Origin of the sequence: Bacillus haynesii (assembly GCF_014042035.1) — a bacterium.
In the GTDB taxonomy this organism is placed as follows: Bacteria; Bacillota; Bacilli; order Bacillales; family Bacillaceae; genus Bacillus; species Bacillus haynesii.
Map to the genome: position 1 here is coordinate 2,731,184 of NZ_CP059494.1, position 203,817 is coordinate 2,935,000.

The following is a 203,817-nucleotide window of genomic DNA, read 5'->3' on the forward strand; positions in this document are numbered from 1 at the left end:
AAAGGCAAAATCGGAAAGCTTTTGCAAATCTTCGACCGAAAAGCTGCTGGATGTCATATGCAAAGGTTTGAAAAGCCGCTCATGAATAAGATCCTCCCATGTCGTCCCCGCTATTCTTCCCGCAAGATAACCGGCCGTCATATACATCAGATTCTGATACTGCCATTTTGATCGAAAATCCTGATTCGGCTCAAGGTAGCGGATCCGTCTGAAAAGCTCCTCCCTTGAGAAGGAGGAATTGTACCACATCATTTCGTGTCTTGGGAGGCCCGAACGATGGCATGCCAGATCACGGGGAGTCGTCCGTTCGGTTGCCACCGGATCATGCATCTTAAACTCCGGGAGATATTCCCTTACCGGCTTGTCCCATTCCATTTCCCCTTCATCAGCCAAAACCGCCATCGCCGCCGTTGTAAATGCCTTGGAGGCGGAACCGATCGCAAATACCGTTTCCGGGTTCACCTTTAATTTCCGCTCTTTATCCCTGAATCCAAACCCTTCCGCCATGATGATCTCGTCTTCCTTAATGACTGCAACTGCGGCTCCGGGAACGTTCCACTCTTTCATTTTTTCCGAGGCAAATGCCCGAAAACCTTTTAATTCCTTTAAGGGCTGTCTCATCTTACTCTCCTCTCTTGATCTAAGAGTCTTATGCCTGTTCATGGTGTCCGTATTCCATACGTTTGTTCGCCTGAATGGTTTCATTTAGAAAAAAATTTGTATATTTATTCATGAATTCCAAAAGATAGGTATAAGGCTGAAAATGTCTAAAAAACAAGGAGGATTGTTCAATGTTTGGATTTATTTGGTCATTGATCATCGGCGGAATTTTAGGCTGGCTGGCCGGCCTCATTATCAGACGTGATGTACCCGGAGGAATCATTGGAAATATTATTGCGGGATTTATCGGTTCATGGCTCGGCTCCATGATTTTGGGACGCTGGGGTCCGATGATCGGCGGATTTAATATCATACCGGCCTTGATCGGGGCGATCATTTTGATCTTCATCGTCAGCCTCGTCATGAGAAGCATGGGCGGACGAAACCGCAATGCTCAATAAGCGGACGATTTGCGACGGTTTCTTCAGAAGCCGTCGTTTTTTATTTCATTCTGCTGCCGTCTTTTATATAATTAATTAGAAACACGAAATATTTTCAAGGGGAGGCTGTACATTGGAAAAAGTGGCAGAAAAAAGACCGAAGCGCTCTGAGGTGCCGCAGGAACTGACTTGGAATCTTACTGATTTATTTTATTCTTATGAAGCTTGGGAAGACGCACTTGTAAAAATTGAGGAAGATCTCATATCCATCGGCTCTTTTAAAGGAAGGCTTCACGAAGGAGCTGACGTGTTGCTCGATTGTTTAATCCTGCAGGAGAAACTACTAGAGCGTCTAGTCCGGGCCGCCGCCTATACTCACCTCAGAAAGTCCGAAGATTTGACAAACCCCGTCAACCAAGCTGACGCTTCAAGGATGGCCGCGCTGCGAGCAAAACTAAACGCCGGGCTTTCATTTATCCAATCGGAAATTCTCGAATTCCCTGAAAATCAAGTGGAGACGTACATAAAAAGCGAGAAAGGACTGGAGCCTTTCAGCAAAATGCTGATGGAGATAATAGAGCGCAAGCCGTATAAACTTGCTCCCGAAACAGAGAAAGCGTTAGCCGTTTTAGGCGAAGTACATGATGCACCGTACAAAATTTTCGGGATGGCGAAGCTTGCGGATATGCAATTTTCTTCGATTCAGGATCGGAACGGCAATGAGCTGGCTAATTCGTTCGCGTTATATGAAGGAAAATACATGTTCTCTCCTGATACGCATATTCGCAGAACCGCATTTGATTCCTTTACAAATACCCTGCAAACATACAAAAACACCATCGCCGCCATCTATGAAACAGAAGTCAAAAAACAGGTCAGTATGTCAAGGCTGCGCGGATATGAATCCGTCACCCATATGCTTCTTCAGCCGCAAAGCGTCACGCTCGAAATGTACCACAACCAGCTTGATGTGATTAAAAACGAACTTGCACCTCATATGCGCAAGTATGCCGCCTTGAAAAAACGCGTATTAGACCTTGACGAGATGCGCTTCTGCGATTTGCAGGCTCCGCTCGATCACGACTTCAGTCCAAAGACGACTTTCGAACAGGCCGGCCGCATGATCTTGGACGCTTTACAAGTGATGGGAACGGAGTACGCGGAAGTCATGGAGACCGCCTTGACTGAGCGGTGGATTGATCTCGCTGACAATATCGGCAAATCTACGGGCGCGTTTTGTTCAAGCCCGTACGGGGTGCATCCTTTCATTTTGATGACATGGACGGATACGATGCGGGATGCCTTTACACTTGCCCATGAACTCGGTCATGCCGGCCATTTCTACTTCGCAAACCGCAAACAGCGCATCATGAACGTCAGACCGTCCCTATATTTCATTGAAGCGCCTTCTACAATGAACGAAGTGCTTCTCGCCCAGCATTTGTTTTCCAAAACAAATGACCCGAAAATGAAGCGCTGGGTCATCAACCAGCTGATGGGCACGTATTACCATAATTTCGTCACCCATCTGCTTGAAGGGGAATATCAGCGGAGAGTCTACGAACTTGCCGAACAGGGGTGTGCACTTACCGCCTCCGTACTGTCTGAACAAACCACCGCCGTACTGTCCGAATTCTGGGGCAGCGGAGTAAAGCTTGATGAAGGAGCAGGTTTAACATGGATGCGACAGCCACACTATTACATGGGGTTATATCCTTACACCTATTCAGCCGGGCTGACAGCATCGACGATCGTCTCGCAGCAGATCAAAGAAGAAGGACGCCCTGCCGTCGACAGATGGCTGAACGTTTTAAAAGCAGGCGGTACAATGAAGCCGCTGGACCTGTTGAAACACGCCGGTGTTGACATGTCGACGGATCAACCGGTCCGCCAGGCTGTGGCGTATGTCGGAACATTGGTTGACGAGCTTGAAAAACTGTACGATACAAAAGAAGACCGGCCTGATTAACAGCCGGTCTTCTTTTATGCAGTTACAGACTGCCAAGCATCGGATTGCCTTTCATTCCGATCCATAAGTCTGATTGCTCTAATAAATGGGCGGTGCGAAGCAGCCAATGTTCCTTTCCTTTCGGAGCCGTCACTTGAACGCCCAGCGGCAAACCTTCATTTGTCAGGTGAACCGGGACGCTCATTGCAGGCTGTCCGGTTAAGTTGGCAAGCTGTGTGAATGGTGTAAATGTTAAGCTTTTCAAAAACATTTGATAAATCAGCGACTGTTGCTCACTTTTTTCCAGCTCGCTCACTTTCAGAAGCGCTTCGGCTTCTTTTTCTGTATGGGTAAGCTCGCCGACCTTTGGAGCAGGGTAAGCCGTTGCCGGGGTCACATACAGATCATAGGTCTCATGAAACGCCGCCATTTGTGCAGCTGCTTGATCCCAGGAAGCAAGGCTTGCCGTAAATTCGGCTGCCGACACTTTTTTGCCCGCTTCATTCAACACCCATGTGACAATTTCAACGTCCTGAACAGTAATCGCTCTTCCAAGCGTTTTTTCCATTCCCAGGATCATCGCGGAAATTTCGCCGCTGTTCATTAAGTAGTAGTTCTCCATTAACCGGAGTCCATCAACGCCGTTCGTCTGCTCTTCGACATGGTGTCCCTGCGCTTCCAGCCATCGAACGGTACGGCGGACGGCTTGTTTGGCTTCATCACTGACAGGCGTTCCAACGGGTGATTCTACAGAAAATGCAATTTTCAAAGGGCGCTCCAACCCTTTTTTCATATCCTCTTCATAATGGCCTGGAAATAAAGGCGTTTGAAAAGCCGCTTCAGGCTGAACGGTTTGCAGAATATCTAGGAGCGCCGCGCTGTCTCTGACAGTACGGGACAGCACAAAATCGATCGATGCCCCCTGCCACTGCCGTCCGGCGCCCGGTCCTACAGGCGTTCTGCCCCGGGTCGGCTTCAGACCGAATAGCCCGGTAAAGGAAGCGGGGATCCGGATGGAGCCTCCCCCGTCGCTGGCCCCTGCAAGGGGAACGATTCCGGCCGCCACCGCAGCAGCAGAACCGCCGCTTGAACCACCGGGTGAATAATCGGTGTTCCAAGGATTTCGCGACGGCCCATATAATTCAGGCTCAGAAATATTTTTCAATCCATATTCGGGCGTATTTGTTTGACCGAGAAATAAAAAACCGGCACCGCGCAATTTAGCGACGAAATTCGAATCGCGCTTTGGTTGATAAGATGAAAGCAGCTTGGCGCCGGCTGTAAGCGGCTCTCCTTTCATCGCTTGGGAGATATCCTTTAAAAGGATCGGCACCCCGGCAAACGGCTGCTGTCTGATATCAAGCTGTTTGCATTCATTTTTGACTTGCTCTTTTCTCGTCCGAATGACCGCATTCAGTTCTGGATTAACTTCTTCAAGACGGGAAAAAGCAGCGTCGATTAATTCGTTCACCGTTACTTCCCCATGTTTGATAAGCTTAGATAAAGCAACTGCGTCATGCTTCATATAGTCAGATATATTCATATCAGTACCTCACCTTACTGTTCGCTTGTATTTACTATTGTGCATGAGCCTTTTGGGGATTTCAATGATTTCAGTTTAGATCAAAAGGAGATGAGTGAAATGAATATTCAGAGATTACATCCGGAACATGAGCCGCCGCTTGATTTACTGTTGACGGCAGACCCTTCCGAAAAACTGGTTAACGATTATCTCAAACGGGGACAGTGCTTTACAGCCGAAATCGACCGCCGGATTGCCGGTGTCTATGTGTTGCTGCCGACGAGACCTGAAACGGCAGAGCTCGTCAATATCGCCGTCAAAGAGGAGCTGCAGGGAAAAGGAATCGGCAGACAATTGGTTATGCATGCGATTGAAACGGCAAAATCTCAAGGATTTAAGACGATTGAAATCGGAACCGGGAATTCAAGCATCGGCCAGCTGGCGCTCTATCAAAAATGCGGATTTAGAATCACCGGCATCGACCGCGACTTTTTCCTGAGACATTACGAGAAACCGATATACGAAAACGGCATGCGCTGCATCGATATGGTCCGCTTAGCGCTCGACCTTTAAAAAAACCGCCGGGATCCCGGCGGCTTCTCGTCAATATTCTTCAAATAGGACTGGATCTTTTTCGGATCATCTGTTTTGGTCAGCGCCAGCATCAGCAAAATCCGGGCTTTTTGCGGGTTCAAAGAGTTGGAAGCCAATATGTTTTCCTTTTCAAGATCAGGGTTGGGCGTGACGACCCCGCTGCCCGTGCGTGTGGAACGGACGACTGCCGCCCCTTTTTTCACCGCTGTGATTGCCCCTTTTTTCGCCTCGTCGGAGACTGAACCGTTTCCGCTTCCCGCATAGATGATGCCTTTCGCTCCCGCCTTGATTGCAGCGTCAAACAGATGGCGCCCGTCGTTTTGATACCCGTATATAATGTCGACTTGAGGAAGCCGATTAATCTTGGAAATATTAAAATCTGTATCTTCCGTATGCTTTTTCGTGATGTCATTATGAAAATAAATGTCGTCAGCAATATTGCCGAGGTAACCCATTTCTTCCGACTTGAAAGTATCAGGAGCTGTCGTATGGGTTTTCGTCACATACCTTGCAGCAGCAATCCGGTCATTCAGCACCACCATGGTTCCTTTCCCGTGAGCTTCCTTGCTCGCAGCGACCTTTACGGCATTGTACAGATTGGCAGGTCCGTCGGCTCCGATCGCTGTGGAAGGCCGCATGGACCCGACCACAACGACAGGTTTATCGCTTTTGAGGACGAGGTTTAAAAAATAAGCCGTTTCTTCCAAAGTGTCCGTTCCGTGAGTGACGACAATTCCATCGACATCATCGGAAGCTAAAAGCTTCGCTGCGCGTTTGCTCAATTTCAGGAGTGTTTTGTTGGTCATATTCTGGCTGCCGATGTTTGCCACTTGTTCCCCGCTGATATTCGCGATATCCTTCATTTCCGGAACGGCTTCGATGAGCGTATCAATCCCGACTGCACCCGCTTTATAATTGGTCGTCGACGTTTTGGACTGATTCGCTCCGGCAATCGTCCCCCCTGTAGCTAAAATTCTTATGTTGGGCAGGCTCTCATTTCCTTGAGCAGTCTTAGCTGACGCAGTTTCTGTCTTCGCCCGGGCCTTTGTTTCATTTCGAGATTCGTTTGAACCGGAGCACCCGGCATTGATCAAAAGCAATAAGCCTAACACAATAAATAACATTCGTTTTTTCGTCATGTTTTGATCTCTCCCTGCTGCGAAATCCGCTATTTATATATGTATTTTCTCTTTCCTCCTCTCTTTCATACCAGTTTAAAATGAATGTATCCGCTGTCTATTCATATGTTAGATTTTCTTCTGCGTTTTTTTGCATTAAAAAAAAGGAAACCCCGTTTCCCTCTTCTGACCTTCTATTGTTTTAAAAGGTTGAATTCTTCCTTTATTTTTTTCAGCAGCTTTTCATTGGTGAGTACATCATATGCGGTGAATGCCATAGATTTTGCGCCGAGCATCAAGCCTTCGAATCCTTGGCTGCTCATGGCCGCCTCCCGAAACTCGGGTGTGTGGCACGCGTACGGCTCATCGCAAATTTGTACATAAGGATGAATGGAAGGTGCGATCTGGCTGACATTCCCCATATCAACCGAACCTCCTCCGTCCGCTTTTTCATGAATCGATTCGGGGTCGACGCCCAACTCAATCATGTTTTGTGTGAAAGCGTCTGACAGCGTTTCATTTGTTTTCAAATCATCGTAAGACAGCTCATAAAAAGAGCTCTTAAGCCGGGCTCCAGTCGCAAGCGCGGCTGCTTTTGCACAATTTTTCACTTTATCGAGCAGTTCATTGACATAAGCCCGTTCCGTTCCTCTGACATAAAACTGGGCAACCGCATAATCCGGCACAACATTTGCCGCTTTCCCTCCCTCCGGAATAATCCCGTGAATCCGGGCATCAGGGAGAATATGCTGTCTGAGCGCATTAATGCCGTTGAATGTCTGAATGACGGCATCTAGCGCATTGATTCCTTCGTGAGGTGCTCCCGCCGCATGCGAGGCCTTTCCAAAGAATTCGAATTGGATCGCATCCATCGCCAGCGATGTCCCGCTTTTTTCATGCCTGCAATACGGATGAACCATCATAGCGGCGTCCAAGTGATCAAAAACCCCTTGTTCGGCCATGGTTACTTTTCCGCCTTTCGTCTCTTCCGCAGGCGTTCCGTAAACGTACACTTTCCCTCCGCACGAGGCAATGACTTTGCTGATGCCGATTGCGGCGCCGACTGCCATCGTGCCGATCAAATTGTGCCCGCAGGCATGGCCAAGGTCAGGTAATGCATCATATTCAGCCATGAAACCGATGGAAGGGCCGGGACGGCCGCTGTCAAACTCGGCCGTAAACGCCGTCGCAAGATCGCATGTTCCTAATTCCACCTGAAAACCGTGTTTTTTCAGTTCCTCGGACAGAATCTTTGAAGCTTTGAATTCTTCGTGCCCCAGTTCAGGATGATTGCCTATATACTGGCTGATATGCAGCAGCTCTTCACGAATATTTTCGATCTCTTTCTCAATTTGTTTTTTCATAACGGTTCTCCCTTCTCCATTACCGAAAGTTCTTTTCCAGGGTTGACAAAGTAAAGCTCATATCCTCAAAATGTTTAAATATATAATTCTATGAATATTAATACATTATAAAGGAGACGAACGGAATGAGCAATGGCACTCCCCAGAAAACAAAACTGCACTTCCCTCATACTTATGCTTTGATTTTTTTCATTATCATTTTAGCTGCACTGGCTTCATACTTCATTTCATCCGGAGAATTTGAGCGGGTTGAAGAAGACGGCCGAACAGTTATCGTACAAGGGAGCTACAAGCAGACTGACGCCGGCCCGGTCGGTTTTTTCGAAATGTTTAAAGCCATACCGGAAGGCATGATTCAATCGGCGGATATTATTTTTTACATCTTTTTAATAGGCGGAGCTTTCGGCATCATCCATCAGACCGGCATGATTCGTGCAGGTGTCCATGTGCTGGTACAGCGTTTGAAGAAACGCGGCTTCCTCCTGATTCCCGTCACCATGTTCGTCTTTTCCATCGGAGGCGCAACGATCGGTTTGTCTGAAGAGACGATTATTTTTATTCCGATCGGAATCGCTGTTGCAAGAGCGCTTGGCTATGATTCTATGACCGGACTGGCGATGATTTCCCTAGGCGCGGCTGCAGGATTCACCGGTGGCATGTTGAACCCGTTCACAGTCGGAATCGCACAGACAATTGCGGAAGTCCCTGTGTTTAGCGCCTTCGGTTATAGACTGGCCGTTTATGCCGCCATGCTCGGTTTCTCCATTTTTTATGTGATGCGGTACGCCCAAAAAGTCAAAGCGCACCCAAATACAGGTTTGATGTATGGAAGCGAAACAGAGATGAATGAAGAGACTGCCGCAGGACACGCTGACCTTTCTTTCACTGGAAAACATGGCCTCGTCCTGCTGATTACAGCATTGGGCTTCGGCATCAATATGTTCGGTGTATTTCAATGGGGGTGGTTTTTAAGCGAGCTGTCGGCCGGGTTTCTCATCATCGGCTTTGCCGCCGGCCTTGCGGGAGGACTCGGCATCAACAACACCTTCCATTCATTTGTCGACGGCATGAAACAGGTTGTATACGGAGCTTTGATCGTCGGCTTCGCCCGTGCCATCGTCATCGTATTGGAAAACGGACATATTATCGATACGATCATCAACAGCCTTGCTTCAGCAATCAGCACGCTTCCGAACGAAATAAGCGCCATCGGCATGTTCGCTGTGCAAATCGTGATTAACACATTTATTCCATCCGGAAGCGGACAGGCAGCCACAACGATGCCGCTTATGGCGCCGCTGGCCGATTTATTGGGGTTCGAACGTCAGATTGCCGTATTCGCGTATCAATACGGAGACGGAATCACCAACTCAATCATCCCGACCTCCGGTGTATTGATGGCTTCACTGTCAATCGCAGGCGTCCCTTATGAACGCTGGGTCAAGTTTGTCTGGAAGTTGGTCGCAGGCTGGATCATCATCGGTGCAGCCGCGATTGTTATCGCCATGATAATCGGAATTAAGTAAAAATCCGAGTCTCCAAATATGCAGCCGGGGCTCCCGGCTGCATTCCCCATTTATGCCTCCATCTCCCTGACCATAGAAAAGCCTTAAACCATCAAAACCGGCGTTTCTGCGACGATTGATCTACTAAATTTTAAGCTTAGGTTAAGGAAACCCGGAAACGGGACTTTTTATCTATCATGCTCCAATTTCAAAATTCATCAACAAAAGGACTGATTCCAAACAAAACACTTATATTTTTTACCTGCTCTGACTTGTCTTGGCCAAAGCAAAAAATGGGTAAACCTCAATTCAATGCACCGAATTGTAAGTCATTAGTTTTAGTCTCTTATTCCTATCCAAAGTTTGAAAACATGCCTAATCTTGCAAATCATTGACCAAAATTAGTATTTAACACCTATTTATTATTGATTCTTCAAACCTTAAAATGAGTGATGTTGTTTCTGTTTTTTTAAAGAAACTAAGGAAAAAGGAAGAATTATAATCAAATTTTCACTGTTAGATAAATGAAATGACCGGGACTTGAGTAAGGTTTGTCCCGATGAAGGGCCTTTATACCCTGACCATCTCATTCTTTTCATTTACATAACATTGAAAAAAATAATAAAAAAGGAGACAGACCATGCGAAGTAAAAAGTTTTTTCTGATGATGCTTTTGATGATTGTAGCAGTCGTGTCAACAGCCTGCGGAGGCAGCAAAAGTGCGAGCGAAGAGAAAGAAGATACGAAAAAAGCAGATAATGCAGAAGTTAAAATACTAAGCTCCGAATATACGCTTCCGGATGATTCATCAACAAACCTGCACGAAAATGAACTTATACTAAAGATCAATGTTTCCGTGAAAAATACAGGGAAAGAACCATTAATGGTTGATAAAAACCAATTCAGCCTTTACGAAGGCGACTCAAAAATGTCGGACGTCAGCGTATATGATGAAAGAAACAAAAGGCTTCGCTCTTCCACGCTGAATTCCGATAAAGAAGTCGACGGAAATATCTATTACATCGTTGAAAAAGGCAAGAAGTTTCAGCTTGAATACACTCCTGACATGTACGGTGAAAATAAAGCAGATCCTGTCAAATTCGAGATCGACGGCGGCAGCGACGATTTGCTGAAAACGGCCAAAAAACTTGAAGATCCGGCAAAAGCTTTGCTGGCTTACACAGATGTAACGATTTTCGGCAAAGACAATGATAACTTTGATAAACTGGTCGACGAAAACAAACGTGAAGTCGTTACCGATTACCTTGAAGGCGCTCAAAAATCAATCGTTCGCTCTTTAGGATATTATGATGAAGAAGATGTGGATAAAAAGAAATTGAATAAACTGATCAGCGCCATCCAAAACGCTTATCAAGAAAAATCTCAAGTCAAAGCAGTTACAAAAACAATCTCAGGCGATGAAGCAACTGTTGAGGCAACCGTTACGCCAATCGATAATACAGATGTCCAAAAGAAAGTGAAGAAAAGACTGGAGGACTATGTGAAAGACAGCGGCAAAAACTTCATGTCCAGAGATGAATTGATCAATCCTGCGATTGACATCATGAGTGAAGAAATCAAAAAAGCACAGGCGACTTCAAGTGAGAAAACCGTTGAAGTCAAGCTTGAAAAATCAAAAAACGACAAATGGAAAATGGATGCTGATAATTACAAGACCGAACAATACTTCTCAAGCTTCCTTAAAAGCAACAACTAAAAAAAGCACCCTAGAGGTGCTTTTTTTCAATTACAATAAAACAAGTGCTGTCCGGCAGCGGAACACGCCGGCCGAGCCGGTCTGTCAGCTCGATTTTAGGGTAAAGGTGTTCTTCATATCCTGCCTGCACATAGTGTTCAAACACAAGAATGTTCGCACGTTCCCCTAATTCTTTCCCGATACAGCGGCGGAATTCAGACGGCGTAAAATAGCCGAACTGCTCCTGCACTTCATGCGGATAGGCTTCTTCTCCCCATGTATATGTATAGAGGAATTCCATCGCATCATTCACAAACAGTACAGCCGCATCCTTTTCAGTCTCAAGAATTTGCACCTTTCTTCCTTTAAAATCATGGACATACCGTTTCAAGAATTCCATTCCATCCGGGTCTTTAAAACGAATCCGCCGCGTCTCCTCTTTGTTTTCGGTCATGATTCCGTCCCTGATGATGATTCTGCCTCCCGGCTTCAGAATGTCAAAGGAGCTTTTTAACGCTTGGGCAATGACGAGATGATTAAATTTTTTTCCTTCATATGGAATGTATGAAAACAATTCGTGCAATATCGATGAAAATACGATGGTGTCGACGCTTTCCTGTTCAAAGTACTCAGGCAGGTCCAATGCATCAGCCTGTTTCACATGCCACGGCTTATGTTCGCGCACTTTTCTTTTTTGGAGCTCCTCAATGACATTGACGGAAAGGTCGATTCCGATGACCTCTGCTTCAGGATGCTGGTCTGTCAGCAAATCAAGCATTACGCCGCCTCCGGCTCCGATGTCGAGCATTCTTTCTCCAACAGCATAATCGGCAATCTTCTTTTTATAATCTTCGGCACCGTTCATGTCAGACAGATAAGCCGCTTCATTTTGCAGCCGGTCAAACGAATCCTTGCGAAACTCAAAAAAATCATAAAGCAGCACGATCGCCCGTTCATATAAAGGCGATTTCTCCGCTTCCTGACAAAATTCAATCAGCTTCAGCCCTGCCTGCGAAAATGAAAACGTGACACCGACAATCTCGGACGCTTGATCAAACGGCTGAACAGCAAACGAAACGTGTTCATTTACAGGCACCTCGCCGTAAAGCAAATCGCTGATTGACATCTCTTTTAAGCACGCTTCGATAATCCGTTTTTTATAAACATTTATATGCCTCACACCCTGATAATCGCGGTACATGTCCTTCATCAGTGGCTCAAAGCTGATGTGCTTGATTGATAAAGGGTTGACAGAACGAAGCATGAGCAGAAAGATTTTGACAAACTCTTCAAAACTGAACGATGACAAGGCGGATTCCACATACCATAAATCAATCCGCTGAAAGAACCGTCTCAGCGTATCTTCCGCCGAATGTTCCCTCAAAAAGCGCTCGTACTGGCTGCTGTCTTCACCGGAATCGAGCGCTTGTCCCCGCAGTTTTCTGATCCTTTCCGCAAACGGCCAGTCTTTGTTTCTTTCACCTGTGCAGATTTGGCCGATTACCCGGTTCACGTCTCGTTCAATCGAATCCCAAAGCGCCGGCGAAACCCCTTCAATGATACATTTGTTCAGAACGTACAAAACCCGCCTGATGTCAATGTGCTGAAGTTCGGATGCTTCAATCCAATCGATAAGAGGAGTGAATTGGCGATACCTTGTTTCCCCGCGGATATACTGTCCGACGAGTCCATGCGTCAAAATCAAAATATAAATGAGTTCCTCAATAGTCTGCCGTTCCGGCATGTACGCCTGTCTTCGATCAGCATAAATCTGTGCCGACCCGATATTATGGATCGCAAGCTGAAAGCCTTTCTCACGCCATTCCTTTCTTTTATGAGGCTGGCCGCACTTAGCCGCTTCACTCCATATGAGAACCTCTTCAATGATTTCTTTTTCCTGCTCAGGAATGTCAGCTTTCTCCAAAATGGAGAGCGTCTGTTCAACATAAAGAAAAACGGGATTCTGAGGCATATTCTCCAGCGAAGAAATCCGCTCCAGATTGACATTTTGCTCTTCAGTTAAAACGAGATACTTGAGCCATTCGGCATCCCGCAAAACGTGATAATCCCCGCTTTTTACTTTTTCAATGGCTTCTAACGATTGTAAACGCCTCATACGTTCTTCCCTCTTTTTTCTATTTCGATATGATTTATCATAAGGTAAATGGTTTCATATAGAAATAGGATAATAGGCTTATAATCGCTATAATGTTTGACCGCAGTCCGCCGTTAAAATTTGGCCTGTAACTGTTTCTTGTTCGAGCAGCGCACAAATGAGCAAGGCGATGTCTTCCGGTTCTGCTATCCGCTCAAGCGGGAGCTTTTGGCTGAGCCGTTTCATTTTCTCTTCGTTCCCCTCCCACCATCTCGTCGATACCGCGCCTGGTGCCACACAGCTGACTCTAATATCAGGGGCAAGCGCATGCGCCAATGATTTCGTCAGACCGTGGACCGCCGCTTTTGATACGGCATAGGGTAACGAAGAACCTGAACCGGTAAGCCCGGCGATGCTGCCGACATTTACAATGGCGCCGTGTTTATTTTGCTTCATAAAAGGTGCCGCCGCTCTCGCACAATAAAACATCCCTTTGACATTTACCTCATACAGTTCATCCCAGACTTCTTCAGAAGCCCCATCCAAGTCATCAAGCTCGATATGCCTGGTGATGCTTGCATTGTTGACGAGCAGATCGACGGTACCGAACTGGCGCACCGCCCGATCAAACATGTCTTGAACTTCACTGACCTTAGAAACATCGGCTTTAACCGCGAGCGCGCGGCCGCCTTGACTTTCAATCATCCCAACCGTCTCTTCAGCCTCCGCTTTGGAACGCGAATAATTGACAACAACCGCTGCGCCTCGGTTTGCCAAAGCGAGCGATACCGCTCTGCCGATCCCTGTGCCGCCTCCTGTGACAAGGGCTGTTTTATCTTTCATTTCCATTTTTCATCGCTCCCTTTTCAACTGATGCAAGCTGTGCTGTTCCATTCCCAAACGACCAGTTCTCTTTCACGTTTTCAGCCGCAATGATCATGACGTCCTCTTGGCGGATGCCGGCGTTTTTTTGTAAACACTCTGCAATTCGTTGATACAGAGCCAGCTTTTTTTCGATCGGTCTCTCTTTCATTGTGATGTGAATATAGATCAAATCCTTCGTCCGTTTGATGTTCATATAGCTAGGATCGAAAAAGAACTCTACCTCATCGTGCTGGGTGATGACCTGAAAATAATCGTCTTCCGGAACATCGATCGTCTCCGTCATCGCCTGGTGAACCGACCTGCTGATCCGGCGAAGCTCTTCTTTTGATCTTCCTTTTAAAAGATCCATCCTGACAAATGGCATATATTCATTCCTCCTTTGTATTGTTTAATAGTGTATAACGGTTATATTATTTTGTATAATTGAATCATTTGAATGATTCATTCAATTTTATTGAACTTGAGGTGATGGGATGGATTTCAAAACGTTAAAGACGTTTCATAAAATCGTGGCTTGCGGAAGCTTTAACCGCGCAGCTGAAGAACTGAATTATGCGCAGTCCACGGTCACAATGCAAATTAAAAAGCTCGAAGAAGACATCGGCATTCGTTTGCTCGAGCGGGGGAAAACATTCCGTCTGACTGAAGCCGGCAGGCTTTTTTTTGAAGAAAGCAGACATATTGTCAAGGATATGGATCACCTTCAACATCATATGGCCGACTTATTGCTTGGCGAAGCGGGAAATATCCGTCTGGGAGCGGTCGAACCGATCGCGAGCTGTGAATTACCGCGGATTTTGGGGAGATTTTTAGCGGATTATCCAAAGATCCGGGTCTCCGTAGATATCGCCAACTCGTCGGCATTGGGGGAACGGCTGGTTCAAGGCAGCCTGGATCTTGCCGTCTGTTCGACTCCGGCAATGGGAACTGATCTTTATTTTGAACCGCTTTATGCTGAAGAGCTTGTAGTGCTGCTCCCTGAAGGACACGCCGCCGGAAACAATGAACGCATCGATCTGAAGGATATTAGGGAGCATCGCCTGCTGATCACGGCCAACAACTGCACCTACCGGAAGAAAGTCGAAATCGCGTTTCAGGAGCTGCCGGGGAGCCAAATGAACACGATGGAGATCGGAAGCATGACCGCCTTGAAAAACTATGTTGCAGCAGGACTCGGCGTGGCCCTGATTCCGAAAAGCATCGTTTCCCCTCCTCCTCCCGGAACGATTGTCCGGTTCATCGCCAATGACCCGATTAGCGTAACCTTTGGCATCCTTTGCAAAACCGCGGCGTTTCCGTTGAAACAGGCCGGTGCAAAGCTGTATCAATATTTGAAACAGGAGCTGGGAGAACCGTAAAAAACCTTCCGGCTGATGTCGGAAGGTTTGGGATTATGACATGATGGGATATGGAATGATGATGATCTGGTCTCAGAGAGGGATGGTCACTTGCACCTGTCCGCCTCCTGCTTCACCGTTTTTAATCGCTAAATCGCCTTGATGAAGCTTGACAACACGAAGCGCAAAGGTAAGTCCCATACCGTAATGTCCATTCGATGTCCGGCTTTTATCTTCCATATAGAAAAGCTCGGCAGCTTTCTGCAGGCCTTCTTGAGAAAATCCTTTTCCGCTGTCAGTGATTGTGAAAATCAGTTGATCTGCCGTACACACAGCTTCAAAATCGATTCTCCCGCCTTCTGGTGTGTGATCTGCGGCGTTCGTCATGATGTTCATCAACGCTCGATGAAGCAGCTGTTTGTCAAACACTGCTTTTTTTCCTTCAAGGTTTTGTTCTTTCAACACAATGTCAATCGATTTGTTCCCTATGTATGCTTCAGTGTCATTGAGAACACTTTCGACTAACGCTTTCACATCACCTTCTCTGTATTCGATATTTAATGCTTCCTCCGTTTTTGACAAATGGATTAATTGGTCAATGTACTGATCGATTTTTTGCCCCGCATCAAGTATGTATCTGATATATTCCGACTGCTCTTGATTTTGCGGTGATAAGCTCAGCAACTCCGCATTACCTTTAATAATGGTCATTGGAATTTTAATATCATGAGCCAATGCGCCGATCTGTTCTTTTTTTGTTTTCTCTAAATGCCACTGGGCGCGGAGGGAGGCTTGGAGGGCATTCCTCATGTCCATCAGGGAACTGATCACATGATCAAATTCCTCAATATTCGAGAATTCCGGAGTGAAATTTAAATTCTGTTTTTTAATTTGCTCAGCGATGGTGTTTAATGTTTGAAAATGATCTTTTAACCTGTTTGCAAATCGGGTTGTCACCGTAAAAACGACCGTAATTAAAAGAAGAATAATGATGCATATGCTTGTCAGCTCATAGTTCGGGAGAAGTCGTCTCAGCAAGGGAGACCGAAACTCAGCACGCAAAGGATACTCCAATACACAATACTCGTCTTTGCGTTCGATGATCATATAGCCTTTTTGACTTAAGGTGACATACGGCCTGCTTTCTATTTTTTTCCGTACAATCGAAAGATTCGTTTCTTTCATGTTTCCCGCTGTCTTTTGTTTCGACTTTTTATCAAGTATGGCGTACAGCATCGTATCGGGTATCATGTCTTCCGTTATCCGTTCAGCCGATTGAAGCCTGGGCTTAAGCTTTTCAGCTTCGATTTCATTGTAGTTGGCAGGATAAAACAGCCCTGCATTCATTCCTATCATATTGATCAAAACATATAAACCCGTGATCGCGATCAGGCAGAGACTCAAAGTGAGCATATATTTGATCAGTTCTCTGCGCAGCGTCTTTTTTTTACGGATTATTCCCATCTGTACCCTACGCCCCATACCGTTTTGATCGGATCTCTATTGTGTTCTTTGCATTTTTTCCGAATCGTGCGGATAAATTCGGTTATCGTGGAGTATAAAGCATTGCCTTCCAGCCCGTATACATGCTCATAAATTTCTTCTCTTGTAAAGGTTCGTCCTTTATGCTGAGCCAACAGCTCACATATTTTAAATTCATTTTTTGTTAAATTCAGCTTTTGATCATGAATAAATACTTCTTTGCTGTCAAAGTGAAATAAAAAACCGGAAATCACCCGTTTAGTCTCGTGTTTCTCTCTTCTCTCCCTTCTCAAGTGTGCATTTACTCTTGCACTGAGCTCAAGAACGCCGAAGGGTTTTGAAATATAGTCGTCTCCTCCAGTCAAGAGGCCTTTAACGATGGCCTCTTCCTCCGTCTTAGCGGTGAGAAACAGGATCGGACAATCTACCAGCGGCCGGATTTTCTCGCATAATTCAAACCCGTCCATCCCCGGCATCATTACATCAAGCAAAATTAAATCATACCCTGAAAACACGTCGAGAGATTCGGCGTTAACTTGACTTAGCGTATGAACTTGATGCTGATCGCGGCGCAAAATATTTTGTATGAGTACAAGAATATCTTTCTCATCATCTACTGCCAAAATTTTCGCCACTTGCTGACCACCCTTTTTTCATTATTCATAAGCTTTTCTTCCTTCCCAGCGGATAAACCAAATGATGCTTAGAGCGAATACAGCTATTATAGCAAATACCATGACGAAAGCCCCTTGCTTGATTTCCCCGTATAGAACAGAGCGCAGAGACGGATCAATTTGGACAAATCGGTCAATCCCCTTATACCCTGCCAGCCTGATTCCCCATGCCCAGGGATTATATTTCCAAATGACATCGCCCAATCCCGTATTCATCAGGGCTGTCATCAAAAGGCCTGCCCCGCCTATTAAAATCGAAGCCCCCATTCCGAATGTACAGCTGATCAAAAAATAAATGAAATAAAGTGTGACACTTCCGGCTGCCAACCATGCCCCAGCCTCAAAAAAAAGAGCGTATGTCAGGTTTGGTACATGAAAAAAAACTTTGAGCCCCAATAAGTAGAGTCCAGTAGCCAAGAATAACGCACAAATGTTCATGATCAGAAGCAGCGTGACTTTACTTAAATAAGCCGTTAATTTGGGCGACGTGCCGCCCAACAGCACTTGAAAACGGCCTGCTTGCTCCTCTAATGAAGCCGTCATTCCGCACACAATTCCAATCAGAAGCGGCAGTGCAATCGCAATTGCTTCAAAATACGTGCGGTATAATTGATACGGATCATGTTCTCTGTTATAGAAATAAAGCAGAAAAACACCCGCACAGATAACCGGAACGGTCAAGTGAAGCCAAATAAAAGATGTACGCTTTGTTTTTTGAAAGTCAGCCGCCAGGCATCTAAAAAATAACAACAAATCAAACCGCCTCCCGTTTAGATTTGCGATTAACGGCAGGAGAAAAAGACCGCCTGGTCAGACGCGCCAAAATAGCAAATAAAACAACAGATAGAACAACAGCCGGAGGAACGACTGCCCAGCTCGTTAAAGGATCGCCATTCTCAAGAGGCACACCGTTTGGGTGGATGCCAATTGTCGGGCACATGACCCTGATCGGCCAGCTCCAAGGATTCAGCCACCAAAAAGGGCTTGATGCCGACATGATGCCCAACACGATACTGCCAAGCATATTGAACAAAACGGCAGATATAAACCCGTACTTTCGCGCTATCCATAAACAGATGGGGATCTCCCATAGTGTCGTGAGCCAAAGCAGCAGATTCGCGGCAATGACTGTCAAATGAATGCTCGAAAATTGAGGAATGACAAACTGCATCCCAACCATGAATCCTAAAAAAACAGCTTGAGATGCTAAAGAATAGAGCGCAATGACGCTTATTTTTGCATACCAAATCTGATGCAAATCTACAGGAGAAGAAAAAATGCCGTTATAATTCGACGCTTTCTTTTCTTTCTGGTGTGATAGTGCACAAAGCAATGCGACCATAACCGGCATGAAGATGATAGACCACCAATTATACGTACCTGCTACAAAAAATCCCGGATTCATTAAAAAGGCGAAGCAAATATTAATCAAAGGCACAATGAAGATCATTTTTCTCGAAAATGTTCTTTTAAACTTCAGGTTTTCCGCTTTTACATAATATCCGATCATTTTTCTCCGCCTTCTTTCCCCCGCGTTGATTTCACAACATCCATAAAAAGCTGCTCGAGATCGTCTCCTTTATTGATTTTCCCCTGATATCCGAGGTATCCTCCGCTGATAATCCCGATATGGTCTGCGATCTGCTCGACTTCCGATAAAATATGGCTTGATAATATAACCGTTATCCCTTGTTCGGGAAATGACCTGATCAGTTCCCTCAACTCTTGTATACCGATCGGGTCAAGACCGTTAGTAGGCTCATCAAGTATGAGTAGTTTAGGGCGATTTAAAAGAGCGATGGCGATCCCCAGCCTCTGCCTCATCCCCATAGAAAACTGCCCCGCCTTTTTCTTTCCGGTATGATGCATATCAACAGTTTTAAGCACCTCTGTTATTCTCGCATCCGGAAGACCCAATAATGTGGCATGCACCTTGGCATTCTCGTAGGCTGTTAGATTATCATACAGAGGCGGGGATTCTATTAAAGAACCGATGTCTTTTAATACGGACCTTTTCCATTTCCGTCCCTCAAACAAAATGTCCCCGGCAGACGGATTTAAGATTCCGGTTAAAAGTTTTAAAGTCGTTGATTTTCCTGCTCCATTCGGTCCAAGCAGTCCGTAAATACTGTTCTTTTTAACTGACAATGAGACGTCTGAGACCGCTTGCGACCTTCCAAACTTTTTTTGAAGATGCCTTGTTTCCAATAGAATTGTACTCATCATAATCTCTCCTTGTTTGATCTGATCGGTACCGATATCTTAAAATATCTTTCTCAAGATTTAATCAGAATCAAACGCAAAAAACCTTCCGGTTCCCCGGAAGGTTGGCAGTTGTGTGAGCTTTTTTAAGAAGGCATAAGCTCAAGATGATGGTCAAGTTCATCCTGCAGGACGGCTTCAATATCTTTAAAACGATTCGATACGGTCGAAGCACTGACGCCGTATTTTTTTGCAAGCTTTGCCTGGGATATCGATTTTTCCGATTTGGAGATCGAATTGATAAAATACTCCAAAGCAGCTGCAAAGGCTTCTGTTTTTTTGATGACCGGTGCTTTTTTGGCACAATACGATTTCCAAAGGCTGACGGCCCAGGACACAAATGGTTCAGAATGTCCTTCGTCAAGCATACCTTTCTCAAAAACGAGCGCTGTTTCTTTTTCCATCTCATTGGCCCATTCGATGTCTTCCGACCCTTGTTCAGACGGTGCATTCTCTTCCTGCCGGCAAAGATGCATTAACACATGATGAAAATCCTCTCTCATCAGCTGTTCTTTCGTCCCGCCTTTTTCTGTAAAACGATTCAAAGCCTCGCTTAGCCTGTTTTTGAGAGCATCCGCCATTTTTGCAGGATAAATGGTGAATTGTAAGAAGAACTCGGTATGGCTTCCGATCTTGATCGGAAAGCCGAGCACGTACTCGCCTACAAAAGGCCCCTCCCGTTTCACATTCATCCTCACGGTCAGCTCTTCATTCGTTACAGCATCCTCAAAGCGAATGCCGCCATCTGTTATATGTTTCACACGCAGCAATGCGGGTGAGAGGTCTTTCCACGATTGAACGGCTTCCTTTGTCTGCGATCTGAGAATCGAAGATCCTTTTTTCTCCAAAAAGTCTTCAAAAATCGTCAATCCTCCATCTGCCAGCGGACGGGCAAATACTCCCCACACGCCCAGGTTAAAAACACATATCTTTTGTGCAGACTGGTCCAAGTCTGACAGAAAAGAATACTGATTGAGAAATTGATCGATTGTGTCTTTATGTTCTGTAAAAGCGAATTCCATGACGTCTTTCTGGATTTGTTTCAGTTCCTGCACCGCGACAGCCGGAAACGCTCCCTCTGCTTTGCCGCAGCATTTTTTATATTTCAGCCCGCTGCCGCAGGGGCAAGGCATATTTCTTTTTACTTTTCCCACGTTTAAACCTCCGTATCTTATACTACAACTTATTTATTTTATCAAAACTTTCAGGAGGGGGAAATCCGATAATGAAAATCAGTATGATTTAGCTGAAAAGTAAAATTTTATAAAAGGGGTCAAAAGATTTATTTAAAAACAGAAAAAAAGACTATAAAATGGTTAATGTTGTGTTTTTATCATCCATTTTTAACAGAGAGGATGTTATACATATTGCAATACGCTGGTTTTTTGGGTTAGAGCGGGTGCATTGTTGATCGATTGTGTATTGGCGGTCGGATTACACTTTTCATCCGCACTGATATTCGGAGACGGGTCTCCTGAAGTTGCTGCAGCAGCCCTGCTGATATACGTTTTGTATCCGCTTTTGATGCCGCTGACAAAGCTCCAGAGCACGATTGGAAAAGCAATTTTTAGAATTCGCATCGTCTCTGATGATACGGGCCGACGGATTAAGCTTTGGCAGGCTTTCGTGCGCTACATCGTCTCATGGGTGCATATCGTCTTCAGTCTGCTCTATTTAACCGTCGTTTTTTCAGGAACGAAACAAGCCGTCCACGATTTCACGGCTAGAACATATGTCATGAAAACGGCCGACACGGAGTAAACTACCTTTATGCATCCATGTGCATAAAGGTAGTGAAAAAGGGATATGAATCCCTTTTTCTATTTCCGGTATTCCAGCAGACTGATGGTCAGAAGCACTAGGAAGCACCCCAGCCACTGAACGGAAGTTAAACGTTCGTTTAAAAACAAAACGCCTCCGAAGATGGTGAGGACGGGGCCGGTCATGGAAATGACGGCCCCTCGCTCCGCTCCTATCCGCTTCATGCCTTCCAGCATGAATAAAAAAGGAATGACCGTCGTCACCGCCGCAATGATCATAAAAAAACCATACATTGCGGGAGAATAAGAAAGCAGGATTCCCGGCTGTTCTCCAGTCGCGCGAAGCAGCGCATAACCGGCCATCGCAAGACTTGCCGCCGACATTCCATAGGCATTCATCCGAATCCCGCCGATTTGACGGACAAGTCCTCCCGACACAACAAGATAGACCGCATAGGCAACAGCGGACAATAAGATCAAAAAAGCCCCTGACAGGTTCGCATCCAATGCTTGCATATCCCATCCGCCGACAGCCAAGAACAGCCCGGCATTCACAAGCAAGATGGCAGCAAACGTTTTACCCGAGATCATTTTTTTATTTACAAAGACAGTTATCATCAATACGAACATGGGGTAGCTCATCACAATCATCCGTTCAACTGGATCATATCAAGAGTAAAGTGAAAAAAATATTATCACAGCAACCTCTTTGCTTTGACTACATGTCTTCAAAGTCGGCATAATTAAATTACTTATTTTGTGAAAAACAGGCAAAAAAAATGAAAGATCAAGTTGCATTTATACTGCTTTTTAAGGTCTTTATTTTAAGTTATATACAAGAACCATGCTTTAGACATCGTCTAAAGCATGGTAATTATTTAAACTAATATTAAACTGCTAAGTTGATTTTTTTAGCTCATCTACTTATTGAGTCCATTAACTGGAAAAAATATTCGGGTTTATGAGTCTTATTTAGGTTATACCACGAATGCAATGTATCTGGTGCAAATACATCTAATTTTTTCATTACTTCCATCGTAAATTCCAGAGGAGCTACTCCTGATGCAGTAACCAAATTCTCGCCAGATACTACAGGTTTCATCTCATAAAATTTTTCTCCTTTATAATTAGGACAGACCATTTTAATATACTCTAAGTCATTGCTTGTATGCTTTCTAGAATCTAGATATCCAACATTCGCTAGTCCCTCAGTTGCACCACAAATTGCAGCAACAATAGTGCCAAGCTTTAAAGCCTCGCCAATTTTTTTCAAAATAGGTTGATGAATAACTTCTCCCCAAGTATTCCCTCCAGGTAAAATTATAAGATCTGTGCCTTCAAGAATACACTCATTAAGGGAAATATCTGGTTCTATGCTCAGTCCTCCCATTGTAGTAATAATTTCTTTATTAGCTCCTACTGTAATTACTTTTAAAGGTGCTAAATCTTTTTTGAAATATCTTCCTGAGTTTAGTTCAGCAATTAAATATCCATATTCCCAGTCCGACATTGTATTAAATACATAAAGAAAAACTTTTTTTGTTTGCATTCAATAACACTCCAATCACGTTTAATATAGCCAAATATAACATAACTTCCCTGACACCTAGCGTCAGGGAAGTTATCAAATTTGATGAAATTTTATTAATTCCGACAAAACTTCAACCAGTCTTTTCTTAAGACTGATTGGCTCAATAACTCGAATAGATTTACCGTACGGTAAAAGTAAATAAGGTACATATGTATGTATCATATCTTTCTCAAGGAGAAATACTGCTTGATTTGAAGTTCGATCTTGTAAATAATTTCCTAAAAACCAATGTTGGCAAATATCACCCAATGCCCTTTTATCTCCATTAATAACCAAAGAAATAATCCCTTCCTTATCTTCTATTGTTGGAACAAGGTTTTTCATAAAAAAGTCACGTGCTGAAAAATTTTCTGGTCGGTTAAACTTATTTTCGGTTAACATTAGACTTTCCATTCGATCTACTCTAAAACTACGGATATCATTCCTAAGATGACAAAATCCAATCACATACCACTTATTATTCCAATAAATAATCCTGTACGGATCCACCAATCTATACTTTGATTGCCCTTCGCCACTTTTATGGTATAGAATTTTTACAGAGTATCCGTCAGCTACGGCCTGCTCCAACTCCTTCAAAAAAGGTTCCATAGCGAGGGAACTTAATCGACTTATTACTTCAAGACTAGTTAAATGTTGATTTATCTTTGTTTCCTGCTCTTGATTCGAATATTTTCTTAGCTTTGAAATAGCCCTATTTAGTGCTTCACCTCCATAATATCCCGCTTCTTCTGCAAAAATAGCAGCGTGAAATAGCGAGGTTTGCTCCTCAAAATCAAAAAAAAGAGGAGCTTCAATAAAATTGTTCAATAAAGTGTATCCACCGTTATGTCCTGCGTCTGAAATTATAGGTACACCACTTATTGAAAGTGTATCAATATAACGATATACAGTTCTTATATTCATCTCTAACTTTTCCGAAATTTGTTTTGCAGTAATTTTTTCACCTGAACTAAGCATCCATAGAATTGCTAGTACATTGTCAATTTTAGCCACAGAATCCACCTCTATATGGAAATTATTTTTATTTTAATTCACACTAAAAACATTACCTATTCATTGAATTACTATTTAAATGTAGGAAAACCGAAAAAGCTAAAACAACTTGTGTGACACGCATCGATTATTGCTTTAACTTGTTCGTGTTCTAATACTTGTACAAGTTTCTTTTTGACCCTAAGCTTTAAAATATTTTTTTGATAAGATTTACCTTTAGAAATATGGTGAAGAAACCCCTTGAAATTTATTACCCTTGATTCTTTAGTCATATCTATAGCTTTAAAATCTCCTGTACGATTTAAATACTCTAAGAAACTAGTTACAGCATTAAGTATGGCATTAACAGATGTTTCTTCTTTTTTAGCCTTCTTTGATTGTAAATCTATTACCTTTACCTCTCCCGTTGGATTTCTTAACCATCCCACAAAGTTTGACATTTCCTCGAATTTCAAATCTTCTAATCCAATTCCTCTCTGGCTCATAAATTCATAAAACAGCTTGAGAAGATAACAATATGTTTTAATCGTATTTGGCGCTTTCCCCGTATTATCCAAGTACTTTATATATCTCTTAACCGGTTCTACCACTTCAAAATTTTTGTCTAGTAGTATGTATAATGGATATGATTTTTCCTCAACAACTACTTTTTGAACTTTCATTTCTCCACCACCTTTAAATACCTTAACTACTATAAATAATACCTATATATATCCATTAGTTAAAGTATTGAATTAAAAAAATCCTAAACTTTGAGTACTTAGAGTACTCTAGTTTAGGATACTATGTTTATGATTGCAGAAACATCGTGAAGGCCGATAAAATCTAGCAATGGCGACAGAAAAAAACAAAGCAATCCGGCCGCATAAGCTTTTAAAATCTCCGCTTTTTCAGGCTTAGCCGGAAGCTTTGAGCGATACACAATAAAAATCAGCCAAAACAGCGGCGCCGCAAATAATTGCCGGTACAACAGCACCGCTTCCGGCTGTGCACCTTGTTCATAAGCCCATTTGTCAAAAATGGATTTTGAAGCAAAACACATCGTTCCAAAGACCATAAAAACGACCTCGGCCGCTTTTCGAACACCGCGTTGAATATAGCCGCTCTGCTCAGCTGCACTCTTCTCTGCTCGACTCAACTCTAAACACTCGTCCTTTTTATTCGTTGATATGTTTTTTTATAAAATGGAGCAATGTGCTGCCCTGCGCCGTCAAAATCACGCCTTTTCCCGAACATTTTGGACAAGGCTTCGGCTCTTCTCTTCCGCTTCCATTGCAATTTGGACATGTCGTTTCCAAATCGTCCGTTGCAATCACCATTTACCATCACACCTCCGTTTCCGTTTAGATTATGATGCGGCCACTCCGGCCATCCTTCCTCCATGGCCACCACCTCCTTAAAAAAATGCAAAAAACCCCCGTCACAAAAGGACGAGGGTCTCGCGGTACCACCTTTATTAATCGTATAAACGATTCGCTCGGAACATACGGAAAGGGAACAGTCAGCCCTTTCGATACTCTTCTCTTGATAACGGAGAGAACATCCCGACTCCGCCTACTACCCGTTTCAGCGAAGCGATTCAGAAGCCCATTCGGCATCAGAAGGGCATCGGTTCACACCAGCCACCGACTCTCTTAAACCCCTGTTCTGACACGTACTTGCTCTTCCTCAATATCGTTTAACCGTACATGATTTGTAAAAAATATATTACTCTGAAAATTAGCGGGTGTCAAACAGCGTCAAATTCTTGTTTTTTTACGAACCTTTAATATACACACGATCAACAAGCACAAAACAAAGAGATTGAATGCTTCTATCCAATAAAAATATCCCGGGATGTCTATGATGAGAAGCGGAAGTCCCGAGCTGAGAAATACACTGGCCAATGCAGCATACAACACTTTTAGTAAGCCATTATATTTTTCTGCTTCAGATTCACGGTCTGTATAAATCACATTTGTTTGAACTTGACTCGGATCAGCCGCAAAGTAATGCCAATTTAAAAACTGTGTCACATGCTTCCAGCCTGCATCCTCGTATATATGAATATATTCTTCCTGATCCAGGTTTGATGTTGTCTTATAGTCGAGCCGATATACTGTATTGCTTGGTTTTGTCTTTTCAAATATATAGAAAAATAAAAAGAATGACTTTAACATCCATCCTTGTTTTGCCATCTCATTCAGCCAGTTCTCTTCCTTCCGGTCTTGCCAAGCAAGAAAAAAACGGAATTTTCGCTTTCTTTTTTTACTCATGACTTGTATCTCCCTCTTTTTGAAAAATAGATTGACTGATCGTCACTATTTTGGACAGACGTTTAAATTCGAGTTGAATCACCTGCCATCCTTCATTCGTTAAAATATACTGCTTTCGCCGATTATCGCCGATTTCGCCTTCCTTTCTAATCAATCCCTGCTTTTCGAGTTTGCTTAATGCACCATAAAGAGTGCCAGGCCCTAGTTTGACCTCTCCCTCGCTCATGCTCTCAACCCTTTGCATAATGCCGTAGCCATGTAATGGTTGAGTTAATGACAATAATATGTAATATGTAGCCTGCGTAAGCGGTAAATAGCTTTCCGCCGTTTTTTTCCTCACTTTTCGCACCTCATTATTAAGTATGGCGTTTTTCATTTATATATCTCATGAGCAGTACAACACCTATTAGATTGAATATGATGCTGCCGCCAAGAACTAGCCCCCACAATACACCGTTTATCCCTGATAAAATCACTAGATTTAATAAAAGAATTCCGCTCAAAACAAATAAAATCCCGGTAAGGTATGTATTCAAATCATTCGCCTCCTTATTTTATATCGTCTAACGATATATCGACTAACGATATAATAGCATATTAGACGATTCGACACAAATCAATCACAGCAATTAGCCTGCAAATCATTCGAATGTTGTCAAGATGCACCACCCCTTTCCAATGGGGATGAGCAAGAACTCCCTCAAGTGAGCGCAGGCTACTGTGCAAAAGAAGCGAAATCTAAAAAAACCGCCTAAAAGGTCATTTCACAACCTTATCAGGCGGTTTCCAGCGATTATTCCTTATTCCTGTCAGCAAACACCGTCATGGCGTCGCACATGAACTTCGCCAAGCCGGCGCCGTATTGATCGATGTTTTTCGTAAAGCGCTCGTCAGCGACATACATTTGTCCAAGGTTTTTGAAAGCTTCAAGCGAATAGCGGTGGCCGGTGTTACTGTTCAGAAAGTCGTACCATTCCTTTATAGCCGCCTGTGCTTCCTCGGAGTCGGGGGCGCCTTCTCTGAGAGCGGCAATTTTTCTATAAATGGCGTCATATTGCTGTTCCATCTTTTTTCGTTCACCTTCGGACATGGATTCGATATAGGCCTTCGATCTGTCGACGGCTTCATCTCCCCAGCGTTCCCGCGCTTCTTCCTCATACGGGTTTTGACTGAAATCAAATCCCGCGAATTTTTCCTCGTTTGTCATGTTGATTTCTCCTTTCGCATATTGAATCGTTTTATCGATTGTCGCAATCATTTGATCAAGCCGGCTTCTTTTCTCCAGCAGCGCCTTCCGATGGAGCTGAAGCGCCTCATTCCTGTCAAATGAAGGGTTCTCAAGAATGCTTTTAATCTTTTTTAAAGGGAAGTCAAGCTCTCTGAAAAACAAGATTTGCTGCAGCTTTTCCAGATCGTCATCTGAATACAGCCGATATCCGGCTTCGGTTGTCTCCGACGGAGCTAATAATCCGATTTCATCATAATGATGCAGTGTGCGCACACTGATGCCGACTAAATCGGCTACTTCCTTTACTTTCATTTTCATCCATCTGACCTCCCTTCGATATTGACTATAAAGTATCCCGCAACGTGAGGGTCAATGCGAAATTTGAAATTTTTTTCAGGAATTTTTTTATACAAACAAAAAACCCGGCAAAATTGCTTTGCCGGGTCTTTTAGAAATTGTTCAACAAGACCTCTTTGAGAAACGGATCATCCAGCCACTCGTTCAGCTGCCCCGCGGAGAATCCTTTTGATACATTGAGATCGATAAGCGTTCCGCCGGCATAGCCGAAAGAAGCCGATCTGTCCGCAATTGTGTCCGGCCCTTTTGCCAGGACATTCTTCAGCTTCTTCAGCATGTTTTGAAAGCTCTTCTCCAAGTCGCTTTTCGGGTCTTTAGCTGCTTCAATCACTCGGATGAGCTTCTCATTTCCGCCTTCAAGCTCTCCTTTTTCATCCAAACTGACATCAGCCAAAGACAGCCCGGCGATCGTTTTCAAAAACTCATTCACATGCCATTTTTCGTAAGCGTCTTTATCCAACGGCGTTCCATTTTGTTCACCGATCAGTTCCGCATGGCTCAACAGTCGCGCACCGAACCGTTTATCGCTGTCGTTTAAAACGGCTTCGATCCGGGTTCTTTTTTGTTCGTCTTCCATGCCTTCAACTGTAATCCGGTTATTTCCGTCAACATGCAATGTCAGATGTTCGCTTTCGGAAAGGGAAATTCCGTTCTCCCGCAGCGCCCCTTCGATCTGGCTGTTCAAACGCTGCCTGTCTACATAAAGATTATAGATCTCAAATTGAACGCCGTTCATTTGTGATCGTAATGACGGTGCATTTTTTTGAGCCGCTTCAGCCTGTTTGCTGATGGAGAGTGTGTCTGTTTGCCTGACGGGCATCCTCTTGGAACCTCTAGTCTTGGCCGACATCTCCGCGGCAGCAGGCTTCATCATCTGCTCGGAATAAAGCGAAAGTTTTACCCTGTCTCTAATATTCATGGGAGCTCCTTTCATGCCAATTACATCCTATTACTTTTTATATCGGCCGGGATTTGGATCTGTTTACCAGCCGTATGTTGAATCATATTGATAATTGATCTTTAGCTGCGGTGATCTCCACGTTGAACTGCTCCAAGCGAGCGAATAGTATCTCACATTCCATGTCGTTTTGACCGGAAGCGCAAGTTCAGGCTTCAGATCCGGAAACAGTGTGCCGCCTGAAACTGATGTGTGCCAAACGCCTTCTTCCTTGTTCAGAACTTCCCTGTAGGTGTGTCCGAGACTCGGAGAGATTGATCCCTCAGCGGAAACGCTTTTCACAATCGCCCCTTCGGGAATGGCCGAGACATTGGCAAGATTGATGGCGGCAACCGGAGAAAAGACTCCCTGTCCCGGGCTTGAGATGGATGACGGAGACAAATTCGCCGTATAAGCACCGCTCTTCATTCTGTCGATAAACTCAAGTCTGTAAAATCCCCATCCGTCATATGAACCGTCTTTAGACATGACGACCGCAATGTATCGGCCTGTCTCCGGAACATCCAAGCGGATAATTTCGTTTTGGTTTCCCGTTCTTTCAGAAGATCCTACTGCCGGATAGCCGTAAGCATCTTTAAATAAGTAAAGATCATAATCTGTATTTGCCGGGATGTTCTTTAGGTGAATGGCAAGCTGTTCTCCCTTTGTCGCGTAAAATTTGTAATAATCTTTATCGCTTTCGCTGTGAATCGTCGCCGAAATCGTCTTGTATTTCCACAATCCTAAATCATAAGCCTCAGCGAATGAATTGTTGGGTTCATACTCATCTTCGTAAACATTTGCCGAAGCCGAAAATGCTGGAATCGCCATCAAAAACACACTGAACACGAACAGAAAGAAACTTTTTTTCATTTGTCCTTGCCTCCCGTTTATTCATCACCATAAAGGAACTCCCTTCCTAATATCGGTAATAAAACTGGAAGTTTAATGAACATTTTATAAAATTATAGAATTTTTAACAGGTTTAATCATCCGCCGGCTCTGCCACACTGCCCACAAAAAGAATCATTCCGGATGCTTCATCAACAATCGCAAAATAAAACGGGTGGTCTGCAGTCATCGTCACTTCAGGGACGGGGGCTGATTCAATGATTTCAACCGCCGTTGCCGCGGATGCTTCTGTCCCCGCTTCATCCACTTTGATAAATGTTTTATGTCTGACTTTATTAATTTGAGCGGCGCCATGTCCGGTAAACATATTTGAAAAATCCGCACTTGTAAACACGGTTTTCATTCCAAGCCGTTTAAGCGGTTCATTTAACATGTAGTCTGTTTGAAATGAGAAGCGCGGCAGCTTGAGCTCCACCTGTTTCATCGTCCAGTCCTTCTGCAAGGCGCGCCACTGATCATACGTCATGCCAGCCAGAAGCTGTTCAAGACTTGCCGCTTTTTTCGGCAGAAAAACAGCTAATGACAGACCTTCGTCTTGAAAGGGAAGCTTGACGGCTTGAAAATGTTCGTTTTCCAGATAAGGAAAGCGGTTAGTCTGCGTCATCATGGGGTGTTTTTTTGCGGAGCCGTCCGCTGAATAAAATGGCTGTTCCGCTGTCATGTGAGGATCAAATGGCTGCTTCCAGCTTTCTTTAAAATAGACGGCATTGATGATATAGGCAATCGTATTTGGCGAGACCTTGTCAACGATCTGATCGATGCGGTCTTTCGTTTTCTTTTTGACCCAGCTGTTGATTTCCTCTGTTGCCCGATTAGGATCATTTTGAAGCTGATAGGCGTCGCCAAGGCCTTTGATCGCGTCTTGAAAACTTTCTTTCAGCTCCCTTTTGGTCCATATCGAATTAGCTGATGAAAATTCGCCGCGAGGCAGCGTTTCAAGAGAACGATTCACAGATTGTGACATCCTGTTGATCGATGCCATATCCGCCTGGTTGAGATTTAAAGTGCCGAGCAGTTCCTTTCTGCTGTCTCCCGCGGCTCCGTTTGCCGTCATCAAAAGTGCCTGCTGAATACTGTAAGGCGAGAGGAAGATGTTTTTCCGGCTCCCTTCCTCTTTTATCATGTCTTGAAACAATGCGAGCGCAAACCGCTGTTCAGCTTCAGAAAACGAGGCTTCCGTTTTTTGCGCTGATCTGCCGCGCGGGGGATCAGCCTCCTTCTGTGCACCGCATCCGGCCAGCAATAAAAGACCGGCCCATACCACCATCGCACTCCATTTCGATTTCAATTGTCAACACCTCCTAATGTTGTAGTGGGTTTAGCATTGGAAAACGTTACAAAAAACGGCAGCTGATGCAAGGAATCAGCAAAAAAGCTTATCCAATGCTGGATAAGCTTTCGGGTCAATCATTGCGCTCACTGACCTTTGACTGCCAGTTCACGCAGATCTTTTTTGACGATTTTGCCGAGCCTGTTTTTCGGAAGGCTGTCGGTAAAGACAATCTCAGGAATTTTATAGTCGGACAGGCGCTCTTTGCAATACGCGATAATGTCCTCCTTCTTGAGGCCGGAGCTTTCGTTTTTCACCACATACGCCCTTGGAACCTCGCCGTACATTTCATCCGGGACGCCGATGACGGCTGATTCAACTACTCCGGGCACTTGATCGATGATTTCCTCCACTTGGTCCGGATAAATGTTGTCGCCTCCGTAGACAATGACGTCTTTATACCGGCCGGTAATATATAAAAATCCGTCTTCATCGAGTTTGCCGGAGTCCCCCATATAGAACCAGCCGTCTTTTAGCACCTTTTGCGTGGCGGAAGGATTTTGGTAATACCCTTCAAAAACATACGGGCTTTTGACGACGACTTCTCCGACTTCTCCCCTCGGCAGCTCTTCATGTGTATCAGGGTCTTCGATCTTTATGCTGACTTGTGGAATCGGCTTGCCGGCTGAATTGACTTTATCCCAGCCCATGTCAGGCCGCCATACGCTGACCGTCCATGCTTCTGTGCTGCCATACCCCTGCACCATCAGGATTCCCAGATCATTGTACTCCTTAATCAACCGCGCCGGCACCTTGGTACCGCCGGAAACAAGCATTTTCACAGATGACAGGTCGAATGGATGTCTTTTCATTTCCTCCAGCATGTAGGTGTAGACGGAAGGAAACGCCATCATCATATGAATGCGTTTCTTCTCGATCTCCTGCAGGATTTCAAACGGTTCGGGATCCCATAAGAAATAAAGGGCAATTCCTTCAAAAGCCGCCTGAAAAACATGGTTGAGCGAGCTCATATGATAGAGCGGATGGCTTGCCAAAAAGCGCGCGCCTTTCAGCTGCTTCGATTTCACGTTTACCTCTGTCAAGTATGCGGCCAGACTGCCGTGGTTGACCATGCAGCCTTTCGGGTTTCCGGTCGTGCCCGAGGTGAACAGCATTAAAGCCAGATCATGCTCTGTCACCTGCTCAGCTTCCACCTGCAGCGGCCTGTTTTTAAATAAGCTCTCAAACTGTTCAGTCGTGTTCATTCCCGCACCCGCTTCAATCATCAGGCAGAACTGAAGCTGTTCGCGGAGCGGCGTTAGTATATCGGCAAATTCCAAGTCATAAAACATCACCTTCGGCCGGCAGTTGTTCAAGATTCCTTTTAATTCATACGATGTCAGCTGCCAGCTTAACGGCACGACTGTCGCTCCGATTTTAAGAGACGCCAGCAAAATGACAGGAAAATGATGATTATTTTTACATAAAACCGCGATGTGGTCTCCTTTTTGAACACCCTCCTCCAGCAGATAATGAGCCAGCTGGTTCACCCGTTGATGATACTCTTTGAACGTAAACGTTCGATCTCCTCCGGACAATGCTTCTAACCCATCTGACGTTTCCATATGATGATTGATTAATTGCTGAAGTGTACTCAAAATTTTCATCTCCAAATTTTCATTGTTTCTCACAAAACCTGGTGAGATTATGTGACGCACAAATTCATTCTAAAACAAAATATATCCATTGTAAAACTATTTCATAATAGAATTATTATCTTTATGAATTGATAACAAAAGAAATTAAATGGCTCATTTTAAAATTCATAAAATCGTTTTTTGCGGAGCATTCGCTTATGATAAAATAGACCTATGTTTGTTTGGTCAGCATGAAATTGCTGATCTACTACACGATGTCGGAAATGAGGAAACCTTCATGAATCACCATCGGATTGAAGCGAATCTATTGGACCATGCTTTCACGAAATATTTGCGGTCTTCAAAGAAATTAGACGAAGAAACGATTCCGAAAAGTATCACGAGCGGCAAAGGGTTTATTTTGCGAATCATTTACAGACACGGAACATGTACGATAAAGGAGATTTTACAGGAAGTCGCCCTGTCTCCATCAGCAACGACAACGGCTCTGAACCATTTGGAGAAAGAGGGTCTTGTGATCAGATCGAGAAATAACGATGACCGGCGCACCGTCTGGATCGAACTGTCGCAAGAAGGAACGAAGATCGCCGCACAAATGGTGGAGAACCGACAGGCCTTGATCGACAAGCTCTTTGGTAAATTGTCGGAAGAAGAGAAAAAGGCTTTTTTTGCTGTGATTGAAAAAATTATGATGTAAAACGGGCCGTCGATTGATATCGACAGCCCTTTTTTTATTGTCTGACGCCAAGCGCGTCCAGCGCCATCTTCAAGTGCTCTTCTTGTTTTGTCTGCAGGGCGAACATGCCGATTTCGATGCCGTAGGCGGCCTGCAATTCTGTAATATGCTCTTTCATCCGCGGCCAGACGCGGCCCCCTTCTTCTTCATAATAGGCGATGAGCCGGGCGGTTTCGGCTCCTCCTAAAATCGTCTCGTATAAAAGAAAGTCTTTTGCCGGATCGGCGATTTTTGCTTCCGTCCAATCCAACAGTCCAATTATGCTCTGATGCTGGTCAATCAAAATATGCGGAGGATGCAAGTCGCCGTGGATAAACGCGGTATATTCAGGCCAATACGAGTCGTCAGACAGCCACTTTTGCCATCTTTCCCAGAGCTCGCCGCTGACCCCGAGCTCTCTTTTGATCCACTCCATCTGATCTGCTTTTGATTGCCTGACGTCATCCGGATTCATCACATGCATGCCCGCTTCTTCTGCTGCCTTATGATCGATGCTGTGCAATAGCACGAGCGTTTTCGCCAATGACTTGACAAAGGCTTCAGCCGGGGGCTCATGATCCATGTTCCATACGTAATTCTTAATCTCCATGTCAATGACTGCGGCAGGAACCCCTGGAAGCTTCGGGTATGCAATCAGTTCGGGGGTATGAATGCGCCAATCCGGAACAGCAGCGGGAAGGCGGTTTTGCAGCAGCTTCAGCACTTTCCCTTCATACACTGCCCTTTCAATCACATCGTCGCGCCGCGGTTTTCTCAAGACCCATCTCTTACCTGCTTCATCTTCGGCAAAAACGACTTGAAAATCCATGCCGGACTCGTTGATTTCCGCATGCTTTCGTTTCAGCCGAAGGCCGTGTTTTTCGGCAAGTTTTAATGTATGTTCAATTTGCCCATTTACAGTTGCCATATACGATCTTCCCCTTTACTGAAGGTTTTTAATAAAAAAAGCACAGGTCGTCTGCCTGTGCTGGAAAGTAAACGGAAAAAAGATATGTCAAATAAACTGAAGGCAAACTTCAGATCATCTATTTTTAAAGGCAAAAAGAGGCGCTGGAATCCGCGCCTCTCCCTCAATTATTGCATAAGGGTCCCCTAAAAACAGGCAGACTAATCCCGATTACTCTGCACACGGGCAGAGACTTTGTTCACAATTTAGTTAGCGAGGACAAAGTTCAATCGGAATCTGATGTATGCCATTTGGGAAATCCCTCCGTTCATCAAAGTTAGCCTTATTTTAACAAGTTTTGGAATGACCCGCAATGTAAAATTCAATTTTTCAGAAAATCATCCTGATAAAGGAAATTCGCTTATCGAAGCAGAAAAAAGGGTTACGTTCCTGCCTTTTAAACTAATAATTCACACCCGTTCGGCGCTTTAATTCTCTTAGCCAAGCCGTATCCCCGGTTCCATAGCTCTTCTTTTGCCCTGTATCCCGCAAAGACCCGTTGCTGTAGTCAATAGATAAGATAAAATCCGGAACAGAATCATATCCGGCTTCCGCAAGCCTGTTCAGCTCTGCTCCATAATGAGCGATTGCGAAATGGGCCGTTTTCTTTTGGACGGGGTCCTTCTCCAGCTCTTCTTTATACACATCTAACAAATCACGGCCATCAGGTGTTACATATCGGCCATCAACCACTTTCAAGTCATTCAGGTAATACCCTGTCACCTCATATATCTCGCGAACCGTCTGATATTTTTGGTGCGCTTCTTTGGAATATTGGGCTGAATCGCTGCTCAAGCTTTTCATGATATGCAGAAATAACTGTTTGCTGTTTTCTCCTGATTGCAATATATGTTCAATTTGATGAATGAGTTGCTCATCATCTGTTCCGCTCACCTTTACTTGATAATCAATCGGTGAAATCGTAAAGGTGAGCGCCGTATCCGCTGGAATGGCAATATGATATTGATCCAGCAGCGCTTGAAGCTGTTTGTTGACTTGGCTGCGCTGATATATTTTCTCATTCTCCGTCTCTACTTCCCCATTAAAAGTCACATTTCGAAACGCGGCATCCTGCATATTATAACTTTGCGCTTTTCCTTTGAACAGCCACTCAGTTTCATTGTCATATGCAGCTTGTCTTTCTGCTGCCGACAAGTCATTTCTGAAATAAGGGGAATTGGGATTTTTGTATTTATCCTTAATATAGCCTAAAGGGTCAGGTTTCGTTTTGTTCATTGCATTTATTTTGCTGTATTTTTCATCTAAGATTTTTTTCCTGATATCACTTTCTGACTCATAGGGGTTTTGGGCATTAATCTTCGTTTCTTTCCCTGTATCTGCGACAGTTCGATCATTTGCTGCTTCGTATGCCCGCCTGAAAGCTCCGGCATGATTCACAATACTGTCCTTTGAGTAGTTCAGCTTACTCAAACTTTCCTTCGATGGTCTTCCCGCTTGGCTGCTGGCCTTCTTCGTAAGGGCAGTTATATCAGAAGAGACATTTTTTAAAGTTGTATCAGTCGCATTCCTTTTCAACATATTCTGAACCATCAGCTGTGTACGGATGTATTGACTATTGAGACGCATTGGGTACCTCTCCTCAATTCTTTCTATACTCCCTATATCGGCTTGATTATGTTTATATTAACCTTATTAAACAGTAATTTACATAGAAAGTATCCTTAGCAGTCTCATCTATCTGGATAAAAATCAAAAGGCATCCAAAAAAACGGATGCCTTTTCTTATTTCTCTTCTTCCCTGTCATTTTTATTCCGTATCCGCTCAATCACCTCATGCAGCCCCTCAGGCTTATAAAACTCCACCGGAGAGCTGCCCTTTTCAAACGAAATCGTCTCCGCTTCAATGAGCGCCACATAGCGGCCGTTTACTTTGGCGAGATGAATTGAATCTCCGAATTCGGCCAGCAGTCCTTTAATCTCGGTTTCTCCCAATTTCATTTTCAGCTCTGCCTCAGGCATGTGTTCAACGATCTGGGCGGAGGCTTCGATGACTTGATGGGTGTCGAGACGTTCCTGAATTTCCCGCTTTTCGCTCGCTTCCCAGATTTCGAGGTCGTGTTCAAACTGCTGAAGTTCTTCGCTTTTGTCTTCAAATGCTTCGTACACGTGCTCCTGCACCATGTTCATCACTTGTGACTTCATGATTTCCGGCATCGACTCGCCGTACTCGACGAATTTTAAGAAGTCTTCAAAGTAGCGGGCATGTGAGGCCTGGTGGATTTTCACTTCGCTTGCCTCTGTCATGCCTTCTTCAGGCATGTGTGGATACTGAATCGATTTCATGTTTTTCGTCGTGATCGCCATTTCGACCTTGCGGATCAGCGATGATTCATCGGCGATCGAAGCGACCTTCGGTTCAAAATCGCACTTCATGACAAAGACAAATGTATCATCGAAGTATTTGCGCGGCACGGCTGTCGCCACTAAAAAAACGCCTCCCCTGACGGCGCTCGTGTCGAGGTATGTGCGGACGAACTGTTCGCTCAGTTCATTGAATTCTTCCTTTGTCTCTGCCAGTTTTGTTTTGTGAAACAGATTGTAGTTCGGATTAGAATCAAGCTCATGCCCCGGCTCTGTGATGAAGCGGCCGATTTTCGTCGGCACCTGTTCTGACTTCGGATGGCGTTCGGCTTTCCGCTTGACGATTTTTTTCAATTCCCCGTCTAAGAAATCCTTCAGCTCGCTGTTTTCGAATTCCTCGGTATCCAGCGTCTGAAAATGTTTATATTGCTTGTTGGCCTGCTCATCCTTGCCGTCGACCTGGATGACGTAAAAAGAAATATAGCGAATTTCAAATTCCATGACATGTTCACCCGTTTTCCTTGTTGTTTCAGTTCTTCAAGTATAGGTAAATGCCGGTATTCCGTCAATTTGCACCTTCACGATATACGGAGATCTTATAACACATCTTCCTGGTCAATTTTTCGAATCGACCAAAACGCAATGGTAACCCCGACTACAGCCAATGAAATTGGAATGTAAATGATGGAAGCAAGCGAAATCTCATTGCTTTGCTGACCGATCAACGTGGTCAAGATACAGGATGTCACAATGGTGGCAGGAACTGATTGTTTGCGCATCCCAAAGTATAATGGAATAAAGCTCAGTCCTGTAGAGGAAGCAGCATAAATGAGCATACTGCCTATCTCATTTCCTATGTCATGTATCGTCAGTTTTTCCGGGCTGAATTGATAGACATCATTGAGCTGCGAGAAAATAAATGCAACAATCAGTTCGGACACGATCATTGTCAAAAAGGTCAATCCGCCAGTGAGCAGCAGTTTTGCGGCGATCAGTTTTTTTCGGCTGACCGGATATGTAAACATGACCGTGATGGTTCTGTTTTTATACTCTCCGATGATCAGTTTGGCAATCAGCACACCAGCGAATACAATAAACACAGACCTTACAAAAATCCCGATAAGCTGCAGCGTGGATTCCGCGTCAGCCATCGACATTTTTGCTTGAGGGAGGCTTTTTTCGTCTGCCCCGATCAGGCACAACATACCGAGAATGCATAGATTTGCAATCACTGCACCTTTGTAATACCACCCTAATTTTGTTTTTTTAAACTCCAAGTTAATCAAATTCAGCATTGAACTTCAACTCCGTTAGAATACATCTATTTTTTCGATACGCCTTACAGCCAAAAAGGAAAAAAACAGACCGACAGCGGCCAGAGATAAGGGAATATAAACAATTGAAGAAATAGAAAAGCCCGGGCTTGTGGAACTGATCGGCATGATGATCACGACAGACGAAATGATCGTTGCCGCAGTGGAATACTTTCTCATCCCGAAAAAGATAGGTACTAAACTCGTTCCGGCGGCGCCAAAAGCAAAAATGAGCATTTTCAAAGCCTGCTGAGAAACCGTAGAAATTGTTAATTCGCCGGGGATGACCCCATAGATTGAGTTCAGCAGAAAAAAACCAGCTGCAACGCATGCATTTGATAGCAATATCGTGATGAAGGTCAGCCCGCCTGCGATCAGCAGTTTAGCGGCCAGCAGTTTTTTTCGGTTGATCGGGTACGTAAACATCACAAGTATTGTCTTGTTTTTAAACTCTGAAATCACTAATTTTGAGATCAGCACAGCGCCGAACACGATAAAAACCGCTCTGACGAAAGTGCCGATCACAAGAAATGTTTCATCAATCGTTTGGAATGTATCCTTGCCTTCTGTGAAGGTCACCATCCACAGAAAACCGAGAATGATGAAAGTGGCAAAGACGGCTCCGCGTACATACCAGCCCAGCTTCAGCTTTTTCATTTCGATTCTCATCAAATTCAGCAAATTTCTCCGCCTCCTTATGCGTTGACCGCATTGCCGTTGATTAAGCTGAGGAAGTAGTCCTCAAGCGAAGTATGCTTTTTATTCATGGATTCAATTTCTACATCATTCAAAATCAGAGCTTTAGAAATGGCTGTTTGAGAAGCTTCGGCATCATAAATTCGGATCGTTTTATCATTTAGTATTTTAAAATTAGCAATCTGCAGCTCATGTTCAAGCACAAAGCAAGCATGCAATTGGTTCGGCGTCACGAGTTCAATGTACTCTGTGTTCCGGCCCCTTACGCTTTCCATCGATACTTCTTCAACAAGCCTGCCGTCCCGAATCACTCCGATTGTATCTGCAATTTGCTCTACTTCGTTCAGGATATGGCTTGAGATGAGCAATGTCATGCCATACTCTTTGCTCAATACTTGAAATAAGTTTCTGATTTCTTTAATTCCGATGGGATCAAGGCCATTAATCGGCTCATCCAAGATGAGCAAGTCGGGTTTGGTGAGAATGGCACGCGCGATTCCAAGACGCTGCTTCATACCGAGGGAAAATGTTTTGACAGGTTTGCTGTCGATATTTTTTAAATTCACCATGTCCAGCACTTCTTGAATCTTCGCTTTATTGTGATATCCCATATACTCACAGTGCAGATTTAAATTTTCATTGGCTGTCAGATTTTCATAAAAAATCGGGTATTCGATCATGCTGCCTATTTTGCCGAGAATCTCGTAAGATTGATTTGTCAGCTTATGCCCAAGAATATTGATTTCCCCGCTTGTCGGTTTTACGAGGCTCGTCAGCATCTTCATGACGGTCGTTTTCCCGGCTCCGTTCGGGCCGAGAAAACCGTATATTTCTCCCTTTCGTATATGCATGCTTACATTTGACACAACTTCTTGACCTTTGAATGTCTTGGTAAGCCCGCTTGTTTGTACGATGTAAGTCAACTCTGTTTCCCCTTTCCTTTCTCTGCTATACGTCTATTGTAGCGATGGACGCTGTCTTTTTTATTTCTTGTTTCTTAAGAAATTCTTACGTTTGCTAATAGGTCATTCGTTTTAACGTGATGGAAAACGCCGTCCGTTCATACGGCTTGCTTTGGAGAGAGATGACCCCTCCCATTTTCTCAATGAGCCTTTTTGTAATTGTTAAGCCGAGCCCGCTTCCCTGGAACGCTTTATTTCTCGATTCCTCAAGGGTGTACAGCCTTTCGAACACCCGCTGCTGATCATACTCACCAATCCCTTTCCCACGGTCCCATACCGTAATGACAATCCGCGTGTCATCATATGTAAGGGACAATCCGATCAGCTTTCCATCTGCACCATATTGAATCGCGTTTGATAAAAGGTTTTGCAGAACCCGGTCAAGCGCTTCTTCATTTCCATGTGCATAAACAGGGGTATCCGGGATGTCGATGACAGCTTTAAAACCTTTTGCCTGAACAGCGTCATAGTGTTGGAGAATGTTTTTTCTGCATATTTCGTTGATATGTATTTTAGTGAGCAGTATTTGCTTATCTTCTGATTCGAGCTTGGCCAAGTCGAAGAAAGAATTCATCAGCTGAATGATTTCGCCTGTTTTTTGATAAAGTTTTTCCAGCAGCCTTTCACGCTCTTCTTCCGCCATGTCCGAGTCATTTTGAATCGCCTCGATATATCCGAGCACGACGGTCAGCGGAGTTTTCAGATCATGGGACATATTGGTCAGCATTCGTTTCATTGACTGCTCCGTTTTTGCAAAACGGGCTGTTATGCGCTGACGCTCCTCAACAAACAGGTTCATTTGCACGAGCAGATCCCGCAGTACTTTATCAGCCGTTCCTAATAAAATTTGATCAGCCGCCTGCTCATTTAGCATCACATTGAGCTTTTCCGTGATGTACTTCAAGTTTTGGTCCCGCTGTTTTTTCATTTTATATTGAACGATATTGAGAGACGCCAAAAATATCAGCATGCCAATCCATAACATTGTCATCCTAAAACTCTCCTAATTTATAGCCGATGCCCCAAAGCGTTTTAATATATTGCGGGGAGGAAGGATCATCCTCTATCTTTTCCCTCAAGCGCCTCATATGAACGTTAATAATATTTTGATCGCCAAAATAATCATCATTCCAAACCGAACGATAGATTTGTTCTTTTGTAAACACTTTTTTAGGGTTTGTCACAAACAAAGTCAGCATTTTCCATTCCGTCGATGTCAGCTGAAGCGGTTCACCATTTTTTTGTACGGATACATTTTCTATATCAACCGTAAGCTCGTGAACACGTACTATTTTTTGATTTGCCGGCTCACTGGCGGAATATTGTGTTGCGCGCCGAATGGCGGCTTTTATTCTTGCGGTCAGTTCGATCATCGAAAACGGCTTGGCAATATAATCATCCGCACCAAAGCCCAGCCCCAGCGCTTTATCGACATCCCCGTCTTTTGCGGAAATCATTAAAACCGGAACTTTGCTCTGTTCACGGATCATTTTCAGAAAATCCATTCCATTCAGCTTAGGGAGCATGATGTCGAGCAGAATCGCATCATAATTGCCTTGCTGAAACAAGCGAACGCCCTCTTCTCCGTCAAAAGCAAGCACGACCTCAAATCCTTCTTTTGTTAAATAATGATCGACGATTTCACTGATCGAATGATCATCTTCAATAAGCAATATGCGCTGCATCTTGTTCACCCATCCTTTTCAACATAAAAACACACGTGCAATTACATTCATTGTAATTGAAAAATGTGTGTTTTTTATAAAAATTAATTTATATTTCTAGTTGAATCCTCTTATAGCTTCCGGATCTTTTGAGCGATACCAATCTACTTTCCCACTAACACGGATCAAGTCACAGGCGCGGGGTTGAATAAACACAAGTCATTGGAACAAAAAGATGACCTCTGATGTCAGAGGTCATCTTTTATTGATCAAGGGGCTTATTCTTTTTATAGTAAAGCGTCACGTTTTGTTTCCGTAAAGTTTCAATAATGTCATGATAACTGTTTGCAAACTGCTCGTTGTCTGATTTCATCCGGGTGATGACGGTTTTTCGGTTTTCACTTTTGTGATCCAATTCTTCTTTAATTTTCGTGATCATCATGCCTTTTTGCCCTTCGATTTCGCTTTTTAGCACTTTATCAAATTCTTTCAGTTCTTTTAAAACGCTTTTTAGCGGCGCGTTCAGCCGGGCCGCTTTATCCTTTGCTGAAATACTGCTTAAAAACATATATGTCGCTGAAACTGTTTCAGTTTCCTCCAATAACGGTTTTACCATCTTAATATCCCCCCTATGCCTTAAAATCAAATAATGCCGAAATTTCCTCGTCCTCATCAAACAATTTCTCAATACTTGAGCGGATATCTTTCACAAATCTCTTTTTGCTGGAGGTTTGTTTTTTTAATTCGCTGACGACGCCGTCGCACTGAGGAAGCGGGGCCGTGTGGTACGAGTCGTGGACGACGATTTTATTCAGCTTTCCGCTTGATCCGACGAAGCCTGAGGCAAGTTTAAATTGAAGGTCGAATTGGTAGCGGGAGGGATTGGCCTCCATTTCATGAATGGCTTTTGTCAACTCAGTTTTTTTAGTTGCGAAATGATCGTGGATTTCATGGTGGAAAACACGTTGGTAGCGGTCAATTTCATCCTCAATCTTCGAAATGGCGGCCATCCCCGTCTGGTAAATCCTGACGGCAGATGACAGGTTGACCTTTATCTCTTTTCCATCCTTGCCTTTCTTTGAAAAATAGATGTCTCCGCCTTTGTAGCTGATGCCTTTCTTTTTGGATAAAGCGTTTAAAAGCGGGGTGATGCTGTGGCCATCGCCAATAAGATTGAGAAGGTCTTTTGTATCTTGATCCAGTTTGCCCAAAGCTTCTTCCAATGCTTTATAAGTTAAATAAAATTCGATTAAATTTTTCATTAGTGATTGAGAAAGTTGACCATTACTTAGGGTGAATATGACAGTCTTCCAGTCGACAAGAAATTTGATCTTCTCATATAAAACGTCCAGTCTTCCAGTCAGCCGCTCTACTTCGGCAATGTCTTTTTGGATGGTCTTCTTTTTCGCTTCGTCAATATAACCATTTGCCTCAAGTTGATTGAGAACTGGACCACTGTAGGCCTTGACTTTTGCAAAAAACTCTTTGAACTCTGGCAGTTTTTTATCAAGTGCACCCACCATATTCGAGAGGCGGATCGGATGTTTCAAGCAATATGCTATTTGCTGAGCTGTACCCTCTTCATTCATTATTCTGTTTAAAAAATCCATATCTACGCCGATTGCTTCCATAGCAAAACCCTGAATGCCGCCCTTTCGATAATCAGCAGCATATTTCTGAAAGTACCCTTTCAGTTTCCTCACATCTTCATCAGGAATATGATCGATGACACTTCGGAATCCTTTTATATCCGGGTGTGTGTTCGTCATCTTCACATCGCCGAACGTAATAAAATCAGCCTTCCCGCTGACACCGTAGAGCGGATCGTCACTGGAGATGCGCTGGGTGATGTTGGCTGTGACGCCTTTGTCGTTGTAGTATTTGATGATGGCTTTTTTGAGTTTGTCTTTTGGGATTGTTGATAAATCGTTTACTTGATACTTCTTTCTTAGTTCCCTTGCCATTTTCTTATCAATCAACAATAAATGATCTACACTTATTTGGGCCCCATTCACACCATAAACTTCATCAAATTCACCATTTACTAACTGCACTAAAACTTGGTTATTGTTTGCGAGAGAATGGCCCATAGCATAAGTTTTTAACTCTTTAGAGTTACCGACTTTTCTCTTGGAGGCCCTTGAAAATTCCCTTGTAGCCTTATATTGTCTGTTATCCATTCCCAAAAACAATCCAAAGAAATTATATTTCCAATCTTCATTATCGGCGCTACCCTCGGAAATAATGTGGAGCTGATCGATATGTTTTGTCTTATCCTTTATATGAATAGCTGTTCCATCATAGCCTGATTGACTGATTGTTTTATCCTTACTATGTTCTAGAATTTCTTTTGACGTAAAAATCTCAATATTTTCTGGAAGTTCATGATTTGTTTCCTCTTTATAAATTCTGCGAACATCTGCCTCAAAATTGTCTTTAGCTTTTTTCACTTCATTTGGATTATTTGAAGCAAACCTATTTTTATAGCTGTATTCCAAGTTTATAATACGAAGTTTCACATTCTCATTTTCAAATATATTTTTAGTTGCCATCCTATTTCTCCTTATCAGTTAAAAATACGATGGATTTGACTAACTTCTTAGCTTTCTTTTCAGCAGAATCAACATCAAATGAACAAGGTTTAGAACTCTTTAGACAAGTAAAGTCAAATGTAAATTGTATACCAACATAATTCTGTTTATTTACATAACCAATATATGAATGAGTCTCATTATTTTTTTGATTTGTATCGTCGTGAACAGTTTTCATATACGCAAAATAAATATCCTTATCTTTTTCCTCGAACTTTTCAAATTGTCCTTTATATCCATTTTCCTCCCTCACTTGTTCTAACATTTCATTTGGATTATTGATAAAAGATTGATTTAGGTAATATTCTACAAAAGCATTAAGAGAAACATTCGTTTTTTCATCGTAGCTATAAAAAGAGAATATCTCTTCATCTTTTCCGAGAGAGGATAAATTGTCATCATACTTCCCATCCTCCGGAAACAACATCGTAAACCCTTTCAGCTTAGACTCAAGCAGATAATAGCCGGGCTCGATTTCCTTTGTTGATGCCATGTATTCTCTAGTTTTCTCATCCTGGAATGCCGGGACTTGCGGCAGGTTTTTCGGATCCATGTCTTTCGGTTTGACCGCTTCTTCTTGATTGCCGTTCTTGCCGTTTTGACTGTCGTTCATACTGCATCCTCCTGTAAAGACTAGTATTATAGAAAAACACAATATCATCATCTTTTTCATTTTATTAAACCTCCAAGGGCTTTTAAGTTAAGCTGCAAGCACTTCGTTTTGATGCGAATGACCTGCTTGAAAATGATCCTTTTTTATGTTACATCATGGAATAAATTAGATAAATAGGAAATATGAATCACAAGCACCGCAAACTGTATGCCAGCCCTCTGAAAAAACAGGCAGTATGGTTGATGCGCCAAGGTTTCGAAAGGTATTGCGGTTTAGTTTTTCAAAGAGGAAATATGAAAAAAGCACCACTTTGTAATTTTTGTTAAATGTGAGTTCACAAGTAAAAAAGCACCTATTTTAAGGTGCTTTCCAATCAAGTCACAGGCGCCGGGTTGAATAAACACAAGTCATTGGAGAGTCCCCAATGTTCCGCCCATGTTTTCCTTCCGCTTGCAACGTCAAGTATCGTCCGGAAGATTTCCCAGCCGACTTCCTCTATTGAAGCTTCGCCTGTTGCAATCCGTCCGGCATTGACGTCAATCAAATCGTGCCAATCTTCTGATAACGATTGCCGGGTCGCCACTTTCAAAACCGGAGCCATCACAAGGCCATACGGTGTTCCCCTTCCGGTTGTAAATACCTGCAAATGCATGCCCGAGGCCAATTGCAGGGTGCCGCATACGAAATCGCTTGCAGGTGTCGCCGCAAAAATGAGGCCCTTCTGGACAGCCCTCTCACCAGGCGCAAGTACGGCACTGATCGGGCTGCTTCCCGATTTCGCGATCGATCCGAGCGATTTCTCGACCACGTTTGCCAGTCCGCCCTTTTTGTTTCCTGGCGACGGATTGGCGCTTCGGTCTGATTCGCCTCTTTCCAAATAGCGGTCATACCAAGCCATTTCCCGAATCAGGGCGCGGCCGACTTCTTCATTGACAGCGCGCGGTGTTAAGAGATGAACGGCATCGCGGACCTCGGTGACTTCCGAAAATAAAACCGTGGCCCCTGCCCGAACGAATAAGTCAGCCGCATATCCCGCCGCAGGGTTTGCGGTCACCCCTGAAAAGGCGTCGCTGCCTCCGCACTGAAGGCCGATCACCAGGTCTGAAACGGGACATGTCGTCCGCTTCCGTTCATTCAGCCTTTTTAAGCGCTCTTCGGCCATTTCCATAATCGATTGAATCATTTGCTGAAACCCTTGCCGTTCCTGCAATGAAAGAATATTTTCAGCGTCTCCTTCCGGCTCTATCCTCGTCGGAAGGAGCTTCTCGCAGCCGAGTCCGATCACCATCGCTTCGCCGCCGAAATTAGGGTGCCTGGCGATATTTTGAATTGTTCGGATCGGGATTCTGGCTTCCGGCGCATTAATCGCCACACCGCAGCCGTACTGATGATTTAATGCAGCGACACCATCAACATTCGGATATTTTGGGAGCAGTTCCTCTTTAATTCGTTTAACTGCGAAATCGAGAACGCCTGCGACGCATTGCACGCTTGTCATGATGCCCAGCACGTTTCTCGTGCCGACGCTCCCGTCTTCATTCCGGTATCCTTCAAATGTGTACCCTTCAAGAGGGGGAGCGGGTTTTGGAACTTTGTTGGCGATGGGCAGTTCATCGAGCGGCGGAGCATCCGGAAGCATGATATGCGACTCGGAAATCCACCCGCCTTTTTCGATTGGTTTGACGGCATAGCCGATGACTTCACCGTAGCGAATAACTTCTCCGCCCTGTGTAATGTTCGTTAAAGCCACTTTATGCCCTTGGGGAATGCGCTCTTGCAGTTTAAGCCCGCAAGGAAACACCGTCCCTTTCGGCAGTCCGCCGGCATTGGCGATGATTGCGGCATTGTCTTTTTCGTTCACCTTAATGTACAACGGGGTTTCAGTTTGATTGACAAGCATAAGGATTGATCAACTCCCCTTTTCGATCAGCGCCTTTCCGCGGCCCTTCTCTCGCCGCGGCACATGTTAGAAAGCGCTGTCAAACAATTTAATGATTGTTTTTTTCATCACGAAGACCATTCAGTATTTTGTCACGTACAAATTTTAAATGCTCATACATATGGTGATAGGCTTGATATGGGTCCCTTTGTTGAAGGGCTTTCAAAATATTCGTATGATATTCGACAGTCCGGTCCCTTTCCCTGTATGGAATCTGGCTGTCGATTTTGGCGTGTGTGATCAAGAGTGATTGAATCATGCCTTCCAGCACCGGGTTGTTTGCGCTCAAAGCGATAATCCGGTGAAATTCCTTATCCGCTTCTCCATAATGATTATCTGTGCTGTTTGCAATGATATCGATCGTTTCCTGCAGCCTTTCGAGCTGACTGTCATTGATCTTTTCTGCGGCGATCGTGACAAGCCCGAGTTCAAGTGCCATCCTCGCTTCAATAATGGCCGGCAAATTATCGACCGCCAAAGCCAGCATGACAGAAAACGGCTGGATGCCGATTTTATCATTAAAATACGTGCCGTCTCGGGTTTTTCTTTTAATAATTCCGAGCGTTTCGAGTGATATTAAAGCTTCGCGGAGAACGGGTCTGCTGACATTTAGCTTTTCCATGAGCTCGATCTCCGTCGGCAGTTTGTCCCCCGGTTTCAATTGGCCGCTTGATAATAAATGGACGATTCGTTCAACAACCTGTTTTGCCAATGTCTTGCGATTAACTGATTCGACCTGCAATGTTTCCATATCTTCTTCCACGACTGTGGGCCCCCTTTCAGTTGTTCATATTGTAAGACAAAATATCGCGTATGACAATGTCGGCTAGGGGCCTCTCAAACCGCTGTTTCAGCAATTATCGAACAAGACAAGGGCGTTTAGGGTCGAAACGCCAATTTTCAATCAAAAACTGCATGGCAACGGCATCATTCCGCTCGCCTGCTGTCATTTTCTCAAACAGCTCATTTGCTTTTTCCACCTGTTCCATATCGATTTCAATGCCGAGCCCTGGCTGATCAGGAACTTGGACATATCCGTCAGCGATTGAAAAAGGCTGTTTTGTCAGACGCTGTCCATCCTGCCAAATCCAATGCGTATCAATCGCCGTGATGTCACCCGGAGCTGCTGCGGCAACGTGGGTGAACATAGCCAGTGAGACGTCAAAATGGTTATTGGAGTGAGAGCCCCACGTCAGCCCCCATTCATGGCACATTTGAGCAACGCGGACGGATCCCTGCATCGTCCAGAAATGCGGGTCTGCAAGCGGTATATCAACGGCGTGCAGTTGTATCGCATGCCCCATTTGCCGCCAGTCTGTCGCAATCATATTCGTCGCTGTCGGAATGCCTGTCGCACGGCGGAATTCGGCCATGATTTCCCTCCCCGAGTATCCGGCTTCCGCTCCGCAAGGGTCTTCCGCGTAGGCGAGCACATCCCGCTTTCCCTTACAAAGCGCAATCGCTTCTTCCAATGACCACGCGCCATTCGGGTCAAGTGTGATTCTCGCTTCAGGAAACCGCTTCGCTAAAGCGGATGCCGCCTCGATTTCTTCCTCTCCCGAGCGGACGCCGCCTTTTAATTTAAAATCGTGAAAACCGTATTGTTCTTGAGCTGCTTCAGCAAGACGGACGATCGCTCCGGGTGTTAACGCTTCTTCACGGCGGAGGCGGAACCAGTCGGCACTTGCCTCTTGTTCACTGATATAGGGAAGCGTCGTCCGCTTTCGGTCGCCGATGTAAAACAAATAGCCGAGCATCTTCACTTTTTCCCGCTGCTGGCCTTCCCCCAACAGCGCCGCCACAGGGACGCCGAGAAATTTCCCGAGCAAATCGAGCAAAGCTGCTTCCAATGCAGTCACTGCGTGTATCGTCGTCCGCTGGTCAAAGGTCTGCACCCCGCGTCCTCCGGCATCCCGGTCTTTAAACTGACTCCTGACAGACTGCAAAATCGATTGAACAGCGCCGAGCGGCCGATCAATAACAAGCGGCTTCGCCTGCTCAAGCGTCTGGCGGATCCGATCGCCGCCCGGGACTTCGCCGACGCCGAGAGCACCTGATGAATCTTTTAAAATCACGATATTCCGTGTGAAAAAGGGGCCGTGAGCTCCGCTCAAATTCAAAAGCATGCTGTCGCGCCCTGCCACGGGTATGACCTGCATATCAGCAATAGACGGTGTTTGCGATGCTTTCTCCTCTTTTACCTGCTGATGGATGTTTGTATTCATATCGATTTAGCCTCCCTCTTGTTAAAGCGCTTACATTTTACATGGATAAAGTGGTGTCTGCAGGGTCTCCCTCTTTCTGCAGTTCGATGCGCTTGATCGGCCCGACGAGAAACAGATAGCTTAATACCGCGGCAATCGCGTTGGCGCCGACAAAAACAAGCGCTCCGTTAAATGAGCCTGTCGCATTCACGATATATCCGATGATAATGGGCGTCGTAATGGACGCAATATTTCCAAAGGTATTGAAGATGCCGCCGCTCAAGCCGGCACACTCCTTTGGCGAGGTATCTGACACAACCGCCCAGCCCAGCGCGCCGAATCCTTTTCCGAAAAAGGCAAGCGACATGATGGAGATGACCAGCCAAGACGAATCTGCATAGTTGCATACGATCATCGAGCAGGACATCAGCATGCCAAGGATGATCGGCGTTTTTCTGGCAACCGTTATGGAGCAGCCCTTTTTCAGAAGGTAATCTGACACGAACCCGCCCAGCAACCCTCCTAAAAATCCGCAGATTGCAGGAAGCGATGCGACAAAACCCGCTTCAAGGATCGACATGCCGCGCGCCTGAACGAGATAGACCGGAAACCATGTCAGAAAGAAATAGGTCAACGTTGTGATGCAGTATTGGGCAATGTACACCCCGAGCAGCATCCGGCTTCTTAAAAGCTGCTTAATGTAAGGCCATTGCGACTCCTTTTCTTTTTTTTCCGCGTTCTTTCCCTCATCCATTGAGACAAGCGCGCCGCCTTGTTCGATGTACGCCAGTTCGGCGGCATTCATTCTCGGATGTTTTTTTGGTTCGTAAATCGTTTTCAGCCAAATAAACGACATCGCGATCCCTAGAGCACCCATAATCACAAAAACCGTATGCCAGCTGAAAGAGTGGGCGAGCCACCCCATTAGCGGCGAAAAAATGACAAGTGCAAAGTACTGCGCCGAGTTGAAGATCGCCGACGCTGTTCCGCGTTCAGAACTTGGAAACCAGGAAGCCACCACCCGGCCGTTGCCCGGAAAGGACGGCGCTTCTGACAGACCGACGAGAAACCGGAGCGCAAATAAAAGGATAACGGCCGTTCCCGCGGCGAAAAAGCCCAGCGTCCCCTGCAAAAGGGTAAACAATGACCAAAAGAAGATGCTGGCAGCAATGACGATTTTCGACCCAAAACGGTCGAGCAGCCAGCCTCCGGGGATTTGGCCGACAACATACGCCCAGCCAAATGCGGAAAAGACATACCCCATCGCCACCGAACTTAGCCCAAGCTCATGCTGCACAGAATCGCCGACGATCGAGAGTGTCGCACGGTCGGCATAATTAATGGATGTGACGAGAAACAGCATAGACACGACAAACCAGCGGACAGAACTTCTTTTCCCCGCGGTATGGGGGGAGGCTGCACGATTTTTTTTCATAGCATCTTCTCCTTTATTCATTTGTACCGAAACGGCTAATTTACGGTTTGACAAATACCGTTTTCACGGCTGTAAAAAATTCTTTGGCTGCCTCTCCCTGTTCCCGTGAATGCGAGCTCGATTGTTTAACGCCTCCGAATGGCGCCTGCAGTTCGACACCGGCGCTTTCGGCGTTGACGCGAATGAGCCCCGCTTCGATTTCATCTATGAATGACAGCATCCGCCCAACGTTTTGCGTAAAAATGGAGGCGCTCAGGCCGAATTTGACGTCATTGGCCGTCTCCAAAGCTTCCTCAAGTGTATCCGCCTTGATTAAAGCGATGACCGGGCCGAAAATTTCTTCTTGAGCAATCGTCATGCCGGAAGTGACGTTGTCAAAAATGGCCGGCCTGATATAATAGCCGTTTTCGTATTTCCCATCTGCCAGCCTCTCGCCGCCGAAAATGAGGTCCGCGCCTTCTTGCTTTCCTTTTTCAATATAGGACAGACAGTTATCAAGCTGCTGTTTGTTCGCAATCGGTCCCATCCAGACATCTTCTTTTAAGCTGTCGCCAATTGTAATCTCTTTTGTCTGTTGAAGCAGCTTTTCTTTAAACCGGTCATAAACGCCGTTTAAGACGATGACGCGGCTTGTCGCCGTACACTTTTGGCCTGTCGATCGGAACGCTCCGCTGATGACCGCTTCAACCGCAATATCAAGGTCGGCGTCATCCGCTACGATCACCGGGTTTTTGCCGCCCATCTCAAGCTGGTACTTCGCCCCTCTTTCAAATGCCGTCCGGCCGATAATTTTTCCTGTTTGATTCGATCCTGTGAACGTAATTCCGTTCACATCCGGGTGCTCGGCAAGCCTTTGGCCGGCCGATGATCCCGGTCCTGTCACCGCATTGACCACGCCTGACGGAATCCCTGCTTCTTCAAAGCACGAGATAACCTTAAGACAGGTGACTGCGGTTTCCGTAGCCGGCTTAATGACAACCGTATTTCCATAGATAAGAGCAGGCGCCATTTTCCAAATCGGGATGGCAACAGGGAAATTCCACGGCGAGATGACGCCGACGACGCCGAGCGGCACCCTGTCGGTGTACATAAAAGCGGATGAATCGGTCGACGGAATCACATCACCTGTTTTTCGCAGCCCCTCTCCGGCATAGTATCTGAGAATCGCGATTCCCCGTGCTGTTTCTCCTTTCGCTTCAGGCAGTGTTTTGCCCATTTCACGCGTCGCACATTCGGCAATTTCATCGCGGCGCTGTTCCATGATGTCAGCGGCCTTGTAAAGGAATTGACCGCGCTCCGCACCCGACAGCTTTCTCCACGCCTTCTTGGCCTGCTTGGCCGCTTCAACCGCCCGGTCTACATCCTCAATCGAAGATTTTTGGACAAGCCCGACGATATCCCGTGTATCTGCCGGGTTCAAGCTCTGTTCCATCCCGCCCGATTCGGCCTTCACCCAGCGGCCGTTGATAAAGTTAAAATACGTTTTATTTTCAGCTGCAACAGACATCTTCAAGTTCCTCCTTTTGTTTATAGGGCAGCGGTCGTTTTCGGATAACGCGCCATCGCGTTTTTCAGAATGTTTTCGAGCTGCCGGCAATGTTCTTTTTCCACCGGAACGATCGGCGGTCTCGCAGTGTTTTTCACATGAAGCCCCATGATTTCCATGCCGGCTTTGATCAAGGACACGGCATAGCCTTTCCGAAGTTTGCGGATCTCGTTGATCGGCATGATGACATGCTCATAAATCTCTTTGACAAGCTGGTCGTTACCGTTTAATAATGCCTCATAAAACATTCTGGAAATATGGGGAATATAATTGGATATCGCCGAAGAATACGACGTAAAGCCAATCGGAGCATAGGCCGGCATCGTGACTTCAGCCATCGGCATTCCGTTGAGCCAGCCCAGCCTGTCTCCTATCGTATATGACAAACTGATATTCAATGCCATATCCCCTATGCCGTCTTTGAGTCCGACAAGCTGCTCGAGATCGGTCAGCCGCTGAATCTGTTCAAGCGTCAAAACCGCATTGTCTCGCTGATAAATGATGGCATTTAAATCCGTGCTTTCAATGATTGTTTTCGTGTACTGATAGAGGCCTTCCTGCTCTCCGTGTATCAAGTACGGCGGGAGAATCAAATAGCCGTCGGCCCCTTTTTCTTCGGAAATCCGCGCCCATTCCAAAGCAGTGCTTAAGTTGCCGCCCACTCCTGTGTAAACAGGCACCTTCCCGCCTGCCGCCGAGACGGCAATTTCGACCATTTGCTCATATTCCTTTGTGCTGAGAGACTGAAATTCTCCTGAGCCACAAGCGATAAAAACCGCCTCAAGCCCCTCATCCAATAAAAAGCGGATGTTTTCGTAAAGTGCTTCTTCCTCCAGTTTTCCTTCCCCGTTGAAGGGTGCCACCGGGAAACCCAATATGCCTTCCGGCGCCTTCCGTAATTGACTCATCTCCGTCATCCCCCTGTCGTTCATTTCCTGAGAAAGCGTTGTCATTTGGCTAAAATGCGATGTCTCTGTTTTAGAAAATCCCTCCATTCATCTTTTTGTTTAATTGTAAGACAAATAAACAAATTGTCAATATCATTATTTTCTGATTTTTTTCATTTCAAGCAAAAAAAAGAGACTGAAGACACAGTCCGTCTTCAGCCTTGAGCCTCAGCCCCTTGTTGTGCAGCTGTTTTTTTCCGGTAGATAAACGCTGATAAAGAGATGCTTAATTCGTATAATACAAGCAGCGGGACGATCACCAGCACATCCGAGATAAAATCGGGCGGCGTGATCACAACTGATACGACGATCAGCGCAAAATAAGAAATTTTTCTCATTTTACTGAGCTTGGCCGGATTTAAAATCCCGAGGCTCGTTAAAAACATCACGACGAGGGGCATTTCGAACAAAAACCCGAATGGCAGTGTGAGGTTCATCATAAAGCGAAAATAATGCTCCGCCGTAAACATCGTTTGAAAATGGCCGGCAGATAAGCCGATCAAAAACTGAAGAACGAGCGGAAAGAGCACAAAATAGCCGAATACAATCCCCAAAATAAAAAAAATGAACAGTCCCGGTATATAAAATAATGCCGTCCTCCGTTCGTGGTCGGTCAGCGCAGGCGCCACAAACCGCCATGTCTGAAAAGCAGCCACCGGTATGGTGGCAGCGATCGCCAGCACCCCCGCAATCATCATATAAACCCAAAGAATATCCCCCGGCCCCAGTACAGCAAGCTTTTCATCAAGGTCCCTGATCAGCCAGTCATAGATGTCCTGAACAAACAAAAAGCCGGTGATGAGAAACAGAATAAACGTAAGAAGCGTTTTAATGATTCGCTGGCGCAGTTCTTCAAGATGGGCAATCAAATGTGTTTCCCTTTTTTTCACCTTCGCCTTCCTCCCCTTCGCATGTTAAACAGAAAAAAGAACAGACGGGTTTACCCGCCCGCTCTATTGATCATCTTGCCGATGGATCGCTTTGCTTTTTCGCATTAGGCTCCTGTCCGATCTCATTGTCATCGGCAGATACTAAAGACTTTGTCGCGCTTTTGAATTCGGTCAGCGTTTTTCCAAAAGCCCGGCCGATTTCCGGGAGCTTTGAAGGCCCGAAAATGATCAGCGCAATCACCAGAACCAGAATGAGACCCGGAATACCGATATTTGAAAGCATTTGCTGTCATCCTTTCATTGATTACTGGGTTACCTTTTTCTCCTTTTGCTTCACTTGCTTCTGATGGGCTCTTGTATGTGCGAGGAAGCGGTCTTCTTCGACTTCGTTAGACTTCTTCACGCCTCCAGGCACAATGTTGGAAGCGGTCCGTTTCAGCCCTGTGTAGTCTTTATGATAAACATAGGAAGCTCTTGTCGAAACCGCTGCACCCGGCTCGGTCACATATGGGACGACGCGGTAATCTGTCCGCCATTCTTCCGGTGTGACCGTACAGCGCACATAGCCGCGGTAATCATTGAAAAACTTAATATGAGGATTGTTCGATAAAATCTTATCCGTGTCTGCTCTTTTATCAGCGCCGTTTCCTCCCGATGTAATCGACGTCCCGACGAATTCTACGCCGAAGATGTCCGATTTCGGATTGTCAAAATCAACGAGCAGATTATTTGCCCAGCTGGCATGCACATCACCGGTGAGGACGACGATGTTGTTCAGTTTTTGAGATTTGATGAAATCGATCACCCGCTTGCGCTGAGCAGGATATCCGTCCCATGAATCCATGCTGTAAATCGGCGCTGCGCTTGTCCCAAAGTTCCATTGCGCAAAGAAAATCTGCTGAGCGATGATGTTCCAATGCGCCTCGGAACGACTCAGATTGTCAAACAGCCAAGCCTCCTGTTCCGCTCCAAGCAGCGTCCGCTTCGGATCGTTCGATTCATCAGAAGGAGGCTTATTGCCATCTCCATTGGCTTGGTCATCGCGATACTGACGGGTATCCAGCACGCTAATGTCAGCCAAATTGCCGTAGGAAAAATTCCGGTACAATTGCATATCAGGACCGTTCGGCAGGGATTTGCGGCGGAGCGGCATATGCTCGTAATAAGCTTGGTATGCAGCGGCTCGCCGTTTAATAAACGCTTCAACTGACTGGCCTTTTTCAGGGATGACATTCGCATAGTTGTTCTCCACTTCATGGTCGTCCCATGTGACAACCCACGGGAAGGCGGCATGCGCGGCTTTCAAATTTGCATCTGAACGGTATTGGGCATGGCGGTTTCGGTAATCAAGCAGCGACATGATTTCAGGACCGCTGTGTGTTCTGACATTGCCTGTTTTCGAAACGTATTCATTCGGACCGTACTCATAAATATAGTCGCCGAGATGAAAAACAAGATCGAGCTTTTCCTTCGCCATATGCTGATATGCGGTATAATAGCCATGTTCGTACTGCTGGCATGAAGCAAAAGCGAATGTGAATTTAGCAACATCTGCCCCGGGTGCCGGAAGCGTCTTTGTCTTGCCGACAGGGCTCAGCTGGTTGCCGCATTTAAAGCGGTAATAATACACATGATTCGGTTTCAGTCCGGATACCTCGGCATGTACTGAATGTGCAAGGTGCGGTGTCGCTTTTTCGGTTCCCCGTTTGACGATTCGGCGGAAGCGTTCGTCTTCTGCGAGCTCCCATTTCACAGATACAGCTTCATTTGGCATCCCGCCACCGTTTAGCGGATCGGGCGCCAGCCTTGTCCACAACACGACGCTGTCAGAAAGCGGATCTCCCGATGCAACGCCAAGTGTAAACGGATATTCCGAGAATGTCGGTGCTGCATTAACTTCCATTGCCCCCATCGATTGCGCGATCGCAAGTCCGAGCGAAAGCCCGGCTATTTTGCCGGCCCCTTGAATAAAGCGGCGGCGGTCAAACGTATTGTCCTTGAGGCTTTCCTCACTCAGCTTTTTCATCCATTCCTCCAGCGGTCCTTCATGTGTCATTCGTATTACCCCTCTCTATACAAATGATTGATCGGGTTCTATTATAGGCAGAGTTTATTAACGATCTGTAAAGTATTGTAAATAGGAGAAGAAACGCGATACATGGTCCATCAAGTCACACTACCGATAGATGTGTCGAATTTTGTCACAAATCAACCCATTCGCCTATGATTTCGACAAAAACCCGGTCGTTTCCCGCAGACCGATTCTCCCGTTTTTCTTCACATGATCTTTAAAGAGAGAAAACAAAAAAAGCCCACACCATTGCCAGACAATGATATGAGCTTGATCAGCAAGTGACTTTATGTAAGATGATGTTTTAACACAATTTATTGCAATGTTTTATTTGCCGTTCTTGTTTAAGGCTTTGATTACCACCTTTGTTGCTGCTGCAATAAGCTTATCATCATACTTGGCATCCTTTTTATCCCGGCTGGATAATACTGCAAGAACGACAGGATCTCCTTTTGGCGGCCAAATGATGGCAATGTCATTCCGGGTTCCATATGATCCCGCTCCAGTTTTATCAGCCACTTCCCAATCTTCCGGCACACCGGCGCGGATTAAGGCATCCCCAGTCGTATTTCGTTTCATCCAATCGATTAAAAGCTCGCGTTTTTCACTTGGAAGTTTATCTTCAAGAGCAAAAGCTTGAAGGCTTGTCGCAAGTGCTCTTGCTGTACTGGTATCTTGAGTTTCTCCCGGATTCACTTCATTTAACTCTGGTTCGTATCGTTCGGGATTTGTAACTTCATCACCAAGCTTCCTCAGTTCCTTTTTCAAACTTTCAGGCCCGCCAATTTGTTTAAGAATGAGATTCTGTGCCGCATTATCACTATATCGAATCGAAGCATCTGCAAGCTCTTTAAGCGTCATTCCCGTATCAACATGCTTTTCCGTAATGGGGTTGTAGTTTACGAGATCATCACGTGTATATGTTATTCTCTGGTTCAGATCTTCTATTGATTTCTGTTGTAAAAGCACGCCTACGGTTAAAACCTTAATCGTCGATGCAAAAGCAAAACGCTCATCCGGACGATGCGTTATCGTTTGGTTTGTACCTGTATCTAATGCAAAGATCCCGAGTTTTGCATCAAATTGTTCCTCAAGTTTTGCAAAATCATCTTTCATCTCCGTCTTTTCATTCTTCTCGGCAGATTGTGAGGCATTCGAGTTATTGTCATTGCATCCGACAAGGGCTACACATGAGACAAGCAACAAGGGGGCAACTTTTTTCAGTTTTAAAGTGCCGAAAATTGTTTTCCATAATTTCATCAAAATCGTCTCCTTTGTAACGAATATCTTATTTATAGAAACCACTCGTGCAGTTAAGCATTTCAAGCAAATTTTGACCTACATTTATTCGTTGAAGCCCCATTTCTGCTTGCTTTTCAACATCAGCTTCTACAACCTCGTGCTATCTCGATAATCCCCCCCTTTTTTTCAATTGGAGCGTGTTCAACTTCGAATTTTGATGTTTAAACATCAAATCTTACAAATGTAGTCTTTGAAAGTATTACACATGTAAGTTTTAATTGCAACAGTTTTTTATGAAAGTGCTAGCCTTTAAAAGATGATTAAAAATGAAAGACAGGTTCGATGAAGAGCAGTAGAGGGAGTTGCCATATTTACAAAACGCTAACAAGATGCTTTTGTGATTCGATGTGAGGTTGTGGGCAATATGCACTTCATTGACTTCTTAAAATGGCAAACCTATAATGAGAGTATTACATTTGTAAGTATAGGATGATGGAAATGAAAAAAATACCTCAAATCTCTGATGCGGAATTAGAAGTGATGAAAGTCATTTGGAAGCATTCTTCGATCAATACCAATGAGGTGATTAAAGAGTTATCCAAAACCAGTGAATGGAGCCCTAAAACCATTCAAACCATGCTGCTGCGCCTCATTAAAAAAGGAGCATTAAACCACCATAAAGAAGGACGGGTTTTCGTTTATACTCCAAATATAGACGAAAGTGATTATATAGAGGTTAAGAGTCACAGTTTTTTAAACCGGTTTTATAATGGCACCCTTAATTCGATGGTATTAAACTTTTTGGAGAATGATCAGCTGTCAGGTGAAGAAATTAATGAGTTGTATCAAATATTAGAAGAACATAAGAACAGAAAGAAGGAATGAAATGAGCAGTTCTTTCTTTATTCCCTTTTTGGTTAGTCAAATTCTATTGTCTTTGTTTTTTTCTATCATCATACTCTTTAAAAAACTGCTGAAGTCTCAAATCACTGTAGGCACCCACTATCATATTAGCGTGATTTCTCTTTTGGCATTGATCGCTCCTTTTATCCCCTTTCATTTTCTAAAAAGCCATCATTTTGACTGGATTCTGAACTTAGGGGGAGCTCATTCAGCATTTTCTCAAACCCATTCCACAGATCATGCGACAGAAGCAATTGACCAACATGCAAACTGGGTGCAGGACTTTTCGATATCGATTGAACAATCGTCTTTCAAAATGATAGATTCAGCCTTTTTCGCAGTTTGGATATTGGGTATTGCTGTTATGCTTATAGCTACTCTTTATAGCAATCTAAAAATCGGCAAAATAAAAAAGAGCCTGCAAATTGTTAACAGTAAAGAGCTATTAACCCTTTTTCACACATGTAAAGAGGAAATACGCTTTCATCAAAAAGTCATTTTGGGCCGTTCCCCATTGATAAAATCCCCCATTACATTCGGGGTCATCCGTCCGTATATTATCTTGCCAAAAGATACTTCAATGTTTTCTGCCGACGAGATGAAATGTGTTTTGCTTCATGAACTGTACCATTGCAAACGAAAAGATATGCTCATCAACTATTTTCTTTGCCTGTTGAAAATCGTCTATTGGTTTAATCCCCTCGTTTGGTATTTATCAAAGGAAGCGAAAACGGAGATGGAGATTTCTTGCGACTTTGCCGTATTAAAAACGCTTGATAAAAAATTACATCTCAAATATGGCGAGGTGATTTTAAAATTCACTTCACTTAAGCAAAGAACATCATCTTTGTTAGCCGCTTCTGAATTCAGCAGCTCATACAAACATATCAAAAGACGGATTGTCACAGTTGTCAACTTCCAGGCGGCATCGCCTTTGCTAAAGGTGAAAAGTGCTGTAGTGTTCGCCCTTGTCCTTGGGATCATGTTAGCTGGTACTCCTTCTGTGTCTATATTGGCCATGCAACAAGAAACACGCTTTTTACCCGGCACGAATGTAGAATACGAAGATTACAGCACCTTTTTTGATAAATTCTCAGCCTCAGGGGGCTTTGTCCTGTTGGATTCTAGTAGGAAAAAGTATACAATATACAATAGGAAAGAAAGCACCTCCAGATTCGCACCTGCTTCCACATACAAGGTGTTTAGCGCATTGCTCGCACTGGAATCCGGAATCATCACGAAGAACCATTCTCACATGACTTGGGACGGGACTCAATATCCGTATAAAGAATGGAATCAAGACCAGGATTTATTCTCTGCGATGAGCAGCTCCGCAACATGGTATTTTCAAAAACTGGACCGGCAAATTGGGGAGGATCATTTACGTCATTATCTCAAATCTATACATTATGGAAATGAGGATTTTTCAGACCCGGCTCATTATTGGCTGGATGGCTCTCTTCAAATTTCCCCTCTTGAACAGGTCAATATATTAAAAAAGTTTTATGATAACGAATTTGATTTTAAACAGTCTAATATTCAAACTGTGAAAGATTCGATACGTTTAGAAGAATCAAATGGCAGAGTTTTATCCGGTAAAACCGGAACATCGGTTATCAACGGGGAACTTCATGCCGGCTGGTTTGTCGGATATGTAGAAACTGCCGATAATACTTTTTTCTTTGCTGTTCATATTCAAGGTGAAAAACAGGCTGCCGGAAGCTCTGCTGCCGAGATTGCACTTTCCATTTTGGATAAAAAAGGGATTTATCCATCCGCTTCCCGATAACAGTTACATTTTATTCTATGAACATGAATGATGCGCAGATCGATGAATGGTCCTTTCACCTTCCTAAATAAAACGGAACTTGGAGGCAAGATCATGGAAACCCTTTATACAGAAAGATTGACTTTGAGAAAAATGGAATTGGAGGATGCAGATGTCCTCTGTCAATACTGGTCAGATCCGGAAGTCACAAAGTATATGAATATCACGCCTTTTACAGACGTCTCCCAAGCGCGGGACATGATCCAAATGATCAATGATTTAAGCCTTGAAGGGCAGGCGAACCGCTTTTCGATCGTTGTAAAAGAAACGGATGAAGTCATCGGGACGTGCGGCTTTAATATGATCGACCAGGAAAACAGCAGAGCTGAAATCGGCTATGACTTAGGGAGAAATCATTGGGGAAAAGGCTTTGCTTCCGAAGCTGTTAAAAAGCTGATCGACTACGGCTTTACAACCTTGAACCTCAACCGAATCGAAGCGAAGGTAGAGCCTGAAAACACGCCTTCAATCAAACTCCTCAACTCGTTATCCTTTCAAAAGGAAGGACTGTTAAGAGAATACGAGAAAGCAAAAGGAAAGCTGATTGACGTATACATGTTTTCACTGCTGAAAAGAGAATACGCTGGATAACCGGCAGGCAGAAGAGCTTCCTCTAAGGTGAGGAAGCTCTTTTCAACCCATTTTCCCGGTGCTTTCACTCAACCGCTTGGCTTCCAAAAAGAAAACCTGAATGAATTTTTTCGTGTTGACGCGGGCGGACGGCAAGGCGGCGGCAGAGTCTTTCTGCAGCTCTTTCATTTTTTTGCTGATGACGGTAAAGTCAAAAAACCGGGACGCATAGCTTTCAAACCGCGGATTTGAAAAGTCTGTTAAACCGAGTGATGCGAAATGGTTTAGCGAATGGCTGACCGCCCGCCGTATTCGCTGCTCAGACGCTTTAACCTCCCTGTTGATCTCTACGGGTGAAGCAGCCGGCCCGAGCTTTTGCTCGGCAATCTGATGAAAAATCTGTTTGAGCGGCGGAAAGTCCTTTTCATATAATGAGGTCTGTTCATCATCAAACAAATACTGAAGGATGGCGATTAAATCCTGGGACCCGCTCTCCCCGACGATTCCGAGTTCAGAAAGGAGAAATTCGCCTGTTTCCTGAATACTTTTTTCCCTAAAGCCGTTTTTTCGTCCGCTGCCGAGACTCACAAGCCGGTTCAGCGAAGATTGTATATCATGGATCGACCTTTCCAGCTCAATGCGCTCCTTGACTTTTTGAATGACGTTCAAGATTTCAATGCGGTTAATCGGTTTATGTATATAATATTCAATCCCCAGGGAGTAGGCTTCACCGATCATTTCCTTCGATTCCACCTGGGAAATCATGATGATCTTCCCTGAGAAAGCTCCATGCAAATGACGAACCGTCTCAATTCCGTCGCGGAGCGGCATTAAAAGATCGACAAATAAAATATCAATTTGCTGCAAATTCAGGACGTGGCCTTCCAAATCGCAGCCGTCTTCCGCTTCTCCGGCCACTTCACCCAAATCTTCGTCTTCAATGATTTGTTTTAAAATTGATCGCACAGCACGGTCATCATCTGCAATAAAAAAACGCACAGGTCTTCACCCTTTCTGAATCAATTGTTGGACCGGAAGTCTGATCGTAAACACAACACCGCTTGCATCATTCCGAAATCGAATGCTCCCTCCGAGCTCCTCGACAGTTTCCTTCACATAAGACAGACCGATTCCGGTTGAAGGAGTTCCGAATTCATCATATTTTGATGTGTACCCCGGCTCAAATACCACATCCCCGACTTTCTCGGGAATGCCCGGTCCGTCATCTTCTACACGGCATTCCAGCATGTCATCGCTGCGCCTATAGAGGCTGAGGCGGATGGAGCCCTGCTTTTGAATCGCTTCCACCGCATTCGCCATAATATTATTAATCACGGATAATACGGTATACACGTGGTATTTCGGATGTTCTCCGTCTATCGAATAATGAAAGTCAATGTCTTTTTCGAGCGATTCTGCATACTTTCGATTAATGCCGGTCACAAGCCGGACCAGATCTTCTGCAGCCATGTAGTCTCTGAAGCTTTCTTTTGAAATTAATTTTGAAAGTCCGGCGAAAATGCGCTGATTGTCTTTTTTGACCTCGTGGATTTCACCGGCGAGGCGCAGCACTTTCTGGCTGATTTGCCGGACGGAGGAATTGTTATCGCTCTGTCTATTTAAAAGCCTGTACAGCTGATAGGACTCGTTCGTAATCTCTTCAGTATTCTTCAACGTCTTTTTCAAATGAACGGTTTCTTCATATAAGTTTGAAACGATCATCAGCATGTGCTCATTTTGTTCGCGGATCTGCTTTTCCCGCGATTGCGTTTCATACAGCTTCATGACATTAAAAAAGCTCAGCACAATAAAGCTGTGGGAAAAAGCAATCGCCATCATGTCGCGGATCTTTCCCGGGGTAACGGTAGACTCGAACATCATATATTGAACAGCCAGTTCGGCTCCATCGGCAATCAGTTCGATTCCGAAACCCAGAAACCCGATGTAGAGCGGGCGAAATTGAAATCGTTTCACTTTTGCCAAGTAGAATAGAAACGCATATGTGAAATAAAAGAAAAAAGTCGGATAATGGTGGTAAAAGGATGACAGCCAATCGATCTGTCCCGGGCCGAATGCATCAAGCAGCACCCGAAATCCGACGACAGCCGCCCCCGTTAAAAAGCCGGACAGCACAGCCGGCACATTCCGCAGCAGCAGCAAAAGAAAAAAGAAAGTCGGAACGCCGAAGCTGACCCGGAAGGTCTCGTTGAGCGGATAAAACTTCAACTCTCCTGCCAGCGGCACCGTTAACATCATCACCGTTAAGATATAGCCGTCTTTTTTTACAAGCCGGGCCGCCTTTTTCATCACACTTCCCCAATTTCCACCCATCATGCTGATCCTCCATTACAAACGTGTTGCTTTATTTTGACGTTAATCACACGTTATCCGCAACTCCCATTTTACCCACAGTCGATTTGATTTTTAAATCAATCGGCTTATTTTTTAATTATTTTTGTCGCTTTTTGTAGGTTTATGTAGGTTCCATTATAAATTGAATGTATATTTTCTCTATTTGAAAACGCTTATATTTTCCCGCAACTCACTCCCTTGTGCAATCCAAACCCCTTTTTCCCAGGAAAGAACAGGCTTTAAAACAACATGTGCGGCACAGGCTTATACCCCTTTGCCTTCTGCCGCCATGCCCAAATCACCGCTTTTTAGAGCCTCGTATTTTTTCAGTAAACCTGCAGCTTAATCAGGTCAGATTGGAGGAATTTCGATGAATGAAGTATTGGAAGAACGCTATGACGCCCTTTTCTGGCAATCCCGCCTTGAAGATTTGGTCGAACATTACCGTCCTTTTTCCTCAAGCGGGCGCAACGCCGAATACATTCCGGCTTTAGGAAAAATCGACTCTAACCAGCTCGGCATCTGTGTGATCGGTTCTGATCACACGATGATCAAAGCAGGAAATTGGGACGTATCATTCACACTCCAGAGCATCTCAAAGGTGATCAGCTTTATCGCAGCGTGTTTGACGAAAGGGATTTCTTACGTATTAGACCGTGTTGATGTAGAACCGACGGGAGACGCGTTCAATTCAATCATCCGCCTTGAAATGCACAAGCCGGGAAAGCCGTTTAACCCGATGATCAACGCCGGAGCGCTGACCGTTGCGTCGATCCTTCCCGGTATATCGGCACTGGAAAAAATGGAGTCGCTTCATGACGTCATTGAAAAAATGATTGGAAAACGGCTTGAGATCAATGAAGAAGTATTTCGGTCAGAGTGGCAAACCGCCCATCGGAACAGAGCATTGGCCCATTATTTAAAGGAAACCGGCTTCCTCGAAGCAGACGTCGAAGAAACGCTTGAAGTTTATCTGAAGCAATGCTCCATGGAAGGAAGCACTGAAGACATCGCCTTGATCGGCATGATTCTCGCAAATGACGGATATCATCCTCTCCGCCGTGAGCAGGTGATTCCGAAGGATGTCGCCAGGCTGACAAAAGCTTTAATGCTGACGTGCGGAATGTACAATGCTTCAGGAAAATTCGCGGCCTTTGTCGGCATTCCGGCAAAAAGCGGCGTCTCCGGCGGAATCATGTGCGCGGTGCCTGCCAGCATGAAAAGGGAACAGCCTTTTCAGCATGGATGCGGCATCGGCATCTACGGCCCGGCGATTGACGATTACGGCAACAGCATGACGGGCGGAATGCTTTTAAAACATATAGCCCGTGAATGGGATCTCAGTATTTTTTAAAATCATAAAAAAAGAGGTGAAAGCATGCAGCAATTCCTTCAAGAAGTCATTGGTGTCACAAATGATTTTCTTTGGTCAAAACTATTGATAATTATGCTTCTTGCTTCGGGACTGTTTTTTACTTTTAAATCGAAGTTCTTTCAAGTTCGCTTGCTGAAAGAGATGTTCCGGGTTTTAAAGGAAGGGACGCCCGACAAAAACGGAATCTCGCCTTTTCAGGCATTTTGCATCAGCATGGCCGCGAGAGTAGGTACAGGAAATATTACGGGGATTGCGATCGCCATTGCCTTGGGCGGACCCGGCGCTATCTTTTGGATGTGGATCATCGCCATCATCGGTTCGGCGTCAAGCTTTGTCGAAAGCACGCTGGCGCAAATTTATAAAATAAAGGATAAAGACGGCTTCCGCGGCGGTCCTGCTTACTATATGGAAAAGGGTTTGAAAAAACGCTGGATGGGTGCGCTGTTTGCCGTCTTGATCACATTGTCCTTCGGAATCGTGTTTAACGCGGTCCAGTCCAATACGATAACGGTCGCTTTTGAAAACTCATTCGGCACAGACCGTCTCACACTGGGGATTATCATTACGATTGCTTTCGGCATCATTACCTTCGGCGGTATCAAACGGATCGCCAAGCTGTCCGAATATATTGTCGTATTTCTCGCCGTCTTATATATCGGCGTCGCCGTTTTCGTCATGCTGATGAACATTACGAAACTGCCGGACGTCATCTCTTTAATTATCGGTCATGCGTTTGGCCTTGAACAAGCGGCAGGCGGAGCCATCGGCGCAGCCCTGATGAACGGAATCAAACGCGGCCTCTTCTCGAATGAAGCCGGGATGGGCAGTGCGCCGAATGCCGCCGCAGCAGCGACCACGAGCCATCCTGTCAAACAGGGCCTTGTTCAGGCTTTAGGGGTTTTTACGAGCACTTTGGTGATTTGTTCAAGCACGGCTTTTATCATATTGTTTTCCGATGCGTATCAAGAACCGGGGCTGAGCGGAATCGAGTTGACGCAAGCGTCGCTCAGCACGCACATCGGAGCATGGGCCTCAGGCTTTCTCGCCATTATGGTGTTCCTGTTTTCTTTCAGCACCTTGATCGGAAACTACTACTACGGAGAGACGAATATTGAATTCCTGCACACGAACAAAGCATGGCTCTTCATTTACAGAATCTGTGTGCTTGCGATGGTCATCTTTGGATCGGTATCAAAAGTCCAGCTTGTGTGGGACCTCGCCGATTTGTTCATGGGATTGATGGTCATCGTCAACCTGATTGCGATTTTCCTGCTGTCAAAAGTGGCATTTGCCGCCTTGAAAGACTATGTGAAACAGCGCAAAGCGGGCAAAGACCCGGTCTTTTATAAAGATGTTCTTGAAAACCATGAAGGCGTCGAATGCTGGGAGCACTCCGGCACCGAACAAAAAGCCGAAAGCAAAAATGCGATATAACACGAAAAGCCGCCGGGTACGGCGGCTTTTTTATCGTTCATTTAAACCGGCTTCACGCCCAAAATAATAAAACGTATTTCCTCTTGTATCCGTCATATCTCCGAAGATTTACTTAACCTACTTTGGCAGAAACGGGGTTCAGCCATGAATATGAAAAGAAGCCGTATCAGCCGGCTTGCGCTGACATTCGCAGCGATGGCGGCGGGGCTTGCTTCAAGGAAGACGGCCGATATGCTGCCGGACATCGTGAATGCCTATTTAGGGGATGCGCTGTGGGCGCTGATGATTTTCTTCGGCGCAGACTTTCTGTTCAAAAACGCGAAGACCGCTTCCGTGGCGCTGATTGCGCTGGTGTTTTGTTTTTTGATTGAATGCAGCCAGCTGTATCACGCTCCATGGATTGACCATATGAGAGCCGCTCCGCTCGGAGGACTCATTCTCGGTTACGGATTTTTGTGGAGCGATTTATTGGCTTATGTGCTCGGCGTTTCCGCAGGCGCCGCGGGCGAAATGCTGTTCCGCAAACGAAAAAGACAGCTGTAACACTGTCTTTTTGGGGAATATTTACACACTTGGATTTTGAGTCTTTATACAGTTTAAAACAAACATAGCAAGTCCGATAATAAGAAAGATGGGTCCAATGAGTAAAGCACGATACAGGCCGTCATTTCCTGTATTCGGCAGCGGGTTGCCTCCTGTTTTTTCGACATGTCCAGTGTCTCTATCCTTTTTGGCAGGAGGAGCTGCGGTATTTGTCTCTTCCTTATGATTCTCTACCGCATGCTTTACGATTTGCCCATCTTTTTTGATTTCAAATTCGAATGTCCCCTTATTTAAAATAAAATCCCTTCGGGGCAATCGTTTCCGTGTGTTTGTCAAAACGGGCGATCCCGTTTTCATCGGTTTTTCTCCTTGCAATTTCCGCGCCTTTTTCGTTATGACTGTTGCAATAATAAAGAGCCGGCTGCAGAAGAGGAAGCATTTCAGATGCGCCGGTAACATTATACGTTAAGCTGTATGATAACGGTTACTAATGCAGCCAACATAAAAAGAATGATAATGGCGAAATAAGTCCACAGGATGGCCGTGAAGGGGTTGAGCGGCCTTTTTGTACTCTCTTCCCACTTTACGTTTTTACGGTTATTGGATTTGAGCTGTGCCAGCTGAAATATATTTAAAAACACAGATATAACTAATGCAACTGCCAAAGATAGATTCAAAGTTTCAACCTCCCTTAAAATAGAGCTCTGGCGAGGAGTCAGCCAGGGCAAGCCTGACCGTAAATTTCCTCCTCAAAATGAATCATTTCCTCTGTTTCTTCAGAGCTGAAAAAGGTAATCGTCTTGAAAACATATTCCATTGCTTTATTAGCCGTTGTCTCCCCCTTATCCTCTTTTTTAGTTTCAGACCGCCGCCCCGTCTAATTTCTTAAATAAATATCCGTTTTTTAGACAGACTACCTGAATAAAGGAGGCAGGTCATATGAAATTAAGCAACAAACTCATCCTCGGATTAACGGTTTCGTCACTCGCTGGGAAGTTTCTTGAAAAGTTGCTGATCCAAGACAATGTCAGCCCCAATATTACCGCATCATTTAATCAAGAAGCAGATATACCGGATATTGATGCGTCCTCATACATCCATCATTTTGCCTCGGTCATCGGCAGTGTGGTCATCGGGCGCAACGTTTTCATCGGGCCTTTCTCTTCGATCAGGGGAGACGTGGGATTGAAAATCTTCATCAGCCATGATTGCAATATCCAGGACGGAGTTGTCTTGCACGGATTGAAAAACTATGAATACAACAGCCCTGTTACTGAACATTCCGTATTTAAGGATCGTGAATCGTATTCCATTTACATAGACGAGAAAGTGTCACTTGCCCCGCAATGTCAAATTCACGGTCCTGTACGAATTGACAAAAATGTTTTTGTCGGGATGCAAAGCCTTGTTTTTGATGCCTATATCCAAGAGGATACGGTGATCGAACCGGGAGCAAAAGTAATCGGTGTTACAATTCCCCCAAAACGATTTGTTTCGGCGGGGCGTGTGATTTCAAACCAGGAGGATGCCAACCGGCTTCCTGAAATAACTGATTCTTACCCATATCATGATCTCAACTCCAAAATGACGGCCGTCAACCTTGAATTGGCAAAAGGCTACAAAAAGGAAGAAAGACAATGGAAACTATGAAAGAAATTTTGGTTGTCTACGGGCGAATCATCACCATCCTTCCGCTTTTATTAATTGTCACATTGTTTATGGGAAAACGTTCAATCGGGGAAATGCCTGTGTTTGATTTTTTAATCATTATTACATTGGGGGCCGTCGTCGGAGCGGATATAGCCGATCCGAGGATTGAACATTTGCATACCGCCGCTGCGGTGGCTGCGATTGCCCTATTGCAAAGACTCGCTTCAAAAATCATGATCAAAAACAGAACACTGGGACGTCTGATTACATTTGAACCGACCATCGTCATCAAAAACGGAACGTTTATCGTCGGCAACTTGAAACGAATCAGATATTCGGTGGATAATATTCTGCAAATGCTTCGGGAAAAAGATGTTTTCAATGTCAGCGATGTAGAAATGGCGTTTGTAGAAGCGAACGGAAATTTAACGGTATACAAAAAGCCAAATAAAATGGAAGTCACGGCTGAAGATATGGGGATTCAAAAAAGCAGCGGCGAATTTTCATATCCGGTAATCGTTGACGGGAAAGTGTACACGTCTGTCCTTCACCAATTGAATGTAACGGAAAGCTGGCTCAAAAACCAGCTGAAGAAGAAAGGGCTTGAACGAATGAATGAAATCTTTTTCGCTTCGATTAATCAAAACCATGAACTGCATGTTTCGCTCGATAATGAAACGACGAAAATTGAGCCGGAGCTTTTGCATTAAAAAGCTCCGGCATGTTTTATAATTTGCCTTTTCATCTGCCGTTTTCGGGACAGAAATCGTTGTGAATCATGTAATATTCGAACACCTGCTGCAACCACGCTTCCTCTTCATTTGTAAAAGGTGAAGAAAACTTCTCTGCCAGCTGCTGTGATTCTATTGTCTCCATCTGTCCTAAAGCCGACAGCACGCCCTCCCCGATAAATTCCAAACTCGTCTTCATATACCGGTCTGCCATTTCCTGCACCTCGGGGTCATCAACCGGTTTTCCCATGAGCCGCTTGGCTTCCTTAGATAAACGAACATACTCTTGATCCAATTTGGCCATCTCTGCTTCTGATTTGCCGAATACATCATCGGCAAAACTTTTGGACACCTGCTGTTCAAGCCATTTACGCTGTTCCTTCTCCGTCTGGATGCTGTTCAGCAGGCTCATGAAAACAGAGCTGTCAATTTCCTCTTCCTCCTCCAGGAGACCGATCGTCCTGTCGATCGCTTTCAGCCCTGTTTCAATATGCTCCTTTTTCTCCTCAAGCACCCTTTTCTGCTCCTGCAGCGCCTCAATCAGACCGGCATCGAAGCTCTCATCCTTCATGAAAGCACGAATTTGTTCAAGACTGTACCCCAGAAACTTAAAACATGTGATTTTCTGCAAATCTTTCGCATCTCTGTCTGTGTAGAGACGGCGGCCGGTGCCCGGTTGTTTTTCAGGTTTCAACAAGCCGATTTCATCGTAATAATGGAGCGTCCGAATGGATGTCCCTGTCATTTCTGAGAAAACACCGATTGAATAATACTCATCTTTTTTCATAAGAGTCACCTCCAACTGACGATTCATACCCATCATAAAGCCTCACGCTGCTGGAGGTGCAAGCTTATTTATTCAAAAATCGCACGATGCAGCGCAGATTTTCTTCAATAGCAACTTCAGTTTTTAATCCGGCGTAGATTCGTCGATCAAGTTCTGCAAGTCTTTTTTTACATTCCCCGCATCCGTTCCGATCACAATCTGAATATGATGCCGGTCAATTTTGATCACACCGTGCGCTCCTAATTGCTTTAATTGTGCTTCATCCGCCAATGACGTGTCTTTTAATTTCAGTCGTAAACGGGTTATACAGTTTTCACAAGTCACGACATTCTCGCGGCCGCCGATATGCTTAAGAATACCTGCAGCTATAGACTGATGCAGCCGGTTTCCTTCAAGCGTTTCCTGTTCCCTTCCGATCACCGGAACGTTTCGCTTTGTAATCACAAAGTAAAACGTAACATAATAGAGGGCGAAAAAGGCAAGGCCGACCGGTATGATCAATAATCCGCCGTCTGATAAATTAAGATTCAGCAAATAATCGATGGCGCCCGCACCCCATGAGAAGCCGTGACGAATCCCCAGCAAACAGAGCACCGCTCCGGCAAGTCCCGTATAGACCGAGTGAAGAAAGTACAATAAAGGCGAAGTAAATAAAAACGTGAATTCAACCGGTTCCGTAATCCCGGTGATCAGCGATGTGGCTGCTCCGGAAGACATGAGCGCTTTCGTTTCCTTTTTTCTCGTTTTGGCTGCATGCGCTATTGCCAAAGCGATCGCCGGAATGCCGAACATCATCGTGATAAAAAATCCGCCTAGAAAGTAGCCGGCAGTCGGGTCTCCATTCAAAAACCGTGTAATTTCCCCTGTCACCGCTTCTCCGGACGCAGTCTCATAGCGCCCAAGCCCAAAATATATATACGTATTCATGACATGGTGAAGTCCGAACGGCAGCAAAAACCGATTCAGAAATCCGAACACAAAAACCCCGAAAGCGCCAAGACCCACAAGCGACTGGCTAAAAGCGTCGATCGCCGCCTCTGCATATGGCCAGACGACTGAAAAAAACCCGGCCACCGGAATGGTCACCAATACGATCATTGTAATTGGAAACTTCTCTCCGCCAAAAAATGAAAACATGCTTGGCAGCTTTGTATGTTGGAATTGATTATAAATGAAAGCCGCCATCAGGCCGGCGAGCACCCCGCCGAAGACGCTCATATCAAGGTCGGGATTCAAGATGCCGAGCCCTTCTTTTAATACGGTAATCGCCAAATATCCTGTCAGCGCAGGAATCCCTTTATCTTTTGAACGGGCAAGACCCATGGCAATGCCGATTGCGATCAGAACATCCATATTGTTCAAAATCACGCCTGACGCTTGAAAAAGCGGTATATTCAGCATATCTTCCGCAGAAAGCCGCAGCAGCAGGCCGGCGATCGGAAGAACGGTAATCGGAATCAGCAAAGACTTTCCCAGCAGCTGAAGAATATGTTTCATTCCGGCATTCTCCTTATATCAAATTCCTAAATGATACGAGCTGAACATCCGCAAGCTTGTTCAAGCGGATGACAACGTCCGGATTGGTTAAAAACTCAAGTTCATCGACTCTTGGATAAGTATATGAAGAGTTCGCCAAAAGCTCCTTATCGAGGTATGCCGGGTGGGTCATGACCTCCACGGTATTATGTTCTTCAAACAGTTCAGAGACGGCTTCTTCATCCTTTAAAGCCGCTTCGAGCACAGGTGAAAAAGAGTCTGTTGTTTTCACTCCTTTTTCCGTGATCATGGCACTCTCCATATTACGTCTGACAGGCAGGCGATACTCTTTGGCGAGCGTCAAAAATACGTCTGAGATGTGCGGATAAGCGTTGATGTGATGGTGGCTGTCCAAATGATCGGGTTCCAAGCCCATGTTGACGCTTGTTTCAATCTGCGCTTTCCACTCGCGGTATACTTCATCAGCATCTATCGTAAAAGCACCTTGATAAAAAGCGAGATTGCGAAAATTCCCCTTTGCATCCACGATCGTCCGGTGATCAGACAAAAGCGGCCTTCCGCAGGTCAACACCAAATGTACGCCGATTCCGAGTCCGGGCGATTCGCGAGCCAGCCGGACCGCGTGACCTGAGCCCGGCATATTCGTCATGAACGTCGCTGATGTTAAAATCCCGAGCTTATAGGCATCAATAATTCCGTAGTTCACACCTCTTGAATATCCAAAATCATCAGCATTGATAATCAGTTTTTTCATCCATCTGATACCCCTTATCTGTTTTTTAAAAAAAATATGCGGCGACGGACGGTTTTACCCTAAATAGAAAACGACAAAGGTGACTAGTGAAAACTGATTTTCGGTAGATTGACAAAAGTACCCGCGTCTTTTAAACTATTTTTCATATATTTTTAAAAACTCTAAAAAAAGGAGGCCGGGGTCTCGGACGACAGAGCCTCAACAATTAGATGACAAATCCGATTCGATCTGCTTTACAACAATTCCCTATAGTAATACTTGACGGCGCGATGGCCACCGAGCTTGAACGGTACGGCTGTGATTTGAACGACAGCCTGTGGTCTGCAAAAATTCTCATCGAAAACCCCGAGCTTATCAAACAGGTTCACATGGATTATTTCCGTGCGGGCGCCGATTGCGCGATTACGGCCAGCTATCAGTCGACGATTGAGGGTTTCACAAAACGCGGACTCAGTGAACAAGAAGCGCTCCACCTCATCCGGGAGTCTGTCCGTCTTGCTGTAGAAGCACGCGATGAATTTTGGGCGGCGCCGGAAAACCGCGAAGGCCGGACTAAACCGTTTGTAGCCGCTTCAGTAGGCCCTTACGGCGCTTTTTTAGCGGATGGTTCCGAATATCGGGGAAACTATGGCGTCACAGAAGATGAATTGGCCGATTTTCACAGGCAGCGAATGGGCGCTTTAATCAATGCGGGCGCCGATATTTTGGCTTGTGAGACAATACCGTGCTTTTCAGAAGCAAAAGCAATCGTTCAGTTATTAAAAGAATTCCCGGATACACATGCGTGGATCAGTTTCAGCGCTAAAGACGGACGCCATATCAGCGACGGCACGAAAGCCGGCGAATGCGCGAAATGGCTCGACCAGCATGACCAGGTTGCGGCAGTAGGCGTAAACTGTACGCGGCTGGAGCATGTCTCATCGCTGATCAGCAGTATCAAAAAGCATACAGCTAAACCGATTATCGTCTATCCAAATTCCGGTGAACAGTATGATCCGGAGACGAAAACATGGCATGGCGCGGCATGCCAAGCTTCTTTTGGAGAAAGCGCCCGCAGCTGGTATAACCAGGGGGCACAGCTGATCGGCGGCTGCTGCAGAACAACGCCTGAAGACATAAAAGCCGTCGCCGACTGGGCGAGAAAGCTGGAGGTATGATGGAACAGTCAAACAGCAATCGTCAGAACTTTCAAAGAAAAATGCAAACAAGACACCTTATCATGCTCTCCTTAGGAGGAGTTATCGGCACGGGCCTTTTCTTAAGTTCAGGTTATACGATCTCACAGGCGGGGCCTGCCGGAACAATTTTAGCCTACTTAGTCGGGGCTCTGATCGTCTACCTTGTCATGCTCTGCCTCGGCGAATTATCGGTCGCCATGCCTGTCACCGGATCGTTTCATATATACGCCGCCAAATTCATCGGACCGGGAACCGGGTTCACCGTCGCCTGGCTTTACTGGTTGACCTGGGCTGTCGCGCTCGGTTCGGAATTTACCGCTGCCGGTTTATTAATGCAGCGCTGGTTCCCCGATACTTCGGTCTGGCTGTGGAGCGCGGTTTTCGCTGCACTGATTTTCGTGTTCAATTCTGTCTCAGTGAGATTTTTTGCCGAATCTGAATTTTGGTTTTCGAGCATTAAAGTGCTTGCCATTATATTGTTTATTATTTTAGGAGGAGCCGCGATATTCGGCATCATCCCGATACAAAATGCGGACTCTGCACCGCTTCTTTCAAATTTTACAGGAGAAGGCGGACTCTTTCCGAACGGCTTCCTTCCAATTTTTATGGCGATGCTCTCCGTGAATTTTGCGTTTTCGGGTACTGAGCTGATCGGAATTGCCGCCGGAGAAAGCGCCGAACCGGAAAAGAACATTCCAAAAGCGATCAAGACAACACTCTGGAGACTGGTGCTTTTCTTCATCGGAACGATTTTCGTGCTTTCGTGCCTCATTCCGGTAAAAGAAGCCGGTGTGATCAAAAGCCCGTTCGTCGTCGTCTTTGACCGCATCGGTGTTCCATACGCGGCCGACATTATGAATTTTGTGATTTTGACGGCTCTGCTTTCCGCGGCCAACTCAGGCTTGTATGCATGCTCCCGGATGCTCTGGTCACTGTCAAAAGAAAAAACTTTGCACCCAGTATTTCAAAAGCTGACTTCACGGGGAATCCCGTTGAACGCGCTGATCTTCAGCATGATTGGCGGCATTCTGTCGCTGCTCTCCGGCGTTTTTGCGCCTGATTCCGTCTATATCGTTCTTGTGTCGATTTCAGGGTTTGCCGTTGTTGCCGTCTGGATGAGCATTGCAGCCTCGCAGTTTATGTTCCGCAGACGCTTTTTGGCTGAAGGAAACACTGCAGACGACTTAAAATACCGGACACCGCTTTATCCGGCTGTACCGATTGCCGCGTTTCTATTATGTCTGGCATCTTGCATCGGCATTGCCTTTGATCCGAACCAAAGGATCGCTCTTTTTTGCGGCGTGCCATTTATGGCGTTATGCTATATCATCTACTATGCAAGAAACCGAAAAAATAGCGTGAATCCGTCTGAGCCCGTTAAAAATGCAAGTTTGCATGTTTCGTTTTCTGAATACGAGGAAAAGAAAAACTAAAATCTCGTATAAAGGAGCGAATTGTTATGGAACATGTGAAAGCCCTTGCTATTAAAGGCATCATGACGATTGTCATTCTGTACCTTGTTCTCGGGCTCGGGTTTAGTTTCAGTTTTGAAAACACCCTTTTCATCACGATTGTTCTTGGCGCAGTATCCTATTTGCTGGGTGATTTGTTTATTCTGCCGAAGACCAATAACATCACGGCCACTTTAGCCGATTTAGGCGTCGCTTTTCTTGTCGTTTGGCTGATGGCTCTTGCAATGGGAACGGCTGCAAACACCGCTGCATTGGCCGCGTTTTTTGCAGCAGTCGCTATGGCAGTCGGTGAATACATCTTCCATTTTTACTTAATGAATAAAGGCCTTGGCTCGCCCAGCCGCAGAATGGAAACGAGAACGGAATAACATGTGAAAAAAGAACGTCCAGTTTGCTGGACGTTCTTTCATTTCAGATCGAGATTTTCCCAATACGGCCGCACTCTTCTGCAAACCAGATCGAATGGGCTGGTCCGGCCGCTATCCCGTGCGGTTCAGAATCTGCCGTCGGGATTGGATATTCCGTAATATCCCCGTCGACTGTAATGCGGCCGATTTGGCCTGCACCCCATTCCGTGAACCACAGGGCCCCGTCACCGCCGGCGGTAATCGCGTGCGGGCGTGCATTGGCTGTCGGAAGCGGGTGTTCGCTGATCTTTCCTGAGACTGTAATTCTCCCAATTTGATTTTCGTTTATTTCTGTAAACCACAAAGCTCCGTCCGGTCCGGCAGTGATCCCGACCGGGCCGGATTGTGCTCGAGGGAGCGGATACTCGCTGATGTCTCCATCTGCCGTTATTCGCCCGATGGAACCGCTTTGATTTTGTGTAAACCAGAGTGCACCGTCTGCTCCCATTGTAATAAATGACGGGAAGGCGCCGGGTTTGGGCAGTTTATATTCTGTTATTTCGCCTGAAGATGACAGCCTGCCGATTTGATGTCCGGCCATATCCGTATACCACATAGCATCGTCACAGCCTTCAGCGATCCCAAACGGGGCAGTACCTGGGGGAAGGGCATACTCGATTATTTCCCCTTGAGGCGTGATTTTGCCGATTTTCCCCGCTTTATACTCTGTAAACCATAGCTCACCGCCAATCCCGGAAGTAATAATCGAGGCGCCTGCGCTCTCCGTCGGAATCGTATATTCGGTGATATCCCCAGACTCTGTGAGCATACCGATCCGATTCCCCTTTTGTTCAGTAAACCAAATGCGCCCGTTTTCACATACGGCGATCCCGTACGGACCCGATTCCGGGTCGGGAACGTGATATTCAGTCATGCGCATCTGCATGAACGTCCCTCCCTTTATCCTATTTTCCTTGAGCATCTGATCTTTCAGAACGCTCCCAGGCATTACTCATTTTCATGTTACCTCAGGCGGAGCATGCAGTGAAACAGAAAATTCCATCAATATGAACTGTACAGGCTCACTCTAGTATCATAAGATAGCTCTAAGAATTTCTTATTTAAGGATTTTTCACTGAAACATATTCATATCTTTTTGAAATATTTTCATATTATCACCCTATCAATTCATTGCCAGCGGCATAGTTTGTTTATAAAGGCAACCGCTGCCAAAGGCGGGTCCTTAACCAAAAGAGAAGTGGATGTGTTCTGCATGTTTGAAAATGAGAGACTGAAACGCTTGATTCACCTTTATACCCCTCTTTTTGCGAAGGATTTTCCAATCATTCTGTTCTGGATTCCAAAAAGCGGCTGCACGACGCTGAATCGCTGGTTCTTTTTCCAAAACGGACTGCTTGAAGATGTCGATCGAAGATGCGCCGGGGAAGTTCATCACTACAGAAATACGATCTATACGCAGCAGCCGAATTATGTGAAGGATCTTCTGGCAGATTTAAGAGAGGGGAAAAAGGACACTTACAAGCTTGTACGCAACCCTTTCCGGAGAGCAGTCAGTTCCTTTCTGGCGGCGATTTGCTCCCCGAATTTTATCTATCTGTTCAACAGTGACATGAACACAGGGCTGTCTTTCAACCAATTCTTGCATCATCTAAAAGATCTCGGGCCGGATATTAACGCCATTGACCGTCACCTTGGTCCCCAGTATATCGAAGGAGAAGAAGAGTTTGTCGCCAATTATATTTACCTCGAACAATTCAGCGCGCAAATCAGAGAGGTTGAAAACAAATACAAATTATTAAAATCTCCGGTATCACAGCTGTCAAAATCACCGCACCATCTCTCCGATACTATGCTTAAAAAAGGAAAGTTCGCGGACACCGTTTTGACCATGTCATCCTTCGACTGGGTGTTACCGACTTTTGAGAGCTTTTACAATGACGAAACAAAAGAATTGGTGCAGGACATTTTTGCGAAGGACTTCGAAGTCTACGGCTTTGATCCGAAGCATATCAAGTAAACCGGAACTCGGCCATCACATTACGATCTCCTTTCAATTCGATTACATTTTGGAAAATTGATTCCAAATGGTTTCTTTTTCAGAGACGATCGTTTAGAATGCCCACTAAAGGTCATTTTAAGATTCACTTCTGTTTGAAGAAAGGAGATATATTATGAAAAAAGGCATATCATCTCTCATGATTGGATTATTGGCTGTCGTGTTGGGCGCCTGCGCTTCTAATCATGATGATCAGCAATCCCAGACAAAAGATCAAGCGAAAACAGCCCAAAGCGGGCAGCAGGATCAAGAAAAGCAAATGAAAGCCATGCAGAAAAAGCTTGATCAGCAAAAAGTCGATGAAACAAAAACCGTGGCTGTCGTAAACGATGAAAAGATCACAGGCAAAGACTATAACAGTGTATTATCAACCGCACAAATGCAGTATCAGCAAACAGGACAGGATCCGACTTCAAAAGATGCGGCACAGCAAATCAAAAAGCAGGCGATCGACAGCCTGATCGGACAGGCTTTAATTACCCAGGAAGCAGACAAAAAAGGCTACAAAGCATCTGAGAAAGAAATTGAAAAACAGCTGGACGAAAGCAAAAAGCAGTATAAAAACGATCAGGATTTTGAGGAAGCGGTCAAAAAAGCCGGCTTAAACATGAACACGCTGAAAAGTGACATTGCCAACAGTATCAAAACGGAAAAATATATTGATAAAGAACTGCCGGCAGATCAGGTCACAGACAAAGAAATCAAAGATTACTATGATCAATTTGCCGCGCAGCAAAAAGACAGCGGACAGAAAAACACACCTGCGTTTGACGATGTCAAGAAGCAAATCCAAGACATGCTCAAACAGCAAAAAAGACAGGAAAAACTCGGACAGCAGGTCGAAAAACTGAAGAAAAGCGCCGATGTGAAAGTGGAAATTTAACAAAGTCAGCCATCCTGTAACGGATGGCTGACTTCGTTTTATTTATCAATATCTTTTTTGGACAGATGGCCGTCTTTGATCACAGTCTCTTTGATATTGCCTTTCGTAACGGCATACGGCTCAAGTAAAATCGCCGGTACTTTGGCTTTGCCGTTTTCGACGGTTGTATCGGTTTGAATCGCTTCGCCTTTCGCCACTTGAACAGCCATTTCAGCGCCTTTTTTGGCGAGCGCGGGAATCGGTTTATAAACGGTCATCGTCTGTGTACCGTTCACAATTCTTTGGTTTCAAAGGCGTATAAACCCGGGTTTATTCGAGCGACTCTATCGCCGCAATCACATCGGCTTCATGAAAAGATCCCATTAAACATAAAGATTCATCCGGACGCACGGCATGGGCGGCAACGATCCGTTTTGCCTCTTCAACGTTTTCTAAAATCCCTAAATCACTAAGTCTTCTCGGAAAACCGAGCCCTTCATAAAAGGGAATCAGTTCGGCGATTTCACCTGTCCGCCCTTCTAAAGCAAGCTGCACCAGTATCCCGTAGGCTACCTTTTGGCCGTGCAACACACGGTGGGTTTCGGGGATGAACGTTAAGCCGTTGTGGATTGCATGGGCCCCGGCCATTCTGCCGTAGCGGCCCGCATATCCGCCTACTGTGCCAGCCAGCGCAATGACCGCTTCGAGGACATTTGTGAAAGATGAGGAGGATTCGCCTTTTTCTAGGCTTTCTATGGCTTTCAGGCTTTCTGTCAACAAAATATCCCGAATATAGACAGACTGCCTCAGCCCTGTCTGAACCATGATGGAAAGCGAATCTTCCGTATTTCTGATGATCGCTTCGGCCTCATACCATTTCGCAAGCGTATCGCCGATTCCGCTTTTCACATAAGCGATCGGTGAAGAGAGGAGCAGCAGCGGATCGACCAGCGTCAAATAGCTGGAGCGCTTATGATATTGGACGCCCGAAAAGTTGCCTTCATCATCATAGATGACGCTTAACGGCGTGCTTGCCGCGCATGTTCCAGGGATCGTCGGAATCGTCATGACTTCAATGTTCAACAAATCGGCGGCTGCCTTCGCCGTATCTAAGACGGTTCCCCCGCCTATCCCAATGATGACGTCTGCCGATTCTGCTTCCTCTGCTGCTTTTTTAATCTTACTTAAGGAACTGCAGCCCGTATGCTGAACAACTTTCCAATCGGCTGGAAGTGCTGTATAACGTGTAAAAGCTTTAAACGATTTGATCCCCGTAATGATGACGGGGCGTTCGAATGCATTCGCAAATGACGGCAGTTCTTTCGCGATCCCCTCTCTGCAAACGTATTGGTTCGGCCCGCTTCTGACAATATCTTCAGGCTGCATATTTCCCCACTCCTTCTATTATTTTCTAATATTTATCATCTCACTTTCTAACAAGATGTCAAACGATATCACAAACCGCTCGCCGGTTTCTTTCTGCTTTAAGCAGGTCTCTCTTCCTTCCCATTCAAGCTCAAACAGCTGTTCCAAGTGATATATTCCGTGCGGAAAGCTTCCGGTATACAAAGCGGAAGCGGCTGCAGCGGCTGTCTGTGCGGTAATGAATGATTCATTTTCGCCGAGTAGCGCGATGCCCGTCCCGGCGCTCCGGCCGTTTTTTAATCCTTCAGCATCCACCTTTACCGCGTATTGCGCCGATCCGATGTTGAGCGCCCCCAGCATACGGACCGCCAGATCTCGAATTACCTTATTGTTTAAGAGCTTGACTGCGCCGATTTTTTGCATGGCAGCAATCAGCGCTGTGGCAGGCCTTGAATCAAAGCAAAGCCGGGTAGAAACAGAAGGGACGGCTAATGTGCCTGGCAATGTCACCTGGTCGGAAAAAGGAAACCGGTACGCTGTCCTGCGCCCCAATCGCCCGCCAAAGTTTGTCCGCCGGCCGTCTGTAAAACTGCTGACTTCCATCAAGCGTCCATTTACTTTCACATCATATACCATATTCAGATGGTCAACTGTCCACTCGATCGCCGCTTTTCCGTGGCTGTCTCCTAAACCGAGCATGATCGCAATATCAATGCAGCTCGTCTCATCGAGAGCCTGGGCAGCTTTCTGCGCAAGTAAGTTGGTAAGCCCCGGAGCCAGGCCGACGCTTAATAATGCCGTGCCGCGGCATACTTCGTCATTCAACTGTTCAAGCTGCGCCAAAAATGAACCGTTCGCCGTAATGTCGATATAATCCGTGCCGTTCGCCAGACAAGCCTCTGCCAATTCAGTGTTTTCCTGATCGATGCACACGATCACCAGTTTTGTCGTCTTGAGCCAATCCCAGTCAGCCGGGGCATCTCTGTTGAAACGCATCGGCTTCACTTGGCCGCCCGTTTCCTGACTAAAACGCTCGGCGCGATCCAGGTTTCTTCCGGCAGCATACACACGGCCCGGATTTTTTTCCCCGAGCCTCCGGCAGATTTGGGCGCCGACATGACCGTACCCGCCGATCACGACAATATGTTTCTTCATTGTTTGCCGCCTCCTTTCACAGCAAACCAGCCGTCGATTACATAAGCGCTGAAAAATCTCGTTACGTTTGTAAAGCCTGCTTTGCCGAGCAGATCCTCCACCTCTGAAGCCGGCACCGGATGAGAGCGGCTGCCGATTGAAGCGGAAAAGCTCTCCCATTCCTGTTCAGAAATCCCGCCTGCCAGCATATGCTCCTTCCAGGCACACATCTGCCACTTGAATGCCTCTGAGGTCATGTCGCCTTGAATGGCCGCGATGAAAAACGAAGCGCCATCCGCCAATCTTGAGGCGATCTGCTGCAAAAATTCAAGCTTATGACGGACAAAGTGAAGCACAAGCATGCATGTCGCAGCATCATATTGAAATCCGCCCTCAAGCTGCTGTACTTCCCCTTTGATCAGATCGGCTTGAAGCTCAATTCCGGCGAGCTCCAGCCTTTTTCTCGCCAAACCGAGCATGTTGGCAGACGGATCGACTCCTGTAAATGACCAATTCGGGTGCCTTTTTGCAAGCGTCACAAGCTCCTCCCCGCCTCCGGCCCCGACGACCATCACATTGGCTGTTTCTTTATCAAGCCTGACCGTCAGCAAGCGATCCATCATATCGTACATCATTTCATAGCATGGGATTTTTAAAGCAATCTTTTTTTTGTATTGAAAGACATCAGGATGATTCCAGTCCATGTTCATGACAAGCCGTTCTCCTTTTAGTAAGATTAATTAAGAATTGTTCTCAATTATAAAGGAGTTTCATCAAAGCACCATCCCTTAAACCTGGGATTTTTAAAGAGGAGGACCGACATGAACCGGCCGTTAAAAGACATATTGAACGAACTGCAGCGCACATCCCGTTCTTCACCCCAATATATCGAAGCCATGCTGTCTGCATTAAAACAGGCGATTCCGTTTGATGCAGCATGCTGCACGGCTGTAGACCCCAAGACCCTGCTGTCCATCGGAGCCGTCACAGACGATCAAATTGAAGCAATCCATCCACAATTATTCGAGCTTGAGTACGCGGATGAGGATGCGAATCGATTCGTAGCCTTAATTCAGACACGGCAGACAGCGGCTATATTAAGCGAAACGGTCAAAGGAGACCTCCGGCAAAGCAAACGCTACCGCAATATTCTGGAGCCGGCAGGCTTTGGAGATGAATTGCGCGCCGTTCTGCTCAGCAAGGGGGAATGCTGGGGATACCTCACACTGTTGAGGGAAAGTGGACAGCCGCTGTTTACAGAAAAGGATAAGAGCCTGCTCGCTTCTCTCGCACCGCTTATCGGCCGGCATCTTCAGCAATTCAGACACCATCTGCCAAAAAAAGACGTGTTTCACATGAAACATGTCGGAGGCATTCTGATTTTGTCGGAAGATCTGCAGCCCTTGTCATGCAACCGAGCAGCCCTCCATTGGCTGAACATCTTACGCGGCTGGGAAAGAATCGGCAGCGAAGCCGTGCCGAGACCCGTCCGGGCCGTCTGTACGCGCGCAGCGGCTAAAACTGCTGCCCCGGCAAAAACGATCATCTCGATTCCAGGCTATTCCGCCCTATCCATTAAAGCGAGCCGTTTAGACGGCTTTGGCCCGTCAGGCCAGATCGCCGTTTCATTCGAGCCTGCTTCACCCGCAGAAACCATTCCGCTGATAGCAGAAGCCTACAGCCTGTCCGACCGGGAAAAAGACATCGCTTACCGGGTCATCCGCGGACTTTCAACAAAAGCCATCGGAGACGAATTGCATATATCGGCTTACACCGTTCAAGACCACTTGAAATCGATTTTTTTGAAGACCGGCGCAGGAAACCGACGGGAGCTGATGTGGAAGCTGCTTGATGATGTGCTGGAGTGAGAATAAGGCGGGTGGAAAACTGTTCTCACGTCCGATTCCGCAGGGGAGACACGCAGTGTTTTTCACTGTGTCTTGTCTTGAAGGAATGAAGACCAGCAAATGCAGAAGGCTTAACTTTTTCTTCATTCCACCCTGTCCTGTTCATTTAACAGCTCGTCCAAACGCGCAACAGCATCCTGTTTTTCAAACGTGCTGAACCATAGGTCGTCATACGAATCCAAAATGCGGTAATGGTGAGAAATCAAGTTTTGCTGAAGGCGAAACTCTCCTTTTTTCTCAATGTCCCGCCACCACACTTTTCCGCCAAGCGTCTTCCCTTTTGGTCTGTCGATGCTTCGGTGAGCGACAGTCTCCACCATCTCGAGGGGCTCATCCCCGAGCACGGCCTGCAGCACTTCACTGTTCCGAAAAAGCGCGTATACCGCGACAACATGCGCCCATCCCGCTGCCGACCTGCCCTTTTCAATTTGCACGAGCGTTTTCTTCGACATCCCGAGCACGTTCGCCATTTTCTCCTGCGTATAGCCGCTTTCTACACGGATTAATCTTAACTTGGATGAAATGAGTTCGGTTATGTATTCTTTATCCATGGAGGAACCTCCGATGTTGTTTTAGTGTAATATTACACTAAAAGTTACAATGGTTCACTTCTGATTAGTTTCTGTCAGTTTAACCCTCTCCTTATAGTGTTCACCATTCTGATTCCATTCAACGACAGCTTCAAATTGCTCATTTTTTTCTGGGGCATCACCTAACCAGACAACATTGACTGAACCAGAATGGGCGGCGCCTTTCTCTTGTTCATCCTGTTCGTAATGAACCATCTCTTTTCCATTCACAAAAAATACGACTCTCTTTAACTCCGTATCTTCACTCGTTTTCTTCGAAACAAAGCCATTCCAATATTGATCTTCCCTTTCTTTAGAATACGAGACCTCCCATTCCCCGTTTGAAGTCACTCCGCTCAGCTTGTTCTGTTCAAAAAACAGACAGTAAATCGTGATGCCGATGCCCAGCACCATCGTGAAGATAATTGATGCAATCCATTTCTTTTTCACTTTGAGTACCTCTTTTTTTCATTAAGCAACATCATACAAGAAATCTCCCAAAAACATGATAAACTTGAACATCATCACACCAAGGAGGCCCGCTATGCGAAATGAAACCCGCACGCTTTTCCTCGACCCTGATCTGAATGTTGAAGCCTACCGTTTTAAAGGCATTATGCAGAAGTTTCCAAATCACTTTCACGAGTATTTTGTGATTGGTTTTATTGAGAAGGGGCAGCGCTATTTGCTTTGCAAGGGAGAAGAATACATCATTAATCAGGGCGATCTCGTGCTTTTCAATCCTTATGACACGCACAGTTGCGAACAGATTGACGGAAAAGCGCTCGATTATCGCTGCATAAATGTGATGCCTGACGTTATGAGAAGATGTGTGAAGGAGATCACCGGGACCGACAGCCTCCCATATCTCACTGAAAATGTCTTGTTCCGTCATGAGTTGAACGCCAGCTTGAAGGAGCTTCACATTCAAATATTGCAGAAAGAAAAAGCCTTGAAAAAAGAGGAGCTTTTTCTCAACCTTCTCGAAGAGTTGATTCGTACGTATTCTGATGTCACGTTTCTTGAAAATGCACCTGAACCGTCCGACGAAGTCAAAGCGGTGTGCGGTTATTTAGAATCCCATTACCAAGAGAACATTACGCTTGAACATTTAAGCAAGCTGACAGGCTGGAGCAAGTATCACCTCCTGCGGTCGTTTACGAAGCAGAAAGGAATTTCCCCCTACAGCTACTTGGAAACCGTCCGTATCAATCATGCGAAAAAGCTGTTGGAAGAAGGCGTAAAACCAATCGATGCCGCTTTCCAAACAGGCTTCAGCGATCAGAGCCATATGACGAAATTTTTCAAGCGGCAGGTCGGGCTGACGCCGAAACAATATATGAAAATCTTTGAATATGACAGGCAGGAGATCAAAGGATGAAGACAAGACGCGAAACCGCCGGACACCTCGCAGCTGTCATCACGATCATCATCTGGGGTACCACTTTTGTCTCGACAAAGGTGCTGCTTGAGGATTTTGCGCCCGTAGATATATTGTTTTACCGGTTTCTCATCGGGGTGATTGTGCTGATCATGGTGCATCCGCATGTGCCGACATTCCGGAGCTGGAGACAGGAAGCGCTGTTTGCGGGAGCAGGTTTATGCGGGGTGACGCTTTATTTTCTGTTGGAAAACATCGCGCTTACTCTTACCTACGCCTCAAACGCCGGCATGATCGTCGCGGTTATTCCGATGATCACCGCGGTATTGGCGCATTTTTTCCTTTCGGGCGAAAAGCTGGTTCCCCGCTTCTTCATTGGATTCGCCGCCGCTTTTACAGGACTTGCGCTCATTTTCTTTAACGGACAAATGATGCTCAAGCTGAATCCGCTCGGCGACATTCTTGCCGCTGCCTCCGCATTCGTCTGGGCGGCATATGCCATTTTAATGAAAAAAATCAGCACATTTGGTTACCATACAATCCAATGTACACAGCGGATCTTTCTGTACGGCTTGCTATTCATGGTTCCGGCTCTGTTCCTGTTTGATTTCCGCTTCGACGCAAGCCCTTTTGCCTCCCCCGTCAATTGGTTGAACATCCTGTTCTTAGGCGCAGGTGCATCTGCGCTTTGCTTTGTGACATGGAACTGGTCGGTCGGTGTGCTTGGGGCGGTAAAAACGAGCGCTTATATCTATATGGTACCCGTCATCACCATTGCGGCATCGGTCGTCATTCTGCAAGAAAAATTGACATGGGTTGCTTTTTGCGGAGGAGCGCTAACATTGGCCGGGCTTTATATTTCTGAAACAAAACCAAAACCGCAGCTGAAGGAGGAACAAATTTGATAGAAGAGACAAAATGCACATTGATCATCGATGAAAGCCTGTCGCTCGGGCTAATCGCCAATACAGCTGCAATCCTGGGGGCGGCACTCGGCAAAAACAAACCCGGCCTGATCGGAGAAAATGTAACAGACGGCTCGGGAATCGACCATTTGGGTATCGTCAAACTTCCAATCCCCATTTTAAAAGGCAATGCCGAGCTGCTTCATCAATTAAGACAAAAGCTGTTGACCGACGAATTCAACGATATTCTGACGGTCGATTTCACCGATGTCGCGCAAGGCATTCATACATATGAAGCATATATTGAGACATTTCAAAGCACCGCAGCTTCCGATTACCGCTATTTTGGAATCGGCGTTTGCGGCGATAAGAAGAAAATTACGCGGCTGACAGGAAGCTTGGGGCTGTTGAGATAAAATAAAGGCACGATTCGATGCTCTTCTACAGTCATAATATTTCACTAACAACCAATACTCAACTGGACTTTTTACTGCAATAACATTTAAACTAAAATACAAGGTACATCATATCTCCGATTAGGAGATTTTTTTGTTCGTAAAGCTCTATAGAAAGAAGCACAATTGCTGCTTGCAGCAACACTTGTGAGGGGATGATCATATGAAAAAAGACAAAGAAGCATTCCAAAAAGCACAAAATATGATGGATACGATTAAGCTTTTTAAAAGTGACGACAAACTTCTGCATTTTCTTTCAAACCAAGATTCTCTTTCTCTTAACCAATTGAAAGTCTACTGCTCTGATCCCGGATTCCCGTCCAGTTTGTTTATGAAAATCGGCTTATCCTGCAGCGTGTCTGCCATGATATTAAATGTTCTGTTCTTAATCAAGACAAAAGATTTCTTTCCCAGTCTGCCGATTATACCTCTATTATTCATTCTGTTTACGATTGGCTGTGCCCTTTGGTTTTATTTTCAGATACTCAAATGGGGAAGAAAACCCGTTCAGCTTCCCCAGCATTTCGAGCATAAATCCGGATTCGCAAAAATAAATAGGATGATTGATTTTGTTTTGGAACAAAAATACCAAAACACACTAAAACATGACTGAATACAGAAATTGATCCAAACAAAGCGAGGCAATTGATATGAAAAAAGATAAACAAATGCTGCACAAAACGAAAGAAGCCGCTGATATTGTTATGTCCTACGGCAGTGAAAATGATGAAGAGCTGCTCGCTTATCTTGCCAAACAGGATGTTTCCCTTTTAAGCAGACTGAGAGTTTATTTTTCGAATCCAACTTTTACATTAATTTATTTTATTAAATGGGCTTTTACCAGCAGTCTGATTGCTGCATTTTTAACAACTGTCGCTTCCGATACAATACCATATATCCATACACCCGGCATTCTCCTTTACCTGCTGGCCGTTTTGTTTTTGCTATCCACCTTCACGCTAATCAGGTTTTTCGTCATGGCCCGAAAAGGTGTTTTACAACAGATTAAGCACTTCGCCAAAAGATCAGAAAATGCCCGAATCGTAAGCATGATTGATTTTGTTTTAAAACAAAACTATAAAAACGTCCAGAAAAACTTGGATACTTCAAACCGCTCTTTCTGAACATAACAAAAAGGCATCCTTAAAGATGCCTTTTTTCTGCTTACTCACCACTAGACAAATTCTGTCTTCTCTCCTGCTCCGCAATGATTTCATTGTCCTCGGCGTTGTCTCTCGTCACTTTCTGCGTCAAAATCGCGCCGACCGCCACTAAAATCATCACCGCTATGTAATAGCCTTTTTCATTGAGCTGCAGGTTGTCCGCATTGTAAAGGCCGATACCGAACAAAAAGACCCCCGCAAAAAATGTGAAATATGACATAACCGTAAAGGCCGTTGTGTTTCTTCTTCTGTGTTTCTGCATCTTAATACCTCCTAAAGAATAAAACTATTATACTTGATTTAGGTCACCAGAAGAAGAATGTTCTTCCTTTTCACACACAATTTAGTAAATATGTCACGACGCGATAAAAAAGACCTACAAAACAAAAAAACCGGGAATGACTCCCGGATTTTAATGCTTTTCTTCGCCTAAAACAGCTTCTGCAATATTGACGGCATGGTCGCCGATCCTTTCCAGGTTGCTGGTGATATCGACGAAGATCACGCCGGCTTGTCCGCTGCATAATCCGTCGTTTAAGCGAAGAATGTGCTTTTTGCGAAGCTTGCGTTCCATTTTATCGATTTGATTTTCTTTTTCGACTACACGTCTTGCGGCATCTTCGTTATTTTCCCCAAGAGCTGTGATGGACTCCTTAACGGTGGAAATGGTCAGGTCAAGCATTTCTGTTAAGTCCGCCATTGCAGCTTCGGAGATTTTTACCCTGTTGGATTGCTGGTACTCACCAAGCTCAACCAAGTTTTCAAAGTGATCGCCGATTCTTTCAATGTCTCTGACTGTGTCCATTAACATATGATGTTCTTCAGATTCTTGTTCAGAAAGCGTAGTGGCTGACAGCTCGATCAAGTAATCGGTTATTTTCCTGTCCAAATTGTTAATCGCATCTTCTATTTGAAAAGCGCTTTGCGCATGTTTTGCCTGTTTTGTATTAAAAAACTCTTTTGTTTCCTCAAGTCCCTTTACCGCAAATTCACCCATACGCAATACTTCTTCTTTCGCCTGTCCCAGCGCGATTGAAGGAGACTGCTGAATGAACAGCGGATCAAGATGTGTTGCTTTATAGTCCACAACCGAATCTTTGCCCGGAATAAGCTTCGTAACAATCAAAGCCAATATGCCGACAAACGGAAGCTGAATCAGCGTATTCGACGTATTAAAGATCCCGTGGGCAAACGCAATCACCATCTTAGGGTCCAGTCCTATAGAGGATTGAAGCATTAAAATCAAAGCTGTGAACGGCTTCAGCAAAATCAGGAAGATTGCCGTTCCAATCAGGTTAAACAATACGTGAACGGCCGCAGCCCGTCTGGCTGCAACGGAGGCGCCAAGAGATGCCAGTACAGCGGTAATTGTCGTACCGATATTGTCTCCGAATAATACAGGCAGCGCGCCATTTAGATCTATTAATGAATCAGCAAACAGCCCTTGCAGGATCCCGATGGTTGCACTTGAACTTTGGACGAGAACTGTGAAAAGCGTGCCGACAAGCACACCGAGAACAGGGTTCGCACTCATGCTGACTGTTAAATCATGAAAAGCTTCAACCGTCCGGAGCGGCTTCATTCCGCTGCTCATTAATTCCAAACCATAGAAAAGCGCACCAAATCCAAACAGAATTTGTCCGAGGTTCTGAAATTTTTTACTCTTTAAGAAAAACAGTAAAAATGAACCAATGGCGATGATCGGAAGCGCATATGCACCAACGTCAAAGCCGATAATAAATGCCGTGACCGTCGTTCCGATGTTCGCACCCATAATGACGCCGATCGCCTGGCGGAGGGTCATAAAGCCGGCGCTGACGAGACCGACAGTGATAACGGTCGTGCCGGAACTGCTTTGAATTAAAACCGTGACAATTATACCAGCCAAAACACCCATTAGAGGGTTGCTTGTAAAACGATCTAAAATGTCTCTCAGCTTATCTCCAGCTGATTTTTGGAGTCCTTCTCCCATAAACTTAATACCGAGAAGAAAGATCCCGAGACCTCCAATGAATTCAAAAAGCAATTTCTGCACATCTATTTCCAAAGTCTTGCCCCCCAATTCGACATAAATCTACAAACCAAACACTATGATTATGATGGAGATTAAAGCCTATGTAAACGATTCAAATCGAAAATTTACAATAACTTAACATTGCCGGCTGACGATTTACATTCCCTTAACATTGCCCGGACTCACCGCAAATATACCCAATTCCAGCAGGCGAAAATCCCGAACTTTTTCATAGGTCAAATCGTATTTAAAACTAAGGAGGGGTTACATATGCCAAACAGAGCCGACGGTTCTAAGATCAAAATTGAAAAAACAAAAGGGGAACGGGTTTGGAACGCATTTGGCTATTTCTTTTACCTAGGATCGATCATCTTTTTGGTCACTGTCTGGGGATCGCTCCCCGAAAAAGTGCCCGCACACTACAACGCACTCGGTGAAGTGGATCGCTGGGGGTCAAAATGGGAACTTTTCATTTTGCCGGGAATCGGATTACTTATCCTTCTGTTCATGCAGTTCTTAGAAAAGCACCCTGAGATTCACAACCATCCAAAGCGCCTGAATGAAACAAACGCCGAACACTTCTATCTGCATAGTCGAAAGTTGATCAACCGCTTAAAAAATGCATGCTTAATTATTTTTTCTCTCATATTAATTGAATCCGTGTCAATCGCTTTCGACTGGGGAAGCGGATTTGGCGGATGGTTTCTTCCGATTGCCTTACTCGGCACTGTTATGCTTGTGGTCATAAGTGTAATACAGCAAAGGAAAATCAAATAACGGTCAGGTGCATATTTGTGAAGATTGTTAATCAAAAATGGCCGTCCGCTTTCCGGTTTTGCCCCGACAGATTTTTATTTGATAATAGAAAAGGAGGTATTCGATGTTCGAAGCAATTATTCTATTTATTTTAGGTGTCTCGGTTCTCGCAGCCGGCTTTTTATCTTTAAAAAGGGAGCTGTCGACTGAATCTGTTTCTATATCTTCCACTAATGAAGCTAAATCCGAATTAAAAAAAATGTTAGATGATCACGGCTGGTTTTACCTGACCGGTATCGCCCTTTTCATGCAATTTATATTTCGCGGATTTCACTTTACATTTGATCACTTTTTTTATGCCCTCATCATTAGCTCTGGAATCCAGTCGATATTTTACTTATTTAATAAAAGGAACTTGGGCTATAAAGTATGCGCGGTGATTGTGGTGAGTTTTTTAGTTATCTATCTTTAAAAAAAGAGTGATGAACACTGTAACTTTGTTCATCACTCTTTCGAATGCTATTGATCATTATTTCTCTTCTGAGACTTTTGCAACGATTTGGGCCAATCCTTCTTTAATTGGAGTGACCGGACGGCCGAGCACTTTTTCAAAATCATCGCTTTCGACTTCAAGTGTGCCTTCACGAATGCCTTTTTGGATTTCGACAACCATCGGAATCAGAAAATCCGGCACACCCGCATTTTTCATGATATCGCGATAGGCAGCATCGTCAACATGCTGAACGGGAACTTCTTTGCCCAATACTTCTCCAAGGGCTGAAGCGATTTCTTCCTGGGTTAATAATTCGCCTGAAAGTTCGTAAACGGTGTTTTCGTGGCCTCCGCCGGACAGAACCGCTGCCGCTGCATCCGCATAATCCTGCTGCAGCGCCCAGCCCACCTTGCCATTCTCTGCTGATGTCACCCAAGGGGCTCCCGCCAAAACACCTTGAATACTCGACATTTCATTTTCCAAGTACCAGTTATTGCGCAAGAAGGAGTATGGAATCCCCGTTTTCAAAATCGCTTCTTCAGTTGCTTTGTGAGTCGGCGCAAGGAAGTTTTTGCTTTCGCGGGCATTCGCAATGCTCGTATAAGCGATAAACCGAACTCCCGCGCGTTCTGCGGCAGCTACCGCATTGCCGTGCTGCCGGATTCTCGTCTCATTGTCTCCATCCGCAGAGATGATCAGCAGACGGTCAATGCCTCGAAATGCGGATTCCAATGTTTCCGGGCGGTCAAAATCCCCTTGGCGCACATCGACTCCGCGCGCCCGCAGCGCTTCCGCTTTTTCCGGATTGCGCACGCTGACCGCCAGCTGGTCCGCCGGTACAGTTTCCAGCAGTTTTTCCACAATTTTCGATCCTAATTTTCCGGTTGCCCCCGTTACTAGCATTTTCATATTCGAATTCCTCCTGAATGTTTTAATCTGATCTGTAACAAATTTCGTTACACTTGATGTAACTATCATAATTACATATAGGCTGATTTGTCAACAGGAATGTCTTTCACTTGGCTAAAATGAAATGTGAATTGTGTTATGATCATGTCAAAAGGAGGAAGTAATATGAGAAAAAACGCCGGCACTGAAGAAGCGATTCAAAGATGGAACCGGTTTGCAGATAGCTATGCCGCCACCCATACTGAACAAGGCGATATACATAAAGAAGTCTTTTTGAACCCCGTCATCTTTTCTCTCATTGAAACGGTGAAGAATCAAAAAGTGCTGGATGCCGGGTGCGGAGAAGGATATTTAAGCAGAATGCTGGCCTCCCGCGAAGCCGTTGTAACGGCTGTTGACTACTCGCCAAGAATGCTCGAGATCGCCAAGGAAAGAACGCCTGACGAATTACACATTCATTATCGGCACGGCAATTGTGAAGACTTGCATTTTTTAGATGATCAAAGCTTTGATATCATCATATCGAATATGGTCATCCAAGACCTCGCAAATGATGAAAAAGCATTTCAAGAAATGCACAGGTTATTAAAAGACGGAGGATGCTTTATTTTTTCAATTTTACACCCTTGTTTCGTCACCCCGGAAAGCGGATGGGAGAGAACCAAAGACGGGCAAAAGCTCCATTGGAACGTTGATCGGTATTTTTACGAAGGCGCATATGAGCAGCCGTTGGACGGTGAGGAGAAAATGTTTCTTTTTCACAGAACGCTGACAAGCTATATCAATACGATCATCAAAACCGGCTTCCAATTAGAAGCGATCGAGGAACCAAGACCGTCAAAAGAGATGCTGAAAAAGTATCCTTCATTTGAAGAAGATCTCAGGTGCCCCGATTTCATCGTTTTTAAATTAAGAAAGGCCGGCGGCTCTCTCCGATAGGCCCCGTATAGATGAGGCCTTTTCCTACCCTTTTTGAGTGTCTGTTTTTCTTCGCGACCAAATGACGGCTGGAATCAAAGCCAAGGATAACAGCCCTCCCGCCAAAGATAATGCGGCATAGCTTGAATGAGCGACAACCATTCCGGAAAGAGCCCCACCGGAAGCTCCCGCCAATGCGATCAAAACATCAAGCGTTCCTTGCACTTTCGCACGTGTTGAAGGCTCAGTCGAATCGATAATTTGAGCAGTTCCGCTGATTAATCCAAAGTTCCATCCCAATCCCAGCAGCGAAAGGGCAACGATCAATAAAACGAGCGAATCACTGGGAGCCAGCGCCGCCACTGCACCAGCGAGCAGCAAGGTCACTCCTGAGGCGATGCTCATGGCTGTCCGGCCAATTTTATCAACAAGAACCCCTGTGACAAGTGACGGAAGATACATTGAACCGATATGAAAACCTATCACGATCCCGACATCTCCTAAGCTGTGTCCGTGGTGCTGCATATGAACGGGCGTCATGGTCATAATCGCAACCATCACAATTTGAGTAAGGACCATAACAACGGCACCAATTGTAATCCCCTTTTGATCGTCCGAAGCACCGACAGACTTCGATTCGTCTGCTAATTTATTTTCTTGTCTATACGTTTCAATTTTTTTAGCAATCTCCAACGGATCCGGCCGAAGCAAAATATAAAGCACAAGCCCTGCCAGAATAAAAGCTGCCGCCGATAAAATAAACGGCCCCGCAAGTGATGGAACGCCGATGATCGAAGCAAATTCCCCCATGACATCCACCAAATTGGGACCCGCAACTGCTCCAAATGTTGTCATCACCATTGTGACGCTGATCGCTTTAGCCCGCTGCTTTTTATCAGCCAAGTCAGTGCCGGCATAGCGCGCCTGCAAGTTAGTCGCTGTGCCTGCTCCGTAAATAAGCAGGGAAACGAACAACAATAAGATGCTGTTGGTCACAGCCGCAACAACGACCCCGATTGCGCCGATCCCGCCGACCATAAAGCCGGCAGTTAAACCCGTACGGCGCCCGTAACGCTGAGAAATCCTTCCGACGACGAAAGCAGCTCCTGCTGATCCTAAAGTAAATAAGGCAGAAGGAACTCCTGAAAACGCATCCGTCCCAAGCATTTGCTTTGCTAAAAGGGCGCCTACCGTAATCCCGGCAGCCAGCCCCGCACCGCCGAAAATCTGCGACAGACTCACGATGATTAATACTCTTTTGTACAATCTCTTTAATTGATCCGGAGAATCTATGTAACTCTCAACCGTATGATCAGAATACCCCGCCACCTCAACACCTTCTTATTTAAAATTTGTCCCCGCATTCAAGCCCGGCGGTTCCTTTCGTTTATGAATAGTTGAATTTTACTACAAAAGCACCTTTTGTCAATTTGTTAAGGGCATGTCCCCTTCAACATTTTATGAACTGAATTTATCCATATTCCGATTTTAAATTGTGTCGGCATTTCGGGCATTAAAAAAACTAGTCACCCAATCAGTAACTAGCCAGATGATGTTCTTTTATTTTCCGACTTGCGACAACTATTAAATCTTCCTATTTACACTTGTTACACAAAATTTCGTGAGCAAATTTGGATAACACTCTATCTAAAGGACCGACAGGCATCCGCCTTTTATTCGGCATTCTAATAGCTACAGTCATCTCATCATTTTCATTTATTTCTTTTCCACATCGAGAACATTTTAGTTTTACGTCCTTAAAAAAACCTTTAAAAGAAGCCGTCATATTAAAACCTCTATCCTGTACATTTTAAGTAATCCCAGCAAACAAATTTAACGTTATTTTTATTCCTATACTAGCTACTCTACTGTATTAAAATTGGAGCCCATATGGTATTTATTAATTCCTCAATCGAATAAAAATCTTTCAAACTAAGTAGTGCTAAAACGATGATTCTCGAAGCGACTACTGCAATATGCTTTATTATTTTGTTTTAAAAGTAAGTTCATAATATTCCCCCCACTTTTTTGTATTTCGCCTTTCCGAAAATCAAACATTTTATTTTGTTTTATATTTAAAATAAACATGAAATTGGAAACCTGTATTTCCCATTTTAACATAACTTACCTTTCAACATGTCTTCTCAACATAGAAATTATTCTATTCACATAAACTGTGTACTTCAAAATCCCCCCAATAATATGGGGTTCAAAGACCTTTAAATCCCAGACCAAAAATAATAATACAGCGACAACAGCAACCCTATCGAAGATATACTTAACACACCCACGATCTTATTGGCGGTATCCTTCAAGAGAAGAAGCGAAGTGAAAAAAAGATTGTGCTTTGAGCATTTGCTATACGTCCTACCAATTTTCTTACTGGAAGACCACTCCTATATGATTGGATAGTTTAATCTTCTATTAAAATACAGTTTTAGCACCATTATTTGCTCTTTAACAAGATTACAGTAATCAAACTCAGTCGCAAACCGATTCTGTTTTCACTCTTGAAACGGTCATCCCATCGCCGATCGGAATCAAAATGGATTCTAATTGAGGATGATTAGCGACAGTTTCATTGAAGGCCTTCATCAATTTCGTATATCGTCTCGGTTCAGTCCCCTGACCTGCTACACTTCCGCCTGCAAGTACGTTATCGGCAACGATTAAAGCGCCCGGTTCCGCCAATTTGATGCAATACGCCAGGTAATGTTCATAATTTCCTTTGTCTGCATCGATAAAGAAAAAATCGAATCGCTTTTGATTGCCGGCTAATGTTTCAAGGCTTTCCAAAGCCGGTCCTGTCATATACGATACCTGGTTGCCGAATCCCGCTTTAGAGAGATTGCTGTGTGCCAGCTCGGCGTAGCTTTCTTTTAATTCAAGAGACGTCAGTGTTCCTTCTTCGCCAAAGCCTCTTGCAAGACAAATCCCGCTATAGCCTCCAAGTGCGCCGATTTCCAAAACGCGCCTGGCTCCGGAAATCGATACAAGCATCGTCAGGAGCTTTCCGGCGGAGGGAGACACCGAGATCGAAGGCATCCCGTTCTCTTGAATAGACGATAGAACTCCCTCCAAAAGAGCGTCATCACGAGTAAACACGGCATCAATATAACGATTCACCTGTTTCATTCCGGTTCATCCCCCTTCTCATGATGACTTTCAAGCGTTTCCTCATTGTTTTCCGTCATTTCACTTTCGTGTATTTCAAATAATTGACTAAATTCATTGATGACCATATCAATAGCTTTTAATTCACCGACTAAAATCGGCTGAATCGATTGAAACTCCGGCTGTTCCAGCTGCTGCTTAATGGTTGAGCGCTTCAGATTCATCATGTCCAAAAAAGCAATCGCCCGCCCGCGGCGGAACGTTTTCGGCCCGCGGTGCTCCAGCTCGCCTTTCCCTTTATGACGCCCGCCCCGATGGCTCCCTTCTCTCTTAAATTCCTTATGTTTCATGATTCATCACCTTACTTTGTATATTTGACGCTTATTGTATACAAACGTATACAATATGTCAATTTGAAATAATCAAAAAGCAATGGATTATTATAAATAAACTGTCGAATCATCCGGATATTTTCCGCATCGAATCAACGGGAAATGCTTATATCTATATTATTCAAAATAAACAAGGTAATGGAATGCACGCCAAATCTGTTACACCAAAATTCCAATACTGTTATAATAAAAGAAACCATGCTTTATAGGTTTTTTGACTAATTATTAAATCTGTATTATATTATTATTATAACCTGTTATACACACAAAACTTCTTTAAAACGACATTTTAAGCAGGATTGGGAGGAAAAATTTTATGACTAACCATTCACCTATTATTCCAAAACTAAGCGACAGCGGCATTCGCTATTTTCAAGCTTATGATGAAAGCCTTGGTCTTTGGCCCGTTCACTTCAATGCTTTTTACGTATCTACCCGTTTCGGCCAAACGCATATTATTGCAAGCGGGCCCGAGGATGCCCCGCCGCTTGTATTACTTCATGGCGCATTATTCAGCTCCACTATGTGGTATCCCAATATCGCGGATTGGAGCAGCAAATACCGAACATATGCAATCGATATCATAGGTGATAAAAACAAAAGCATCCCTGCAGACTTATGCAGTACGAGAGCGGATTACGCCGATTGGCTTCTTGATGTGTTTGACGCTCTGGCGATCGAGAAGTCGCATATGGTTGGACTTTCGCTTGGCGGCCTTCATAACATGAATTTCATTTTACGTGCGCCGGAGAGGGTAGAAAGCGCAGCTATCCTTAGTCCAGCGGAAACATTTTTGCCTTTTCATCACGATTTCTATCAAAACGCTATTAGTCTCACAGAGCCTGATGGAGTAGAGAGTTTCTTAAAGTGGATGATGGCGGACCGTAATGTGTTACACCCGGTTTTTGCAGAGCAGTTTCATGCAGGCGTAATGTGGCAGGATGGATTAAGACAGCCAAAGCCTAACGCCGACGGATTTCCGTATGTTTTCACCGATGACGAATTAAAATCAGTAAAAGTCCCTATTCTATTATTGCTGGGTGAACATGAAGTCATCTATGACCCTCAATCAGCCTTACATCGCGCCTCAACATTCGTTCCTGGTATTGAAGCGGAAATCATAAAACAGGCAGGCCACGTTTTATCAATGGAACAGCCTCAATATGTAAATGAACGTGTATTACGTTTTTTCAGTAAATAAACCACAGTCTTGTAGTTTTGTAAGAGAACCTCAATCGTTATTCTTATTCTGGAAATTTTTATTAATATAGAAATAGAGTCTCTTAGAGGCTCTATTTCTTTTGCGGGATTAATAATTAGATTCAGCCTGCTCCGCATAGAAAGCCCCCCACTCAGACAAAGTGCTTAAAATCAGCAAAAGGCTTTTGCCCATTTCAGAAAGAGAGTATTCTACCTTAGGCGGTACTTGATGATGAACAAATCGATTGACTATACCGTCCTCTTCCAATTCCCTCAGCTGCTTTGTTAATATTTTTTGCGTAATTTGCGGTAAAGCTCTTTTTAATTCGCCAAAGCGCATATTTTGCTTCCCTCCCCAGATTAGTATCAAAATGGATACTGCGTGTCACAAAAGTGCCTACTTGTTATTTTATACCATAGTTCTTATGATAGTATCAAAACAACGGAGGTGCAGGCTATGTACGTGATTACAGGGGCAACTGGACGAACAGCCTGTGCAGTTGCAAACTATTTATTAGACAAAGGAAAGCCGATCAGAGTAATTGGCAGAAACCCGGAACGCTTACAGCCGTTTGTGCGTAAAGGAGCTGAACCGTTTGTCTCTGAACCAGGAGATGCAACAAGACTAATGAAGGCTTTTACCGGCGCGAAAGCTGTCTACGTGATGCTTCAGCCTAATTACATTGTGACGAGCACTGATTTTCGTGCTTACCAGACTCGCATTATTAATGCATTAATCGCTGCTCTGGCACAAACAAAAGTTAAGAATGTTGTTTCTCTCAGCAGTTGGGGAGCAGATAAAGAAGAAGGCACCGGACCGGTAGCAGGATTACACTTGCTCGAACAACGCTGAATCAAATAGAAGGGTTAAACGTTTTGCACTTATGGGCTGGATACTTCATGGAAAATTGACTTTCACAACTACAAAACATTTTAATTCATGATGCTGCAAAAGGTCCTTTTCTCCCCGATGTCCAGTTGAAGAAGAATCTTATAGTATTGATAACATTCTCTGTAAACTTTCAAGATGAACCCCTGTCAATACAATATTTTTTGAGAGGGTCCTTCACTAACTCGCCTCAGAATGAGGCGTTACGTTCGAATGAACGTATAATCAAATCATTTATTGAAAAATCCGATTATTTTACAAGTATTTTTTTATTGAAGTGTGGTAAGTTAAAACAAAGAAATTACCATAAGCGAAAGAAGGTGATCCCATGCCCTCTAAAAATAAACCCAATAGATTAATCAATGAGAAGTCACCATACTTACTTCAACACGCCCACAACCCCGTCGACTGGTTCCCTTGGGGTGAAGAAGCATTCGAAAAAGCGAAACGCGAAAACAAGCCGGTTCTGGTCAGCATCGGCTATTCGACTTGTCATTGGTGCCACGTCATGGCTCATGAAAGCTTCGAAGATGAAGAAGTCGCGAAGCTTCTGAATGAGAAATTCGTTTCTATTAAAGTGGACCGCGAGGAGCGGCCTGATGTGGATTCGATTTATATGACGATCTGCCAGATGATGACGGGGCAGGGCGGCTGGCCGCTGAATGTGTTTTTAACGCCTGATCAGAAGCCGTTTTATGCGGGTACATATTTTCCGAAGACGAGCCGTTTTAACCGTCCGGGGTTTGTTGAGGTGGTGAAGCAGCTTTCCGATACCTTCGCGAAAAACCGGGAACATGTTGAAGATATTGCTGAAAAAGCGGCCAACAACCTGAGAATCAAAGCGAAAAGCGATGCCGGCGATTCGCTTGGCGAAGACATGTTGAGGCGGACGTATCAGCAGCTGATCAACAGCTTTGATGCTGCGTACGGCGGTTTCGGCAGCGCGCCGAAGTTTCCGCTCCCCCATATGCTGGCATTTCTGCTTCGCTATCATCAATACAGCGGCGAAGAGAACGCACTGTACAGCGTGACGAGAACGTTGGACAGCATGGCGAATGGCGGTATTTACGACCATATCGGCTACGGGTTCGCCCGCTATTCGACAGACAACGAATGGCTCGTTCCCCACTTTGAAAAAATGCTTTACGATAATGCTTTATTGCTGATCGCATATACTGAAGCCTATCAAATCACGAAAAACGACCGTTATAAACAGATTTCAGAGCAGATCATCACATTTGTCCGCCGCGAAATGACCGATGACAAAGGCGCTTTTTATTCAGCGCTTGATGCCGACACGGAAGGCGTAGAAGGCAAATATTATGTGTGGTCAAAAGACGAAGTCCTTGAAACGCTTGGAGATGAACTCGGCGAATTGTATTGCGCCGTTTACAACATCACGCAAGAAGGAAATTTTGAAGGCCACAATATCCCAAACTTGATCTACACCAGGCTGGAAGACATCAAGGATGAATTCGCGCTAACAGATGAAGAGCTTCAGAACAAGCTTGAAGAAGCGAGAATAAAACTTTTTGAAAAGCGGCAGGAAAGAACGTATCCCCATGTCGACGATAAAGTGCTGACGTCTTGGAACGCTCTGATGATCGCGGGTCTTGCCAAAGCGGCGAAAGTCTACAATGTGCCCGAATACTTGAAGATGGCGCGGGCCGCAGTCGAGTTCATCGAGAATAAATTGATTCAAGACGGACGCGTCATGGTTCGCTACCGTGACGGCGAGGTGAAGAATAAAGGATTTATCGATGACTACGCCTTCCTGCTTTGGGCCTACATCGAATTGTATGAAGCATCACTTGATTTAACCGATTTGCGAAAAGCCAAAAAACTTGCAGCTGACATGACCGGGCTGTTTTGGGATGAAGAGCACGGCGGTTTTTATTTTACAGGAAGCGATGCCGAGGCTTTGATCGTACGGGATAAAGAAGTATACGACGGCGCCCTCCCGTCCGGAAACGGTGTCCTGGCCGTTCAGCTGTCCCGGTTGGGCAGACTGACTGGCGATTTGTCGCTCCATGATCAAGCGGCAAAAATGTTTTCTGCATTCCATGGAGATGTCTCCGCTTATCCGAGCGGCCATACAAACTTTCTCCAAGGTCTGCTGAGCCATGTCATGCCACAAAAAGAAATCGTTGTGCTCGGAAAGCGCCATGACCCGGACAGACAGAAGATCGTAAGCGCTTTGCAGCAGGCCTTCCAGCCGAACTATGCCGTCCTCGCCGCGGAATCGCCTGACGATTTCAAAGGGATTGCCGACTTCGCAGCCGAATACAAAACAGTCGATGACAAAACGACCGTCTATATTTGTGAAAACTTCGCCTGCAGACAGCCGACCACGAATATAGACGAAGCGCTCAATCAGTTGGTTTAAACGGATGCCATCATGGGAATAACATCTGCAAACACCTAATCAGAAAGGGGTTATGACCATGAAGCAAAAGAATCTGATCTCAGGTCTCGCCGTTGTTGCCGGAGTCACCGCATATATGCTTAAAGACGAAACAAACAGACAAAAACTGAAATCGTACTTGCAAAGCGTCAAAGAAAAGATCCCTTACTTTTCGGAAAAACACAACGTAGATTCATTCCCGGTTGAAAAAGCAGGCCATCCGTCTCCGCATGATATTGAAGATAACAAAATGGTATCGGAAGGATCTATGTACCCTGTTCAATACTATGATGAAAAGAAAAAATAGCGATGCATGCCATACAAAGCTGTCATATCTAATGGCAGCTTTAATCCTGCCGTTCTAAAAATTCCAAGCGGTTGCCAAACGGATAATGGATATAAAAACGTTCCGCCCCTTCCAAAGGTTCGCCTTCCTTGATGTCGATTTCATGTTTGTTTAATTTCTCCCTCAACTCACTGATACTGTCTACAGCAAACGCCGGATGCGCCTTTGTCGCTGGTGAAAAATGCTCCTGTACGCCGACATGCAGTTCATGTGAGCCGCACCGAAACCATACACCGCCGCGTTTTCTCAAGTTTTCCGGTTTTGGGATTTCCGGCATTCCCAATAAGCCTGAGAAAAACGCCCTGCATTTGTCTTCACAGTTTGTAGGAGCAGCAATTTGCACATGATCGATACCTTTATACATCAACATCACCCTTTCTTTAAAACCACTTTACCACAAAACTTGGAAGATAATATCCAAAAATAAAAGCCGCCCGGTCGGCAGCCTCTTCAAGCCTTATATTTTATTTTCATAACAATAATGATTGACAAGCTCTTCAATTAAATCATGCTCTGGAAACTCCCCGTGAAACTCAAATGGAATCTCTTCGACAAACCGGCCGCGCCGGTATACATGGATGGCGCCGTTTTGTCTGGTCACGCTGTATTCCGGTTCAAACGTGTATCCGTTCCGCTCTATTGCACCCATTGATCATGCCCGCCTTTCAAAACAACAGCTCATACACTTCGTTTAATTCTCTTGTTCGTTTATGATCCTGTTCATTCAGCGCATATTTCATCTCATGTTCAAGCACTTGATTCAGAAATTCCATTTCCCGCTCCTCCAAGTGCTCGACAAACTCTTCCTCATTGGCATATCGCCCGGAAACGATTTTTCTGTAAATGTTTTGTCCTATGCCGTGTTCAAGGTGATTCGACAGTGATTCACGGAGGTAGCCCAATGTTGTGTCCATGATTCAATCTCCTTTTTTACCTTATAGGTTGGGTGAATTCTTGATGATTCATGCATGAGCGGCCTAAATTTTCAATAAGAAAAAGGCGATACACCATGATGCTGTGCAGATAAAAACTTTCTCCTCCCCACATGGTAAGCGGCTAAAGCCAAAAAGACTGAACACGCAGCAATGAGAAAGACGGCTTTTCCCCCGTACAAGGCAAGCATCATTCCCCCCAGCCAAGGCCCTAGAAACTCACCGATGTTGTACAAGTTTTGCATGCCGTAATAAGCGCCTTTCATATGATCCGGAGCCAGCTCGTCCAAAAGGACATTCATTGAAGGAAAACATAAAATTTCGCCGATTGTCAGAACAAACATCGAAAGCATAAAAACAATCCAGCCATTTGCGACAGAAAAACCGATATTCCCGAAAATGCAAAAAACGGTTCCAATTGATATTGTTGTTAAGGACTTATACTTCTCAAATAAACGGGTGAGCGGTACTTGTAAAAGGATGACCGTCACCGCGTTTAACGTTATTAAAGTCGAAAATATTTTAACTCCGTTTGCAAAGTCCTTATTTAAATACTGCAGCAAAGTGCTTTCCATTTGCGAGTAGCTGAACAAAAAAAGGATGCCGCCGGCTATGTAAAATCGAAGAGCCTTGTCATGCTTTAACGTTTTCAAAACTGAACCTGCCTGAACTTTTTTAGGAGCGATTTTTGTCTCTTTCACCGTGATCAGCCGAATCATCATCAAGCTTAAAAGTACAGCATAGCCAAAATAGACAAGCCCTGTGATGATAAACGGAGTTCCTGTTTTGGCAAGACCGAAATAAGTGCCTAATAAAGGGCCGACAGCGGCTCCAATATTGATGGCCAAATACCGCAAAGAGAAAATACGGAATCTCATCTCCCGTTCCGATAACTCAGCCATCAAAGCCTTTGACACAGGTTCAAAACACGAATGGCAAAGCCCGCTTAAAATGTTTAATAATAAAAACCACATGAAATCATGAACAAGTCCGAAAAGAATGAATACAAAGCTCCAGATGAAAATGGATGAAAGCATCACCTTTTTTCTGCCGATTCTATCCGAAAGCGCTCCTCCGACTACTCCTCCTACAGTGCTGGCAAAATAGCCTAAACCGATCACAAGCCCGATGGTTCCAAAATCGGCTCCCGTTTTCATATGAAGATAGAGTGCCAAAAACGGCGTTGTCATCGACTTAGCCGCCTTCGTAACAAGCGTGCCTATCAGCAAAAATCGGATCAACGGATGAAGGCGGCTGAATGCTTTAAATTGCGCAAACATCCGAAGTCTTTTCCCATTCGGTATGATCATGAAACCACGTTGCAAGCCGGCTGATGCGGCCGCTCAATTCGGCTTCTGTGCGCCCTGTAATTAAACAGCCTGCAATTGCGTCTACACTGGAAGACGAGCCGTGGAACCTGTCTCCGGCTTGAGCGGAAATATTTTGTTTCACTATCCAGTCTGCGGCTGGTGCCGGCATGATTTCTTTCAGTACGCCGTCTTTTGGTGGAATCAACAGCCAGCCGCTTAGGCGGTGCGGATTGTTGTTCACCTCCGGAATATGAAAGTCCAAGCCGCATTGCGCTTTAACACACGCTTCATTGATATCAAATCCGAAAGTCTTCGCAGTTGCTTCGCGTACCATAGCGCCGCCGGTTCTGCTGGCCACTTCACAAAACACCAATTCATCATCCGGTGTATGAAACACTTCAGCATGGAATGTTGTGAAATCTGGAAAAGGAAGAGCAGCAAGCGCTTTTTGAACAAAATCAGTCAACCGCCGGGTGAGCGGATTTTCCCGTTCAAGCTGGAGGCTGCCTAAAAACTGTTGATCTTGAAACGCCAGACATCCGTTGATATAACGCGACGGCCAGCTGAGGACAGTCTCTCCATCAAGGATGAGGCCGTCTATATGATACATATCCCCTTCGATAAACGACTCAACCTCCAGATGATCAGGAAGACCTTTCGAAAGAAAATTCCACACGTCCTGCCGATCCCTTAAAACGGTTGTATCAACAGACCCCGATCCATAAATAGGCTTAACGACCACAGGAAAACCGAAAGTTTGAACAAACATATATAAGTCGGCCGCCGAGTCGATTTTCTTAAAGTCCGGAACCTTTACACCGGCTTTTCTGACATGCTCTTTCATTAATATTTTATTACGGAACAACAGAGCGCTTTCGTAAGACTGCCCTTTTATCCCCAAAAGCGACCTCAGCTTCCCCGCCCTCAACATATCAAATTCCGAGGATGCAATAATCGTTTTAAAGTTATACGTTTCATTCAGCTCCAAAGCGCGCATTTCGATGCATCCATTAACCGGATAATCGTCAAACGCTTCAATCACATCATAATTCCTGCATTCATCCGCACGATCGGATGAAGTCAGCATCGCCACCGGTTCGTCCAGTCCCTCCAGCCATACATCATACGGAGACTTGCAATAAGCTGTTTTATTTAGGATAAGCGTACTCATAACCGTTTCTCCTTTCTTGTAAAACATGTTTTTCAACTTTATAATAGTAAAAGTATTTAGATAACTCTAATATATCTTTATTTGGTATTGATAACTTTTATTTATAAATAGAGGTGTGAAATATGAATCTTCATGCACTGCGATTGTTCTATTCGGTCGCTGAAACAGGCAGTGTCACCCAAGCAGCCAAACAGTTAAACATCAGCCAGCCCGCCGTCACCTCGCAAATTAAGAAATTAGAACGCGAGATCGACTGCACCTTATTCGTTCCTAAAGGCAGGGGGATCCTGCTGACACAGTCCGGCGCAGAGCTTGCAAAACAGGCAAAGCGGCTGTTTTCACTTGAAAAAGAAATTGAATCGTACGTGGAACAGTTAAGGGAAGGGTCAGTTGGAAAACTGCGTATTGCCGCCACCTTTCTCCCTGCCAATTATTTGCTGCCAAGATGGCTCAGCCGCTATAAACAGCAATTTCCGAAAACGGAAGTTGAAATCACGACAACGAATTTTCAAAAAGCTTGTGAACAGCTGATTAACTACGAAGCGGACATTGGCCTGATCGGCGGGACAACGGAATTCGGCCCTTTCATAAAAGGGACGCTGCTTTTGGAAGATGACATGCTGTTTGTCGTCAATAAAAACCATAGGCTTGCATCACAGCACACGACATTGGAGGAAGTGGTGAAAGAACCGTTTATCTTTCGTGAAGAAGGGAGTTTATCCCGAGAGAAATTAATTTCTTTATGTACATTGCATCATGTGGACAAACCCAGAATAGGTATACAAATAAACGGATTGAATGAAACGATCAGAACGGTTATGGAAGGGTATGGAGTCGCTTTCACATCCTCTCTTGAAGTAAACGAATATATTGCCCGAGGAGATATGGCGCGGGTTCATGTCGAACAAGTCGACTTAAAAAATCCTATCTCATTATGTATCAGAAGAGAAGATCACCTTGCTCCTTCCGCCAGCAACTTTATTCAAATGGTCAAAACGGCTCCGTATAGACCTTAGCCGGCAAATGAAGAAACGGGTTAAAGCGCTTTAAAGGAGTGGATCATAAACAAAAAAAAGCTCTCACGAAAAGCGAGGCTTTCTTTATGACTTGAGCCAGTCAAGCATCACGTTCACGATCTCCTCCTGCTGTTTAACAGCTGCGATCTGTGCGGGACGATCCCCCTTTTGTTCGCCGTACATACCAAATTGTGCATGGTTTCCCTCTTTGATTTCCTTAAACACAGTTGTGTCAGGCAAGTTCTTTCTGGAGGATGCTATTTTGTCTTGAGTTGAAAGGCCATCGCGTTCACCTGATATAGAAAGAACACGGTACGGCGCACTTTTTATCGATTGCGAATCAGAAGGATAGGAGGCTAGAAAATAAAGTCCGTCAATCTTGTCTGGATGCTTTTTAGCGTACATGGCTGCTGCCGTCCCTCCTAAAGAATGACCGCCGAGATACCAATGATCAATACTGCTGTTATCTTTTATAATCCTTTCTGCTTGATCCGGATTGAAAATGGGCAAAGAAAAAAGCATGCGCGGGATAAAGACACTGTAACCATTTTGTTTAAGCTTTTCGCCGATGTAAGCATAAGCAAGCGGTTCAACTTTTGCCCCGGGGTATAAAATGATCCCGGTATTTGCCCCATCCGCTTGAAATGTGTAAACACCGTTTTTACTTTCGATTTGATCAAGGTTGATCATCTTTCTGAGTTTGCTTGATGGTTCATATGTGAAACGGCTCCACACAAAAAACGCGCTGAATAACAAAACAAATACCGCTATTAATGAAAAAGCCGCAGTTTTCAAAACCTTTCTTCGCTGCATATTTCACCAGTCTTCCTCTGCTTGGTTTTAATTTAGCTTCCGGAAAAACGCACCGCGGCTCACCCGTCGGAAGCGCGGCTTCCGCATCCTTCCAGTTGCAGTTTACATACAAATGCAATGATCGCAGCATCATGATTTAATGTTTCAGCAGCGATCAAGCCGAAGGTATTTTTCCATGATTTAAAATGTGCTGGAGTTCATTAAGCCTTTGAATTTGATAAGTCGGCTCAATGTCCGTATCATTCGCTGACATGTCCGGATTCATCCAGCATGTATCCAATCCGGCCAGCCGTCCCCCTTTTATGTCTGCTGTCAATGAATCCCCGATGATCAGCCCTTGATCGACAGAAAAATGAGGAATCCGTTCAAAAACGTAATCAAAGTATTCTTTCATCGGCTTTTGAAAACCGGTGTCCTCTGAAACAAAAATCCCTTTAAACATCGGGTATAATCCTGAAGCATGCAGACGCTTATACTGCGTTTTTGAAATACCGTTCGTCACGATATATAAATCATATTGATCCTGCATGCTTTCGATTAATTCAAGAGCGCCGTCTATCAGCTGATGCCCTTCTTCAAGGAAGCTGCGATACTTCTCCTCAAGCAAAACACCGTCAGCCTCAAGACCATATTCCTTGAATAAAATGGAGAAGCGTGTGTTCACCACTTGGTCGCGGTCTATCTCCCCTTTTTCAAACGCCCTCCATAAACCTTGATTGATTCGTTTATAATTCGCTTCTATTTCAGCTGTTAAAGAAATTTGCTGCTCCTCAAATAGCTTACGCAGTGCTGACTTTTCCGCCGCACCGAAGTCTAATAGTGTATCATCCACATCAAAAAATAAAGTACGATAATTTTTCACAGGGGTTCCTCCGTTTAGCTTTTTAGTAGTCGATCTTGCTGTCCTCTATGGCCTCAAGCTCGTTTTTCAGCAAGCTGATCGTCTCTGCCTTTTCTGTCTTTGTCTGAATGTCAAACGCCAGCTGCTCAGTAAACTCCCATATGTCCTCCAGTCTTCGCCTGATCTGATAAAACCGCAAAGCGTTCTGATCGATTTCAAACCCTTTATGAGTCTCGCAGTAAACGCGCAAAAACTCTTGAGCATACGGCTGGTTAGCAAAGAACATCAGATCCGCTTCAACAGGGGCCAGTTTCAAGCCCTCCCAATCGATCAGAATCAATTCCCCGCCTGTTTTCATCAAATTCCATCCATGAACATCTGTATGGCACAAAGCCATTCTTCTGCCGCTGCATTTCAAATCATCCGCCAGGGATAAGGCTGCCTCCATCATCTCGCGGATTGATCCGATGTACGGTTGAATGAGTGACGCCAACTCACAAGGAAGGTGATCAAGCCATTGTTTCATCTCACCTAAAAACGAAATATCATAGTTTTCTTTTATTCCTTCTGTCTCCACCGGGATAGTCTCATCATATCGGTGCAGCTCCGCTATGATGCTGGCGAGCTTCTCCACGCTGCCTTTGCCGAGCGGCTGATCTCCAATGGTTTCACCGGCGATGTATTCATAAAGCACATAAACGGCATCTTCATCTTCACACTTGTATTCTCCAGTTGTTGTTAAAAGCGGCACAGGCAGCTTCCCGTTGAGAGCAGTGTGATCCCTCAGCCACCTGAGAACAGGCATGTAATCATCAATCAGAGCCGTCCATTTCGATGTCGATGCCCTATTTTTATCATACACTTTTAGAAAGAAAGCTGCTTCTCCATCGGTTACTTGATAAGCAAGTGCTGTCCACCCGCCTTGCTCGGGAGAAATGTTCACACTGTCGATTCCATAATGGTCCTTCAATATTTTTTTAAGACTGAACATTCCGTTCACCTCCGCAAAAAACGCACTCCCGGCTCACCTGCCGGGAGTGCGGCTATCATCTGATTAGTCAATTTCCTTTGCAGCCGGTTTCAGCTGCTGAACGCGCCTCAGGTACTGTTTGACTTTCTCTGCTTCTGCGAAAAGGTATTGTTCATTCAGATGTTCAGCGACTGCTGCGACTGTCTCTTCAAACAGATCCCCCATCTTAAACAAGCTGTTCCATACACGCTCATGATCAGCTGGCGGATACGTCTCCAAAAGTCTTTCCCACGTATTTCGATCAACATAGCGATCTAGAAACTTTGCATTCTTGCCTATGCTCAGCGAAAAGCCCGTTTCAAAACCGACCTTCCATTCGAGCATTTTCAGCAGCATGGCCCTGACGAGATTTAAGTGATCGAGTGCATAAAGGATTTCCTGCCGCCACAACCCTTTGGCCACATATGTCGATGTCCACCAAAATTCATTGCAGCAGTCGGCGAAGCATTGCGGGGACGGTTTTTGCACCCAATATTCCCGATCCGTCGGCGGCGGGATAGCGGGCAGATCCTGATCCTTATCAAGCAAGATCACGGTCAAACTGTCTTCCCGGCAGTATTCCAGCTTTTCTTCCAGCGGCACTAGAATCAAATCAATGCGGCTGCCGTCTGTAAATAACATTAAATACGAAAAGCGGTTGCCAAGCTCATTCGGAAACAGCTCCATCGCTTCCGGCGTCTGCATGATGATCCGCTCTCCAAAAACGTCCACCCAGCCCGGCTCATCGAGAAAAGACTGCATATCTGTTACAACATAGACCATATCATAATCGCGAAAAGGGTCTTTCGGGACGTTCGGATTCGTCCGCGAACCGTTCATACCGACCGCTCTGACGCGGCTGTCCTCCCGTGCGATCTTCAGCACTAGATCGATGATTTCCTGCTCTGTACGCATGTATATAAACCTCCTCTTTTTAATGGTTATAGAAAATCTTGTTGAGGAGGTCCGCGAATACGCGGTTATATGAAATGCTCTAAAAACGCCATTGACATATCCTCCCTCTATTAGCGAATATCTTTCAGGTAGTCTTCAAGGCGATCCAGCTGTGAAGAAAAGCCTTCGGCCATCCCTTTATCCAACAGCTGTTGAAGCTCTTCCGGAGAAGAGAAATGAGAGCGTGTGATCAGATTTGTCTGTTTTCCGTGCTCTTTGAAATAAACCTCAATTAAAATCTCCGGCATGCCGGGAACAACATTCCCTTCCTCGTCTGTAAACATATCCGTGTACACGATTCTTTCCGGTGCCGCAATCTCTTGAAAAACAGCCTTGCCGCAAGATTTCCGGCCATAGAATTCGCCTTGGTTTTCATCTCTGCATTCCATACAGTAAAGCCATACGCCATCCGGCTGAAACTCAAACCTGCCGTTGGCAGTCTGCCATCCTTTCGGCCCCCACCAGCTTTCCAAATGCACTGATTCAGAAAAAGCCTTAAACACCAGCTCCCGCGGTGCCTCGAAACTCCGCTCCATGACCAAGGTTTTTCCCTCTGCTTTCGCTTGAACGCTGTGTGCCGCTTTGTGATCGGACATCTTGATTCCTCCTTGATTGGATATCTAAATGAAACGGCGAAAAAAACCGTGAAAACCCTGTGCCAACAAGTGTTTTATTTGCGAATCTTGACCAGCTGCCGCTCCTCAAAATAAAACATGCCGGCAATTTCATCGATGGATTTCTTTTTATCCAGTTTGACATGCTTGCCTAGCTGAAGAGCCTTTATATCAATGAAAAAGTCTAAGCGGTCTTCTTTTTCTCTGTCTTCCTCACCGTCCCAGCAAGAGTAAACTTCTATATCTTCACCCTCAGCAATATTTGAATTGATATAGTTGAATAGCGCCTTTATGTCATTTCCCGGTCTATGTAAACAGCCGGTTGCCTCATATACAAACGGCTTGCTGAATTTTGTTTTGACCATTTCGTACCCTTGATCAAGCTCAGCGATGCTAATCAAACCTTCTTTTGTTTGGTCCCGGAAGCTCCCGATCGGCTGCAATGAAATGATGGAGTGTCAACTGTCTTCCCTCTTCTTTCATGTATAAAAAAGAACCCTATTAAAGGGTTCTTCAAATCGCTCATTTTTCCTGCTTAGCAATTGTTTCCGTCAAGGTCGCACTGCAAGCCGTCAATAGGATTTTGTTTGCTTTCTTTTTCGATCACCTGTTCAAACACTTCCCTCGCCGCGGCCCCGGCGATCCGCTCGTTGCCAATGATAAAAGTCGGAACGGCCGTGATGCCGGCTTCTTCGTAAGCCTGTTGAAGCGCCTTCCGTTGTACGTCCTGATATGTTCTGGAGTTTAAAGCTTCTTTAAAAGCCTGTTCATCCAGTCCGGCTTCTTTGGCCAGCGCTGTTAACACGTCGATGTCGCCAATAACTTGATCTTCCTGGAAAAAGGCTTGATAAACCCGGTCATTGTACGCTTTCGCTTTACCGTGTTCTTTTGCAAAGTGATAGCCTTCATGAGCCAAATCTGTATAAGGATGCGGAGAGACGTTTGGCAGCTTCATGTTGACGCCCCAAGCCTCGATTCGCGGCTTAATGGCGCCGTCCCACATCGCCAATTTGGACGGGTCGTTTAATGGGTCGAGCTGCTCTGATGGACGCGGCCTCAGTTCGAATGGCAGCCACTCGACTTCTACATCTTTGCCTTCGATCGCTTTTTCGAACTGGTCTTTTCCGAGAAAACAGAATGGACAGACATAATCAGAATATACTTTAATATTTATTGTCATGTTTTTCTTCCTTTCTTGTCATTCAATCAACTATATGTAACAATAATAGTTACAATTATTTCTCCTGTCAATCTTTTTAGCATGAAGCTAAAATCCGCAATGATCGGGAACTTTCTGCTGTTTATATCGTAATATGATGAGTTACAGCTTGCGCCATCCACTTCTTTGACATTTTATCGATAAGGAGTTTATCAAATGAAAACAGAAAACAACAATAGCATGAAACCGTTTTTCTCCATGATTCTCACATCCGGCGTACCCAGGCTGGCTTTAACCGTCGGTTTGACCGCAAGCCTCGTCACTACACTGGTCGGCCTGTCCATTCCGCTGTTGACAAGGGAAATGGTTGACGGCTTTTCCGCCAATTCGATCAATCTGGCCTTAGCGGGAATCCTTGCGCTCGTTTTTATCGTTCAAGCGGTCTGCGACGGGTTTTCGACCTATTTTCTTTCATATGCCGGGCAAAAAGTGGTCGCTTCCCTGCGCGAGCGCATGTGGTTCAAGCTGCTGCGCCTGCCTGTCCGCTACTTTGACGAAAAGACGAGCGGTGAAACCGTCAGCCGTGTTGTCAATGACACCGGCATTGTTGAAAGCTTGATTTCCGACCATTTTCCGCAGTTTGTTTCCGGCATCATCACCATTGTCGGATCGGTAATCATTTTGCTGATCATGGATTGGAAAATGACACTGCTCATGCTGATCTCCGTTCCGATCACGACCTTCATTATGATCCCGCTCGGCATGAAAATGCAGCGCATCTCCAAAACGCTGCAGGATGAAACAGCTTCCTTCACCGGACATGTCCAGCAGACATTAAGCGAAATCAGATTGATGAAAGCATCAAACGCCGAGCATACAGAAAAAATGAAAGGGTTATCAGGCATTTCGAAGCTCTTTCAATACGGCCTCAAGGAAGCCCGTATATTTGCGCTCGTCTCCCCGTTTATGCACCTTGTCATTATGATTGTGATCGTCGCCATCATCGGCTACGGCGGCATCCGCGTCTCTGACGGGACGATGTCGGCAGGCTCGCTGATCGCCTTTTTGCTTTATCTGTTTCAAATCATCTTTCCGATCACATCGTTCACAATGTTTTTTACTCAGCTGCAAAAAGCAAAAGGGGCAACAGAGCGGATCATCGAGATTTTGCATACTGAAGAGGAACAGGGCCAGGAAGGACTTGATATGGATATCTCCAATCTGCCGATACGTGCCGAGAATGTATCTTTCTCTTACGGCGATGGTGAGTCTGTCTTGCGAGAGGTATCTTTCGACGTCGATCCTGGACAGATGATTGCATTTGTCGGTCCGAGCGGCGGCGGAAAAACGACGATGTTCGGCCTCTTGGAACGATTTTACGAACCGGACTCAGGGGCCATTCACATCGGGGAAACACCGATCAGCAAGCTGTCGATGAAATCGTGGCGCAGCCAGATCGGCTACGTATCTCAAGACAGCCCGATGATGTCCGGCACCATCCGTGAGAACTTGTGCTACGGCTTGGATCACGCCGACAGCATTGATGATCAAGAACTGTGGAAAGTCGCAGAAATGGCGTATGCCGATACATTTATTAAACAATTCCCTGAGCAGCTTGATACGGAAGTCGGCGAACGCGGCGTCAAACTGTCAGGCGGACAGAGACAGCGGATCGCCATCGCCCGCGCCTTCCTGCGCGACCCGAAAATTTTAATGATGGACGAAGCGACAGCCAGCCTCGACAGCCAATCAGAAGCCATCGTCCAGCAGGCGCTTGCCCGCCTCATGGAAGGCCGCACCACCTTCGTCATCGCCCACCGGCTATCGACAATCGTGAATGCGGACCAAATTATATTTATCGAAAAAGGCGAGATCACAGGGCGGGGACGGCACCACGAGCTGATTGCTTCGCATGCGCTGTATCGGGAGTTTGCTGAGCGGCAGTTGACGTGAACTTTTATGAAAGGAGGTCATTCACATGAACTTTCAACTCGAGGAAGCCATCGAAGTCCTGGAGCGCACACCACAAACATTGAGTCAGCTGCTGACCGGATTATCAAACCCCTGGATCAGCTGCGATGAAGGCGAAGACACTTGGAACGCCTTTGATGTAGTCGGCCATCTGATTGAGGGAGAAAAAAACAATTGGTTGCCGCGAATCAAAATGATCGTGACAAAAGGAGCAACTGACACTTTTCCGCCGTTCGACCGCTTCAGCCAGTTGAATCAAAACGACGGGAAAACGATGGAACAGCTGCTTAACGAATTTGCAGACATCAGACGGGCGAATCTGGAAATATTGCGGCAGATCATTAATCCTAAAACCAACTTCGAACAAACGGGGGTGCACCCCGAATTCGGAATCGTCAAGCTGAGAGAACAGATCTCGACATGGGTTGCCCACGACCTCACTCACATCTCGCAAATCGCAAGAGTGCTGGCGAAACGGTATCAGGATGATGTCGGCCCTTGGAGGGCTTATTTGCGGATTTTAGCGGACTAAATAAAAAATATCCGCTCGTTTTACAGCGAGCGGATGTTGGATTTTTCGGCTCGCCATATCACAACCTGTCAGCACAGATAAGATATGACGAATGAAACCATTGAATCTTCAACACCAATCAAGGCAACGTATTATGAACTGATTTCTTTTACAGGTCCTGCTTTCCGTTTGTAATGTGAACTGAAAGTCACCAAAACAGCGGCAATCGCAATCATAACCCCCAATGCCCCAAACCACGTAATAGAAGCCAGCGACACTTTTTCCACAAAAACCCCTCCGATTCCTGCACCCGCGGCCATGGCGAATTGCATCATCGATTGATTGATGCCGAGCAATACACCTGACAATTCGGGTTCAAGCGTCGCTAAGTGATATTGTTGCGTCGGGCCGGTAGACCATGCGGCAAACGACCATAATATGAGAATCAACAGTACTCCGACATAGGAATGGGTGACAAGCGACAGCAAAATCAGTGCGATGATATGCAGTGCCATCCCGCCAAAGAGTGTAAAGGGAACGCCCCATTTATCAGTGCTATATCCGCCAAACTTCGATCCAACCAAGCTGGCGATTCCAAATATAAGCAAAAATCCACTAAGCCAATTGCCGCTTATCCCTGAAACGGTCAGAAGGTAAGGAGACAGATAAGTATACGCAACGGAATATCCTCCGAGCCAGAAAAATGTGACCGATAACCCCATCGCTACTTTCCGTTTCTTTAAAAGAGAAAGCTGTTGAGGCAAAGGGACAGGCTTGTCACCTTCAGTATGCGGCAAGGTTAAGAATATCACAATCATTGCGATGAATCCCAATAAAGCAATTCCTCCAAATACAGACTTCCAGCCTAACGCTTCTGCCGTCATTCTTCCGAGTGGAACACCTATGATCAAAGAAGCGGTAAACCCCATGACCACTGTAGCAATTGCACTGCCCTGCTTACCTTCGGGGGCGATCTTGGCGGCAATCGTTAATGCCGTGACCACAACCATACCTGCCCCCAAGGCCATAATGACCCGCGCTGCAACAAACCAACCATAACCAGGCAGAGTAAAGGCCAAAATATTTCCTATCACAAACAAACCGAGAGCATACATCATTAACTTTCGCCTATCCATGCTTGCCGTCAACGCCATCAGAACCGGCGTGAAAACTGCATACACCAGTGAAAAGATCGTAATAAGCTGGCCCGCAGCAGCTAAAGTTATCCCGAGTGTGTGGGCGATCTGATCCAAAATACCGGAAATGATGTACTCTGAGGTCCCTACCAAAAAACTGATGATTGCTAAAAGATAAATTTTCCAAGTACTAAACATTATCGTTCGCTCCTTTATCACATTATACATTTACATATCACGAAATAACGATATGTAAAATTAAAAAATAAACACATCGGAATATGTCGATATGTATGGTGTAAAAATAAACATCATCAAGAGATGTTTATTTTTTAATGCTCATCATATCTCTGTTTTAAGAAAGTCAGCAAGCTTTCCAATGGCCTCTTCGTCTCTTTTGTAGTACGTATACTTTCCGATTCGCTCCGCCTTAATCAGGCCGGCTCTTAAAAGGATCGCGAGATATTGGGAAGCCGTCGATTGCGTCATTTTCAATTTGTCCGTGATTTGGCTGACACACACCCCGATTGTGTTCATATCAATCCCTTCATGGGGCTTAAAATGACGATCAGGCTCCTTCAGCCATTGCAAAATTTGAAGCCTTGATTCATTTGATAAAGCTTTGAAAATTTCAATAGGTTCCATACCAATCATTATATCTTCATATCGCAAATTGTCAATATGTATTGTGCCCTTTTATTCTTAACATCAAATTCTGGCTGACAATTCACTCCCCAAAGAATAAAAAAATCGTTGCCATTCAAGCAATCTTTGTGTATATTGTACATATTGTATATATTGTGTATAAACAAAAGAGGTTTTGAAATGAAAATTATAATTTCGAATAGTTCAAAGCAACCCATTTATGAACAAATTTACACCCAAATTAAGGATCATATTCTTGCGAATGAATTGAAACCGGGACAGCCGCTGCCTTCTATGCGCCAATTGGCAAAGGACATGAATGTTAGTCTTATTACATCAAAGCGCGCCTATGAAGAACTTGAGAAAAATGGCTTCATTTATTCCGTAGTCGGGAAAGGCTCTTTTGTATCAGATCAGAATAACGAAATGATGAAAGAAGGAAAAATGAAAGCAATTGAAGAGCAGTTGACAGCAGCGATAAAAAACAGCAAAGACATAGGCGTTCCCCTTACAGAGTTAAAAGATTTGCTTACCATTTTATATCAGGAGGAAGAATGATGGACAATGTAATTGAACTCCGGCATGTTCATAAATCGTTCGATGATTTTCATCTCAAAGACTTTTCAATGAATGTAAAAAAAGGTTTTATCACCGGATTTATCGGCGGAAATGGCGTGGGGAAATCGACAACGATTAAACTGATCATGAACTTATTGCAGCCTGACAGCGGAACGATTACGGTATTTGGCATGAATTACAAGGAGCATGAGAAAGAAATCAAACAACGAATTGGCTTTGTATTTGATTCCAACATATTTTATGAACATTTAACGTTGGCTGAAATGAAAGATATTGTGAAAAGATCTTATATCAATTGGGATGACCAAGTATTTAATGATTATGTGAGCACATTTAACTTGCCGCTTACTAAAAAAATCAAGACGTTCTCAAAAGGGATGATGATGAAAGCATCATTAGCCGTCGCTTTGTCCCATCATGCGGAATTAATTATTATGGATGAACCGACGTCCGGACTCGACCCGATTTTCCGCCGGGAGCTGTTGGAAATCTTGCATCAGCTCATGCAAGATGGGGATAAGACGATCTTTTTTTCGACTCATATAACAACTGATTTAGATAAGATTGCAGATTATATCACGTTCATTCATAAAGGAGAGCATATCTTTACAAAGGACTTGTACGAAATTGAGGAACAATATGCAATTGTAAAAGGCGGCATGGAGTTGTTAGACCGGGAGACCGAGCAGGAATTTATAGCGGTTCGAAAATCAACTCATGGATTTGAAGCATTGACTGCGGATAAATCACGAACAGAAAACATTTTTGGGGATATGGTGTTAATTGAAAAACCGACTCTTGAAGATATTATGTTCTATACAAAGAAAGGAGCTAAAGAGCATGTTCAACTTAATACGTAAGGACATTGTCCTGCAGAAAAAAACATTAGCGGCTTCGTTTTTGGTATTATGTGTTTATTTAATGTTAGATATTTCTCCAATCTGGGTTGGGGTTGTATTTAGTATAGTTATATCGATGTATGCCTTTTCAATAGATGAAAAGTCTTCTATACATATGCTTCTCAATTCTTTGCCTTATACACGGAAAGAGATTGTCAGTTCAAAGTATATTGTCGTCGTTCTCTTTACATCTATGGTGGCTGCAGCCATATTTATCGTACACTTCATCATTCACCGGGAATTTACGATCTGGAAAGACATTTTGCTAATGGTTGCCATTGTGATGACAGCTGCTTCATTCATGCTGCCATTCTGTTATAAATTCAAAAGCAACTATCTGTTGATTGCTTCTATTGCTGCATTTGGCTTGTATATGCTAACGGTTAACTTTTTCGTCCAAAATTTGAACGATCAAATTAGAGAGTTCATTCACATGCTTCTAACCTTACAAAATACTTTTCTCTATCTGATCGTTGCCATATCAATTATTACTCTGTACGGGTGTTCATGGCTTCTGTCGATTCGGATTTATAGAAATAAAGTGTTTTAAAAGGATAGGGCTTTTTTCGATCATTGACACCGCTTCATGTTCATCCTCGGATAAAAAAACTGCACCGTCACACTCCTAGTCAGGTTGTTGCGGTGCAGTGTATTATGCGATGGTGCAGACCAAAGCCACCTTTCAACCGCCTATTCCAGCTCAATAAACGAGTATTTCTCTGGATCTGCCAATACATAAAAAAGTCCGAAGAACATCTTCCACCCACGAACCGGACTTCCACATCTAAACCTTAATACTTCTCCTTCATCTAAAATAAACCTCAAAGCTTGGCTTACACACCAATCAATTTTCACTTGGATCTCATGTTCGCCGGGCTCCAAATCAATTCGCAGCCTCCCGCCATCTTTGATTTTCCCAGCCTCAACACCATCAATCAACACTGAAAATTTTCTCATTTTATTCATAAGCTGCGATGTTCTGTTAACTTCAACGTACGTCTCATTGTTCATGGTTACACTTCCTTAAAAAGATAAGTATATATATGAGCATCGTCCAAACCGCCCCGGCATTCCGCTGTGCGAACAGGCTTCACTTACAATTTAGCGCACTTTCAGACTACCAGAAAAACACCGTGCAGACCACGTCCAGAATATTTCTCAGTTCAATTCTAGATCAGATTTATTTCTCTTTCAAACACAAAAATACCCCTCCAGATCATCCAATCCAAGAGGGGTACAAACTTTTATTTCAAACGACTCCTACTCCACCGTCACACTCTTCGCCAGGTTTCTTGGCTTATCAACGTCACAGCCGCGGTGCAGCGCTGCGTAGTATGAGATCAGCTGCAGCGGAATGACGGAGACGAGCGGTGCGAGCTCCGGATGCACTTCAGGCAGGACGAAGCGGTCGTCTGCTTCTTCCAGGCCTTTCAGAGAGATCACGCAAGAGTTTTTAGGGATTTATTAATATAATCAATCATTAATTGAAATAAATATAAAATCATGTAGATCGTATAACCCCGCTTCCCAAATCTTTTATTTTGAATGTTTAAGGAGGTCACGAGCGTATTTTTCAGCGTAATTTAATTTCCATTTCCAGCAGAATATAGCGATAACTAGTATGATACATGATAAGATTAAAATACATGTGAATTTCCATTTATTCCTTCACATACGTTACACGGAATAAATAAGAGACAGGATATACGGAGGAATTATTTATGTCAAATTATGATTTTCATGCATTACTTGAGCCACTAGAATTTGAAAAATTAGTATGTGATATTATCTCTCAGCGAGATGGAATATCTTTAAGAATGTATAAAGAAGGGCGTGATGAGGGGGTTGATGGTTCATATACAGATGACAATATAAAAATTATCGTTCAGGCAAAACGGTATCAGTCCAACTTCAAAAGTTTGTATCGAAGCTTGACACTTGAATTACCAAAAGTGCGCAAGTTGCAACCAGATCGATATATTTTGGGAATATCTATGGCACTATCAAAATCTCAAGTGGACGATATCATCGATTTATTCAAAGAATTTAATGTTAATGAACACGATATTTTAGATAGAGTTGAGATGAACCGTCTCCTTGAACAACCAGCCTATAAGCAAACTGTACTCAAATTTCCAAAACTCTGGTTTCCCAATGTTAATGTACTGGAGAAGATATTAAACGAGTCTCTCCACAGTGGTATTCACAATGAATCAACAATGGAACTGAAGGATGCTTGTCAAAAAGCCAAGACTTTTGTCCCCACTAAAATTTATCATAAAGCTTTAAGAGATTGGTCTCTTAACCATGTCATCGTACTCTCAGGAGAACCCGGAGTGGGAAAAACGACAATGGCTCAAATCCTGGCATTAGCATATCTGCAACCGGACAATTTGAACGGATTTATCTGGGTAAACTCAATTGAAGATGTATATAAGATGCTAGAAAATGACCATAAACAAGTTTTTATATTAGATGATTATTGGGGAAGCATTTTTCCGGAGGAACACAATAGTAGAAAAAATGAGGACCGACTAGATAAACTGATTAAACATATTGCTGGATTTAATGGAAATAAGCGCTTAATAATAACAACCCGGGAGTATATTTTGCAGCAAGTCCTGCAAAAACATCCTTTAATTAAAGGATCACTGGAACAATATGCATTAATCTGTACAATGGAAGATTACGGTGACGACGAAAAAGCTAACATTTTGTATAGCCATCTTTATACATCAAACCTTGAGTATGAGTATGTTTATTATTTATATATGAAAACAGATTCGATTGTATACCATCAAAACTATAATCCAAGGGTTCTCTCACTTTTCCTAGAAAAACAACCAGATAAACATGAGTTCCCCAGCGAATATTATGAGCAATTATGCAATTATCTTGATTGCCCTAATGATTTTTGGAAGTCTATTTTTATAAGTCTTTCACCTGAAACAAAATTTGTTGCCATGCTATTGCTCATTTCGTCAACACCTGCGCATCGGGAAAGTATCAAGCATTGCTACCATAAATATATCCATCAATACTCTGCCCAAACATCGGTGAAAAATCTTGGTGAGTGTATTGCAGAGCTTGAAGAAACAATGATAAAGTCAGTTTACAGTGAAGAATACGAAGATATTTTATTGAAATTCAGCATGCCGGCTGTACAAGACTTTCTATTTGCACACTTACAGGAAAATTGTGAACAATGGGTTCCAAAACTTTTAGAATGTTGCTCCTATTACAATCAGCTGCAATTTCTATTAGAATATCTATCAGTGTATTGTAGCGACAAGGTCAGTGATTCAATAGTCCAACAATGTATCAAGCATTACCACGAATATGGCAATAGTGTTATAGAGTACGATGGTAGTTGGAACTGGGATATTAATTTAATTGAAGAAAGTGGTGGACGATTAGATCGATTCTTTCATTTGCTACATTGCTATCAAGCTCAAAGACATCCTAGGTTGTATAATTTTTTAGAAACCGAGATAAAAAGCTACTGCTTAGATATGGGAAATGGGGATTTAAGAGAACAACAATATACCGATCTGCATAATTTACCCGATATTATTGTTCGTTGTGTAAAAATAGGGATGAATTTCAACGGGCAATTCATTATTAACAAATATTACGAGAATGCCTTCAGCGTACATCATTTCGAAGCAATGCAACAATTCCAAGATGTATTTTCTGAAGAATATGCTCTGTTTCAAAAAGGATACTATCCTAAGATCAAAAGTAAATTAAAGCGTACAATACTTTCAGAGCTCGAATTTCTTGATGAATACTGTATGGATATAGAACTAGATATGCTAATTGATGATATTCCTGATCTGCTTAAGAAATTTAATTTGCGCTATACGAAAGAGTTTGAAAAAAAAATATATACTTTGTGCGGAAGAAATCCCTACTCAATAAATAACAATGAAGAGCCGTACAAACCTTTACTCGATGAAATTGATTGGAACGAACAATCCCTTGATATTGTTAAAGATGACGCACGGAATTGGCTTTTAGGACCTAAAGAGACATATTTGGAGGACGACAAAATCGTTGATTTGATCTCAAAAAGCAATCTTCATATAGAAGTGAGAGAAAAGCTGAAGCAGACACTAGACACTGCCACTCCTCTATATGTTTACAACTTATTACAAACAAAAGAATCTATTGATTTACTTTTTGCAACACTGGATGGTGCTGAATCACAACTTCTTGAGAAAGAAAGCAATCTGAGTATAAAAATGCTGTTTCATATTGCAGAAAGAGATTCAACATTACTACAAAACCTTGTTCTTTTTTGTGCAGAAAGCTTTTCCATGTTTATGTACAATGACGATCCCGTATTACGTAAAAATCTATTTTTGAAAAGTGACGTCTATGCAACTTATTTGGAAAATGATGCACAGCTTCGAGAAATCGTATTCCAGCACTTGATGATCGAAGATGAACAATGGGTACATTTTCTCCATATACCACTCTTCATTTTCTGTTATGCTTCTGTCATTTGTTTTAACAGCGATGGTGAGGAGCTCAAAGCATTTTACCCCGACATATGGGGTGACAATTTCAATAAATTAAAACAAGTACTTCAGCACACTTCAAAAAAGCAACCCAGTGTTTTTTATGCTGATTTTGGATTCTACCATTTTAAAAACTATGAGTGGGAAGGTTGCATGTACAGAATGTTCGAAGAATTAAATCCTTATCACTTTAACCAAACTTATGTGGCACCTGCAATTCAACGTTTTCTCGATAAAATTGGTTATGAAGACGATACAACTAAAGTGCTTAATCATGTTTCTATTAGCAGGTTACAATTCGAGTACGAAGAATCAGGAATTCACGATTCTTCAATTAATGAATTGAGTGATGAGCTTTGTATAATTGAACATCTAGGGATTTCAGAAATTTGGTGTGATGTCTTTCCACCGCAGTTAACAAAAAGAAAATTAATCGAATTAAAAAAGGGCGAGATCGCACAGCAACATGGTGATAAATGGGCCGTGTTCATATACAAGATTACAGATGTTGAACTGTTAAAGGAATTTGGCGTTTATGACACAGCAATAAAATTTCTGAGGAGGGTTGAGAAAATACACACTCGATTTATAAATGGTGATTACTCACAAATAAAAGACTTTAGTTAATCGAATTCAAATCCTCCTCTAATTTAAATCAAATTTTTAAACTAAAAACCCCTTTGGCTAAACATAACCAAAGGGGTTAACCTTCGCAGTTTTTTTATAAACATCGCGACTTTTTTTAAAGCCGCATTTAAATCAGTATGACAAAACTTTACTCCACCGTCACACTCTTCGCCAGGTTTCTTGGCTTATCAACGTCACAGCCGCGGTGCAGCGCTGCGTAGTATGAGATCAGCTGCAGCGGGATGACGGAGACGAGCGGTGCGAGCTCCGGATGCACTTCAGGCAGGACGAAGCGGTCGTCTGCTTCTTCCAGGCCTTTCAGAGAGATCACGCAAGGGTTGGCGCCGCGGGCTGTCACTTCTTTGACGTTTCCGCGGATGCTTAAGTTGACGTGCTCCTGTGTCGCAAGGGCAATGACCGGTGTGCCGTCTTCGATCAATGCGATCGTACCGTGCTTCAATTCGCCGCCGGCGAAACCTTCAGCTTGAATGTAGGAAATCTCTTTCAGCTTCAGGGATCCTTCGAGGCAGACGAAATAGTCGAGGCCGCGGCCGATGAAGAATGCATTGCGTGTTACGGTCAAGTATTCACGTGCGATCATTTCCATTTCGTCTTTTTGGTCGCAAAGGGCTTCCATTGCGTTTCCGATGATGCCGAGCTCTTTGACAAGATCAAAGTCGAGTTCTTTGCCACGGCTTTCCGCAGTCACGGCTGCCAAAATAGCGAGAACTGCGATTTGCGCCGTATATGCTTTTGTTGACGCTACCGCGATTTCAGGGCCGGCATTCAGTAAAAGCGTGTAGTCCGCTTCACGGGAAAGCGTGGATCCCGGTACGTTGGTCAATGTCAGCGCTTTGTGTCCGAGCTTTTTCACCTGTACGAGAACAGCGCGGCTGTCAGCCGTTTCTCCGCTTTGAGAAATAAAGATAAACAGAGGCTTCTCAGAAAGCAATGGCATATTGTAAGAGAATTCGCTTGCGACATGGACTTCAGCCGGAACTTTCGCCCATGTTTCAATAAATTGCTTGCCGACAAGACCGGCATGGTAGCTCGTTCCGCAGGCGATGATATAGACGCGGTCCGCTTCTGCAACAGCATTTGCAATATCTCCAGGAATGGAAAGCTTGCCGTTTTCATCCTGGTACGTCTGAATGATTTTCCGCATAACAAGCGGCTGTTCATCGATTTCTTTTAACATGTAGTGAGGGTATGTGCCTTTTTCGATATCGCTCGCATCAAGCTCTGCAATATATGAGGCACGTGACATCAATTCTCCATCAAGGTTTTTGATCACGACTTTTTTGTCTGTGACAATCACCATTTCTTTATCCATAAGCTCCACGTATTCGTTAGTCACTTGAAGCATCGCCATCGCGTCAGACGCGATAACATTGAAATTGTCTCCAAGGCCGACAAGAAGCGGGCTTTTATTTTTCGCAACATAGATTGTTTCTTTGTTTTCATGATCGAATAATGCAATCGCATAAGAGCCTTTGAGCAGCATGAGCGTTTGGCGGAACGCTTCTTCAGTGTCAAGACCGTTATTGACGAATTGCTCGATCACTTGAACGACAACCTCTGTATCCGTATCGCTTTTAAGGGTTACATCTTGTAAATATTCGCGCGTCAGTTGAACATAGTTTTCGATGACGCCGTTATGAACAAGTGTAAAACGGCCTGATGCGCTTTGATGCGGATGAGCGTTTAGACGGCTCGGTTCCCCGTGAGTCGCCCAGCGTGTGTGTCCGATTCCCGCTTGCGACATCACGCTTGCATCAACGGCTGCGCGAAGGTCGGCAATCCGTCCTTTTTCTTTAAACACGTGTACGCCGTCTTCGTTCGCTACAGCGATTCCAGCTGAATCGTAGCCGCGATACTCCAGCTTTTCCAAACCTTTAAGTAAAATTTCCTTTGCATCAAGCTGGCCAATATAACCTACAATACCACACATAATTTTCTTCCTCCTAAAGTCGCAGGCAGGAGACGAAGAAAGTCTGCTTATCAGGCGGGGACATTCTTCGTCCCCTCCTACATGTTTTTATAGAAGATCATGCGATTTCCCTTTGTTCAAAGAGTCGCCTCTTTGGTTTAAGGAAATCCTTGCGGCTGTGATCTTTGTGGTCAGCCGGGAGGCATCCGCCGAAAATTCGATAAACCTCCATCCTCGTCAACTAAGCTGTTTCATCCGTACGCTTAGTCCGGGCGCTATAATTATAAAAATTTTTCTACCCTGCCTTTCCTTTTAAATTAAAACAAGACAAGCTGATTTTACTATATGCTAAAAGAACCGTCAAACATTTTTCAAAATGGTTCACATTTTTTCCAAGATTGAACGGTTCCCTTTATCTTATGTCAAATCAGCAAGTCTCGTTCGTCAGTCTTCTGCGGAAAATTACTCCGCTCCCATTTCAGCTTTCACGACATCTGCAATACGGCCTACGAACTTCTCGCAAAGCTCCTTCGTTTTCGCTTCAGCCATAACACGGACAAGCGGCTCGGTGCCGGATGGGCGCACAAGGATGCGGCCGTCACCGTTCATTTCCTTCTCAACTTCTTCGATGACCGCTTTTACCTTTTCGTTTTCCGTCACTTTATGTTTATCGGTTACTTTCACGTTCATGAGGAGCTGCGGAAACTTCTGCATCTCTGCCGCAAGCTCTGACAGCGGCTTGCCTGTCATTTTGATCGTGTTCATCAGCATGATCGCAGAAAGCAGTCCGTCGCCTGTCGTATTGTAATCAAGGAAAATCAGGTGTCCCGACTGTTCGCCGCCGAACGTAAACCCGTCCTTTTTCATTGCTTCCACTACATAGCGGTCGCCGACAGCTGTCTGAACGCTTTTAATGCCTTCTGCTTCAAGCGCTTTGTAAAAGCCGAGGTTGCTCATCACTGTAGAGACAACGGTATTGTCCGCCAGGCGCCCCTCGCTCTTCAAGTACTTCGCGCATATGTACATGATTTGATCGCCGTCTACGATATTACCCTTTTCGTCGACAGCGATTAAGCGGTCGCCATCCCCGTCAAACGCCATGCCGACGTCAGCTCCCTTTTCTTTCACGAATTTGGCCAGGGCTTCGGGGTGGGTCGAGCCGACTCCGTCATTGATGTTTAATCCGTTTGGAGAAGTCCCCATCGTCGATACATCTGCGTCAAGATCGGCAAACAGGTGGGTCGCCAGCGAAGATGTCGCCCCGTGCGCACAGTCAAGCGCGACATGAATGCCTGTGAAGTCTTCATCAGCAGATTGCTTAAGAAACTGCAAATATTTCTGTCCGCCTTCAAAGTAATCGTTCACCATGCCCAGATCAGCGCCTACAGGCCTTGGCAGGTGATCTTCCGGCTGATCCATCAGACGCTCGATTTCAAGCTCCTGTTCATCGGAAAGCTTAAAGCCGTCGCCGCCGAAAAACTTAATTCCGTTGTCCTGGACAGGGTTGTGGGAAGCGGAAATCATCACACCCGCTTCAGCGTCCATAGCCTTCGTCAAATATGCGACGCCGGGCGTCGAAATCACGCCGAGGCGCATGACTTCTGCTCCTATAGAAAGAAGGCCTGCAACAAGGGCCCCTTCAAGCATATGCCCGGAAATGCGCGTGTCACGGCCGATCAGCACCTTGGGACGCTCCTTATCTTTTGTTAGGACATATCCGCCAAAGCGTCCGACTTTAAAGGCCAGCTCGGGTGTAAGTTCACTGTTTGCCACGCCTCTTACACCGTCTGTACCAAAATACTTGCCCATTAATATCGCTCCTTTTTGATTCATGAAGGTTGTGAATCCTTTTCAGAATGATTCTCTTCTTCTTCATCCTGACCATTATTTTTTTCGTTTTGGGTTGTTTGAGATGAGATTTTCACTCGAATGCTTTGCCGCGGCAGCGACCATGTCATGTTCTGCGGTCCGTTTACTTCCAGCTTCACATTGTGCTCGCCATCATCGAGATCCGCCACATTGACATAGAGCTCGACGTCGGAAGGCTGAAGTTTTTCGATCGCGGCTGTCGAGCCCTTTGCCGTGATATCCAGCTTGCCTGACTTCGGATCGAGAAATTCAAGATCCCGGCTGTCATTCAGCCCCGCGGTTTTAATTGAAACGTTCTTCAGTTTTTTCTCTTCTTCCTTGTCAACTTTCACCTTGATTTTCACTTTTTCGGGTGACACTTTTTTAGCGCCGTCCGGCACTTTAATGTTGGCTTCCAACTCAGTGTCATCTTTCATTTTACTTAAATCAACCTCATCAGCCTCGACAAATTCTAACGAATCAAGAACATTTTGCGGCCCGTAGACGGTCACCTCTCCCGGACTAATATCGAGGCTGGAAATGCTGATACCGTCCGGAAGGCTCCCTTTCCGGTCAACTTTAACCGGAATCTTTTTGCTCGGGCTTGTCACAGGAACGGTGATTTTAACGACGGATGGACTGACTTCAACCGGCAGAATATTTCCGTCCCTGTCGTATACTGTTAGCTTGGCTTCTTTTTCAATCGTCTGGTCGACGCCCTCTAAATTGATCGTCGCCTTGATGTTCTGGATTCTGTCGATCACGGCTTTTGAGCCGGTGACGCTGACGTTTTTCGGGTTGATGATCGGCAGCTCCGGCGTATAGCCGTCTTTCATTTTGTTTTTATTATAAAAATCAACCTCAACCGGGAATTCCTTCGTCGTTTTTTCTTCGATGGTCACGGTTGTCACCGATGGATTGATGGTCAAGGTGAGACCGTCGGCAACATTTCTGGCCTTCAGCTCGACTTTGTGCCTGCCTGTTTTCAGGTGTTGCATATCGGCATAAATCTCAAAATCCTTCACTTGTCTGACCTTCTTAACGGTTCCTGTCGGGCCTTTAATCGTGACATTCACCGTCTGCGGCACGCCTGTTACGACGTAGTTTTCATCATCATAAAACGACTTAACCGGTATATCGGTGAGCGTCGCTTCGTCTGTTGTCGATGTCGGGAAAAACGATTCACCTGGTTTCTTCGGAGTCGGCGCTTGAGCGCTGTGGACTGCAAAGTAAAGAAGAAACGCGAACAATAACGCGACTACTTTGACAGCCCAGGGATTGTTTAAGAACTTATCCATTTTTCTTCGCCCTCCAATACCAGCGATTTGAGGAAGTTTCTCGCGAATTTTTCTTGAATTCCGCTTCAAGCATGTTTTTCAATGCCTCTTCCGATAAATCACGGTGAAGGTCTCCGTTTTTGGCGACGCTGATGCCGCCCGTTTCTTCGGATACGACAATCGTCAAACTGTCGGTCACTTCACTGATTCCCACTGCTGCTCTGTGCCTCGTCCCAAGCTCTTTTGAAATAAAAGGGCTTTCAGAAAGCGGAAGGTAGCAGGCAGCTGCAGCAACCTCATCATTTTTCATAATCACGGCGCCGTCATGGAGCGGTGTGTTCGGAATAAAGATATTGATCAATAGCTCAGAGCTGACCTTTGCATTTAAAGGGATCCCCGTTTCTATGTAATCGCCCATTCCCGTCTCCCGTTCAATCGTCAGAAGCGCGCCAATCCGGCGTTTCGCCATATATTTAATCGCTTTTGTAATCGCATCAATCGTTTTCTGCTGCTGCTCTTCCTCAGGTGTTCCGCTCCTCGAAAAAAAGCGCCCCCGCCCCAGCTGTTCCAGCGCTCTCCTCAATTCAGGCTGGAAGATGATAATGATCGCCAGGAAACCCCATGTGATCGCCTGGTCAACCAGCCACTGCAGGGTGCTTAATCCTAAATATTGACTGGCCAGCCTGACGAGAACAATGACCACGATTCCCTTTAAAAGCTGAACCGCCTTTGTCCCGCGGATGACCATCATTAATTTATATATTACGTACCAAACAAGGAGAATATCAACGGCATCGCCGAGGTACTGCAAGAAAGGGATATCCTCAAAAGCCATTTCCTCGTCCTCCAAGAATTCAGTCATTAGTAAGGTTAATATGTTTCAAAATGGTATGATCTATTATTTTTACATATACAGAGGCTATTATAGCACAAATTGATTTTCCAAGTGAAATGGCGGCCCCTCATAAAAAAAGAGCAAAGCTCATTCGCCCGCTTTGCTCTACTCTTTAGACTCCTTCACACCAAAAACCGATTTTCCGGTCGATTTGATCTTATACCAGATCCAGTCGAACACCTCGTTGATCTCATGGATCTGACCGGTGACTTGTCCTGCTGAAGCCGTATATTTTTCACCATTAACAATCGTGACATCGCCGTCGACTTTGCCCTCGATAATCAGCTTTCCGTTTTTAACGGTCACATCGCCTTTGACAACTTCGCCTTCAGGTACGATGACCGTGTTGTTTTTCACCACGAGATTGGGCTGGCTGGATACGCTGAAATCCTGATCGTTTTTCCAGCTGGAGAAGAAGCTGCCGCCCATTAAAATTATAAATAAAGCTGCCGCCACTAAAAACGGATGGGCTTTAAGCCATCTGTTGATCGATACCGTCCGCTTTTCCTTCGGCAGATTCGCCAGCACATTGGCTGTAAAGTTCGCCGGAGCTGTAAGATGCGACGTGCTCTGGACAAGAGCGATGGACTTTTCCATTTCATGAAGGTGCTTTCTGCAGCCTTCGCATGATTGGAGGTGCTCTTTTAATCGCGTTTCATCTTCCGGAAGTATGTCTCCGTCAAGGTATTTATGCATAAGCTGAACAATATGCTCCGGACAGCTCATTTCATCACCCCACTTAAAGATCCCTTAATTGTTTTCTGAGAGCCTCTCTGCCCCTGTGTATTCTTGTTTTTACCGTACCTACGGGAATATTCAAGATTTCACTGATCTCAATGAGTGAGAGCTCATCAATGTACTTTAATACGATGACCGTCCTGTATTTATCGGGAAGCCTTAAGATTTTTTCCTGGATGGTGCTGTGCAGCTCCAAAGAAACCACTTCATCCTCTGGAAGCGCAACATCCGCCGCAACCTGGGAATACATCGTCAGTCCTTCAGTCCCTGCCACCTCTGCATCCAAGTAATAGTCCGGCTTTTTTTTACGGATACGATCGATGGTCAAATTGGTTGCGATTCGATAAAGCCATGTGGAAAATTTCCGGTTGATATCAAAACTGTCGATATTCACGTATGCTCTGATAAACGCTTCCTGCGCAATATCTTCCGCCTCATGCGCATTGCCGAGCATACGGTAGCAAAGCTGATAAATTTTGTCTTTGTAAATATCCACGATGTCTGCAAATGCGTTACGATCGCCTTTTTTCACCTGTTTGATTCTTTTTTTAATCATTGTTTCCATATTTATCTAACCTCTGCCTTCACCGGTCTTTATGTATACGAATTGATTTTTATAAGGTTTCATTAAATTCATAAAAATAGTTTATCAAATTTTTGGCAGGGTGTAGATGCTTTGACAGGGATCATGCGCTTAATATTAGCTTAAAATTATTATACATCATAAACATTATGAAGTTGAGACTTCTATCATAAAAAAGAGCAGCCAAGTGGCCGCTCTTCAACCGCACCTAAAGCAACTTTTCGCCAAACAGCGACCCCATTAAGGCTACAGCCGCTTCCGCCGTCCTGTTTTTCTCATCCAATATCGGGTTGACTTCGACAATCTCAGCGGACGTAATCAGCTTCGATTCCTCCAGCATTTCCATAGCCAAATGGCTTTCCCTGTAGCTGATGCCTCCCGCTACCGGAGTTCCGACACCCGGCGCATCGTTCGGATCAAGCGCATCTAAATCGAGTGACAGATGGACACCGTCCGTCCTGCCGCGCAAATAGTCTATTGTTTCTTCCATCACCCTCGTCATGCCGAGGCGGTCGATTTCGTGCATCGTATATACTTTGATCCCTTTGTCGCGAATCAATTCTTTTTCCCCGTCATCAAGTGACCTTGCACCGATGATGACGATGTTCTCAGCTTTGATTTTCGTTTCTTTTCCATAGATGCTTGTCAGCCCTTCATGGCCGATTCCCAGGCTGATGGCGAGCGGCATGCCGTGAATATTGCCTGAGGGAGACGATTCTTTCGTATTTAAATCGGCATGGGCATCATACCAGATCACACCCAGGTTTTGATAATGCTTCGCAAGGCCGGCAAGCGTTCCGATCGCAATGCTGTGGTCACCGCCTAGCACGAGCGGAAAAGCTCCCGAAGCCACGATATTATCGACTGTCTCAGCAAGTTTGGCACTCGCTTTTGTAATCGCTTTCAAATTTCTCAGCTCTTCAGATGCCGGCTCCCCGCCTTCTTTCTCATCCTCTCTTTGCCCGATCGTCATATCGCCGAGGTCTTCAATATCCTGACAAAGGCTTTCCAACCGTTCATTAACACCGGCACAGCGAATCGCGCTCGGTCCCATATCGACTCCCCGCCTCAGCTGACCGAGATCCATCGGTACGCCGATCATTGAAATCTGCTGTTTTAACATATGATATCCCCCTTTCAGATCTTCATTGTACCTTCCAATTCAGAATTGACTCAACAAGACATTTTTTTGAATAGTTATACAAAAAAGACAAAATAAAAAGGACATCCGAACAGGATGTCCAAAAACTGGGCTAGCTGGATTCGAACCAGCGCATGACGGAGTCAAAGTCCGTTGCCTTACCGCTTGGCTATAGCCCAATAATGGTGGAGGGGGACGGATTCGAACCGCCGAACCCTGAGGGAGCGGATTTACAGTCCGCCGCGTTTAGCCACTTCGCTACCCCTCCAAAAACAGTGCCGGCCAGAGGACTTGAACCCCCAACCTACTGATTACAAGTCAGTTGCTCTACCAATTGAGCTAGACCGGCATGATATGGTATCTTATGCAGTTACCGGCGCGGTTGTGACAAAAACCGATCCGAACAAATGGTGGAGGATGACGGGATCGAACCGCCGACCCTCTGCTTGTAAGGCAGATGCTCTCCCAGCTGAGCTAATCCTCCGAAGTACAGGACGTACAAGTGCATGCGTTGCAACAGGACGTTGCGCCTTTAGCATGCCTTCCTTTTAAAAAATCCGGCATTCGCAGCGTGCTGTCCAAAAAAGAATGGTGACCCGTACGGGATTCGAACCCGTGTTACCGCCGTGAAAGGGCGGTGTCTTAACCACTTGACCAACGGGCCATCAGCGTGTTTCAAGCAGCTCTCGTAAAGCTGACAAAAGTTATTATATACAGGTTCCTCCCCATTTGTAAAGGGGTAAATTAAAATTTTTATTTTCAAATTTTTTATTCATAGACATTGAGAAAAGCGCGGAAATTTTGTTTAAAATAGGGCTATCTGATATGCAAGAGAGGGGACACGAAAAATGATACTGGTAAGTTCATGTCTGGCCGGGGTGGAATGCCGCTATAATGGATCGCACAGCTATGTCGGGAAAATCAATAAGCTTGTTGAAGAAAAAAAAGCGGTGATTGCTTGTCCCGAGCTGCTCGGCGGATTTCAAACACCAAGGGAACCGGCCGAAATTATAGGCGGGACGGGAGAAGATGTTTTAGACGGCAGGGCGGTGATTAAGACACAATCGGGAAGAGACGTAACAGACCTGTATATAAAAGGGGCTTATCAAACATTGGAGATGGCAAGGCAAGTCAAGGCTGATACGATCGTGCTGAAGGAAAACAGCCCGTCTTGCGGCAGCGGCCATATATACGATGGAAGTTTCTCAGGCCAAAAAATAGCCGGCAACGGCGTTACTGCGGCACTTCTGAAAAAAGAAGGCTTCCGCGTGATTTCCGAACATCAAATAGACGAGCTGTAATACCTGGACATAAGCGCAGTTCATCTGCGCTTTATTTTATTTCGGCAATCCGATGTTTAGAACTTCTTTGAAACAAAATTTTAATATTCATCTTTTATTATTGAAATAATATTCCATCCTTAATATACTGAAAATTAAGAAATATATATACTTCATGATCAGGAGGATTTGTCGATGGAAAACAGCTATTTAGGTTCCTTAACGACCGAACGCCGGAATGAAAGATCCAAGCGCATTCACCAGGCAGAAACGATCGATATGTTGAAAATCATGAATGATGAAGACAAAACGGTGGCCGAAGCTGTACAACAAGTCTTACCAGATGTTAAGACCGCCGTTGACTACGCCGTTGGGTCGTTAAAGAAAGGGGGACGGATCATTTACATCGGTGCCGGTACTAGCGGGAGGCTCGGCGTACTCGATGCAGCGGAATGCCCGCCGACATTCAGCATATCTCCCGAGTCGGTCATAGGCATTATGGCGGGAGGAGAAAAAGCTTTGTATCAAGCCGTCGAAGGCGCTGAAGATCATGAGGCATTCGGCAGACGGGATTTAGAAGCCGTTAACCTCTCAAACAATGATACCGTCATCGGAATCGCTGCCAGCGGCCGGACTCCTTACGTCCTCGGCGCCCTGAAGTATGCCAAGGAAACAGGTGCCAAGACTGTATCACTGACATGCAACGAAAACTCGGCGATCAGCCAGGCGGCAGATCACAGCATAGAAGTGGTCGTCGGCCCTGAAGTCATTGCCGGGTCGACAAGAATGAAAGCCGCAACCGCTCATAAAATGATTTTAAACATGATCTCAACGGCGGCCATGATCAAAATGGGAAAAGTCTATGAAAACCTCATGGTAGACGTAAAAGTAAGCAATGACAAATTAAAGGAGCGGGCGATTCGCATCATCCAAACGGTTACAGGTGTTCCAAAAGAAACGGCGGCGCAAGCACTGGAAAAGTCCAATAACCAAGTCAAAACCGCAATCATCATGCTGAAAACAAACGAAGATGCGGCCGCTGCCGAAAAGCTGCTGGAGAAATCAGAAGGCGATATCGAAAAGGCCCTATCCTTTTATGAAAAACAATCTTAAATAAGAAAGGAAGAAACAATGGCTGCAGGAGGATTGGAAATCATTCAGAATATGCTTCACAAATTGCCGCAATCTGAACGAAAGCTTGCCGAATACATTTTGAAAAACCCTCACGAGGTCGTAAACGGCACCATTCAAGAGGTGAGCTCTTCGGCAAAGACAAGCGGGGCGGCGGCGATACGGCTCTGCAAATCTCTGGGGCTGAAAGGCTTTCAAGATTTAAAAATGAGGGTCGCCGGTGATTTAATGAAGCCGTCAGATCAGGGATACCGGGATATCGAACCGCAGGAGCCGCTCCATTCAATCGTTCAAAAAACAACCAGCAATTCAATTCAGGCCATTCGCGATACCTTTGAAAACATTGACCACGAAGATCTTCAAAAAGCGATTCAAATATTGATCACCGCAGAAACGGTTCATTTTTGCGGGATCGGGGCTTCAGGAATCGTCGCACAAGATGCCCAGCAGAAATTTTTGCGCATCAATAAAAAGGCCACTGCTTTTAGTGATATGCATCTTGTCGCGACATTAATCGCCAATGCCGGCGAGCATGATGTTCTGTTTGCCATATCCCATTCAGGAGAAACGCAGGAAATCGCCAATGCAGTCAGACTCGCCAAAAAACATGGGATTAAAACCATTGGACTGACGCGGTTTGGACAGTCTGCTGTCTCTTCATTAAGCGATATCGCCCTATATACGTCATGCTCAAATGAAGCGCCGTTTCGCAGCGCTGCCACCTCCTCTCGTTTAACTCAGCTTTACATGATTGACGTTCTGTTTTTAGGCATGGCCGCGGAGGGCTACGAGGACATCATTCAGTATATTGATCAAACAAAAGCGGCCATCCGCATGATGGGAATGAGCGAATTGTAAAAAAGGGGGATATAAAATGAGCGATGAGAAAAAATATGCCGGCCTGGCAAAACTGATTTTACAACACATCGGCGGCCCGTCTAACGTCGCGGATTATACCCATTGTATGACGCGCCTGCGCATCACGCCTGTCAACAGAAAAAAAACCGACATCGACTCAATCAAAGCGCTTGAAGGCGTAATTGGCGTAGTTGAGGAGGAAACGCTGCAGATTATCCTTGGCACAGGCGTCGTACAGCACGTATCAGACGAGTTCGGGAAGCTGCTTAAATCCGCAGAACACGTTGACTTAAAACAATCCGCAGCCAACCATAAAGCGGAGCTTTCCAAGAAAAACGCGACGCCTTTTAAGCTGTTTCTCCGGCGGATCGCAAGCATTTTTATACCGTTGATCCCCGCTTTGGTCGCCTCAGGCTTGATTACCGGAATCACCAAAGCCGTTATCCAAGCAGGCTGGCTCGCGGAAACGTCACAAACGGCCATTATTTTAACGGTAATAGGTTCAGGTTTATTTACGTATTTGGGCATCCTGGTCGGGGTCAATACGGCGAAAGAATTCGGCGGCTCCCCCGCACTCGGCGGATTAGCCGGTATTTTAATCATTAACCCGGCCGTTGGTGACATTTCGCTTTTCGGTGAAGCGCTTTTGCCGGGACGCGGCGGTTTAATCGGCATTTTATTCGCAGCTGCATTTATCGCTTTTCTCGAAAAACGGGTCAGACGCCTTGTACCTCATTCACTCGACATCATCATCACACCTACAGTCTCCCTTCTCATCACAGGAATCGTCACTTACGTTGTCTTCATGCCTGTCGGCGGCTTGATATCCGATGCCATTACGTCAGGACTTCTCGCCATCTTAGATCTCGGCGGCATTATCGCCGGCTTTGTACTGGGCGCCACCTTCCTTCCGCTCGTCGTAACCGGACTGCACCAAGGACTGACACCCGTTCATATGGAATTAATCAATTCAATCGGCGATGACCCGCTGCTGCCGATTTTGGCGATGGGGGGTGCAGGGCAAGTAGGTGCCGCTTTTGCGATCTATTTCAAAACGAAAAAAGCAAAGCTCAAAAGAGCCATTGCCGGCGGACTGCCGTCAGGCCTGCTCGGCATCGGTGAACCGCTCATATTCGGTGTGACCCTTCCGCTCGGACGTCCGTTTTTAACCGCTTGCCTCGGCGCCGGAGTAGGCGGAGCCTTTCAAGCGTATTTCAAAATCGCGACCGTATCGATAGGTGTATCAGGACTTCCTTTGTCATTTTTGGTCCATACCCACCAAGTTCTTTTGTATATTCTCGGTTTGTTTATTTCCTATGCTGCAGGCTTTTTCTTAACATACTCTTTTGGTTTCAAGGACGATATGGCAGTTGAATTTGATTAAACGTTTGTTTAAAATTCCCACTATACATTTTTTAACAGAAAGGAGTGAAGCAAGCTGAAAAAGTTTATGATCAGCACAGCCGCGTCGTCCCTATTGTTGCTGACATGCTTTTTTCCGCTCCCGTCATCAGCACAGATTGCCATTGCGAACGAGACAAAACAGCGGCTGACATATCCTGTTTTAACGAAGGCGAAAACGCCTGAAGAAGCCGGTTTTTCTTCGGAAAAGCTTAAAGCTGTGGACCGTCTGATCGAACAGGATGTCAAAGCGGGCTTTCCCGGCGCTGCCCTTATTTTGATGAAAGACGGAAAAATCGTCAAAAAAGAAGCATACGGCTACAAGCAGAAATACAACGGCCTCACGGCGCTCAAACATCCGAAAAAAATGAAAACAAACACGATGTTCGACCTCGCCTCCAATACAAAAATGTATGCTGTCAATTTTGCCTTGCAGCATTTAGTAAGCACCGGAAAGCTTGACTTGAACAAAAACATTTCACATTATCTCCCTGATTTCAAGGATCACCCGGAAGACGATGTAGAGGGAAAAAACCGGCTCCGCATCATTGATTTGCTCCATCATAACGCAGGCTTCCCTGCAAGCTGGAATTATTACGACCCGAAATCAGCCGGACACCTCTACTCTCAATCACGGAGCAAAACGCTTGAATATCTTGTCAAAACCCCCTTGTCATATGAACCCGGCACAAAGCAAATTTACAGCGACATCGACTATATGCTCCTCGGGCTGATCATTGAAAAAATCACAAACGAGCGTTTAGATACCTTTGTTGAAAACCAATTTTACCGGCCTCTAGGGTTGCGGCATACTTTGTTTAATCCGCTCCAAAAGGGCTTTAAACCGTCGCACTTTGCAGCTACGGAACGAATGGGAAACACCAGAGACGGTACCATTTCGTTTCCAAACATTAGAACTTACACGCTTCAAGGGGAAGTCCACGATGAAAAAGCGTTCTATTCAATGGAAGGCATCTCTGGGCATGCCGGCTTGTTTTCCACCGTTGACGACGCAGCAGTGCTCCTTCAAGTCATGCTGAACGGCGGCGGTTACGGGAGACAGCATCTATTCAGCAGTTCGGTCATTTCACAATTTACAGAGCCGTCAAAAACAAATCCCACATATGGACTAGGATGGCGGCTCAACGGCAATACCGATATGGAGTGGATGTTCGGCAAGCACGCCAGCAGCAAAGCATACGGCCATACCGGCTGGACGGGAACCGTCACCATCATTGATCCCGTGTATCAAATCGGCATTGTGTTGTTAACCAATAAAAAGCACTCTCCCGTCATCAACCCTAAAGAAAACCCGAATCAATTCGAAGGTGATGAATTTGCAACCGGAAAGTACGGCAGCGTCATTACAGCTGTTTACGAGGCGTTAAATTACCACTAGGAGGCGACCCTTTACATGAATAGATTTCTTCAATGCGCGTTAATTGCATTGCTGTTATCGTCTCTCGCTTTGCAGCCCGCCGCTCGCGAAGCAGAAGCCAAACAGCAGCCGGAACAACACCTTAAACAAATGGTCAGCGGCATGTCGCTTGAAGAGAAAATCGGGCAAATGCTGATGCCTGACTTTAGAAACTGGAAGAAAAAAGGGGAATCGAGCGCCAAAGGATTAACAGAAATGAATGACGAAGTCGCGGGAATCATTCAAAAATACCGGCTCGGCGGCGTCATTCTTTTTGCTGAAAACGTCACAGGCACAGAGCAGACCGTACGGTTAACGGACGGCCTGCAAAAAGCGAGTCCTGACATTCCGCTCTTTATTACGATCGATCAGGAAGGCGGGATTGTCACCAGACTCGAATCAGGCACAAACCTGCCCGGCAATATGGCAGTCGGTGCATCAAGTAGCAGCAAAAATGCCTTCAGATCAGGAAAAATCATCGGAAAAGAATTAGTATCACTGGGCATCAACGTGAATTTCAGTCCTGTTCTTGATGTCAACAACAATCCAGACAACCCTGTAATCGGCGTCCGTTCTTTCAGTTCCAAGCCTGAGCTGACTTCAAAGCTCGGCATCCAGATGATGAAGGGCCTTCAGGACGAGCAAATGATCGCCACAGCAAAGCATTTTCCCGGACATGGCGATACAGCGGTTGACAGTCATTACGGGTTGCCGCTTGTTCCGCATGATGAAAAAAGGCTGAGAAGCGTTGAACTTGCGCCATTTCAAAAAGCGATCGCTGCAGGGATTGACATGATCATGACAGCGCATGTCCAGTTCCCCGCCTTTGACGATACAACCTATAAAAGCAAAAAAGACGGCGAGGACATCATGGTGCCTGCAACGCTTTCCAAAAAAGTCATGACAGACCTTCTCCGCAAAGACCTCGGCTTTAAGGGCGTTGTTGTAACAGACGCTTTAAATATGAAAGCCGTTTCTGATAATTTCGGACAGGAGGAAGCCGTCGTCATGGCTGTCAAAGCAGGAGTCGACATCGCCCTCATGCCCGCGCAAGTCACATCACTTGAGACCGAAAAAAACCTGGCGCGTGTATTCGAAGCTCTTCTGACGGCCGTTAAAAAAGGGGAGATCCCCATCGAACAAATCGATCAGTCGGTGGAGCGAATCCTTCGATTAAAAATAAACCGGGGCATCATCGATCACACCGGTTCCGAACCGCTTCAGAAAAAAATCAAATACGCCTTGAAAACGGTCGGCAGCAACAAACACGTGAAATCCGAAAGGAAAATGGCGAGAGAAAGCGTCACCATCCTTAAAAACGACAAAAGCACTTTGCCATTCAAGCCGAAAAAAGGGGACACCGTCCTCATTCTGGCCCCATATGAAGAGCAAACAGCAGCAATCGCAAAGACCATCAGCAAAATAAAGAAAAACATCAAGGTGGTCGAATCCCGATTTGCAGAAAAATCGTTTGATGAAGAGATTCAAAAGAAAATTGACGAGGCTGATTATGTCATCACAGGATCTTACGTAGTCAAAAACGATCCGGTTGTGAACGACGGTGTCATTGATGACAGCATTCAAGACTCAAGCAAGTGGGCAACTGCTTTTCCGCGTGCCGCCATGAAATACGCACAGGCCAACGGGAAAAAATTTGTCTTAATGAGCCTGCGAAACCCTTATGACACGGCAAATTTCGAAGAAGCTAAAGCCGTGATTGCAGTATACGGCTTTAAAGGCTATGCAAACGGGCGCTTCAGGCAGCCGAATATCCCGGCCGGAGTAGAAGTTATCTTCGGAAAGGCAAAGCCTAAAGGAACATTGCCCGTAGACATTCCTTCAGTCACACGCCCCGGAGAAATCCTTTACCCTTACGGCTACGGATTGAATATTAAAAACGGCAAGCCGCTTCACAAAGGAGGGTCATGATGAGAAAAAAAGCGATCTGGCTGCTTGCGGGAATGTTTGTCTTCAGTACATTAACCGCAGCAGCTGCCTTTCCGGACAAAGAAAAGAAAGCAAAGGTCTCACCGGGTATTGAAGTGCTCATGAACAAGAAAAGCATGTTAAAAGGAAAAAGGGTCGGTCTCATCACCAATCCAACCGGTGTCAATTCGACGTTAACAAGCAGCATCGATTTGCTTCACCAAGCCCCCGGTATTGAGCTGACCGCCCTCTATGGTCCAGAGCACGGTGTAAGGGGAGACGCTCAAGCTGGCGATAAGGTTGACTCTTATATTGATGAAAAAACCGGTCTCCCTGTCTACAGCCTCTACGGAGATACAAGAAAACCGACACCAGAGATGTTGAAAAACGTTGACGTCCTGCTATTTGACATCCAGGATGTCGGAACACGGTTTTACACTTACATTTACACAATGGCATATGCGATGGAAGCGGCAAAAGAAAACGGTATTCCATTTATCGTTCTTGACCGCCCTAACCCGCAAAGCGGCTTAAAAGTGGAAGGACCTGTCCTTGATTCGGATTATTCTTCATTCGTCGGAATGTATCCGATCCCTTTAAAGCACGGAATGACGGCAGGAGAACTGGCAAAGCTGTTTAATGATGAATTTAACATCGGCGCCGATTTAACCGTCATCAAAATGAAAGGCTGGAAGCGGCAGATGTTCTTTGAAGATACTGGTCTTCCTTTCGTCCTGCCTTCCCCGAACATGCCGACGCCGGATACGAGCATCGTCTACCCGGGCACAGGTTTAATTGAAGGAACCAACATGTCAGAAGGAAGGGGCACGACAAAGCCATTTGAATTAATTGGTGCGCCCTACATGAAAAGTACGGAGCTCGCCGAAAAATTAAACGGTCTAAAGCTGCCTGGCGTCCGATTCAGAGCCGCCTCGTTCACTCCGACATTTTCAAAGCATCAAAATAAACTGTGCCACGGGGTCGAGCTTTACGTGACAAACCGATCCGCTTTTAAGCCTGTAAATACCGGTATCGCGATCATCAAAACCGTCCATGACCTCTACCCGGACGACTTTGAGTTCCTCCCTTCAGGCAATTTCAACCGTCTGATCGGGAACGGATGGGTGAAAACAATGATTGAGCAAGGTGCTTCAATTGATGAAATCGTCAAAAAATACGAAGCAGAGCAAAAACGGTTTATGAATATCAGAAAGAAGTATTTGCTTTATTAGGAAGAGCGGGAGCCGCTCTTCTTTATTTTTGGACTGTTCAATGATTCTCATCTCATGTAAGATATGTAAAACTGCCTTTAGGGCGGGAAGGTCATTTTAAAGGGGAGAGACATCAGATGGAATTTTATCTTGTGGATGTGTTTGCAGAAACAAAATATACAGGAAATCAGCTCGCTGTTTTTAAAACAGAAAAAAACCTATCAAGTGATGAAATGCAAAAAATAGCCAGGGAAATCAATTTTTCCGAGACAACATTTATACTAGGGAAACAGGGAAACGGCGGGTACGATGTCCGAATTTTCACCCCGGAAAAAGAAATTCCGTTTGCAGGACATCCGACGCTGGGCACAGCGTTTATCATTAAAAATGAAATCGAAACTGAACCATCTTCAAATGTCATTTTAAATGTAACAGCAGGCGCAATACCAGTGACGTTTGACAAAGGTGATGATCAGATCATTTGGATGAAGCAAAATCCGCCCGTATTTAATCAAATTTTTGATAAAGAAATGATGGCAAGGTACTAGGAATCGACACATATGATATGGATTCGAATTTCCCGATACAAGAGGTTTCTACAGGCCTTCCGGCAGTTATCGTACCATTAAATTCGCTAAATGCAGTTAAAAAATGCAAAATCAACAAGGATCGGTTTGAAGCTTTTATAAAAGAAACAGAAGCCAGTCTGCTCGTTTTTTCCACCGAAACATATCATGAACAAAACCACATCAATGCACGAGTATTTTGCGACTGTCTCAGCGTTCCCGAAGATCCGGCAACAGGAAGCGCAATCGGGGATCTCGCAGGATATTTACTGCATCACGGTTATTTTAATCAAAATGAACTCAGCATAAGGGCTGAACAAGGGTTTGAAATAAACCGCCCTTCCCTGCTTTATATTGAAGCGCAAACAACGGAAAACAGCACAGAGATTTACGTCGGGGGAAACGTCCACCTGATCGCAAAAGGAACTTGGCGAACTTGAACAGAACGCGGGAAAGCGGTTTTTGAATATCAGAAAGAGGCACTTGCCGACGGCCGGCGAAAGGCGACGACTAACCAAATCACATTCACGATCGCTAACAAAATGCAAAGGCCTGCGACGCCCAATAATGCAAAAGCATATCCGCCAAAAGCGCCAATCAACATAACCACTGGAATCATGGTCAGCGCGATGAGTAATCCGATTCCGCAAAGAACAGCCATCACAAACTTCATTGCATCAAACCCTGCCATATAAACAGCGAGGGGCAGCATATATAAGAGCAAAACGGTTCCGATTGCGGCCCACATCCCCAAAGTGCCAAACTCATTAGCATGAGGCCCTGAATGAGCGAGCGGAGAAAGTGAAGCTGTGACTATCATAGAACAAAACAAAAATGCGGAGATTAAAGTCCAGATCATCACACTTACTTTATTGGTTTTCATTGTTTTTCACTCCTGTAAGGTTTGAGTCTGCCAACTATGAGGGCAGACTCGTCTTTTTGTCCAAATGATACGCTTTTTTAAGCTCGCTTCTTGCAATCAAATGCCCAAATAGCGCGGCCAGGACTTGTTGGAACAGCATGCCGATGACAACGGGTACCGCCACTTGCGGCGGAAAAAATCCGGTGGCCAACACAGCTCCCGCGCTAATATTCCGCATTCCGCCAGTAAAAATTAAAGCTACGATTTCCTCCTGGGGCCGCTTCATCAGCCGGCCTATCAGCCAAGCTGTCAGGTAGCCTGTAAATGCCACCAAAAAAACCGTAACGGCTATCGTTAAAAACTTTAAATCGACGTTTTTCAGGTAAGGAGCAACCACTGAGCTGTTAATCGCCACCACGGCGGCTAACCCGATTTTCGAAAATGGAGCACAATTCGCGCTTAAACGCGCTGTCCGCTCCGGTATTGAAAATTGATTGACGAGCATTCCTAATAAAGAAGGAATCACAATCATTCCGACTAAACCTTTCATCATACCGATAACGTCCATTTCAACATGCGCACCGGCCAAAATGGAAAGACTGAACGGAACAATAAAAGGCGAAAGAATGGTGTCCACTAAAATAATCGATAGGGTTAAGCCGATGTTTCCTTTATACATGGCAGCCCAAATCATACTCGTAATACCCGTCGGAATGACAACACCAAGGGTAAGCCCTGTAATCGTCAATGAATCCCCGCTAAACACGAGATGCCCCGTGCTCCATGCCAAAACAGGCATAAATATGTGCAAAACAAATAAAGCGAGAAGCATCGGCAAGGGATGAACCATCGCTGTTTTCAGCGACTGAAAATTTGCCCCAAGGCTGCCGGCAAACGTCATGAACGCAAAAATCCACGGCACAAGACCCGCCAGCCCACTTAAGTAATCCGCAAGCAGCACTCCGCTGACAACACTTAAAGGCGTCAGTAAAGGCATAATCTTACCAAGTGTTTTATTGATCGTCTGAAGCATAGATGTAAAACGCCCGCTCTCTTTAAATCGAATTTACATTCATTATAACAAAAGATGGAATATCAAAACAGGAAGGGAATACAGAAAGAAACAACAAGATGGAGAAACAGCTTTTAAGCATAATGGGCTGAATTTCTTTTTTTATATGGGAACACGGACAAAATGGACTCCATCTTAAACATTCTAATCTGTTGTTTTTGAAAGCAAAATGCTTTCACATAACCGTTTTTTATTTCTTTTACAAGAATCGCCCGCTTAGAAAAACCGCTTTTTTTCATGTAAATGATTTCTACCGGAAAACCGTCTTCCATGGAACGATACAACAGCTTTTTCATCGTCTCACCTCACATCTTTATTTTATGAGAACGTTTGTTCTAGATCAAGTATAAACAGAATGTAAATTTTGGCATTATTCGAGTTCATGTATGAAAATATTAGCATTTTGAAGAAACTTTTTAAGGGGTTATTGCGTCAGTAAATACGTCACATATAAAAGAAGGAGTACCCGACATGGCAAGAACATACAGAACGCGAATAAAGAAAAGAAAAAAGCAGAAAACAAAAAGGAGGCTCATCATATTTTCCTTTCTGCTTGTTTGTGGATTAATTTATCTTGCACTTCCAAGCGGTATGCGAGATCACCAGGAAAACCAATTGCAGGCAACTGAAAAAAAGGCACAACCTGAAGCAAAGAAGAAGACAAATCAAAATGAAACAAAAAAGAGCCCTATCGTTACAAAAAATGATAATGCTCAATTGGATCAATATTTAAAAAGCATTGGATTCAGCGGCACAGCATTGATCGTAGAAGATGGAAAAGTGGTGACAAGCAAAGGGTATTTATATGCAAACCGCGAAGAAATGGTCCCCAATACACCGGATACCGTCTTTTATATAGGGTCATCACAAAAAGCGATTATTGCAACGGCAATTCTACAGCTTGAGGAAAAAGGATTACTATCTGTAAATGACCCTGTTTCTAAGTATCTTCCTGATTTTCCAAACGGCTCAAAGATCACCCTTTATCATTTCTTGACGCACACATCCGGAATTAGGGGTCACAAAGAAGGCCGCGGATATATTTCGCCGGAAGATTTAATTAAAGATATCGAAAAACGGGGCGTAAAATACCCAACTGGAAAATGGGATTATAGAGACTCCAATTACTCTGTTCTCGCATACATTGTTTCCATGGTAAGCGGTGAACCAGTCGACCAATACATCAAAAAGCATATTTTTAATCCTGCCGGTATGGAGCACGCAGGCTTTTATAAAACATTTGCTAAAGAGTCAAATCCATCGACAGGGTATAAATTAAACCTGCAAAAAAAGCTTTTTACGCCTGACATGCCGGATCTATCACAGCTTTACGGAGCCGGTGATATTTATATGACCGCTTATGACATGTATTTGTTTGATAAAGCACTTTACGAAAGAAAAATCATTTCCAATGACAGTTTTACAAAAATGTTTACACCGAACAAAGCAACATACGGCATGGGCTTTTATGTGTCTCCTGGAAGCTATTCAAGTCACGGTGTCATGCCCGGCTACAACATATTAAACAGCTTCAGTCTGACAGGGAGCAGATACGTCATCCTATTTTCCAACATCCAAAACAACATTAAGTCTTTTGGCAGTGTGAATAATCGGATCTTCTCTATTTTAAATGGATTTTAAATATGCTTAAACAAGCTCTCTGGCTCAGATGACAGAGAGCTTGTTTTAATGGAAAAGAGTGTTTTTACAGCTAAAAGGGATTTTAATTATAAATATAGAAGATAGATGATAAATGAGTTTTCAATATAAAGGAAGGTTGTCATGTCTTTATTAACGCTTAGCAAAATCGTGACCATTATAGGCGTTGCAGCATTATTTATATGGACTTTTAAAGACTCAAAACAGCATGAACCTGATACGTTAAAGTATGCAAGTTATATGTTGTTTCTTCTTGTCTTAGAAGTCACACTGAACGTTTTATGGGGATAAAAGTAAAAGCAGGCATTTAGCCTGCTTTTATACATTCAATAAGTCGGAAGCAAAATATCGCAAAAACAAAAAAAGCTTTCCCCACAATAGGAGAAACCTTGTCATATCAACGTATTCACTTAAGCTTCCAAGCGGGCTCGAACCGCTGACCTCTTCCTTACCATGGAAGTGCTCTACCTGCTGAGCTATGGAAGCATTGGCTCCGCAGGCAGGATTCGAACCTGCGACCGATCGGTTAACAGCCGATAGCTCTACCACTGAGCTACTGCGGAATAAGATAGCTTCAATTCATGCAGGGTAAAGATATATAAACAGCTTGGCGGCGTCCTACTCTCACAGGGGGAAGCCCCCAACTACCATCGGCGCTGAAGAGCTTAACTTCCGTGTTCGGCATGGGAACGGGTGTGACCTCTTCGCTATCGCCACCAAACTAATTGAGAGGTGTTCTCTCAAAACTAGATAACGGTCAGACAATTCACAAATATTTAGGTTAAGTCCTCGATCGATTAGTATCTGTCAGCTCCATGTGTCGCCACACTTCCACCTCAGACCTATCAACCTGATCATCTTTCAGGGATCTTACTTCCTTGCGGAATGGGAAATCTCATCTTGAGGGGGGCTTCATGCTTAGATGCTTTCAGCACTTATCCCGTCCGCACATAGCTACCCAGCGATGCCCTTGGCAGAACAACTGGTACACCAGCGGTGCGTCCATCCCGGTCCTCTCGTACTAAGGACAGCTCCTCTCAAATTTCCTGCGCCCGCGACGGATAGGGACCGAACTGTCTCACGACGTTCTGAACCCAGCTCGCGTACCGCTTTAATGGGCGAACAGCCCAACCCTTGGGACCGACTACAGCCCCAGGATGCGATGAGCCGACATCGAGGTGCCAAACCTCCCCGTCGATGTGGACTCTTGGGGGAGATAAGCCTGTTATCCCCGGGGTAGCTTTTATCCGTTGAGCGATGGCCCTTCCATGCGGAACCACCGGATCACTAAGCCCGACTTTCGTCCCTGCTCGACTTGTAGGTCTCGCAGTCAAGCTCCCTTGTGCCTTTACACTCTGCGAATGATTTCCAACCATTCTGAGGGAACCTTTGGGCGCCTCCGTTACCTTTTAGGAGGCGACCGCCCCAGTCAAACTGCCCACCTGACACTGTCTCCTGCCCGATAAGGGCAGCGGGTTAGAAGGTCAATACAGCCAGGGTAGTATCCCACCGATGCCTCCACCGAAGCTGGCGCTCCGGTTTCCAAGGCTCCTACCTATCCTGTACAAGCTGTACCAACATTCAATATCAGGCTGCAGTAAAGCTCCACGGGGTCTTTCCGTCCTGTCGCGGGTAACCTGCATCTTCACAGGTACTATAATTTCACCGAGTCTCTCGTTGAGACAGTGCCCAGATCGTTGCGCCTTTCGTGCGGGTCGGAACTTACCCGACAAGGAATTTCGCTACCTTAGGACCGTTATAGTTACGGCCGCCGTTTACTGGGGCTTCAATTCGCACCTTCGCATACGCTAAGCGCTCCTCTTAACCTTCCAGCACCGGGCAGGCGTCAGCCCTATACTTCGCCTTACGGCTTCGCAGAGACCTGTGTTTTTGCTAAACAGTCGCCTGGGCCTATTCACTGCGGCTCTCTCGGGCTTGCACCCTAACAGAGCACCCCTTCTCCCGAAGTTACGGGGTCATTTTGCCGAGTTCCTTAACGAGAGTTCTCTCGATCACCTTAGGATTCTCTCCTCGCCTACCTGTGTCGGTTTGCGGTACGGGCACCTCTCACCTCGCTAGAGGCTTTTCTTGGCAGTGTGGAATCAGGAACTTCGCTACTATATTTCGCTCGCCATCACAGCTCAGCCTTATGGGAAACGGATTTGCCTATTTCCCAGCCTAACTGCTTGGACGCGGATATCCAATACCGCGCTTACCCTATCCTCCTGCGTCCCCCCATTGCTCAAATGGTGAGGAGGTGGTACAGGAATATCAACCTGTTGTCCATCGCCTACGCCTTTCGGCCTCGGCTTAGGTCCCGACTAACCCTGAGCGGACGAGCCTTCCTCAGGAAACCTTAGGCATTCGGTGGAGGGGATTCTCACCCTCTTTCGCTACTCATACCGGCATTCTCACTTCTAAGCGCTCCACGAGTCCTTCCGGTCTCGCTTCACAGCCCTTAGAACGCTCTCCTACCACTGTTCGTAAGAACAGTCCGCAGCTTCGGTGATACGTTTAGCCCCGGTACATTTTCGGCGCAGAGTCACTCGACCAGTGAGCTATTACGCACTCTTTAAATGGTGGCTGCTTCTAAGCCAACATCCTGGTTGTCTAAGCAACTCCACATCCTTTTCCACTTAACGTATACTTTGGGACCTTAGCTGGCGGTCTGGGCTGTTTCCCTTTCGACTACGGATCTTATCACTCGCAGTCTGACTCCCAAGGATAAGTCTTTGGCATTCGGAGTTTGACTGAATTCGGTAACCCGGTAGGGGCCCCTAGTCCAATCAGTGCTCTACCTCCAAGACTCTTACCTTGAGGCTAGCCCTAAAGCTATTTCGGAGAGAACCAGCTATCTCCAGGTTCGATTGGCATTTCACCCCTACCCACACCTCATCCCCGCACTTTTCAACGTGCGTGGGTTCGGGCCTCCATTCAGTGTTACCTGAACTTCACCCTGGACATGGGTAGATCACCTGGTTTCGGGTCTACGACCACGTACTCATGCGCCCTATTCAGACTCGCTTTCGCTGCGGCTCCGTCTTTTCAAACTTAACCTTGCACGGGATCGTAACTCGCCGGTTCATTCTACAAAAGGCACGCCATCACCCGTTAACGGGCTCTGACTACTTGTAGGCACACGGTTTCAGGATCTCTTTCACTCCCTTCCGGGGTGCTTTTCACCTTTCCTCACGGTACTGGTTCACTATCGGTCACTAGGAGTATTTAGCCTTGGGAGATGGTCCTCCCGGATTCCGACGGAATTTCACGTGTTCCGCCGTACTCAGGATCCACTCAGGAGAGAACGAAGTTTTGACTACAGGGCTGTTACCTCCTATGGCGGGCCTTTCCAGACCTCTTCATCTACCTCGTTCTTTTGTAACTCCGTACAGAGTGTCCTACAACCCCAAGAGGCAAGCCTCTTGGTTTGGGCTAATCCCGTTTCGCTCGCCGCTACTCAGGGAATCGCATTTGCTTTCTCTTCCTCCGGGTACTTAGATGTTTCAGTTCCCGGGTCTGCCTTCTCATATCCTATGAATTCAGATATGGATACTGCTCCATTACGAGCAGTGGGTTTCCCCATTCGGAAATCTCCGGATCAAAGCTTGCTTACAGCTCCCCGAAGCATATCGGTGTTCGTCCCGTCCTTCATCGGCTCCTAGTGCCAAGGCATCCACCGTGCGCCCTTTCTAACTTAACCGTTAAAAAGAATCACTACGTGATATCTTGCATTACAATTGAATGTGAATGTCTACTTTCGTTATCTAGTTTTCAAAGAACACGCTTTGAAGGAATGATCCTTCAAAACTAAACAAGATCTAAACGCACCTGTCTATAAGACCGCAAGGTCTTATATTCCGTATAATATCCTTAGAAAGGAGGTGATCCAGCCGCACCTTCCGATACGGCTACCTTGTTACGACTTCACCCCAATCATCTGTCCCACCTTCGGCGGCTGGCTCCAAAAGGTTACCTCACCGACTTCGGGTGTTACAAACTCTCGTGGTGTGACGGGCGGTGTGTACAAGGCCCGGGAACGTATTCACCGCGGCATGCTGATCCGCGATTACTAGCGATTCCAGCTTCACGCAGTCGAGTTGCAGACTGCGATCCGAACTGAGAACAGATTTGTGGGATTGGCTTAGCCTCGCGGCTTCGCTGCCCTTTGTTCTGCCCATTGTAGCACGTGTGTAGGTCATAAGGGGCATGATGATTTGACGTCATCCCCACCTTCCTCCGGTTTGTCACCGGCAGTCACCTTAGAGTGCCCAACTGAATGCTGGCAACTAAGATCAAGGGTTGCGCTCGTTGCGGGACTTAACCCAACATCTCACGACACGAGCTGACGACAACCATGCACCACCTGTCACTCTGCCCCCGAAGGGGAAGCCCTATCTCTAGGGTTGTCAGAGGATGTCAAGACCTGGTAAGGTTCTTCGCGTTGCTTCGAATTAAACCACATGCTCCACCGCTTGTGCGGGCCCCCGTCAATTCCTTTGAGTTTCAGTCTTGCGACCGTACTCCCCAGGCGGAGTGCTTAATGCGTTTGCTGCAGCACTAAAGGGCGGAAACCCTCTAACACTTAGCACTCATCGTTTACGGCGTGGACTACCAGGGTATCTAATCCTGTTCGCTCCCCACGCTTTCGCGCCTCAGCGTCAGTTACAGACCAGAGAGTCGCCTTCGCCACTGGTGTTCCTCCACATCTCTACGCATTTCACCGCTACACGTGGAATTCCACTCTCCTCTTCTGCACTCAAGTTCCCCAGTTTCCAATGACCCTCCCGGTTGAGCCGGGGCTTTCACATCAGACTTAAGAAACCGCCTGCGCGCGCTTTACGCCCAATAATTCCGGACAACGCTTGCCACCTACGTATTACCGCGGCTGCTGGCACGTAGTTAGCCGTGGCTTTCTGGTTAGGTACCGTCAAGGTACCGCCCTATTCGAACGGTACTTGTTCTTCCCTAACAACAGAGTTTTACGATCCGAAAACCTTCATCACTCACGCGGCGTTGCTCCGTCAGACTTTCGTCCATTGCGGAAGATTCCCTACTGCTGCCTCCGTAGGAGTCTGGGCCGTGTCTCAGTCCCAGTGTGGCCGATCACCCTCTCAGGTCGGCTACGCATCGTTGCCTTGGTGAGCCGTTACCTCACCAACTAGCTAATGCGCCGCGGGTCCATCTGTAAGTGGTAGCTAAAAGCCACCTTTTATAATTGAACCATGCGGTTCAATCAAGCATCCGGTATTAGCCCCGGTTTCCCGGAGTTATCCCAGTCTTACAGGCAGGTTACCCACGTGTTACTCACCCGTCCGCCGCTGACCTAAGGGAGCAAGCTCCCGTCGGTCCGCTCGACTTGCATGTATTAGGCACGCCGCCAGCGTTCGTCCTGAGCCAGGATCAAACTCTCCATGAAGTTTGATAATGACTACGCACACTCACATGTGCGATTTATTTAATGAATTAACAGGTACGTTTGTCTTGTTTAGTTTTCAAAGATCATTTCCGCTTCGTTCAGCGGCTTTAATAATATAACATCAAGCTCACATATTTGTCAATAACTTTTCTCAAAATTATTTTTTGGAGCTTTTTATGTCGGCTGTTTATCAGCGACGAATAATAATATAACATGTTTATTCAAATCCGGTCAACCCTCTTTTTAATTTTTTTCTTAAGATGAATTATTGTTATGTTCTATTTTAAACAAGCATAGGATGAAAACAAAGCAGCATGGACAAGGAGGAGTTTTTCTGTGAACCATTTTTATGTGTGGCATATCAAACGGATTAAGCAGTTAATCATTATTATGATAGCCGCTTTTGCGACAGCAAGTTTTTTTTATGTACAAAACCTGCTCCCTCTTCCTGTGTTTTCTACAGAAGGCGGAGCAAAAGCGGTATATAGAGGAGATTCAAATACAAATGAAGTGGCCCTTACTTTTAATATCAGCTGGGGAGATCAAAAGGCCATACCTATTTTAGATACATTAAAAGCAAACGGTATTAAAGATGCGACCTTTTTTCTTTCAGCTTCATGGGCGGAACGCCATCCGGATGTCGTGGAAAGAATCCGTAAAGACGGTCATCAGATCGGGAGCATGGGCTATGCTTATAAAAACTATTCGCAAATGAAGAAAAGCGAGATCAAAAAAGACTTAACAAAAGCACAAAACTCCTTTCAAAAACTCGGGCTTGACGACCTCACGCTTTTAAGGCCGCCGACCGGCCAGTTTAATAAAGACGTACTCGATGTCGCTAAACAGTACGGCTACACCGTTGTTCACTACAGTATTAACTCGGATGACTGGACGAACCCGGGGGTTCAAAAGATTGTCCAAAACGTAAATGAAACGGTGAACGCTGGTGATATCGTGCTCTTTCACGCTTCAGATTCGGCCAAACAAACAAAAGAAGCCCTGCCTGAGATCGTGCACCACCTCAGAGGCAAGGGACTCAAAAACGTAACCGTCAGCGAATTAATCGCAAATACGGATGCAAAATCTTCAGAAGTAAAATAGCAACCGGTCTAAGTGCGCGCCTGAAACTTTGGCAGCATTAAAAGCTGAAAAGCGTTGCATGCTAGTAAAGGAAGCAGCATTAAATAGAGCCAGTCCTCTTCATTGACCCTTAATGCCGGGAACCACTCCATCACAGTAAAAACAAACATAAGAAATAACGCGGAAACGAACGTTTTTTTAGAGGACTGTTTTTGCTTTGCATAAGCGGCCGCAATGCCTACCGCCAAAATAAAGAGCGGCAGCCAAATATATGGAATGATGGAGCCTCCCTCTTTTTCAAAAAATAGAAAACGCAAGTAAACCAAATCAAACGCAACAAATATAATTAAAAACAGCTGAATCGAATTCCACAATGAATGTGATCTGAAAATTTCCAGTGCAAAGCGGTGAATCGTTAAGAAAATCACAAACCCCATTTGAGCAATCACGCTAAAGATCATGCCAACCCCGATAAACCAAAATAGAACAGAAAGAATCTCCAATACCTCGAAGGAAAGAAACAGCTCCTTATATCTTCCCCACTCTATGGCAAAACCGACAATACTTGTAGTCAAAGCTCCGACACCCAATACGGAAAAGAAAAATCGGACGAGATTACGGCTTTTCATTGAGACTTCCCAACCCCTAAGTAAACCGCTGTATACAGCGATATTTTGTTATGTATAAATTTTTAAAAGACATTCATATTAAAGGTAAGACGAGTTTTCGAAAGGAGCTTAAGCATGTTCAAGACCACAATGCTATCGATAAGCTGTTTTCTGTTTCTATCTGTAACAGCTTGTGCTCCCACGGACCAAGCAGCTGAGATGGACTATGATCAAACCAAAAAGATGGTTGTTGATATATTAAAGACAGATGACGGAAAAAAAGCGATTCAAGAAATATTAAATGATGACAAATTAAATGAAACACTTGTAATGGATGAAAAAACTGTCAAGGAAACCGTTGAAAAAACAATGACCTCCAAAAAAGGAACTGAATTTTGGAAAAAAGTCTTCGAAGATCCAAAATTCGCAGAAGGCTTTGCCAAAACACTTCAAAATGAACACGAAAAAGTGCTGAAAAAACTGATGAAAGATCCTGAGTACCAAAAAATGCTGATCCAGGTCATGCAGGATCCTGAAATGGCCAAAAAATACGGTGAACTTGTCAGAAGCCAGGAATTCCGAACCCACCTGCAGGAAGTAATATCCGACACCCTGACAAGCCCTCTCTACAGAAAGCAGTTTGAAGAGGAACTTAAAAAAGCTGCTTCTGAAAGCATGAAAGAGGAAATGAAAGGCGGCGGCGAAAAACAAAGCTGAGCCGCTTTTCATTCACCAAAAGCTTCTTCCGCGGAGGGAGCTTTTTCTGCTTTTTAAGCTTTTGCACCAATGCTTTCGTCGATTTTTTTAGCGATATCCAAATAAATGGCGCCGGTCGGATGGCTTTCATCATAAACGGACGGCGCAAATTCGCTGTCATCCCAATCCGGCTGCTTCAGCGGAATTTTTCCCAGAATTGGAACGCCGAGTTCTTCTGCGAGCTTCTCGCCTCCGCCTTTGCCGAATACGTATTCTTTTTCGCCTGTTTTGACGCTTTCGTAATAAGCCATATTTTCAACGATCCCCACGATTTCATGATCGGTCTTCAAGGCCATCGCGCCCGCTCTTGCAGCGACAAACGCAGCAGTAGGATGCGGCGTCGAAACGATCACCTCTTTGCAGCTTGGAAGCATTGAGTGAACATCAAGCGCTACATCGCCTGTTCCCGGCGGCAGGTCTAAGATAATATAATCGACATCTCCCCATTCAACCTCATGGAAGAAGTTATTCAGCATTTTTCCAAGCATGGGGCCTCTCCAAATGACAGGGGCATTGTCTTCAACAAAAAACCCCATCGAAATCACTTTGACACCGAATCTTTCAACCGGCACGACCTTTTCTCCTTCGATCGTCGGCCGTACAGTGATTCCCATCATATCCGGAACGCTGAATCCGTAAATATCGGCGTCGATTAGTCCGACTTTTTTTCCGATTCGCGCCAGAGACACAGCCAAATTGACCGACACCGTCGATTTGCCGACGCCGCCTTTACCGCTTGCCACCGCTAAAAATACAGGCTGTTTTTCACTATTGAGCAGAGATTGATCCTGCCCTTGGGCAGACTCTTGATAACTCATCACGACTTCTTCAGGCAGCTCTTCAAACCGCAGGCCGACCGTCTCTGCACCGGCTTCCTTCAACCGTATGACGATTTCCTGCTGAAGCTGCATTTGTTCGGCAGATCCCGTTTTTGCGAGCGCCACCTTTACGCTGACGTGCCGTTTTTCGGGTTTTATTTTAATTTCCTTGACGGCATCCAGCTCTCTGAGCGGCTTGTGAAGAAATGGCTCGTCCAAATCGCCGACTATTTTTTTTACATCGTCTTCTCGCAACATTGATCTCACCCTTTGTTGTATTCGTTTACAAAATAAGTATAGCATATCTTTCCTTATAGTGTCTTTGACACAAAAAGAAACCCTCTTATTCAGGAGGGTCTCTGTCTTCTGTAAAGTAGCGCAATACGCCTTTATATACGGATGCTGCGATTTTGTCCTGATATTTGGGCTTGGCCAGCTGTTTTGCCTCTTTCGGGTTTGACAAAAACCCGATTTCGACGAGGGCCCCCGGCTTTTTCACATTTTGCATCAAATAAATTCCGTGTATCCGCTTTGCCTTCCGCGTCGTGTTTTCAAGATTATGTCTTAATTCATCCTGAATAAACTTGGCGGCCCGTTCGTTCTCTTCATATTGCCCGTAAAAGAAGCTTTGCGCACCGCTCCATCGCGCAGAAGGAATCGCATTCAAATGGATGCTGAGGTAAAGGTCGGCTTCAGAATTGTTGATCATGTCGACCCTCTTCCGCAAGTCTTCCGCTTTCCTTCTGCTGAGCCCCTTCGTTTCTTCAGGAGCGAGATCATGATCGTCCTCCCGTGTCAGCATCACCAAGGCGCCCTGCTCCTGAAGATAGTCCCTGATTCTTAGGGATACTTCAAGCGCCACGTCTTTTTCAAGGAGTTCACCGCTTGATGCTCCTCCATCCGCGCCCCCGTGTCCAGGATCAATATAAATGATTTTGCCGCTCAGCGGAAGATTCCATGACCGCCAAGAATTATCATTGTGGAATTGATATTGAAATAAACATAATAAAACGACAAAGCCGAGTAAAAACCCGAGCCATTTTATTTTTTTCTTCATCCCTTTCCCTCCCGCTCGTCCTTACTACAAGATATGGGACAAGGAAAGGAAATATGATTCAGCTTGGCCGCACTTTTACATAAAACTTCATTTTATCTGAGCCGAAGCTTAAAGCGTCTTTCCCGCTGGCTGAAGCCTTCTTTCCACCAGCTTTGGATAAAGTATTCGCAGGCATAATAAAGCGGTTCATGAGCCGCTTGAATATTAAAAGCTTCAGACCAGCTGACAGCATATTCATAAAGCTCGTGCAGAAGCTGTTTTTCTTCTTTTTCTGAGCGGACCATCGCTCGTTGAACGGGTTCTCCGTGATAGCCGAACTTCCCGTACTCGGCTCCCAGCAGATATGCTTCAATGGCAAAATCGATGCAGCCGTCATACAAGATATCCGTGTGCTTAGAAAAAAAGTAAAAAAGAGGAGCAAAGCATTCCTCCGCAGAAATCAGCATTTTTTCCAAAGACAGCTCACGCAGAAGCTTTTTCTCCAAATTGATTTGCTTCTTTTGTCTTTCATTGTTAAAAGATACGACCGTCCCCATAGAACCGCCTCCTTTTTACCTTGTATTGTGCAGTCGGGAGCCGGAAATCATGCTTTTCTAAGGAAGGGAAACGGAGGAAGAAGCCGAAAATATTAGGAGAGGTGAGCTGAGTGAAAGGATTATTTCTATATAATTGGGAAGTTCGGGATGCGTGGTTTAAGTGGTGCCTCAGCCAGCCAGAAGAGGAGCTGGTCAAGAAGCGTTCAGGCGGAATGGGAAGCATTATGGAAAATCTGTTTCACATTGTAGATGTGGAAGTAAGCTGGATTTACGCCATTTTAGAAAAACCGGATCTTCAACCTGATTACTCTCATTACCAGACAACTCAGCAGATCGCCCAGTTTTCGGACGTGCACCGCTCCGAAATTGAAAGTGTGGTTTTCAATTATTCCAGCGCCTTCGAACATCTGCCGGTTAAAGCGGCTTGGTCAGTTGAAACCTACACGCAAGGCGATATTTTAAGGCATTTAATCGCACACGAGATCCACCATATCGGCCAAATCTCCGTCTGGGCGAGGGAATCGGGCTCTGCTCCAGTATCCGCTTCATATGTAGGAAGGAAAGTATAACCAAAAAAACTCCCAAACCAAATGGTTTGAGAGTTTTTGAAACGCCAGAAATTAACGTTTTGAGAACTGAGGTGCACGGCGTGCGCCTTTAAGTCCGTATTTTTTACGCTCTTTCATACGTGCGTCACGAGTCAGTAGACCGGCACGTTTTAGAGTTGAACGGTATTCCGGATCTGCTTCAAGCAAAGCGCGGGCGATACCGTGACGGATTGCTCCTGCTTGACCTGATAAGCCGCCTCCATGTACGTTTACTAAAACATCATAAGTGCCAGCTGTTTCAGTCAAAGTTAATGGTTGCTTGATATCCTCGATTAGAGCTGCAGATGGGATGTGTTCGCTGATTTCACGATTATTAACGATGATACGGCCTTCTCCTGGAACTAAACGCACACGCGCTACAGAGCTTTTACGACGGCCAGTACCGTAATATTGAACCTGTGCCAAATTGGTAACCTCCTTTTTAATTAACCGCGAAGTTCGTAAACTTCAGGTTTTTGTGCTTCGTGTGGATGCTCAGAACCACGGTATACGTTCAATTTTTTGAACATTTGACGACCTAGAGAACCTTTTGGAAGCATGCCTTTGATCGCAAGTTCAAGCATTTTCTCAGGGTAGTTTGTACGCATTTCAAGAGCAGTTCTTGATTTTAAACCGCCTGGATGTTGAGTGTGACGGTAGTAGATTTTGTCTGTTAACTTTTTACCAGTTAACTCGATTTTTTCAGCGTTGATGATGATCACATGATCTCCAGTGTCAACGTGTGGTGTGTAAGTTGGTTTATGTTTTCCGCGAAGGATAGATGCAACTTCTGTAGAAAGACGTCCTAGCGTCTTGCCAGCAGCATCAACAACTAACCACTTGCGTTCAATATTACTTGCGTTAGCCATAGGTGTTGTACGCATTAAATTTCCCTCCTAAATGATCTGCCATTTTCAATAAACTTCAATTACGTTCTATTTCAAAACACAATAAGTTTCCGGGGCTTATCGTGGGGTTGAAATACATACCATATGATATCTTATAACTTTCTGTACTCTCTGTCAAGAAAATGTTACACCTGGTTTAGTTGTCATAGATAACACGCCATAAATACAAGCCGTGCGCCGGTGCAGTACGCCCTGCGGCATCGCGGCTTCTGGCAAGAATCATCTTTTCAATGTCACCAGGGGAAAATTTGCCGGTTCCTACATCAAGAAGCGTGCCGACGATGATTCTAACCATGTTATACAAAAATCCGCTTCCCACAATTCTCATCTGCAGTCCGTCCCCTGTGTCAGACCATTCCAGTTCATGGACCGTTCTGACTTTGTCCTTCACTTCGGTTTTGGTCGCACAAAAGCTTGTGAAGTCATGGGTTCCGACCAGATAGCGGGAGGCTTCTTTGACTTTCTCCATATCAAGGTCATACGGAACATGGTATGCATAGTAGCGCTTAAAAACGTCCGGATGTCTGCCCCTGTAAATCAAATACCGGTATTCTTTTCTTTTCGCAGAAAACCTCGCATGAAATTGATCATCGACAGCTTCCGCCTTGTGGACCGATATATCATCAGGGAGCAGGGCATTCAAAGCATACGGCCATTTCGCCTCAGGAATTGATAGCGGACTGTCAAAATGAATCGTCTGTCCGACTGCGTGAACGCCGCTGTCGGTGCGCCCGGATGAAACGACAGGAATACGCTCCTTCGCCTTATGGAGCGTTTGCAGCGCTTTCTCAAGCTCATCCTGAACCGTTCTTTGCCCAGGCTGCACTTGGTAGCCGTAAAAAAGGTGTCCGTCATATGAAATCGTGCACTTCATTCTCATCGTCTATCACCTAAGTCCGCAATAAAATTAGCAAAACGCCAAGAACAGCTAAAATGAGGAGCACGGAAGTATCCTTCCATTTCCACGTCAGCTGCCTGTATTTTGTACGGCCTTCCCCTCCCCTGTATCCTCGTGCCTCCATCGCGGTTGCAAGCTCTTCGGCTCTTTTAAAGGCACTGACAAACAGCGGGACAAGAAGAGGAACGATCGCTTTGACACGCTCTTTAAGCGGGCCGTTCGTAAAATCGACGCCTCTTGCCATTTGCGCTTTCATGATTTTATCCGTCTCTTCGATCAGAGTCGGTATAAATCTGAGGGAGATGGACATCATGAGAGCGAGTTCATGAACAGGAAGCTTCAGTTTTTTAAACGGACCGAGCAAATGCTCCAAACCATCGGTCACTTCGATTGGAGTCGTCGTCAATGTTAAAATCGTTGTGATCATGATGAGGTAAACAAAGCGCAGCGATATAAAAATCCCTTGAACAAGTCCCTGTTCATAAATTTTAAACAGGCCGAGATCGGCGAGAACCGGTCCTTCCCTTGTCATAAAAATATGAAGCAGAAACGTAAACAGCACAATCCAGAACACCGGCTTCATTCCTTTTAAAAGGAATCGCACCGGAACGCCCGACAAAGCTGCGGCGGCAACCGTAAACAGGCCGAGCAATGCATATGTTTCCGTATTATTCGCGAAAAAAACGATAAAGACAAAAAGGAAAATGGTTAACAGCTTTGTACGCGGATCGAGCCGGTGAATGATCGATGTCCCGGGTACATATTTGCCGATAATGATATTGTCCATCATAAAGCACTTTCCTCCTGAAAAAGAGCTTTAATTTCGGAGGCTGCTTCTTCAACCGTCAAGATCGGCGCTTTGAACGTAATGCCCAGCGTCTCTTCAAGGCGTCTTTGGAATTTAATCGTTTCCGGCAAATCAAGCCCTAAAGCGGCGATATCGTCTTTCTTTGAAAAAAGCTCCCGCGGCGTCCCTTTTGCTTTAACCGTGCCTTTATGCATCACAATCAGTTCATCTGCATACGCTGCCGCATCTTCCATACTGTGGGTGACGAGAATCGTCGTCAGCTTCCTCTGCTTATGGAGGCGGTAGAACATGTCCATGATCTCTTTGCGGCCTCTTGGGTCAAGCCCTGCCGTCGGTTCATCGAGGACGAGGACTTCAGGCTCCATCGCCAGCACTCCCGCAATGGCCACGCGGCGCATTTGCCCGCCGCTTAGTTCAAACGGGGACCGGTCGGACAGCTCCTCATCCAAACCTACAAGCTTCAGCATTTCCCTCGCTTTTTCTTCCGCCTTCTCCCGGCTCATGCCGAAGTTGATCGGGCCGAATGCGATGTCCTTTAAAATTGTTTCTTCAAACAGCTGATGTTCGGGAAACTGAAAGACAATCCCGACCTTTTTCCGCAAGGCTTTTAGGTGTTTATTCTTTTTGCCTGCTTCAAGAACATCCTCGCCGAGGCGTATCTGTCCTTTTGTCGGTTTTAAAAGCCCGTTCAGGTGCTGAAGCAATGTCGACTTTCCCGATCCTGTATGACCGATCACAGCGACATAGCTTCCCTCTTTAATCACGACGTTGACATCATAGATCGCCAGGCGTTCAAAAGGCGTTTTCATCTGGTATCGGTGCTCTACATCTTTGATTTCAATGTCCATAGCTCATTCACCAATCCTTCTTGTGTCAGATGATCGCCTTTCAGAGCCAGACCGCTTTCCTTCAGCATCTGGCTGAGCTGAAAAGAAAAAGGCAAATCAAGCCCGATTTTAATGAGATCTTGATTCAGACGAAAGACTTCCTGCGGAGGGCCTTCGGCAAATTTTCTTCCGCCGTTCATGACGATGATCCGGTCGGCCTTAGCAGCTTCGTTTAAGTCATGTGTAATCGAAATGACCGTAACCATTCCTTGTTCTTTCAGCCTTCTGACCGTATCTAGCACTTCTTCCCGCCCCATCGGGTCGAGCATGGAAGTCGCTTCATCGAGAATCATGATGTCAGGCCGGGCGGCAAGTACTCCCGCAATCGCAACACGCTGCTTTTGTCCTCCCGAGAGATGGTGCGGCTCTTGATCGAGAAATTCTTGCATGTTCACCTGTTGAACGGCCCAATCCACCCTTTCCACCATGTCCTCTCTTGGAACTCCGTTGTTTTCTAAACCAAAAGCCACATCATCGCGGACGGTTGTCCCGACAAATTGGTTATCCGGATTTTGAAACACCATGCCGACTTTTTTTCGGACATCCCAGACCGTCTCTTCTGTCAGCTTGATACCGCCGACTTCAATCGATCCTTCGTCAGGCAGGATCAGTCCGTTTAAAGCACGGGCGAGCGTCGACTTCCCTGAGCCGTTGTGACCGACGATCGCAAGCCATTCTCCTTTCGACACATGGAAAGATACGTGGTCAAGTGCAGGCCTGTCTGCATCCTTCTGGTAGCGAAACGTGATATCCTCTGCAGCGATTAATCGCTCTTGATTCATTTGCCCGTCCGGCCTCCTCTCCTCTAGCTCTGCTTTTCTGACTATTCTTTTATCATAGAAAATTCCCCGGTATCTAAAAAAAGGGCATAGATCCAGTTAAAAACTGTCCCGCCCTTCTTTAGACACACAAAATATGTGATTAAACCAATTCGATGATAGCCATTGGTGCTCCGTCACCACGGCGAGGACCAAGCTTCATAATACGTGTGTATCCGCCTTGGCGCTCTTCATAACGAGGTGCTACGTCAGAGAAAAGTTTTTGAAGTGCATCTTGGTTTTTCTCTGCATCTGCAACCTCATTGCGGATGTATGCAGCTGCTTGGCGGCGTGCGTGTAAATCTCCGCGCTTGCCAAGTGTAATCATTTTTTCTACAACAGAGCGAAGTTCTTTCGCGCGAGCTTCTGTTGTTTCAATTCTCTCGTTGATGATCAAGTCTGTTGTAAGATCACGCAGCATTGCTTTACGCTGTGCACTAGTGCGTCCTAGTTTTCTGTATGACATGTGGTGTCCCCTCCTTTATTGAAATACTCTATCTGAAATAAAAAACACACGAAAATCCTAGTTCACATGGAAACTAGTCAATCGTCTTTACGAAGGCCAAGTCCAAGTTCTTCAAGTTTCGCTTTTACTTCTTCAAGCGACTTGCGACCCAGGTTGCGAACTTTCATCATATCTTCTTCGGTTTTGTTCGCAAGTTCTTGAACTGTATTGATTCCCGCACGCTTCAAGCAGTTGTAAGAACGGACAGAAAGATCGAGCTCTTCAATAGTCATTTCAAGAACTTTTTCTTTTTGATCCTCTTCTTTTTCAACCATAATTTCAGCATGCTGAGCTTCGTCGGTCAAACCGACAAAAATATTAAGGTGTTCAGTCAAAATCTTTGAACCAAGCGCAATTGCTTCTTTTGGTCCAGTGCTTCCATCTGTCCATACGTCAAGCGTAAGTTTGTCATAGTTTGTAATCTGACCCACACGAGTATTCTCAACTTGATAAGATACACGAGAAACAGGTGTAAAGATGGAATCAATCGGGATGACGCCAATCGGCTGATCGTCTCTTTTATTCGAGTCAGCTGGTGTATACCCGCGACCTCTTTGAGCGGTTAAGCGAACTCGAAAACTCGCATTTTGGCCAAGAGTCGCAATGTGAAGATCAGGATTCAAAATCTCAACATCACTGTCGTGGGTAATATCAGCAGCTGTTACAACTCCTTCACCCTGAACATCAATCTCAAGCGTCTTCTCTTCTTCAGAGTAGATTTTCAGTGCAAGTTTTTTAATGTTTAAGATAATCGTTGTAACATCTTCAACAACGCCTTCGATCGTCGAGAATTCATGCAGTACACCATCTATTTGGATCGATGTTACAGCGGCACCAGGGAGTGAGGATAAAAGGATACGACGTAAGGAGTTACCCAAAGTTGTACCATATCCACGCTCAAGTGGCTCTACGACAAATTTACCATACTTGGCATCGTCGCTGATTTCAACCGTTTCGATTTTTGGTTTTTCAATCTCGATCATTTCATAAAACCCTCCTTCAAAACGTCGAAACCCCGGAAAGAATTTCTCTGATTCTATCCGAAATTCCCCATTGTTTAGTCCCGTATGTGCTCAGGCAACGAGTGTGCATTCGTTTTATAAATTAACTGTATCATAACCCATTATTGACAGGGACACAAAATCTATACAAACAAATTACACGCGGCGACGTTTTGGCGGACGGCATCCGTTATGAGGAACAGGCGTTACGTCTCTGATCGCTGTAACTTCTAGTCCAGCAGCTTGAAGTGCACGAATTGCAGCTTCACGGCCGGAACCTGGTCCTTTTACAGTAACTTCAAGAGTTTTAAGTCCATGTTCGATAGAACCTTTAGCAGCTGTTTCAGCAGCCATTTGTGCAGCGAATGGAGTGGATTTTTTAGAACCTTTAAATCCTAGAGATCCGGCACTTGACCAAGAAAGAGCATTGCCATGAACATCTGTGATAGTAACAATCGTGTTGTTGAAAGTTGAACGGATATGAGCAATTCCAGATTCAATATTCTTTTTCACGCGGCGTTTACGCGTGTTTGTTTTACGAGCAGCAGCCATTGTTTAATTACCTCCCTTGCTTATTTTTTCTTGTTAGCTACAGTACGACGCGGACCTTTACGAGTACGCGCGTTATTTTTAGTATTTTGACCGCGAACAGGCAATCCGCGACGATGACGAATTCCGCGGTAGCTTCCGATTTCGATCAGACGTTTGATGTTTAGAGACACTTCACGGCGAAGGTCACCTTCAACTTTCAATTTGTCGATCACGTCACGGATTTTACCAAGTTCTTCTTCAGTCAAATCACGAACGCGAGTATCTTCAGAAACTCCAGCTTCTTTTAAGATTTGCTGAGCCGTTGTACGACCGATTCCAAAGATGTATGTTAATGAAATAACAACACGCTTATCACGTGGGATATCTACACCAGCAATACGAGCCATCTCTCTCGCACCTCCTTAAAAATTATCCTTGTTTTTGTTTATGCTTTGGATTTTCACAGATCACCATTACTTTTCCTTTTCTGCGAATGACCTTACATTTTTCACAGATCGGTTTAACTGATGGTCTCACTTTCATGTGTTTCCAACCTCCTTCAATTTCCGGAGTGCTTTATTTGTAACGGTACGTAATTCTACCACGAGTTAAGTCATATGGAGATAATTCTACCGTAACTTTGTCTCCAGGTAAAATGCGAATGAAGTGCATGCGGATTTTACCAGATACATGAGCCAAAACTGTGTGGCCATTCTCAAGTTCAACTTTGAACATTGCGTTTGGCAACGTTTCGACTACAGTACCTTCCACTTCAATTACATCGTCTTTCGCCATTCAAGTGTTCTCCCTTCTTCAAATCAGTAACTTGCTCTCTGACAAATTTCAAAAGAGAAAATCTCAATTTTCCGTTTGTCACACGCCCTGTTTCGTTTATACTGTTCTGAACTTCCGGAGATACGCAATCATAAAAGGTTAAATGATTGATATTCTTTTTCTTAGGAGAATGAAATTTACGCTTTTCTCCGTCTGCTACCAGCACATGATGATGATCGACTATATCAATAACAACTGCGTATTGGTTCATTTCGCGGCCTCTTGTCATGCGTACGAACTGTCCAATTTCAGGTGTTTTCCGATACATCTCATTTCACCTAGGCTTTTGTCAGTATCTCAAAACCGGCATCCGTAATGGCAATCGTGTGTTCAAAATGAGCACACTTCTTCCCGTCCACAGTTACAACCGTCCAGTTGTCAGCCAATGTTTTGACATAGCGTGTGCCTGCATTGACCATCGGCTCAATGGCCAAGACCATGCCAGGCTTTAAACGCGGGCCTTTGTTCGGCGGACCGTAGTGCGGAATTTGCGGATCCTCATGCAGATCCTGCCCTACCCCGTGTCCTACATATTCCCTGACGACTGAAAATTGTTCGCTTTCGACATACGTTTGTATTGCGTGGGAAATATTCGACAAACGTTCTCCCGATTTTGCTTCCTTCAAGCCTCTATATAAAGACTCCTCTGTCACATCCAGCAGCTTTTGATCATCATCGCTAATCGTACCCACTGGATAAGTCCATGCAGAGTCACCATGATAACCGTTCAGCTTCGCACCGATATCGATGCTGATGATGTCTCCGTCGCGAAGGACCCGTTTTCCCGGAATACCGTGCACGAGTTCTTCATTGACCGAAACGCAAATGCTCCCGCGAAAACCATTATACCCTTTAAAAGATGGGATTGCACCTTGCTTTGTAATAAAACGTTCGGCAATTTGATCCAGTTCTTTTGTCGAGATGCCGGGTTTAATGTGCTTTTTTAGCTCCTGATGAGTTAAAGCGACAATCCGTCCAGCTTCCCGCATGATTTCGATTTCTCGGGGAGTTTTACAAATAATCATTTGTCCTGGCCTCCGAGCAGCTCCTTTATATCAGCGTAAACTTCATTTATGTGCTTCTGCCCGTCAATGTTTACGAGATATCCTTTATCCTCGTAGAAATCGAGTAAAGGCTGAGTTTGCTTCATGTTGACCTCTAACCGCGTGGATACGGTAGCTTCATTATCGTCTTCACGCTGATAAAGCTCTCCTCCACACTTGTCGCATACATTTTCTTTTGCAGGCGGATTAAAGACTAAATGATAAGTTGCACCGCAGTTTTTGCAGATTCTGCGTCCTGTCAGACGTTCCATCAATGCATCTTTATCGACTTGAATGTTGATGACATGGTCAATCGACTTGCCAAGTCCTTTAAGAATTTCCTCAAGTGCTTCAGCTTGAGCGACTGTTCTCGGAAATCCGTCCAGAAGAAAACCTCCGTCACAATCATTCTTGCCAAGTCTCTCCCTGACAATACCAATTGTCACTTCATCCGGAACAAGCTCGCCTTTATCAATGTATGATTTGGCTTCAAGTCCCAGATCCGTTTCTTCTTTCATCGCAGCGCGGAACATGTCTCCTGTTGAGATATGAGGTATCCCAAAATCTTCAACAATCCGTTCAGCCTGTGTCCCTTTACCGGCTCCAGGCAGTCCCATTAAGACTAAGTTCATTTCGGATTCCCCGTCCTCTCTATTTTAGAGGGAATGGGCGCGCCCCATTTCCTCTAGTGCTTCATAAATCCACGATAGTTTCGTTTTACCAGCTGGCTTTCAAGCTGCTTCATTGTTTCAAGTGCAACCCCGATGACAATCAGCAAACTTGTTCCGCCAATTTGTGCAGATGAAGGCAGCCCAGCAATATTAACGAACAAGACAGGAAGAATGGCAATCACGGCCAAGAATATGGAGCCTACAAATGTAAGTCGATACAAAATGCTCGTAATTCTATCTTGAGTCATTTTTCCTGGACGAACTCCCGGAATATAGCCACCTTGTTTTTTAAGATTATCGGCCATTTGCTCAGGGTTTACCTGCACAAATGCATAGAAATAGGTAAAGGCGATAATCAATGCCGCATAAACTCCCATTCCGACCGGATGCGTGTAATCAAACGTTTTTTGAATCCAATTCGTGACGTCATTGGTACCAAAGAATGTTGCCACGGTCCGCGGAGTGGTGATAAATGCTACTGCAAAGATAACCGGAATAACTCCCGCCGGGTTAACCTTCAGCGGCAAGTGTGTAGACTGGCCGCCAGGAACCGGTGAACGGCCTGAACCTTTCGCATATTGAATTGAAATTTTTCTAACTGCCTGTTGGATGAAAATAACGCCAACGACAATTGCCAAAATCGCAACCAATATAACGACAACCTTTATGATTTGCAAGAATAACTGATCTCCAGCATCTACAAACTGCTGAGCGTAGATCTGATTAATCGTCGTCGGAATGCCGGCAACGATACCGGCGAAGATGATAATGGATATTCCGTTACCAACTCCATGAGACGTAATTTGTTCTCCCAGCCACATTAAAAAAGCAGTTCCAGCAGTTAGTACAATCGCAATAAGCAAATAAGTACCGACTCCCGGGTTTGTAATCAACGCGCCGCCGGCCATGTTGTTAAACCCGTAAGACATACCTAAAGCCTGGATAAATCCAAGAACAATTGTGAAGTACCTTGTGAACTGAGCTAGTTTTCGGCGACCAACTTCCCCTTGCTTAGACCATTCCGTAAACTTCGGCACAACATCCATCTGCAGGAGCTGGATGATGATTGAAGCTGTGATGTAAGGCATGATTCCCATCGCAAGAATGGAGAAGTTGAACAATGCACCGCCGCCAAATGTGTTTAGAATCCCAAATACGCTCATTTGATCCTGTGCCTTTAAAACTTCTGTGTTTACGTGCGGCACAGGAATGAACGAACCGAGACGAAAGACGATAAGCATTAAAAGAGTGAAGATAATCTTATTCCGAATATCCTTCACACGCATAAAATTGGAGATTGTCTTAAACAAGTTAGATCACCTCAGCTGTACCGCCAGCAGCCTCAATTGCTTGTTTAGCAGAAGCGGAGAATTTATTGGCTTTAACAGTTAATTTCTTTTCTAATTTACCGTCGCCAAGAATTTTCACTCCAGATTTCAACTTGCTGATTACACCTGTTTCTAAAAGAAGTTCAGGAGTAACTTCCGTCCCTTCTGCAAAGCTGTTGAGTTTGTCTAGGTTGACCACAGCGAATTCCTTGCGGTTGATGTTTGTGAAACCGCGTTTAGGAAGACGTTGGAACAAAGGCATTTGTCCACCCTCGAATCCAGGACGTACACCGCCGCCAGAACGAGCGTTTTGACCTTTATGACCTTTACCAGCTGTTTTACCGTTACCAGAACCAATACCACGACCTACGCGGTTGCGCGTTTTACGTGAACCTTCTGCGGGCTTTAATTCATGAAGTTTCATTTGGACACCTCCTTAGCCTATCGTTTATTTTTAAAGTTCTTTAACAGAAACTAAATGAGATACTTTGTTAATCATACCGCGGATTGCAGCGTTGTCTTCATGAACGACAGTTTGGTTTGTTTTCTTTAAACCGAGCGTTCTTACAGTAATGCGCTGATCTTCCGGGCGTCCGATTACACTGCGTTTGAGGGTAATTTCTAATTTAGCCATTAATGTTCCCTCCTTATCCTAACAGTTCTTCTACAGATTTTCCACGAAGCTTCGCAACGTCCTCAGCGCGTTTCAGCTCGCTTAAACCTTGGACTGTTGCACGGATCATGTTGATCGGTGTGTTAGAACCTAAAGACTTAGAAAGGATATCAGATACACCTGCAAGCTCAAGTACCGCACGTACTGGGCCTCCAGCGATGACTCCCGTACCTTCAGAAGCAGGTTTTAACAAGATGTTTCCTGCACCGAAACGTCCGATGATTTCGTGTGGAATTGTAGTTCCAACCATTGGTACTTCGATCAAATTCTTTTTCGCATCTTCAACAGCTTTGCGAATCGCTTCCGGAACTTCTTGTGCTTTACCAGTTCCGAAACCAACGTGACCGTTTTTGTCACCGACAACGACTAGAGCTGCGAAACGGAAACGACGACCACCTTTAACAACTTTCGCTACGCGGTTAACGGTAACTAAGCGTTCTTCTAACTCTAATTTGCTTGGGTCAATACGACGCATATTCATATGTCCCTCCTTCTTTTATTAAAATTCTAATCCAGCTTCGCGTGCAGCATCAGCCAATGCTTTTACACGTCCATGATAAAGGTAACCGCCACGGTCGAACACGACATTTGTGATACCTTTTTCAGAAGCGCGTTTTGCAACAAGCTCTCCAACTTTTGCAGCCGCAGACGTATCGCTGCCATTTTCAGCGTTAAGGTCTTTATCAAGAGTAGATGCACTCACAAGTGTAACACCGTTCACGTCATCGATCACTTGTGCGTAAATATGTTTATTTGAACGGAAAACATTTAGACGAGGTCTCTCAGGGGTTCCTGAAAGCTTCGCACGAACACGAGCGTGTCTTTTAAGACGTGCAGCATTCTTGCTTGTTTTCGTAATCATCTGGGTCACTCCTTTCTCACATTAAGCGGTTTTACTTAGCAGATTTACCTTCTTTACGACGAACCATTTCTCCTTCATAGCGGATCCCTTTGCCTTTGTAAGGCTCTGGAGAACGTACAGCGCGAATGTTTGCAGCAGTAGCTCCAACACGTTCTTTATCTGTACCTTTTACAACTACTTTTGTTTGAGATGGAACTTCGATTTCAATTCCGTTTTCAGGAACGATTTCTACAGGGTGAGAGTATCCAACGTTCAAAACAAGTTTGTTTCCGGATTTAGAAGCACGGTAACCGACACCGACTAATTCCAAACCTCTTTCAAAACCTTTAGATACACCTTCAACCATGTTTCCGATGATGCTGCGAGTTGTGCCATGCAGCGCACGGTGTTCTTTATTATCAGAAGGACGTTCTACAGTAAGTACATTGTCCTCAATTTTAATCTTCATATCAGGATGAAACGTACGAGTTAATTCTCCTTTTGGTCCTTTCACGGTTACAGTGTTGTCATTCAGAGTAACTGTAACGCCTGAAGGAATCTCAAGTAGCTTCTTACCTACACGAGACATACCAAACACCTCCATTCATGTTAAACTTCTTACCAAACGTATGCTAATACTTCTCCGCCAGCCTGTTTAGCGCGGGCTTCTTTATCCGTTAACACACCTTGTGATGTAGAAAGAATTGCGATTCCAAGTCCGTTAAGTACGCGAGGCACTTCGTTTGACTTAGCGTAAACGCGCAGACCTGGTTTGCTGATTCTTTTAAGGCCAGTGATGACACGCTCGTTGTTTTGTCCGTATTTCAAGAAAACACGGATGATGCCTTGTTTGTTATCTTCAATGAATTCTACGTCACGGATGAAACCTTCTCTTTTCAAGATTTCAGCGATTTCTCTTTTCAACTTAGAAGCAGGAATTTCAAGCTTCTCATGACGCACCATGTTTGCATTACGAATACGAGTCAGCATATCTGCAATCGGATCTGTCATAACCATTATTTAATAACCTCCTTCCCATAAACGGGGATTACCAGCTGGCTTTTTTAACGCCAGGAATTTGTCCTTTATATGCAAGTTCACGGAAACAAATACGGCAAAGTTTAAATTTACGAATAACAGAGTGCGGACGGCCGCAGCGTTCGCAGCGAGTGTACTCTTGTACTTTAAACTTCGGTGTGCGTTTTTGTTTCGCAATCATTGACTTTTTAGCCACGATTTCGCCTCCCTTTCATTGATTATTTCTGGAATGGCATACCTAATTGAGTTAACAGTTCACGAGCTTCTTCATCAGTGTTGGCAGTCGTTACAATAACGATGTCCATACCGCGAACTTTAGTTACCTTATCATAGTCAATTTCAGGGAAGATCAGCTGTTCTTTGATTCCTAGTGTGTAGTTTCCGCGACCATCAAAAGATTTTTTTGAAATTCCGCGGAAGTCACGTACACGCGGTAAAGAAACAGAAATTAGTTTATCAAGGAAATCGTACATGCGCTCTCCGCGAAGAGTTACTTTCGCACCGATTGGCATTCCTTCACGAAGACGGAATCCAGCAATAGATTTCTTCGCACGAGTAACGACAGGTTTCTGACCAGCGATAAACGTTAGTTCTTCAACAGCGCTATCGATAGCTTTAGCGTTTTGAACAGCGTCACCAACACCCATGTTGATTACGATTTTTTCGATTTTAGGCACTTGCATCACAGATTTGTATTCGAACTTTTTCATTAATGCAGGTGTAATTTCTTTATTGTACTTTTCTTTAAGGCGGTTCATGAGATAGACCTCCCTTCCTTTATTACTAGTTATCTAGAACTTGCCCAGATTTTTTTGCAACACGAACTTTTTTGCCATTTTCTACTTTGTATCCTACGCGAGTCACTTCACCTGTTTTAGGATCGAGCGGCATTACGTTTGACACATGAATTGGCGCCTCTTGATTTAAAATTCCGCCTTGAGGGTTTGCTTGAGTCGGCTTTGCGTGCTTCTTCACCATGTTGACACCCTCAACGATTACGCGGTCTTTTTTAGGGAAAGCTGCAAGGATCACACCTTGTTTCCCTTTATCTTTACCAGAGATAACCATTACTTTATCGCCTTTTTTAACATGCATCCTGATCGCACCTCCTTAGTCCGGCATTGATATCATTAAAGTACTTCTGGAGCTAGAGAAACAATTTTCATGAAGTTGTTATCACGAAGTTCACGTGCTACAGGTCCGAAGATACGAGTTCCGCGCGGGCTTTTGTCGTCACGGATGATAACACATGCATTCTCATCGAATTTGATGTAAGATCCGTCATTTCTGCGTGCACCGCTCTTAGAACGTACGATTACAGCTCTCACGACATCACCTTTTTTGACAACGCCTCCTGGTGTTGCTTGTTTAACCGTGCAAACAATGACATCACCAATGTTAGCTGTTTTGCGTCCAGAACCACCAAGCACCTTGATTGTTAATACTTCACGGGCGCCAGAGTTATCAGCTACTTTTAAACGAGTCTCTTGTTGAATCATTATTTGTTACCTCCCTTCGGAAAAAGGTTTCCGAACTTTATTAGATAATAACAGCTTCTTCGACAACTTCAACTAGACGAAAACGTTTAGTCGCAGATAATGGACGAGTTTCCATAATCTTTACGATGTCTCCGATTTTAGCTTGGTTATTTTCATCATGTGCTTTGAATTTTTTAGAGTACTTTACGCGTTTACCGTAGAGTGAATGTTTTTTGTAAGTTTCTACAACGACAGTAATGGTTTTATCCATTTTGTCAGAAACAACACGTCCTTGGTAGACTTTGCGCTGATTGCGTTCGCTCATGTTTTAGAGAACCTCCCTCCGGAATTATTTGTTGGCAGCAATTTCTCTTTCCCGAATCACAGTTTTCATGCGCGCGATTGACTTGCGCACTTCACGAATGCGAGCAGTGTTTTCAAGTTGTCCTGTCGCTAATTGAAAGCGAAGATTGAAAAGTTCTTCTTTAAGAGACTTTACTTTTTGTTCAATTTCAGCAGTGGTAAGGTCACGAATTTCATTAGCTTTCATTTGATTCACCACCAATTTCTTCACGTTTTACGAACTTCGTTTTAATTGGCAATTTGTGAGATGCAAGACGAAGAGCTTCGCGAGCGACTTCCTCAGACACACCAGAAATTTCAAATAAAACTTTGCCCGGTTTTACAACAGCTACCCATCCTTCAGGAGCACCTTTACCGGAACCCATCCGAACCTCTAGAGGCTTAGCTGTATAAGGCTTAGAAGGGAAAATTTTGATCCAAACTTTACCGCCACGTTTCATGTAACGAGTCATCGCAATACGTGCAGCTTCGATTTGGCGGTTTGTGATCCAAGAAGATTCTTGAGCTTGGATACCATATTCACCGAAATGCACTTCAGTGCCGCCTTTCGCACGGCCGCGCATTTTTCCGCGATGCTCTCTGCGATATTTAACGCGTTTTGGCATTAACATATTATTTTCCTCCTTCCTCAGTTTTCTTCTTAGTAGGAAGAACCTCTCCACGATAGATCCAGACTTTTACACCAAGCTTACCGTAAGTTGTGTCAGCTTCAGATGTAGCATAGTCGATGTCTGCACGAAGTGTGTGCAATGGAACAGTTCCTTCACTGTAGTATTCAGAACGAGCGATGTCAGCGCCGCCAAGACGACCGGAAACCATTGTTTTAATTCCTTGTGCACCAGCGCGCATTGTGCGTTGGATTTGTTGCTTTTGCGCACGACGGAAAGAGATACGGTTTTCCAATTGACGAGCAATGTTATCAGCAACTAGCTGAGCATCAAGATCAGCTCTTTTGATTTCAAGAATGTTAATGTGTACACGCTTGCCAGTAAGGCTGTTAAGGGCTTTGCGAAGCGCTTCGACTTCAGAACCGCCTTTACCGATAACCATACCAGGCTTAGCTGTATGGATCGTAATATTTACACGGTTTGCCGCACGCTCGATTTCTACTTTAGAAACAGAAGCGTCAGACAGGCGTTGATTAATAAATTCACGGATTTTTAGATCTTCGTGAAGGAAGTCAGCGTAATCTTTGCCAGCGTACCACTTAGATTCCCAATCACGTATAACCCCAATACGAAGACCGACTGGATTTACCTTTTGACCCACGAGTTATCCCTCCTTCTTTTCTGATACAACGATAGTAATGTGGCTCGTACGTTTGTTGATTTGGCTTGCACGTCCCATAGCGCGCGGACGGAATCTTTTCAACGTAGGGCCTTCGTTTACGTAAGCTTGAGTAACTACCAGGTTGTTTGCATCCATTTCGTAGTTGTGCTCAGCGTTAGCGATAGCAGATTTTAAAACTTTTTCAATAATCGGGGAAGCAGCTTTTGGCGTAAGGTTTAAGATCGATACTGCTTCACCTACTTGCTTGCCTCGAATCAGGTCCATTACTAGACGTGCCTTACGAGGAGCAATACGGACTGTTCTTGCGACAGCTTTAGCTTGTTGCATTTAAAAGCCTCCTCTCATTAGCGTCTTGTTTTTTTGTCATCACTAGCATGACCTTTGTAAGTACGAGTCGGTGCGAATTCACCCAACTTGTGACCTACCATATCTTCAGAGATGTAAACAGGCACATGTTTGCGTCCATCATAGACTGCGATTGTGTGACCGATAAATTGCGGGAAAATAGTAGAACGGCGAGACCAAGTTTTCACAACTTGTTTCTTATCCGCTTCATTTAATTTCTCGATTTTTGTCATTAGATGATCATCGACAAATGGTCCTTTTTTTAAGCTGCGAGCCATTTTGGAACCTCCCTTCGTGATTGCACTACGGTCCGATATGAACCGTAGACAACCCCGTTATTTATTTTTACGACGACGTACGATGAATTTATCTGATTTGTTCTTTTTCTTACGAGTTTTGAATCCAAGAGTTGGTTTACCCCATGGAGACATAGGTGATTTACGTCCGATTGGAGCGCGTCCTTCACCACCACCGTGCGGGTGATCGTTAGGGTTCATAACAGAACCACGAACTGTAGGACGGATGCCTTTCCAGCGTGAACGTCCTGCTTTACCGATGTTGATCAGTTCATGCTGTTCGTTACCCACTTGACCGATTGTTGCGCGGCAAGCTGAAAGAATCATGCGAACTTCACCGGAGTTCAGACGTACAAGAACGTATTTTCCTTCTTTACCAAGAACTTGGGCAGATGTACCAGCTGAACGTACAAGCTGTCCGCCTTTTCCAGGTTTTAATTCAATGTTGTGCACAACTGTACCAACAGGGATGTTGATCAGTGGAAGTGCGTTACCTACTTTAATGTCAGCTTCTGGACCTGACATAATTTCAGTACCTACTTGAAGGCCCTTAGGAGCCAAGATGTAGCGTTTTTCTCCGTCTACATAGTTAATTAGAGCAATGTTAGCTGAACGGTTTGGATCGTACTCAACTGTAGCAACGCGTCCAGGTATACCATCTTTATCGCGTTTGAAGTCGATAATACGGTATTGGCGTTTATGTCCGCCGCCTTGATGACGTACAGTTAATTTACCTTGGTTGTTGCGTCCGCCTTTTTTGTGAAGCGGTGAAAGCAAGGATTTTTCCGGCTGATCTGTCGTGATTTCCGCGAAATCAGAAGAAGTCATGCCGCGACGTCCGTTAGAGGTCGGTTTGTACTTTTTAATCGCCATTTTGAATTTCCCTCCTTCTTTTTACAAGTGATTAAGCTTCAAAAATTTCGATTTCTTTGCTGTCTTCAGTAAGCTTAACAATCGCTTTTCTGCGTTTGTTTGTCATACCAGAGTAGCGGCCGACACGTTTGAATTTCCCTTTGTAGTTCATGATGTTGACTTTTTCAACTTTCACTCCAAAGATTTGTTCAACAGCGTCTTTTACTTCAGTTTTGTTAGCTTTTACGTCTACTTCAAACGTGTATTTTTTTTCAGTCATTAAATCAGCAGAACGTTCAGTAATGACGGGGCGCTTTAGAACATCACGAGGATCTTTCATTATGCAAGCACCTCCTCTACTTTTTCAACCGCTGCTTTCGTCATCACAAGCTTCTCGTGACCGACAACATCGAGGACGTTGATTCCGTTAGCTTCAACAACAGTAACTCCAGGAAGGTTGCGAGCAGATAGTTCAACTGTCTCGTTTGCATCCGCAGTTACGATTAAAGCTTTCTTCTCGATAGACAGACCTTTAAGGATAGCTGCCATTTCTTTTGTTTTAACCGCATCAAGATTAAGATCTTCAAGAACGATCAAGTTGTTGTCATTCACTTTAGAAGACAATGCTGATTTGATAGCCAAGCGGCGAACTTTTTTCGGTAATTTATATGCATAGCTGCGTGGTGTAGGACCGAATACGATACCACCTCCGCGCCATTGCGGTGAACGGATAGATCCTTGACGAGCACGGCCGGTACCTTTTTGACGCCAAGGTTTGCGACCTCCGCCACGTACTTCCGAACGATTTTTTACTTTATGAGTTCCTTGACGTAAGGAAGCTCTTTGCATAAGAATAGCGTCGAATACTACGCTCTCATTTGGCTCAATTCCAAATACAGAGTCGTTTAATTCGATATCACCAGCAGTAGAACCGTTTTGGTTATATAAAGCTACTTTTGGCATGATCAATTTCCTCCTTTCCTAAGAGAATTATTTAGATTTAACAGCACTTTTAACAGTGACTAGTGATTTTTTTGCACCAGGAACGTTACCTTTAACTAAAAGAAGGTTGCGCTCTGCATCCACTTTTACGATTTCAAGGTTTTGAACAGTGATTTGCTCTCCGCCCATACGTCCAGGCAACAGTTTTCCTTTGAATACACGGTTAGGATCTACCGGTCCCATTGAACCAGGACGGCGATGGTAGCGTGAACCGTGAGACATAGGTCCGCGAGATTGTCCGTGGCGTTTGATAGCACCTTGGAAACCTTTACCTTTCGATGTACCTGTTACATCTACGACTTCTCCGTTAGAGAAAATATCAACTTTGACTTCCTGACCAACTTCATACGCATCCATATCCACTCCGCGTAATTCCTTAACGAAGCGCTTAGGAGCAGTTTCCGCTTTTGCAACGTGTCCTTTTTCTGGTTTGTTGGCAAGCTTCTCACGCTTGTCGTCAAAACCGATCTGAATCGCTTCATAGCCGTCGTTTTCAGAAGTTTTCTTCTGAAGTACAACGTTAGGAGCAGCTTCGATAACAGTTACCGGAATAAGATCACCGTTTTCTGCGAAAACTTGCGTCATACCAATTTTTCTTCCTAAGATTCCTTTGGTCATTCGTCACACCTCCTATAAAAATCATTCTATATTTTAGATTAAAGTTTAATTTCGATATCGACACCAGATGGTAAATCTAATCGCATTAAAGCATCGACAGTTTGTGGTGTTGGGTTCACAATGTCGATTAAACGTTTATGTGTACGCATTTCGAATTGCTCACGAGAATCTTTGTATTTGTGCACCGCACGAAGGATTGTGTAAACTGATTTCTCAGTTGGCAACGGAATCGGACCAGAAACACTGGCTCCGGAACGTTTAGCCGTTTCAACAATCTTCTCAGCAGATTGATCAAGGATTCTATGATCATACGCTTTTAAACGAATACGAATTTTTTGTTTTGCCATTATTTTCCCTCCTTTTCGCCTACTTACATTAGACAATTCTCCGTGAGAAAAACCTGAATCACCTTGCCATGGCAAAGCGGCCGGGTGTGTCAGCAACCTCTCACTTCATCGCAGTCAAAGACCAACATGCACTATTATACAAAATTTATAGGCAAGTTGCAAGGTAATATTGAATATTACCGGCTTTTGCACACTTTTTTTATTATACAGATTCAAGCAGTGTTAATCAAGGACTTACAGGCGGAAAATAAATCCCATTTCAATAACGGCGTAAATAAAAAACGAGACCCGGCTGGATCTCGTTTTTTATTTTATAAGTATTATTCGATGATAGAAGAAACAACGCCAGAACCAACTGTACGTCCGCCTTCACGGATAGAGAAGCGAGTTCCGTCTTCGATCGCGATTGTTGAAATCAATTCAACAGTCATTTCGATGTTGTCTCCAGGCATAACCATTTCTACGCCTTCTGGAAGCTGAATGATACCAGTTACGTCAGTTGTACGGAAGTAGAACTGAGGACGGTAGTTAGAGAAGAATGGAGTGTGACGTCCACCCTCTTCTTTAGAAAGAACGTAAACTTCAGCTTTAAATTTTTTGTGCGGAGTGATTGTACCTGGTTGAGCAAGTACTTGACCGCGTTGGATTTCTTCACGAGATACACCGCGAAGAAGTGCACCGATGTTGTCTCCAGCTTCTGCATAGTCAAGAAGCTTACGGAACATTTCAACACCTGTAACAGTTGTTTTCTTGTTTTCTTCTTGAAGACCGATGATTTCAACTTCGTCACCGACTTTAACTTGTCCGCGCTCTACGCGTCCAGTAGCAACTGTTCCACGACCTGTGATTGAGAATACGTCCTCAACAGGCATCATGAATGGTTTGTCAGTTTCACGCTCTGGAGTTGGGATGTACTCGTCAACAGCAGCCATCAGTTCAAAGATTTTTTCTTCGTACTGAGCATCTCCTTCAAGAGCTTTAAGAGCAGAACCTTTGATAACTGGTACATCGTCACCAGGGAACTCATACTCAGAAAGAAGATCGCGAACTTCCATTTCAACTAGCTCAAGAAGCTCTTCGTCGTCTACCATGTCGCATTTGTTCAAGAATACTACGATGTAAGGCACACCTACGTTACGAGAAAGAAGGATGTGCTCACGAGTTTGTGGCATTGGGCCGTCAGCAGCAGAAACAACAAGGATCGCGCCGTCCATTTGCGCAGCACCAGTGATCATGTTTTTAACATAGTCAGCGTGTCCTGGGCAGTCAACGTGTGCATAGTGACGGTTGTCAGTTTCGTACTCAACGTGTGCAGTAGAGATTGTGATACCGCGCTCACGCTCTTCTGGAGCACCGTCGATTTGGTCGTATGCCATAGCAGTACCTTTACCAGATTTCTTATGAAGCACAGTAGTGATAGCAGCTGTTAATGTAGTTTTACCATGGTCAACGTGTCCAATTGTACCAATGTTGGCATGTGATTTGGAACGGTCGAATTTTTCTTTAGCCATTCTGAAAATCCTCCTTAAAAAGGTTAGTTTTTGTTATATAGAGTGATAGAAAGTGAAAGCAATGTTTCACTTTCTCATCTTACAATAGTATTTATACTTTAATGAAGAGGCAAAATCAATTATTCACCTTGATTTTTTTTGATGATCTCATCAGCGATGCTCTTAGGCACTTCTTCGTAGTGGTCGAAGACCATTGTGAACGTACCGCGTCCTTGTGTGTTTGAACGGAGAGCCGTAGCGTAACCGAACATTTCAGAAAGTGGAACCATCGCGCGAACGACTTGAGCGTTTCCGCGTCCTTCCATACCTTCTACGCGACCGCGACGTGATGTAATGTCACCCATGATGTCTCCCATGTATTCTTCTGGGATAACGACTTCAACTTTGGAGATCGGCTCAAGAATAACCGGGTTACACTTGCTTGCCGCGTTTTTAAGCGCCATTGAAGCAGCGATTTTAAACGCCATTTCGTTAGAGTCGACATCGTGATAAGAACCGTCAAACAGTTTCGCTTTGATGTCGATTACAGGGTAACCTGCGATTACACCGTTTTGAAGTGAATCTTCAAGCCCTGCTTGAACAGCCGGAATGTATTCACGAGGAACGACACCACCGACAATTGCGTTTTCGAACTCAAAGCCTTTTCCTTCTTCGTTTGGAGAGAATTCGATCCAAACGTGTCCGAACTGTCCGCGTCCACCAGACTGACGTACGAATTTACCTTCAACTTGCGCGCTCGCACGGAATGTTTCACGATACGCAACTTGAGGTGCACCAACGTTGGCTTCAACTTTAAATTCGCGTTTCATACGGTCAACGATGATATCAAGGTGAAGCTCACCCATACCGCCGATGATCGTTTGACCTGTTTCAACGTCAGTATGCGCACGGAATGTTGGATCCTCTTCAGCCAATTTAGCCAGCGCAGTAGACATTTTGTCTTGGTCAGCCTTAGATTTAGGCTCGATTGCAACGTGGATAACAGGCTCAGGGAATTCCATTGATTCCAGAATAACAAGGTTTTTCTCGTCGCAAAGCGTGTCCCCTGTAGTCGTGTCTTTCAAACCTACAGCAGCAGCGATATCCCCTGCGTACACAGTAGAAATTTCTTCACGGCTGTTGGCGTGCATTTGCAAAATACGGCCGACGCGCTCACGTTTGCCTTTTGTTGAGTTTCTTACGTATGAACCGGAATCAAGAGTTCCTGAGTACACACGGAAGAATGTCAATTTACCAACGTAAGGGTCAGTCATAACTTTAAATGCAAGTGCTGAGAAAGGTGCGTCGTCAGAAGACTCACGAGTAACCTCTTCTTCAGAATCAGGCAGAGTACCTTTGATTGCTGGTACGTCAGTTGGAGCTGGCAGGTAGTCAAGAACTGCGTCAAGCACTAATTGAACACCTTTGTTTTTGAAAGCTGAACCACAAAGAACCGGATAGAACTCAACGTTACAAGTTCCCTTGCGGATTGCCGCTTTCAGCTCGTCAACTGTAATTTCTTCGCCTTCCAAGTACTTCATCATAAGCTCTTCATCAAGCTCAGCGACAGCTTCAATCAAGCTAGCGCGAAGCTCTTCAGCTTTGTCTTTGTACTCAGCAGGGATTTCACGCGCATCAGAGCGTGTTCCGAGATCATCTTCATAGTAGTACGCAACGTTTTCTACAAGATCAATGATCCCTTCGAAATTGTCTTCGGCGCCAATCGGTAATTGGATCGCGTGAGCGTTCGCCTCAAGACGGTCTCTAAGAGTTCCTACAGAGTAAAGGAAGTCCGCACCCGTTTTGTCCATCTTGTTGACAAATACGATACGAGGTACTCCGTAAGTTGTTGCCTGACGCCAAACTGTTTCAGTTTGCGGCTCAACGCCTGATTGTGCGTCAAGAACGGCAACGGCACCATCAAGTACGCGCAGGGAACGTTCAACCTCAACTGTGAAGTCTACGTGTCCTGGTGTGTCGATGATGTTTACGCGGTAGCCTTTCCACTGTGCAGTTGTTGCAGCAGATGTGATTGTGATACCGCGTTCTTGTTCCTGCTCCATCCAGTCCATTTGGGAAGCCCCTTCATGAGTTTCACCAATTTTATGGATACGGCCTGTGTAGAACAAGATACGTTCAGTTGTTGTCGTTTTACCGGCATCGATGTGAGCCATGATTCCGATATTACGAGTTTTTTCTAAGGAGAACTCTCTTGCCATTGGGTCTTTTCTCCTTCCTTCTTAGGGAATAATATTTTGTCGTGTGAGATTACCAGCGATAGTGAGCGAACGCTTTGTTTGCTTCAGCCATCTTATGAGTATCTTCACGTTTCTTAACAGCAGCACCAGTGTTGTTAGCTGCATCAAGGATTTCGTTAGCTAAACGCTCTTCCATCGTTTTTTCTCCGCGAAGACGAGCGTAGTTTACTAACCAGCGAAGTCCAAGAGTCGTACGGCGTTCAGGACGAACCTCTACAGGTACTTGGTAGTTCGCACCACCTACGCGGCGTGCTTTAACTTCAAGCACAGGCATGATGTTCTTCAATGCTTGTTCGAAAACCTCCATTGCATCGTTGCCGGTACGTTCTTTAATAATATCGAATGACTTGTATAGGATTGTTTGAGCTTTACCTTTTTTACCGTCGATCATCATTTTGTTGATCAAACGAGTAACCAGTTTAGAGTTGTAAAGCGGATCAGGTAAAACGTCTCTTTTTGCTACAGGACCTTTACGTGGCATCTGATTATCCTCCCTTCTCTTGTTACGGGTTTACAGTAAGCAGAGGGATTTCACGGTTCAGCTGCCGGGATCAAACTGACGCTTGGCGCGAAAAGCCTGATGCCCTTAACAGCATTGCCAGAACTCCTTGCTTTTAAAAACCCTATTATTTGTATTTAAACGGAATTATTTTTTCTTAGGACGTTTTGTACCGTATTTAGAACGGCCTTGTGCACGGTTTTCAACTCCGGCAGTATCAAGTGCGCCACGCACGATGTGGTAGCGTACCCCCGGTAAGTCTTTTACACGTCCACCGCGGATCAATACGACACTGTGCTCTTGCAGGTTGTGTCCGATACCAGGAATGTAGGCCGTAACCTCGATTCCGTTAGTTAAGCGAACACGGGCATATTTACGAAGCGCTGAGTTCGGCTTCTTCGGTGTCATTGTACCAACACGGGTACATACTCCGCGTTTTTGTGGTGAAGATACGTTAGTGTGCTCTTTCTTGAAGCTGTTGTATCCTTTGTTAAGTGCTGGAGACTTAGATGTTTCAACTTTGCTTACGCGTCCTTTGCGGACTAGCTGATTAATTGTAGGCATTTTGTATTTCCTCCCTTCATCATGTTTTATAACCCACATACCCAGGTGGTTCATTTAAAAGCAAAAAACAATGCCTTTGCATAAAAGCAAAAACAACGAGTACGTTATTGAATAATGGCAACAGCTGCAGCTCCGACTTCAATTCCGCAGGCTTTGCCGAGCTTTTTCATGGACTCTGCCATTGAGACGGGAACCCCTTGTTCATTTGCCAGGTTAATAACACCAGACGTCAGACAAGGATCAGCGTCTTTTGCTACGACGACTTCCTTAACAGAATTGCGCTTCAGTGCTTTGACTGTCTGCTTCGTACCGATAATAATAGATTGAGCCTGTGATACTTTATCATAAGACATCATATATCCTCCAAAGTAACAGGTTTAAATTGAGCACCTTGGTTATATTATCATCCTGAAAGAAGGATGTCAACATATGATGACAATTTTTAGTGACATCCTTCTTTAGGATTTTTTTATCTATTCAGCCGGAACCATTTCATCAGATGATTGGACTTGCAATACCGGCTTCACTTTACGGTAGTTCAGCATACCCGTTCCAGCAGGAACAAGCTTACCGATGATAACATTCTCTTTCAGACCGAGAAGCTCATCACGTTTTCCTTTGATCGCTGCATCTGTCAGGACACGTGTTGTTTCCTGGAATGACGCGGCAGACAGGAAGGAATCCGTTTCAAGCGATGCTTTGGTGATACCAAGAAGCACCGGACGGCCTGTTGCAGGGCGTTTGCCTTCAAGCAGAACTTTTTTGTTTGCTTCTGTAAACTGGTGAATATCGAGCAGCGTGCCTGGCAGCACTTCCGTGTCGCCGGCATCGATGACACGCACTTTGCGAAGCATCTGGCGAACCATAACCTCGACGTGCTTATCTCCGATTTCAACCCCTTGCATACGATAAACCTTCTGCACTTCATGAAGGAGGTATTCTTGAACCGTGGTGATGTCAGTAACTTTCAGAAGTTCTTTCGGATCGACCGAACCTTCTGTCAGTACTTGACCACGGGAAATTTTCTCTCCTTCAGTGACTTTCAAGCGTGCATTGTAAGGCGCCGTATATGAACGGCTTTCAACTTCGCCCTGAACGACGATTTCCTGCTGTTTATCGCGGACTTCATTAATTTCGGCCACGACACCGTCAATTTCAGAGATTGTCGCTTGACCTTTAGGGTTTCGCGCTTCAAACAATTCCTGGATACGCGGCAAACCTTGTGTAATATCGTCTCCGGCAACCCCGCCCGTATGGAAGGTACGCATCGTTAACTGTGTACCCGGCTCACCAATGGACTGGGCAGCGATGATTCCGACTGCTTCCCCGACTTCGACATCGGTTCCTGTTGCCAGGTTGCGGCCGTAGCATCGTTTACATACACCATGTGACGTATTACATGTAAATGCGGAGCGGATCCACACTTCTTCAATGCCTGCTTCGACAATTTCGAGCGCTTTATCTTCGTCGATCAGCTCGTTTTCATTCACGAGCATTTCACCTGTTTCCGGATGTTTAACAGGTTTTCTCGCGAATCGGCCGACAAGACGCTCTTCAAGACGCTCGATCACTTCTGTGCCTTCCGTGATGGCTTTGGCAAGAATGCCTCGGTCCGTACCGCAGTCAGTCTCACGAATGATGACGTCTTGGGCTACGTCTACGAGACGGCGTGTCAGGTAACCTGAGTCGGCTGTCTTCAGGGCCGTATCCGCAAGACCTTTACGCGCACCGTGAGTAGAAATAAAGTACTCGAGTACCGTTAAACCTTCGCGGAAACTTGACTTGATCGGAAGTTCGATGATCCGTCCAGCCGGGTTGGCCATCAGACCGCGCATACCCGCAAGCTGCGTAAAGTTTGATGCGTTACCCCGGGCTCCGGAATCACTCATCATATAGATCGGGTTGATTTCATCCAAGGATTTCATCAGCTTGCCTTGGATCGTATCTTTAGCTGCACTCCAGATGGAAATGACCCGTTCATAACGCTCTTCTTCAGTTATCAGACCGCGTCTGAACTGCTTCATCACGTTATCGACTTTTCCTTGCGCTTCTTCAAGGATTTCCTGTTTGTCGTCCAATACGACGATATCGGAAACACCGACCGTAATTCCGGCTTTTGTAGAATATTTAAAGCCGAGGTTTTTCATGCGGTCAAGCATTTTTGATGTTTCTGTAATATGGAATCTTTTGAAGATCTCCGCAATGATTTTACCCAAAATGCCTTTTTTGAACGGCTGGTTGATTTCCTGGTTCTTAATGGCTTCTTTAACATCTGCACCGTAATCCAAGAAGAAACGGTCAGGCGTTTTTTCTTCAATGTTGCTCTTCGTCGGTTCGTTCATGTACGGGAACGACGGCGGAAGAATTTCGTTAAAGATCAGTTTTCCGACAGTTGTAATGAGCAGCTTGGAACGCTGTTCTTCTGTAAATGTTTCATTTTTCAAGGAGTTAACCGCAACGGCTACTCTCGTATGCAAATGAACATATCCGTTTTGATAAGCAAGAAGCGCTTCATCCGTATCTTTGAAAACCATACCTTCGCCGACTGCACCAGCGCGTTCCAGCGTCAGATAATAGTTTCCAAGTACCATATCCTGAGACGGCGTAACAACCGGTTTTCCGTCTTTAGGGTTCAGGATGTTTTGCGCAGCGAGCATAAGAATGCGCGCCTCAGCTTGCGCCTCTGCTGATAAAGGAACGTGAACCGCCATTTGGTCTCCGTCAAAGTCAGCGTTGTATGCCGTACATACAAGCGGATGAAGACGGATGGCACGACCTTCAACAAGCGTTGGCTCAAACGCCTGAATACCCAATCTGTGAAGCGTAGGTGCACGGTTAAGAAGCACAGGGTGTTCTTTGATAACTGATTCAAGGACATCCCAGACTTCCGGCTGAACGCGCTCAATTTTACGCTTCGCACTCTTAATGTTGTGGGCAAGACCTTTTTCAACAAGCTCTTTCATGACGAATGGCTTGAATAGTTCCAGCGCCATTTCCTTCGGAAGACCGCATTGATACATTTTCAGGTTCGGACCTACGACAATAACCGAACGGCCTGAGTAGTCTACACGTTTACCGAGAAGGTTTTGACGGAAACGGCCTTGTTTACCTTTCAGCATGTGAGAAAGGGATTTTAACGGTCTGTTTCCCGGACCTGTAACAGGACGGCCTCTGCGTCCGTTATCGATCAAAGCGTCCACGGCTTCTTGAAGCATGCGCTTTTCGTTTTGAACGATAATGCTTGGCGCTCCAAGATCCAAGAGACGTTTTAAACGATTGTTACGGTTGATGACACGGCGGTACAAATCGTTCAGGTCGGAAGTTGCAAAACGTCCACCGTCAAGCTGTACCATAGGTCGCAGCTCAGGCGGGATGACTGGAAGAACGTCCAGGATCATCCATGACGGCTTATTTCCGGAGTTGCGGAAGGCTTCCAATACTTCCAGACGTTTGATCGCACGTGTGCGGCGCTGTCCTTGTGACGTTTTAAGCTCTTCTTTCAGCATATCCACTTCTTTATCGAGGTCGATATCCTGAAGGAGCTTATGAATCGCTTCAGCACCCATTGATGCTTGGAACTTATTTCCGTATTTATCAAGGTACGCCCGGTACTCTTTTTCAGAAAGAAGCTGTTTTTTCTCAAGCGGTGTATTGGCCGGATCTGTTACGACGTAAGAAGCAAAGTAAATGACTTCTTCCAATGCGCGCGGAGACATATCCAACACAAGACCCATACGGCTCGGGATTCCTTTAAAATACCAGATGTGAGAAACCGGGGCTGCCAGCTCGATATGCCCCATTCTCTCACGACGGACTTTAGCCCGGGTTACTTCAACTCCACAACGGTCACAGACTACGCCTTTATAACGAACCCGCTTGTACTTTCCGCAGTGGCATTCCCAGTCCTTTTGAGGACCGAAAATGCGCTCGCAGAAGAGACCATCTTTTTCAGGTTTCAAAGTACGATAGTTGATTGTTTCAGGCTTTTTCACTTCTCCGTAAGACCATGAACGGATTTTGTCAGGTGAAGCGAGACCGATGTTCATATACTCAAAATTGTTCACATCCAGCAAGGGGCCTACCTCCCTTTTTATCTTCGGGTTATACCCTGTCACTTGCGTATATAATTCATTTATTCTTTTGTGACGACATCGCGTTCTACGTCAGCAGAAACGAACTCTTCGGACTCTTCATCATTCGGCAGAGAAAGGCCTTCGTTTTGTTTCGCGTCTTCGTCGTCTTCCAAGTCTCTCATTTCGATTTCTTCTTCGTCGCTTGATAGAATTTTGACGTCCATACCTAAGCTTTGAAGCTCTTTGATCAATACTTTGAACGATTCCGGAACACCAGGTTCTGGAACATTATCGCCTTTTACGATGGCTTCGTATGTTTTCACACGGCCTACGACATCATCCGATTTAACAGTCAGGATTTCTTGAAGCGTATATGCTGCACCGTAAGCTTCAAGCGCCCAAACTTCCATCTCTCCAAAACGCTGTCCACCGAACTGCGCTTTACCTCCGAGAGGCTGCTGAGTAACGAGTGAGTAAGGACCAGTTGAACGTGCGTGCAATTTGTCGTCAACCATGTGAGCCAGTTTGATCATGTACATGATACCGACAGAAACACGGTTGTCAAACGGCTCTCCAGTTCGGCCGTCGTAAAGGACGGTTTTTGCGTCCCTTGACATGCCGGCTTCTTCAAGCGTTTCCCACACATCTTCTTCACGGGCACCGTCAAATACCGGTGACGCGACATGGAGACCGAGGCGGCGTGCAGCCATACCAAGGTGAAGCTCCAACACCTGCCCGATGTTCATACGCGATGGTACGCCCAGCGGGTTTAACATGATGTCAATCGGCGTTCCGTCAGGCAGATACGGCATATCTTCCTCCGGAAGGATTTTCGAAATAACACCTTTGTTACCGTGGCGTCCGGCCATTTTATCCCCTTCAGAAATTTTACGCTTCTGAACGATGTAGACGCGGACGAGCTGGTTAACGCCCGGAGGCAGTTCGTCTCCGTCTTCGCGGTTGAACACTTTTACATCAAGGATGATACCGCCGCCTCCGTGAGGTACACGCAGCGACGTATCGCGGACTTCACGCGCTTTTTCCCCGAAGATGGCGTGAAGCAGGCGTTCTTCAGCTGTAAGCTCAGTAACACCTTTAGGCGTTACTTTACCAACAAGAAGATCTCCGTCTTTTACTTCAGCACCGACACGGATAATTCCGCGTTCATCGAGATTGCGAAGAGCGTCCTCACCGACGTTTGGAATATCGCGTGTGATTTCTTCAGGTCCGAGCTTAGTATCCCGGGCTTCTGATTCGTATTCTTCAATATGAATAGACGTGTATACGTCGTCTTTTACAAGGCGTTCGCTCATGATGATGGCATCCTCGTAGTTGTAGCCATCCCATGTCATAAAGCCGACCATGACGTTGCGTCCAAGGGCAAGCTCACCTTTTTCCATGGACGGACCGTCAGCTAAAATTTCACCTTTTACAACCTCATCACCGACACTTACGATCGGACGCTGGTTGTAGCAAGTTCCCTGGTTGGAACGAACAAACTTCAGCAGGCTGTATTTATCAAGGTTCCCTTTGACTTTCTGGCCGTCGACTTCTTCATAGCGGCGCACCCAGATGTTTTTCGCTTCCACCCGTTCAACGATACCAGGGTGGCGGCAAATAACAGCGGCACCGGAGTCTTTCGCAGACACATATTCCATTCCGGTTCCGACGATCGGCGATTCAGGCTGCATAAGAGGTACAGCCTGACGTTGCATGTTCGCTCCCATAAGGGCGCGGTTTGAGTCATCGTTTTCCAAGAAAGGAATACATGCAGTCGCGGCAGAGACAACCTGTTTAGGCGAAACGTCCATATAGTCGACGCGGTCTTTCGGAACAACGGTGTTCTCCCCTCTGAAACGGGCGACGATGCTGTCGTCCACAAAAGATCCGTCATCATTCAGGCGTGCGTTTGCCTGGGCAACGACATAGTTGTCTTCTTCATCAGCTGTCAAGTAATCGATTCTCGGCGTTACTTTTCCAGTCTCAGGATCAACGCGGCGATACGGCGTTTCGATGAAGCCGAAACGGTTCACTTTCGCGAATGAAGAAAGCGAGTTGATCAAGCCGATGTTTGGACCCTCAGGGGTTTCAATCGGACACATCCGGCCGTAGTGGGAATAGTGAACGTCACGGACTTCCATTCCTGCGCGCTCACGGGTCAAACCGCCCGGTCCGAGCGCTGACAGACGGCGCTTATGCGTCAGCTCAGCAAGCGGATTCGTCTGATCCATAAACTGAGAAAGCTGAGAGCTTCCGAAAAACTCTTTGATTGATGCGATGACAGGGCGAATATTGATCAGCTGCTGCGGCGTGATCGTGTTTGTGTCTTGAATAGACATTCTTTCACGAACAACACGCTCCATTCTGCTTAAACCGATACGGAATTGGTTTTGCAGAAGCTCTCCCACTGAACGGAGACGGCGGTTTCCTAAATGGTCGATATCATCGGTATCGCCCACTCCGTGAAGGAGGTTAAAGAAATAGCTGATGGAAGAGATAATATCAGAAGGTGTAATATTTTTAACGCCTTCTTCAATATAAGCATTTCCAATCACATTGATTGTCTGCTCCCCTTCTTGATCTGTCGGGGCATAGATTTTGATAGACTGAAGTGTCACTTCATCTTCGACAACTCCGCCGTTCGGATACAGCTTTTTAAAACCGATTCCGTTTTCAAGGTACGGCAGAACTTTGTCAAGCGTTCTTCTGTCTAAAATCGCGCCTTTTTCGGCAAGGATTTCGCCTGTTTCAGGATCGACCAGCGTTTCAGCAAGCCGCTGATTAAACAGTCGGTTTTTGATGTGAAGCTTTTTATTAATTTTATAACGTCCTACACTTGCAAGGTCATATCTTTTCGGATCAAAGAACCTTGAATCAAGCAGGCTTTTTGCGTTTTCTACTGTAGGCGGCTCCCCTGGACGAAGACGCTCGTAGATTTCAAGAAGTGCTTTATCGGTGTTTTCCGTATTATCTTTATCAAGCGTATTGCGCAAATACTCGTTTTCACCGATGAGATCAATGATCTCTTGGTCAGATCCGAAGCCAAGAGCACGCAAAAGAACCGTAACCGGCAACTTACGTGTGCGATCGATGCGTACGTAAACAACATCTTTCGCATCAGTCTCGTATTCTAACCATGCGCCACGGTTTGGAATGACAGTCGCGGTAAAACCTTTCTTACCGTTTTTGTCTACTTTACCACTAAAATATACACTTGGAGAACGAACGAGCTGAGATACAATGACCCGTTCCGCACCGTTGATAATAAAGGTTCCAGTGTCTGTCATAATAGGGAAATCACCCATGAAGACATCCTGATCCTTTACTTCGCCGGTCTCTTTGTTGATTAAGCGAACTTTAACCCGCAGCGGAGCTGAGTAGGTCACATCGCGCTCTTTTGATTCTTCTACCGGATACTTAGGCTCGCCCAAGCTGTAGTCGATAAATTCCAGAGAGAGGTTACCAGTGAAATCCTCAATTGGCGATATGTCTTGAAACATCTCTCTAAGACCCTCATCAAGAAACCACTGATAAGAAGAGGTTTGAATTTCAATGAGATTTGGTAATTCTAACACTTCGCTAATGCGTGCATAGCTTCTGCGCTGGCGGTGTCGTCCATACTGAACTAGTTGACCTGTCAACTGATTCACCCCTCAAATCATGCGTAATATATGTGTAACAAGCATTTCTTCCGCAAATATGTAAGAAATACTTTTACAAGACAAAAGAAAAAAGGGTTTCTAATTTAGAAAACCACATCCAAAAACAAAATACCGATTTTATTAGTGTTCCCAATAATGTATATTTTATACAAACCTAGGCGTTTCTTAAAAACAGCAGCAAAATATATACATTGGCATTTTATAATATTAACATAGCTGAAAATCCGAGTCAAACTTTTTTTGCTTTGATGATATAGTACCCTTTCTTTTTTTGAACGACTTCAACGTCCGCAAAAAGTTCTTTTAATTTTTCAATGGCAGAAGGCCCGCCTTGTTTTTTCTGAATGACGACCCACAGCTCTCCTGAAGGCCGCAAATGTTCAGCGCTTTTTTCAAAGATGGCGTGCACAGTTTTTTTCCCGGCGCGTATGGGGGGATTAGTAATAATAGAAGCGAATTTTTTTGCAGGTTCGACGTTGGCAAACAGATCACTCTGATAGATCTTTATGTTGTCGATCTGATTATTTAACGCGTTTTCCTTCGAAAGTTCGACAGCTCTTTCATTAACATCGATCATGTGAACCATTCGATCTTCGAAATCCGCAGCAAGCGAAAGACCAATCGGGCCATAGCCGCAGCCTACATCCAAAAAATCACCTTCTGCATCCGGTTCCCGGAAAGCTTCAATCAGCAGCCTTGAGCCAAAGTCCACTTCTCTTTTTGAAAAAACTCCGCTGTCGCTGATAAAAGTAAACGTCCGGTTTCTCAAGTGAAATGCCCACGTTGATCTGCTGCTTTTTGCTGAAGGTTTTTCCGAATAATAATGGTCAGTCATCACAGAACCTCCTCAGTTGGTGAACTCTCCAGATATCTTGAAACAAGATGGCTTATCTTATGCGGAAGGGACTACAATTAATTAGCAAAGAAAAAGCCCGCTTTTAAAAGCGAGCTTTCCCCTAAAGATTAGGTGAAGATTACTTAACTTCTACAGAAGCGCCAACTTCTTCAAGTTTAGCTTTAAGCTCTTCAGCTTCTTCTTTCGCAATACCTTCTTTAAGAGGTTTTGGAGTGTTGTCAACAAGTTCTTTAGCTTCTTTCAAGCCAAGACCAGTGATTTCACGAACCACTTTGATAACTTTGATTTTTTGATCTCCTGCACCAGCAAGAACAAGATCAAATTCAGTTTTTTCTTCAGCAGCACCGCCAGCAGCAGCTCCGCCAGCTACAGCTACAGGAGCAGCAGCAGTTACGCCAAATTCTTCTTCGATTGCTTTTACTAAGTCGTTCAATTCAAGTACAGTTGCTTCTTTAACGGAAGCAATGATTTCTTCGATATTTAAAGCCATTTGTAATTCCTCCATTTTGTTTTATTTTTTAGATACTGACAATATTAAGCGCCTTGTTCTTCCTTTTGTTCTGCAACAGCTTTAGTTGCAAGAGCAAGGTTGCGAACTGGAGCTTGAAGTACGCTAAGCAACATAGAAAGCAAGCCTTCGCGAGATGGAAGTTCAGCAAGAGCTTTCACTTCTTCTACTGTAGACACTTTGCCTTCGATTACGCCAGCTTTGATTTCAAGAGCTTCGTGCTTTTTAGCAAACTCGTTAAGAACTTTAGCTGGAGCGACAACATCTTCAGTGCTGAATGCAATCGCATTCGGTCCTGTTAAGAAATCGTTCAAACCATCAAGTTCAGCTTGTTCAACCGCACGGCGAGTCATCGTGTTTTTGTACACTTTGAACTCAACGTTAGCTTCGCGAAGCTGTTTACGAAGTTCTGTTACTTCAGCTACGTTAAGGCCGCGATAGTCAACGATGATCGTTGATTTACTTTCTTTCAGTTTAGAAGTAATTTCTTCAACAACAACTTTTTTTGTTTCAATTGCGCTGCTCATGGTTACACCTCCTGTAAGATTCATCTGTGTAACACTTATACCGTTCGGTGATCACGTTCTTTAACGACATGTTCCATATAAAAAGCCTCCATTCGACATGGAGGCTGTATATACAAGCATACGTAACGCTAGAGCTGTGATATATATACACCTCGGTAGGAAATTAAGCCTTATCGGCACCTACTGTCTACGGTATAAATGGACATATTTTATTTTTACAACGTTTTGAATTATATCAGAACGTCTTATCAAAAGTCAATATTATTTTACGTTGAAAGTTGAAGGGTCCACTTTGATTCCAGGTCCCATTGTAGATGTAACAGAAACGTTTTTCACGTATACACCTTTAGCAGCAGCAGGTTTCGCTTTCAAAATTGTGTCGTACATTGTCGCGAAGTTTTCTACAAGCTTGCCTTCTTCGAATGACACTTTTCCGATTGGAACGTGAATGTTTCCTGCTTTATCAACGCGGTATTCAACTTTACCCGCTTTGATTTCGTTGACTGCTTTTTCAACTTCAAATGTAACCGTTCCTGTTTTAGGGTTTGGCATAAGACCTTTTGGTCCAAGCACGCGTCCGATTTTACCGACTTCACCCATCATGTCAGGAGTCGCAACGATCACATCAAAATCAAACCAGCCTTGCTGAATTTTGTTGATGTAATCTGCATCGCCTACGTAGTCTGCACCAGCAGCTTCTGCTTCTTTCGCTTTTTCACCTTTAGCGAAAACAAGAACGCGCTGAGTTTTGCCTGTTCCGTTTGGAAGTACAACTGCACCACGGATTTGCTGGTCGTTTTTACGAGGGTCAACACCTAAACGGAATGCTGCTTCAACAGTAGCATCAAATTTAGCTGTGTTTGTTTTTTTCACAAGCTCAATCGCTTCGTTTACGTCGTAAGCTTTTGTACGCTCTACAAGCTTGGCAGCTTCGACGTATTTTTTACCTTTTTTAGCCATTTTAAAATTTCCTCCTTAGTGGTTTTAGCGGAATAACCTCCCACGAATAAGGGTTGCGAACTTGTCTATCCAAACTCGCAACCCAGCAAAGAGACAAAAATTAGTCTTCGATCACAATACCCATACTGCGGGCAGTTCCTTCAACCATACGCATAGCCGCTTCAACATCTGCCGCATTTAAGTCAGGCATTTTTGTTTCGGCGATTTCACGTACTTTATCGCGTTTAACAGTTGCGACTTTATTACGGTTAGGCTCACCAGAACCTGACTCAATGCCAGCCGCTTTTTTAAGCAATACAGCAGCAGGCGGAGTTTTTGTGATAAATGTAAATGAACGGTCTTCGTAAACCGAAATTTCTACAGGAATGATCAGACCAGCTTGGTCAGATGTACGAGCGTTAAACTCCTTACAGAATCCCATGATGTTAACACCGGCTTGACCTAACGCAGGACCAACTGGCGGAGCTGGATTCGCTTTTCCAGCAGGAATTTGCAATTTTACAACTTTAACTACTTTTTTAGCCACGAGACACACCTCCTTAAGTCCGTGATGTGGTAATAGGGTGAACCCTCCCACTCAAGGTCTCATTCTTTATATGAATGATGAAAATATCAAGCTAGCTGCCTTGGCCTTTTTGCCAAGACGCACCTTTGTATATTATCACTTTTATATAGTGATTTCAAGCGCTTTTCCATTACAATTTGTCAACTTGAGTAAATTCGAGCTCAACCGGGGTCTCTCTTCCGAACATATTAACAAATACTTTGACTTTATTTTTGTCATGGTCGATCTCTTCGATCGTCCCTGTGAAATCAGCAAACGGGCCGTCGATAACCTTGACGGTTTCTTTTAATTCAAAGTCGATTTCTGTTTTTCTTTCTTCAAGCCCCATCCGCTTCAGGATTTTTTCCGCTTCGCCCGGAAGCAGCGCAGTCGGCTTTGAACCTGATCCGGCAGAACCGACAAACCCGGTCACACCAGGCGTATTTCGAACAACATACCAGGAATCATCCGTCATGACAAGTTCGACAAGTACATACCCAGGAAATACTTTCTTTTTAACGACTTTTTTCTTGCCATTTTTAATATCGGTCTCTTCCTCTTCAGGTACAACGACGCGGAATATCTTATCTTGCATCCCCATCGATTCTACCCTCTTTTCCAAATTCGCTTTTACTTTATTTTCATAGCCGGAGTACGTATGAACCACATACCATTTCTTTTCCATTCTCATTCAGGACCCTTTCAGTCCTTCCCTCCCCACACCTTAAAAGTTTATTGGCCGTACCGGGAAACTGACGCTTTCTTTTATACGAGCCTCATATTTTGAAACAATGAAAAAACCCGTTAAACGGGTTTTTTGGCAAGTCATATTTAGATCTATTATAACACGTTATGCTGATCATTATTCAACTATTAAACGAATTAATTGCGTAATACCCGAATCGATGAGTGCAAAAAAGATGGCGAAAAAGATAACGGTGGTGATAACAGTGATCGTATAGCGCGTTAGTTCTTTTCCTTTAGGCCAGGTGACCTTTTTCATTTCTTTTCCGACATTCTTTAAAAATTTGATAATACCCATGGTAAGAAACCTCCACAACCTAAAAACAAAAACACCTATTTTGTTTCCAGATGTACTGTATGTGAATTGCAGTTATTGCAGTATTTCTTTACTTCGAGCCGTTCAGCCAAAGCTGCGGAGCTTTTCATTGTCGTATAATTACGATTTCCGCAATTTTTGCAGGCTAACGTTACTTTTTTCTTCATGTTTACACCTTTTTCTGGACGATCATTTCCTAAGTAACATATCACAGTCATAAAATGACTGTCAATATGCCATAAGCAGCGGCTACAAGCTGATTTCGCGGAGCTCCAGGTACTTTTCAAGCTTCCTTTTGACACGCTGGAGTGCATTATCGATCGATTTTACATGGCGGTTTAGTTCTTCGGATATTTCCTGATAGGATCTTCCGTCGAGATAGAGCGCAAGAACTTTTCTTTCTAAATCACTAAGCAATTCTCCCATTTTCAGCTCGATATCATCGAATTCTTCCTGATTGATGATCAGCTCTTCAGGATTCATAACCTTGGCTCCTGAAATCACGTCGAGAAGCGTCCGGTCTGATTCCTCGTCATAAATGGGCTTGTCCAGCGACACATAAGAATTGAGCGGAATATGTTTCTGGCGAGTAGCTGTTTTGATAGCGGTAATAATTTGGCGGGTAATGCATAATTCTGCAAAAGCTTTGAATGAAGTCAGCTTGTCCTCTCTAAAATCACGGATAGATTTGTAGAGTCCAATCATGCCTTCCTGAACGATATCTTCCCGATCAGCCCCGATTAAGAAGTAGGATCTTGCTTTTGCCCTTACAAAATTACGATACTTTGTAATCAAGTAATCTAACGCATCACTGTCTCCGACATGAACCATTTCAATGACCTGCTCGTCTTCCAACTGGCAAAAACGTTCTTTGCTGAACTGTTCTTTGCTGAATTTTCCCTGGTTGTTTTGTAAGTTCACTCCGATCCCCCCGACCGCACGTAGATAGAAATATTATACAGTAATGGACAAAAAAGCGTCAACCTAATCCAAGTCGCCACGCCGCCATTTTTCGAAGATTTTCAAGACATCTTCTGACAATGGAATTTTCCCTGCAGGACGTTCTGAGGTGATTTGTTTCACCCTTTTTTCGATTTGCCTTTCGATCGCTTCGACTTCCCTGAGCAGCTCCCTGGCCGATTTGCGCAGGGCCCCCTGGCCAAAAATCGCCCACTGCTCTGTGTAATCGGATGTGGCAACATGGAGTTGCGTCTGAATATTATTCAAGTCTGACACCAGTTTCTCGATCCGTTCATCAGCCGTTTCATTTTCCCTTGTAAATATCACTTCTACGCGATGATTGACCTTCTTTTTCTCGATTCCTTTAACGAGATGCGCATCAAAGACAACGATTACCCGAAATCCAGTATACGATTGATATTCCGCCATCTTCTGAATCAACAGGTCCCTTGCTTCTTCAAAACTGTTTTCTTTTAAATCTTTCAGCTGAGGCCATGCCCCAATCATGTTATAACCGTCGACCAACAGGATGTCCATTCCGTCTATTCTCCCAGAGGGCTTCGTTTCCGGTACACTTCATACATCAGCAGGCCGGCTGCAACTGAAGCATTCAGGGACGTGACTTTTCCCGCCATCGGCAGGCGAATGAGAAAATCACATTTCTCTTTAACAAGCCTTCCCATGCCTTTTCCTTCGCTGCCGATGACAAGCGCAAGCGGCATATTTCCGTCCAGCGACCTGTAGTCCTGTTGTCCAGACGCATCGGTACCGACTACCCAAATGCCCCGTTCCTTCATTTCTTCCAGGGTCCGCGACAGGTTGGTCACTTTGACGACCGGAATATGTTCGATGGCTCCTGTCGAGGCTTTGGCGACAGTCGTCGTAAGGCCGACCGCGCGCCTTTTCGGAATGATGATGCCATGCGCCCCGACCGCGTCTGCCGTGCGCATAATAGAGCCCAGATTGTGCGGATCCTCAATTTCGTCTAATACGAGGATAAACGGCTGTTCATTTCTGTCTTCGGCCTTTTGAAAAAGATCATCCAGCTCGGCATACTCGTAAGCCGCGACCTGGGCGACGACGCCTTGATGCTGTCCGGAAACCATTTGATCGAGTTTTTTTCTTGGGACATAATGAATCGTGATGCCTTTTTTGGCGGCGAGCTCGACGACTTGCTGAGCCTGTCCCTTCACTGTGTTTTCCGCCATCCACAGCTTATACAATTCCCGGCCGGACTTTAATGTTTCGATGACCGCGTTTTTTCCTATGACGTAATCATGCTGCTGACTCATTTGACTTCCTCCCTGCCATCCCGTTTTTCCAGCGCTGCTTTGATGAGTTCATTAAGCCTATCTTCCCTGTTCTCAAGAAAAAGATACCCGATGACCGCCTCAAAAGCCGTACTGTAACGATATGTTTGGACATCCGTATTTTTCGGTACCGTTCCGGATTTGGCATTCCGTCCTCTTCTCAGCACAGCCTGTTCTTCTTCGGTGAAAAATTCCTGCTCCTCCAGCGCAAACAGCATGCTTGCCTGCGACTTGGCGGAGACATAGCGCCTCGACTGCCTGTGCAGATCGTTGGGCCTTGTCATGCCTTGCTTTAAGAGGTGATGCCTAACGTATACCTCCAGCACGGCATCACCCATGTAAGCAAGCGCCAAACCATTCAGCTGTTTGGCGTCTTTAATGGTTTCCAAATTCATGTTTATGATTCTCCTCTTTTCCAGCGCGTACCCTGTGGAGTGTCCTCCAGGATAATATTCATGCTTTTCAGCTGGTCGCGAATCTGGTCAGATGTTGCAAAGTCACGGTTTCTGCGGGCTTCATTCCGCTTCTCGATCAGTTCTTCGATGTCCTTATCCAAAAGTTCCTGTTCCTTCAGGGAGAAACCGAGCACTGAGCAGATTTCATCAAACAGCTGTAGAAACGCCTGAATGACGTGTTCTGCAGTATTCTTTTCCTGCAGATAGTAGTTGGCGTGTTTGGCCAGATCAAACAGGACGGAAATTGCATTCGCTGTATTGAAATCATCATCCATTGCCGTTTCGAAGGCTTTTCGCTGCTCTTCGATTTTTTCAAGCCATTCTGAATCGCCCTCTGTTAAATTTGTACTGCTTTTCAGGCGATGCTGCAAATTGCTATAAGCTGTTTTTAGACGCCCAAAAGCGTTTTTTGTGTTCTCTAGAAGTTCGACCGAATAGTTGATCGGATGTCTGTAATGAACAGACAGCATGAAAAACCGCAGCACTTGGGGATCATGCTCTTTAATAATGTCATGCACGAGCACAAAGTTGCCGAGCGATTTTGACATTTTCTCATTATCGATATTAATGTAGCCGTTATGAAGCCAATATTTCGCGAAAGGCTTCCCTGTCAATGCTTCCGATTGGGCAATTTCGTTTTCATGATGCGGGAAGGCCAAATCCTGACCGCCGGCGTGAATGTCGATCGAATCGCCCAAATATTTTTTCGCCATCGCAGAGCACTCGATATGCCAGCCGGGACGGCCTTTTCCCCAAGGGCTATCCCATGAGATTTCGTTATCTTTAGCCGCTTTCCATAATGTGAAATCGAGCGCATCTTCTTTCTTTTCGCCCACTTGAATCCGGGCGCCTGATCTCAGTTCATCGACCGATTGGTGCGACAGCTTTCCATAGCCTTCAAACGATCTTGTTTTATAATAAACATCTCCGTCCGCCTCATAGGCATAGCCCTTATCGACCAGTGTCTGAATAAAATCGATGATCTCATCCATGTTTTCAGTGACTCGCGGATGGCAGTCAGCTTTTGTGCAGCCCAGTGAACCGACATCTTCGAAGTATGCCTTAATAAAGCGGTCGGCGATGACCGGCACTTCCTCTCCAAGCTCATTTGCCGCTTTAATTAATTTATCATCAACATCTGTAAAATTGGAGACATATTGGACGTCATAGCCTTTATACTCTAAATACTTTCTAACCGTGTCAAACACGATTGCCGGCCTTGCGTTTCCGATGTGGATATAGTTATATACGGTCGGACCGCACACATACATTTTGACCTTGCCTTCTTCAAGAGGCACAAACGGCTCTTTTTTTCGTGTGAGAGTATTATACAGTGTTAGTGTCACAGCTCATCTTCCCTTTCTTTTCTCCGGAGCTCTTGTTTCAGCTGCCTGATTTCGTTTTCTAATTCTCTGAAGCGGTCAGCAACCGGATCCGGCAAATCCTGGTGGTTCAAGTCACGTCTGATTTTCTTTCCGTTTTGTACGACGACGCGGCCCGGGATGCCGACAACGGTGGAGCATTCAGGCACATCGTGCAGGACGACGGAGCCGGCGCCGATTTTCGCCCCTCTTCCGATTGTAATGGATCCAAGCACTTTTGCCCCTGTTGAGATCAGGGCATGGTCCTCGATTGTCGGATGCCTTTTGCCTTTTTCTTTTCCTGTTCCCCCAAGCGTCACGCCCTGAAAAACCGTAACATTGTTTCCGATCTCACAGGTTTCGCCGATCACAACCCCCATGCCGTGATCAATGAAAAATCTCCTGCCGATCTTGGCACCCGGGTGAATTTCGATTCCCGTAAAGAAGCGGGCGATTTGAGAGATCGTTCTGGCGATGAAAAACCTTTTTCTTTTATATAAAGCATGTGCAATTCGATGCGCCCATATAGCATGTAAACCTGAATAAGTTAAGATGACTTCAATGTAGCTTCTCGCAGCTGGATCTTGGTCAAATACGACGTCTACATCTTCTTTCAGCATTTTAAAGAACACATGATTCCCCCCGTTCCCCGCTTCCTTTGTCTCTATTGTCAAACCATATAAAAAAACGCCTCTGTCTAATGACAGAGACGCTTTTTGACGCGCGGTTCCACTCTGTTTAGAAAACAGCACAGCTGTTTTCTCAACTCTCATCCATAACGGCGGATACCGCCTTTGAATACTTGTTATAAAAACGTTCTTCAAAGGTCTCAAGAGGTGCATTTCTAAAACCCGGCGCTTAAGTCTTTTCCAGCCGATGAAGACTCTCTCTTTAAAGGCCCTGGCTTTATACTTATCCCTGTCAACGATTTATCTTATTGAATAATGTTATTCAGCCGTTTTAAAACGGTGTCTTTCCCCAATAATTCAATGGACTGAGGCAGTTCAGGACCGTGGGTCTGGCCTGTCGTCGCTACGCGGATCGGCATAAACAGCTTTTTCCCTTTATGTCCTGTTTCTTTTTGAACGGCTTTGATGGATGCCTTGATCTCATCTGCCGTAAACGAGTCAAGCTGCTCAAGCTTTTCAGCAAATACGCGAAGCACTTCCGGAACCTGCTCTTCTTCTAAAACTGTTCTTGCTTCACGATTATACTGGATATCATCTTTAAAGAACAACTCTGTTAACTCGACGATTTCAGCACCATAGCTCAACTGTTCCTGATATAGGGAAATCAACTTGCGAACCCATTCCTGTTCACTGCCTGAAAGCTCTTCCGAAACCTTGCCCGCTTTTTGCAAATGCGGCACGGTCAATTCGATCACCTGATCAAGATCAAGTTTTTTCACATACTGGTTGTTGACCCATTTCAGTTTATGCGTATCAAACACCGCTGGTGATTTTGACAAACGGTTTACATCAAATATCTCAATAAACTGTTCTTTTGTAAACAGCTCTTCTTCTCCGACCGGAGACCAGCCGAGAAGAGTGATGAAGTTAAACAATGCTTCTGGCAAATAGCCGAGCTCTTCGTACTGTTCGATAAACTGAATGATGGACTCATCACGTTTGCTCAGTTTTTTGCGGTTTTCATTGACGATTAATGTCATATGTCCAAATGCCGGGATATCCCAGCCAAGGGCGTTGTAAATCATGATCTGCTTCGGCGTATTGGAAATGTGGTCTTCGCCGCGCAGGACATGCGTCATTTTCATTAAATAATCATCGACCGCCACCGCAAAGTTGTAAGTAGGGGTTCCGTCTTTCTTTACGATAACGAAGTCGCCGATGCCGTCTGTTTCAAAAGAAATTTCTCCTTTGACAATGTCATTGAAGCTGATGACTTCTCCTTGAGGCACTTTAAAGCGGATGCTCGGCTGTCTTCCTTCAGCTTCGAGCTTTTCCTGCTCTTCTTTTGTTAAATTGCGGCACTTGCCGGAGTAGCGCGGCATTTCTCCGCGGGCAGCCTGTTCCTCACGCTCTTTCTCAAGCTCTTCTTCCGTGCAGTAACATTTGTAGGCAAGCCCTTTTTCAAGAAGCTCCTCGTAATATGTTTTGTAAATGTCGTTTCTTTCGGATTGGCGGTATGGTCCGTATTCTCCGCCGACATCCACGCTTTCATCCCAGTCGATGCCCAGCCATTTTAAATAGTTAAGCTGGCTTTGCTCTCCGCCTTCAATGTTGCGCTTTCGGTCCGTATCTTCAATGCGGATGATGAATTTTCCGCCTTGGCTCCGGGCAAACAAATAATTAAAAAGAGCGGTTCTGGCATTTCCGATATGTAAATGGCCTGTTGGGCTTGGCGCATAACGAACCCGAACTTCGTTTCCCATCTGTCTAACTTCCTTTCGTCTCTAGCAGAGTTCAAATTTATTTCCTATTCTATCATCAAATGAACCTGTCTTCAAAATGAATTATGCCTTTTGGAGCAGAACGGAAGCCTGGGCGGCGATTCCTTCGGCTCTTCCCGTAAATCCGAGCTTTTCGGTTGTAGTCGCTTTAACGTTAATTTGGGAAATTTCCGCCTCAAGCCCTTCGGCAATTCTGGCTCTCATGTCTTCGATATATGGCGCCATTTTAGGTTTTTGGGCGATGATTGTACAATCCAGGTTCCCGAGCGTATAGCCTTTTTCCTTCACAATCATCCAGACGTGACGAAGGAGTTTAAAGGAGTCGGCATCTTTGAATTCAGGGTCGGTATCCGGAAAGTGTTTTCCGATATCGCCCTCGCCGACGGCACCGAGACATGCATCCGCAATCGTGTGCAAAAGCACATCGGCATCTGAATGTCCGAGAAGGCCTTTTTCGTAAGGAATCGTAATTCCCCCGATAATGAGCGGCCTGCCTTCCACTAGTTGATGGACGTCAAATCCTTGGCCTATTCTAAACATGTTCATTCCTCTTTTCCGCTTCTAATATCGCTTCTGCGACAAGCAAGTCATCCGGGGTCGTCAGTTTGATGTTTTGATAATCCCCTTGAATGATTGCAACCGTCCCTCCGGCTTCCTCGACCAGACTGGCGTCGTCCGTACCGAGGAAACCTTTTGCTTCAGCCTCAAGGTGAGCATTCATCAGAATAGAAAGACGAAAAGCTTGTGGGGTTTGAGCGGCCCACAAGCTTGAACGTTCAATCGTTCCGGCTACCTCACCGTCTTGAACGCGTTTGATCGTATCTTTAACAGGAACGGCAACGATGGCTGCCCCTGTTTTCTTCGCTTTCTCGACAAGCTGTTCGATATATTCCCGTTTAATAAAGGGTCTTGCTCCATCGTGAACGAGGACCGTTTCCTCTTTGCCGGCCGCTTTAATACCCGCAAATACGCTTTGCTGGCGTTCTCTTCCGCCCGGCACCATCTCGATCGGAGTCGTAAAATGATAGGTTTTTAAAAGGGTGCTGAATTCACCGAATTCCTGTTCATTGATGACAAGAATGATCCTTTTGCAGGCATCATGGTTTTCAAACACCTTTAATGTATGAATAATCACAGGTATTCCTTTCGCCTCGATAAACAGTTTGTTTTTCCCGGCATTCATTCGTTTACCTTGTCCGGCGGCAGGAATGACGACTTCATAATTCATTTTATTTCTCCCTTTTTTAAAGCGCCTTTTCCAGCAGTTTCGGCTTGGCGAATATCATTCTGCCTGCCGCTGTCTGCAGCACGCTGGTCACGAGCACGTCGATATGTTTGCCGATATAATTTCGCCCTTCTTCCACGACAATCATCGTGCCGTCGTCCAGATAAGCCACGCCTTGATTATGTTCTTTTCCGTCTTTGATGACCTGCACCTTCATTTCTTCTCCCGGAAGCACGACAGGTTTGACGGCGTTGGCAAGGTCGTTGATATTCAATACGGCAACCTTTTGGAGCTCGCATACTTTGTTCAAATTGAAATCGTTTGTGACGACAACGCCTGAGGTCAATTTCGCCAGTTTGACAAGCTTGCTGTCGACCTCTTGAATTTCTTCAAAATCGCCTTCATAAATTTCAACTTTGATATCGAGCTCTTTCTGGATCCGGTTTAAAATATCCAGTCCTCTCCGCCCTCTGTTTCGTTTAAGGACGTCTGAAGAGTCAGCGATATGCTGCAGCTCCTCAAGCACAAACTGAGGAATCACAATGACGCCTTCAAGAAATCCGGTCTGACAAATATCAGCAATTCTCCCATCTATAATAACACTTGTGTCTAAAATTTTCAGCTTTTTGTCTTCTTCCGGACGCTCTTCCTCAGCAGAACCTTTTTTCTTTCTTGATGTGAAAAGTGTCAGCATTTCATCCTTTTTCTTGAAACCTACACGGAATCCGAGATAACCGAGAAATGCGGCCAACACAATCGGAATAACCGTGCTGATCAACTGATAAGGGATGTCTTTTAACGGAATGACGTTGACGATAAGATAAGCGAGCATAAGTCCGAAGATTAATCCCAAAGAGCCGAACAATAAATCTGAGACAGGTGCTTTGATCAAGGAATCCTCAATCTGTTTCACCCAGTTGATGACATGATCCGCACACCAGATGCCCAGAAGAAAAAAGATGATAGCTCCTAAACAAGCGGACGCATACGGGTTTGTTACTAAAGGTATGTCCTGTGCATTTAACAGTACAAACAATTCCGGTATGAGAAATATACCGATAACGCCTCCCAAAATCGCAAAGAACGCTTGAACTATTCGTTTTAACATACCTTCACCTCCTTTAAATAATCGTTTTAATTTTTATGAATGCAGCTGTTTCAACCTGAAAAAGGGAAAACAAAAAGTAAGAATAATATACCCATAAATTGCAAATTTTAATCACTTCTAGAAAATTTTCTCACAGCTGCCTGTCAGTATAATGTTTCTCCTGAAGTCTCTTTAACCCTTTCTTTATCTTTTGGGCACGAACAGCCCCAATTCCTTCCACTTCATCCAAATCTTTTACATCCGCTTCGATAATGAGCTTTAAATGGCCGAATGCTTCGACAACATTTTCGACAATCGGCATCGGGAGACGGGGGATTTTGTGAAGAAGCCTGTAACCTCTCGGAAAAACGTATTCTTCCATGTTCGTAGTTGCTGAATAACCTAAAAGCTTAAGGAGAATCGCGTCATCCAGCAATTCGAAACTCGACATATCCTGAAGCTGTTTCAGCAGAACAAACGGGTCTTTGATTTTTTCTCTCACATAATCTTTAACGAAGAGCGCCGCTTCCTGCTCCATATCGGTGATCAGTTCGCTAACCTGGAGCCTGATGAGATGGCCTTCTGTTCCAAGCTCTGTAATATACATATTAATTTCATTTTTGATTCTGAGCACCATTTCATATCGATGCAGAACGGAGATGACATCCCCAAATGTAACAAGCTCTTCAAACTCCAGCGCATTCAAATTAGAAATCGCATGGTCCAAAATAAGTTTGTATTTTTCGAGCGTCTGAATCGCCTGATTGGCTTTTGTTAAGATAAAGCCGATATCTTTGAGTATATATTTCATATTTTCCTGATAGAGCGTAATCACATTCCGCCTTTCAGAAATCGCAATGATCAGACAGCCGGTCTGCTTTGCCACACGCTCGGCTGTTCTGTGCCTCATACCCGTCTCAGAGGAGGGAATGGTCGCCTCAGGCATGAGCTGCGTATTGGCATAAAGAATTTTTTGCCCTGAATCGCTGAGAATAATCGCCCCGTCCATTTTAGCCAGCTCGTACAGGTGAGCCGGAGAGAAAGAAGAATTGATGTGGAATCCTCCGTCAACCACTTCTTTCACTTTATCGTTGAAGCCGACCACGATTAATCCTCCTGTTTTAGCCCGAAGGACGTTTTCGATTCCTTCGCGAAGAGGCGTGCCAGGGGCGACAAACTGCAATATTTCTGAAAGATCCTGTTTCGCTCCTTTTTTGTCTTTTTCCATATATTACGATCCTCCTAATGAAGCTCGAAGGGCCTCAGCTACATTTTCAACGCCGACGACTTCAATTCCTTTCGGCTTTGTCCATCCTTCCACATTTGCAGAAGGAATAATCATTCTTTTAAAACCAAGCTTCGCCGCTTCCTGCACTCTCTGTTCTATCCTTGATACTCTGCGGACCTCCCCTGTCAAGCCGACTTCTCCGATAAAACAATCCGTCGGTTGAGGCGGGGTGTCTCTGAAGCTTGAGGCGATGCTCACCGCAACGGCGAGATCAATCGCCGGCTCGTCCAGCTTGACGCCGCCGGCGACTTTCAAATAGGCGTCTTGATTTTGCAGGAGCAACCCAACCCTTTTTTCTAAAACCGCCATCAGCAATGAGACGCGGTTATGGTCAATTCCGGTTGCCATCCTGCGCGGATTTCCAAAACTCGTGGGGGAAATCAGCGCCTGAATCTCTACTAAGACCGGCCTCGTGCCTTCCATTGAGGCCACGACACTCGATCCGGCTGCTCCCGCCGAGCGCTCTTCGAGAAAGATTTCCGACGGATTCAACACCTCTGTCAGGCCCTCTTCCCTCATTTCAAAGATTCCCATTTCATTCGTTGATCCAAACCTGTTTTTGACTGCTCTTAAAATCCGAAATGTATGATGGCGCTCACCTTCAAAGTAAAGAACGGTGTCGACCATATGTTCCAGAAGTCTCGGTCCGGCAATCGAACCTTCTTTTGTGACATGCCCGACGATAAATATCGGAATCCCTTTCGTTTTTGCAATTCTCATCAGCTCAGCGGTGCATTCCCTGACCTGGGACACGCTGCCCGGAGCGGATGTGATATCACTTTGGTAAACAGTTTGAATCGAATCAACCACCACGAATGATGGATTCATCTCTTCTATAGAAGACGTAATATACTCCATATCGGTTTCAGATAAAACGTGGAGAGTGGGACTGTTGATGCCTAGACGGTCTGCTCTCAGCTTTGTCTGCTTGACCGATTCTTCACCTGAGATGTACAGGACATTTTCTTTTGAATCAGCGAGCTGAGCAGATACTTGAAGCAGCAAAGTTGATTTTCCGATGCCGGGATCGCCTCCGATTAAAACGAGTGAACCTTTGACAATACCGTTTCCCAAGACGCGGTTGAATTCGCCCAGTTTCGTTTTAATTCGCGGCTCTTCTGTTGTTTCGATTGAAGTGAGAGGTGAAGGCTTTTGCACGGTTTGAACGGAATGTGAAAAAGCGGTTCTTCTGTTGGCGGCGGGTTTTTTTATCGTTTCTTCCACCATGGTATTCCATGTGCCGCATCCGGGGCACTTCCCCATCCACTTGGCAGATTCGTAGCCGCATGAGTGACAAATGAATTTAGTCTTTGTTTTAGCCATTGATTTTTCAAAACGCTCCCTTTATAAGAAAGTGAGGCATACTGATGAACATCGTATGCCTCTTTCTTTTGTCTCTATATTAGTTCGTTTTAGCTTCGGTTTTTACGACAAATTCTCCGTCTTCTACATCCAAAACAATATGCTGGCCTTTTTCAATATGGCCTTTCAGGAGCTCTTCAGACAGCCGGTCTTCCACGTGTTTTTGGATTGCTCTTCTGAGAGGACGCGCCCCGTATTCGAGATCCACGCCTTCATCGGCAATTTTTTCTTTAGCCGCTTCAGTCAACTCAATTGAAAGATCCTGTTCTTTCAGACGCTTGGTCAATTGTTCTGACATGAGGGATACAATATCTTTCAAATGTTTTTTCTCCAAAGAGTGGAAGACGATAATTTCATCAATCCGGTTGATAAATTCAGGTCTGAAGGCGCGTTTTAATTCACCCATGACTTTGTCTTTCATATCTTTATAATTCTGGGTTTCATCCTGCACATTAAACCCGACGTATTTATTTCTTCTCAGTTCGCTCGCACCGACGTTTGATGTCATGATCAAAATCGTATTTCTAAAGTCGACCGTGCGCCCTTTTGAATCAGTCAGGCGGCCGTCTTCAAGCACTTGCAGCAAAATATTGAAGACATCAGGGTGAGCTTTCTCGATTTCGTCAAGCAAGACGACGGAATACGGTTTTCTTCTCACTTTTTCAGTGAGCTGTCCGCCTTCATCATAACCGACATATCCCGGAGGGGAACCGACGAGTCTTGATGTTGAATGTTTTTCCATGTACTCGGACATATCGATGCGAATCATTGCTTCTTCATCGCCGAAAATGGACTCGGCAAGTGCACGGGCAAGCTCTGTTTTTCCTACGCCGGTAGGGCCGAGGAAAATAAACGAACCGATAGGACGTTTTGGATCTTTTAAGCCGGCACGCGCGCGTCTGACTGCTTTTGCCACCGCAACGACGGCTTCATCCTGGCCGATAACACGGGAATGAAGAATGCTCTCCATGTTCAGCAATTTGTCTGTTTCAGTCTGCGCAATTTTAGAAACCGGCACTCCGGTCCAGCTTGATACAACCATTGCAATATCGTCGACGGTCACTTCGGAATTTTCTTGACCCTGCTTTTCTTTCCATGTTTTCTTGGTTTCTTCGACCTGTTCACGCAGGCGCTGCTCCGTATCTCGTAAAGATGCTGCTTTTTCGAATTCCTGGCTTTGGACAGCGGCATCTTTTTCTTTCCTTACTTCATCAAGCTTTTGTTCAAGCTCTTTTAAGTTAGGAGGCGTTGTGAATGAACGCAGGCGAACTTTTGAACCGGCTTCATCGATTAAGTCGATCGCCTTGTCAGGTAGAAAACGATCCGAAATGTAGCGGTCTGACAGCTTCACTGCCGCTTCGATCGCTTCATCTGTAATCGATACGCGGTGGTGGGCTTCATAGCGGTCTCTGAGCCCTCTCAATATTTGAATGCTTTCTTCAGGAGACGGCTGGTCAACCTGAATCGGCTGAAAACGCCGTTCGAGTGCAGCATCTTTTTCAATGTATTTGCGGTATTCATCAAGGGTTGTTGCTCCGATGCATTGCAGCTCTCCGCGCGCCAGCGACGGTTTAAGGATATTGGAGGCATCGATGGCCCCTTCCGCTCCTCCGGCTCCGATGAGAGTATGCAGCTCATCAATGAAGAGGATGATATTTCCCGCTTGACGAATTTCGTCCATCACTTTTTTCAGGCGGTCTTCAAATTCACCGCGGTATTTCGTACCGGCAACAACCGTTCCCATATCAAGCGTCATCACGCGCTTGTCGCGTAAAATCTCCGGTACTTCATTATTGATGATCTGCTGGGCCAGACCTTCGGCAATCGCCGTTTTACCGACACCGGGCTCTCCAATTAATACAGGGTTGTTTTTCGTTCTGCGGCTCAGCACTTCAATTACGCGCTGAATTTCTTTGCTTCTGCCGATCACGGGATCAAGGCTGTCTTCTTTTGCAATCGCCGTGAGATCCCGGGCAAGACTGTCTAAGGTTGGTGTATTGGCATTGCTGTTGGCGCCTGAAGCAGCGCCACCGCTCTCATTGCTCCCCAACAGCTGCAATACTTGCTGTCTCGCTTTGTTTAAGCTGACGCCTAAATTATTCAGCACCCTTGCCGCAACACCTTCCCCTTCACGGATTAAGCCGAGGAGGATGTGTTCTGTTCCAACGTAGGAGTGGCCAAGTTTTCTTGCTTCATCCATCGCCAGTTCGGTCACTTTTTTGGCTCTCGGCGTGTAATGGATTGATTGTGACATCTCTTGCCCGCGGCCGATGAGGCTTTCTACTTCTTTTTGAATCTTGTCAGGGCTGAGTCCTAATGCCTGCAGCGCTTTTGCAGCAATTCCTTCTCCCTCGCGGACAAGGCCGAGGAGAATATGTTCTGTTCCAATGTTATTATGGCCCAGACGCAGAGCTTCTTCTTGAGCAAGCGCCAATACTTTTTGTGCTCTTTCTGTGAATCTTCCAAACATCATATTGTTTCATCCTCCTGTCTATTGCCGTTGTTTTCTAGTTTCAGGCGCTCCCTGATAAGAGCAGCCCGCCTGATGTCCCTCTCGTTTGGCCTTAGGGCTCCTCCTGAATATTGCTGGAGAAATCCAGGCTGTGTCAGGATCATCAGCTCATTAAGTATATTGCTGGAAAGACCTTTTATTATCCCCAGGTCAATTCCAAGACGAACGTCTGAAAGACATCTTGCTGTTTCTTTCGACTCGATCATCCGGCAATTGGACAGTACGCCGTAAGATCTGTAGACGCGGTCTTCAAGCTCGATTTGTGAAGTCTGATAAAGCGCCTTTCTTGCTGAACGTTCTTGTTCAATCAGCTGAGCTACGACGCTGTTCAGATCTTCGACAATGTCGTGTTCCGATTTACCAAGGGTAATTTGGTTGGAAATTTGAAAGATATTCCCTAATGCTTCGCTGCCTTCACCGTAAATTCCTCTAACAACAAGCCCCAATTGGTTAATTGCCGGAATAATTCTGTTTATTTGCCTAGTTAACACTAAAGCAGGAAGATGCATCATGACAGAAGCTCTAAGCCCGGTTCCGACATTTGTAGGGCAGCTGGTCAAGTAGCCTCTTTGTTCTGAAAAAGCATAGTCGATCCGGTCTTCAATCCAATCGTCCACCTGATTTGCTGCTTTCAATGCTTCTGACAGCTGAAATCCCGGGAACAGACATTGAATGCGAATATGATCTTCCTCATTCAGCATAATACTCACTTCTTCATTTTCAGAAAGAAGGCATGCGCCAAAGGAAGCTTCCGTCAAATGCGGACTGATCAAATGTTTTTCTACAAGAACCCTTTTTTCCAAAGGCTGCACCTGATCCATTTTCACAAGC

The 203,817-nt window shown here is 45.0% G+C and carries 214 protein-coding genes, 7 tRNA genes, 3 rRNA genes, 5 pseudogenes and 3 other annotated features (2 of these 232 only partly in view); of the genes and pseudogenes, 54 read left to right on the top strand and 175 right to left on the bottom strand.

Features of this window, described 5'->3' with window-relative positions; genetic code table 11:
• On the bottom strand, nucleotides 1-621 hold the 5' portion of the coding sequence (locus tag H2R00_RS13360; protein ID WP_182069409.1) for a serine hydrolase. The gene continues 1,095 nt to the left of window position 1, outside the view; the window shows 621 of its 1,716 coding nt (coding positions 1-621); the start codon lies at nucleotides 619-621; the stop codon falls past the left edge of the window.
• Between the two features lie 170 nt (nucleotides 622-791).
• Here H2R00_RS13360 and H2R00_RS13365 point away from each other — a divergent pair, with 170 nt between their 5' ends.
• On the top strand, nucleotides 792-1,061 hold the full coding sequence (locus H2R00_RS13365) for a GlsB/YeaQ/YmgE family stress response membrane protein (RefSeq protein ID WP_017474015.1): 270 nt from the start codon (nucleotides 792-794) through the stop codon (nucleotides 1,059-1,061).
• Between the two features lie 112 nt (nucleotides 1,062-1,173).
• Nucleotides 1,174-3,009: an oligoendopeptidase F gene (pepF, locus tag H2R00_RS13370; protein WP_182069411.1), complete on the top strand. Its 1,836-nt coding sequence runs from the start codon at nucleotides 1,174-1,176 to the stop codon at nucleotides 3,007-3,009.
• A gap of 22 nt (nucleotides 3,010-3,031) precedes the next feature.
• On the opposite strand, the gene H2R00_RS13375 is transcribed toward pepF, so the two are convergent.
• Complete coding sequence (locus H2R00_RS13375) at nucleotides 3,032-4,531, bottom strand: amidase (protein WP_154998042.1); 1,500 nt, start codon at nucleotides 4,529-4,531, stop codon at nucleotides 3,032-3,034.
• Between the two features lie 99 nt (nucleotides 4,532-4,630).
• On the opposite strand from H2R00_RS13375, the gene H2R00_RS13380 reads away from it, so the two are divergent.
• Complete coding sequence (locus H2R00_RS13380) at nucleotides 4,631-5,083, top strand: GNAT family N-acetyltransferase (RefSeq protein ID WP_154998040.1); 453 nt, start codon at nucleotides 4,631-4,633, stop codon at nucleotides 5,081-5,083.
• Here the strand turns inward: H2R00_RS13380 and H2R00_RS13385 are convergent.
• Nucleotides 5,080-6,243 carry a type II asparaginase gene (locus tag H2R00_RS13385; protein WP_182069413.1) on the bottom strand — a complete coding sequence of 388 codons (1,164 nt, stop codon included), beginning with the start codon at nucleotides 6,241-6,243 and terminating at the stop codon, nucleotides 5,080-5,082. The two genes, H2R00_RS13380 and H2R00_RS13385, sit on opposite strands and share 4 nt — an antisense overlap.
• A gap of 173 nt (nucleotides 6,244-6,416) precedes the next feature.
• Entirely contained in the window at nucleotides 6,417-7,586 is a 1,170-nt protein-coding gene (locus H2R00_RS13390; protein ID WP_182069415.1) for a M20 family metallopeptidase, read from the bottom strand.
• Nucleotides 7,587-7,711: 125 nt separating this feature from the next.
• Between H2R00_RS13390 and H2R00_RS13395 the strand changes: the two genes are divergently transcribed.
• Nucleotides 7,712-9,112: a YfcC family protein gene (locus tag H2R00_RS13395; RefSeq protein ID WP_182069417.1), complete on the top strand. Its 1,401-nt coding sequence runs from the start codon at nucleotides 7,712-7,714 to the stop codon at nucleotides 9,110-9,112.
• Nucleotides 9,113-9,731: 619 nt separating this feature from the next.
• Nucleotides 9,732-10,808 carry a DUF4352 domain-containing protein gene (locus H2R00_RS13400; protein WP_154998032.1) on the top strand — a complete coding sequence of 359 codons (1,077 nt, stop codon included), beginning with the start codon at nucleotides 9,732-9,734 and terminating at the stop codon, nucleotides 10,806-10,808.
• Nucleotides 10,809-10,818: 10 nt separating this feature from the next.
• Here H2R00_RS13400 and H2R00_RS13405 read toward each other — a convergent pair whose 3' ends face one another.
• From H2R00_RS13405 to H2R00_RS13415, 3 genes are all read right to left on the bottom strand, one after another.
• On the bottom strand, nucleotides 10,819-12,903 hold the full coding sequence (locus H2R00_RS13405; protein ID WP_182069419.1) for a class I SAM-dependent methyltransferase: 2,085 nt from the start codon (nucleotides 12,901-12,903) through the stop codon (nucleotides 10,819-10,821).
• A gap of 87 nt (nucleotides 12,904-12,990) precedes the next feature.
• Nucleotides 12,991-13,731 (bottom strand): SDR family NAD(P)-dependent oxidoreductase, encoded by a 741-nt coding sequence (locus H2R00_RS13410; RefSeq protein WP_182069421.1) that lies wholly within the window; start codon nucleotides 13,729-13,731, stop codon nucleotides 12,991-12,993.
• Nucleotides 13,715-14,131, bottom strand: coding sequence for a tautomerase family protein (locus H2R00_RS13415; protein WP_182069423.1), 417 nt, complete (start codon nucleotides 14,129-14,131; stop codon nucleotides 13,715-13,717). The genes H2R00_RS13410 and H2R00_RS13415 overlap by 17 nt, the downstream gene beginning before the upstream one ends.
• A 109-nt stretch (nucleotides 14,132-14,240) precedes the next feature.
• Here H2R00_RS13415 and H2R00_RS13420 point away from each other — a divergent pair, with 109 nt between their 5' ends.
• Nucleotides 14,241-15,125 (top strand): LysR family transcriptional regulator, encoded by an 885-nt coding sequence (locus H2R00_RS13420; RefSeq protein ID WP_154998024.1) that lies wholly within the window; start codon nucleotides 14,241-14,243, stop codon nucleotides 15,123-15,125.
• Nucleotides 15,126-15,197: 72 nt separating this feature from the next.
• Here H2R00_RS13420 and H2R00_RS13425 read toward each other — a convergent pair whose 3' ends face one another.
• The 6 genes from H2R00_RS13425 to H2R00_RS13450 form a co-directional block, all read right to left on the bottom strand.
• Nucleotides 15,198-16,568: a sensor histidine kinase gene (locus tag H2R00_RS13425; protein ID WP_182069425.1), complete on the bottom strand. Its 1,371-nt coding sequence runs from the start codon at nucleotides 16,566-16,568 to the stop codon at nucleotides 15,198-15,200.
• The gene (locus H2R00_RS13430) at nucleotides 16,559-17,221 is read right to left on the bottom strand and encodes a response regulator transcription factor (RefSeq protein WP_182069427.1); all 663 of its coding nucleotides are present in this window, start codon (nucleotides 17,219-17,221) and stop codon (nucleotides 16,559-16,561) included. The genes H2R00_RS13425 and H2R00_RS13430 overlap by 10 nt, the downstream gene beginning before the upstream one ends.
• Before the next feature lie 21 nt (nucleotides 17,222-17,242).
• Nucleotides 17,243-18,013, bottom strand: coding sequence for a lantibiotic immunity ABC transporter MutG family permease subunit (locus tag H2R00_RS13435; protein ID WP_182069428.1), 771 nt, complete (start codon nucleotides 18,011-18,013; stop codon nucleotides 17,243-17,245).
• A 1-nt stretch (nucleotide 18,014) separates the two neighbouring features.
• The gene (locus H2R00_RS13440) at nucleotides 18,015-18,770 is read right to left on the bottom strand and encodes a lantibiotic immunity ABC transporter MutE/EpiE family permease subunit (RefSeq protein WP_182069429.1); all 756 of its coding nucleotides are present in this window, start codon (nucleotides 18,768-18,770) and stop codon (nucleotides 18,015-18,017) included.
• Nucleotides 18,767-19,483, bottom strand: a complete 717-nt coding sequence (locus H2R00_RS13445; RefSeq protein WP_182071082.1) for a lantibiotic protection ABC transporter ATP-binding protein — start codon at nucleotides 19,481-19,483, stop codon at nucleotides 18,767-18,769. The genes H2R00_RS13440 and H2R00_RS13445 overlap by 4 nt, the downstream gene beginning before the upstream one ends.
• 125 nt (nucleotides 19,484-19,608) lie before the next feature.
• Nucleotides 19,609-20,676 carry a YecA family protein gene (locus H2R00_RS13450; RefSeq protein ID WP_182069431.1) on the bottom strand — a complete coding sequence of 356 codons (1,068 nt, stop codon included), beginning with the start codon at nucleotides 20,674-20,676 and terminating at the stop codon, nucleotides 19,609-19,611.
• Between the two features lie 253 nt (nucleotides 20,677-20,929).
• Here H2R00_RS13450 and H2R00_RS13455 point away from each other — a divergent pair, with 253 nt between their 5' ends.
• Nucleotides 20,930-21,283, top strand: coding sequence for an RDD family protein (locus H2R00_RS13455; RefSeq protein WP_244958237.1), 354 nt, complete (start codon nucleotides 20,930-20,932; stop codon nucleotides 21,281-21,283).
• 59 nt (nucleotides 21,284-21,342) lie between these two features.
• On the opposite strand, the gene H2R00_RS13460 is transcribed toward H2R00_RS13455, so the two are convergent.
• From H2R00_RS13460 to H2R00_RS13525, 14 genes and pseudogenes are all read right to left on the bottom strand, one after another.
• Entirely contained in the window at nucleotides 21,343-21,924 is a 582-nt protein-coding gene (locus tag H2R00_RS13460) for a DMT family transporter (protein ID WP_244958238.1), read from the bottom strand.
• 274 nt (nucleotides 21,925-22,198) lie between these two features.
• Complete coding sequence (locus H2R00_RS13465) at nucleotides 22,199-22,831, bottom strand: type 1 glutamine amidotransferase family protein (RefSeq protein ID WP_182069433.1); 633 nt, start codon at nucleotides 22,829-22,831, stop codon at nucleotides 22,199-22,201.
• Between the two features lie 75 nt (nucleotides 22,832-22,906).
• Nucleotides 22,907-23,869: a helix-turn-helix transcriptional regulator gene (locus H2R00_RS13470; RefSeq protein ID WP_182069435.1), complete on the bottom strand. Its 963-nt coding sequence runs from the start codon at nucleotides 23,867-23,869 to the stop codon at nucleotides 22,907-22,909.
• 110 nt (nucleotides 23,870-23,979) lie between these two features.
• A pseudogene (locus H2R00_RS13475) lies at nucleotides 23,980-24,531 on the bottom strand (site-specific integrase); the annotation flags it as partial.
• 128 nt (nucleotides 24,532-24,659) lie between these two features.
• A pseudogene (locus H2R00_RS13480) lies at nucleotides 24,660-25,007 on the bottom strand (EamA family transporter); the annotation flags it as partial.
• A gap of 19 nt (nucleotides 25,008-25,026) precedes the next feature.
• The gene (locus tag H2R00_RS13485; protein WP_154999490.1) at nucleotides 25,027-25,188 is read right to left on the bottom strand and encodes an anti-TRAP protein; all 162 of its coding nucleotides are present in this window, start codon (nucleotides 25,186-25,188) and stop codon (nucleotides 25,027-25,029) included.
• Between the two features lie 104 nt (nucleotides 25,189-25,292).
• Nucleotides 25,293-25,550: a binding site (T-box leader), on the bottom strand.
• A gap of 58 nt (nucleotides 25,551-25,608) precedes the next feature.
• Nucleotides 25,609-26,124 (bottom strand): DUF2812 domain-containing protein, encoded by a 516-nt coding sequence (locus tag H2R00_RS13490; RefSeq protein WP_154999489.1) that lies wholly within the window; start codon nucleotides 26,122-26,124, stop codon nucleotides 25,609-25,611.
• Nucleotides 26,117-26,500, bottom strand: coding sequence for a PadR family transcriptional regulator (locus tag H2R00_RS13495; RefSeq protein WP_154999488.1), 384 nt, complete (start codon nucleotides 26,498-26,500; stop codon nucleotides 26,117-26,119). Before H2R00_RS13495 ends, H2R00_RS13490 begins: the two co-directional genes overlap by 8 nt.
• Nucleotides 26,481-26,660, bottom strand: a complete 180-nt coding sequence (locus tag H2R00_RS13500) for a hypothetical protein (RefSeq protein WP_154999487.1) — start codon at nucleotides 26,658-26,660, stop codon at nucleotides 26,481-26,483. The genes H2R00_RS13495 and H2R00_RS13500 overlap by 20 nt, the downstream gene beginning before the upstream one ends.
• Before the next feature lie 257 nt (nucleotides 26,661-26,917).
• The gene (locus H2R00_RS13505) at nucleotides 26,918-27,670 is read right to left on the bottom strand and encodes a MerR family transcriptional regulator (protein WP_182069437.1); all 753 of its coding nucleotides are present in this window, start codon (nucleotides 27,668-27,670) and stop codon (nucleotides 26,918-26,920) included.
• A 130-nt stretch (nucleotides 27,671-27,800) separates the two neighbouring features.
• Entirely contained in the window at nucleotides 27,801-28,628 is an 828-nt protein-coding gene (locus H2R00_RS13510) for a DUF4885 family protein (RefSeq protein WP_182071084.1), read from the bottom strand.
• A gap of 63 nt (nucleotides 28,629-28,691) precedes the next feature.
• A complete protein-coding gene (locus H2R00_RS13515) occupies nucleotides 28,692-29,519 on the bottom strand; it encodes a PPC domain-containing protein (protein ID WP_182069439.1) in 828 nt (275 codons plus the stop codon).
• A gap of 112 nt (nucleotides 29,520-29,631) precedes the next feature.
• Entirely contained in the window at nucleotides 29,632-30,846 is a 1,215-nt protein-coding gene (locus tag H2R00_RS13520; RefSeq protein WP_182069441.1) for a serpin family protein, read from the bottom strand.
• Between the two features lie 128 nt (nucleotides 30,847-30,974).
• A complete protein-coding gene (locus tag H2R00_RS13525; RefSeq protein WP_234112575.1) occupies nucleotides 30,975-32,486 on the bottom strand; it encodes a class I adenylate-forming enzyme family protein in 1,512 nt (503 codons plus the stop codon).
• A 277-nt stretch (nucleotides 32,487-32,763) separates the two neighbouring features.
• On the opposite strand from H2R00_RS13525, the gene H2R00_RS13530 reads away from it, so the two are divergent.
• On the top strand, nucleotides 32,764-33,183 hold the full coding sequence (locus H2R00_RS13530) for a MarR family winged helix-turn-helix transcriptional regulator (protein ID WP_154999482.1): 420 nt from the start codon (nucleotides 32,764-32,766) through the stop codon (nucleotides 33,181-33,183).
• A 34-nt stretch (nucleotides 33,184-33,217) separates the two neighbouring features.
• Here the strand turns inward: H2R00_RS13530 and H2R00_RS13535 are convergent, their stop codons facing one another.
• From H2R00_RS13535 to blaP, 21 genes are all read right to left on the bottom strand, one after another.
• Entirely contained in the window at nucleotides 33,218-34,129 is a 912-nt protein-coding gene (locus H2R00_RS13535) for a macrolide 2'-phosphotransferase (protein ID WP_182069445.1), read from the bottom strand.
• Nucleotides 34,130-34,570: 441 nt separating this feature from the next.
• Nucleotides 34,571-35,755, bottom strand: a complete 1,185-nt coding sequence (locus H2R00_RS13540) for a DUF4885 domain-containing protein (protein WP_182069447.1) — start codon at nucleotides 35,753-35,755, stop codon at nucleotides 34,571-34,573.
• Between the two features lie 156 nt (nucleotides 35,756-35,911).
• Complete coding sequence (locus tag H2R00_RS13545; RefSeq protein ID WP_182069449.1) at nucleotides 35,912-36,991, bottom strand: DUF3900 domain-containing protein; 1,080 nt, start codon at nucleotides 36,989-36,991, stop codon at nucleotides 35,912-35,914.
• A 95-nt stretch (nucleotides 36,992-37,086) separates the two neighbouring features.
• On the bottom strand, nucleotides 37,087-37,785 hold the full coding sequence (locus H2R00_RS13550; RefSeq protein WP_182069451.1) for an ABC transporter permease: 699 nt from the start codon (nucleotides 37,783-37,785) through the stop codon (nucleotides 37,087-37,089).
• Nucleotides 37,786-37,800: 15 nt separating this feature from the next.
• A complete protein-coding gene (locus H2R00_RS13555) occupies nucleotides 37,801-38,484 on the bottom strand; it encodes an ABC transporter permease (RefSeq protein ID WP_411802175.1) in 684 nt (227 codons plus the stop codon).
• 14 nt (nucleotides 38,485-38,498) lie between these two features.
• Nucleotides 38,499-39,422, bottom strand: a complete 924-nt coding sequence (locus H2R00_RS13560; RefSeq protein ID WP_154999477.1) for an ABC transporter ATP-binding protein — start codon at nucleotides 39,420-39,422, stop codon at nucleotides 38,499-38,501.
• A gap of 94 nt (nucleotides 39,423-39,516) precedes the next feature.
• Complete coding sequence (locus tag H2R00_RS13565; protein WP_154999476.1) at nucleotides 39,517-40,452, bottom strand: HAMP domain-containing histidine kinase; 936 nt, start codon at nucleotides 40,450-40,452, stop codon at nucleotides 39,517-39,519.
• 1 nt (nucleotide 40,453) lies between these two features.
• Nucleotides 40,454-41,134: a response regulator transcription factor gene (locus H2R00_RS13570; RefSeq protein WP_182071085.1), complete on the bottom strand. Its 681-nt coding sequence runs from the start codon at nucleotides 41,132-41,134 to the stop codon at nucleotides 40,454-40,456.
• 253 nt (nucleotides 41,135-41,387) lie between these two features.
• Nucleotides 41,388-41,741, bottom strand: a complete 354-nt coding sequence (locus H2R00_RS13575; protein WP_154999475.1) for a hypothetical protein — start codon at nucleotides 41,739-41,741, stop codon at nucleotides 41,388-41,390.
• 13 nt (nucleotides 41,742-41,754) lie between these two features.
• A complete protein-coding gene (locus tag H2R00_RS13580; RefSeq protein ID WP_182069453.1) occupies nucleotides 41,755-43,677 on the bottom strand; it encodes a DUF6792 domain-containing protein in 1,923 nt (640 codons plus the stop codon).
• 1 nt (nucleotide 43,678) lies between these two features.
• Complete coding sequence (locus H2R00_RS13585; RefSeq protein WP_182069455.1) at nucleotides 43,679-44,389, bottom strand: lipoprotein YvcA; 711 nt, start codon at nucleotides 44,387-44,389, stop codon at nucleotides 43,679-43,681.
• 313 nt (nucleotides 44,390-44,702) lie between these two features.
• On the bottom strand, nucleotides 44,703-46,229 hold the full coding sequence (gene garD / locus H2R00_RS13590; protein ID WP_412095331.1) for a galactarate dehydratase: 1,527 nt from the start codon (nucleotides 46,227-46,229) through the stop codon (nucleotides 44,703-44,705).
• 88 nt (nucleotides 46,230-46,317) lie between these two features.
• Complete coding sequence (locus H2R00_RS13595; protein ID WP_154495802.1) at nucleotides 46,318-47,019, bottom strand: FadR/GntR family transcriptional regulator; 702 nt, start codon at nucleotides 47,017-47,019, stop codon at nucleotides 46,318-46,320.
• Between the two features lie 106 nt (nucleotides 47,020-47,125).
• On the bottom strand, nucleotides 47,126-48,493 hold the full coding sequence (gene gudD / locus H2R00_RS13600) for a glucarate dehydratase (protein WP_182069457.1): 1,368 nt from the start codon (nucleotides 48,491-48,493) through the stop codon (nucleotides 47,126-47,128).
• Between the two features lie 37 nt (nucleotides 48,494-48,530).
• On the bottom strand, nucleotides 48,531-49,907 hold the full coding sequence (locus H2R00_RS13605; RefSeq protein WP_182069459.1) for an MFS transporter: 1,377 nt from the start codon (nucleotides 49,905-49,907) through the stop codon (nucleotides 48,531-48,533).
• Between the two features lie 40 nt (nucleotides 49,908-49,947).
• Nucleotides 49,948-51,414 (bottom strand): alpha-ketoglutaric semialdehyde dehydrogenase GucD, encoded by a 1,467-nt coding sequence (gucD, locus tag H2R00_RS13610; RefSeq protein ID WP_182069461.1) that lies wholly within the window; start codon nucleotides 51,412-51,414, stop codon nucleotides 49,948-49,950.
• A 20-nt stretch (nucleotides 51,415-51,434) separates the two neighbouring features.
• Nucleotides 51,435-52,361 carry a 5-dehydro-4-deoxyglucarate dehydratase gene (gene kdgD / locus H2R00_RS13615; RefSeq protein ID WP_182069463.1) on the bottom strand — a complete coding sequence of 309 codons (927 nt, stop codon included), beginning with the start codon at nucleotides 52,359-52,361 and terminating at the stop codon, nucleotides 51,435-51,437.
• 194 nt (nucleotides 52,362-52,555) lie between these two features.
• Nucleotides 52,556-53,290 carry a twin-arginine translocase subunit TatC gene (tatC, locus tag H2R00_RS13620; RefSeq protein ID WP_154999400.1) on the bottom strand — a complete coding sequence of 245 codons (735 nt, stop codon included), beginning with the start codon at nucleotides 53,288-53,290 and terminating at the stop codon, nucleotides 52,556-52,558.
• Between the two features lie 70 nt (nucleotides 53,291-53,360).
• Entirely contained in the window at nucleotides 53,361-53,573 is a 213-nt protein-coding gene (locus H2R00_RS13625; protein WP_176277149.1) for a twin-arginine translocase TatA/TatE family subunit, read from the bottom strand.
• A gap of 21 nt (nucleotides 53,574-53,594) precedes the next feature.
• Nucleotides 53,595-55,346, bottom strand: coding sequence for an alkaline phosphatase PhoD (locus H2R00_RS13630; protein ID WP_182069465.1), 1,752 nt, complete (start codon nucleotides 55,344-55,346; stop codon nucleotides 53,595-53,597).
• A gap of 342 nt (nucleotides 55,347-55,688) precedes the next feature.
• Nucleotides 55,689-56,621 carry a class A beta-lactamase BlaP gene (blaP, locus tag H2R00_RS13635; protein WP_182069467.1) on the bottom strand — a complete coding sequence of 311 codons (933 nt, stop codon included), beginning with the start codon at nucleotides 56,619-56,621 and terminating at the stop codon, nucleotides 55,689-55,691.
• Between the two features lie 480 nt (nucleotides 56,622-57,101).
• Between blaP and H2R00_RS13640 the strand changes: the two genes are divergently transcribed.
• The 3 genes from H2R00_RS13640 to H2R00_RS13650 all read left to right on the top strand — a co-directional run bounded on the left by H2R00_RS13640 (nucleotide 57,102) and on the right by H2R00_RS13650 (nucleotide 59,925).
• Complete coding sequence (locus H2R00_RS13640; RefSeq protein ID WP_075753647.1) at nucleotides 57,102-57,488, top strand: BlaI/MecI/CopY family transcriptional regulator; 387 nt, start codon at nucleotides 57,102-57,104, stop codon at nucleotides 57,486-57,488.
• Nucleotide 57,489: 1 nt separating this feature from the next.
• On the top strand, nucleotides 57,490-59,295 hold the full coding sequence (locus H2R00_RS13645) for a BlaR1 family beta-lactam sensor/signal transducer (protein WP_182069469.1): 1,806 nt from the start codon (nucleotides 57,490-57,492) through the stop codon (nucleotides 59,293-59,295).
• Nucleotides 59,296-59,388: 93 nt separating this feature from the next.
• Nucleotides 59,389-59,925 (top strand): GNAT family N-acetyltransferase, encoded by a 537-nt coding sequence (locus H2R00_RS13650; protein ID WP_154999395.1) that lies wholly within the window; start codon nucleotides 59,389-59,391, stop codon nucleotides 59,923-59,925.
• Nucleotides 59,926-59,967: 42 nt separating this feature from the next.
• Here H2R00_RS13650 and H2R00_RS13655 read toward each other — a convergent pair whose 3' ends face one another.
• Both H2R00_RS13655 and H2R00_RS13660 read right to left on the bottom strand, forming a co-directional pair.
• Complete coding sequence (locus tag H2R00_RS13655) at nucleotides 59,968-60,903, bottom strand: response regulator (RefSeq protein ID WP_154999394.1); 936 nt, start codon at nucleotides 60,901-60,903, stop codon at nucleotides 59,968-59,970.
• Between the two features lie 6 nt (nucleotides 60,904-60,909).
• On the bottom strand, nucleotides 60,910-62,238 hold the full coding sequence (locus tag H2R00_RS13660; protein WP_154999393.1) for a sensor histidine kinase: 1,329 nt from the start codon (nucleotides 62,236-62,238) through the stop codon (nucleotides 60,910-60,912).
• A gap of 388 nt (nucleotides 62,239-62,626) precedes the next feature.
• Here H2R00_RS13660 and H2R00_RS13665 point away from each other — a divergent pair, with 388 nt between their 5' ends.
• From H2R00_RS13665 to H2R00_RS13675, 3 genes are all read left to right on the top strand, one after another.
• Entirely contained in the window at nucleotides 62,627-63,610 is a 984-nt protein-coding gene (locus H2R00_RS13665; RefSeq protein ID WP_154999392.1) for a glutaminase, read from the top strand.
• Between the two features lie 24 nt (nucleotides 63,611-63,634).
• On the top strand, nucleotides 63,635-65,065 hold the full coding sequence (locus tag H2R00_RS13670; protein ID WP_182069471.1) for an alanine/glycine:cation symporter family protein: 1,431 nt from the start codon (nucleotides 63,635-63,637) through the stop codon (nucleotides 65,063-65,065).
• A 144-nt stretch (nucleotides 65,066-65,209) separates the two neighbouring features.
• Entirely contained in the window at nucleotides 65,210-65,608 is a 399-nt protein-coding gene (locus tag H2R00_RS13675) for a ribosomal maturation YjgA family protein (RefSeq protein ID WP_182069473.1), read from the top strand.
• A 21-nt stretch (nucleotides 65,609-65,629) separates the two neighbouring features.
• Here H2R00_RS13675 and H2R00_RS13680 read toward each other — a convergent pair whose 3' ends face one another.
• Both H2R00_RS13680 and H2R00_RS13685 read right to left on the bottom strand, forming a co-directional pair.
• Entirely contained in the window at nucleotides 65,630-65,965 is a 336-nt protein-coding gene (locus tag H2R00_RS13680; RefSeq protein ID WP_182069475.1) for a hypothetical protein, read from the bottom strand.
• Nucleotides 65,966-66,066: 101 nt separating this feature from the next.
• Nucleotides 66,067-66,285, bottom strand: a complete 219-nt coding sequence (locus H2R00_RS13685; protein WP_154999389.1) for a hypothetical protein — start codon at nucleotides 66,283-66,285, stop codon at nucleotides 66,067-66,069.
• A 262-nt stretch (nucleotides 66,286-66,547) separates the two neighbouring features.
• Here H2R00_RS13685 and H2R00_RS13690 point away from each other — a divergent pair, with 262 nt between their 5' ends.
• Entirely contained in the window at nucleotides 66,548-67,258 is a 711-nt protein-coding gene (locus H2R00_RS13690; RefSeq protein ID WP_182069477.1) for a gamma carbonic anhydrase family protein, read from the top strand.
• Nucleotides 67,246-67,968 (top strand): DUF421 domain-containing protein, encoded by a 723-nt coding sequence (locus H2R00_RS13695; RefSeq protein ID WP_154999387.1) that lies wholly within the window; start codon nucleotides 67,246-67,248, stop codon nucleotides 67,966-67,968. The genes H2R00_RS13690 and H2R00_RS13695 overlap by 13 nt, the downstream gene beginning before the upstream one ends.
• Nucleotides 67,969-67,999: 31 nt before the next feature.
• On the opposite strand, the gene H2R00_RS13700 is transcribed toward H2R00_RS13695, so the two are convergent.
• The 3 genes from H2R00_RS13700 to chbG all read right to left on the bottom strand — a co-directional run bounded on the left by H2R00_RS13700 (nucleotide 68,000) and on the right by chbG (nucleotide 71,027).
• Nucleotides 68,000-68,776 (bottom strand): MerR family transcriptional regulator, encoded by a 777-nt coding sequence (locus H2R00_RS13700; protein WP_182069479.1) that lies wholly within the window; start codon nucleotides 68,774-68,776, stop codon nucleotides 68,000-68,002.
• 123 nt (nucleotides 68,777-68,899) lie between these two features.
• Entirely contained in the window at nucleotides 68,900-70,273 is a 1,374-nt protein-coding gene (locus tag H2R00_RS13705) for a PTS transporter subunit EIIC (protein WP_182069481.1), read from the bottom strand.
• A gap of 13 nt (nucleotides 70,274-70,286) precedes the next feature.
• Nucleotides 70,287-71,027, bottom strand: coding sequence for a chitin disaccharide deacetylase (chbG, locus tag H2R00_RS13710; RefSeq protein WP_182069483.1), 741 nt, complete (start codon nucleotides 71,025-71,027; stop codon nucleotides 70,287-70,289).
• 209 nt (nucleotides 71,028-71,236) lie between these two features.
• Between chbG and mmuM the strand changes: the two genes are divergently transcribed.
• Genes mmuM through H2R00_RS13725 form a run of 3 tightly spaced genes read left to right on the top strand, consistent with a single transcriptional unit; the run spans nucleotide 71,237 to nucleotide 74,045 of the window.
• The gene (gene mmuM / locus H2R00_RS13715) at nucleotides 71,237-72,184 is read left to right on the top strand and encodes a homocysteine S-methyltransferase (protein ID WP_154999383.1); all 948 of its coding nucleotides are present in this window, start codon (nucleotides 71,237-71,239) and stop codon (nucleotides 72,182-72,184) included.
• Nucleotides 72,184-73,638, top strand: a complete 1,455-nt coding sequence (gene mmuP / locus H2R00_RS13720; RefSeq protein WP_182071088.1) for an S-methylmethionine permease — start codon at nucleotides 72,184-72,186, stop codon at nucleotides 73,636-73,638. Before mmuM ends, mmuP begins: the two co-directional genes overlap by 1 nt.
• A gap of 26 nt (nucleotides 73,639-73,664) precedes the next feature.
• Complete coding sequence (locus tag H2R00_RS13725) at nucleotides 73,665-74,045, top strand: DUF2512 family protein (RefSeq protein ID WP_182069485.1); 381 nt, start codon at nucleotides 73,665-73,667, stop codon at nucleotides 74,043-74,045.
• Between the two features lie 43 nt (nucleotides 74,046-74,088).
• Here the strand turns inward: H2R00_RS13725 and H2R00_RS13730 are convergent, their stop codons facing one another.
• Entirely contained in the window at nucleotides 74,089-74,970 is an 882-nt protein-coding gene (locus H2R00_RS13730) for a Vgb family protein (RefSeq protein WP_154999381.1), read from the bottom strand.
• A gap of 327 nt (nucleotides 74,971-75,297) precedes the next feature.
• Between H2R00_RS13730 and H2R00_RS13735 the strand changes: the two genes are divergently transcribed.
• Nucleotides 75,298-76,062, top strand: a complete 765-nt coding sequence (locus H2R00_RS13735; protein WP_182069487.1) for a sulfotransferase family 2 domain-containing protein — start codon at nucleotides 75,298-75,300, stop codon at nucleotides 76,060-76,062.
• 154 nt (nucleotides 76,063-76,216) lie between these two features.
• A complete protein-coding gene (locus H2R00_RS13740) occupies nucleotides 76,217-76,984 on the top strand; it encodes a SurA N-terminal domain-containing protein (RefSeq protein WP_154999379.1) in 768 nt (255 codons plus the stop codon).
• 38 nt (nucleotides 76,985-77,022) lie between these two features.
• Here the strand turns inward: H2R00_RS13740 and H2R00_RS13745 are convergent.
• The 4 genes and pseudogenes from H2R00_RS13745 to H2R00_RS13760 all read right to left on the bottom strand — a co-directional run.
• A pseudogene (locus tag H2R00_RS13745) lies at nucleotides 77,023-77,268 on the bottom strand (ATPase); the annotation flags it as partial.
• Nucleotides 77,269-77,293: 25 nt separating this feature from the next.
• The gene (locus tag H2R00_RS13750) at nucleotides 77,294-78,349 is read right to left on the bottom strand and encodes an iron-containing alcohol dehydrogenase family protein (protein WP_182069489.1); all 1,056 of its coding nucleotides are present in this window, start codon (nucleotides 78,347-78,349) and stop codon (nucleotides 77,294-77,296) included.
• 18 nt (nucleotides 78,350-78,367) lie between these two features.
• Nucleotides 78,368-79,483, bottom strand: a complete 1,116-nt coding sequence (locus H2R00_RS13755; RefSeq protein WP_182069491.1) for a saccharopine dehydrogenase family protein — start codon at nucleotides 79,481-79,483, stop codon at nucleotides 78,368-78,370.
• The gene (locus H2R00_RS13760; protein ID WP_182069493.1) at nucleotides 79,480-80,172 is read right to left on the bottom strand and encodes a class I SAM-dependent methyltransferase; all 693 of its coding nucleotides are present in this window, start codon (nucleotides 80,170-80,172) and stop codon (nucleotides 79,480-79,482) included. The genes H2R00_RS13755 and H2R00_RS13760 overlap by 4 nt, the downstream gene beginning before the upstream one ends.
• A 111-nt stretch (nucleotides 80,173-80,283) precedes the next feature.
• On the opposite strand from H2R00_RS13760, the gene H2R00_RS21285 reads away from it, so the two are divergent.
• The gene (locus H2R00_RS21285; protein ID WP_244958240.1) at nucleotides 80,284-81,330 is read left to right on the top strand and encodes a helix-turn-helix transcriptional regulator; all 1,047 of its coding nucleotides are present in this window, start codon (nucleotides 80,284-80,286) and stop codon (nucleotides 81,328-81,330) included.
• A 122-nt stretch (nucleotides 81,331-81,452) separates the two neighbouring features.
• Here the strand turns inward: H2R00_RS21285 and H2R00_RS13770 are convergent, their stop codons facing one another.
• Entirely contained in the window at nucleotides 81,453-81,920 is a 468-nt protein-coding gene (locus H2R00_RS13770; RefSeq protein WP_182069495.1) for a helix-turn-helix domain-containing protein, read from the bottom strand.
• Between the two features lie 54 nt (nucleotides 81,921-81,974).
• The gene (locus tag H2R00_RS13775; protein ID WP_182069496.1) at nucleotides 81,975-82,388 is read right to left on the bottom strand and encodes a hypothetical protein; all 414 of its coding nucleotides are present in this window, start codon (nucleotides 82,386-82,388) and stop codon (nucleotides 81,975-81,977) included.
• A gap of 94 nt (nucleotides 82,389-82,482) precedes the next feature.
• Between H2R00_RS13775 and H2R00_RS13780 the strand changes: the two genes are divergently transcribed.
• The 5 genes from H2R00_RS13780 to H2R00_RS13800 all read left to right on the top strand — a co-directional run bounded on the left by H2R00_RS13780 (nucleotide 82,483) and on the right by H2R00_RS13800 (nucleotide 85,803).
• Complete coding sequence (locus tag H2R00_RS13780) at nucleotides 82,483-83,319, top strand: AraC family ligand binding domain-containing protein (RefSeq protein WP_182069497.1); 837 nt, start codon at nucleotides 82,483-82,485, stop codon at nucleotides 83,317-83,319.
• Nucleotides 83,316-84,224 carry a DMT family transporter gene (locus H2R00_RS13785; RefSeq protein ID WP_182069498.1) on the top strand — a complete coding sequence of 303 codons (909 nt, stop codon included), beginning with the start codon at nucleotides 83,316-83,318 and terminating at the stop codon, nucleotides 84,222-84,224. Before H2R00_RS13780 ends, H2R00_RS13785 begins: the two co-directional genes overlap by 4 nt.
• Nucleotides 84,221-84,640 (top strand): DUF2000 domain-containing protein, encoded by a 420-nt coding sequence (locus tag H2R00_RS13790; protein WP_154999372.1) that lies wholly within the window; start codon nucleotides 84,221-84,223, stop codon nucleotides 84,638-84,640. The genes H2R00_RS13785 and H2R00_RS13790 overlap by 4 nt, the downstream gene beginning before the upstream one ends.
• A 202-nt stretch (nucleotides 84,641-84,842) precedes the next feature.
• Nucleotides 84,843-85,292, top strand: a complete 450-nt coding sequence (locus H2R00_RS13795; protein WP_154999371.1) for a hypothetical protein — start codon at nucleotides 84,843-84,845, stop codon at nucleotides 85,290-85,292.
• Between the two features lie 37 nt (nucleotides 85,293-85,329).
• On the top strand, nucleotides 85,330-85,803 hold the full coding sequence (locus H2R00_RS13800) for a hypothetical protein (protein WP_154999370.1): 474 nt from the start codon (nucleotides 85,330-85,332) through the stop codon (nucleotides 85,801-85,803).
• A gap of 40 nt (nucleotides 85,804-85,843) precedes the next feature.
• Here the strand turns inward: H2R00_RS13800 and H2R00_RS13805 are convergent, their stop codons facing one another.
• Together H2R00_RS13805 and H2R00_RS13810 are read right to left on the bottom strand one after the other, a co-directional pair.
• Nucleotides 85,844-86,104 (bottom strand): YiaA/YiaB family inner membrane protein, encoded by a 261-nt coding sequence (locus tag H2R00_RS13805; protein ID WP_020449960.1) that lies wholly within the window; start codon nucleotides 86,102-86,104, stop codon nucleotides 85,844-85,846.
• Between the two features lie 150 nt (nucleotides 86,105-86,254).
• On the bottom strand, nucleotides 86,255-87,889 hold the full coding sequence (locus tag H2R00_RS13810; RefSeq protein ID WP_154999369.1) for a Na/Pi cotransporter family protein: 1,635 nt from the start codon (nucleotides 87,887-87,889) through the stop codon (nucleotides 86,255-86,257).
• A 237-nt stretch (nucleotides 87,890-88,126) separates the two neighbouring features.
• On the opposite strand from H2R00_RS13810, the gene H2R00_RS13815 reads away from it, so the two are divergent.
• Together H2R00_RS13815 and H2R00_RS13820 are read left to right on the top strand one after the other, a co-directional pair.
• Nucleotides 88,127-88,633 (top strand): SdpI family protein, encoded by a 507-nt coding sequence (locus tag H2R00_RS13815; RefSeq protein ID WP_182069499.1) that lies wholly within the window; start codon nucleotides 88,127-88,129, stop codon nucleotides 88,631-88,633.
• Nucleotides 88,634-88,736: 103 nt separating this feature from the next.
• On the top strand, nucleotides 88,737-89,084 hold the full coding sequence (locus H2R00_RS13820; protein ID WP_154999367.1) for a hypothetical protein: 348 nt from the start codon (nucleotides 88,737-88,739) through the stop codon (nucleotides 89,082-89,084).
• A gap of 57 nt (nucleotides 89,085-89,141) precedes the next feature.
• On the opposite strand, the gene H2R00_RS13825 is transcribed toward H2R00_RS13820, so the two are convergent.
• Nucleotides 89,142-90,014 (bottom strand): SDR family oxidoreductase, encoded by an 873-nt coding sequence (locus H2R00_RS13825; RefSeq protein WP_182069500.1) that lies wholly within the window; start codon nucleotides 90,012-90,014, stop codon nucleotides 89,142-89,144.
• A gap of 165 nt (nucleotides 90,015-90,179) precedes the next feature.
• Between H2R00_RS13825 and H2R00_RS13830 the strand changes: the two genes are divergently transcribed.
• The gene (locus H2R00_RS13830) at nucleotides 90,180-90,953 is read left to right on the top strand and encodes a class I SAM-dependent methyltransferase (RefSeq protein ID WP_182069501.1); all 774 of its coding nucleotides are present in this window, start codon (nucleotides 90,180-90,182) and stop codon (nucleotides 90,951-90,953) included.
• Nucleotides 90,954-90,977: 24 nt separating this feature from the next.
• Here the strand turns inward: H2R00_RS13830 and H2R00_RS13835 are convergent, their stop codons facing one another.
• The 3 genes from H2R00_RS13835 to H2R00_RS13845 form a co-directional block, all read right to left on the bottom strand.
• The gene (locus tag H2R00_RS13835; RefSeq protein ID WP_182069503.1) at nucleotides 90,978-92,261 is read right to left on the bottom strand and encodes an MFS transporter; all 1,284 of its coding nucleotides are present in this window, start codon (nucleotides 92,259-92,261) and stop codon (nucleotides 90,978-90,980) included.
• 1,152 nt (nucleotides 92,262-93,413) lie between these two features.
• Nucleotides 93,414-94,067 carry an O-methyltransferase gene (locus H2R00_RS13840; RefSeq protein ID WP_182069505.1) on the bottom strand — a complete coding sequence of 218 codons (654 nt, stop codon included), beginning with the start codon at nucleotides 94,065-94,067 and terminating at the stop codon, nucleotides 93,414-93,416.
• Entirely contained in the window at nucleotides 94,064-94,396 is a 333-nt protein-coding gene (locus H2R00_RS13845) for a hypothetical protein (RefSeq protein WP_154999361.1), read from the bottom strand. The genes H2R00_RS13840 and H2R00_RS13845 overlap by 4 nt, the downstream gene beginning before the upstream one ends.
• Before the next feature lie 358 nt (nucleotides 94,397-94,754).
• On the opposite strand from H2R00_RS13845, the gene H2R00_RS13850 reads away from it, so the two are divergent.
• Nucleotides 94,755-95,639 (top strand): carboxylesterase, encoded by an 885-nt coding sequence (locus tag H2R00_RS13850; protein ID WP_182069507.1) that lies wholly within the window; start codon nucleotides 94,755-94,757, stop codon nucleotides 95,637-95,639.
• Nucleotides 95,640-95,747: 108 nt separating this feature from the next.
• On the opposite strand, the gene H2R00_RS13855 is transcribed toward H2R00_RS13850, so the two are convergent.
• On the bottom strand, nucleotides 95,748-95,978 hold the full coding sequence (locus H2R00_RS13855) for a winged helix-turn-helix transcriptional regulator (protein ID WP_280527934.1): 231 nt from the start codon (nucleotides 95,976-95,978) through the stop codon (nucleotides 95,748-95,750).
• Nucleotides 95,979-96,095: 117 nt separating this feature from the next.
• Between H2R00_RS13855 and H2R00_RS21095 the strand changes: the two genes are divergently transcribed.
• From H2R00_RS21095 to H2R00_RS13870, 3 genes are all read left to right on the top strand, one after another.
• Nucleotides 96,096-96,491, top strand: a complete 396-nt coding sequence (locus H2R00_RS21095; RefSeq protein ID WP_220462691.1) for an NAD(P)H-binding protein — start codon at nucleotides 96,096-96,098, stop codon at nucleotides 96,489-96,491.
• 364 nt (nucleotides 96,492-96,855) lie between these two features.
• A complete protein-coding gene (locus H2R00_RS13865; protein ID WP_182069509.1) occupies nucleotides 96,856-98,913 on the top strand; it encodes a thioredoxin domain-containing protein in 2,058 nt (685 codons plus the stop codon).
• A 58-nt stretch (nucleotides 98,914-98,971) separates the two neighbouring features.
• Nucleotides 98,972-99,238: a YbyB family protein gene (locus tag H2R00_RS13870; RefSeq protein WP_075753565.1), complete on the top strand. Its 267-nt coding sequence runs from the start codon at nucleotides 98,972-98,974 to the stop codon at nucleotides 99,236-99,238.
• Nucleotides 99,239-99,278: 40 nt separating this feature from the next.
• Here H2R00_RS13870 and H2R00_RS13875 read toward each other — a convergent pair whose 3' ends face one another.
• The 5 genes from H2R00_RS13875 to H2R00_RS13895 form a co-directional block, all read right to left on the bottom strand.
• The gene (locus H2R00_RS13875; RefSeq protein ID WP_182069511.1) at nucleotides 99,279-99,647 is read right to left on the bottom strand and encodes a VOC family protein; all 369 of its coding nucleotides are present in this window, start codon (nucleotides 99,645-99,647) and stop codon (nucleotides 99,279-99,281) included.
• Between the two features lie 87 nt (nucleotides 99,648-99,734).
• Nucleotides 99,735-99,926 (bottom strand): YbxH family protein, encoded by a 192-nt coding sequence (locus H2R00_RS13880; protein ID WP_003178500.1) that lies wholly within the window; start codon nucleotides 99,924-99,926, stop codon nucleotides 99,735-99,737.
• 16 nt (nucleotides 99,927-99,942) lie between these two features.
• Nucleotides 99,943-100,191: a sigma-G-dependent sporulation-specific acid-soluble spore protein CsgA gene (locus H2R00_RS13885; RefSeq protein WP_003178498.1), complete on the bottom strand. Its 249-nt coding sequence runs from the start codon at nucleotides 100,189-100,191 to the stop codon at nucleotides 99,943-99,945.
• 71 nt (nucleotides 100,192-100,262) lie between these two features.
• Nucleotides 100,263-101,489: an MDR family MFS transporter gene (locus H2R00_RS13890; protein WP_182069513.1), complete on the bottom strand. Its 1,227-nt coding sequence runs from the start codon at nucleotides 101,487-101,489 to the stop codon at nucleotides 100,263-100,265.
• Nucleotides 101,473-102,690, bottom strand: a complete 1,218-nt coding sequence (locus H2R00_RS13895; RefSeq protein WP_182069515.1) for an ATP-grasp domain-containing protein — start codon at nucleotides 102,688-102,690, stop codon at nucleotides 101,473-101,475. The genes H2R00_RS13890 and H2R00_RS13895 overlap by 17 nt, the downstream gene beginning before the upstream one ends.
• A gap of 122 nt (nucleotides 102,691-102,812) precedes the next feature.
• On the opposite strand from H2R00_RS13895, the gene H2R00_RS13900 reads away from it, so the two are divergent.
• Nucleotides 102,813-103,706 (top strand): LysR family transcriptional regulator, encoded by an 894-nt coding sequence (locus H2R00_RS13900; protein WP_182069516.1) that lies wholly within the window; start codon nucleotides 102,813-102,815, stop codon nucleotides 103,704-103,706.
• 84 nt (nucleotides 103,707-103,790) lie between these two features.
• On the opposite strand, the gene H2R00_RS13905 is transcribed toward H2R00_RS13900, so the two are convergent.
• The 7 genes from H2R00_RS13905 to H2R00_RS13935 form a co-directional block, all read right to left on the bottom strand.
• Nucleotides 103,791-104,519 (bottom strand): alpha/beta fold hydrolase, encoded by a 729-nt coding sequence (locus H2R00_RS13905; RefSeq protein ID WP_182069517.1) that lies wholly within the window; start codon nucleotides 104,517-104,519, stop codon nucleotides 103,791-103,793.
• 154 nt (nucleotides 104,520-104,673) lie between these two features.
• The gene (locus H2R00_RS13910; protein ID WP_182069518.1) at nucleotides 104,674-105,381 is read right to left on the bottom strand and encodes a YjjG family noncanonical pyrimidine nucleotidase; all 708 of its coding nucleotides are present in this window, start codon (nucleotides 105,379-105,381) and stop codon (nucleotides 104,674-104,676) included.
• A gap of 22 nt (nucleotides 105,382-105,403) precedes the next feature.
• Nucleotides 105,404-106,351 carry a phosphotransferase family protein gene (locus H2R00_RS13915; protein ID WP_182069519.1) on the bottom strand — a complete coding sequence of 316 codons (948 nt, stop codon included), beginning with the start codon at nucleotides 106,349-106,351 and terminating at the stop codon, nucleotides 105,404-105,406.
• Nucleotides 106,352-106,414: 63 nt separating this feature from the next.
• Entirely contained in the window at nucleotides 106,415-107,284 is an 870-nt protein-coding gene (locus H2R00_RS13920; RefSeq protein ID WP_182069520.1) for an aminoglycoside 6-adenylyltransferase, read from the bottom strand.
• A gap of 110 nt (nucleotides 107,285-107,394) precedes the next feature.
• Nucleotides 107,395-107,919 carry an SRPBCC domain-containing protein gene (locus H2R00_RS13925; RefSeq protein ID WP_182069521.1) on the bottom strand — a complete coding sequence of 175 codons (525 nt, stop codon included), beginning with the start codon at nucleotides 107,917-107,919 and terminating at the stop codon, nucleotides 107,395-107,397.
• Nucleotides 107,920-107,993: 74 nt separating this feature from the next.
• Nucleotides 107,994-108,338, bottom strand: a complete 345-nt coding sequence (locus tag H2R00_RS13930) for a hypothetical protein (protein ID WP_244958241.1) — start codon at nucleotides 108,336-108,338, stop codon at nucleotides 107,994-107,996.
• 134 nt (nucleotides 108,339-108,472) lie between these two features.
• Nucleotides 108,473-109,117 carry a DsbA family oxidoreductase gene (locus H2R00_RS13935; RefSeq protein ID WP_182069523.1) on the bottom strand — a complete coding sequence of 215 codons (645 nt, stop codon included), beginning with the start codon at nucleotides 109,115-109,117 and terminating at the stop codon, nucleotides 108,473-108,475.
• Between the two features lie 195 nt (nucleotides 109,118-109,312).
• Here H2R00_RS13935 and H2R00_RS13940 point away from each other — a divergent pair, with 195 nt between their 5' ends.
• Both H2R00_RS13940 and H2R00_RS13945 read left to right on the top strand, forming a co-directional pair.
• A complete protein-coding gene (locus tag H2R00_RS13940) occupies nucleotides 109,313-111,049 on the top strand; it encodes an ABC transporter ATP-binding protein (protein ID WP_182069524.1) in 1,737 nt (578 codons plus the stop codon).
• Between the two features lie 25 nt (nucleotides 111,050-111,074).
• Nucleotides 111,075-111,599, top strand: a complete 525-nt coding sequence (locus H2R00_RS13945) for a DinB family protein (protein ID WP_182069525.1) — start codon at nucleotides 111,075-111,077, stop codon at nucleotides 111,597-111,599.
• Between the two features lie 131 nt (nucleotides 111,600-111,730).
• On the opposite strand, the gene H2R00_RS13950 is transcribed toward H2R00_RS13945, so the two are convergent.
• Both H2R00_RS13950 and H2R00_RS13955 read right to left on the bottom strand, forming a co-directional pair.
• The gene (locus H2R00_RS13950) at nucleotides 111,731-112,912 is read right to left on the bottom strand and encodes an MFS transporter (protein ID WP_182069526.1); all 1,182 of its coding nucleotides are present in this window, start codon (nucleotides 112,910-112,912) and stop codon (nucleotides 111,731-111,733) included.
• 144 nt (nucleotides 112,913-113,056) lie between these two features.
• Complete coding sequence (locus H2R00_RS13955; RefSeq protein ID WP_003178460.1) at nucleotides 113,057-113,359, bottom strand: ArsR/SmtB family transcription factor; 303 nt, start codon at nucleotides 113,357-113,359, stop codon at nucleotides 113,057-113,059.
• 180 nt (nucleotides 113,360-113,539) lie between these two features.
• On the opposite strand from H2R00_RS13955, the gene H2R00_RS13960 reads away from it, so the two are divergent.
• The 3 genes from H2R00_RS13960 to H2R00_RS13970 are packed head-to-tail and all read left to right on the top strand — an operon-like array spanning nucleotide 113,540 to nucleotide 115,387.
• On the top strand, nucleotides 113,540-113,917 hold the full coding sequence (locus tag H2R00_RS13960) for a GntR family transcriptional regulator (RefSeq protein WP_154995459.1): 378 nt from the start codon (nucleotides 113,540-113,542) through the stop codon (nucleotides 113,915-113,917).
• Nucleotides 113,917-114,798, top strand: coding sequence for an ABC transporter ATP-binding protein (locus tag H2R00_RS13965; RefSeq protein WP_182071090.1), 882 nt, complete (start codon nucleotides 113,917-113,919; stop codon nucleotides 114,796-114,798). The genes H2R00_RS13960 and H2R00_RS13965 overlap by 1 nt, the downstream gene beginning before the upstream one ends.
• On the top strand, nucleotides 114,779-115,387 hold the full coding sequence (locus H2R00_RS13970; protein WP_182069527.1) for an ABC-2 transporter permease: 609 nt from the start codon (nucleotides 114,779-114,781) through the stop codon (nucleotides 115,385-115,387). Before H2R00_RS13965 ends, H2R00_RS13970 begins: the two co-directional genes overlap by 20 nt.
• A gap of 140 nt (nucleotides 115,388-115,527) precedes the next feature.
• On the opposite strand, the gene H2R00_RS13975 is transcribed toward H2R00_RS13970, so the two are convergent.
• Both H2R00_RS13975 and H2R00_RS13980 read right to left on the bottom strand, forming a co-directional pair.
• Entirely contained in the window at nucleotides 115,528-115,848 is a 321-nt protein-coding gene (locus H2R00_RS13975; RefSeq protein WP_154995465.1) for a hypothetical protein, read from the bottom strand.
• Between the two features lie 249 nt (nucleotides 115,849-116,097).
• A pseudogene (locus H2R00_RS13980) lies at nucleotides 116,098-116,289 on the bottom strand (glutamine--fructose-6-phosphate transaminase (isomerizing)); the annotation flags it as partial.
• 269 nt (nucleotides 116,290-116,558) lie between these two features.
• On the opposite strand from H2R00_RS13980, the gene H2R00_RS13985 reads away from it, so the two are divergent.
• Entirely contained in the window at nucleotides 116,559-119,987 is a 3,429-nt protein-coding gene (locus H2R00_RS13985; protein ID WP_182069528.1) for an ATP-binding protein, read from the top strand.
• 148 nt (nucleotides 119,988-120,135) lie between these two features.
• Here the strand turns inward: H2R00_RS13985 and glmS are convergent, their stop codons facing one another.
• The 12 genes from glmS to H2R00_RS14045 all read right to left on the bottom strand — a co-directional run bounded on the left by glmS (nucleotide 120,136) and on the right by H2R00_RS14045 (nucleotide 129,063).
• On the bottom strand, nucleotides 120,136-121,938 hold the full coding sequence (gene glmS / locus H2R00_RS13990; RefSeq protein ID WP_182069529.1) for a glutamine--fructose-6-phosphate transaminase (isomerizing): 1,803 nt from the start codon (nucleotides 121,936-121,938) through the stop codon (nucleotides 120,136-120,138).
• A 441-nt stretch (nucleotides 121,939-122,379) separates the two neighbouring features.
• Nucleotides 122,380-123,726 carry a phosphoglucosamine mutase gene (gene glmM / locus H2R00_RS13995; RefSeq protein ID WP_154996420.1) on the bottom strand — a complete coding sequence of 449 codons (1,347 nt, stop codon included), beginning with the start codon at nucleotides 123,724-123,726 and terminating at the stop codon, nucleotides 122,380-122,382.
• A gap of 20 nt (nucleotides 123,727-123,746) precedes the next feature.
• On the bottom strand, nucleotides 123,747-125,063 hold the full coding sequence (locus H2R00_RS14000) for a CdaR family protein (RefSeq protein WP_152848519.1): 1,317 nt from the start codon (nucleotides 125,061-125,063) through the stop codon (nucleotides 123,747-123,749).
• Nucleotides 125,056-125,877 carry a diadenylate cyclase CdaA gene (cdaA, locus tag H2R00_RS14005; protein ID WP_154996412.1) on the bottom strand — a complete coding sequence of 274 codons (822 nt, stop codon included), beginning with the start codon at nucleotides 125,875-125,877 and terminating at the stop codon, nucleotides 125,056-125,058. Before cdaA ends, H2R00_RS14000 begins: the two co-directional genes overlap by 8 nt.
• Nucleotides 125,878-126,042: 165 nt before the next feature.
• Nucleotides 126,043-126,663 (bottom strand): anti-sigma-W factor RsiW, encoded by a 621-nt coding sequence (gene rsiW, locus H2R00_RS14010; protein WP_154996410.1) that lies wholly within the window; start codon nucleotides 126,661-126,663, stop codon nucleotides 126,043-126,045.
• Between the two features lie 13 nt (nucleotides 126,664-126,676).
• Nucleotides 126,677-127,240, bottom strand: a complete 564-nt coding sequence (gene sigW, locus H2R00_RS14015) for an RNA polymerase sigma factor SigW (protein ID WP_003178438.1) — start codon at nucleotides 127,238-127,240, stop codon at nucleotides 126,677-126,679.
• 226 nt (nucleotides 127,241-127,466) lie between these two features.
• Nucleotides 127,467-128,381, bottom strand: a complete 915-nt coding sequence (gene rocF / locus H2R00_RS14020) for an arginase (protein WP_182069530.1) — start codon at nucleotides 128,379-128,381, stop codon at nucleotides 127,467-127,469.
• A gap of 125 nt (nucleotides 128,382-128,506) precedes the next feature.
• Nucleotides 128,507-128,578, bottom strand: a tRNA-Gln gene (locus tag H2R00_RS14025).
• Nucleotides 128,579-128,582: 4 nt separating this feature from the next.
• Nucleotides 128,583-128,667: transfer RNA gene (locus H2R00_RS14030), tRNA-Tyr, on the bottom strand.
• 8 nt (nucleotides 128,668-128,675) lie between these two features.
• Nucleotides 128,676-128,748, bottom strand: a tRNA-Thr gene (locus H2R00_RS14035).
• A 59-nt stretch (nucleotides 128,749-128,807) separates the two neighbouring features.
• Nucleotides 128,808-128,883, bottom strand: a tRNA-Val gene (locus H2R00_RS14040).
• Nucleotides 128,884-128,988: 105 nt separating this feature from the next.
• A tRNA-Glu gene (locus tag H2R00_RS14045) sits at nucleotides 128,989-129,063 on the bottom strand.
• Nucleotides 129,064-129,247: 184 nt separating this feature from the next.
• Here H2R00_RS14045 and H2R00_RS14050 point away from each other — a divergent pair.
• The 8 genes and pseudogenes from H2R00_RS14050 (at nucleotide 129,248) to H2R00_RS14085 (ending at nucleotide 138,629) form a co-directional block, all read left to right on the top strand.
• A complete protein-coding gene (locus H2R00_RS14050) occupies nucleotides 129,248-129,700 on the top strand; it encodes a 2-thiouracil desulfurase family protein (RefSeq protein ID WP_182069532.1) in 453 nt (150 codons plus the stop codon).
• Nucleotides 129,701-129,874: 174 nt separating this feature from the next.
• Nucleotides 129,875-130,792, top strand: a complete 918-nt coding sequence (murQ, locus tag H2R00_RS14055; protein ID WP_182069534.1) for an N-acetylmuramic acid 6-phosphate etherase — start codon at nucleotides 129,875-129,877, stop codon at nucleotides 130,790-130,792.
• An 18-nt stretch (nucleotides 130,793-130,810) separates the two neighbouring features.
• Entirely contained in the window at nucleotides 130,811-131,668 is an 858-nt protein-coding gene (locus H2R00_RS14060) for a MurR/RpiR family transcriptional regulator (protein WP_182069535.1), read from the top strand.
• Between the two features lie 16 nt (nucleotides 131,669-131,684).
• Entirely contained in the window at nucleotides 131,685-133,052 is a 1,368-nt protein-coding gene (locus H2R00_RS14065; RefSeq protein WP_154996399.1) for a PTS transporter subunit EIIC, read from the top strand.
• 66 nt (nucleotides 133,053-133,118) lie between these two features.
• Nucleotides 133,119-134,468, top strand: coding sequence for a penicillin binding protein PBP4B (gene pbp4b / locus H2R00_RS14070; protein WP_182069536.1), 1,350 nt, complete (start codon nucleotides 133,119-133,121; stop codon nucleotides 134,466-134,468).
• A 15-nt stretch (nucleotides 134,469-134,483) separates the two neighbouring features.
• The gene (locus tag H2R00_RS14075) at nucleotides 134,484-136,415 is read left to right on the top strand and encodes a glycoside hydrolase family 3 protein (protein ID WP_182069537.1); all 1,932 of its coding nucleotides are present in this window, start codon (nucleotides 134,484-134,486) and stop codon (nucleotides 136,413-136,415) included.
• A complete protein-coding gene (locus H2R00_RS14080; RefSeq protein WP_154996418.1) occupies nucleotides 136,415-137,644 on the top strand; it encodes an exo-beta-N-acetylmuramidase NamZ family protein in 1,230 nt (409 codons plus the stop codon). Before H2R00_RS14075 ends, H2R00_RS14080 begins: the two co-directional genes overlap by 1 nt.
• 116 nt (nucleotides 137,645-137,760) lie before the next feature.
• Nucleotides 137,761-138,629, top strand: a pseudogene (locus H2R00_RS14085) (PhzF family phenazine biosynthesis protein).
• 29 nt (nucleotides 138,630-138,658) lie between these two features.
• Here the strand turns inward: H2R00_RS14085 and H2R00_RS14090 are convergent.
• The 3 genes from H2R00_RS14090 to H2R00_RS14100 all read right to left on the bottom strand — a co-directional run bounded on the left by H2R00_RS14090 (nucleotide 138,659) and on the right by H2R00_RS14100 (nucleotide 140,419).
• Entirely contained in the window at nucleotides 138,659-139,072 is a 414-nt protein-coding gene (locus H2R00_RS14090) for a DUF5391 family protein (protein ID WP_182069538.1), read from the bottom strand.
• 34 nt (nucleotides 139,073-139,106) lie between these two features.
• Nucleotides 139,107-140,084 carry a bile acid:sodium symporter family protein gene (locus H2R00_RS14095; protein ID WP_182069539.1) on the bottom strand — a complete coding sequence of 326 codons (978 nt, stop codon included), beginning with the start codon at nucleotides 140,082-140,084 and terminating at the stop codon, nucleotides 139,107-139,109.
• 113 nt (nucleotides 140,085-140,197) lie between these two features.
• On the bottom strand, nucleotides 140,198-140,419 hold the full coding sequence (locus H2R00_RS14100; protein WP_154996387.1) for a WYL domain-containing protein: 222 nt from the start codon (nucleotides 140,417-140,419) through the stop codon (nucleotides 140,198-140,200).
• A gap of 175 nt (nucleotides 140,420-140,594) precedes the next feature.
• On the opposite strand from H2R00_RS14100, the gene H2R00_RS14105 reads away from it, so the two are divergent.
• Both H2R00_RS14105 and H2R00_RS14110 read left to right on the top strand, forming a co-directional pair.
• Nucleotides 140,595-141,764, top strand: a complete 1,170-nt coding sequence (locus H2R00_RS14105) for a serine hydrolase domain-containing protein (protein WP_154996385.1) — start codon at nucleotides 140,595-140,597, stop codon at nucleotides 141,762-141,764.
• 141 nt (nucleotides 141,765-141,905) lie between these two features.
• On the top strand, nucleotides 141,906-142,073 hold the full coding sequence (locus H2R00_RS14110) for a hypothetical protein (protein ID WP_176277817.1): 168 nt from the start codon (nucleotides 141,906-141,908) through the stop codon (nucleotides 142,071-142,073).
• 122 nt (nucleotides 142,074-142,195) lie between these two features.
• Here the strand turns inward: H2R00_RS14110 and H2R00_RS14115 are convergent.
• From H2R00_RS14115 to H2R00_RS14135, 5 genes are all read right to left on the bottom strand, one after another.
• Nucleotides 142,196-142,268: transfer RNA gene (locus H2R00_RS14115), tRNA-Thr, on the bottom strand.
• A gap of 2 nt (nucleotides 142,269-142,270) precedes the next feature.
• Nucleotides 142,271-142,345 (bottom strand) — tRNA-Asn (locus H2R00_RS14120).
• A gap of 42 nt (nucleotides 142,346-142,387) precedes the next feature.
• Nucleotides 142,388-142,503 (bottom strand): 5S ribosomal RNA (gene rrf / locus H2R00_RS14125).
• A 56-nt stretch (nucleotides 142,504-142,559) separates the two neighbouring features.
• Nucleotides 142,560-145,482 (bottom strand): 23S ribosomal RNA (locus H2R00_RS14130).
• 174 nt (nucleotides 145,483-145,656) lie between these two features.
• Nucleotides 145,657-147,198: ribosomal RNA gene (locus tag H2R00_RS14135) — 16S ribosomal RNA — on the bottom strand.
• Together the 16S, 23S and 5S rRNA genes with 2 tRNA genes alongside form the textbook arrangement of a ribosomal RNA operon.
• A gap of 336 nt (nucleotides 147,199-147,534) precedes the next feature.
• Here H2R00_RS14135 and pdaB point away from each other — a divergent pair.
• Nucleotides 147,535-148,299, top strand: coding sequence for a polysaccharide deacetylase family sporulation protein PdaB (gene pdaB / locus H2R00_RS14140; RefSeq protein WP_154999520.1), 765 nt, complete (start codon nucleotides 147,535-147,537; stop codon nucleotides 148,297-148,299).
• An 8-nt stretch (nucleotides 148,300-148,307) separates the two neighbouring features.
• On the opposite strand, the gene H2R00_RS14145 is transcribed toward pdaB, so the two are convergent.
• Nucleotides 148,308-148,907: a KinB-signaling pathway activation protein gene (locus tag H2R00_RS14145; protein WP_043925528.1), complete on the bottom strand. Its 600-nt coding sequence runs from the start codon at nucleotides 148,905-148,907 to the stop codon at nucleotides 148,308-148,310.
• A gap of 114 nt (nucleotides 148,908-149,021) precedes the next feature.
• On the opposite strand from H2R00_RS14145, the gene gerD reads away from it, so the two are divergent.
• Nucleotides 149,022-149,603, top strand: coding sequence for a spore germination lipoprotein GerD (gerD, locus tag H2R00_RS14150; RefSeq protein WP_154999521.1), 582 nt, complete (start codon nucleotides 149,022-149,024; stop codon nucleotides 149,601-149,603).
• 53 nt (nucleotides 149,604-149,656) lie between these two features.
• Here gerD and H2R00_RS14155 read toward each other — a convergent pair whose 3' ends face one another.
• From H2R00_RS14155 to H2R00_RS14165, 3 genes are all read right to left on the bottom strand, one after another.
• Complete coding sequence (locus tag H2R00_RS14155) at nucleotides 149,657-150,718, bottom strand: iron-sulfur carrier protein/transcriptional regulator SalA (protein ID WP_154999522.1); 1,062 nt, start codon at nucleotides 150,716-150,718, stop codon at nucleotides 149,657-149,659.
• A gap of 85 nt (nucleotides 150,719-150,803) precedes the next feature.
• Nucleotides 150,804-151,517, bottom strand: a complete 714-nt coding sequence (gene cwlD, locus H2R00_RS14160) for an N-acetylmuramoyl-L-alanine amidase CwlD (protein ID WP_154999523.1) — start codon at nucleotides 151,515-151,517, stop codon at nucleotides 150,804-150,806.
• 92 nt (nucleotides 151,518-151,609) lie between these two features.
• Nucleotides 151,610-152,053 (bottom strand): YbaK family protein, encoded by a 444-nt coding sequence (locus tag H2R00_RS14165; RefSeq protein ID WP_182069540.1) that lies wholly within the window; start codon nucleotides 152,051-152,053, stop codon nucleotides 151,610-151,612.
• Between the two features lie 110 nt (nucleotides 152,054-152,163).
• Between H2R00_RS14165 and H2R00_RS14170 the strand changes: the two genes are divergently transcribed.
• Nucleotides 152,164-152,622, top strand: coding sequence for a DinB family protein (locus H2R00_RS14170; RefSeq protein ID WP_182069542.1), 459 nt, complete (start codon nucleotides 152,164-152,166; stop codon nucleotides 152,620-152,622).
• Between the two features lie 51 nt (nucleotides 152,623-152,673).
• On the opposite strand, the gene rpsI is transcribed toward H2R00_RS14170, so the two are convergent.
• The 66 genes from rpsI to mcsB form a co-directional block, all read right to left on the bottom strand.
• Entirely contained in the window at nucleotides 152,674-153,066 is a 393-nt protein-coding gene (gene rpsI / locus H2R00_RS14175) for a 30S ribosomal protein S9 (protein ID WP_154999526.1), read from the bottom strand.
• A 20-nt stretch (nucleotides 153,067-153,086) separates the two neighbouring features.
• Nucleotides 153,087-153,524 (bottom strand): 50S ribosomal protein L13, encoded by a 438-nt coding sequence (gene rplM / locus H2R00_RS14180; RefSeq protein ID WP_020449881.1) that lies wholly within the window; start codon nucleotides 153,522-153,524, stop codon nucleotides 153,087-153,089.
• A gap of 160 nt (nucleotides 153,525-153,684) precedes the next feature.
• Nucleotides 153,685-154,428 carry a tRNA pseudouridine(38-40) synthase TruA gene (truA, locus tag H2R00_RS14185; RefSeq protein ID WP_154999527.1) on the bottom strand — a complete coding sequence of 248 codons (744 nt, stop codon included), beginning with the start codon at nucleotides 154,426-154,428 and terminating at the stop codon, nucleotides 153,685-153,687.
• 10 nt (nucleotides 154,429-154,438) lie between these two features.
• A complete protein-coding gene (locus H2R00_RS14190; protein ID WP_043925521.1) occupies nucleotides 154,439-155,236 on the bottom strand; it encodes an energy-coupling factor transporter transmembrane component T family protein in 798 nt (265 codons plus the stop codon).
• Entirely contained in the window at nucleotides 155,233-156,102 is an 870-nt protein-coding gene (locus H2R00_RS14195; RefSeq protein ID WP_154999528.1) for an energy-coupling factor ABC transporter ATP-binding protein, read from the bottom strand. Before H2R00_RS14195 ends, H2R00_RS14190 begins: the two co-directional genes overlap by 4 nt.
• On the bottom strand, nucleotides 156,078-156,923 hold the full coding sequence (locus H2R00_RS14200; protein ID WP_182069544.1) for an energy-coupling factor ABC transporter ATP-binding protein: 846 nt from the start codon (nucleotides 156,921-156,923) through the stop codon (nucleotides 156,078-156,080). The genes H2R00_RS14195 and H2R00_RS14200 overlap by 25 nt, the downstream gene beginning before the upstream one ends.
• A gap of 139 nt (nucleotides 156,924-157,062) precedes the next feature.
• A complete protein-coding gene (rplQ, locus tag H2R00_RS14205; protein WP_003178384.1) occupies nucleotides 157,063-157,425 on the bottom strand; it encodes a 50S ribosomal protein L17 in 363 nt (120 codons plus the stop codon).
• A 77-nt stretch (nucleotides 157,426-157,502) separates the two neighbouring features.
• The gene (locus H2R00_RS14210) at nucleotides 157,503-158,447 is read right to left on the bottom strand and encodes a DNA-directed RNA polymerase subunit alpha (protein ID WP_043925518.1); all 945 of its coding nucleotides are present in this window, start codon (nucleotides 158,445-158,447) and stop codon (nucleotides 157,503-157,505) included.
• 174 nt (nucleotides 158,448-158,621) lie between these two features.
• On the bottom strand, nucleotides 158,622-159,017 hold the full coding sequence (rpsK, locus tag H2R00_RS14215) for a 30S ribosomal protein S11 (protein ID WP_020449874.1): 396 nt from the start codon (nucleotides 159,015-159,017) through the stop codon (nucleotides 158,622-158,624).
• A gap of 20 nt (nucleotides 159,018-159,037) precedes the next feature.
• Nucleotides 159,038-159,403, bottom strand: a complete 366-nt coding sequence (rpsM, locus tag H2R00_RS14220) for a 30S ribosomal protein S13 (protein ID WP_003178378.1) — start codon at nucleotides 159,401-159,403, stop codon at nucleotides 159,038-159,040.
• Between the two features lie 22 nt (nucleotides 159,404-159,425).
• Nucleotides 159,426-159,539 (bottom strand): 50S ribosomal protein L36, encoded by a 114-nt coding sequence (gene rpmJ, locus H2R00_RS14225; RefSeq protein WP_003156543.1) that lies wholly within the window; start codon nucleotides 159,537-159,539, stop codon nucleotides 159,426-159,428.
• Between the two features lie 33 nt (nucleotides 159,540-159,572).
• Nucleotides 159,573-159,791: a translation initiation factor IF-1 gene (gene infA, locus H2R00_RS14230; protein ID WP_003178377.1), complete on the bottom strand. Its 219-nt coding sequence runs from the start codon at nucleotides 159,789-159,791 to the stop codon at nucleotides 159,573-159,575.
• Nucleotides 159,769-160,098 (bottom strand): KOW domain-containing RNA-binding protein, encoded by a 330-nt coding sequence (locus tag H2R00_RS14235; protein ID WP_003178375.1) that lies wholly within the window; start codon nucleotides 160,096-160,098, stop codon nucleotides 159,769-159,771. The genes infA and H2R00_RS14235 overlap by 23 nt, the downstream gene beginning before the upstream one ends.
• Nucleotides 160,099-160,108: 10 nt before the next feature.
• A complete protein-coding gene (gene map / locus H2R00_RS14240) occupies nucleotides 160,109-160,855 on the bottom strand; it encodes a type I methionyl aminopeptidase (RefSeq protein ID WP_182069546.1) in 747 nt (248 codons plus the stop codon).
• Nucleotides 160,852-161,505: an adenylate kinase gene (locus H2R00_RS14245; protein ID WP_043925514.1), complete on the bottom strand. Its 654-nt coding sequence runs from the start codon at nucleotides 161,503-161,505 to the stop codon at nucleotides 160,852-160,854. Before H2R00_RS14245 ends, map begins: the two co-directional genes overlap by 4 nt.
• Nucleotides 161,506-161,558: 53 nt before the next feature.
• Complete coding sequence (secY, locus tag H2R00_RS14250; protein WP_154999530.1) at nucleotides 161,559-162,854, bottom strand: preprotein translocase subunit SecY; 1,296 nt, start codon at nucleotides 162,852-162,854, stop codon at nucleotides 161,559-161,561.
• A 1-nt stretch (nucleotide 162,855) separates the two neighbouring features.
• The gene (rplO, locus tag H2R00_RS14255; protein ID WP_003178364.1) at nucleotides 162,856-163,296 is read right to left on the bottom strand and encodes a 50S ribosomal protein L15; all 441 of its coding nucleotides are present in this window, start codon (nucleotides 163,294-163,296) and stop codon (nucleotides 162,856-162,858) included.
• Between the two features lie 30 nt (nucleotides 163,297-163,326).
• Complete coding sequence (gene rpmD / locus H2R00_RS14260; protein ID WP_003178363.1) at nucleotides 163,327-163,506, bottom strand: 50S ribosomal protein L30; 180 nt, start codon at nucleotides 163,504-163,506, stop codon at nucleotides 163,327-163,329.
• A gap of 13 nt (nucleotides 163,507-163,519) precedes the next feature.
• Complete coding sequence (gene rpsE, locus H2R00_RS14265) at nucleotides 163,520-164,020, bottom strand: 30S ribosomal protein S5 (protein WP_025805814.1); 501 nt, start codon at nucleotides 164,018-164,020, stop codon at nucleotides 163,520-163,522.
• 24 nt (nucleotides 164,021-164,044) lie between these two features.
• Nucleotides 164,045-164,407: a 50S ribosomal protein L18 gene (rplR, locus tag H2R00_RS14270; RefSeq protein WP_154999531.1), complete on the bottom strand. Its 363-nt coding sequence runs from the start codon at nucleotides 164,405-164,407 to the stop codon at nucleotides 164,045-164,047.
• Between the two features lie 31 nt (nucleotides 164,408-164,438).
• On the bottom strand, nucleotides 164,439-164,975 hold the full coding sequence (gene rplF, locus H2R00_RS14275; protein ID WP_003178356.1) for a 50S ribosomal protein L6: 537 nt from the start codon (nucleotides 164,973-164,975) through the stop codon (nucleotides 164,439-164,441).
• Between the two features lie 29 nt (nucleotides 164,976-165,004).
• Nucleotides 165,005-165,403 carry a 30S ribosomal protein S8 gene (rpsH, locus tag H2R00_RS14280; protein ID WP_003178355.1) on the bottom strand — a complete coding sequence of 133 codons (399 nt, stop codon included), beginning with the start codon at nucleotides 165,401-165,403 and terminating at the stop codon, nucleotides 165,005-165,007.
• A 31-nt stretch (nucleotides 165,404-165,434) separates the two neighbouring features.
• Entirely contained in the window at nucleotides 165,435-165,620 is a 186-nt protein-coding gene (rpsN, locus tag H2R00_RS14285; protein ID WP_003178353.1) for a 30S ribosomal protein S14, read from the bottom strand.
• Between the two features lie 22 nt (nucleotides 165,621-165,642).
• A complete protein-coding gene (gene rplE, locus H2R00_RS14290) occupies nucleotides 165,643-166,182 on the bottom strand; it encodes a 50S ribosomal protein L5 (RefSeq protein WP_003178352.1) in 540 nt (179 codons plus the stop codon).
• Nucleotides 166,183-166,207: 25 nt separating this feature from the next.
• Entirely contained in the window at nucleotides 166,208-166,519 is a 312-nt protein-coding gene (gene rplX, locus H2R00_RS14295) for a 50S ribosomal protein L24 (protein ID WP_154999532.1), read from the bottom strand.
• A 35-nt stretch (nucleotides 166,520-166,554) separates the two neighbouring features.
• Nucleotides 166,555-166,923: a 50S ribosomal protein L14 gene (gene rplN / locus H2R00_RS14300; RefSeq protein WP_075752546.1), complete on the bottom strand. Its 369-nt coding sequence runs from the start codon at nucleotides 166,921-166,923 to the stop codon at nucleotides 166,555-166,557.
• 40 nt (nucleotides 166,924-166,963) lie between these two features.
• Nucleotides 166,964-167,227 (bottom strand): 30S ribosomal protein S17, encoded by a 264-nt coding sequence (rpsQ, locus tag H2R00_RS14305; RefSeq protein WP_003178345.1) that lies wholly within the window; start codon nucleotides 167,225-167,227, stop codon nucleotides 166,964-166,966.
• Nucleotides 167,228-167,251: 24 nt separating this feature from the next.
• Entirely contained in the window at nucleotides 167,252-167,452 is a 201-nt protein-coding gene (gene rpmC, locus H2R00_RS14310; protein ID WP_003178343.1) for a 50S ribosomal protein L29, read from the bottom strand.
• Nucleotides 167,442-167,876: a 50S ribosomal protein L16 gene (gene rplP, locus H2R00_RS14315; protein ID WP_003178341.1), complete on the bottom strand. Its 435-nt coding sequence runs from the start codon at nucleotides 167,874-167,876 to the stop codon at nucleotides 167,442-167,444. The genes rpmC and rplP overlap by 11 nt, the downstream gene beginning before the upstream one ends.
• Nucleotide 167,877: 1 nt before the next feature.
• The gene (gene rpsC, locus H2R00_RS14320; protein WP_003178339.1) at nucleotides 167,878-168,534 is read right to left on the bottom strand and encodes a 30S ribosomal protein S3; all 657 of its coding nucleotides are present in this window, start codon (nucleotides 168,532-168,534) and stop codon (nucleotides 167,878-167,880) included.
• Between the two features lie 3 nt (nucleotides 168,535-168,537).
• Entirely contained in the window at nucleotides 168,538-168,882 is a 345-nt protein-coding gene (gene rplV / locus H2R00_RS14325) for a 50S ribosomal protein L22 (RefSeq protein WP_020449862.1), read from the bottom strand.
• Between the two features lie 17 nt (nucleotides 168,883-168,899).
• Nucleotides 168,900-169,178 carry a 30S ribosomal protein S19 gene (gene rpsS / locus H2R00_RS14330; protein WP_003178334.1) on the bottom strand — a complete coding sequence of 93 codons (279 nt, stop codon included), beginning with the start codon at nucleotides 169,176-169,178 and terminating at the stop codon, nucleotides 168,900-168,902.
• 57 nt (nucleotides 169,179-169,235) lie between these two features.
• Complete coding sequence (rplB, locus tag H2R00_RS14335; protein WP_154999533.1) at nucleotides 169,236-170,069, bottom strand: 50S ribosomal protein L2; 834 nt, start codon at nucleotides 170,067-170,069, stop codon at nucleotides 169,236-169,238.
• A 31-nt stretch (nucleotides 170,070-170,100) separates the two neighbouring features.
• Entirely contained in the window at nucleotides 170,101-170,388 is a 288-nt protein-coding gene (gene rplW / locus H2R00_RS14340; protein WP_003178328.1) for a 50S ribosomal protein L23, read from the bottom strand.
• Nucleotides 170,388-171,011, bottom strand: a complete 624-nt coding sequence (gene rplD / locus H2R00_RS14345) for a 50S ribosomal protein L4 (RefSeq protein WP_003178327.1) — start codon at nucleotides 171,009-171,011, stop codon at nucleotides 170,388-170,390. The genes rplW and rplD overlap by 1 nt, the downstream gene beginning before the upstream one ends.
• A 27-nt stretch (nucleotides 171,012-171,038) precedes the next feature.
• Nucleotides 171,039-171,668 (bottom strand): 50S ribosomal protein L3, encoded by a 630-nt coding sequence (gene rplC / locus H2R00_RS14350; protein ID WP_075752548.1) that lies wholly within the window; start codon nucleotides 171,666-171,668, stop codon nucleotides 171,039-171,041.
• Nucleotides 171,669-171,706: 38 nt separating this feature from the next.
• Complete coding sequence (rpsJ, locus tag H2R00_RS14355; protein WP_003156464.1) at nucleotides 171,707-172,015, bottom strand: 30S ribosomal protein S10; 309 nt, start codon at nucleotides 172,013-172,015, stop codon at nucleotides 171,707-171,709.
• Between the two features lie 320 nt (nucleotides 172,016-172,335).
• Nucleotides 172,336-173,526, bottom strand: a complete 1,191-nt coding sequence (gene tuf / locus H2R00_RS14360) for an elongation factor Tu (protein WP_003178321.1) — start codon at nucleotides 173,524-173,526, stop codon at nucleotides 172,336-172,338.
• 119 nt (nucleotides 173,527-173,645) lie between these two features.
• The gene (gene fusA / locus H2R00_RS14365) at nucleotides 173,646-175,724 is read right to left on the bottom strand and encodes an elongation factor G (RefSeq protein ID WP_154995473.1); all 2,079 of its coding nucleotides are present in this window, start codon (nucleotides 175,722-175,724) and stop codon (nucleotides 173,646-173,648) included.
• Between the two features lie 49 nt (nucleotides 175,725-175,773).
• Nucleotides 175,774-176,244: a 30S ribosomal protein S7 gene (gene rpsG / locus H2R00_RS14370; protein WP_003178317.1), complete on the bottom strand. Its 471-nt coding sequence runs from the start codon at nucleotides 176,242-176,244 to the stop codon at nucleotides 175,774-175,776.
• A gap of 165 nt (nucleotides 176,245-176,409) precedes the next feature.
• A complete protein-coding gene (gene rpsL / locus H2R00_RS14375; protein WP_003178315.1) occupies nucleotides 176,410-176,826 on the bottom strand; it encodes a 30S ribosomal protein S12 in 417 nt (138 codons plus the stop codon).
• 104 nt (nucleotides 176,827-176,930) lie between these two features.
• Nucleotides 176,931-177,179, bottom strand: a complete 249-nt coding sequence (locus H2R00_RS14380; RefSeq protein WP_011197481.1) for a 50S ribosomal protein L7ae-like protein — start codon at nucleotides 177,177-177,179, stop codon at nucleotides 176,931-176,933.
• A gap of 120 nt (nucleotides 177,180-177,299) precedes the next feature.
• Nucleotides 177,300-180,899, bottom strand: a complete 3,600-nt coding sequence (gene rpoC / locus H2R00_RS14385) for a DNA-directed RNA polymerase subunit beta' (RefSeq protein WP_182069548.1) — start codon at nucleotides 180,897-180,899, stop codon at nucleotides 177,300-177,302.
• Nucleotides 180,900-180,958: 59 nt separating this feature from the next.
• Nucleotides 180,959-184,540 carry a DNA-directed RNA polymerase subunit beta gene (gene rpoB, locus H2R00_RS14390; RefSeq protein WP_182069550.1) on the bottom strand — a complete coding sequence of 1,194 codons (3,582 nt, stop codon included), beginning with the start codon at nucleotides 184,538-184,540 and terminating at the stop codon, nucleotides 180,959-180,961.
• Between the two features lie 250 nt (nucleotides 184,541-184,790).
• Entirely contained in the window at nucleotides 184,791-185,396 is a 606-nt protein-coding gene (locus H2R00_RS14395; RefSeq protein ID WP_154999853.1) for a class I SAM-dependent methyltransferase, read from the bottom strand.
• Between the two features lie 139 nt (nucleotides 185,397-185,535).
• Nucleotides 185,536-185,907, bottom strand: a complete 372-nt coding sequence (gene rplL / locus H2R00_RS14400; RefSeq protein WP_003178305.1) for a 50S ribosomal protein L7/L12 — start codon at nucleotides 185,905-185,907, stop codon at nucleotides 185,536-185,538.
• 44 nt (nucleotides 185,908-185,951) lie between these two features.
• Complete coding sequence (gene rplJ, locus H2R00_RS14405; RefSeq protein WP_003178304.1) at nucleotides 185,952-186,452, bottom strand: 50S ribosomal protein L10; 501 nt, start codon at nucleotides 186,450-186,452, stop codon at nucleotides 185,952-185,954.
• Nucleotides 186,453-186,521: 69 nt separating this feature from the next.
• Nucleotides 186,522-186,663 (bottom strand) — a sequence feature (ribosomal protein L10 leader region).
• Between the two features lie 50 nt (nucleotides 186,664-186,713).
• Nucleotides 186,714-187,412, bottom strand: coding sequence for a 50S ribosomal protein L1 (rplA, locus tag H2R00_RS14410; protein ID WP_043925496.1), 699 nt, complete (start codon nucleotides 187,410-187,412; stop codon nucleotides 186,714-186,716).
• A 100-nt stretch (nucleotides 187,413-187,512) separates the two neighbouring features.
• Nucleotides 187,513-187,938: a 50S ribosomal protein L11 gene (gene rplK / locus H2R00_RS14415; RefSeq protein ID WP_003178300.1), complete on the bottom strand. Its 426-nt coding sequence runs from the start codon at nucleotides 187,936-187,938 to the stop codon at nucleotides 187,513-187,515.
• Between the two features lie 169 nt (nucleotides 187,939-188,107).
• Nucleotides 188,108-188,641, bottom strand: a complete 534-nt coding sequence (nusG, locus tag H2R00_RS14420) for a transcription termination/antitermination protein NusG (RefSeq protein ID WP_003178298.1) — start codon at nucleotides 188,639-188,641, stop codon at nucleotides 188,108-188,110.
• Between the two features lie 177 nt (nucleotides 188,642-188,818).
• Nucleotides 188,819-188,998 carry a preprotein translocase subunit SecE gene (secE, locus tag H2R00_RS14425; protein WP_003178291.1) on the bottom strand — a complete coding sequence of 60 codons (180 nt, stop codon included), beginning with the start codon at nucleotides 188,996-188,998 and terminating at the stop codon, nucleotides 188,819-188,821.
• A gap of 35 nt (nucleotides 188,999-189,033) precedes the next feature.
• Nucleotides 189,034-189,183, bottom strand: coding sequence for a 50S ribosomal protein L33 (gene rpmG, locus H2R00_RS14430; RefSeq protein ID WP_003178289.1), 150 nt, complete (start codon nucleotides 189,181-189,183; stop codon nucleotides 189,034-189,036).
• A gap of 82 nt (nucleotides 189,184-189,265) precedes the next feature.
• Nucleotides 189,266-189,937, bottom strand: coding sequence for an RNA polymerase sporulation sigma factor SigH (sigH, locus tag H2R00_RS14435; protein ID WP_003178288.1), 672 nt, complete (start codon nucleotides 189,935-189,937; stop codon nucleotides 189,266-189,268).
• Between the two features lie 63 nt (nucleotides 189,938-190,000).
• On the bottom strand, nucleotides 190,001-190,513 hold the full coding sequence (gene rae1 / locus H2R00_RS14440; RefSeq protein ID WP_020449848.1) for a ribosome-dependent mRNA decay endonuclease Rae1/YacP: 513 nt from the start codon (nucleotides 190,511-190,513) through the stop codon (nucleotides 190,001-190,003).
• A gap of 5 nt (nucleotides 190,514-190,518) precedes the next feature.
• A complete protein-coding gene (gene rlmB / locus H2R00_RS14445) occupies nucleotides 190,519-191,268 on the bottom strand; it encodes a 23S rRNA (guanosine(2251)-2'-O)-methyltransferase RlmB (RefSeq protein ID WP_043925493.1) in 750 nt (249 codons plus the stop codon).
• Complete coding sequence (locus H2R00_RS14450; protein WP_003178284.1) at nucleotides 191,265-191,681, bottom strand: Mini-ribonuclease 3; 417 nt, start codon at nucleotides 191,679-191,681, stop codon at nucleotides 191,265-191,267. Before H2R00_RS14450 ends, rlmB begins: the two co-directional genes overlap by 4 nt.
• Nucleotides 191,682-191,683: 2 nt before the next feature.
• Nucleotides 191,684-193,087 carry a cysteine--tRNA ligase gene (cysS, locus tag H2R00_RS14455; protein WP_182069552.1) on the bottom strand — a complete coding sequence of 468 codons (1,404 nt, stop codon included), beginning with the start codon at nucleotides 193,085-193,087 and terminating at the stop codon, nucleotides 191,684-191,686.
• A complete protein-coding gene (cysE, locus tag H2R00_RS14460; protein WP_020449844.1) occupies nucleotides 193,084-193,734 on the bottom strand; it encodes a serine O-acetyltransferase in 651 nt (216 codons plus the stop codon). Before cysE ends, cysS begins: the two co-directional genes overlap by 4 nt.
• A 70-nt stretch (nucleotides 193,735-193,804) precedes the next feature.
• Nucleotides 193,805-194,036, bottom strand: a binding site (T-box leader).
• Complete coding sequence (gltX, locus tag H2R00_RS14465) at nucleotides 194,037-195,494, bottom strand: glutamate--tRNA ligase (RefSeq protein WP_154999856.1); 1,458 nt, start codon at nucleotides 195,492-195,494, stop codon at nucleotides 194,037-194,039.
• Between the two features lie 81 nt (nucleotides 195,495-195,575).
• Entirely contained in the window at nucleotides 195,576-196,052 is a 477-nt protein-coding gene (ispF, locus tag H2R00_RS14470) for a 2-C-methyl-D-erythritol 2,4-cyclodiphosphate synthase (protein WP_152849939.1), read from the bottom strand.
• Nucleotides 196,045-196,740, bottom strand: coding sequence for a 2-C-methyl-D-erythritol 4-phosphate cytidylyltransferase (gene ispD / locus H2R00_RS14475; protein WP_182069554.1), 696 nt, complete (start codon nucleotides 196,738-196,740; stop codon nucleotides 196,045-196,047). The genes ispF and ispD overlap by 8 nt, the downstream gene beginning before the upstream one ends.
• Nucleotides 196,741-196,756: 16 nt before the next feature.
• Complete coding sequence (locus tag H2R00_RS14480; RefSeq protein ID WP_154999859.1) at nucleotides 196,757-197,845, bottom strand: PIN/TRAM domain-containing protein; 1,089 nt, start codon at nucleotides 197,843-197,845, stop codon at nucleotides 196,757-196,759.
• A 130-nt stretch (nucleotides 197,846-197,975) separates the two neighbouring features.
• Nucleotides 197,976-199,052 carry a DNA integrity scanning diadenylate cyclase DisA gene (gene disA, locus H2R00_RS14485; RefSeq protein WP_182069556.1) on the bottom strand — a complete coding sequence of 359 codons (1,077 nt, stop codon included), beginning with the start codon at nucleotides 199,050-199,052 and terminating at the stop codon, nucleotides 197,976-197,978.
• A 3-nt stretch (nucleotides 199,053-199,055) separates the two neighbouring features.
• Nucleotides 199,056-200,435 (bottom strand): DNA repair protein RadA, encoded by a 1,380-nt coding sequence (gene radA / locus H2R00_RS14490; RefSeq protein WP_154999861.1) that lies wholly within the window; start codon nucleotides 200,433-200,435, stop codon nucleotides 199,056-199,058.
• A 79-nt stretch (nucleotides 200,436-200,514) separates the two neighbouring features.
• Nucleotides 200,515-202,947 (bottom strand): ATP-dependent protease ATP-binding subunit ClpC, encoded by a 2,433-nt coding sequence (gene clpC / locus H2R00_RS14495; protein ID WP_075752568.1) that lies wholly within the window; start codon nucleotides 202,945-202,947, stop codon nucleotides 200,515-200,517.
• Nucleotides 202,944-203,817, bottom strand: the 3' portion of a protein-coding gene (mcsB, locus tag H2R00_RS14500; RefSeq protein ID WP_003178273.1) for a protein-arginine kinase McsB. It continues 218 nt past the right edge of the window; the window shows 874 of its 1,092 coding nt (coding positions 219-1,092); its start codon lies off the right edge, out of view — the gene reads right to left on this strand; the stop codon is at nucleotides 202,944-202,946. Before mcsB ends, clpC begins: the two co-directional genes overlap by 4 nt.

What these genes read in the sequence shown, in the direction of transcription:
- H2R00_RS13595 (WP_154495802.1), bottom strand. Translation starts at nt 47,019, where the DNA reads ATGGAAACATTGCAGGTCGAATCAGTTAATCGCAAGACATTGGCAAAA.
- H2R00_RS13380 (WP_154998040.1), top strand. Translation starts at nt 4,631, where the DNA reads ATGAATATTCAGAGATTACATCCGGAACATGAGCCGCCGCTTGATTTA.
- H2R00_RS14065 (WP_154996399.1), top strand. Translation starts at nt 131,685, where the DNA reads ATGAGCGATGAGAAAAAATATGCCGGCCTGGCAAAACTGATTTTACAA.
- H2R00_RS13960 (WP_154995459.1), top strand. Translation starts at nt 113,540, where the DNA reads ATGAAAATTATAATTTCGAATAGTTCAAAGCAACCCATTTATGAACAA.
- H2R00_RS13420 (WP_154998024.1), top strand. Translation starts at nt 14,241, where the DNA reads ATGGATTTCAAAACGTTAAAGACGTTTCATAAAATCGTGGCTTGCGGA.
- rplC (WP_075752548.1), bottom strand. Translation starts at nt 171,668, where the DNA reads ATGACCAAAGGAATCTTAGGAAGAAAAATTGGTATGACGCAAGTTTTC.
- H2R00_RS13805 (WP_020449960.1), bottom strand. Translation starts at nt 86,104, where the DNA reads ATGCAGAAACACAGAAGAAGAAACACAACGGCCTTTACGGTTATGTCA.
- H2R00_RS14450 (WP_003178284.1), bottom strand. Translation starts at nt 191,681, where the DNA reads ATGAATTTGGAAACCATTAAAGACGCCAAACAGCTGAATGGTTTGGCG.
- H2R00_RS13535 (WP_182069445.1), bottom strand. Translation starts at nt 34,129, where the DNA reads ATGGCAACTGTAAATGGGCAAATTGAACATACATTAAAACTTGCCGAA.
- glmM (WP_154996420.1), bottom strand. Translation starts at nt 123,726, where the DNA reads ATGGGCAAGTATTTTGGTACAGACGGTGTAAGAGGCGTGGCAAACAGT.
- H2R00_RS13925 (WP_182069521.1), bottom strand. Translation starts at nt 107,919, where the DNA reads ATGTCCGATCACAAAGCGGCACACAGCGTTCAAGCGAAAGCAGAGGGA.
- rplD (WP_003178327.1), bottom strand. Translation starts at nt 171,011, where the DNA reads ATGCCAAAAGTAGCTTTATATAACCAAAACGGTTCTACTGCTGGTGAT.
- H2R00_RS14105 (WP_154996385.1), top strand. Translation starts at nt 140,595, where the DNA reads ATGGCAAGAACATACAGAACGCGAATAAAGAAAAGAAAAAAGCAGAAA.
- H2R00_RS14380 (WP_011197481.1), bottom strand. Translation starts at nt 177,179, where the DNA reads ATGTCTTATGATAAAGTATCACAGGCTCAATCTATTATTATCGGTACG.
- H2R00_RS13785 (WP_182069498.1), top strand. Translation starts at nt 83,316, where the DNA reads ATGAAGACAAGACGCGAAACCGCCGGACACCTCGCAGCTGTCATCACG.
- rpsE (WP_025805814.1), bottom strand. Translation starts at nt 164,020, where the DNA reads ATGCGTCGTATTGACCCAAGCAAATTAGAGTTAGAAGAACGCTTAGTT.
- H2R00_RS14110 (WP_176277817.1), top strand. Translation starts at nt 141,906, where the DNA reads ATGTCTTTATTAACGCTTAGCAAAATCGTGACCATTATAGGCGTTGCA.
- H2R00_RS21285 (WP_244958240.1), top strand. Translation starts at nt 80,284, where the DNA reads ATGAACCGGCCGTTAAAAGACATATTGAACGAACTGCAGCGCACATCC.
- murQ (WP_182069534.1), top strand. Translation starts at nt 129,875, where the DNA reads ATGGAAAACAGCTATTTAGGTTCCTTAACGACCGAACGCCGGAATGAA.
- rpmJ (WP_003156543.1), bottom strand. Translation starts at nt 159,539, where the DNA reads ATGAAAGTGAGACCATCAGTTAAACCGATCTGTGAAAAATGTAAGGTC.
- H2R00_RS13385 (WP_182069413.1), bottom strand. Translation starts at nt 6,243, where the DNA reads ATGACGAAAAAACGAATGTTATTTATTGTGTTAGGCTTATTGCTTTTG.
- H2R00_RS13725 (WP_182069485.1), top strand. Translation starts at nt 73,665, where the DNA reads ATGGAACATGTGAAAGCCCTTGCTATTAAAGGCATCATGACGATTGTC.
- rpmC (WP_003178343.1), bottom strand. Translation starts at nt 167,452, where the DNA reads ATGAAAGCTAATGAAATTCGTGACCTTACCACTGCTGAAATTGAACAA.
- H2R00_RS13670 (WP_182069471.1), top strand. Translation starts at nt 63,635, where the DNA reads ATGCAGCAATTCCTTCAAGAAGTCATTGGTGTCACAAATGATTTTCTT.
- rplR (WP_154999531.1), bottom strand. Translation starts at nt 164,407, where the DNA reads ATGATTACGAAAACAAGCAAGAATGCTGCACGTCTTAAAAGACACGCT.
- H2R00_RS13400 (WP_154998032.1), top strand. Translation starts at nt 9,732, where the DNA reads ATGCGAAGTAAAAAGTTTTTTCTGATGATGCTTTTGATGATTGTAGCA.
- sigW (WP_003178438.1), bottom strand. Translation starts at nt 127,240, where the DNA reads ATGGAAACAATGATTAAAAAAAGAATCAAACAGGTGAAAAAAGGCGAT.
- H2R00_RS13700 (WP_182069479.1), bottom strand. Translation starts at nt 68,776, where the DNA reads ATGAAAAAAGATGAGTATTATTCAATCGGTGTTTTCTCAGAAATGACA.
- H2R00_RS14050 (WP_182069532.1), top strand. Translation starts at nt 129,248, where the DNA reads ATGATACTGGTAAGTTCATGTCTGGCCGGGGTGGAATGCCGCTATAAT.
- nusG (WP_003178298.1), bottom strand. Translation starts at nt 188,641, where the DNA reads ATGGAAAAGAAATGGTATGTGGTTCATACGTACTCCGGCTATGAAAAT.
- truA (WP_154999527.1), bottom strand. Translation starts at nt 154,428, where the DNA reads ATGAGAATGAAGTGCACGATTTCATATGACGGACACCTTTTTTACGGC.
- H2R00_RS13650 (WP_154999395.1), top strand. Translation starts at nt 59,389, where the DNA reads ATGGAAACCCTTTATACAGAAAGATTGACTTTGAGAAAAATGGAATTG.
- rsiW (WP_154996410.1), bottom strand. Translation starts at nt 126,663, where the DNA reads ATGAGCTGTCCGGAGCATATTGTTCAGCTTATGCATAAATACCTTGAC.
- H2R00_RS13705 (WP_182069481.1), bottom strand. Translation starts at nt 70,273, where the DNA reads ATGAAACATATTCTTCAGCTGCTGGGAAAGTCTTTGCTGATTCCGATT.
- H2R00_RS13760 (WP_182069493.1), bottom strand. Translation starts at nt 80,172, where the DNA reads ATGAACATGGACTGGAATCATCCTGATGTCTTTCAATACAAAAAAAAG.
- chbG (WP_182069483.1), bottom strand. Translation starts at nt 71,027, where the DNA reads ATGAAAAAACTGATTATCAATGCTGATGATTTTGGATATTCAAGAGGT.
- H2R00_RS13905 (WP_182069517.1), bottom strand. Translation starts at nt 104,519, where the DNA reads ATGCAGCGAAGAAAGGTTTTGAAAACTGCGGCTTTTTCATTAATAGCG.
- H2R00_RS13740 (WP_154999379.1), top strand. Translation starts at nt 76,217, where the DNA reads ATGAAAAAAGGCATATCATCTCTCATGATTGGATTATTGGCTGTCGTG.
- H2R00_RS14210 (WP_043925518.1), bottom strand. Translation starts at nt 158,447, where the DNA reads ATGATCGAGATTGAAAAACCAAAAATCGAAACGGTTGAAATCAGCGAC.
- gerD (WP_154999521.1), top strand. Translation starts at nt 149,022, where the DNA reads ATGTTCAAGACCACAATGCTATCGATAAGCTGTTTTCTGTTTCTATCT.
- H2R00_RS13855 (WP_280527934.1), bottom strand. Translation starts at nt 95,978, where the DNA reads ATGCGCTTTGGCGAATTAAAAAGAGCTTTACCGCAAATTACGCAAAAA.
- H2R00_RS13445 (WP_182071082.1), bottom strand. Translation starts at nt 19,483, where the DNA reads ATGAGTACAATTCTATTGGAAACAAGGCATCTTCAAAAAAAGTTTGGA.
- H2R00_RS13410 (WP_182069421.1), bottom strand. Translation starts at nt 13,731, where the DNA reads ATGGAAATGAAAGATAAAACAGCCCTTGTCACAGGAGGCGGCACAGGG.
- H2R00_RS13885 (WP_003178498.1), bottom strand. Translation starts at nt 100,191, where the DNA reads ATGGACACAACATTGGGCTACCTCCGTGAATCACTGTCGAATCACCTT.
- H2R00_RS13875 (WP_182069511.1), bottom strand. Translation starts at nt 99,647, where the DNA reads ATGTTGATGTATAAAGGTATCGATCATGTGCAAATTGCTGCTCCTACA.
- H2R00_RS13415 (WP_182069423.1), bottom strand. Translation starts at nt 14,131, where the DNA reads ATGCCATTTGTCAGGATGGATCTTTTAAAAGGAAGATCAAAAGAAGAG.
- H2R00_RS14100 (WP_154996387.1), bottom strand. Translation starts at nt 140,419, where the DNA reads ATGAAAAAGCTGTTGTATCGTTCCATGGAAGACGGTTTTCCGGTAGAA.
- H2R00_RS14060 (WP_182069535.1), top strand. Translation starts at nt 130,811, where the DNA reads ATGGCTGCAGGAGGATTGGAAATCATTCAGAATATGCTTCACAAATTG.
- disA (WP_182069556.1), bottom strand. Translation starts at nt 199,052, where the DNA reads ATGGAAAAAGACAAAAAAGGAGCGAAACAGGATCTTTCAGAAATATTG.
- H2R00_RS14155 (WP_154999522.1), bottom strand. Translation starts at nt 150,718, where the DNA reads ATGTTGCGAGAAGACGATGTAAAAAAAATAGTCGGCGATTTGGACGAG.
- H2R00_RS13900 (WP_182069516.1), top strand. Translation starts at nt 102,813, where the DNA reads ATGAATCTTCATGCACTGCGATTGTTCTATTCGGTCGCTGAAACAGGC.
- H2R00_RS13915 (WP_182069519.1), bottom strand. Translation starts at nt 106,351, where the DNA reads ATGTTCAGTCTTAAAAAAATATTGAAGGACCATTATGGAATCGACAGT.
- H2R00_RS13365 (WP_017474015.1), top strand. Translation starts at nt 792, where the DNA reads ATGTTTGGATTTATTTGGTCATTGATCATCGGCGGAATTTTAGGCTGG.
- rplA (WP_043925496.1), bottom strand. Translation starts at nt 187,412, where the DNA reads ATGGCTAAAAAAGGTAAAAAATACGTCGAAGCTGCCAAGCTTGTAGAG.
- rlmB (WP_043925493.1), bottom strand. Translation starts at nt 191,268, where the DNA reads ATGAGTCAGCAGCATGATTACGTCATAGGAAAAAACGCGGTCATCGAA.
- pbp4b (WP_182069536.1), top strand. Translation starts at nt 133,119, where the DNA reads ATGATCAGCACAGCCGCGTCGTCCCTATTGTTGCTGACATGCTTTTTT.
- H2R00_RS13780 (WP_182069497.1), top strand. Translation starts at nt 82,483, where the DNA reads ATGCGAAATGAAACCCGCACGCTTTTCCTCGACCCTGATCTGAATGTT.
- H2R00_RS14235 (WP_003178375.1), bottom strand. Translation starts at nt 160,098, where the DNA reads ATGTATCGGAAAACACCTGAAATTGGACAGTTCGTACGCATGACAAGA.
- rplX (WP_154999532.1), bottom strand. Translation starts at nt 166,519, where the DNA reads ATGCATGTTAAAAAAGGCGATAAAGTAATGGTTATCTCTGGTAAAGAT.
- H2R00_RS13645 (WP_182069469.1), top strand. Translation starts at nt 57,490, where the DNA reads ATGAGCAGTTCTTTCTTTATTCCCTTTTTGGTTAGTCAAATTCTATTG.
- H2R00_RS13865 (WP_182069509.1), top strand. Translation starts at nt 96,856, where the DNA reads ATGCCCTCTAAAAATAAACCCAATAGATTAATCAATGAGAAGTCACCA.
- H2R00_RS13630 (WP_182069465.1), bottom strand. Translation starts at nt 55,346, where the DNA reads ATGACACATGAAGGACCGCTGGAGGAATGGATGAAAAAGCTGAGTGAG.
- H2R00_RS13795 (WP_154999371.1), top strand. Translation starts at nt 84,843, where the DNA reads ATGAAAAAAGACAAAGAAGCATTCCAAAAAGCACAAAATATGATGGAT.
- H2R00_RS13580 (WP_182069453.1), bottom strand. Translation starts at nt 43,677, where the DNA reads ATGGCAACTAAAAATATATTTGAAAATGAGAATGTGAAACTTCGTATT.
- H2R00_RS13530 (WP_154999482.1), top strand. Translation starts at nt 32,764, where the DNA reads ATGAATCACCATCGGATTGAAGCGAATCTATTGGACCATGCTTTCACG.
- H2R00_RS14245 (WP_043925514.1), bottom strand. Translation starts at nt 161,505, where the DNA reads ATGAACTTAGTCTTAATGGGACTGCCTGGAGCCGGTAAAGGGACACAG.
- H2R00_RS13970 (WP_182069527.1), top strand. Translation starts at nt 114,779, where the DNA reads ATGTTCAACTTAATACGTAAGGACATTGTCCTGCAGAAAAAAACATTA.
- rae1 (WP_020449848.1), bottom strand. Translation starts at nt 190,513, where the DNA reads ATGGACATCCTGTTGGTCGACGGTTATAACATGATTGGGGCATGGCCT.
- H2R00_RS13625 (WP_176277149.1), bottom strand. Translation starts at nt 53,573, where the DNA reads ATGCTTTCAAATATCGGTATTCCGGGTCTCATTCTGGTTCTGGTGATT.
- H2R00_RS13985 (WP_182069528.1), top strand. Translation starts at nt 116,559, where the DNA reads ATGTCAAATTATGATTTTCATGCATTACTTGAGCCACTAGAATTTGAA.
- H2R00_RS13690 (WP_182069477.1), top strand. Translation starts at nt 66,548, where the DNA reads ATGAAATTAAGCAACAAACTCATCCTCGGATTAACGGTTTCGTCACTC.
- map (WP_182069546.1), bottom strand. Translation starts at nt 160,855, where the DNA reads ATGATTATTTGTAAAACTCCCCGAGAAATCGAAATCATGCGGGAAGCT.
- H2R00_RS13695 (WP_154999387.1), top strand. Translation starts at nt 67,246, where the DNA reads ATGGAAACTATGAAAGAAATTTTGGTTGTCTACGGGCGAATCATCACC.
- H2R00_RS13770 (WP_182069495.1), bottom strand. Translation starts at nt 81,920, where the DNA reads ATGGATAAAGAATACATAACCGAACTCATTTCATCCAAGTTAAGATTA.
- H2R00_RS13605 (WP_182069459.1), bottom strand. Translation starts at nt 49,907, where the DNA reads ATGAAAAAAAATCGTGCAGCCTCCCCCCATACCGCGGGGAAAAGAAGT.
- cwlD (WP_154999523.1), bottom strand. Translation starts at nt 151,517, where the DNA reads ATGAAGAAAAAAATAAAATGGCTCGGGTTTTTACTCGGCTTTGTCGTT.
- H2R00_RS13755 (WP_182069491.1), bottom strand. Translation starts at nt 79,483, where the DNA reads ATGAAGAAACATATTGTCGTGATCGGCGGGTACGGTCATGTCGGCGCC.
- H2R00_RS13460 (WP_244958238.1), bottom strand. Translation starts at nt 21,924, where the DNA reads ATGAGCTACCCCATGTTCGTATTGATGATAACTGTCTTTGTAAATAAA.
- H2R00_RS14395 (WP_154999853.1), bottom strand. Translation starts at nt 185,396, where the DNA reads ATGACTGACCATTATTATTCGGAAAAACCTTCAGCAAAAAGCAGCAGA.
- H2R00_RS13515 (WP_182069439.1), bottom strand. Translation starts at nt 29,519, where the DNA reads ATGAAAAAAAGTTTCTTTCTGTTCGTGTTCAGTGTGTTTTTGATGGCG.
- rocF (WP_182069530.1), bottom strand. Translation starts at nt 128,381, where the DNA reads ATGTTAAAACAGCAGATTTCAATGATCGGCGTACCGATGGATCTCGGT.
- H2R00_RS13680 (WP_182069475.1), bottom strand. Translation starts at nt 65,965, where the DNA reads ATGAAAACGGGATCGCCCGTTTTGACAAACACACGGAAACGATTGCCC.
- gltX (WP_154999856.1), bottom strand. Translation starts at nt 195,494, where the DNA reads ATGGGAAACGAAGTTCGGGTTCGTTATGCGCCAAGCCCAACAGGCCAT.
- H2R00_RS13405 (WP_182069419.1), bottom strand. Translation starts at nt 12,903, where the DNA reads ATGAGGCGTTTACAATCGTTAGAAGCCATTGAAAAAGTAAAAAGCGGG.
- rplO (WP_003178364.1), bottom strand. Translation starts at nt 163,296, where the DNA reads ATGAAACTTCATGAATTAAAGCCCGCAGAAGGTTCACGTAAAACGCGC.
- rplQ (WP_003178384.1), bottom strand. Translation starts at nt 157,425, where the DNA reads ATGTCATACAGAAAACTAGGACGCACTAGTGCACAGCGTAAAGCAATG.
- H2R00_RS13920 (WP_182069520.1), bottom strand. Translation starts at nt 107,284, where the DNA reads ATGCGTACAGAGCAGGAAATCATCGATCTAGTGCTGAAGATCGCACGG.
- H2R00_RS14095 (WP_182069539.1), bottom strand. Translation starts at nt 140,084, where the DNA reads ATGCTTCAGACGATCAATAAAACACTTGGTAAGATTATGCCTTTACTG.
- H2R00_RS13940 (WP_182069524.1), top strand. Translation starts at nt 109,313, where the DNA reads ATGAAAACAGAAAACAACAATAGCATGAAACCGTTTTTCTCCATGATT.
- mmuM (WP_154999383.1), top strand. Translation starts at nt 71,237, where the DNA reads ATGACAAATCCGATTCGATCTGCTTTACAACAATTCCCTATAGTAATA.
- radA (WP_154999861.1), bottom strand. Translation starts at nt 200,435, where the DNA reads ATGGCTAAAACAAAGACTAAATTCATTTGTCACTCATGCGGCTACGAA.
- rplJ (WP_003178304.1), bottom strand. Translation starts at nt 186,452, where the DNA reads ATGAGCAGCGCAATTGAAACAAAAAAAGTTGTTGTTGAAGAAATTACT.
- ispD (WP_182069554.1), bottom strand. Translation starts at nt 196,740, where the DNA reads ATGAATTATGAAGTCGTCATTCCTGCCGCCGGACAAGGTAAACGAATG.
- H2R00_RS13375 (WP_154998042.1), bottom strand. Translation starts at nt 4,531, where the DNA reads ATGAATATATCTGACTATATGAAGCATGACGCAGTTGCTTTATCTAAG.
- H2R00_RS13425 (WP_182069425.1), bottom strand. Translation starts at nt 16,568, where the DNA reads ATGGGAATAATCCGTAAAAAAAAGACGCTGCGCAGAGAACTGATCAAA.
- gudD (WP_182069457.1), bottom strand. Translation starts at nt 48,493, where the DNA reads ATGAATACAAACATCCATCAGCAGGTAAAAGAGGAGAAAGCATCGCAA.
- H2R00_RS13665 (WP_154999392.1), top strand. Translation starts at nt 62,627, where the DNA reads ATGAATGAAGTATTGGAAGAACGCTATGACGCCCTTTTCTGGCAATCC.
- H2R00_RS13395 (WP_182069417.1), top strand. Translation starts at nt 7,712, where the DNA reads ATGAGCAATGGCACTCCCCAGAAAACAAAACTGCACTTCCCTCATACT.
- H2R00_RS13505 (WP_182069437.1), bottom strand. Translation starts at nt 27,670, where the DNA reads ATGAAAATGAAAGTAAAGGAAGTAGCCGATTTAGTCGGCATCAGTGTG.
- rpsK (WP_020449874.1), bottom strand. Translation starts at nt 159,017, where the DNA reads ATGGCTGCTGCTCGTAAAACAAACACGCGTAAACGCCGCGTGAAAAAG.
- H2R00_RS13730 (WP_154999381.1), bottom strand. Translation starts at nt 74,970, where the DNA reads ATGCAGATGCGCATGACTGAATATCACGTTCCCGACCCGGAATCGGGT.
- H2R00_RS13850 (WP_182069507.1), top strand. Translation starts at nt 94,755, where the DNA reads ATGACTAACCATTCACCTATTATTCCAAAACTAAGCGACAGCGGCATT.
- H2R00_RS13565 (WP_154999476.1), bottom strand. Translation starts at nt 40,452, where the DNA reads ATGACAATGTTATGGATTGGCATGCTGATATTTTTGGCGTCTCTCAAT.
- H2R00_RS13880 (WP_003178500.1), bottom strand. Translation starts at nt 99,926, where the DNA reads ATGGGTGCAATAGAGCGGAACGGATACACGTTTGAACCGGAATACAGC.
- H2R00_RS13490 (WP_154999489.1), bottom strand. Translation starts at nt 26,124, where the DNA reads ATGAGTAAAAAAAGAAAGCGAAAATTCCGTTTTTTTCTTGCTTGGCAA.
- H2R00_RS13510 (WP_182071084.1), bottom strand. Translation starts at nt 28,628, where the DNA reads ATGAATATTAGAGACAGGGTAAAACTTTCGCTTTATTCCGAGCAGATG.
- H2R00_RS13840 (WP_182069505.1), bottom strand. Translation starts at nt 94,067, where the DNA reads ATGAAACAGGTGAATCGTTATATTGATGCCGTGTTTACTCGTGATGAC.
- H2R00_RS13975 (WP_154995465.1), bottom strand. Translation starts at nt 115,848, where the DNA reads ATGAACAATGAGACGTACGTTGAAGTTAACAGAACATCGCAGCTTATG.
- H2R00_RS13955 (WP_003178460.1), bottom strand. Translation starts at nt 113,359, where the DNA reads ATGGAACCTATTGAAATTTTCAAAGCTTTATCAAATGAATCAAGGCTT.
- secE (WP_003178291.1), bottom strand. Translation starts at nt 188,998, where the DNA reads ATGGGTATTATCAAATTTTTAAAGAATGTCGGAAAAGAAATGAAAAAG.
- H2R00_RS13820 (WP_154999367.1), top strand. Translation starts at nt 88,737, where the DNA reads ATGTTCGAAGCAATTATTCTATTTATTTTAGGTGTCTCGGTTCTCGCA.
- glmS (WP_182069529.1), bottom strand. Translation starts at nt 121,938, where the DNA reads ATGTGTGGTATTGTAGGTTATATTGGCCAGCTTGATGCAAAGGAAATT.
- H2R00_RS13735 (WP_182069487.1), top strand. Translation starts at nt 75,298, where the DNA reads ATGTTTGAAAATGAGAGACTGAAACGCTTGATTCACCTTTATACCCCT.
- H2R00_RS13585 (WP_182069455.1), bottom strand. Translation starts at nt 44,389, where the DNA reads ATGAAAAAGATGATGATATTGTGTTTTTCTATAATACTAGTCTTTACA.
- ispF (WP_152849939.1), bottom strand. Translation starts at nt 196,052, where the DNA reads ATGTTTAGAATAGGCCAAGGATTTGACGTCCATCAACTAGTGGAAGGC.
- H2R00_RS14165 (WP_182069540.1), bottom strand. Translation starts at nt 152,053, where the DNA reads ATGGGGACGGTCGTATCTTTTAACAATGAAAGACAAAAGAAGCAAATC.
- H2R00_RS14190 (WP_043925521.1), bottom strand. Translation starts at nt 155,236, where the DNA reads ATGATGGACAATATCATTATCGGCAAATATGTACCCGGGACATCGATC.
- fusA (WP_154995473.1), bottom strand. Translation starts at nt 175,724, where the DNA reads ATGGCAAGAGAGTTCTCCTTAGAAAAAACTCGTAATATCGGAATCATG.
- H2R00_RS13825 (WP_182069500.1), bottom strand. Translation starts at nt 90,014, where the DNA reads ATGAAAATGCTAGTAACGGGGGCAACCGGAAAATTAGGATCGAAAATT.
- H2R00_RS13440 (WP_182069429.1), bottom strand. Translation starts at nt 18,770, where the DNA reads ATGATCGGATATTATGTAAAAGCGGAAAACCTGAAGTTTAAAAGAACA.
- H2R00_RS14145 (WP_043925528.1), bottom strand. Translation starts at nt 148,907, where the DNA reads ATGAAAAGCCGTAATCTCGTCCGATTTTTCTTTTCCGTATTGGGTGTC.
- tuf (WP_003178321.1), bottom strand. Translation starts at nt 173,526, where the DNA reads ATGGCTAAAGAAAAATTCGACCGTTCCAAATCACATGCCAACATTGGT.
- rpsQ (WP_003178345.1), bottom strand. Translation starts at nt 167,227, where the DNA reads ATGAGCGAACGCAATCAGCGCAAAGTCTACCAAGGACGTGTTGTTTCT.
- kdgD (WP_182069463.1), bottom strand. Translation starts at nt 52,361, where the DNA reads ATGAGTCAATTACGGAAGGCGCCGGAAGGCATATTGGGTTTCCCGGTG.
- infA (WP_003178377.1), bottom strand. Translation starts at nt 159,791, where the DNA reads ATGGCGAAAGACGATGTAATTGAAGTGGAAGGTACTGTAGTCGAAACG.
- H2R00_RS13890 (WP_182069513.1), bottom strand. Translation starts at nt 101,489, where the DNA reads ATGTTTGCGCAATTTAAAGCATTCAGCCGCCTTCATCCGTTGATCCGA.
- H2R00_RS14480 (WP_154999859.1), bottom strand. Translation starts at nt 197,845, where the DNA reads ATGTTAAAACGAATAGTTCAAGCGTTCTTTGCGATTTTGGGAGGCGTT.
- H2R00_RS13750 (WP_182069489.1), bottom strand. Translation starts at nt 78,349, where the DNA reads ATGCAGCCTGAAGATATTGTCAGAAGCGGGCCGAACCAATACGTTTGC.
- H2R00_RS13640 (WP_075753647.1), top strand. Translation starts at nt 57,102, where the DNA reads ATGAAAAAAATACCTCAAATCTCTGATGCGGAATTAGAAGTGATGAAA.
- rplF (WP_003178356.1), bottom strand. Translation starts at nt 164,975, where the DNA reads ATGTCTCGTGTAGGTAAGAAGCTACTTGAGATTCCTTCAGGCGTTACA.
- H2R00_RS13485 (WP_154999490.1), bottom strand. Translation starts at nt 25,188, where the DNA reads ATGGTGATTGCAACGGACGATTTGGAAACGACATGTCCAAATTGCAAT.
- rplL (WP_003178305.1), bottom strand. Translation starts at nt 185,907, where the DNA reads ATGGCTTTAAATATCGAAGAAATCATTGCTTCCGTTAAAGAAGCAACT.
- garD (WP_412095331.1), bottom strand. Translation starts at nt 46,229, where the DNA reads ATGCTTGTCAATCAAACTGAAACCCCGTTGTACATTAAGGTGAACGAA.
- H2R00_RS21095 (WP_220462691.1), top strand. Translation starts at nt 96,096, where the DNA reads ATGTACGTGATTACAGGGGCAACTGGACGAACAGCCTGTGCAGTTGCA.
- H2R00_RS13675 (WP_182069473.1), top strand. Translation starts at nt 65,210, where the DNA reads ATGAATATGAAAAGAAGCCGTATCAGCCGGCTTGCGCTGACATTCGCA.
- H2R00_RS14080 (WP_154996418.1), top strand. Translation starts at nt 136,415, where the DNA reads ATGAGAAAAAAAGCGATCTGGCTGCTTGCGGGAATGTTTGTCTTCAGT.
- cdaA (WP_154996412.1), bottom strand. Translation starts at nt 125,877, where the DNA reads ATGGCTTTTGAGGATATCCCTTTCTTGCAGTACCTCGGCGATGCCGTT.
- rplV (WP_020449862.1), bottom strand. Translation starts at nt 168,882, where the DNA reads ATGCAACAAGCTAAAGCTGTCGCAAGAACAGTCCGTATTGCTCCTCGT.
- H2R00_RS14000 (WP_152848519.1), bottom strand. Translation starts at nt 125,063, where the DNA reads ATGGATAAGTTCTTAAACAATCCCTGGGCTGTCAAAGTAGTCGCGTTA.
- rplP (WP_003178341.1), bottom strand. Translation starts at nt 167,876, where the DNA reads ATGTTAATGCCAAAACGCGTTAAATATCGCAGAGAGCATCGCGGAAAA.
- mmuP (WP_182071088.1), top strand. Translation starts at nt 72,184, where the DNA reads ATGGAACAGTCAAACAGCAATCGTCAGAACTTTCAAAGAAAAATGCAA.
- rplE (WP_003178352.1), bottom strand. Translation starts at nt 166,182, where the DNA reads ATGAACCGCCTTAAAGAAAAGTACAATAAAGAAATTACACCTGCATTA.
- gucD (WP_182069461.1), bottom strand. Translation starts at nt 51,414, where the DNA reads ATGTCTGTTGCAGCTGAAAATAAAACGTATTTTAACTTTATCAACGGC.
- clpC (WP_075752568.1), bottom strand. Translation starts at nt 202,947, where the DNA reads ATGATGTTTGGAAGATTCACAGAAAGAGCACAAAAAGTATTGGCGCTT.
- H2R00_RS13495 (WP_154999488.1), bottom strand. Translation starts at nt 26,500, where the DNA reads ATGAAAAACGCCATACTTAATAATGAGGTGCGAAAAGTGAGGAAAAAA.
- H2R00_RS13935 (WP_182069523.1), bottom strand. Translation starts at nt 109,117, where the DNA reads ATGACAATAAATATTAAAGTATATTCTGATTATGTCTGTCCATTCTGT.
- rpmD (WP_003178363.1), bottom strand. Translation starts at nt 163,506, where the DNA reads ATGGCTAAATTAGAAATTACCCTCAAACGCAGTGTAATCGGACGCCCG.
- rpsH (WP_003178355.1), bottom strand. Translation starts at nt 165,403, where the DNA reads ATGGTTATGACAGATCCGATTGCAGATATGCTGACTCGTATTCGTAAT.
- H2R00_RS13465 (WP_182069433.1), bottom strand. Translation starts at nt 22,831, where the DNA reads ATGCAAACAAAAAAAGTTTTTCTTTATGTATTTAATACAATGTCGGAC.
- H2R00_RS14090 (WP_182069538.1), bottom strand. Translation starts at nt 139,072, where the DNA reads ATGAAAACCAATAAAGTAAGTGTGATGATCTGGACTTTAATCTCCGCA.
- H2R00_RS13950 (WP_182069526.1), bottom strand. Translation starts at nt 112,912, where the DNA reads ATGTTTAGTACTTGGAAAATTTATCTTTTAGCAATCATCAGTTTTTTG.
- H2R00_RS13545 (WP_182069449.1), bottom strand. Translation starts at nt 36,991, where the DNA reads ATGGAATTTGAAATTCGCTATATTTCTTTTTACGTCATCCAGGTCGAC.
- H2R00_RS14075 (WP_182069537.1), top strand. Translation starts at nt 134,484, where the DNA reads ATGAATAGATTTCTTCAATGCGCGTTAATTGCATTGCTGTTATCGTCT.
- rplN (WP_075752546.1), bottom strand. Translation starts at nt 166,923, where the DNA reads ATGATTCAACAAGAGACTCGTTTAAAAGTAGCTGATAACTCTGGCGCC.
- H2R00_RS13540 (WP_182069447.1), bottom strand. Translation starts at nt 35,755, where the DNA reads ATGCGTCTCAATAGTCAATACATCCGTACACAGCTGATGGTTCAGAAT.
- H2R00_RS13870 (WP_075753565.1), top strand. Translation starts at nt 98,972, where the DNA reads ATGAAGCAAAAGAATCTGATCTCAGGTCTCGCCGTTGTTGCCGGAGTC.
- rpsJ (WP_003156464.1), bottom strand. Translation starts at nt 172,015, where the DNA reads ATGGCAAAACAAAAAATTCGTATTCGTTTAAAAGCGTATGATCATAGA.
- H2R00_RS13550 (WP_182069451.1), bottom strand. Translation starts at nt 37,785, where the DNA reads ATGCTGAATTTGATTAACTTGGAGTTTAAAAAAACAAAATTAGGGTGG.
- H2R00_RS14200 (WP_182069544.1), bottom strand. Translation starts at nt 156,923, where the DNA reads ATGAATCAAGAGCGATTAATCGCTGCAGAGGATATCACGTTTCGCTAC.
- H2R00_RS13845 (WP_154999361.1), bottom strand. Translation starts at nt 94,396, where the DNA reads ATGAAACATAAGGAATTTAAGAGAGAAGGGAGCCATCGGGGCGGGCGT.
- H2R00_RS13965 (WP_182071090.1), top strand. Translation starts at nt 113,917, where the DNA reads ATGGACAATGTAATTGAACTCCGGCATGTTCATAAATCGTTCGATGAT.
- H2R00_RS13830 (WP_182069501.1), top strand. Translation starts at nt 90,180, where the DNA reads ATGAGAAAAAACGCCGGCACTGAAGAAGCGATTCAAAGATGGAACCGG.
- rpsG (WP_003178317.1), bottom strand. Translation starts at nt 176,244, where the DNA reads ATGCCACGTAAAGGTCCTGTAGCAAAAAGAGACGTTTTACCTGATCCG.
- rplB (WP_154999533.1), bottom strand. Translation starts at nt 170,069, where the DNA reads ATGGCGATTAAAAAGTACAAACCGACCTCTAACGGACGTCGCGGCATG.
- H2R00_RS13575 (WP_154999475.1), bottom strand. Translation starts at nt 41,741, where the DNA reads ATGGTAAAACCGTTATTGGAGGAAACTGAAACAGTTTCAGCGACATAT.
- rpsL (WP_003178315.1), bottom strand. Translation starts at nt 176,826, where the DNA reads ATGCCTACAATTAATCAGCTAGTCCGCAAAGGACGCGTAAGCAAAGTT.
- rpsM (WP_003178378.1), bottom strand. Translation starts at nt 159,403, where the DNA reads ATGGCTCGTATTGCTGGTGTAGATATCCCACGTGATAAGCGTGTTGTT.
- rpmG (WP_003178289.1), bottom strand. Translation starts at nt 189,183, where the DNA reads ATGAAGAAAAAAGTAACGTTAGCCTGCAAAAATTGCGGAAATCGTAAT.
- blaP (WP_182069467.1), bottom strand. Translation starts at nt 56,621, where the DNA reads ATGAAATTATGGAAAACAATTTTCGGCACTTTAAAACTGAAAAAAGTT.
- H2R00_RS13895 (WP_182069515.1), bottom strand. Translation starts at nt 102,690, where the DNA reads ATGAGTACGCTTATCCTAAATAAAACAGCTTATTGCAAGTCTCCGTAT.
- rplM (WP_020449881.1), bottom strand. Translation starts at nt 153,524, where the DNA reads ATGCGTACAACACCTATGGCTAACGCAAGTAATATTGAACGCAAGTGG.
- H2R00_RS14195 (WP_154999528.1), bottom strand. Translation starts at nt 156,102, where the DNA reads ATGGACATTGAAATCAAAGATGTAGAGCACCGATACCAGATGAAAACG.
- H2R00_RS13945 (WP_182069525.1), top strand. Translation starts at nt 111,075, where the DNA reads ATGAACTTTCAACTCGAGGAAGCCATCGAAGTCCTGGAGCGCACACCA.
- H2R00_RS13815 (WP_182069499.1), top strand. Translation starts at nt 88,127, where the DNA reads ATGCCAAACAGAGCCGACGGTTCTAAGATCAAAATTGAAAAAACAAAA.
- rpsS (WP_003178334.1), bottom strand. Translation starts at nt 169,178, where the DNA reads ATGGCTCGCAGCTTAAAAAAAGGACCATTTGTCGATGATCATCTAATG.
- H2R00_RS13660 (WP_154999393.1), bottom strand. Translation starts at nt 62,238, where the DNA reads ATGATGGGTGGAAATTGGGGAAGTGTGATGAAAAAGGCGGCCCGGCTT.
- H2R00_RS13390 (WP_182069415.1), bottom strand. Translation starts at nt 7,586, where the DNA reads ATGAAAAAACAAATTGAGAAAGAGATCGAAAATATTCGTGAAGAGCTG.
- H2R00_RS13800 (WP_154999370.1), top strand. Translation starts at nt 85,330, where the DNA reads ATGAAAAAAGATAAACAAATGCTGCACAAAACGAAAGAAGCCGCTGAT.
- rplW (WP_003178328.1), bottom strand. Translation starts at nt 170,388, where the DNA reads ATGAAAGATCCTCGTGATGTTCTAAAGCGCCCCGTCATTACTGAACGT.